Origin of the sequence: Thalassospira sp. ER-Se-21-Dark, from assembly GCF_017922435.1 — a bacterium.
GTDB lineage: Bacteria > Pseudomonadota > Alphaproteobacteria > Rhodospirillales > Thalassospiraceae > Thalassospira.
Genome location: NZ_VDEZ01000005.1, coordinates 1 through 230,686, shown reverse-complemented (window position 1 = coordinate 230,686; position 230,686 = coordinate 1). Strand labels below are relative to the sequence as shown.

Sequence of the window (230,686 nt, the reverse complement as noted above, 5' to 3'; positions counted from 1 at the left end):
TGGCATTGACGGCCAAGCCGCCGAAGGCCGCAGATCGCGCGATTTTTGTCGCAGGGTTAACAAGTTCTGAACCTGATTGTGGGATGGGTAATTCTCACAGCAGGAAACTGCGTTAAGCATATTCATAAGAAGAAGGCAGGACCGCCCAACGTGTTTGTCGATAGTCCATTCATTCTCGCCATTGTGATATCGGGCATTATCTCCGCCGTTCTGATGCTGGCCTTGTGGCTGGGGTTGGAACGTTCCATCGCGCGTCGCCTTGTTCTGGGCGCGATCATTCCGGCGGTTGCCGTGGCCGTGCCAGCAGCCATCGGACTGCCTGAAACCGCACGCGGTGGCGTGGGCGCAGCACTTTTGATGTTGGTGCTTGGCGGTGTCTGTGGCGCGATCATGGATATTTCGCGACTATCGGAACGCATATCGCTGGGCGTTGCCGGGCTGACCCTGCTTTTGGGCGGCTGGTTGGTGCTGGCGGCACCAATCCGGGGGCTGTCATACCATCCCGGCGCGATTCAGATTTTTGCATGGCTGGCATTTTTGATTGTCGGCGGCTGTTTCCTGTGGGTGACGCGCCCGGATTTCACCGAGGACGACAATGACGGGGCAAAGCCCGCCAAAGGCAGGAAAGCCAAAAGCACCAAATCAAAATCCGGCAAGTCGACGACGGATGCCAAAAGCGACGTGGAAACAATCGCGAAACCCGGCCCGATTGCGGTTTTAATGACCCTGGCCCTGGGGCAGGGGATCATTGTTCATCTGTTTGGCCTTGCCGATCATGTTGTGTTTCAGGCCGCACTGACGGTGGCACTGTTTGTCGCGCTGGTTTCTGAAAAGGCGGCCCCGCAATACCGTGTGGCGGTGTGGCTTGGCGTTGTTGGTGCGCTGATGTCGGGGGCTGCAAGTGCGATGATCATGGTGCCCGCATCCTGCCTTGCCTTTGCGGTGTTGCTTTTGGTGGTTTCAGCGCGTCAGGCCTCAGCCAGGCTGACGGCGCATCTGCCCACCGATAACCCGGCACAGGCCGCACTTTTGGGTGTGATGATCCGGGTGGGTGTTCTGGCCCTGCCGTTGATCATGGCCGCCCTTGTGGCCTATGTCGGGGCGGAGATGGCGGCCAGAAGCCTTTGACCTCAAGGGTGTTTGCTGCGCGCGGTATTACTCTCTTCATCTTTGCCTAACGGTTGCGATGTATCGTTTGTAGGTTACGTTATGGAAACTGCACGTACAAAGTAGTACAAGTTTCTAATTAACGTGCTCGCACGGGTTGTTTGAGGGGAATATGGCAAGCAATCTCAGTGTCTTGAGCATAAGAGTTATAAACATAAACATCGTTCAAGGATATTTCCGGTGAAGCGACCCTATATCCTCGTCATTGTCGGCGTTGTACTGATCATTGCAGCGATTGCGCTGAATTACATGCTGACCAAGAGTGCGGATGAAGAAACCGCACCGGCAGTAACACAGGCGCCTGCGGTTACCACCGAGACGACGCCAAATGAACCGGCGTCTGAACCGGCCACTGACGCACCTGCGATCACCAATCCAAGCTTTGATGTCGTGCGCATCGGCCCGGACGGAAATGCCGTCATTGCAGGCCGCGCCGAACCCAACAGCACTGTTCGCATCCGCGAAGGTGAAGAAGTGATTGGCGAAGCCACGGCTGACGAACGCGGTGAATGGGTCGTCCTGCCAAACAAACCGTTGGCCAGTGGCGATCGGGAATTGTCGCTTGAAGCCGAAGACGCCACCGGGAATGTTTCCAAGGCAGATGACAAGGTTGTTGTCCTGATCCCAGAGGAAAAGGCACCGGCAGCCACCAGTGAACAAAGCGGTGAAACCGGCGAGACAACAGGAACCACCGGGGCCACCGACAGCGAACCGGCAAGCGAAAAGCAGCCTGTGATCGCGCTTAAGGTGCCATCTGATGGTGACGGTGCCGTTACCGTAATGCAGGGACCTGCACCCGAAGCCGCAGCGAAACAGCAAGAAGGCTCCGATACGCAAGATGCGACCCTTCCGCGTCTGTCGATTGATGTTGTCGACTACGATACCGAGGGCCGCGTTGCAATGTCGGGCAAGGCCGACCTTAATCACACAATTCGGGTTTACCTTGATAACAACCATGTTGGCACTGCGCCGGCCGATGAAAACGGCAACTGGGCACTGACAATCGGGCAGCCGATCGAGCCGGGTAATTACACGCTGCGCGCTGATCAGCTTGACAGTTCCGGTAAGGTGACCGCACGCGTTGAAATTCCGTTCGAACGTGCACGGCCAGACCAAATTCTTGAGCCGGGTTCACGTTATGTCGTTCAGCCGGGCAACAGCCTGTGGCGGATTGCGCGCAGTACTTATGGCGAAGGCCTGAAATACTGGGTGATCTATCATCAGAATCGCAACCAGATCCGCGATCCTGATCTGATTTATCCGGGGCAGATTTTCGCACTGCCGAACGAAGAAAATCAGCAATAAGCATCACTTTTCTTTGCGAGGGGCAAAGCACATGGTAAGTGTGTTTTGCCCCTTTTAAGTTTGGGGCCAAACAGTTGAACGCGGGTTGCGTTGCCCATTGTCATCACTAGATGGTAGGAAAGCGCCCGCACGGTACCATACGTACCAAATTGTTACGCCCAACCATGGCAACCAGGGAATAAAGACTTTGAAATCCGTTCTTGTGCCGATCAATCCCGAAGGCTGGAAATTCGTTGCGATCTTTGCGGCGATCACTGTGGGCTTGTTCCTGATTGCGGAACCGCTGGGCTGGATCGGGGTGATCCTGACACTTTGGTGCGCGTACTTCTTCCGCGACCCGGATCGCATTACACCGACCGATGAAAATCTGGTGATTTCCCCGGCAGATGGCCGTGTTTGCATGATTTCGCAGGCACCGCTGCCCAAGGAACTCGAACTTGACGACAAAACCCCGCGCACGCGTGTCTCGATCTTCATGAATGTGTTCAACGTTCATGTGAACCGCTGCCCGGTCAATGGCGAGATCGTTGGCGAGGCCTATGTGCCCGGCAAGTTCGTCAATGCCGAACTCGACAAGGCATCGGAAAACAATGAACGCCAGATCCTGCTGGTCCGTGACAAGGAAGGCCGCGAGTTTGGGGTTGTCCAGATCGCCGGTCTTGTTGCACGCCGCATCCTGTGTGATGTCGGCACCGGGTCGCAGCTTAAGGCGGGTGAGCGTTTCGGTCTGATCCGCTTTGGCTCACGCGTTGACGTTTACCTGCCCGAAGGCGTGTCACCGAACGTGATTGTCGGTCAAACCACGATTGCCGGTGAAACTGTTCTTGCCGATGTTTCGGCCAAGGGCAAGGAAGCCGCGGTCGGGGAGATCCGCTAATGGCAGGCGGCATCGATCCCATTCGTCGTCCCCGTCGCTTCAAGGCGCTGTCGCTGACACGGCTGGTGCCCAATGTGGCAACGATAATGGGCATGTGTGCCGGTCTGACTTCGATCCGCTTTGCGATGCAGGATCGCTGGGAGGCCGCCGTTGCCGCCATTCTGATTGCCGGGATCATTGACGGTCTTGATGGCCGTCTTGCCCGGATGCTGAACGCATCCAGTCGCTTTGGCGGTGAACTCGACAGCCTGTCGGACTTTGTCTGCTTTGGCGTCGCACCGGCGATGATGCTGTATTTCTGGTCGCTGCATGAATTTGGCGGTATTGGCTGGGCGTTGTCGCTGCTGTTTGCCGTTTGCATGATGCTGCGCCTGGCGCGCTTCAATACCCAGATGCTGGGCGAACCGGAATTGCCGACATGGGCCTATCGGTTCTTTACCGGGGTTCCGGCCCCGGCCGCCGCCGCCCTTGCGATGTGGCCGATTGTCCTGACCTTCCAGTTTGGCGAAGGCATCTTTGACAGCCCGTATATAGTCGCACCCTATGGCGTGATTATTGCCGGTCTGATGGTGTCGCGTTTGCCGACCTTTAGCTTCAAGAAGGTCAAGGTGCCGCGTGCCTGGGTACTGCCATTGATGTTGGCATTCGGGGCGTCGGTGGCGTTTCTGGTGTCCTCGCCGTGGCTGACACTTTCGGTGATTGCCGGGGTCTATTTCATTACCTTCCCGCTGTCCTATCGTTCCTATCGCCGTATGGGCGTCGAGAACCAGCAAGAACAGGATAAAGCGGACGAGGAAGATGATGATGGCGAACCCGATGATGATCCCGACGAGGGATTGAACCGCGTCCATCAGAACTGATCAAAAGATCAAAACAAAAGCCGGCATCTTTGCCGGCTTTTTTGTTATTGCGCCGATGACGGGCGGTATTCCAGACGGGTTTCGAAATGCTCGGCATGGATATATTGATCGCGTGCGGCATAGAACCATTCCCGGTCACTCGCACCAAGCCAGTCGGCATAATAGTCCGTCCAGGGCATGGTCGGATGTGCATCGACAATGGCATTGATGGCTTCAATGGCCTTTTTGCCAGCCGGTGTTTTTGCACAGCCAATGGTGGCCTCAAGCAAGGTGGTATTTCCGGCAATCGGCAGGGCCTTTATCGCAAGGTCGGGCGTTTGGGACCGACGGTAATATTCCGCCTCGGACGGGAAATAGAGTGTCCAGTCAATCCGTTTGAGATCAAGCATCCGCACGAACTTGGTATCTTCGGCGACCTCCATGATGCGGTCTGTATTGCGATACCGGTTTAACTGTCCGTCAACCTGCGTCCCGTAAGCGCGCCCAATTCGAACCGCGGTTGCAAGTTCCTCGTCTTTGAGGAGGTCCTCGATCCTGATGTGGCCTTCGTCATTGAGATAGGGCGCAAAACGGGCTTCATCCTCGGCGCGGATAACGATCGAGATTGGCAAATGCAGCAGAATGGTTTTGGCAAACGTAATATAGGTGCGACGTTCCGGCGTCGGGATCAGTGTCATTGAGCAGCGCAATTCACCATCGCCACTTTTCATTTCCGCCAGAAGCCGGGCCAAGGGCACATGCATAATGCGGTGCTGATACTGTGAAAGCCTGGCTGCGAACCAGTTCTGGGTATCGGCGGCATAGCCGCTGAGTTCGCCGTAATCTTTGATGAATGCCGGGGCAAAGGACGGGACTGCCCAGATCAGGGATTGGTCGGGCACGGCATTTTCCGCCGCCGCACCATGGGGGGCAAACGCACCTAGCGTGCAGACAAGTCCAAATACTTGTGATCGCGCTTTATGCCAAACAGCCCATACCATACAGATCCTTTGTTTCCGGCGGAAAACAGTTCTCGATAACCATTCTAAAAATACGCCCGGAAACATTAGGAAAGTGTGTATTCCGGCCTTAGCAGAAGTAGAAGGGGTCAAAAAATTAAATGATTAAGATGTTTGAATACAAAAGGTTACATCGCAATTAAACCACACGGCTTTGATCATCTCGATTGAAGAAAAAAGTAACCGGCCCCCTGGGGAGGGGGCCGGTATAACCGCACGGCGGGGTCGGGGGAAAAGTCGCGCGGCTATTGGGTTAAAGGGATCGATTATGCAGTCGGGCCTGATGGCTTTGTCCTGTTGCGTCCGAACCGCGAGGAGACAAGCGATTTCAGTCGATTGCCAATCGTCGTCTTGCGCAGACGGTTGGCAATCTTGTGGCGCATCATCAACGCACAAGGCGTAAAGATCAGGGTCAAAGCCGTTGCAAACGCCAAACCAAACGCGATCGAGGTTGAAAGCTGCACCCACCACTGGGTGGACGGGGCACCAATCGTGACCTCACGAGACGTGAAGTCGATATTGATCTGCATGACCATCGGCACCAGACCAAGAATGGTCGTCACCGTGGTCAGCATCACCGGACGCAGACGCTGCGCACCGGTTTGCAGGATGGCGGCCTCGATGCTGCTGGCGGTGTGTTTGAGCCGGTCAAACGTATCGATCAAAACGATGTTGTTGTTCACAACAATCCCGGCCAGTGCGACAACACCGATACCGTTCATGACGATCGAGAAAGCCTGCCCGGTGATCATCAGACCAAGGAACACACCTGCCGTCGACATGATGATGGCGATCATGATCAGAAGCGAGCTCGATATGCTGTTGAACTGGGTGACAAGAATGATGAACATGATGAAAAGGGCCACCGTAAAGGCGTTCATCAGGAAGTCTGCCGATTTCTGCTGTTCTTCATCCTGACCTTTGAATTCGACCGATATACGCGGATCGATATCAAGGGTTTGCATCCATGCCTTGACCTCGCCAAGCTTGGTGTCAACCAGAACGCCTTCCTGCACGTCGGCCTTGACGGTCAGGGCACGGCGGCTGTCAACACGGGTCAGCGTGCCGGTTTTGGGTTTTGGGGTGCGCGTGATGAAGTTCGACATCGGCACCAGACCCTTGTCGGTCACGATCTGCAGATTTTCGAGCTCGTCGAGAGAGCGATACTTGGCCGGGTAACGCCCGACAATATCGATTTCCTCGGTTGAATCATCGGGACGATAGGTCGTGAAATTGATCCCGTTGGTCACCAGTTTGACAACATTGCCGATCTGATTGATATCAGCACCGAATTTCAAAGCCTGGGCGCGGTCGACTGTGTATTCCCAGTCAATGCCCGGGGGCGACTTGCCGTCTTCGAAATTGTACATGCCGCCCATTTCCTGAAGACCGTTGACCAGAATGGTCGCCGTTTCATCAAGAAGTTCAGGATAATAAGAACGAAGCTGGATCTGGATATCCTTGCCCTGCGGCGGACCGGCTTCTTCGGCGCGGACTTCGACGTGAATACCGGCAAGGTCGGCCGTATCGGCAAGGATACGTTTTTCAATCTCGCTTGCGGGCGGTCGCATTTGCCAATCAGCATATTCAAGCTGAACGGTCCCGATCACGTCTTCGGATGCCTCGTTGCCACCGGCACCATCGCCGGAACGGGCATATACGGTATCAAACCAGTGTTCGCCTTCGTGACGGGCATCAAGCGCCAGAATGCGGTCCTCGACCTCTTTAAGCAGGGCATCCTGTTCGTAATAGGACAGGTTGCCACGTGCGCGGACCTGAACCACGGCGACCTCGGGTTCAACTGCCGGGAAGAATTCAACACCCTTGCCAAGCTTGCCAAACGCCACCCAGACCGAAATCAGAATGATAAACGCCGCCGGGATCACCAGCCAATAGAAGCGAAGCGATCCGCTGAGGATACGGACATAAAGCCCGGTGCCGCCTTTGACCTTGTGGATGTCATCGCCATGATCGGCTGCGATGGCCTCAAGGCTTTCGTTGCTGTCACTGCCCGGTTTGCCAAACCACGCGCCCACGGTCGGCACAAAGATCAGTGCCATGGCAAGTGATGCGGTCAGCGTGAACAGAACCGTAATCGGCAGGAATTTCATGAACTCGCCGACGATATCCGGCCAGAAGGCTAACGGCAGGAAGGCTGCAAGGGTGGTTGCGGTTGACGCAATAATCGGAAGCGCCATGCGCTTTGCCGCCAGCGGATAGGCCTTGCTGCGATGCAGGCCATCTATCATTTTGCGGTCGGCATATTCAGTCACAACAATCGCGCCATCGACCAGCATCCCGACGGCCAGGATCAGACTGAACAGAACAACGATATTGACCGTCATACCCAGCGCCCAAAGGATCAGGATCGCGGTCAGGAACGAGCCCGGAATGGCAAGCCCGACCAGAAGACCCGACCGCCAACCCAGCGCCCAGATGACGACCACCATCACCAGCAGGATCGCAAGGATCACGCTGTTCTGAAGATCGGTCAGCATGGTGCGGATGTCAGATGACTTGTCCTGTGAATAGCTGATTGTCAGGTTGGGCGGGAATGCTTCCTGTGCCTCGGCAGTGACCGCCTTGATCGCATCAATGACTTCGATGATGTTTTCGCCGACACGTTTGGATACTTCAATCGCGATGGCCGGTTCGCCGTTAAGACGCGCAAAGCTTTTGGCATCCTTGAATGTCCGGCGCACGTCGCCGATGTCGCGGAACCGAATGACGGAATCGCCATCAACGATCAGCGGCATATCAAGAATGTCATTTATGCTTTCAAACAGGCCAGGTACCTTGATGTTAAAGCGCCCCGTACCGGTATCGATCGCCCCGGCCGCCACCAGCGCATTGGAATTGCGCACAAGACTGACGATGTCGATGCCGTTCAGGCGATAGGCCTCGATCTTCATCGGGTCGATGATGAATTCGACCAGTTCTTCGCGATCACCGGCAAGCTTGGCTTCAAGCACCGCAGGCAGGCCTTCGATGGCGTCTTTCAGATCGCGCGCCATGCGCAGAAGCGCACGTTCGGGCACGTCACCCGAAAGGGTTACCACCAGAACCGGGAACAGCGACAGGTTGACCTCGTGGACTTCGGGGTCGTCGGTGTCTTCGGGCAATTCGGATTTGGCGATGTCAACGCGTTCGCGCACATCGGCAAGGGCTTCGTCGATATCGACGTCGGAGTAAAATTCAAGCGTCACCGATGCCCCGTCCTGATAGGACTGGGAGCTCATTTCCTTGACACCTTCGATGGATCGCAATTCCTGCTCCATCGGGCGCAAAAGAAGGCGTTCGGCATCTTCCGGTGATACGCCGTCATGATGCATGGTGACATAAAGAACCGGAATCTGCACATCCGGGTCTGCTTCCTTGGGGATGGCGTTATAGCCAACCGAGCCAGCCAGAAGCAGCAGGATCAAAACCAGAATGACGGTGCGCGATCGATTGAGCGCGTGATCAATCAGGGACATTTTTTATCTCCTCATGATACGCGCTATTGCGCGGCGTTTTCCGAAAGGGTCGGGCCGGTATCGTCAGACGCCGTCGAAGGTGCTTCGTCATCCTGCATGATCGGAAGACCATCCTTGTCGGTTTCAAGGTGGACAACCTCAACAGTTGCCCCTTCCTTGACCCAGTCATGGCCGACAACGATCAGTTCAAACGTGTCGGGCAGAGCTCCGATCCAGATCCGGTCACGATTGCCGCCCTGCAATTCGACAGGCAGGAATTCGACCTTGTTGTCATCGACAATGGCGCGGACGCCAAGTTCACCCTCGTCATTGAGCGTCAGGACCGACGGCCTTACCTGATGGGCCCGTTTGATGCCGACCGGAATTTCAAGTTCGGCGGTCATGCCATCAGGAATGCGCAGATCAGGATTATCAATTTCAACCTCGACCCGGAAAGTACGGGTGTCATTGTCAGACGCCCGGGCTGTATAACGGACAATCCCGTCATGGGTGCTGCCGTCAAACAGGGTGACGCTTGCCAGTTGGCCAAGGTCAATCGCGCTGATCGAATGTTCGGGAACATGGGCAACGACCAGCATCGGGTCACCCTGGATCAGGGTTGCGACCCGATCCCCAATCGACAAAAGGTCGCCGACCTCGGCCGGGCGTTCTTCGACGATGCCGTCAAACGGGGCGCGGATTTCGGTATTGCCAAGCTCGGTGCGCGCAATCATCAGATCAGCGCGCGCTTCTTCAAGCAGGGCAAGGGCCTGTGCCACACCGGTTTTGGAGCGATAGTTCTTTTGGGCCAGACTTTCGGCGGCGGAATGTTCAAGTTCACGCTGTGCGACCAGCGCGCGCGCCTTGGCAACACGAGCCTGACGGTCGCCGGTATCAAGGCGTACGATCAGATCGCCTTTCTGAACGGCCTGGCCCTTGATCGCGCCAACTTCAATCACGCGTGCTTCGGTCTCGGCACTGATTTCAACAGAAATGACCGCTTCGGTACGGCCGGTGATGCGCAAATGATCGACGTGATCCACAGCGTGACTGGTGATGGTGCGCACACTCGCCGTAGTTTTGGCGGCCTTGTTTTCAGTGGTCGCATCTGAGGCGCTGGTCTGTTCCGTCGTCTCATCACCACCCGTCAAATAGGCGCTGCCGATCCATACAACGGTCCCAACGACCAAAAGAATGGCGATCAGGCGTGAAGCATTCATTGTTCTGTTCCCTCAAATATTCCGCTAGCGGAATGCGTCAGTGGCTCTGTTGGGCACGTCTTGCGCAAAGCGATCGGTTGCGTCTTAGGACTTGTTGGCCTTGCGCGCCTTTAACTCATCAAGCAGGCCCTGCTTGTTTTCGCGAATAAACTTCAGCGTCGCATTGCACATGGCCTGCCCCAGTCCGGCAACGAAACAGCATCCTGGTCTGAGTTCGCCGTTTTCATCGCGGGCATTTGATTTTTGATGCGCCGGTTTGTCGGTGTTTTCCGGATCAATCTGCTGGCTCATCAATTCATGACGGGCAGCAAATTCATCAATCAGCGCCTCGGTCAGTTCAATCGGCATTTCTTCGGCAAAGGTCAGCATGAACAAAATGTCGGAACGATAACGATCCTCGGCCGGTCTGGTCTGCAACAACGTGCGCAGAAATGTGCGACGTCCTTCGGATGTCAGCTGATAGATCTTCTTGTCCGGTCTGTTTTCCTGTTCATGTTCAACAAATGTCACCAGACCGTCCTGAGTCAGTTTGGTCAGGGCCGGATAGATCGAACCAAGGGACGCGATTTGAAAATGGCTGAATGTGCCATCTTCAAACATCTTGCGGATTTCATATCCTGTTGCCTCGCCGCCCATCAGGGCACCCAGACATAAAGTACGTACGTCCATCTTGTGTTCTGTATCCTTATTTACGCATCCGGGACTGAGTATGCCGCGGCGGGAGAAGGTGCCAAAGCGACTATATCAATCCGATATATATCGAACTATCATATATCAATTCGATATAGTCAATTAAATATGATGGAACCTTTTGTGACAGCCCTTCAATCTGGACGAAGCATGTTTGGTTCGTGTTACAACATGATTGTTGTGATGATCGGCCATGGGGTCGGGGTATCTGTGGCCATCGGGTGATCACTTTCGCAAACTCGATCCCGGGCGGCGTCCGCCTGTGCATAATCGGACGCCGATAGTGTCCGATTGTGTCTATTGAAACGATATAGTCGATCAGGCCGGACATTGTTCGCCGTCTGAAGAGCCATCTGAAAAATCAGGAGTACGCCGGAATGACCGGTTGGACGCAGTATGTTAGTGTTGTAGTCGCAGCGGTTGGCGTAGTGCAGGCGGTGTTCCTGTGCCTGATTCTGCGCTCCGAGGGTGCGCGTGCCTTCGGCGCCAACCGATGGATGATGCTTTTTATTGCTGCCGTCGCGCTCAATCTGATTGAGGATGTTGCTGAACCCTTGATCTCGACCGATATGGGCGCGTTCCTTGATCTCTTCTTTGGTCCGGTCAATTTTGCAATTGCGCCTGCGGTCTACCTTTATTTTCGGGAAATTTCGGGCAACCCGTCCCGCCGTCCTTGGGGCCATTTCATCTTGCTATTTGTGGTGTTTAACCTGACGGCGTGGGTTGTCACCCACAACGGTGGTGGGACCGTTTGGGTGGAACAATATACCATCGCGGAATTTGTTGATGCCTTTTGTTGGGGGGCGATCTTTATCCAGATATCGATATATATCGTGCTGTTGTGGCAGGTGGCTTGCCGCTATTTGCGTAAGACCGAAGAACAGCTTGGTGCCGATCGTAAGGCGATGCAACGCTGGATCGGCGTGGTTCTGGGTGGCCTGACCTTCGTGTTCGTTACGGTCGCGGTAAGCAAGATTGTTGAGCTTTACTTGCCCGATAATGCCGAAATGTTTGGCACCGAGATCGCCTTTGCACTGGTGCTTTTTGCCATGAGTTATGAAATCGCTACCCAACCGGCCGTGTTTGTCATGGCTGATTGGCCATCCGATGATACCTTGGATGAGGCCACTGAAGCCGGCGACGTGCAAAGCCACACGGTCATGTCAAAGGATGAAAATGCGCCTGTGCAAATAGTTCGGGCGGATCATCGCGCGCCTGAAGATGCAACCCAGCGCCCGTTGCTTGATCCAGATGGTATAGACCGGGCGTTGGCGCGCCTTAACGACATTCAGGCGCGGGGGGACATTCTTCTGGACCCGCTGGTGTCCTTGCCGAAACTGGCGCGTGCGGTTGGCATAACACCCAATCAGCTGTCCTATGTGCTTAATCACCATGTCGGCAAAAGCTTTTTTGATTTCGTCAATTCTGCGCGTATCCGTGAAGCACGGTCCGTTCTGGTGCTTGAGCCCGATCGTACCATTCTTGATATCGCGCTAAGTGTCGGGTTCAATTCGAAATCGACCTTTAATCTGGCCTTCAAAAAAATCACGGGTGAAACACCCAGTGCTGTGCGCGAGGCAGCAAGGCGGGAAGTGTTGTCCGCGTCGGTGACGTCCGAACCGCCAATTGCAGGACCGGATCAACAGCATTGGACGCCAAAGATAGGGTGATCGCGGATGCTGTGGCCTCTTTTTCCCAAGGGGGCATACATGCTGCAACCACGCTTTATCATTCAAGCCAATTTCAATTCTGCGACAGACGCGCACGCGGCGAAAGATTTACAGCGCATCCAGCGCTACCGAAAATGGACGCTTCGCGTCGGTGTTGTGCTGCTATTGGGATTGGTTTGTTTTACCCGTGCAGGATTTGATCGCAACAGTGTATGGCACCACGCTATCCAGGTTATCGGGATGATGGCGATCATGGTCTGCATCGTCGGGCGGGGTTGGTGTGCGCTTTATATTGGCGGGCGCAAAAAGACCGAACTGGTGACGTCCGGTCCTTATTCGATGTGTCGAAACCCGCTTTATGTTTTCAGCTTCATCGGTGCATTTGGTGCCGGTACCCAAACCGGCAGTATTACCATCGGGCTGGTCTCGGCTGTTTTGTGCTGGGCGGTATTCCGGCATGTTGTGCTGCGCGAGGAAGCTATGCTGGCGGAACGGTTTGGCCGGGCATTCAAACGTTATGTGAATACGGTTCCGCGTTTTCGCCCGACATGGTTCCGCTGGCGTGACGAAAAAGAGATTTTGTGTCGACCGGCCCTGTTTTTGGCCACCACCCGCGATGCGATGTGGTTCTGGATTGCCATTCCCGTGTTGGAAGGTGTCAAACTTTTGCAAGATCACGGGTGGCTGACACCGGTATTCTGGTTGCCATAAATCCATGATCCTATGCAGGGCAGAGGTGTTGGGACGCGATCAGTTGATAACGTTCTCTGCCCGGGTTGCTTTATGCTGCCCCCTTTCGGCTTGGCATGCCGTCAGGCGGCAGCGTTATCCGTTGGCCTGCCACCAAAGGATTTGATCATTTGATTGCGTTCATTTTCACGCAACGGATCGGAATCAAGGGCAAGGGCGGCTTCAAGCACGTGTGGTTCGACCATCAGGACGTCAATGCCGTCCTTCATATCCTCCTTGGCCCAGAGATGGACATGACATTCCATCTTGATGTAGCTGCGCATCGCAGCATCGGGATCAAGCTTTTCAAGGGTGTCGACTTCATACTCGCCAGGCGAAAGCAGCCCGGCATGACCGGGCAAGTGGAACGGATGAAAGAACGTCACCGTACGATGGGTTGTGCGGGTTATGCTCATGATCATGGCTCCTTCGAGCATCCGGAAGATGACCTTGAAGGTGCAGATCTGGTTTTTGTTGTGAATATGCACCTATCGGCGGTGTGGCGGGCGGTATCGTCCGGCCCGCTTTCTTCCGGCAGGTTGTTCTGGCGCCTTAGACGGGTTTGCTCAATCCCCAAGAAAGTCGTCCGTGGTACGGCCACAAAGCGCCACTTTGCGTCAGTATTGGCCTAGACCGACACTGAACACATAACATTAAGATGGGCATTGTCGGGGCAAAACGCAAGATTTTCGGGGCCTGCGGCAGTTTTGGTCTAAGCTTAAACCCCGCGCAAATTGCCCCAGACATGCACATGCCATTGCGGCAGCACGCGCACATCAAACCATTTGCGCCTTGCCACTTCATCGACCAGCCAGCGATACCGTTCTGTCAGGCCATCGATATCAACACCGTCTGCGCCATCGGGATGCGGTTCCGCGGGCGTTGTGTTGACCGGCTGCAAACAGACCGGAATGCCAATGTGAAGGTTCCTCACATAATCGGCAAACATCAGATCGGCGGCATCGCGCACCGGGAATTTCAAGGTAATGGCCGGACCATTCAGAATGCCATCGGATTGGGCTGCTTCGATACAGGCCTGCAACGCATCCTTATCGAAACTGGTCGAGGAACTTGGTGGCTTTGGGCTGATCGTCAGGAAATTGAGGTCGGCAAACCAGTCCCTGGCGATGCTGCCCTGGGTTTCAATCGCAAAGGTAAAACCTTCGTCCTTGCCCATGGTGATCAGGTCAGCCAACGGCTGGATCGCAGGGTTGCCGCCCGACAGCGTAATCAGGATCGGCTTGCCACCGGAAAGCTTTTTGACCGCATCCAGAACTTCGGTCGCGGACATCGGTTTCCAGTCAGCGCGAAAGGCCGGATCAACGGCATAAAGCGTGTCGCACCACGAACAGCGGAAATCACAGCCGCCGGTGCGGACAAACACCGTCGGCATGCCAATCAGCGCCCCTTCGCCCTGCACGGTCGGGCCGAAGATTTCTGAAATGCGGATTTTACCGCGCGCATCGGAAAGCTCGGCAAGGTTTGGATCGTGCACCGTCATGGACGATATTCCGCCCAGGTTTTCGGCGTTTCGGAGACCCGCACCGCCGATACTTCCGGCCAGCGATCATGTGCCCATTCGTAAAAGAACAGCGCAAGCTGTTCGGCGGTCGGGTGATCGTGACCAAGGACTTCATTCAGATGCCGGTGATCAAACTCGTCATCGATCAGTCGTTTGAGCGGCCCCAGTTCGCGATAATCACGCACAAAACCACGTTGATCAAGGGTGGCACCCTTAAGCTCGACCTCGACAATATAATTATGGCCATGCAGGCGCGCACACGGGTGATCTTCTTCAAGGCCGCTGAGTTGGTGGCTGGCGGAAAATGCGAATTGTTTGGTGATGGTGAACATCGGTTTTCTTTCGGTGTCGTCCATTTCTGTCCCCATGAGCATGCGGATCGAGGTCCCCGCCTTCGCGGTGATGACGGTACCAAAAAGCAGGTTTGCCACTGACCCGTCATGCCAGCTTCGGCGGGCATCCATGGTGCAGGAAATGGAGAGTGTTACTCGGCCGCGCTGGTGGCGCTGGTGGTAGCGGCGGTTTCGCCTTTGGCAAACTTGCGTGCCATATGGTCGGCACGGGCCTGTTTCCAGTAATCGCGATCGACATAGACGGTCGGATCCTTGACGCGTGCCAGTTCAAGCGCCTCGCGCCGCTCGACACAGGTGCCGCACCGTCCGCAATGGGTTTCGCCGCCCTTGTAACATGACCAGGTCAGGTCAATTGGCACACCAAGACGCCCGGCCTCCAGCGCGATATCGGCCTTCGAGACATTGACAAACGGGGTATACAACTTGACGTCCTTGACGCCTTCAAGGGCGTGGTCCTGCATGGTCTGGAACGATTTGATGAAATCGGGACGGCAATCGGGATAGATGAAATGATCCCCGCCATGCACAGCGGCGGCAACCGCATCGGCCCCGGCACTGGCCGCCGCACCAAAGGCCACAGCCAGCATGATCGCATTGCGGTTCGGCACCACAGTAATGCGCATGGTTTCTTCGGCGTAATGGCCATCGGGCACGTCGATATCATCACTGGTCAGCGACGATCCGGTCAAAAGGGCACCGACCGGGGTCAGATCAACGATGTGATGTTTGACGCCAAGATTGCGCGCCGCACGGGCGGCGAAATCGAGTTCCTTTTTATGGCGCTGGCCATAATCAAACGAAATCAGGGAATGGAGCTTGTGCTCAACCGCGACCTTATAGGCCAGCGTGACGGAATCCAGCCCGCCAGAGCAGACGACAATCGTCTTCATAATGATCAGTCTTTCGTGTTTTTAACCTGGTGCTACGACAGGGGAAGGATCATCCTTCCAAGGGGGCGGGGTTTGCCATGCCAGTTGCCAAAACGCAAGCACAAATCCACGCATGCGGCCATGCGTGATGCGCAGGAACGCTCGGGTTTTACAGGAAATCAGCGATCAGACAGGGTGGCCGGGTCAGGCGCGCTTTGCGCTAAGTACATGAAAACAAATCGGGACCTGAAAATGGCCGTCTTCGATATAGGGGGCCAATGTTTCAAACATTGCGGCATTGATCGCGCCGACTTCCATGTCCGATGATTTGCGCAGGACATTGCCAAACAACATATCCATTTGCGGTTTCCAGAACGGGGCGTTTTCGGGAATACGGCCAGCCGGACTGTGGGTTGTTGCTTCAATCCTGGTAAAGCCTGCTTTTTCAAAGCGCATCATGGATTGATCGGCATCGCCAAAGCAGAACGGGTCGAGCCCGGCGGCATCAAAGCCGATGCCAAGGATGTTGCCAAGAACCGCGTCCATTGCGGCAAACAGCGGATTATCCACGAGCGGCGCCCAGACCATAAACACCGCCTTGCCACCGGGGCGCAGAACACGGAATGCCTCGCGAAGCGCCTTGTCCGGATCCTCGCAAAACATCACGCCAAAGCGGCATGACACCACGTCAAAGCTTTGATCCTCGAACGGCAGTTTTTCCATATTGGCCGGAACGGCCTTGATGTTGGAAATTTCTTCCTCGGCGGCGCGTTCCATAAGGGCATCGCACATATCAGAAACGATATCGGATGCAGTTACATGCCCTGCAATTCCGGGGATGTTAGCGCTATCATCCGTGCCGCCGCCCAAGGCACGGGCAAAGGAAAAGGCCGGTTCGCCCACCCCGGATGCCAGATCAAGCACCTCAAGCGGTGCGCCTTCGCGCAAAGCTGCAAGTCCCGGAAGATCGGCCGCCTCGATCATATGGCGGTTGATCTTTTCGGCCGCCGGTGCCAGGCGTTCGGCCCAGGTGATCCAGTCGGTCGAGAGGTTTTGCCAGGTTCGGGATGATGTGTCAGCGGCGGTATCGGATGTGTTGTCGGATGTCGGGGTGGTCATGGTCGATATGTTTCCCTTTGCGTTCCGCAAAGACCATAGACTTAAACCCCATGCGGTTTAAAGGATGTTTTGCAGTGCGCCAAAACTGAGAAGCCCCGCGCGAGGGCGCGGGGCTTCCTACACTCGCTGAGAGGTGGCTCTTCAACCTGCCAGCAAGCGTATCAGGTTCTGGCGCATTTCACTGACGCGGGCCAACATCGCGACACTTGATTTGATCAGGATTTGTTTCGATGCGTAGTTGGTCAATTCCATCGCAACGTCGAGATCAAGCAGGCTTGAACGCGCCTCCTTGACGTTTTCAAGTGTCGAGGCAAGGCTTTCGCTGGCAGCATCCAGACGGTTCTGGTTGGTGCCGATATTGGCTCGTGCGCGTTGCAGATCATCAATCGCGCGCGCCACGGCCTCGATCGCAGTTTGGGCCTTGGCGGATGTGGCAATCGCATTGCGGCCCAGCTCATCAAGGCTTGTCTCCGTGCCGGTTTTGCCCGTGCCAAGGGCGGCACCATCAACCGCGGTCGTCGGGATCGAAAGCTGCGCACCGCTGGTATTGCCGCCGCCAAGCTGGAAATAGATATTGTCAGGCAGTTTGTTGCCCTGATCCTCAAGAACCGAGAAGACCGGGGCAGCGCCAAAAATCTGCGCTGTGGCCGATCCATCGGCACCGGCACCATCGGACCCTTGGGCCAGGGCGTTGGTGATGGTGGTTGCGATGTTGAAGTTCAGGTTCACGTTCACACCGACATCCCCGAAATCGAGTGTCTGTGTTTGACCGGCATTAAGTGCCTTGCTGCCACCGGACGCATAATCGGTGATATCGATGCTTTGGGTCCGGTGCGGGCTGGTGCCATCGATTTCGGATATGGCACTCAGCAGAATGCGATCCCCGGTCTTGAGCACATCGAAGCGGAGCTGATTATCCGCCGATCCGTTTTCGTTGGTATCACGCGCCCAGTAATTGTCATCGGTGATGGTGAAATTTGAAAAGCCATTGGCAACCGAAAGAACCCCGGCCGTGCCGCCAGCCTGCAAATCCGAATAATCAAGGGACACATCACTGCCATCGCCGAGCAACTGGATGCCGTTGAAATTGGTTGCGGCCGCAATGCGATTGATCTCGGTACGCAGGGCGACGAATTCGTCATTGAGAAACCCGCGCTCCGCCTCCGACAGGTTTTCCGATGCGGCCTGAACGGCCAGTGTGTTCATGCGCACCAGCACATCGTCGATGGTGGCCATGGCCCCATCGGCAATCTGCAGCATGGAATTGCCCTGACCGATATTGACAATCCCCGCTGTCAAGGAAGTGGCCGTCGAGTTCAGCCGCGAGCCGATGGCCATTGATGCGGCATCATCGCGGGCAGAGACCACACGTTTTCCCGATGACAGCTTGGCAAGCGATCTGTTCGCGGCCTCCTCGGCGCGCGCCAGATTGCGGTGCGCCAGATTGGCCGCGTGGTCGGATATGATATTTAACGCCATAACGCAGTTCCTACCTGAACAAGCAAAGATAAAGGGTGGCGGCGTGGACGACCTCCTCCTGAGATCGGCTGAAGGCAATGTTAATTAGATAAAACTTAAATTGCAATATCTAATATTAGAATCTTCTTAATATTAACTATCTGAAAAATATAATGAATATGGCATCCTACGCGAAAGAGGGGGTGTCTCATACGAATGGAAAACAGCTGCTTTGCGGCTGTTAACTTAAACCCGCGATAACGCGCGCCCTCACAGGCATTTTCGCTCCGCGTCGACAGGGGACGTAACGCGTGAAGGTGCCCGATGGAGCAAGAAACACAAGAAGGCCTGAACATCTGGCGGTTGGCGGGATCATCCATATTGGCGGCTTTGACCGCAGTGCTTTATTTCGGGTTTGTGATTACGCTTTTCGCCGGATTTACCGCCGATATTCAGCGCGATTCCCTGCTGCGTGAACTCGGCGTGTCATCGCCTGGCATGTTGGAACGACTGGTCCTGCAAGCCTTTCACGAGGCCGCCTTGCGCGAAGAGGCCGGCACGTTGCGCGATGATATGCGCGCGATTGATACCAGATCCCTGGAAGAAACCCGGAATGGCTTGGCCTTGCGCAAGGATGCCATTGCCGCATGGTGGGACGCGTTTGGCAGCTATTCACGGCTTGGTGCAACCGTTGCCAGCAATCGCGATGCATTTGCCCCCGAATTCGCAGGCACGTTCCTAAGCGCGCTCAATGCGGCGCATCAATTCGTGACAAGCCAGCAAACCGCCATGCCAACCGACGGGCTGTTTGATCCGCCAACCGGCATGGTCGGCGGTGGATCAACCCTTGGCCGTGCCGGATCGCCAATGCTTGATGTGCCCTTCGGGGAAAGCGATGCGGACAGAAAACGTCGCGCCGACGGCATCGAAATCATGACCCGGCTTCACGCATTGCTTGATCACCCGAAATTCACCGACAAAGCCCCGGAAACCCTGATGGATCGCGCCCGCCAGCAAGTCGACGCCATCCGAAGTTCAATGATCCGGTTTGACGAGAAAAACGCCCGCGCCCAGATCGAATGGGCCAATATCCGCGCCGAAAACCAGCACGCCGCAAAGCTCAGAACGAGCTTGCAAAATGAGCTGGCCGAGATTGAGGCAGAGATCAGGCGACAGGACGAAAAGTTTGGGCAGGACACGGTGTCGCTGGTTGCCCTGTTTCAACACCCCGTAGGCTATATGCTTTCCTATTTGATCCAGTTGCCAACCATCATGCTGACCTTGTTGGTCACAGTCGCGGCAGGCGGATTGGGCGCGGTGGTGGCCTTTACCAGACAGAATTTCGGCCAGCCGCCCACGCCCAAAACACCGCCTGATGAAAATGCAGCGGATCACAACGCCGCCGATCACAATGCCATGGATCAAACCGTGCCGGATGCAGTGCCTGCGCCACATGACGAGACACCGCCAAGGCTTCAGAGATGGGAACACCTTGGCAAAAGCCTGAAACCGGCCGCAAGGCTGCTTGTCATGACGGGGGAGGGAATCGCCGCCGCCATGGCCATCTTCCTGTGTACAGAGGCGGGCGTGCTGATGGTCAGCCAGGGCGGACCCGACGGATCAGGGCAAATCGATATCAGCCCGTTTCTCGTGACCTTCATGGCCTTCGTTTCGGGCTTCATGGCCGAAGACGCTTTTGCGCGTATTCAAGCTGCGGGGCAAAAGCTGTTTCGGGTTGCTGATGAGCGTGATCCCGGTGGGGGTGTTGGGAGCGGGTAGTATTATAAAGAGAGGAAACTCATCTTTATTCACTGTCACGCTTGGCCAAGTACTTCGGTCGGCTAGGCTCGGACTATCGAGGAAATTCTGGTAAAGTTAGGTGATTGAGTTAAGTCAAGATCAATCTTCTTACGCACGGGTCTTAACTGATTTGGCCTAACTGGTCGCTTTTCGAGAAGAGACAGTGTCTATGTAATGGACTGCAAATAGAGCTTCCTCTTAATTTAGGCGCAGTGGATACTTGTTGCCATTCTCTATCTTCGTTGAGTTAGCTATCTAAGGGAAATCTGGCGTGATTTTAGTCAGAAGTAATGCTTTGCACTCAAGTTTAAAAATGCAATCTTAAGTAAATTAGGAAAAAATATTTTCACTAAAAGGCAGTATGATGAACGACGAAGAGTTGGTTGAAGAGAGCTTAGACGAAGATCTGGCAGAACTTGAGCACTCCACCGGCTGGGCAGCAGGTGCTGCACTATGGTCGACCGATTGGACTGCTGAAACAGTAATCTCTCAATTGGTCCGTGGAAATATTGATCTAAATCCGTCTTTTCAAAGGCGTTCGGCATGGACAGATGCTAGGCAGAGCCTGTTCATTGAGTCGCTTATACTAGGATTGCCCATACCTCAGTTGATACTTGCCGAAGATAGTAAAAAAAGAGGTTCGTTCATTGTTATCGACGGCAAGCAAAGACTACTTGCGATTCGCAGGTTCGCAGCTGAGCAAGATTCGGCCTTTACTCCATTGAAGCTAAGAGGGCTACAAGAGCGCCCCGACCTCTGCGGGAAGACTTACCATAATATTGTTAACGATGTTGAGTTGTCTGCCGACGCTACTGCTTTCGAGAACTCAAGTATAAGAACTATTGTTATTCGAAACTGGAAAAATGAAGCTTATCTTTATGAGGTTTTTTTAAGAATCAACACGGGCAGTGTGCAACTTTCTCCTCAGGAGCTACGTCAAGCACTTAATCCTGGGCCATTTTCTTCATTTATTGACGAAGCATCCTCTCAATCAACAGGCTTGAAGGAGGCTTTAAGTCTGAAGCGACCAGATTTTCGAATGAGAGATGCAGAGCTGCTTCTTCGTTTTCTTGCATACAAAAACTTCTCTGAGGAATATGCCGGGAATCTCAAAGCGTTTCTGGACAAGACTTCCAAACATCTGAATCGAGATTGGGAAGTCAAAGAACCTTTGATTAAAGAACAAGTTAGCGAGATGGAGATTGCCTTCGACTATACGAAGGAAGTTTTTGGCCCTAAACAATATTTGCGTAAATGGACTGGAGATGGATTTGAGCCGAGGAAAAACAGGGCCGTCTTTGACATAATGCTGCACTTTTTCTCTGAACCTGAAATCAGGGCTGCTTTAGATGGTAAGTCCACAGAGATAGTTGCTGCGTTCAAAGATTTGTGTGCTAACGACCCTGAATTCCTGGCGTCGATTGAGAGAACAACAAAGACAGCAGAAGCAAACAGTCTACGATTTAATAAGTGGCGTCAGAAACTTGAAGTCATAGGTGGCATAGAGATTCCTGAAATCGCTTTTATTAAGTGATTTGCCATGCCATCAACAATGTATAAAGAGCTTAAAAAGAACATCTCAAAACTGCGCAAGGAGTTCTTGTCTTTTTCTAAGCGGTTAGATGGTGAGTACTCTGAAAGCGATTTAATGAAGTGTCGCGCATATGTGGCTTTCGCTCATGCGGAAATCGAACATTTTTTGGAGGCTTGGGCTGAGCGGATACTCTCCAAAGCAAGGTCAAATTGGGGGAAGGGAAGAGGGTCTAAAACTCTTCTGGCCTTACTCTTCTACCGCGGCGAAACGCGTGGTGTTCCGTCAACTCCAACCGAAATCGGAAGCAATACATATCGATCAAACATCGGTAAAGCCATCTCACTGCAAGAAGGCGTAATTAAATCGAACCATGGTATCACTCCCGAAAACGTAGCAAAAATGTTCATTCCGCTAGGGTTTACGAGTGAAGATTTTGACGAGCCGCTGCTTATCCAATTGAAGAACTTTGGGGGGCATCGAGGCGACTTGGTGCATAAGAGTTCAAATATTTCGCTCGAGAGAATACGCGACCCATTTGATGACGTCGATAATGACATCAATTATCTCGTAGAGGAACTAGAGAAGCTAGATACACTGCTCTTATCTAAGTGAGAATTTTTTATTGTTTGCTTAGCAAGGAATATTCACTTTGACTTTGGTTTGATGAAGCAGCTCAGTCAGCTTTGTGGCTTTTGTGTGAAGGTTTTACAAGATCATCTTACAATCGAAGATCCAGTTTCAATGGATAATATAAGTCTTTTCTTGGATTTTAAGGTCTGTAACCGGCAAAAGAAAAACCGGCCCCAAGGGAGCCGGTTTTAATTTGTGCGAACGAGATGTTTGGAGGGTTAGCCGTTGGTGCCGTAGCGCGGCGCGTTGCGCTGGGCATTGCTGCCAGCTTCGGCGTAAGCTTGGCTTGCCTGTGCGGTCTGGGTGACCTGCGATTGCAGGACCTGTTCATCGCGTTCCGGCGCTGCGGCCTCGGCGGCTTCTTCTGACGCGCTGCTGTTAAACAGTTCGGTCAGGCGCTGCTCGATGCTTTGCAGGCCTTCATTCAGGCGTTCTTCGGTTTCGCTGATATTGTCGTTGATTTCGTCATTGAGTGCGCCCAATCCATCAAGGATTTCGCGGGCATCTTCAAGACCGGCCTGAATGCCTTCGCTCGCCTGATCGAAAATCTCGCGCGCTTCGGCCTCCGAACTTGCGTTGGATGCAATCAGATCACCGACACGGGCAAGAATACGGTCTGCGACGGCCTCTGGCGTGAAGTCGTTCGGATCAACGCCCTGGATCGACAGGCCGGTTGATTGCAGGCTTTCATTGATCGCGGCAACGATATTGTCGGCCGACAGGCGGACGGCGGATTCAGAAGACAGCGAAACAGACGTCGCAGCTGCAAAGGCAGATGCGCCATTGTTGCCGGTTTTTTCAGAATCACTTTGGCCCGGCAAATAGGATTGTGCCGAGCGTGATGATGCCCCGGATTGTTGGGATGACAGACCACCAATGGTGATATCCATAAACGTCCTCCCTGGACGGACTGCGTTAAGCGCTGTGCTGACAATCAGCACGTTTCCAAGCATTTCGGCGCGGCAGTTTCGCGCGCAATCAACGGCTTGGTTAAATTCAATGATCAATATGGCATGAAAAACGGTAAAAATCCAGTGGTGTTGTGAAATTCGGGGTTGATGTCTTTGGCGGCGGGGGCGGTTATTGCCTTGGCGGTGGGCATGGCCGGTGTTTGGCAAAATCGTCGGGTTTTCGCCGGAAATCTCGTTATCTGATGTTGCACAGCGATCAAAGCGCGCTTATGAACACTGCTTAAGAGTATTTTGAACCCAATTTGGTCGGATGGGCGCGGCTTTGCGCCAGCGCCCCGATCCAATAGGCAGGAGTTGATTGAGCGTGGCGAACTATCAGGAAAGTGCGCGGGAATTTGAAAAGCGCTGGCAGGCTTATTGGCGTGAAAACGATACCTATCGTACGCCAAATCCCGGCGATGCCGATTTCGACGCAAGCAAGAAGAAAAGCGTCATCCTGGACATGTTCCCCTATCCAAGCGGGGTTGGCCTTCATATCGGCCATCCGCTGGGCTATATCGCGACCGATGTAAAGGCGCGGTTCGAGCGCATGCGCGGCAAAAACGTTCTGCATTCCATGGGCTTTGATGCCTTTGGTCTGCCGGCAGAACAGTTCGCCATCCAGACCGGTCAGCATCCGCGCATCACCACCGAAGCCAACATCGAAAACATGCTGCGTCAGCTGCAAGTCATCGGCCTTGGCCATGATCCGCATCGCCGTTTCGCCACGACCGATGTCGATTATTACAAATGGACGCAGTGGATCTTCCTGCAGCTTTTCAACAGCTTCTATGACCCGACCGTCGAATGGAAAGGCCCGCAGGGGCAGGTGATCAATGGCCGCGCGCGCCCGATTGCCGAACTGCGCCCGTTGCTTGAATCTGGCGCGTGGTTGCTGGATGAAGATGGCGTGCCGCAGCCGAAATCCGTGATTGGCGAAGGCACCAAAGCCGAAGGCAAGGAGATTGACCGTGCGATTGATCGCGGGCGTCTGGCTTATGTCGACGAAGTGCCGGTGAATTGGTGCCCGATGCTCGGCACGGTTCTGTCGAACGAGGAAGTCACCAACGAAGGCAAGTCCGAACGTGGTGATTACCCGGTGTATAAACGGCCACTGAAACAGTGGATGTTGCGCATTACCGATTATGCCGATCGTCTGGTTGCCGATCTTGAAGGTCTGGACTGGCCGAATGGCGTGGTCGAGATGCAGAAGGGCTGGATTGGCCGTTCTGTCGGTGCGCGGGTGAATTTCCCGGTCAAACTCTCAAACGGTGCGGATGACAAGATCGCCGTTTACACCACCCGTCCGGACACGATTTTTGGCGCGACCTATATGGTTCTCGCACCCGAGCATCCGCTGGTCGATAAGCTTTGCGCCACCGATAAAAAGGCCGATGTCGCGGCCTATCGCGCACAGGCGTCCGAGCTTAAGGCCGTTTCGGCCAAGGATGATGCCGAGCGTGAAAAGACCGGCGTGTTTATTGGTGCGCATGCGACCAACCCGGTGACGGGTGAAGAAATCCCGGTCTGGATCGCCGACTATGTCCTGATGGGCTATGGCACGGGGGCCATCATGGCGGTTCCGGCCGGTGATCAGCGCGACTTTGAATTTGCCCATAAATTCGGTCTGCCGATCAAGGCAACGACCGAGCCGTCCGATGCGTGGCTTAAGGACAACGCCCCGGCGGATGCGGCGGAATCTGACGCGGCAACGTTGCTTGCGCGCTATGGGGCAGAGCCGGGTGCTTTCAAGGTTGCCCAGACCGAAGTTGGCGAGACGATCAATTCCGCCAATGACGAGGTTTCAATAAACGGTCTTTCGACCCCGGATGCCAAGGCCAAGATCATCGAATGGATGGAAGCCAAGGGGATTGGCCGTGGGCGCGTGCAGTATAAACTGCGTGACTGGCTGTTCTCGCGTCAGCGTTATTGGGGGGAGCCGTTCCCGGTTCTGTTCGATAAGGAAACCGATCAGGTGCACGGCATTGCCGAGGCGGCCTTGCCGGTCGTTCTGCCGGAAATGACGGATTTCAAACCGAAATCAAACGAAGACCCGAATTCGGAGCCGGAACCACCGCTGGCGCGCGCCAAGGACTGGATGGAAGTCACAGGCATCGTCCTTTCTGATGGTTCGGTTCTACCGGTGGACGCCGAAGTCGGTTCGAAATACACCCATGATGGTGTGAAATATGAAGTGCGCGCGTTTAAACGCGATGCCAACTCCATGCCGAACTGGGCTGGGTCGTGCTGGTATTACCTGCGCTATTTCGATGCCAAGAATGATGCCAAGTTTGCATCCGATGATGCAGCAGCCTATTGGGCCAACAGCACGGACAAGGATGGCAACGCCCTTCCGGGGGCGGTTGACCTTTATGTTGGCGGTGCGGAGCACGCGGTGCTTCACCTGTTGTATTCGCGTTTCTGGCACAAGGTCCTGTTTGATCTTGGCTATGTCGCAACGCCGGAACCGTTCCAGAAGCTGTTTAACCAGGGCATGATTACGGCCGATGCCTATACCGATGCGCGCGGGGTTTATGTCGACATCCATGATGTTGAAATGCGCGATGTCGATGGCAAGAAAGTGCCGTTCAACGCCAAGACCGACGAGCAGCTGATCACGGTGCCCGGCAAGATGGGCAAGCGTTATAAGAACGGTATCCCGCCCGAGGAAATCTGCGATCAGTACACCATCGATACGTTCAGAACGTACGAGATGTATATGGGGCCGCTTGACAGCTCCAAACCGTGGCAGTCGGATGCGATTGTCGGCATGATGCGCTTCCTGTCCAACGTCTGGAAAGTCACAACCCAGATGGAGCGGACCGATCACGTGGATGGCAAGATCGAAACGCTTCTGCACAAGACGATTGCCAAGGTGACCAAGGACGTGGCCGACCTTCGCCATAACACCGCGATTGCAGCGCTCATCGAACTGACCAATGCGCTGACCAAACAAAATGCCGTGCATGATGATCATGCCAAGGCATTGGCGCTGATGGTCGCCCCGTTTGCCCCGCATCTGGGTGAAGAGCTCATGAGCCGGATGGCCGCAGACGAGTTTGCGGCCAAGAAATCGGTGATCAAGTTCGACTGGCCGGCCTTCGATGCCGAGAAAGCCAAGGATGATGAATTTGAAGTTCCGGTTCAGGTCAATGGCAAGAAGCGTGGCTCTGTCATGGTCGCGGCTGACGCTGATCAGGCAACGGTCGAAGCTCTTGCCAAGGCCGATGAAAACGTTGCCCGCCATCTTGAGGGCAAGGACATCGTCAAGGTGATCTATGTCGCCAAGCCGACCCCGAAACTGGTCAATATCGTGGTGAAGGGCTGATCCTTCACGGCCAAGATCGATTTATGAAAAGGGCATGTTGCTTTGGCAGCGTGTCCTTTTTTTATTGGGGCGGGTTAGCGGTCCGCGAAGATGGCCTTGGGGTCGCAATCGCTGATGATTGCGGAGGCTGGCAATTCGCGTTCAATGATCTCTTGATCTGGCAGAAGGCTTGCGCGGCCAAACAGTTTTGCCAGGCTCCCGTCGCACAGCATTTCGTAGATCGCCTTGTTAAAGGCCTTGCGGTTTTCGATGCCGGCAAGATCGGCCTTGAACAGGATCAGGACATTTTCGCTGGTGACCGGATCCTCGCTGACAGAGATCGTGTCTTCAAGGCCAAGCAGCTTTCGGACATGATTGCCCGAAAAACGTTCGATGATGGCGGCATCGAGGCGATTACTGGCAATCATGCGCAACAAAAACGCATCGTCGGGCACGCGCTCAAGGTTGAGTTCTTCGCGATCAAGAATGTAGTCAGGGTAATGATAGGCGGCCAGCCCAACGCGCGTGCCATCAAGGTCTTCCAGCTTGGTGACATTACCATGACCAAATTGATCAGTGCTGTAAAAAATCAGATTTTCGCGGCGATAAAACGGGACAGAGGCCAGCGAGACCGGAATTTCAGAAAGCGACGGATATGCGCCTAGCGCATCATATTTACCGCTAATGAAGTCCTGTGCCGCGCGCCGTACCGGCAGAATGTCAATGATCACGTCTGTCTCCGACCGCCTTGCTATTTCCGCATACATGTCGATAAAGACGCCGTGATCCTTGCTTTCCGCCATCAGCGGAATATAGGGAAAAACCACCCGGATCGGTGACGTTGATGGCGCGGCCAATACGTGTCCGGTCAACATCAGAAGGCAGCCGAGGGCGGCGGAAAGAAGAAGCATATAATAATGTACGTGTGTTGTGAGGCTTTAATGGAAACTAGACCACGTTCCGGGAGGCGGCACAAGGGCACTCTCTATTGCCTCCAAGCGCTTATCAATTGACGGGGCATGGTCGGCTGTCTACTAATCGGCAACCACGTTGTTTGTAAGGTTTTACCAATGAGCCACGGGCGCAAGATTTCAGTTATCGGGTTGGGCTATGTCGGACTGCCGGTAGCGGTTGCATTTGGCACATCGTGTGGTCGCACCGTCGCCTTTGATATCAATCAGGCGCGCATTTCCCAGCTTAAAGCGGGACATGACGCAACCGGCGAAGTCGATGACCATGAACTTGCCGCAGCCGATCTTTTGTTGACCGCTGATGCCCAAGACCTTGCCGAGGCTGATTTTCATGTTGTGACGGTGCCGACGCCGATCGATAGCTCGAACCGTCCGGATCTGTCGCCACTGCGCTCTGCTTCGAAAACCGTTGGGGCCATCCTTAAAAAGGGCGACATTGTTGTTTATGAAAGCACGGTTTACCCGGGGGCGACCGAAGAAGTATGCGTTCCAATTTTGGAAGAACTTTCGGGCCTGAAAGCAGGCAGTGATTTCACAGTCGGTTATTCACCCGAACGTATTAACCCGGGTGATCGCGAACATCGCTTTACGACCATTACCAAGGTTGTTTCCGGTCAGGATCAAGCGACCTTGGATATTGTCGCTGATGTCTACGGCGGTGTCGTGACCGCTGGCATTCACAAGGCGCCAACCATCAAGGCGGCCGAGGCGGCCAAGGTGATTGAAAACACCCAGCGCGATTTGAACATTGCGCTGATGAACGAACTTTCGCTGATCTTTGATCGCGCCGGTATTGATACCAGTGATGTTCTTGCCGCGGCGGGTACCAAATGGAACTTCCTGAAATTTACCCCGGGTCTGGTGGGCGGTCATTGCATCGGTGTTGATCCCTATTACCTGACGCACAAATCCGAAGAATTGGGTTACTACCCGCAAGTGGTTCTGGCTGGTCGTCGGGTGAATGACGGTATGGGTGACGTGGTCGCCAACAAGGTCATCCGGGCATTGCTGCGTGAAGGGGCGACCAAGAACCCGACCGTGACGGTGCTAGGCCTGACGTTTAAGGAAGACGTCCCTGATATTCGAAACACACGTGTGATTGATATCGTTCGGTCACTCGAAGAGGCCGGTGTTACTGTGCAGGTCCATGACGTGCATGCCGATGCGGGCGAAGTGGCACACGAGTTTGATGGCTTGAAGCTTTGCTCGGACCGTTGCCTGCAACCTGCAGATGCCGTTGTTCTGGCCGTGTCGCACAAGGAATACGTTGCCAAGGGCTGGCCGCTTGTCAGCAGCTTGCTAAAAGATGGCACGGGTTTTGTTGCCGATGTGCGCGCGGTTTTGCCGCGTGACGCAGTGCCGACCGGCATTGACCTTTGGCGTCTCTAAGCCCGCAAAACTATTCGTCCTGATAAAGATCAAGCTCGCGCTGCAGCTTTTTCGTCAAACCCTTGGCGACAATGCGGTGCGAGCTTTTTAAATGGTCCTTCAGGTCATGATCGCTCAAGCCCGGCGCATCATAGTGCTGGATCCACTTCATGCCGCGTGATGCCAGGTAGGGGGCAGGTCGAAGGCCGGGCATATCTTTCAAGACTTCATAGCCGATTTCGGATGTCTTGAATGTGACACCCAATGTCTCATTTGTGGCCCAGCCGCCAATGGCGAACACCTTGCCTCCGACTTTCCAGACATCCGCGCCACCCCACTGAACAACGTGGGTTGTCTGTGGCAGGGATTTGCAAAAGGCGTTGAATTCGTCCCGATCCATTCTGGCCATCCTGTTCATGCGTTTTCTGTCGGTGTTGATGGGGCGGTGTTGATGGTACGCAATCATCCACCGAACGTCAGTGATTTTCGATAATGCTGTGAACCAGTTGGCGCAGTTTTTCGGCAAACCGGTCTTGGCGAAAGTTCTGCCGGCACATCTGATAGGCGGTATCGCGGATTGCGGTTGTTTCCTCCGGTGAACCGATTGCTGCGATGATCGCATTTGCCAATTGTTCCGGGTTTTGGAGCGGGCACAGTCGCCCGGTTTCGCCGTCCCGGACAAACTCGGGCAGGGTTGCGATGTTACTTGTGATCACCGGCACATTGGCCGCCATCGCTTCGAGCACGACAAGCGGTTGGGCTTCGTTGGGGTAGTGGCTGGGAAAGATGAAGAGGTCGGAGTTGTCAAAGACAGCCTGCCGTTCAGGATCGGAAACTGGCCCCAAATATGTTGCTGCCGCATGCATGTGATATTTTTCAAGTAATGTGGCGAGCTCGGCTTTACTGATGTCGCCTTCGGTCCCGGCAATCGTCAAATGGCAAGCGATACCTTGCGCGGGCAGGATCTCACAGGCAGCAAGCAGGGTTTCGATGCCTTTGGCATGAAACAGGTTGGACAACCATAAAAGCCGGATCGGATCATGGGGTACCCATTGTTTGGTGGCTGGGCCGACGAAAGCACTATCATCCAGGCAGTTGGCGATGATGGCAGACTTGCAATCAAGGCCTTCGATTTCTGTGCGCAAACTCTCGCCGAGCAGGATGACGGTTTGCCCTTTGAAAACCGTCTTCTGAAGCAAGTCAGACCATTTTGATCTTCGCATTTCGGGAAGACCGCGACCATGCAGGTGCAGGATTATTGGGACACGCAGGAGCTTGGCCAGAAGTACATAAATGCAGTCGCGGTAATAGGCGAAGCCATTTGGTGCAAAGCAGATGTAAAGCGCCTTGGCGCTTGGCAATGCCCGGATCAGGCGCAGCAACAACCAAACCGCCAACCCGATCTTGCGCACCGAAAATCGATTTACCTCCGACAATGTCCGGGCAAAGCGCATTTCAATGACATGCAAATCGAAGTCTTTCGCCAAGGCGTTGATGGCGATCCGGTTCATTTGGGCCGCCCCGTGCATGGGCGGTGGCAGCTGAACCATGGTGATGATTTTCGGGCGGTTGGTCATCGAGCGTCCCTTGCCGAAAACAAGTGTAACTCGCGGAGTTTGGCAGCTGCCAGCCAAATCGACCAAGGCAGGTCAGGTCGGTAACGCGCAAGCACGGAAGCACGCGTTTTCTGATAGAGCGCGTCCGGTATCCTTGCGAAATGGCGGGTGCCGGGATCAAGGGTGCGCTCGATCAGGCGCCTGTTAAGTCGACTGATGTGGGCCTTGGTAACGCAGCAGGCGCGCAGATAAAAATCCAGATCAATGCAACAGGGCAAATCTGTCGCATAACCACCTGCACTGGCCCAGACAGAGCGATGCATGGCAAGTGAGGAATGATGCAGTGGGTTGCTAAAATACAGCCGTCCGGGTGAAAAATGCTGTAAGGCTGCCAAATCCGGTCGCCACGGATCGGACACTGCGCGCGCGAAGACAAGTTGATTGTGGCAATTGCAAAGTACGTCAACTTGCCGATCCAGCCGATCAGGCAGAGAAAGATCATCGATATCCTGAATGGCAATCAGATCGGTGCGGCTGTTTTTAATCGCGAGATTAAGTGCAGCGCCGCGTCCAATCCTGCCGGGATGAATGATTTTCAGACGCTGGTCGTTGAGCCAGTCTGATGGTGTTGTAAGGGGCGTGGTTGAGCCATCATCGATAATGAACGCATGATCGCGGGGCCCGAGTATCTGGCGCAGATTGCTGAAATAGCGATCCCGATAGGCGTCGCCATCGCGCACGGTCGTGATGATTGTGATCGGATCACGCATCAGAATCTCCCCACGAGATGGTCAGAGTGGTGTTATGCCCTTGCGCTGTCTTAGCAATGATCCGTGTTGCCGGACCGGCAGCGCTGAATGTCGCGTGTGGGATCATGTGTAGCGGGGCGTTCGAGGTCAGCTTTATTCCGAGTTCGCGACAGAGGATGGTGTCTTCCGCGATCTGAGTCAGGCCGATGTTGCCATCAATCAGAATTCGGAAAAGATCAACTTCTCCCGTATCCTGACTGGAAATCTGATCAGAGATGATCGCGCGGCTGTTTTGAAACTCGATCTGTCGATGTCCAACGATACCGGCAAGCTCGAAGGCTGCATCAATCTTGTCGTCAGATATCTGCCGGGCACCAAGAAAACGGGCAAATTCGGTCTCGCCAATGGCGGGAAGCGGCTGTGAGGCTTCGTCATAAAGGCTGGGTACATCCTGTTCGCCGCCGGTTGGTGGAAGGAAGATGCGGGCAGATTTTCCTTGGCCCGAAACAATGACGGGTGCGCCGGAGACATCAAAACTCTGTCTGCCACAAACCGTCATTTGCGCATGATAGTAAGAGGATGAAAACTGCGTGACTATGTCGTTCGAGGCGGTTCCCGATGCGAGTGAACGGATGTGTTTTGGCGCTGGAAGTTGCGAGGCCTTCAGCAGCCAATAGCCTGCAAAGGCAAGGTAATCATCGTGGCGGTTATAGCTGTACCATCCCGGTGTTTGTGAATTTTCGGGGCCGGGATTTTTCTGCAAGGGGGCAGGTGACAGAAGATTGAGCGGGAGCTTTCCGGCTTTAACAAGAGCGTCTTCCAACCGATGAAGGATGGCTTCTGCTTCGTTGCGGTAACCGTTCTTGAGCAATACATAAAGCCCGCAGGTCGCGCCAAAACTCTGACCCGCACCACGTCCGAGCAGATTGACAAAGCCATGCGTGCCGGCAAGTTGGGCCAAGATTTCTGTAGCCCGGTTGGCAATCCGTTGATGGCGTTTATTGGGACTGTCAGACAGAAGTGCTGTGCAAAAGGCGTGGTATTGTGTGGAGAAGCAGTCTGGTCGATCCATGAAAACTGGTGCACGCCAATAGCGAAGCAAGATGAAGGTTAAATGGACGAGGTTGAGGAGTTTTGCGGTTAGTCCAGCATTTCGTTTCTGGCGATTGATCAGCCCAAGCATCTGCCAGTTTGCGACATCGGGGCATTGCTGTTTCGTATTCCGAAGGATGTCGGCGATGGTACCCGATGACAGGCCCGGCGTATCCAGCAACGCATAGTCGATGAATTCGCGGTGGTAGGTTTTGTCTTGCGGCTCTGATCGCAAGGCATCAAGGGCGCGGGCGATATTGGGGCCAAATTTAACAGGATCAGTCCGCGTCCAGAGATTGACGGCAAAGGCCTTGGCGTAAAAATCCGGTTGTTCAAACTGCCCAGTCGTCAGTTCACGTGTTGCGAGATCGTCTGCAATCCGCTTGGCCAGATTGAGGCAGCGTCTGCGAAGCGCGTTCTCGGTTACTGAAAGTGACATGTCACCTCCATCGACAGGGACTGGCCTGCTTTGAGGCAGTTCAGGGGTACTGCCTGAATTTCAGGGCAGTGACGGCCCATGCGTTCGCGCAAGCGCCAGAGCAGCTTTTTGAAAACCGGCATGCGCCAGAGCAAAGCTGAAAACCAACCCGGTGCCGATAGCGTGAAAAATCGGTTTGCCCAGCGCAGCCAGATCTGATCAACCGGATCACTTGGCAGCAGGCGGGCATGAATGATCCAGTGATCGTCGCGATCGCGCAGATACATGTAGGGATCAAACCGGCCCGCTCCATCCGCGTGATCCAAACTCACGGATATGGTTGCGCCATCCTTCCCGATCAGTGTGACCTTATTGGTTGGATAAAGACGGTATTTGTCGCTGTTGGTGTGGTGAACTGTCTTTCTGGCGATACAACCACGTTGGATGGCGGTTTTGTCAAAAACCAGCCGGATGACGGCGTCTTGCAGCAGGATGTCGTCCAGTGACTGAATGCGTAGCTTAAGTCCGATTGTGTTTGGGGTGGGCTTGCGGGTTTCGTACGCGATACTTATTCGACCCCCGGAAAGGTGCCAGACATCGCTGACCTGTTTGGCGTTTCGCGGTTGGTCGGTGAGTGTCACAAAGGAATGCTGGTCCGAACACTCCAGACCCCATGGGCCAAAGGTGATGTCACCGTATTGGCCACTGATCAGCTTATTATTTGTGATGGTGGTGGTCAGTTGCCTCATGCCATGACCTGCCGTCTTGTTACGACTCTTTGGCAGGCCAGCAGGATCAGAACCAGACAGGCCAAGCGGACTTCGATCAGCATCATGATGCCGGGTGCGAACTCGCGGGGCGGCATGACCAATGCCGAGATGATCATCAGTGCAAGGCATCCCCAGCCCAGCCATTTCACCGCTGATATTTCCTGCAAGATCAGGATTTGTCGGGCGATGAACGCCATCAATACCGGCCAAGCTGCACCAATTTGAAGGATCGTGATTAGAGCATCTGACGGGCTGGCATAAAAAAGATCGGCCAATTTGCCTGGCAGGAACAACAGCAGGCCCGCGATCAATGCCATTGGTGTCAAAAGCCAGATGTCACGCATTTGGCCCACCTCGTTTTTGGCAAACAGGGTTGAGGCAATGGCTGCAATCAGGCCGGCGCAAAACAGGAAAACGCGTTGGGCCAGAAACAGCGGATCGTTGTCTGCGCCCAACAGGACAAAGTCGAGATTTGGCACGAACCCGGCGAGCAGGGTGAAGCCGACAAGGCCGAATACGCTGCCCTTAGGTGCCATTGGGGCTTTGGTGGAGGATTGTTCAAATGCAAATGCTGTTGCGAGGGCAAGGCTTGTCAGAGAAACCGCTGGTGCAATGAGGTAAAGTGCCAAATCTGAATGGCTGAGCGATGCCCAAACCGCCACCATTATCCCGCATGCCTGACCAATAACCGCAATCATGCCAAGCCGTGAGAAGCGGGTTTTGGCCGCAATCATCCAGTCGGGCGAAAGGGCGGCGGCAAACGGGATCAGGATAAGTGGCCAATATTGCGCAAGCGGAACGCTGATTGTCGTGACGATCAGGATCGAGGCGAACCCTGCAATTAGGAACTTTGTTCCGACAACAAGCATGGCCTGTCCGAAGGCCGCATTTTGTGCCAGTCGCACCAGAAGCGACCCACTTCCAGCCTGCGTTGCGGTAACCGCAAGACCGACCATCGCGAGCAATTGGAAATAGGTGCCGAGATCGGCCTCTGAATAGGTATGACCAATCAGAACAAGGATTGCCATACCGCCCAGCCGTGCGATCATATTGGCGCCGATCATCCACATTGGATATAGGCGAAAATCCGCTGATTTTATGAGGGCTGACCATCTAACCATGGCGCGACAGGATGGTTTCATATGCATGATCAACCCGCGTGCCATAGGTGTTGCGAAGGTCGTGGGTGATTTGATCACGGGCCTTTTGGGCGATGGTTCGGCGCATCTCAGGCTGTGTGATCAGTGCCGACGCGGCCGTTACAAGCGCATCCCGATCTCTTGGCGGGATGATAAGACCACTTTGATGATTGATGACCGGACTTCCGGCATCGAACGTGGTGATGACGGCACAACCGGCTGCCATCGCCTCCATGGTGGCAAGGCTGCTGCCTTCTGTCAGGCTGGGAAAGACAAAGATGTCGGAAGACAACATGTGATCAGCAACCTGATCGTGCAGCAGGGGGCCAAACCACGTTACCCCGTCGGGCACATTTGAAAGCAGGCCCTTGGCACAGGGTCGTGCCGCGCCGATCAGGGTAAGCTCGACCCGTAAGCGGAACTGGCGGCGAATTGTTGTCCAAGCCGCCAGAAGATGGGCGGTTCCCTTTGCAAGCGACAGGTTGCCGACATAAAGAAGCCGAATAACCGTATCGTCGCGCGCGAAACGTTTTCGATCCAATAGCGCCTGACAATGCGGCGATGTAAACGGGACTAGGTATATCTTGTCAGGCGCAATACCGGTTCTTTGCAGACCTTCCGCGACCGTATCCGAGGGCGCAAATACCGCATCGGCAAAGCGTGCTTCGGCCGTGCGCCGACCGGCAAGGAAGTTTGATATTTCGCGGTGGGTGCGACCGTGGGATGCATATTCGCCGACAAGCTGAACATGGCGGGTTTCGGCCAGTTGGCCGGTGACATCGGAAATCGTGATCATATTGCGTGCCTTTGCGCGACGCATGGCAGGCAGGCTGTAATTGCCCTGCCCATGCAGGATGTCGGCTTTCGGCATTTGACAGGCGGCCATCAGCGACAGGGGAATGTCGGAATAAAGATTGCGCGCCGGTAACCGAAGCTTTTGGGCCGTTTGTCCAAGCAGATCGGGCAGAAGGTGGCGACCCGGGATATTGCAAAGTGCAGTGCCGACATCGCGTGATGACGGGCGGATAAGACCCGTGCCGTCATGGCGCCAAAAACTGTCCCAACGCACCAGCCGATCCTGATCGGCGAGGTGTTTGGCCAGAATTCTGGCCTGATCTACACGGCTGATCATCCAGACGGATGGTTCGGATTTCAGGCTGCGATTGCGGTTTGGCGTGATCATCGCCACCGCCGCATGTCCGGGTTATGATTAACCGCCTGATGAACTGCCTGCCACATGGTGTCGCTGTGATGGGCGGGGTTATTATTGGCAATTGCCCTTGCTTGATGCAGGCGCGTGTCCTCCAGAAGTTGCGGCGCATCAAGAAGGCGTTTGCAGGTCGCGATCCAACCTCGCGAATTATCGATCGGCAGGATTTCGGAGCCGCGCAAAATATCCGGGGCGCATCCGGTGAATGGACTTGCGAGTGCCACCGCGCCACAGGCAATCGCATCAATCACACCAACGCCATAGGCATCATTTCGGCTCGGAAAAACGGCGATCTTGCTGTTGGTCAGAATGGGCGGCAGTTGATCGGGGGGAAGTTGCCCGAACACATCCACTTGATCACCAAGGCCGGAAGATTGCGTAAGCATTGTGGTGCTTTTAATGCCTGTGCTGCCAACGATAGCGATGCGTTTTGCAATGCCTGCTTGTGACAGTCCCGCTGCGATCCGCATGAAGAGATCAAAGCCCTTTGAAGCCGTTGTGCGACCACACCAGACGATGTCGTATTGTCGTTCCGCCAAGTTCTGATTGGCGGAAATATCGGGCAAAGGGAATGACGCAGGGATGGGTGCGACCGAAATGAGATCAGGCGATGCGCCATGGCCTTCGAACCACGCCGCCCCGCGCGAACTGGCGGCAACAAAGCCATCGGTACGGGCAATCATGATCCGGCGTAACCTGCGCCGAAGCGGATTGTCATAGTCCGCATCTGAGCCTGCCCAGCCATCGAATTGCAGAACGGTCGGAATGCGGTGTTTCAGCGCCCAGTTTTGCGCCTGCCATTGCGCGATGCCAAAACCGTTTATGATCAACGCATCACTTGGTTCACGGCAAACAGCCCGCGTGACGCGAAACGGAACGGACAATGTTCGGTTTTCACCAAGGGGAATTCGCACGCCCGGCAAGGTGATATGGTCAAATGCGGGTGTTGTGATTGACCAGTTTCGCTGTGGTTCACGATGTTGGGTACATAGTACACGCAAACCTCCGCCTGCGGTCATCGCGCGATGATGAAGCGCGTCATAGGCAACGGATCGGTAGGGTGGCACAAGGTTGGTCAGCAAAGTCACCCTCACCGCGGCAATCACCTTGAGATGCTAATATTGCCTGCAACTCAATCATAAGTTACCATTCAATTCAACCAATTAGCCGTGACTTAGATCGTTGACGGCGGCGAAAGACGGACGCCAACAGCAGGAACTTTGTGTTTCTGCCGTTTTCAAGTGTCCGGCCGGGGTGACAGGGGTGGCACATGCGTGACGAACTCAAAGGGCACAAAGCTGCCTTCTTCGGGTTGCCGCTCGATACGAGACGACGTCGTCTCGTCTTTGCTGATATCGCCTTGAGGCTTCGCAAAGGTACGGCGACTGCCAACCAAGACTGTTTTCGTCATCATTGCCTGAATGCGACCAAACTGCCCGCAGCCTTGCGTGATGATCGTTTGCTTACGGCACTTTCGCGCGCAGATTGCCTGTCTGCGGATGGCATGGGGATTGTGTGGGCAGCCCGCCTGTTGGGAATCAGGGTTGCCGAGCGGGTGACTGGCATTGATCTGATGACAGATCTTCTGGCGCAGTTCGCACAGGATGGCACGCGGGTTTTCCTGTTGGGGGCGCGTCAGGGTGTTTTGGATCAGTTGCAGGGGACATTGCCTGCACGTTTTCCCGGTCTGATCATCGCGGGTACCCATCACGGTTATGAGCCCGATGATGAAAAGCTGGCCGATTGTGTTGCACAGGCCAAACCAGATGCCGTTTTTGTCGCCCTGCCATCGCCGCGCAAGGAGCTGTTCGTTGATCAGTATGCGGCCAAGACCGGATGCGGTTTTGCCATGGGTGTTGGCGGGGCGTTTGATGTTCTGGCCGGGAATGTCCGACGCGCCCCGGTTGTCTGGCAGCGGTGCGGGTTGGAGTTCCTTTGGCGTGTCTTGTGTCAGCCACGCTACATGATCCCGCGCTATGGGCGCGGGCTTTGGGCATTTGCCCGCCTTGTCGGGCCAAGGATTGTGAGTTTTCAAATCCGGCGCATTTGGCGTGCATTGCAGAAAGCGGCAACCATTTCGGTCATCTTAATGATGCTGACAACGGCCGCCGATTTGCAGGCGCAGCCGACAACCACAGCGACGTTCGATTTGGAAAACCGGCAGGCGGCGATCAGCTGGATTGAAGCCGAAATCGCAAAGGTCGAGGCCACCGAAGACGTCGCCCACTTGATTGATGCACTTGTCGGAGCTGTGCTGTCAGAGGATGGCACCAACCAACAATCTGACATCGATTGGCAGGTGGCAGAGGAGAGCCTTAAAGTATTGCTTGGCCTGTTTGATGTGGTTCTGGGCGGTGGTAGTAGCCGTTTTTTGCTGGAGACTGTGCTGGGTGGGGTGGTTCTGCGTCTGCTTGATCTTCATCCCGACCCGGGGCGCCTTTCGGAAATCGTCCGGGGTAATTCTTCGGATTTGGCAGAGCGCCTGTTTGAACGCAATGCCAATCAAGCACTAATATTCGCAGGCGAACAGCAATCATTTACCGCAAGCATCCAGCCCGAAGTAGCACCGCGTGTTGTCGGTTCGGCGCGGCCACCTGAAACCGAACGGGTGCTACGTTATTCGCTTCTTTTTGTTGGTGGTCCGAGAAAGCCCACCACTGACAGCTATTGGGGTGTTGAGGATTATCAGGAACCTGTCGGAATTCCAGAGCTTGAGGATGCAAGCCCCAGATGACAGAGCATCCCAACCATCCCGTCGCGGTTACCAGCGTCCCACAAGAACGTTTTGATCCGTCCTTGCGCGATTTGTTGAGCATTCTCTGGCAACGGCGCGGGATTGTTGCACTGACCTTTGTGTTGTTCCTGATCGCGCTTTTGAGCGGCATCGCCAATTGGCAGGGGGATTATCGGTCCGTCACCGAAATCGGGCTTTCTTCAAATGTGGAAATCGCGGAACGCCAGATGCCAGCGGCATTCAACAGTGACCGGCGCATTGTAACCGCCCAGGAAATCGAAACGGCAATTGCGGAAATCAAAGGGCAGGAAACGCTTTCCACCGCACTTTCGGTTTTGCGCGGAGAGGGTGTCTCGCTGACGGATACGCCAATATCCAGTGATCTCGAAACTGACGGGATCTCTCATCTTCGCAATGCTTTGGAAACCGCCCGGGTTGGCAATGCGGCGGTCATTGAGGTGGCCTTTACCGCAAGCCATCCGGAAACAGCGCAAAAGGCGTTGATGGCCGTTGTTGAAAGTTATCTTTGGCAGCGCGAAGACCGGCAAAAAGCCGCCATTCGAAGACAACTTGCCGAGGCGGAGGCACAATTTCAATCTGCGCAAACTGAATTGGATGGTCTGGAAGGGGATCTGGGCAGCTTGCAAAACAGCGCCGGTATTCTGGACCCGGATGAGAATGCGCGGATGCTTGATCGCATCTATGCACTCGATGAGCAGGCTGAGGCACTGGGGCAGGAGGTTGTCAGCCTGAGGCTTGCGCGCCAAAGCCGCAATGCGGCGGCAAACCTTGATGATTTGCTGGCGATTGACGATGTGGCAAGCCATCCGATGGTGCGCCAAATCTCGGCACAATTCGAGACGACGAAACAGGAATTTGTCAGGCTTGATCAGCGTTACGGCCCCAAGCATCCGACCATGCAGGGCAAGCAGCAAGAACTGGATGATCTGCATAGCCAACTGGCTGCTGTCGCAAGCAATATCGCCGATCAAATGGATATCACCCTTGCCGGGGCGGAAGAAAAGCTGCGTTTGATCACGGCCCAACGGGATCGTTGGCAGGAACGTATGGCGCTCCGCAATACAAGCGTTCAGGGGCAGGCCGCCCTGGTGCGATCTGTCGCCATGGCGCGCGCCAATGTTCAGGAGCTGGGTCAGCATGTGCAAGCCTTGCGCCGTGAAATGGCAGCGTTTCAGGGGGATGCCGCGATCCTGCGTGCGCCTACTTTGCCCGCAGCAACCGAATTTCCCGCCAAGCGCGATCTTGCCGTGTTGGCGATCATGATTGCGTTGTTTGCCGCCGTGGTTGCCGCAATGCTGCGTCACTATTTCGATCACAGCATCGATGACGATTTTGATCCGCATGCGGCGTTGGGCATCCCGTTATTTGCCCGGATCCCGGAACGGTCGCGGGCGAACAAGACCACCAGCGTTGCTGCCCATGACGAAGCCGCAGGCCATCTGGCAGTTTTGATGCGGATCATGGTGCAGGGCGGAGATGCAACAAGCAAATCCGATAAGGACGGACAGGTGATTGCAGTTGGCTCAGCACTCTCGGGCGATGGCAAAAGCCACATCGTTCATGCGCTGGCCGAAAAGCTGGCCGGACTGGGGGCATCAGTGATGGTTCTCGATGCAGATCTGCATGATCCGGCACCGCCGAACCGGGCGCGGTATGACGGTGAAATGACTGCCGATCTGACAGATGTCATGTCAGGGATTGTGGATCTGGATGGTGCCCTTAGCGGGACAGAAAACGGCGAGGGGTATCGATATCTTGGTGCGCGTATGCCAGTACCTGGGAATATCGCAACAGGCATGATTGACGGGCAATTGCCTGATTTGATCACGCGCCTGCGCACCCGGTTTGATCATGTGATTGTTGATACGCCGCCGATCCTGTCGGTGGCGGATGGTGTGATTGCGTTGGGACTGGCCGATGTCAGGCTGTTTGCCCTGCACTGCGGCCACAGCAAGCGCCGCGATATCACCCAGGCCCTGTCGCAATTGCGTGCAGCCAATATTGTGCCGGAGGGGGCTGTCTTGAACGGTGCCAAGCCGCGTGCTGCCTATGGCAAGGCAGAGGCGGACATGGCGACCGAGGGGGCGACGTTATGAAGGCAATCCTGATTGTGATTGCCCTGCTGTTGCTTGGCTCTGGCGGCGTGGTTCTGGTTTCGGAAGGCAGGGCGCTATCGCAGCTTGAAAACAAACGTGCCGCCTTTGCCAACGGAGACGGCTTTGGCGCAGAGCGTGATGCGATGGTGGTCGATGGCACAGCGCTTGACGCACTGCTCAACCAGCGGCTGGTCGAAAGGCCGTTTGATCCGGTTTTGCTGGCGGTGAAGGCGGCAATAGCGGCCGACGATGATGTGGCGCTTAGCGCAACGCTTCTCGATCAGGCACAGGCGATTGCCCCGCGTGATCCCCGCGTGCAGGCATTGCGCGATGGGTTGCAACTGTGGCTTCAAAGCTTGCCATTCCCAGCATCACGATCGGCAGAATAAGAGCAGGCATGACCATGACCCAGTCGCCAATGCTGCCAAGCATTGCCATCGCGAAAAGGGCGATCAAAAGCGCGCGCGTGTCGGGTTTCTGGCAGGTGGCAAGCACCGTTTTGATCGCGATGATGAGTGCTGCCAGCAAGATCAGCATAATCGGAACACCAAAGACGATTGCGCCATCAAGCCACAGGTTATGGCTGCTAAACCAGTGGGCATTGGCATTCAGGTCCGGGGTGGCGAAATGAGCAATAATCAGTCCAATACTGTCCGCCCCCCATCCGGTCAATGGTCGTTCTGCGATCGCATGCAGCGCGGTGATCCACAAATCATCTCGCTGGATCAGGTCGTTGCGGGCAAGGTCGGTGAAGCGGTCGAAAAGTTCCGGCGATGCGAGGATTGCAATGGTGCTGGCCGCGATGACGCCAAGCGCGATCATAATCAGCCGCTTAATGCTTTGCACGTTTGCGCGCGGGGTCAGGATGATAAACAGTGCCCCGCCAAGCAGTGCCATGAAAAAGGCCAGCCGCGAGTGGCTTTGGACAACGGCAGTTGCGAACAGCAAGCCAATTGCCAGCCAGCCACCCGCCTGATCAAGGCGCTTGGCCGAGATCAAGGCCCGGCTTTGATCATACAAAAACAGGCAGGCCAGAATACTGAACGCCATCAGAATTCCGAACGCTGTGCGATTGGCGAAGGTGCCGGTCCAGTCGCCAAGATGGGCCTGTTTGGCAAACCAGAATGTGGTTTGCCATCCCATCACATCGGCACCTGCGGCAAGCGCCACTTGAAGCGTGCATGTGATGACAATGGTGCGGGCGATGGTGATGTTCAAATGGTTGTTGAGGCGCGCCAACAGTGCGGTCAGGCTCGCAACACCGCCCAGCCAGATCAGATAGGCCGCAATATTCAGCCAACCATATGGGGCGATTGCAATGTGCGGCGCATTGAACGGATAAGCTTGAATAGTCCAGATCGGCAGGCTTTGCAGGATCGCCCAACCAATCAGCCCTGCGATCCCGATCCAAAGACAAAGCAGGTGCTTGCAGATTTGCACAGTACCGGGACGCAGACAGATCGCAAGCATACCGATACCGGTCAGGATCGCCAGAAGGGCAAGCGCCAATGGCCGCAATCCGCCGAGCAACAGCGGGGCCAGAATGATCTGCGCCATCAGACAGGTTTGCGCCAGCCAGAGCATCAAGGTCAGCCAATCTGCTTTAAAATCAAGAGCCTCAGCCTAGCCGAATTTTCGCACCCTGTCGCGCTGCTTGCGCAGGGGGCACGGCGGTGAAAGCTATTGAGACCGGGGTTGTGCAATACGCCGGGCAGGGGCCGGGAACCGCCAGCCAAGCAGTATCACTGCCGATCTGGTTGGTACTTGCAGGCAATCTTTTGATGGGCACCTCGCTCTGGCTGATTGCAGCGGGCGGGATGGGCGCCAAGCTTATCCTGCTTGGTTTCTGGATTGCGATGCTGTGCGCTTACGCCCGTCCGGTTCGCATTACACCGGGTTTGCTTGCTGGCAGTTTGGCTCTTGCCGGGCTGATCGGTGTCATTGCCACTGGCAATGGCGCCAGCATCGAAAAGCTCCGCCTGATCGGCAACCTTTTGATGCTGCCGGTCGGACTGTTGGTCGGGCTTATGATTGGCCGGGACAGCCTTCGGGTGATGATGCCGGTTCTGGTGGTTTATCTGCTGCTTTCAAGTTCGTTTCAGATGACGCATGAGGGACTGCGCCTTAATCAGCCGTTCTTGTTTCTGGGGCTTTTTGCGCTTTGTTCGGTGGTCCGGTGGCGGGGCTGTCGGCTGCTTGCCGCGGGATCGGCCTTGGCGGTGTTGCTCAGCCAAACACGGATTGCGGTGTTGGCGATGTTGGTCAATCTGATCGGGATGATCCGGTTTTCGCGGGCGATGACGTGGCTTGTTGGTATGGCCGCATTGGCCGTGGCTGGCTGGTTTGCGATGTCCCATCTGCCGCGCCTGTTTCTGACCCATGGCAGTGGGCGTTTGGCGTTCTGGCAGGACTTCTGGGGGATGTGGCAAGGCGGCTCTGTCGGCCAACGATGGCTTGGTTTCGGGACCGGGTCGGTGGAGGAAATTCTGTCCGGCTATCAATCCTTTGCATCCTTCGGGGCGCTTCATAATGATCATTTCCGCATGCTGTTTGAAACCGGAATCACCGGGGCGATACTTTGGTCGGCGGGATGGATTGTCATGCTTTGGACCTTGCGCCATGCGCGCCTTGCCGTCTCTATCCTGCTTTCGGTGATGCTGACCATGGTGACGGATAATACGCTGAATTACGGGCATTATCTGGTCTGTTGCGGGATGGTCGCCGGGATTGCCGCGCGCAAGGGGCCTTATCATGGATAGGGATCATCTGATTGATATCCGGGATCGCGTGATGGCCCGCATGGTTGCGGATGGCTTTGCCGGGGCTGATCCGTTTGACGGGCTTGAAAGTGCTGTCTTTCGCGCAAGCGGGCTTGGGCGGTTTTGCTTGGCGCGGTTGGCCTGGTTGCAGACGATCAAGCGTGGTCCGGAAGGCTTGCGCAAGGTTGTTCGCATTCCCAAGATGGTCAATCCGAAAACGCTGGCCTTGCTGGGTGGGGCCGGGCAGGGCGTGGTGCTTTGTGATGTTCTTGATCGCCTGTTGGAACTGCAAAACCCGGATGGTGGATGGGGATATCCGTTTGAATGGCAGGCGCGGGCGTTTTACGCCAAACGTCATCAAAGCAATGCCATTGTGACAAGCTTTGTCGTTGATGCGTTACTTCAAAGCAGGATGCAAAAGGATCACCCGGCGTTGGTTCATGCGGCAGGGTTTGTTGAGAGAAAGCTCTGGCGCGATGGCTAACTCGCCTATTTCGACCATGTTGCCGTTGAAATCCATAATGTCAGCCTTTGGACGGCCTTCGTGTTGTATCGGATGATCGGACCGAATGACAAAACCGCACAGGCGGTGGCCCGCATTATCGCCGCGCAAAAGGCTGATGGCGGTTGGGCCTATGGCACGCGATCCCATCACCACTTCGTTGACGGGTTTCACACGGGCTATGTTCTTGATCTGCTGGACCGGTTTCGGAAAATGGGGATGCACGGGTTAGATAGCGCGATTGCCGGTGGATGGCAGTTCTATCGGGCAGCGTGCTTTAATGCCGATGGTCTGCCGCGGAGCTTTGCCGGGCGGGATGGCTATCTTGATGCGCATGCGGTGGCACAGGCGATCGCAAGTCTGTGTCGATTTGGGGATCGTGATGGGGCCATCCGGGTGGCAGTATGGGCCGCAGATAGGCTTTTTGATCCAGGCCGCGATCTGTTCTTTGCCGGGATCAAGAAAGACGGCAGACCGGATCGGCGCAATTACATGCGCTGGACGCAGGCATGGATGGTCTGGGCACTGTCAATCGTGATAGAAAACACGGGCCCAAACCCGTCGAGCCCGCAAGATCAAGCCATGTCGAATTTTGACCCGACCAAACCACTCAGTTTTGCCCATCCCGATCCGAACCGGGCGGAGATAGAAGCGGACTTGCGCGCCTTGGCCGAACCGGTGTTTCGCGGGCTTTATGACATCACGCGTGCGGCAGCATCGCGGGCCAAGGCCGAAGGGGCGATGGAAACGCTTTATGGTCTGACGCGCGGGATGAAGACCCTGCAGCGCATCGGGGCGGAGCAGGGCATCATCCTTGGCATCAGGCGCGGGGGCTAAACTCGGCGGTTAGCGTTGGCGCAGCTCGTCGGTGGTCAGTTGGCCATCGCCGTTTTCGTCGAGATAGTTGAACATCCGGTTATGGACGGCCTGGAATTCTTCAAGCGCCAATTGGCCATCGCCGTTGGTGTCCATCATGACGATCATCATTTCCGGGCCATGCATTTTGCCCATCATGCCACCCATCATCATGCCGCCATTCATCATGGGACCATTCATCATAGTGCCATTCATCATACCGGGGCCCATCGCACCGTTATTGCACGGCATCGTGTTGCAGGGACCGTAACCTTGCCCGTTGCCCGGGCCATATCCCTGACCCATCATGCCCGGACCTTGCATCATGCCTTGGCCGTTGGGGTTCATCATTTGCGGGCCTTGTTGGGCCTGGGCGACGCCAAGCGCACCAGCAAGTATCAGTCCGATTGCGGTAATTGCGAGATATCTTTTCATCATAAGTCTCCTGTTCCGAAGGGATGAGACCATTATGTGCAGATGACCCGTCACGTGTTTGCAGGTCGAAGACGGGAAACTGCCCAAAACAATAAAATCATTCTATCATCATCAGGGGTGCGCGCATTGAGGCCGATCAATCGGCATCCCGTGCCAGAATGAATTCTGGCGTGATTTTCATTGCCCCGGCCAACCCCGCAGGGATATTGCTAGGCGATGCCCGCAAACAGACATCTGCTGTGCCAAGCTGAGTATTGAAAAACGTATGAGTTCCCGATTTCCCGCCCTGCCAATCGATGCTGTCCTGCCGGATGTGATTTCCGCGCTGGAAAACGGCACCAATGCGGTTTTGCAGGCGCCACCGGGGGCGGGCAAGACGACCAAGGTGCCGCTGGCGTTGCTTGATTGCGCGTGGCGCGGGGATCAGAAGATCATCATGCTCGAACCCCGTCGTCTGGCCGCGCGTGCCAGTGCGCGGCGTATGGCGCAGTTGCTGGGCGAGGCGGTTGGTGCGCGTGTGGGTTATCGCGTCCGGTTTGACAGCAAGATTTCCAAGGACACGAAGATCGAGGTCGTGACCGAGGGCATCCTGATTCGCATGATTCAGGATGACCCCGAACTTTCCGGTGTTGCCGCTGTCCTGTTTGATGAATTTCACGAACGATCATTGGATGCCGATCTGGGCCTCGCCCTTGCCCTTGAAACGCAGGGCGCACTACGTGATGACCTGCGCCTTGTGGTCATGTCGGCCACCCTTGATGGCGATCCGATTGCGCGACTGATGGGCGATTGCCCGGTGATCACATCCGAAGGCCGCGCCTATCCGGTCGAAACGAGATACGTGGCCCCCAAGCCCGATAAATGGGGCAATGTCCGCATTGATGCGGAAATGACCGGCGCGATCAAAACCGCCCTTCGCGAAGAAAGCGGATCGATCCTGGCCTTCCTGCCGGGGCAGGGCGAAATCACCCGGGTGGAAAGTGCGCTTAAGGGTGCGGTGGGAAGTGATGTCATCATCGCCCCGCTTTATGGCGCGATGGATGCAAAGGCACAGGATATCGCGATCCAGCCCGCCCCGGACGGCAAGCGCAAGGTCGTTCTGGCCACCGCGATTGCCGAAACGTCGCTGACCATTGATGGCATCCGGGTGGTGATTGATAGCGGCCTGCAACGCCTGCCAAGGTTTGATCCGGCATCGGGCATGACGCGGCTGGTCACGGTCAAATCATCACAAGCCAGTGCAGAGCAACGCCGTGGCCGCGCCGGACGACTGGAACCGGGCGTGTGTTATCGCCTGTGGCCGGAAAACGAACATCGTGCCCGTGCGCCCTTTACCGCGCCGGAGATTGCCGAGGCCGATCTGGCACCGCTGACGCTGGAGCTGGCCCGCTGGGGTGTTACCGATCCTGAAACGCTGCCGTGGCTGGATGTACCGGATCGCGCCAAGATTGATCAGGCGCGCGATGTCTTGCGCGGCCTTGAAGCACTTGATGGCGAAAACCGCATTACACCGATGGGCACTGCCATGGCCGGATTGCCGGTCCATCCGCGGTTGGCGCATATGATGTTGCGCGGCGCGCAGCTTGGCCTGGATGATGTCGCCTGTGCGCTGGCGGCGTTGTTGTCTGATCGTGATTTCATGCGCGGGCGCGGGCGCGGGGCGGATTTGCGCATTCGGGTTGAGGCAATCCAGAAGGGCCGGGCGCCCAAAATGATATCGGAGGCCGCCAAGCAACTGGCCCGCCGCTTGCACGATGCCACCAAGCAGGGCGGGTTGGCAAAACCCGATACCGCGCGCGTGGATCGCGCCGATGAGGTTGGCTTGTTGCTCGCCTTTGCCTATCCCGCCCGGATCGGGGAGCGCCGCAAGGGGACGGACGCGCGCTATCGCCTGTCGGGCGGGCGCGGTGGCGTTTTACCCAATGAAGATAGCTTGGCGTCGGAGCCCTATATCGCGGTTGCCGAACTGGACGGGCAGGCGCGCGAGGCCAAGATTTACCTTGCCGCCCCGGTGGCGCGTGCCACCCTTGAAACCCATTTTGCCGATCAGATTTCCGAGGGCACGGAAGTCTTCTGGGACGCACAAAGCGATGCGGTTGCCGCCCGCTGGCAACGCCGGATTGGCGCCCTGGTGTTGGATGAAAAAGCCACCCATGACGAAGCCGATCCCGAGGCGATTGTTGCAGCCCTGATCGAGGGCATCCGCAAACTCGGCCCGCATTGCCTGCCATGGGACAAGGCATCAGAAGGCTTGCGCGCAAGGCTGGCGTTTCTTCATCGGGTGGCGGGCGATGCTTGGCCCGATGTTTCTGATGACGGGCTTCTGGGATCGCTTGAAGACTGGTTGGCACCCTATCTCGGCGGCATTACCAAACGAGGCCAGCTTAAACAGATCAACCTGTCTGAGGCGTTGCTTGCCGGGATTGACTGGAACCAGCGACAGGAAATGGATCGCTTGGCCCCCACCCATTGGCAAGTGCCCACCGGATCAAACATCCGCATTGATTATAGCGGTGAAACACCCGCTTTGCCGGTGCGCATGCAGGAAATGTTTGGTGCCACCGAAACGCCAAAGGTGGCGAATGGCAAGGTCGCGGTGACCTTGCATCTGCTATCCCCCGCGCAACGCCCCATTCAGGTCACCAGCGACCTGATCGGGTTCTGGAACGGGTCCTATGCGCAGGTGAAGGCCGAGATGAAGGGACGTTATCCCAAACATTACTGGCCCGACGACCCGCAAGTCGCCGAACCAACCCGTCGGGTTAAAAGCCGGATGTAGGGCTTAGGCCGGATAGCTGATCTCTAAGATTTCAAGCTCATCCTCGCCCGAGGGGGTGCGAACGGTGACGACATCGCCGACACCCGATTTCATCAGGGCGCGCGCCACCGGGGAGATCCAGCTGATCTTGCCATTGAGGCTGTCGGCCTCGTCCTCGCCAACAATACGGATGGTTTTTTCTTCGTCGCGGGCATTCACATACGTGACCGTTGCGCCAAAGAATATGTGGGCATGATCGGGTTGTTCATCAGAGCGGACGACGACGGCATCCTCAATCCGCTTGCGCAGGTATCGCACGCGCCGGTCGATTTCGCGCAGGCGCTTTTTGCCATAGATGTAATCCCCGTTTTCCGAACGGTCGCCATTGCCCGCTGCCCAATGGACAACAGCCACGACTTCCGGCCGTTCCTTTTTCCAAAGGTGGTCGAGTTCGGATTTAAGGGCCTCTAACCCTTCGGGGGTGATGTAAATCGGTCTGTCCATGGTCTGCGTTTTAACGCAAAGCCGATGGTTGGAAAAGAGGACAAAAAAAGCAGCGCCCGAATGGTACCGGGCGCTGCTTTGAATTGTGAAATGCTTGGCGAACCTACGCCTTGGCCGTGGCGCGCAGTTCCCTGTCATCAATCGGCATATGCACGATGGCGGCAAAGACGCCGAGTGCCACGGATGCCCACCAGACGGCATCGAAATTACCGGTCAGGTCATAGACAATGCCGCCCATCCAGGCGCCAAAGAACGCGCCGATCTGATGGGACAGCATGACAATGCCAAACAGGGTCGCCATGTAACGCGGCCCGAAGACCTGCGCGATCAGGCCACTGGTCAGCGGCACGGTCGAAAGCCAAAGTGCGCCCATCGATGCCGAAAACAGCAAGATGGTTTCAGACGTTTTGGGTGCAAAGATAAAGATCACAATGACCAGCGCACGCATGCCGTAAATAAACGACAGGCCATATTTCTTGCGCCATTTGCCACCGGCCCAGCCGGCCGTAAGCGTTCCGACAATGTTAAACAGACCGATCAGTGCCAGACCTTCGGCCGCGACCGAACGGGGCAAGCCGCATAGTTCGGTAAAGGTAGGAAGGTGGGTGGCGATCACCGCGATGTGGAAACCGCAGACAAAGAAACCGGCATTGAGCAGTGCGAAGCCGCGATGTTTGCGGGCCTCGTGGAACGCGGCGGCCAAGCCCTGCGGACCCAGATCGGGGGTGGCGGTCGGGCTGTTTCCTTCGGCCTTGCCGGTCATGGCAAAGGCAGCCGGGATGATCAGCATCGAAATGGCTGCGAGGATAACAAGGGCCGATACATAACCAAGCGAACTGTTGAGCGCCTGGGTGGTCGGGGCCATTACCAACTGACCAACTGAACCACCAGCGGAGGCCAGACCCAGTGCGAAGCTTCGTTTTTCATTGCTGAAAACGCGGCTGATCGCGGCAAGCACCACCGGAAAACTCGTGATGCCAACACCGGTGCCGATCAGGAAACCTGCAGTGAGGTAAAGCTCGCCGGGGGACGCGGATGTGCCCATCAGATAAAGCCCAAGCGCATAAACGATACCACCGCCAATCAGGGTCCGGGTTGTACCAAAACGGTCCGCAATGGCACCGGCGATCGGGGCGGAAATACCCCACATCAGGTTTTGAATGGCAAAGGCCAGACCAAAGGTGGCAGCGTTCCAGCCCGTGTCATTGAGCATATCGGGGATAAACAGGCCAAGCGACTGACGCACACCAAGGTTCAGTGACAAAACAAGGCAGCCAGAAAGCAGAACCAGCCACGGGAACCATTTTTTCGCCCGCATAATGGTCATGCGTGTGGGGCTTTGCGGCGGCGGACTTTGGGGCGAGCTTTGAGTGGGGCTCATAGGCGTTCCTCCGAGAGGGATTATTGTTTGGTGGCGATATTGAACGCGGTGGCGCTATGCGTCCAATTCATTCGGATTATGATGCTGATAACATTTCTGCATGTGGGTTATCGGATGCTTTGCCGGCATTAATCACCAGTTCGCCAACCTTGTCGATAATATCGTCAAGATCAGAACTTGATGCGCGACGGATCAGGGTGATGGCCATGCCCCAGTTCATGCCGGGAATATCAAGGATCTTGATCCGGTTTGCGGCTGGGCTGTGCTGGCAAAACCGCCGCGCCATGATCCCGTAACCCGCCCCGGCGGCGACCATTTCGATCTGCAATTCAAGCGCGGAGACTTCAAGCACGGATGTGAATTCGACCCCGTTTTTATGCGCCCATGCATTGCCAAGCGCGCGGAAGGTGCAGCCTTCGGGCATCAGGATCATCGGATGTTTGGCAAGTTCGGCGATGGTTGTCGGATGGGAACGGGATGATTTCGGGCCGATGGCAACGATTTCATCATCGAGCAAGGTTTGCGGCGACAGGCTTGCCGGCAGATCGCGGCTTTGTACCCCGCCAACAATGCCGTTTGGCCCGTCAAGCGACAGCATGGCATCAATTTCACCCCGACGCAGAAGCGGAAGAAGTTCCGCTGACCAGCCGCTTTTGATCGAAAGCGACATATCCGGGAAGGCCTGATGCAGGGAACGGAGTTCTTGGGCGGCCAGAAGCGGGGCGGCCCCGTGACTTACGCCCAATCGGAACGGGCCGTGGCGTTTGGTGTTGCCAAGAACCGAGTCGCTGAAACCTTCAAGGCGGCGCAACAGATCGCGTGCCTCGGTAAGCGCCCGGTGCCCGGCGATGGTTGGTTGCAGGGGTTTGGTAGCGCGGTCAAACAGGCTTTTGCCAATGCGTTCTTCAAGGCGCTGAATACGGCGGGTGACGGCCGGTTGCGTCAGGCCAAGGCGATCCGCCGCACCGTGAAAGGATTGCGCGTCTGCAACGGCGATAAGGGTTTCAAGCTCGCGGGTGTCCATGGGGCTATCCTGATCCGTTCGGGATCAGGGAAGTGTCCGGGATAATCCATAGTCATGCAAGAAATCTATTGTAGCGTCACAATCGATGCGTTTCATGCATTGGCGGGGGATGCGCCAAGGACCTGATCGCGTTTTCTTTTTGCCTTGAACGCCGTGGCCGCCGCGGTATAGCCGCCTTCGCCGCCATCAAGAAAATGGAAATGCGCATCGCTTGTGATGGAGGGCACAATGCAGGTCATGATCGCACTGCGTTGGCGATGGGTGCCAAAATGAATGTCGCCTTGCAGTTCTGCCGCATGCAAAAGGGCTTCGACTTCCTCAGCACGGGTCAAACTGCAATTCACCGTCATCCACAGGCCATCGCCAAATTTGCGAAAGTCGGTGTTATAGCCGGTGTAATCGCGATAGCGCCGTGGATCAAAGGCGCCCAACTTCCAGCCGGTTTTCATCAGGATGGCCGCGATCAGCGCGATATAGAGCGCCTTGAGCCATGCTTTGATATAACCGCCTTCCTTGTGTTTGGTGGCCTCTGCCTCAAGATGCATTCCGGGCGGCGGGAAGGCGATACCTGGCCCGTTTTCGGGGATCGGGCTGCTTTTGCGCGGGCTGTCATCAAGAATGGCAAACAGTTCATGAACGGTGGCATCAAACCGGGTGCGGTCGTCACGCCCTGCAACAATGATCGACAGAATGACGTCCGAACCCTCAGCCCGGATCGGGGACCAGCGGCATGAAAGCCCGGTCAGATCCGGTCGACTGCCGGGCGGAGCCGCCGGGATCATGTTGTTGCCCTGTTTCATCTGGTCTTCGGCCCATTGCATGCCGCCGCCGGCAAACATGGCATAGGAAACCGGATTGGAAACGGCGTAGCGCGCAATGCGGACATCGTGCCCAGCAGCCCGGATATCGCCGATCCGCACAAGACCGACACGCAATTCAAGATCCAGGGTTTCAGCCGCCCAGGTGGCCGTCGATGCCATCGCATCGCGCACCGCGTCAATCTGATCCGGGGGGCAGGCAAAACTTGCGCCATCGCCACCAAACAGGAACGGGTAATCTGAATGTCCAAGCACATTGCTGACTGCGCAGATCACTGATGCACCGACCATGTTGACGTCCTTGTATCGACCGGCTTCGACCGCCTTCGTCGACCCAATGACATCGGATGTGCCCACCCACCAGTCATCGGGAAGGGCATGATACACCGTGCCATCAAGCACCTTTCCGAAGTCGTCAAAGGTCGGTATGTCGAGATAAAGGTTGGTCAAATCGATCTTTCATTGGCAGGCGCGATCGCAATAAACCTGCAAACCCTGCGTGCCATCAATAGTGCGGCGGTGGTGCGTCGTCTTCGGGTGCTGTACGCAGGAAATCGATCATGCGTTTAATATCAGACGACATTAATTTGTTCTGACGTTCAAGCAGATCGATGCGATCCCACTGCTTTTTGATCATGTCAGACAGGTCGGTGACGACGGTTTCCATGTGGGCAAGCTGTATTTCAAGCTCGGTTATGCGGGTGTCGGTTTCTTCGTGGCTCATTCCGGTATCTTCTGCAAATGTGTTCAGTTGGCTGTGTGTGTCGTGGCTTGCGGTACGCGCATGCCTGTGGCACCACTGCGCGGCACGGACCCTAACATATCTGGATGGTTGATGACTGATTTATCCGTACTGGCCCTTGTCGGAATTATTTTGGCGCTGATTGCGGGTTATGCAATCCGGCTAAAGGCCGTTCCGATGCCGACATCGGCCAAGGCGGCCGACGAAATCATCGCCTATATCCCGGGTGATACCAAGGCGGTGACGGATTTCGGATCTGGCTGGGGTGATCTGGCGCTGGCGATTGCGCGGGCAAGGCCGGAGATCAAAGTCACCGGTATTGAATTATCACCAATCCCCTATGCCATCAGCCGGATGCGGGCGGTTTTGGCTGCACGGCCCAACCTTGATTTCATCCGGGGTGATTTTAAAACCCTTGATCGCGATCCCGGCGACGTTGTGGTTTGTTTTCTTGACCCAAGGGTGATGGGCGATGTTGGCGATGTGCTGGATCAGCGTATGGCAAATGGCGGCATTTTGATATCGCGCGCCTTTGCCATTCCCGGTTGGCAGGCGTTTGGCGAGGTGCCGATGAAAACCGGATCGGATCACCTTTATCTGTATCGGATCGGCAGTCACAAGCCGGGCGTTGTTGCCTGATCTATGTTGCCTGATCTGTGGCGTCTGATCAATTGGACAGCTTAGTTGCCATGCCCGCAACAGCCACCGTCTTCCCCGCGCCCATGTAACTGGATCGGCGGGCAGGGGACGGTGCCATACGAACAGAAAACGCAGCAATCACCAGCCTTGGGACGCAGCACTGCACCGCATCCCTTGCAGTCATAAAAATACTGGCAGGCATCCGTCGGCATGGTTTCGGTTTCGACATGCCCGCATTCAGGGCAGGTCAGGACCGAAACCAGTTCGACATGATCGGCATCAGTCTTCTTCATAGACTTTGATCAATGCTGAATGATCGAGGTCGCCATGACCCATGTCGATCAATTCGTCATAAAGTTCCATGGCAAGACGGGTAATGGGCAGTTCGACCCCCAGTTCGCCTTCGGAAAATTCAAGCGCCTGGAACAGGTCCTTGCGCTGGGTGACGACCTTGCCGCCCGGTTCGAAATTGCGTTCGATCATGCGTTCTCCGTGCTTTTGCAAGATCGCGGAATCGGCAAAACCACCGGTCAGCGCAGATCGCAGTTTATCAAGATCGACACCGGCTTCATCAGCCATGGAAAAGGCTTCGGCAACCGCACCAATGGTGATGCCGACAATCATCTGATTGGCCGCCTTGGCAATCTGGCCGGAACTGACATCGCCGACATGGGTGACGCGTGACCCAAGGACGTCAAACACCCGATGGGCACGTTCGAAATCTTCGGGCGATGCACCGACCATGATGGAAAGGGTGCCGTTCTCAGCCCCGTGGGTGCCACCGGAAACCGGGGCATCAATCCATGTGCCGCCGGCTTCTTCGACCACATCGGCAAAGCGCCGTGTGGCTTCGACCGAGGTTGTACCCATGTCGATGACGATGGTGCCTTCTTCGAGGCCGTCAATAATGCCTTCTTCACCCAGAAGCACATTTTCAAGTGCGGGCGTGTTGGCAACACAGATGATGACGATGTCGGCCTCGGCCGCGGCATCGGCCGGGGTGCCCGCAGTCGCAATGCCAAGATCTTCGAAGGCATTGAGTGTTTCGGGATTACGGGTATTGACGGTCAGGACTGCACCGGCCTTTTCAAGATTGAGCGCCATCGGACGCCCCATCAATCCAAGTCCGATAAAGGCGATGTTTTCCCCGGAAAGAGCGGTCATGACGGCGATCCCTTTGTGTGACGGTAGCGATATCTGAATTGGCGACGCAAAAACGGTCCGCGCCCATTGGCCCGAAACCGGAAAGTTTTGTTGGCTGGGTCCTGTCCCATTATGGATGACCAAGAGCAGCAATTTCAGGGCGTAACGCCCAAAATGCGCTTTGGGTTCCACAAATTCGATCAGACAGGCCCAACACAAAGTTGGAATGCTGATTTAACCGTTTTTCATTCAACGAGGCTGTGCTGGCAAGGTGCCGCGGCCGTCGTTGCAAACATCAAAAATCACCGGGCCGGACATAGCGCGCCGCCATGGCCCGTTCGATGGCCGATCCGACCAACCGGTCAATATCAAGCCGGTGGCGAAGCAATTCAAGAATGCGGAGTTCTTCCTGGCTGATTTCACTGTCGGACAGGACGATTTCACAGGCGAAGACATACGCGGTTTCGCGCAGTTTGCGCGGCAGGGCATCGCGGATCATATCCAGCGTGCGGTCCATGCCGTCTTCTTCGCCGAGCAGCTTGGCGCAATCGCGCGCAACACTGGTGACACCATCATTGTCAAATCCGGCAAAAATCGGAAGATAACGGACCCGGCGGCCCATCGCGGAAAGTTCGGCGTCGGTGATATCGTTATCGGCGGCCGATACCATAACCATTGTGTAGATCAAGGCGTCCTGATGCGAAATCACGTTGGTTACTCCTTATCGAGGATGGTTCCCTGAAACGCTTTTATCCGGACTTTGACGTTGGGATCCGGACAGTGTGAAAACCACCGAGCCGAGCGATGGTATGCCGATAAACTTCCACGGGCAACAGTTAACCGATGAATTTTCAAGGATTTTAAGGATTACGTAGTGAAATGGCGTTCATTCTGTCGGCACCGGTCGCGCGGGCGTTGAAAGCCGTGAAAAAGGCGGCATGCGCGACCAAAAGAACAAAAAATGAAGCCGCTACAAAAATACAAGCAGAATGATTGGGGTTGGTGGCTCTCGTCGGGGAAAATTTGGCTTTGCACTGCATGGGGTAGCAGTTATGGTCGCGCAGCGACAACAAACATGACGAATAAAGCCGCTATGGGAGACATCAACGCAATCGATTCCGTCGGTATGTTGACGGCGTTGATCAGCCACCTGTGTTTGCCGTCTGGAGCATATGATCCAGACGAAGGACGACTGCTCGTAAATTCAGCATGGCGCGAAGCCTATGACGAGAGTGTACAGGTCGGCGAATGGGTTTCTCCCGACGCAGTTGAAGGCCTTTCAAAACCGCTTGCCGAACTTTCGGGGCGGCTTCTTGATATTGGCGGCTACCATTATATTGAATGCGGGTTCCGGGACTCTGCATGTGTGTTGTTCGGCTGGAAGCTGAGCATCGGTCGGCGCACCTATATCCGCTTTACAACCATTGAGGCCACCGTTTCATCGGGCATCGGATCGCTGATTTCACCGCAACCGGTTTTGCTGGTGGAAACCAACGGTCGCCTGCGCAGCACCAATTGCGCGGCAGAGCAGCTTGCCCTTGAAATGGGCATGGCATCGCCGCTTGATCTGATGCATCCAGGCGACCAGCGCCCGCTGGTCAGTGACGAAGGTCCGCAATTTGACACCGACAGCCCGCGCACCGTCCATTACGGGCAGCGGTTTTTCCAGTGGCAATATATCACGCTGGAAAATTCGGGTTGTCTGGTGCTGTTTGGTCAGGAACGCACGCGCGAGGAAAGCTATCGCCGCGCGCTTGAACATGCAGTGCATGGTATTATCGAGCTGAATGCCGAAGGCACGATCACCAATGTGAACGAAGAAACCGCGTCACTGTTCAATTATGATTCCGTGCGCGAAGTGACCCAGGCCTATTTTCGCCATCCCGAAACCTTTTATGCCAGCGACAGCGACCGCATTCAGCTGCGTCGCGATCTTGCATCCGGCAAGGGCGTTCAGGCCCGCGATATTGAAATGCGCCGGGCCGATGGCAGCCAGATCTGGGTGCGGGTCAATGCCACCGAAATTCGTGGCGAAGGCGGAATGCTGCTGGGTTATAGCGTTACCATCACCGACATTACCAAGAACCGTCAGGCGGAATATGATCTGCGTCGGCGTCAGGAACGCTATCGCGCCTTGGTTCAGACGGCGGGCAGCGTCATCCTGTTCCTCGATGCCGAGGGGCGCATTCTGGAATATAACCGCGAATGCGAATGGACATTTGGCTATTCCTGGATGGAGGCCGCAGGCCAGAACTTCTTTGACTTTTTGCTGGTTGAAGAAGACCGGGCGCGTGTTCGGATGGCAGTGCGCCGGTTGCTGTCGGGTGAAATCATCAAGGATGAGGTCCTTTCATTCAAGCGCCGCGACGGTGAAATTCGCCTGTTGCAATGGAATGCGCGCGCGCATTTCGGCGAAGATGGCGATGTTGCCGGTGTGATCTGTATCGGTCAGGACGTGACAGAAAAACTGTCGGTCGAACGGGCATTGCGCCATGCCGAGGAAAAATTCCGCGGCATTTTCGAAAACTCGGCAGAAGGGCTGTTTCAAAGCATCCCGCTTGGCCCGATCCTGTCGGCCAACCCGGCCTTTGCGTCCATTCTGGGCTATGACGCGGTCGAAAGCCTGATTGCCAAGGAGCATGACTGGGCGTTTCATTATCTGAACCCGGTCAATCGTTTGCGGTTTATCGGCCGGTTGCTGCGCGATGGGATTGTGCAGGGATTTGAAACCGAGATGCGCCGCGAAGACGGCAAAATCATCTGGGTCGAGGAAAATGCCCGTCTTGTTCGCGATGAGAAGGGCCGTCCGACCCTGATTGACGGATCGATCACCGATATTACCGATCGCAAACGCAGCGAAGCGCGCATTCAGTTCCTTGCCCATCATGACGGGCTGACAGGGCTTCCGAACCGGACCCTGTTCCAGGAACGTCTGGCAGCCGCAGTTGCGCGCAGCAAACGCGAACGCTGCCACTTTGTCCTGATGATGTTTGATCTTGATAACTTCAAGGATATCAACGACACGCTTGGCCATCCGATTGGCGATCTGCTTTTGCAGGGGGTTGGCGAACGCATGCGGGTTTGCCTGCGCAACGAGGATGTGGTCGCGCGTCTTGGCGGTGATGAATTCGCAGTTCTGATCCACGAGCCGGGCTCGGTCGAGGAAGTGACCTTTGTCGCCCAGCGCCTGATCGAACGCATTTCCGAACGTTTCATGCTCGATGGCAATGAAGTGCAGGCATCGACCTCGGTCGGGATTTGCATGTATCCGCAGGATGGTCGCGATGAAAAGGACCTGCTGCGCAATGCGGACCTGGCGCTTTATTGTTCCAAGGCCGAGGGGCGCAATCGCTATCACTTCTTTGAACCGAAACTTCAGGTCGAGGTTCAGGAACGCAAGGCGATGGAACGCGATCTGAGCCACGCGATTGAAAATGACGAGCTGGAGCTGTTCTATCAGCCGATCATTGACATCGTCGGTCATCGTATCATCGGCATGGAAGCACTGGTCCGCTGGTTCAGCCCGTCACGCGGGCAGGTCAGCCCGGTTGACTTTATCCCGGTGGCCGAACGCATGGGCATCATTGCCGATATTGGCAAATGGGTGCTGAACCGGGCCTGCCATCAGACCAAGGCATGGCGCGATGCGGGCTATGGCCAATTGACCATATCGGTCAATCTTTCGCCGCTTGAACTGGCCCGCCACGAAGACCTGATTGAGAGTGTCGGTGAAGTGCTTTCGCGCACGGAACTTGATCCCCATCAGTTGCAGTTCGAGGTGACCGAAGGGGCCGTGATGGACAATCCGCGCGAAGCCGCCATCACGCTCGGTATCCTGCGAAATCAGGGCATTCGTATCGCGATTGATGATTTCGGGACGGGGTATTCGTCACTGGCCTATCTCAAACGCTTCCCGGTGGACAAGATCAAGATCGACCGGTCCTTCATCATTGATATCGACAGTTCCGATGGCAATGCTGCGATTGTGCGCGCCGTCGTGTTCCTGGCGCGATCATTTGGCATGGCGGTCAATGTTGAAGGCATTGAAACCGAAACCCAGCTTGAACATATCGCGTCCGAGGGGGTCGATGAAGTTCAGGGCTTCTATTTCAGCAAGCCGATCAGTGCAAGCGATATGGAAAGCCTGCTTAAGGCCAACCTGACCTCGCCCGCCCGTTTCCCGGTTGCCCAGCCTGGTTCATAATCAGCATTAGTGTTGGCCCAAAAAAAGAAACGCACCGGAACGGTATCCCGGTGCGTTTGTTGTTTGATGATCGTGACGGCCAGTTATGCCGCGGATTGCTGTTGCGGGTCGCCTGCGACCTTGCACAGCTTGTCGCGATCAATACGCATGGTCGATGGCATGCGCGGGTTGCGCACAATTGCGCCTTCGCGCCTCAGATTGGCGATCATGCGACTGGCGGTTTCGGTCGTGGTCGCAACGATATTGCCAAGCTTTTCACGGTTGGGCAGCGATACCAGATCATTGTGGGCAGACCACAACAGGAACCGGCAAATCCGGCGCATGGCCGAACCGGTACCAAAGCTGATCTTAAGCTGCTGACCATCCATGACTTCACTTGCCAGAAGCGACGTCACAGCCGATTGCGTGCGGGCATCATTTTGCTGGGCAAGACGGATCCGCTGGATCGGGATGCGTTTGATCACCGACGGTGCGATGGTTTCAATCACCAGCGACGGGTCGGTCACCGCCAGCATTTCAAGGCCGATCGGATCGCCGGGGCGATAAACCCGGCAGACCTGTCTTTCCCCCTGTTCAGTGTATTTGCAGCGCAGCGCCAGCCCAGACTGCACAATGTAAACATACGTGTGGTCCTGGCTGTGATGTCCGATGCTGGCATCGGATGGCAAAGTCAAAACGGCGGGTTCGGCAAGTTTTTCCAATACAAGCAAGGCGTCGTCTTTGTTCATGGGGATCTCCCATTGGCAAACTTACTGATACGCGGCAATGCCGTCGCGTATCGACACCAGTCTGTGAACCGGGATGTCCCGGAAGTTGCCGGTTTTACCGGCTGGCATGGGATGATGATCGGATAGAAACACGTCCGTCAGATACAGTTGTGGCGTCAAGTTGCCATCAAGGCACTGGCAAAGCGGTGCTTGGAATTCCGATCAGATGGCGACCGGCGGTGCGCGCGGAGATGCGGCAATCGGGCAGAAATCGTGCAGACGTGCCGTAATGTGAAGGGCGGTGACCTGATTAGACAGCCGGATCCGATGGATCAGTGGCAATTCAGGTTCTACCGGCATGCCGACCACATGGTTGCCAAGGCCGCAACTGGCGCACTGGAAGCCGTCAAAGGCGTCGGAACTGTGCGGATTAGCAGTGCGATCTGCGGCAAGGTCGGCCGGAACCGAAATGGTCTTGATGCCATTTGCGGTACAGATAATCAGCGGGACATAGGTCTGGGAAACTTCCGTGTTCGACGTCGGCACGGTTTCAAGCGCGACAGGCGCGTGCATGAACCCGAAAAACAGCGCGTTGACCAGCAACAGCCACGCCACACAAAGTGACAGAGTGCGTCGTGCAACCAAGCTGTTGAGCGGTGTGAAATACACGGGTTTCCATCCAGATTGGATAAGGTCTGGAATTTGATAGACCCTTGAAACCCCCATGTCAAAGCATCGAATTGTGAACCAGTTATCAGTTTTTCTTTATAATAGTTCTGATATGCCGGGCCAGGCCCGACACACCCTTGGTTACGCTGTTGCCCTGCGCGCCGATCTTGCCATGGAAATGCGCAACATAACCACACCGGTTATCGCGACCATGCCGCCGATCAGGGTCAGGATGTCGGGTGTAATACCGCTTAGAGTCCATGCCAGCAGCACCGCAATCGGCGGCACCAGATACAAAAAGTTTGCCGCCGATGCCGGGCCGAAATGGCCTATTGCGATGCTCCAGGTGGCATAGCCAAGTGATGCGGAAACAAGACCAAGGAACAACACCGCCGAAATCACCGAAACCGAAGCCAAACTGATTTGTGCCATCCCGTCGGGCAACCACGGGGTTAGCCATAGCGCACCCGTAATCAGTGTCCAGCAGGTGCAGGTGGCGGGTCCATATCGCGCGATCACCCCACGAACCAAAACGAAATAGGTGGCTGACAGCATGGATGCCAGCAAGATCAGCGAACTGCCATTGCCAAAACGCATCGGGCCGGGTTGACCAACGGCGATCAGGACCACACCGGAGAAACTGACAGCGGTGGCAATCCATGCACCAATCCCGAACCGGTCGCGCAAAAAGACAGTGGCCAGCATCGCTGTCCAGATCGGCAATGTGTTGATGATAAAGCTTGCCGCCCCCGGTGATACCGTCTGCTGCCCGGTATTGAGCAACCAGTTATAGATGCTGATGCCAAGTGCGCCGCCCAATCCAAGCCGTGCAAGATCAACCAGCGTGGGCATGTCCGGGCGTTTGATCGCCAACCAGATCACGGCCGGGCAGGCCGCCAGTGTAAAGCGCGCAGCGGCAAGGGGCAGGGGATCAAGCCCCGAAAGCGCAACCCCGATCAACGGAAAGGCCGCCGCCCAGGACAGAACCGTAATCAGGGCACAGGCAAGGCCCAAAGTGGCTTGTGAGAACATCGGCATTCCCCTCGTTCTATGAGAATGAATTTGTCTTCTGTCTTGCTGATAGCGCGATCATGAGTGTTGACATAGAACATAGCTTGGGGATCAGATGTGCATATGGTGCACAGCAATGACCTTTCTCTTCCGCCTCTTGCGCTGTTGCCTGCGGTGATGGCCGCGGCGCGCAACGGGTCCTTTTCGGCTGCGGCCAGTGAAATGGGCGTGACGCATAGCGTGATCAGTCGTCATGTTGCACAGGTCGAACAATGGCTTGGCTATGATTTGTTTGAACGTTATGGCCGCGGGGTGCGCCCGACGCCTGATGGGCAACGGTTTTTACGCGAAACACAGGCGGCGATTGATCTTTTGTCGCAAGGCGCGCAGCCCTGGCGGCGACGCCGTGGACCGGATGTCATCAAAATAAGTTTGCTGCCATCCTATGCCCGGATCTGGTTTCTTAAGCTTGTGCCCGAGATCGAGCGTGATCTGAATGTGCGGCTTGAACTCGAGATTACCGAACGGCTGGCCGATTTCGATGGCGGGCAGACCGACATCGCCATTCGCTGTGGCAAGGGACAATGGCCGGGCACCAAATCAAGCTTGCTGTTTGCTGATGATCTGGTGCCGCTGATTTCACCCAAGCTTTTGGGCGGGCACGATCCGCAAAGCCTTGATGCAAATGCAATTGCCAACCTTCCGCTTTTAAATGACAGCGACGCAACTGGCTGGCGGCATTGGTTGGCCGAACATGGGGTCAAGTATCGGCCCAAGCCATCAGATCGCCGGTTTGAAGATTACAGTGTCGGGCTGTCTGCGGCCGATGCGGGGCTTGGTGTGATTTTGGCCCGCCTGCCGTTTGCGCGCACGGCAATTGGAAATCACGACCTGATCATGCTGCCTTTTGCACCGGTTCGAAGCCCGCTTGCGACGTTTTTGGTGCAGCCGGCCTATGATCAGCGCCCGGCTGTGCGTGCGGTGGCAGAACGCCTGATCACGGCGGCGAAGGCATGCGGCTAAGATCAGCTCCTTGGGAACTTGTCCTATTCGACAGGCGTTAGATGGGCTATAATTTGCAGCAATTTCAGGTTGATATTGCCGCGATCCACAGTAGTCAGGAGCACCCTACCATGACCTTGATCGTTAATGACGGAACGCCGGAAATGCGCGGCCTTTTGGAAAAGGGGCGCAAACGGCTGCGCAACGTCGGCGTGGTGATGCTGATCCTTGGTGTGCTGGCGGTGGCCTTTCCCTTTGTCACGACAATTGCCTTTAAAACCGTGATTGGCTGGCTGTTCCTGTTTGGGGCGCTGGGTCATTTTTACGGGGCCTGGAATGCCGATACCCCCACACGGCGCAGCCTTGATGTCGTGCAGGGGGGTGTCTTTGCCCTGATTGGCGGCTGGCTGGCCTTCATGCCAGAAGGCGGCATTGTGACACTGACCGTGTTGCTGGCGATTGCCTTTTTGCTGCACGGGATTTTTGAAACCCTGATGGCGCTGTGGCTCAAACAGTTTCCCGGTTGGAAATGGATGCTGGTTTCTGGCGGGATTTCGGTGCTGGCCGGTATCCTGATCTTTGCCGAATTGCCAAGCTCTGCGACATGGGCGATTGGTTTGTTGATTGGCGTTAACCTGCTATCGTCAGGGTTCAGTTACCTGATGGTGTCGATGGCAATGGGTAAGGTCGCGCAGGCCTAAACCCAACGCACATATGGGGGATAAGGCATGGCAAACACGGTGGCACCTGCCGGTGTTCTGGAACGGTGTGATGATGCCTTGTCTTCAGCCATCCTTAACCGCGCTATTCTGAGCCTTACCCTGCTTGCCATGGCGGGGCACTTTCTTTTGATGTTCGTCGGCCCGGATAATGTTCTGGGCAACCGCACCGCCGACCTGCCGCTTTTGGTTTTGTTTGTGGTGGGTGGCATCCCCATTTTGGCGCAGCTTGCAATCAAGCTTCTGCGGCGTGAAATGGGGGCTGATTTTCTGGCCGCCATTGCCTTTGTTACCGGCGTGGTGCTGGCGGAATATCTTGCCGCCAGCCTGATCATTTTGATGCTGACCGGGGGGCAGGTTCTTGAAGGCTTTGCCATGCGCAAGGCGTCCTCGGCCCTTAATGCCCTGGCCAAGCGCATGCCAAGTGTCGCGCATCGCAAATCCGATGATGGCGAGATCACGGATATCGCGATTGACGAAATCGACATTGGCGATCTGATCGCGGTCTTTCCGCATGAAACCGCCCCCGCCGATGGCATTGTGGTTGATGGCCATGGCAGCATGGATGAAAGTTACCTGACCGGGGAGCCCTATGTGGTGGCCAAGGCACCGGGCACCAATGTGCTATCGGGTGCGATCAATGGCGAGGCGGTCCTGATCATCCGGGCGGAAAAGCGCGCGCGTGATTCCCGCTACGCCCAGATCATGGATGTCATGGCCGAGGCCGAACAAAAACGCCCGCGCATTCGCCGTCTTGGTGATCAGATCGGCGCGTGGTTTGCCCCGGCGGCCCTGTTATTTGCGATATGCGTTGGGTATCTGAGTGATGATTCATCGCGCTTTCTGGCCGTGCTTGTGGTGGCGACACCCTGTCCGCTTTTGATTGCCATTCCGATCACGGTGATGAGTGCGATTTCAATCGCCGCCCGGCGCGGTATCGTCATCCGGGATCCCACCGTTCTGGAACGCTTGCCAACCTGCCAGACCGCGATTTTCGATAAGACCGGCACGCTGACCTATGGCCGACCGGAACTGGTGGAGGTGATGGCCGGGCCTGACATGGACGGCAACCTTGTCCTGAGGCTTGCCGCCAGTCTGGAACGCTATTCCAAGCACCCATTGGCATCGGCGGTTTTGGTGGCAGCACGCGACCGCAACCTGCCACTTGATGAAGTCAGTCATGCCTCGGAAAAGCCGGGGCAGGGACTGAGCGGGCAGGTCGATGGGCATGAAGTTGCCGTCACCCATCGCAACAAGCTGATGAAATCCGACCCCGATATCGCCGGGCTTCTGCCCGAAAGTGCGGCGGGGCTGGAATGCGTGGTGCTGGTTGATGGCCAATATGGCGCGACCTTCCGCTTCCGCGATACCCCGCGCGCCGAGGGCGAAAGCTTTGTCGGCCATCTTGGCGACATCCATCATTTCAAAAAGGTGATGTTGCTTTCGGGCGACCGCGAAAGCGAGGTCAGCTACCTGTCCGAATTGCTGGGTATTTCCGAAAGCCTGGCATCGCAAAGCCCGGAACAGAAAGTCGCCATCGTCCGCGCAGAAACCGCCAAGGCCCCGACATTGTTCATGGGCGATGGCATCAACGATGCCCCGGCACTGGCCGTTGCCACCGTCGGCATCGCCTTTGGCAAGGAAAGTGCCGTCACGGCGGATGCCGCTGGTGCGGTGATCCCCGAGGCGTCGTTGGTGACCGTGGACGAGCTCCTTCACATCAGCATGGCGATGCGCCGCATCCTTTTGCAAAGTGTGATCGGCGGCATGGTGCTTTCCATCGTCGCCATGGGCTTTGCCGCCGCAGGCTATATCACGCCAGTTGCAGGCGCGCTTTTGCAGGAAGGCATTGATATCATCGCCATCCTCAATGCCCTTCGACTGGCGATCCGGCATAATATTGATGCGGATATTGTTAAGGATGATTTTTGACAGCTTTAAGTGCCGTCTGAATTTTTGACTGCCGCGGCAATTTGGGCAATCGCCGTTTTGATGCCGTTTTCCCCTGTGATCTCCTGCGAAATGCGTTCGGCGTTGTTACGATATGATGGCGTTTTGAAAACGGTCTGTATCTGCTCTGCCAGAAGCGTTGCATCAAGTTTTTCAGGCTTTATCGGCCTTGGGGAAACGCCAAGCTTGTGCAAGCGTTTTGTCCAGAAGGGTTGATCCCCGAAAAACGGAATGATGATGGACGGGCGGCCGACGCGCAGGGCTGCTGCACAGGTGCCAGCCCCGCCATGATGGATGACGATATCGACCTTGGGGAACAGCCAGTCATGGGGAACCTCTTTGACCGCAAGGACATTGTCGGGCCAGTTGATATCGCGCATGCCGCCCCAGCCGGTTGCGACAATGGCTGCCGCGTCCGAGCCACCGGATTGCGATATCGCCTTGGCGATCATCTCTGCCATGGCGGTCGGATCATTGCCGGGCATTGATCCAAACCCGATATAGATCAGGTTTTTGTGACGCTCGACAAAGTTTTGTACTGCCGGATCGGGTGGGTTTGTTTGGGCTGTCCCATCGAGAAACCAGTATCCTGTGACGGTTGCGTGCTTCGGCCAGTCTTTGGGGCGATTGATCACGGCATTGCTAAAGGCATGAATGATCCGAATCGCACCGGACTGGCAGGATTTCACAATGTCGAGATCCCTGGCATTGATGCCGTTGTTGCGTCGTGCGGCCCAGCGGCAAATGTGCCGACGCAGCGTTGCGTTCAAAAGCCGATACATCAGCTTGCCGGTCAGAAGGTTATAGGATCGGCCCAGGCGTCCCTTACCGCCAAGATCGGGAATGCCCATATGCGGATAATCCCCGGTCGGGATAAAAGACGGGATCAGTTGCGCCATTACCACCGGGATACCAAAGTGCCTGCCAATCGGCAGCGCACCAAAGGTTTTCGGATGAAACACAATCACGTCGGGTTTGCCCTGTTCAATGGCGCGGAAAATATCATCAAGCAGCGTGTCCTGAAGACCGCGCGCCTTTTTACCAATCGCCAATAATGACCTTAGCTTTTGAAAGGTCGATGCCTTCGGATCAGACGCGCGGGCAAATTGCGGATCATCCATAAGCGCAATCAGTGCATCGGTCAGGGGTGTGAATTCAAGATCATGATCGGTGATAAAACCGGCAAAGCGCTCCGGGGCGGCGATGGTGACCCGATGTCCCTTTTGGATCAGCCCACGGCCAAGGGCGACAAAGGGCTGCACATCGCCGCGCGTCCCATAGGTCATCAGCATGACATGCATGGTGCGTCCTTTCCGCCGTCACAATTGAGGCCAAAGAAACCGGTTAACCTTCTTCACGACCCCGGTCATTGCCAAGGAAGCTTCGCGTTTGTTCAATCGCCTCGCGCAGGCCGACCCGCTGAACTTCGACATCTTCGGGGAAGGCGCCTAGAAGCCGTGAGGGCATGCGGTTATCAAGCAAAACGAACACCCCGCGATCTTCGGCACGCCGGACAAGGCGGCCAAAGGCCTGCTTCATGCGCAACCTTGTCAGCATGTCGTCATAGCGCGCACCATGGAACGCCGATTTGCGCGCGCGGTGCAGGATGTCGGGCCGGGGCCATGGCACGCGGTCAAAGACGATCAGGCGCAAGGAATCACCCGGTACATCCACCCCGTCACGCACCGCATCGGTGCCGAGCAGGCAGGCATCGCGTTCGACCCGGAAAATGTCGATCAGGGTTGAGACATCCATGCCATCAATATGCTGGGCCAGAAGTTGCAGGCCCGCTTCATCCATCGGACCGGTCAGGCGCTCATAGACCGCCCGCAGACGCGTAATCGCGGTAAACAGGCCAAGCGCGCCGCCACCTGATGCCAGAAACAGCTCGCGATAGGCCGCCGCAACATGGTCCGGGTTATCCCGGCCAAGGTCATTGACGATGAAAACGCGGGTTTGTTCGCGGTAATTATACGGGCTTTTCATTGCCGCCCGGATGGCTGGAAGCGGCATGTGGGCGGCACCCGTGCGATCCTCGGCCACGGCCCAATCAAATTCTTCGTCGCCTGTGCCATCACGCAGGGTCGCGGATGTCACCACCATGCCGTGCGCGGTGGGCGCAAGCGACGTCGTCAGCGGGATGGTCGGGTCAAGGTAATGGCGATGCATACCAACATCGAAATCGCGGCCAAACTGGCGTTCAATCGCAAACCAGTCGACAAAGGTTTTCGGTGTTTCCTCGACCAGTGAGGCCAGCATTTCACGCCATGCGCCGACCTGCATGATTGCGCGGCGTTCAAGCGACCGGATCGCGGCATCAAGGCGCTGGCGTTCGGCACTGTCAAGCTCATCGGCCTTTTCATCAAGCATATGGGCAATGATCTTGATCAGCGACTTGGCCGGTTTTTCCATGGCCTCCAGCGCGCGATCCAGATCGGCGGCACTGGCAAGAACTTCGTTGAGCGCCGGTTTGCAATCAGTCTCGATTGAATAGCCACGATCTCCCTCGGCGGAGCGCGCCATCACCTGTGCCCGGACATGGGCCAAAAAGACCTCCGCCGGGCCCTTGGCATGTTGTGACCCGTCATGAATGCGCGATAGCCAACCCTGTTCGGGCAGGCATTGGGCAGCGACAATCACGGCATTGACGGCATCGCGCAGTTCGTCACGATCCAGGATCAGGGTTTCAAGGCGCTGTTTCAGGCCGCGTGCACGTGATGATCCTTTTTGCTCTGCCCCCAGAAGCCAACGACGGAGTTCCTGCCCCTCCATCCCGGTCAGATGTGATGAAAAGGCCTTGTCGGCGGCATCAAAAAGATGGTGGCCCTCGTCAAAGACATAACGCGTCGGCATCGATGCATCATCAAGCCCGCCCAAGGCTGCCTGCACCATGACAAGTGCATGGTTGGCCACCACGATCTCGGCCGACCGGGCGCGACGTACCGTCTTTTCGACAAAGCATTTCGAATAATGCGGGCAGGCGGCATAGATGCATTCGCCGCGCTGATCGGCCAATGCCCCCGTGAACCGATTGCCCAGCAATTCGGTCAGCCAGGCGGGGAAATCCCCCCCGACCATATCGCCATCACGGGTATGCGATGCCCACCGCGCAATCAGGCCCAGCGGGGTGGCTTGATGCGGTTGTTGATTAAGCGGGCGTTGGGCTTCCTCGAAATTCAGCAGGCAGAAATAGTTTTCCCGCCCCTTGCGCACCACGGCCTTAAGGCGTTTGTCCTTGGGGTCGTCATACAGGCGATCCAATTCCTGATCGATCTGACGTTGCAGGTTGCGGGTATAGGTCGAAATCCAGACCGCACCGTCATTCTTCTGGGCCCAAAGCGACGCCGGGGCGACATAACCCAATGTCTTGCCGGTCCCCGTTCCGGCCTCAGCCAGAACGATGTTGGGCGCACCATCATGCAGGCGCGGGCCAAAGGCGGAGCATACGGATGATGCATAATCGGCCTGTTGCGGGCGTTCTTCGGCTCCTTCGCCGAGAAGTTCCTTCAGGCGTTTGCGCGCATCCTTGGGATCAACCGGGTAGTTGGCCGGCGGCGGTGGCGGGGCATGTTCAGACCACTCGCCAAGCTTTTTCCAGACCTTAAGCCCTTCATATACCGCATAACGATGCGGACCATCGCCATCCGCCCCAAGGGCCGCCAGAACCGAAACGCCCCACGGCCAGTGGCCGCGCGCCATCGGCCATGCAACCGAAAGTGCTGGCCCACGTTTGTTGCGATGAAGGGTGGCGAGTTCCTGCAAAAGCCGTTTCATGGCTTCTGCCAGTGCCTCTGCCTGACCGATCAGGTCATCTGCTGGCTTTTGTCCCGTCGCAAGGGCAATGCCGCGCGGGGTCGGTACGCAAAACTGTGCCGGGCGGACAAATGCAAATAGCTCCAGCAGGTCATGGGCCGGAAACGGATCGGATTTCAGCCGCCTTGCACAGGCCGGGGTATGGACCAGAATGGGGCGTGATGACCGCGCACGCTTGGCCGCGGCCCCGTGCGGGAGTTCCTCGATCTCGCCATCGGGTGACAAGAACACGGCATGACGCAATCCAACGACCATGACAGGTGCGTTGGGCGGCATGAAACGCGGTTGGGACTCTTCGGAACGATCATCGAACATTTGGGGCACTATAAGCAGACAGCGACAGTGGCGCCACCGGGGAAATTGACCTATCTTGGAATTTATAGAGCAATCACCCGAACACAAGAAGACGGACCGCAATGGCAGCCCCCGATACCCGCAATCAGCATTTCTGGCGCAATGACGCGATGCCGTTTGTTGAATTGCGGCGTGTGGCGGACGGGCATGCGGTTTGTTATGAGCGCCACAGCCACGATACCTTTTCGATTGGCACGGTGCGGGGCGGTTACAGCACCTACTGGAACCGGGGTAAAACCCATGAAACGCAGGCCGGTTCGGTGGTGATCCTGAACCCCGAGGACGTTCATGGCTGCAACCCGGTCAAGGGCGCGGACTGGGTTTATGACATGCTGTTTGTTGATCCGGACTGGCTTACCGATTTGCAGATTGAACTGGATGCCGATGCGGCCGGGAAGTTTGCGATGTTTTCCGACGCACTCAGCCATGATCCGCATCTTTATGACGGCTTGATTGATCTGGCCGATACGCTGGCCAACCCGGATGTGGATATTCTCGGCAAGGAAACCGCGCTGGTGTCTTTCTTTGGCGATCTGCATGTGCAGCTTGACCGGCGCGGGGTGCTTGATCGTGTGGTCAGGGTTTCCGGTGCGGTTCATGACCGCAAGATGGCCCGCGTGGCCGAGTATATTCGTGCGCATTATGCCGAGAATATCGGTCTGGATGATCTGGCGGCGTTGGTTGGTTATTCCCGGTCCTATTTGGTGCGGGCATTCAAGAAAACATATGGCATGACGCCGTATGCCTATCTGATCAATTGCCGGGTGCAGCGCGCCCGTCATGCACTGAGGCGGGGCGAAAAGATCGTGGATGTTGCGCTTGAAACAGGCTTTGCTGATCAGGCGCATTTCCAGCGCATTTTCAAACGCCTGATGGCGGCGACGCCACGGCAATATGCCCGCGCGCAGGCGGCGTGATTGAGAAAAAAAAAGAAGGCGGGTGACCAGGTTCAGTCCCAAGACCCGCCCGGAGTTTACGCAACCCGACTATGGGGACGGGGTGCGGGGGATTATCCCAAAATCAGATAGGCTGCACTGGCGACCAGCAATACGGCCATCGCCCGGTTGAATGCGCGAATGCGTGCAGGTTCGCCCAGAAAGCGCGACAAAAATGCCCCGGCATAGGCCCAGCACGCGACCGAGGCGAAACAGACCACAAAATAGATGGCGGTAAATTCCCAGATCAGGGTTGGCGCACCGGACGCGGCATAGGCGCCCATCCCGGCGATGGATGCCAGCCAGGCCTTTGGGTTAAGCCATTGCATGACGGCCCCGGTGATGGCCTTGGGACCAGTTTGGGCATCGCCCTTGCCAAGTTCGCCATTTGACGTTGCCAGCTTCCAGGCCATGAACAGCAAGAACGCCACACCGGCCCACTGAATGACAGTGGTCAGTTGCGGGAAGGCTTCCAGCATTTCATGCAGACCAAGCCCGATCAAAAGCAGCAAAAGGCAAAACCCGGCCGTTGCGCCAAAGACAAGGCGAAGGGACGGGCGAAAGCCATACTGCACGCCAGAACTCAGCACCAGAATATTGACCGGTCCCGGTGTGATGGAGGCGGCCAAGGCAAAGGCGGCCATGGAAAGATAGAGGCTGAGTGTGGCGCTAAAGCCGGACATCTTGGTGTTCCTCGCACGGTGTGTTTTTTTGTTGTTGATCAACATGCGCTGTCTTGCGGCGCGTTTATTGAACAAAATTGACCTGCGCAAGGGTGATTTCGGCTTTGGGCATAAAAAAACGCAACCGGATGTGGAGCCGGTTGCGTTGCGTGCTGTCGATATCCGTGTTCCGGTTGGTGTGTCGGAACCGGTGTCAGATCAGCTTGTCGTCAGATCCATCAGAAGCGATGCACAGCGCTGAGCGATCTCGTTATTGGGTTCGTCACTGCCCGGCATGGTTGCCCAGCCTTTTGCAATCACGAAATCGTCGCGCTTGTAAGAGCTTTCAGCCTTGAGGGCCGTAAGTTCCGCCGTCTGATTGTTGGGCGAAAGCATTTTGAACTGGGCGACACATACCGGTGCCATTGCCGAGATCGTTGCTTCCTTGCCGCTTGCATCGGCCATTTCCTGCGCAGTGCCACCAGACACCACCGAGCCGGTGCTAAAACCGACAATGGTGATCAGTGCGGCGCCGATAATGCCGCCCCAAATTCCGGGCTTTGTCCATGCAGGGATTTCGATAGCCATAAATAAAATTCCTTTTAATCAGGCCGTGAAAAGTATTTTTCGCGGCTCTGTTAGATCAAAGGAAAACATTGATGATGTAATATTACAATTTATTTATTTTTAAATATTTAAATCAAGGGTGGATTTTCTGAAGGGGAGTGGTTTTATTTTTCGATATTTTGAAGAATTATTTCGTGCTTCAACCGGAAAACATGTTCGACAAACCAGTTGCCCCTCCGGCAATCATGGCATAGCGCGCCGCCTTGCCAATGGTCACCAGAATGATGAAGGGCAGAAGGCGCACCCGCATGACCCCGGCAAACAGCGTGAGCGGATCCCCAATAATCGGAAGCCATGAAAGCAGTAATGACCACAGCCCGTATTTGCCAAACCAGTGGGATGCGCGATCCAGTGCCTCGGCGGAGACGGGGAACCAGCGCTTGTGCTTGAAATGCTCGGCATAAAGGCCAAGCCACCAGTTGATGAGCGACCCCAGAACATTGCCCACCGTGGCGACCAGCACCAACAGCCATATGGCATGATCACCGGACGCAATGAGGGCGGCCAACGCCGCCTCGGACGTGCCGGGCAGGATGGTTGCGGATGTCAGTGCGGAAAGGAAAAGGGCGAAAAGCACGTTTGAAAGCCAGTCAGATTAAGTCAGGCGTTATGATTTGAGGCTGAATTTACGGACATCAAGCGGCTGTGCAAGCACTTCATCCTTACTCTCGCCAAAGGCCTTTAGGTAGGGCATCTCGAAATGCCGGGCGAGGTCTTCTTCCGAGCGCCAGGTTTCATAGGCCAACCAGAGTGCGGGATCGTCATTTGACTGGTGCATGTCATAGCTGATGCAGCCTTCCTCGGCGCGCGACGGTTCAACCAATGCCAAAAGCCGTTTGCCAAGTTCTTCTTCCATGCCGGGTTTGGCGCGTGCGGTGGCAACAACGGTAAGCTGCTTGGGCATTTCGGTTTCCTGTCATTTTCATTGTTTGGCTTTTGGCTAGGCTCAGGGTCTATTAATTTGGTTCGAATGGTTCACCGGATTTGTGCGGATACGCGGAGCAAAACCGCGGGAAGATATACATCTTTTAAGGTTTTACGACGAAGTAGCCCGTGCAAATCCGGTTAATCCGAAGGACAGAGGTTATATTTGCAAACTCCTGCGTCAAATCCCTTGGCCGGAATACCAGCCCGACCTGCGGGCTTTTCCTTGGATTTCACAAATATAACCTCTGCCATTCAAATCAAATTAATAGGTCCTGAGCCTAGATCATCACCGACCACAGTGCAGGACAAATGTTTGTTTCACAAGCAGGCAGAGAACAGAAAAAGGCCCGGTGCGGGGGACACCGGGCCTGGAATTGCTGGTCAGCAGTTTGGGGGGAGCTGACCAGCAGGGGGGAGACGAAAATTAGGCGATGGTCGTTGTGACATCGACATTGCCGCGAATTGCGTTGGAATAGGGGCAAATTGTGTGCGCCGTTTCGACAAGCTTCTCAGCATCGGCCTTGTCGAGACCCGGCAGCGATACTGTGAGTTCGACGGCGATACCAAAGCCGCCTGCTTCGCGCGGACCGATACCGACTTCAGCCGAAACCCCGACGTCATTTGGTACCTTGATCTTGGTCTGGCCGCTGGCTGCCTTCATGGCGCCAATAAAGCAGGCCGAGTAGCCCATGGCAAAAAGCTGTTCCGGGTTATGACCGTCACCGCCAGCACCGCCGAGCTCCTTTGGCGTGGACAGCTTGACATCAAGCGATCCATCGTCAGTCGAGGCGCGGCCATCGCGGCCACCGGTTGCAGAAGCGAGTGCGGTGTATTTGACATCAACAGACATGGTTTTCATCCTTTGTTTGAACATTGGTTCGGTTGGTGATTACCCGGCTGTTAGGGACCAAGATCCTTCATATGTCGCCGGGGGCGGGCAGGTGCAACCGCACCTACCCGAAAGAGTGTTAAAGTTTGGGGACAATTCCCCTGTATTCGTCGTGTTATTCGCCGTGCAGGGCGGTGCGGAGATACTGACCGGCCTGGGCAATTGCGCCTTTGGCAGCCGGGGTATCGGCAAGGGCATTGAGCATGACAAAGTCATGGATCGTGCCGTTGTAGCGCGTGACGGTGACATCAACGCCAGCCTGGCTCAGTTTGCGGGCATATGCCTCGCCTTCATCCCGCAGCACGTCGTTTTCCGCAGTAATCACAAGTGCCGGGGCCTGACCGGCAAGCTGATCGGCACTTGCATGGATCGGTGTGATTTTCGGGTCAGTACGATCAACGCCTTCGGGCAGGTACTGGTTCCAGAACCATTCCATCGCAGGCTCGGTCAACCACGGGCCGTTGGCAAATTCGGTATAGGATCCGTTGTCAAAATCGGCATCCGTCACCGGATAGAACAGAACCTGTGCGGTGATTTCCGGACCTTTGCGTTCCTGGGCCAGAAGCGAGACCACAGCGGTCATGTTGCCCCCGACGCTGTCACCGGCAATTGCCAGGCGGGTCGGATCGATATTGAGCTGTTCACCATGTTCAGCCACATATTTGGTGACGGCGTAATCCTGCTCAATCGCGATCGGGTAACGTGCCTCCGGGGAGCGTTCGTAATCCACGAACACCAGGGCCGCATTGGCGCGCACCGAAAGTTCACGGACCAGACGATCATGGGTGCCGGTATCGCCCATCACCCAGCCTGCGCCATGGAAATAAACGATCACAGGAAGGCGATCAGTATTGCCCGTCGGGCGGATGATGCGGACCTTGGTGGCACCCGTCGGGCCAACACCAAAGACCGTGTCAGTGATATCGACGGCCGGTTTGGCAACTTCGCCGGACTGTGCGCCAGCCAGAACGTTGCGGGCCTCAGCCGGGGTCAGGGTGTAGATGGCCGGACCGCCGGACGCGGAGAGAACATCAATGAATTCCTGGGTGGTGTTTTCAAGAACCGGCTCTGCGAAGGCTGCGGAGCTGGTCAGGGAGGTCGACAGTGCCAGCGCGCCAGTGAAGAGTGCGCCAGAGAAAACAGCAGCTGCAACTTTTGAATTGAATGGGCTCATGGGTCTGATCCTTTAAATGGGCCGTCCGTGATGTTTGATGGGCGGCGTTGCGTTTTGGTGAATTATGTATCGCACACAATTAAATCGCACACGATATAAAAATGAGAAACCCAGCCATGCAATAAAATCGCTTGTTATTTAATCGTGTACGATTTAATATACTTGGCTTTGAAAATTCCAGACTCAGGATGTTTTAAGAAGACGGGCATCGCCGGTGGGTATGGAAAAAGCAGAATTCTGCGCAATGCGATGTCTTTTTGCCCCACATTAAAGGACCAGACCAATGGACAACTCATCCAAAGATGACCTGCTTCAGCTCGAAAAGTTTCTGTGCTTTTCGATCTATTCAGCCGGTCATGCCTTTAACCGGGTCTATAAGCCGCTGCTGGATAATCTGGGGCTGACCTATCCGCAATATCTGGTGATGGTGACCCTGTGGCAGGAAGATAACCAGTCTGTGCGGAGCATTGGCTCAAAGCTGTATCTGGAATCCAGTACGCTGACACCGCTGCTCAAGCGCCTTGAAGCCAATGGACTGGTTAGCCGCAAGCGAGATCCGGAGGACGAGCGATCCGTGCGCGTTAGCTTGACGGACACCGGTAAGGAGCTGCGGAACACGGCAGAAGAAATTCCGCCCTGCATTCTTGACGCCACCGGACTTGATATCGAGACCGCCAAACGACTGAACCGCGATTTGCGGACCATGCGCGATCAGATGGAGGCCAGCAGTCAGAAGATTTAACCGCTGTTATGTGGCCTGCTGTTTGAGGTCCTGTTTCCGGTCCCGGTGATAGGTCAGGGCCCAGCCAAGTGCGGTCTTGATCGCCGGTTCAGGCAGGGGACGATCCAGCGGCAGGATAATCGCGCGATTGCCCTCGGTCGCCAGATCGGTCGATAGCAGGCTGCGCGTGCGGTCAATCAGGTCGGTCTTGCAATCAAAAAAGATCATGACCTGATCAGGTGTTTTGGCTTTCCAGTCGGCACGAATGGTGATGCCCGATCCGGATTTGGGTCGCCAGGCCGGTTCGCCCCATTTCAGGCTTTCGCTGATCGGGCCAACCCCGTCAATTTCGCCTGCCAGTTCAAGGATCCAGCCCCGGACCGACATCAGTGCCCGCCGGGCGTGTGCCGGGCAGGCATTGAATTTTGCCGCAACTTCCGGGCTTGCGAAATCGCCAGACCCCATCACATGCCCACAGCGCTCAGGTTGCCAAAGGCCTGGATCAGAAGCCAGACACCGCAGATTGCAAGGGTGATGTGCTGCATGACCATGGCCGGTGCGATGATGCGTTTGGACCGGGTTAGGGTGCCAATGGCATGTAAAATCCGGCTTGCGATCAGAATGGCAGCCACAATCCAGATGATGGTCGATGTTGCCAGGATCGCCTCGATGGCAAGGATCAGCAGAATGCAAAGCGGGGCATTTTCAACAAAATTACCATGCGCGCGAATGCGCCGGCGCAGGGTGTTGTCATCGCCATCCCCGCTCAGCACATTAAGCTGGGCGCGCCGGATCGAAACCATCAGGCTGAGCACGGTCAGCATCAAAACAAAAACGGCGGTGATAAAGATGGTTACGGGCAGCGGCAGCATGTCAATATTCCCGGCTTGTGAAGGGGATTGTGAAAGTATTTTCGAATTCAATCACTGAACGCAGTTTGGATCAAACAAAAGGACGGCACCAATCATGGTGCCGTCCGATGTGTCATGTGCCGAAAGGTACGTATGCGCCCTAGATGTTACGCAGGCGATCCAGGAAGTTTTTGACCTGTGCGTCAAGATTGCGGGCTTCTTCGGCCAGTTGGGTCGCCCCGGCCTGAACGTTCGAGGCCGCTTCGCCGGTTTCCTGGGACGTGTTGCGAACAATCCCGATAGAAGAGGAAACTTCGTTGGTGCCTGCCGCCGCCTGTTGCACGTTACTTGAAATTTCGGCGGTGGCAGCCCCTTGTTCCTCGACGGCAGATGCGATGGCGGTGGCGATTTCATTGATGTTGGCAATGGTTTCGGTCACTCGTCCAATCGCCCCGACCGTATTTTGCGTCTCGGACTGGATGGAGCCAATCTGTTGGGCAATGTCTTCGGTCGCCTTGGCGGTCTGGTTGGCCAGGTTTTTGACTTCCTGTGCGACGACGGCAAAGCCTTTGCCTGCCTCTCCCGCACGGGCCGCCTCGATGGTGGCATTGAGGGCCAGAAGGTTGGTCTGGGCGGCAATGTCATTGATCAGGTTAACCACTTCGCCGATGCGATCGGCCGCTTCGGCCAGGCCGGTGACCATGGCGTTGGCACGTGAAGCTTCTTCAACAGCGGTGTTGGAGATGTCAGATGACTTCGCCACCTGGGAGCTGATTTCCTGAATGGAGGCAGACAGTTCCTCGGTCGCAGACGCCACAGTCTGGACGTTGGCACTTGCCTCGTCCGCGGCGGCGGCAACAACAACGGCCTGTTCGGAACTTTCATCAGCAGCACGCCGCATCTGCCGGGACACTTGTTCCATGTTTCCGGCCTTGTCAGACACATTGACAACGATCGAGCCGACCGATTTTTCGAATTCGTCTGCCATCTGCAAGCGCGTGCGATTGCGTTCATCGCTGGCACGCTGTTCGGCTTGAAGCTTTTCGCGTTCGGCCATCTGCATGCGGGCGGAGGCCTCCTTGAAGGCTTCGAGGGCCTTGGCGATTGCGCCGATTTCGTCATCACGTTTGAGATAGGGCACCGTAATGTCAAACTCACCCTTCTGAAGGTGATCAATCACACTGGTCACCCGCGTCATCGGGCGCGCGACCAGGGTTCTGGTCGACAAAAGAACCACGGCAATGACGACCAAAAGCAGGATGACGCCCCCAATCAGGGTGATATTGCGCAGATTGTCTGCCGGGGCATAGACTGTTGCCAGCGGCACATTGACCACAACACCCCACTTGTTGGGGTATCCGGCAATCTCGACCGGGACAATCATGTGCATGGTCGTGTCATCATCAACCCGCGCCGGTTCGCCCGATTGCATGGTTTCGAGGATGGCTGACTGGATCGGGTTGTTGTTATCAAGTGTGGTGCCGCGAATGTCCGGGTCTTCATGGGCAACCCAGGTGCCTTGGGCGGAGACGAGATTAACCGTGCCGGTCCCAAACGGTGTCAGTTCGGCAAAGCGTTCTGACAGGGCATTGAGTTCAAGATCAACGCCCAGCACACCCAGGAACTCGCCGTTCGGGTTCTGCACCGGATAGACAAAGGAGGTCAGAACAACATCACGGCCCTGAATGTCATAGGTGATGGCGTCGGTGACATAGGGCTGATTTGTGTCACGCGGGGTGGTGTAATATTCATTGACCTCGGGATTATCGAGGCCAGTGAGGTGATAGGGCGTAATGCCGTCGCCAAAATTATAATAATATGTGACGTATTTGCCGCTGCCATCGCCGAATGGCTCGCCCTCGTTTACGTAATCGGCATCCTTGCCATCAAGGGCATCGGGCTCGAACCCGGACCAGGCACCGGCAAGTGTCGGATTGTCGATCAGGGTACGACTGAGAATTTCGTTATATGCCGCGCGATCAACACCGCCTTTTTCGCGGATCGCCCGAAAGGCCCCGGCCAGGTTTTTGGCAACCAGCATCCCGCCATTCAGAACGCTACCAGCCTGCTCTGCGTGATGGTTTGCGACGCCACGTGCCTCGCCGACGGTAAGTTCTTCGGTGGTTTGGCTTGTTTGAACGGTTTGAAGAGATATGCCTGCAATCAGGCAGAGCGCGATGGTTACTGCACTGACAAGGGTCAGCTTCGCGCCAAGGGACAGGGACGAAAACTTCATACAATCACCCTTCCGACCTATTCTTTCGTTTGAAAGATCGCAATTGAATAATACGACAGCCAAGTCAATGGCTTGCGCATGTATAAAGGCACGAAATGTCTGTCGCTTATTCTAAGGTATAATGTGCGAAAAGGGAAGATGTCTGGGTATGTAACTTTTGTTATTAAATTTGTTTGGTTTTTCCGATGGTTGCCGTAAAAACGTCTTCGGCAGGGACAGGTTTGCCAAGCAGGAAGCCCTGAAGTTTGATGCCCGGTACGTCGCGCAGGAAGTCATACTGCGCCCTGGTTTCAACGCCTTCTGCCGTGACTGACAGACCAAGGGCCTCTGCCATCGCCAGCATGGCATTGATCAGGGCAACATCATTGCTGTTGCCCGGCAGTCCGTTGACGAAAGCACGGTCGATCTTGATGCGGCTGATCGGCAGGCTTTTGATCGATCGCAGGCATGAATAGCCGGTGCCAAAATCGTCAATCGCCAGCGAAATCCCGACAGCGCGCAAATCATGCAGGGTCTGGATCATGCTGATTTCGTCCTGGATCATGCTTTCGGTGACTTCGATTTCAAGATCCTCGGCCGGGAGGCCGGAAATCGCCAGTTCATCGGCAATGCTGTCAGCAAAGCCGGGCTGTTGCATCTGGCGGACCGATACATTGACGGCCACGCGAAGTTTCTGGCCATATTCATCCTGCCAGCGACGGGCTTGGTGGCAGGCTTCGCGGATCACCCAATTGCCGATTTCAAGAATAAGGCCGCTTTTCTCGGCAGTCGGGATGATTTCGTGGGGGCCGACAAGCCCGTGGACCGGATGATTCCAGCGCAGCAACGCCTCGACACCGGCCATTTCGCCGGTTTTGCCATCAAACTGCGGCTGGTAATAGAGGACCAGTTCCCCGTTCTCAAGCCCACGGCGCAATTCGAGCGAGCGGGTCATATAATGTGCGGCATTGGCCGTCATTTCCGGCTGATAGAGGGCAAAGGTTCTGCGCCCGCGATCCTTGGCGGCATACATTGCGGTATCGGCAAGGCGGATCAGATCGTGCGACGAACGGCCATGCTGCGGATAGAGCGAAATGCCCACGCTGGCGCCGATATTCATTTCATGACCGCGAATATAAAACGGGCGTTGCAGTTCCTGAATGATCTTTTGCGCCAGATTGGTTGCCGCGGTTTCATTGGGGATGTTTTCCCGAATGATCAGGAATTCGTCTCCGCCCAGTCGGGATATGGTGTCAGTGCGCTCGGTAATACCCTTGATCCGGGTTGCGGCAATCAGAATGACCTGATCGCCGGCGGCATGGCCAAGTGTATCGTTGATCGTCTTGAAATCATCAATATCAAGAAACATGCAGGCGACCATCATGCCGCTGGGTTCGCAACGTTCGATCGCGCGATTCAGGCGGTCTGTCGCAAGAAGCCGGTTGGGCAGGCTGGTCAATCCGTCATATTGGGCAAGGTAATGCAATTCCTGTTCGGCCTGCCGGATTGCAGTCCGGTCAGAGACAATCATCACATAGTGGGTCAGTTCGTGCTCTTCGTTTTCGACGGCAATGTTCTGTAGGGACAGCGATATCGGGCCACGATTGGCGTTGTGGGTGTCAAGGTCGCGATGCCATTGGCGGCGGGCACCCAGCCCGGAAAACAATTCCTGAAAGAATTCGGCGGGATGTTCATTGGCAGAAAGGAAATAGGGCGGCTTTTGCAGCGTGTTTTCCTCGGTCTCGCCCGTGATCCGGTAATAGGCGTTGTTGGCATTGGTAACATTGAGGTCTGGGTCAAGAATAAGAATGCCATCCTGGGTGGTTTCAAACACCGTCATGGCTTCGCGGAGCTTGTCCTGCGTCAGGCGCTGATCGGTGATGTCCTGCATCATGCCAATAATGCGTTGTGACCCTTTGCGATCATCGCCAAAGGACTTGCCGCGGGCCCGCAGCCAGCGATAGTTCTGGTCCTTGTCCAGACTGCGAAAGACAACGTCATAGAAATCGCCATGGGCAACTGCATAGGCAAAGGCCTTGCGCACCATGTCGCGGTCTTCTGTTGCGACCCGTTCAAGAAAGGCATCCCAGCTTTCGGTGACGGTTTCAGCATTCTGATTAAGATCGGCGTTGCCAAGTCCCGTACAATGCATTTGCCGGGTCAGGACATCGATTTCCCAGCAACTCATCTGCGCTGCATTCATCGCAAGCGACAGCCGATGCTGGCTTTCCGACAGGGCAAGTTCGGCTGCGCGGCGTTCCAGTGCCATCTGGATCGTTGCGTGCAGTTCACGGTCCGAAAACGGTTTGATCAGATAGCCATAGGGACGGGTTTTTTGGGCGCGCGCCAGTGTCGCGTCTTCTGAGTGGGCCGAAAGATAGATGACAGGGATCATCAGGTGTGGCGGGATGCCTGCCGCCGTTTCAATGCCGTCAATATCCCCTTCGATGCGGATATCCATCAGGATGATGTCAGGCGGATCGTCATTGATGGCCGCAAGGGCGTCACTGCCGCGCGTATGTGCGCTGGTGCGCTCGTACCCCAGCTTTTCAAGCTGCTTGCGCAAATGAAGGGCGATAACACGTTCGTCCTCGACAATCATGACATGGACTGAATGTGGCATCCCGATCATTTCCCTATTTTGAAGTTAATGACAAAGGTGGTTTCGCCATTGGTCTTGATATCAAGTGTACCACCAATCTGGTCGGCCAGCAGTTCGATCAGTTGCAGGCCAAGCCCGTCACTCTTGCCCGGGGTAAAGCCATCGGGCATGCCGCGCCCGTTATCGGAAACGCGCAAGGTCACTACTTCCTGATCATTCATGTGGGTCGATACCGCAATCTGACCTTTTGCACCGTCCGGGAAGCCGTGTTTAAGCGCATTGGTGATCAGTTCATTGGCAATCAGTCCGCAGGGCACGGCCTGATCAATGGTCAGGTCGACATGGGCCAGATTGCTTTTGACCTGTACCCGACTGATATCGACATTGAATGTCGCCAGAAGCGACGAAATCAGGCTTTCGCAGAAATCGGCGAAATTAACCTTGGCGATGTCTTCGCTTTGATACAGTGACTGGTGAATTTGCGCCATGGACCGGACGCGATTGCAGCTGTCGATCAGGGCTTCGCGCGCCTGTATGTCTATGACCGAGGATGTCTGCATATCGAGCAGGCTGTGAATGATCTGCAGATTGTTTTTCACCCGGTGATGGACTTCGGAAAGCAGCGTTTCCTTCTCACGCAGGGATCGTGCGATCTGTTCTTCGCGATGTTTGCGTTCGGAAATGTCGGAAATGGCCGCAAGAATTTGATGCTTTTCGCCATCAGAGATCGGGTTCAGGCCAATTTCAACGGGGAACTCGCTGCCATCCTTGCGCAAGGCATAAAGATCGCGGCCAGCCCCCATCGGGCGGGGATTGGGCTGCTCCGAATAGGAGCGCCGCAAACGCGGGTGTCCGGTACGGAAACGTTCGGGGACCAGCATTTCAATCGGCTGGCCCAGCAATTCGTCGCGCGCATAGCCGAAAATGATTTCGGTTTGGGCGTTCACCATTTCCATCGTGCCATCCGCACTGATGAGGATCATGGCATTTGGCGCGTATTCAACAACGCGTTCAAATCTCTGATCCGGACTTTTCGTCGGAAAGGCGTTTTCGGTGATTTGCCCACCGGTCTCTCCAAGCGACATCAACACACTCCAATCATCGTGTTTGTTTCGTCGATCGGGTTTGCCTTCGCTTGCGAATGATCAATAGCATTAAATTAAACTAATAGTGTATCGCAACGCAAATATATGGTTTTGCAATGAATGATAATCACAATTTAAGCGTGCTTGCCCACTGTAGGATATTTGTCGGCAGGTGACTGAATTCAACTACACTTAGGTGTAGCTGCGGAGCTGGCTTTACAAGCAATAGCTTGAAGATAAATATCGACGACCGGCCCGGGAATTCCGCGATTATGTGGCTGCCATGCACAACAGGTGCTTGATCTTGACCCAAAGTGAGGTATAGCTTCGCGCAAACATGTGATCAGGGTGATCGCGTGTTAGGGGCTTGGCCCAAGCGTATTTCCCGAGAATTTAACGATCCAACTGACAAACAAGGTTTCAAAAATGACAGCCGATCTTCGAGATGCCGCACTTAACAGCAACGTCTGGGCTTTTCAGGAAGCCAGCAAGCTGGTCAAGCGGTATAAACAGAAGGCGCCTGAAAAGGGCTATGTCCTTTTTGAAACCGGTTATGGTCCGTCGGGTTTGCCGCATATCGGCACCTTCGGTGAAGTTGCGCGCACGACCTATGTTCGTCGCGCGTTTGAAACCATGTGCGATATCCCGACCAAGCTGTTCTGCTTCTCCGATGACATGGACGGGCTTCGCAAGGTGCCTGACAACATCCCGAACAAGGACATGGTCGCCCAGCATCTTGGCAAGGCGCTGACCAGCGTTCCTGACCCGTTTGGCACGCATGAAAGCTTTGCCCATCACAACAATGCCAAGCTGCGTGAATTCCTTGATGGTTTCGGGTTCGAGTATGAATTCAAATCATCGACCGAATGTTATCGTTCGGGCATGTTTGACGAGGCCCTTTTGCGCCTGCTGGAACGCTATGACGCGATCCAGAAAATCATGCTGCCGACCCTTGGTGAAGAACGCCGTGCGACCTATAGCCCGTTCATGCCAGTCGAGCCGGGCACCAACAAGGTCCTGATGGCCAAGGTGACCGAGCTTAAGCCTGAGTCCGGCAGCATCGTTTACGAACATCCGGAAACCGGGGATCTGGTTGAAACGCTGGTCACGGGCGGCAATTGCAAACTGCAATGGAAGCCGGACTGGGCGATGCGCTGGTACGCGCTGGGCGTTGATTATGAAATGGCCGGCAAGGACCTTATTCCATCGGTCGAGCTTGGCAACAAGATCGTCAAGGCACTTGGCGGTACCCCGCCGGAGGGCTTCAACTACGAACTGTTCCTCGATGAGAACGCCCAGAAGATTTCCAAATCCAAGGGCAATGGTCTTTCGATGGAAGACTGGCTGAAATACGCGCCGGAAGACAGCCTGTCGCTGTTCATGTTCCAGAAGCCGAAAACTGCGAAGCGTCTGTATTTCGATGTCATCCCGAAAACCGTGGATGAGTACCTGACCTTTGCCGAAAAGCTTAAAACCGAAACCGATCCGGAAAAGATCCTTCAGAACCCGGCCTGGCATATTCATGCCGGAACCGCACCGGATCGCGAAATTCCGTTGTCGTTCGGCATTCTTCTGAACCTTGTTTCGGTCTGCAATACCGATGATCGCGACCTGCTTTGGAAGTTCATTTCGCGTTACGCCACCGGTGCAACCCCGGAAACCTCGCCGTATCTCGATAAGCTGGTCGGCTATGCGATCAACTATTACAGCGATTTCGTCAAACCGACCAAGTCGTACCGCGCCCCGACCGAGGCGGAAAAAGCAGCCCTTCAGGATCTGCGCGATGCCCTGGCTAAAATCGCACCGGGCACCGATCCGTCCGACATCCAGACCGAAGTTTTCACGGTGGGCAAGAACCACAATTACGAAAACCTGCGTGACTGGTTCAAGACGCTTTACGAAGTGCTTCTGGGGCAGGAACAGGGCCCGCGCATGGGCTCCTTCATCGCCCTTTACGGCCTTGATGAAAGTGTTGCCCTGATCGACCGTGCGCTTTCCGGTGAAGATCTGTCTGTCTAAGACGGCGCGATCAGATAAATGCAAAAGACGGCTCGCCAAACGGCGGGCCGTTTTGCTTTTTGGGTCATATCATTCAATAATTTTCCAGTCAGACCGGCTATGGCGGTGCTCTGCGTCACCAGCAAGGAATTGAATGATATGGGATTTTGGCAGAAATCAATGATCGCGGTTGCGTGTTCCAAGCCGCTTCGTACCCTTGGCGAGGCGATTGGACGCAAGACCGGACTGGCCGCACGGTTTGTCAGTGCGAACGATGGCATTGGGCATGTGTCGCGGGCAAATGCGCTGGCGGCACAAGGTATCCGGATTTCAAGCTTTTATCTTGGTGAATATGTCGAAGACATCACCCAGGTCCGCGAAACGGTCGATCAGCTTGGTTTTGTGATGCCAAGCCTCGATATGTCTGGACTGGATGTGCATGTGTCGATTGATCCGTCGCAGCTGGGCTACATGCAGGGTGAAGCGGTCCTGACCAAACATGTCGACGAGATCGCCAATCAGATCCGCGATATTGCAGCACAGGCAAACTCATCGCAGACCGTCCGGCTTATGATCGATATGGAAGATTTTGACATGGTCGATGATACGCTGGCGCTGCATCATCGGTTGGCGACCGCCGGCGTGCCGGTTGCCCAAACCCTGCAAGCCCGTTTGCACCGGACGGAATCTGATCTGAACAACATGATTGCACGCGGGGCAATGGTGCGTCTGGTCAAGGGGGCAATGGCCCCACCGGCAAGCGTATCCTTTACCGAACGTGATCAGATTGATGCCAATTATCTCGCACTCGCCGGGCTGATGTTGTCAGATGCTGCCAAGCAAAGCGGGTTTTTCCCGATCTTTGGCAGTCATCACCGCGACTTGGTGCTCAAGATCGCGACGCTTGCCGATGACAATGGCTGGGCGCGCGATCAGTTCGAGTTCGAGATGCTGTATGGGGTCAATCAGCCGTTGCAACGTGAACTGGTTGCGGCGGGGTATCGCCTGCGGCTCTATGCGCCGTTTGGCAAGGACTGGTGGGCCTACGCCTGGCGCCGGGTGGGGGAGAACCCGCGCAACCTGTCGCTTTTGATGAAGTCGGGACTTAACCGATAATAAAAACGAATGAGGCCAGCATGAATGTGTGCTGGCCTCAAATTAATAGGTCCTGAGCCTAAATCAGCTTGGCGGCAGGTAACGCCGCAACGGATGATCTTCAAACGGTGCCAGAAGCACATGACGCGCACGTTGCCAACCCACACCAAACGCCATCACCAGCCCGCCAACGATGAAGCAGACCAGAACGATGGTCATGGAGGGATCAATCGCCGCGCCCTCGAACCCGGATTGCAACAGATAACCGACATAGATCAGGCCACTGATGATCGGGGATCGGCGATCCAGGATCAGGGACAGCACCATGGCAATGATGATCACCGGGATCATCGCAAGGGCGGCGGCCTCAAACGTTGCAGCAATCGAATGGATGGTTAGCGGTGCGCCAAAGACATACAGCCAGAACGCACATTCCGCCCAACCATTGATCCGTTTGGGATCGCGGCTGTCGATAAAGATCGCAAGGGCCAGCAACAATATGCCCGTCGCCGTTATCAAATAGGGGATATAGGGCTCTGCCGCCGGGCCGAAGGTCGCCATCAAGGCAGACCAGAAAACGCCAACGAGCCCTGCGGCAATCAGTGCAAAGGATACCGGTAGGCGATAACGCAGGAAGAAGCCCAGCTGGAAGGCAAAGCCGATGATGGCGACAAACACCAGCACATTCATCGACCGCTGCCCGAAATCAATCACCGTATCAAGATCGGACAACTGCCCGGCAGGTCCGGCAAGCGACATGTAAATCGCCACCGCATAGATCATCAGCGTTGCACCAAGGGCCGCCATGATCGCGATCGAGGGCAGGGATGCCTTAAGCTTGCCTGCAATATATTCCGCCAATGCGACATAGGCGATCATGGCAAGCGGTGGCGCGATCCAGAATGCCGGCCCATTGGCCAGCAGGCCCCACAGAACGAACCAGCCGATGGTCAATGCGCATATGCCAAGGGCAATGAAGATGTCATTCATGCCGCGAAACAGCGTGAATTTTTCTGTTTCAGGCGACTCTTGCGATTGTTTAGCAAGGTAGCCTTCAAGCCGTGCAAAGGCCTCTTCGCTGAGCACGCCGGCCGATACCGCATTTCGGATATCGGCAAGGGTGAATTGATTGTTTTTCACGGTGGCTCCGGAGTGTGTTGTTGCTCTTGTGCCGTTTTGGCGTGTGTCCGATGGGTCAGTGATACACGCCCTGTGCAATGCTTTCAAATTTCTCAGTATGCCTAAATGCGGACTAAGGCATCCAAAGGGCACCTAAACCGGGCAGTTAACAGGAACATAAGGTTTAAGATATAAGTTAGTGAACTGACTTATATGTGTTGAGGTATCCATGGCCACCAAGCTGAGTTCCGAGCAAAAGCGTCAAAAGCTTGCCCGTGCGGCGATGAATGTGATCTGGCGCGATGGCTATCACGCCGCCACCATTCAGGCGGTCGCGACCGAGGCCGGATTACCCGCCGGTGGCGTGTTTTACCGCTTTCCCAAGAAGCACGACCTTGCCCTGGCGGCACTGGAAACCATGGAAGGGGAGTTTGTTCCGCTTCTTGAAAGTCTTTCCACGTCGCGTTCGGTGGCGGACCGTTTGGCGAAGTTCTTTGATTATCTTGATGCCATGACCCCTAGGCGTGTCAGTCACGGTTGCCCGTTGGCAAGGCTGATGCTTGATTTGCCCGGCGATGAAGATTTCACCCCGTCGCGCAAAACCGGGCGGGCGGTGTTTGATGCCCTGATCAACTGGGTTGCCAGTCAGCTTGAAGAAGGCGGGGTAGATCGCAAAACAGCCGCAAAGACCGGTCGTCAGATCATCCTGCGGTGGCAGGGTGCTATTATTCTGGCCCATAGCATGGGGGATCGGGCCATCCTTGATGATGAAATCAGTGAATTGCGCGCACTGGCCAAAGATCTGATTGGCTGAGCCCCGATTGTTTTTCTCCTAAAAGTTGATTGCCATTATTTACGCATTTTCTGATGATGCATTAGGGGTTTGGCGCATTTACCCGATGCGTGTCGCACTTGGTCCGACAAACATTTCAAACCAAAGGACACGGGCAATGACGAAGATGAAACTTGTGCTGGTGGCGATGATGGCAACGGTCCTGGCGGCCTGTGCCACAGGTCCGCGCATCTATACCGATGCCGATCCGGCGGCCGATTTCGGACAGTATCAGACATTCGCCTTTGTCGAAGGGGCCGGCAAGAATGCCGAGGCGCAATATCAGACCCTGTCGGGTCAGCGGATCGAGGATGCGATCAACACCGCAATGGTGTCGCGCGGATATCAGCTTGATATCCATAACCCGGACCTTTTGATCAATTTCCATCTCAAGACCGAGAAAAAGACACGCTCCTCACCGCCGGTCTATATGGGCGGCTATTATGGCTATCGCAGCGGCATGTATGTTGGTTGGCCGGGCTATGTCGAACCGGGATATGTCGATAGCTATACCGAAGGCACGCTGAGCATTGATCTGGTTGACCGCCAGACCCGTCAGATGGTCTGGGAAGGCACAGCTGTTTCGCGGGTGACCAGTTCGCTTCGCGAGGCCCCCAATGAAACGGTGCGGGCTGCCGTGGCGTCGATCTTTGCGCAATATCCGTATGTGGCGGGCAATAGCGCGCCCCGAGCCTTGGCGCAGTAAGAACCAGAGCCTTGGCGCAGTAAGAAAGCGTTCTGACAGAACAAAAAAACGGCCCGGATATTCGGGCCGTTTGTCTGTCGATCATGTGCTAACTGCTAACTGCGCTCAGTCTTCGCTGGCCGCAACAAAGGCCGTGTAAAGGTCCTGCGCACGCCGCGTGATCGGGCCGGGCTGCAGGTTGCGGTCATCCAGTTTGACGCACGGGGCGACCTTGTAATAGTTGCCGGTGCCAAAGATCTCGTCAGCGGTTTCGAGTTCTTCGTATTTGCAGGTCTTCTCCACCACATCAACGCCGTCCTCACGCAGAAGCTTGATCACGCGCTGACGGGTCAGACCATTCAGAAACGTGCCATTGATCGCCGGGGTAAAGACCGTGCCGTCCTTGGCAAAGAACAGGTTGGCATAGGAAAACTCGGCCACATTGCCAATCGGATCGAGCATCACGCCGGTGTCAAAGCCCGAACTGGTGGCCTCGGTCACTGCGCGTCCAACATTGGGATACAGGCAGGATGCCTTGGCCTCGGTCGGCGCGCTTTCCGGCGACGGGCGGCGGAAGCTTGATTTGCGGGCACTAAAGCCGGTCTGGATGGCTTCTGGCATTTCACTGACGGAAATGCACAGCACGAACTGCGCACTTTCGGGCGTAGGTGCGATAAAGCCTTCGCCACCAAACACCAGCGGTTTGATGTAAAGGGCGAGTTCCGGGTCGAACTTTTGAACGCCTTCCTTGACCAGTGCGACGATTTCCTCGGTGGTGATCGTCGGTTTCAGGCCCATCAGTTCGGCCGAGCGGATCACACGCGCACAATGCGGATAGAGGTCCGGCATTTTGCCATTCATGCGGCGTGCACCATCAAACACGGTCGAGGCCATCCAGAAACCATGGGTTTGTGGGCCAATGATGTTGGGGTTCCCTTCGTGCCATTGGCCCTGATACCAGGTCCAGTTTGTGACAGTGCTATCGGTGGCGGCGTGACCCATTTTTGTACTCCTGTGGGGCGGTTCATTAGCGCTGCCTAGCATAGGATTTTTGCAATCAAATGGTCAAAGAAAACATCACCGCTTTAGTGCCTTTGAAATGTCATGAAACCTTGCAAGCAGTTATGCGATAGGTTTTTCTATAGATAGTTGATTTTGAGACGCTTTCCGCTTTGAAAGGAAAACAGGATGGGTGATGACGTCAAACTTGATCTCGACGCGCGGTTCGAACATGCCCGTGACGTCATCCGCACTGCCGGAAAACGCGCGATGGAATATTTCGACGGCAGTGCCGGCGATCTCGAGGTCGAGGCCAAGGAAAACCCGCTCGATATGGTCAGTATCGCCGACAAGAATGTCGAAGCGATCATTCGTGATCAGATCGCCGACACCTTTCCCGAGGACGGCTTTCTGGGTGAGGAAATGGGCATCGAGAAGGGCGACAATGATTGCCTGTGGGTGATTGACCCGATTGATGGCACGGCGTGCTTTGTCAATCAGATGCCAAGCTGGTGCATTTCCATCGCCCTTGTCGTCAAGGGGAAGATCGAGATCGCCCTGATCTATCAGCCGTGCGGCAAGGAATTGTTCAGTGCCCGTCGCGGTCAGGGTGCGTTTGCCAATGGCGAGCCGATCAAGGCCAGTGAGGCCAAAACCGTGGGCGATGGCGTGATGGGGCTTGGCATGTCACATCGCACGACAAGTGACGCGATTATGCCGTTTATCAAGGACTTGCTGGATCGCAAGGGCATCTTTATGCGGAACGGATCAGGCGCACTTTCGATGGCCTATGCCGCGGCCGGGCGGATGATCGGCTATTACGAACCGCATATCAATCCGTGGGATTGTCTGGCCGGGATCCTGTTGATGCAGGAAGCGGGCGGTTGGGCCAATGATTATCTGCGCGCCCCCGATGCGCTTGAAAAAGGCGCACCGATCCTGACTGCCGGGCCCAATGTCGCCGAAGAACTTAAATCCATGACCGGTATCAGCCGTTAGGCAGCCCGCGCATCAGGTTGCTGGCGTTTCATTTCGCGCCAGGCGGGCGTCAAATTTGCGGTGAATAAGGCGGGCCAGTTCAGCGTCAATCATCGCGATATCAAGCGGCTTGGTGCAATAGGCATCAAAGCCGGTCTCGTGAAAGTTTTCGAGATTGTCGTTTGATATGTCCGCGGTCAGGGCAAGCACCGGAATGGTCGCCTTGACCGGATCGTCAAAGGCGCGGATACGCCGGGTGGCCTCGATGCCATCAAGAACCGGCATGTGAAGATCCATCAGAACAGCGTCGAAATCGGCACCGGCAAGAATATCAAGTGCGATCTGCCCATCAGCAGCCGTGGTAATCGTATGCCCCTGTGCTTCCAGCAATTTCTGGGCAAGGATGCGGTTGATTTCGATGTCCTCGACCAAAAGCAGGTTCCATGCGCCCGGATCAGCTGCCTCGGCCTTTTCAGACCGGGCGTCGTCCGGGCTTGCGGTTTGTCCTTCCTGCTGCGCAACGTCGGTTTCGCTGCTGCGTGGCAGTGTCAGGTCAAACCAGAAGCGGCTGCCTTTGCCTTCCTCGCTTTCGACCTGCACCCGGCCGCCCATCGCCTGAACCATGCGCTGGCAAATTGTCAGGCCAAGTCCGGTGCCGCCATAACGGCGGGTCGTGGTGGTATCGGCCTGGGTGAAGGCATCAAAGATGGCTTCGAGTTTGTTTTGCGCAATGCCGATCCCCTCATCGCGCACCGAAATGCGGAATGAAACACCATCTTCGGTGATGTCGAGTGCCTGCACCACAACCAGAACCTTGCCCTGTTTGGTAAACTTGATGGCGTTGGAAACAAGGTTGGTCAGCACCTGTTTTAGACGCACTGGATCGCCAATCATATGGCGCGGCAGTTTCGGATCGATATCAAGCTCAAGCGTGCTTTCCTGCGCGCGTGCCGGGACCAGCATCATCGAAACAACTTCTTCGCAGATGTGATGAAGGTCAAACGGGCTTTCTTCCAGCACAAGCTTGCCGGCCTCGATCTTGGAAATATCAAGAATATCACCAATCAGCGACAGAACGTGGCGACCGGCCCCGCGAATGGTCGACAGGTAACTGCGCAGCGTTTCGGTATTGGCATCTTTGTCCAGACTGTCACTGGCAAGCTGGGCATACCCCAGAATGGATGTCATCGGGGAGCGGAACTCGTGGCTCATATGGGCGATGAATTCCGATTTGGCGCGATCAGCCTGCTGGGCCTGGTTCATGGCGTTTTCGGCAGATGCGCGGGCGTCTTCAAGTTCGCGGGTCCGGGTCTCGACCAGATTGACGATGTATTTTTCGGTGCGGTTCAGCGACCGCAGATAGATCAAAAGCAGAATGCTGACCGTGCTGCCAAAGACGAAGATCGCCCATGGTTGCCAATAAAGCAGCGTGCCAAAGCCGCGTTCCGAGGGATGCAGGACAATCGTCCAGTCGCGATAGCCAAACGTGAAGTTCGAAACATTCGGGTTGAACGGCTTTTCCAGTTCTTCTCGAATGTGCTCGATCGCGTAGGTGGATAACCGGTTGGAATAGATTAGTTTTTTGTCCGACTTGGATTTGAGGTCGGCAAGATGGATTTCAAAATTCAGCGGAATGCGCGCCACACGTGCCGCCCGGCTGATCATGTCGGTCAGACGCAACACTCCGATGGCGACACCAAGTGGTGGTCCGGTGCGGTCCCGACGATTTTCAACCGCCAGAAACGCAAGCGACGTCACGACGGCCGAATTCGCCTGAACCAGTTCGAGTGGCTCGGTCAGGGTGACATTGCTGGTCTGAAGGGCGGTTTCAAGCGCACGTCGCCGCGACGGTTCGCTCATCATATCAAAGCCGATGACTTTTTCATTCCCCGACCGCGGGAAGACAAAGAAGACCGGATAATAGGTATCCTGTTCGCTTGACGTTTGCAGTTCGCCATCGACAAGGGTGCGAATGGCGAAATTGGTCACCCCGCGCAGCTCGGCGTTTTCTTCAATCAGGCCGCGCGCCCGGCGTTCAACATGCGGCGCCCATTCAAGGGCGGCAACACCGGGCCGACGATTGACCCATGGGGCAATCATCGCATCAAAGGTATTGGCCGAAACGCTGCCATGCACGTCAAACAGCGTTCTGACCGCAACCAGCGCATCGGTGGCCCCGCCAAGTTCTTCGCGAAGGGACGCTTCAAACGCCAGACGATACTGGTCGGTCGATGACCGGTCGGCGGCAACAAGCTGGGTATAGGTGTACCAGGATGCCAGCCCCGAGACACCAAACCCGATCACGCCAATGATGATCGACAGCGTCCTGCGCAAGCGATGGACATCTTCGGATTGCCGCCCATCAAGGGTTCGTGTCGTGATCGCGGCAATCCGTTCCATGCCCGCAGCCAGAAACAGGGTGCCGACCGAAATGGCAATGACATAGCCATAAAGGTTGCGAAGGCCTGTATTCAGTCCCACACCGACAAAGGTTTTATTGCCAAGGGCGGCAAAGACGATGATGTCGGCAACGATGACGGCGTTGATCAGAACCGCGCCCAGCAGTCCATAGCGCACCGCCCCCCAGATCACCAGCGGTACGGAGACAAAGATAAACAGATATTCGGGCTCTGAGATCAGCGGCGTTGTCTGAACGGCGGAGGCCAGAACGACGGCCGCGATGACGATGAAGGCAAGTTCGCCATAGTGTTGGAGCGAACGCGATACCGGCTGCCGGTTCATCAGGCGCAAGGTCAGTGGTCCGACCACAATCGCACCGACCAGATCGCCCAGGAACCAGCCCTGCCAGATTTCGCCGAACTGATCAAAGTTGCCGATAACAACCATGCTGAGTGTGGTGCTGCCGAAAAGGGCCGCGACGGCCGGGCCACATACCGCGCCCAGCGCAAGGAAAACCAGCATGCTGCGGAATTGCGCCAGCGGATAATTCCCGGCAAGGCGCACGATCAAAAGGGCGGGCAACACGGCGGAAAGGGTATTGCCCGCCGCGATCATAAGGGCTGCTGGCACCGACGGCGACGTCGCCAGATTAACCAGAAGGGCACCGATGAACACTGCCGGGAAATACCGCCAGCCCCAAAACACCATCGCGGCGATTGCGATGCCAGATGGCGGCCAGACAAGGGTGACACTTGTGCCAAAGAACGGAAGTTGCAGTCCGGCATAGCCCGTTGCGAAATAGGCAAGGATAACCACCAGAGAACGCACAATGTGATGGCGTTGCAGCGTCAAACGATTGTTCCCCTTCCCCTCTGGCATCAGCCGGTTCTTTTGCTATGACCAAATGTAATGTGTCGCAGGGCGGATTTGAATAGATCAATCATCGAATGTGCGCGAAAGGCCAAAGGCTTACTCGAATGCTTACTGGCTGCACCACAAAATACGGGCGACCCAGTCGATTTCCTCTGCGGGAATAAAACGGTCTTCGAAATCGGGATTCAGGGATTTTAACTCGACACCCAGCGCACCACGCCGGACCAGTTCCTTGGCCATGACTTCGCCCTCATGGGTTTTGACAACCACGCGGTCCTTGGGGCGGATGTTGGATGCCGGGCTGACAATGATCAGGTCGCCATCGCGAAATACCGGCGCCATGGACTCCCCCGATATCCGCAATCCATAGGCGGTTGGGTCATGCAGGGCCGGAAAGGTGATGTCTTCCCATGATCCACCAACCGGATATCCGGCATCATCAAAAAAGCCGCGATTGCCTGCCTGGGCAAAGCCGATCACGGGGATACGCCCGGCGCCATTGCCATCCACCAGTTCGGAAAATTCCCGGAAACTGACATCGGTGACGGAAAGCACCTTTGAAATGCTTTCGGTCGACGGCCAGCGCGCCTTGCCCTGCGCAGTCGTGCGCTTGGACCGGTTGAATGTCGTCGGGTCAAGTTGCGCCAGCCGTGCCAGTCCCGATGGCGTCAAGCCATGGTCTTCGGCGATTTGATCAAGCGCGGCCCATATTTGTTGATGTCTGATCATGCCGCATTCTAGCAGCAGGCAAGATCAGAGAGAAGGAATTAATTCCTTCTTCTGAGGCGGGAATCGGCATCAGATAACAATCCTGCACGGTTGAGGCGGCGCAAGTCCTGCAAACCGGGGCGTTCTGATCACGGTGACCAAAACAAAAAGTATACCGCATTTCCATCGATCCTGATTGCAACTTTACCCTTCATTCTCAGAGGCTTGATGGTCAAACAGCACGGTCTTTGATCGGATTGAATGCATGATCCTCATCTTTGGAATAGGAAATTAATCCTTTACAATGAGAACAAAAAGAGATTATAGCTTGCATATCAACACCGGAATTGCATCTGGAAATAAGTCGGACCTTTTTAGGTTCGGCTGAAAAGACGGCGAGAACCGTCGATATGCGCGGGCGGAACACCGCCCTTGGGGACATCACAAACCATTCATCAAACCAGCGTGCATCGCAAGATGCGCGAACGGGAAAGTTTTATCTTTTTCAAAGGTTTGGTGCGGTGAACGGTTGGTTGCAGGTCCGGTGGAACGAACAGGTTTTATCCAGCAGGAGGGCGACGTGACCGAACAAAGACTTTTTCCCAAACCACTTTCTGCGCGCGACATCACACCCTTTTCCAGTGCCCGGCAGGCATGGTTCTGGTTCGTGCGTTGCCAAACCGCCAGGATTGAAGGTGCGCGTGTGGTGGCCGACGCGGGCGAGGTGGTGCGCCCCTGTGATCCTGATGATGTCTATAACGCGGTGATGCGTCTTAAGAAGGCGGGCATTCTGGGCGACCGGCATTTGCAGGTTCTGGAATATTTCGGACTGGTTGAACGCGAACCCGATGCCCGTGATCCGCGTGAAAAGGGCAAGGGCGACTTGTGGCAACAGGCCATGGAATCCCTTGAAAATGTGCTGGTCACACGCGGCATCGTCAAACGCGGGCGGGATGAAAGTTTCCATCACGAAGATGTGGCTGTTGAACTGGGTGGGGATCTGTCGCCATGCACGATGTGATGACCACAGATGTTGCCCGATCAGACGTTTCGGAAATGGCCGATAACTGGACCAGTCAGTCCGTTTCCGGGCGCGAGGTCTCGGTGCTGGTGGTGTTTGCCGATGCGCCGGAAAAGCGATTGTTGCGGGTTCTCAAACCGGGCTTTCGCCATTGCTTTGTGCTGGTCTCCGGGGTGCGGGCAGGGGAGTGGATTTGTCTTGATCCGCAAAGCCATCGGGTGCGGTGTGAAAGCTGGTGCTATTCGCCGATCTTTGATCCGGCAGCCTATTATCGCGGCCTTGGTTATCACTGTATCTGGGCGTCTTATCCGGCCGCCGTCACCCGCAAGGTACGATTTGGCCCGATGAGCTGTGTCGAGCTTATCAAGCGCCTTTTGGGCATTTCGGCCTTCTGGCTCATCACCCCCTGGCAGTTGTATCGCCATCTGCAGCAGGCGGCTGAAAACCCCGATCGGATCGGCGATGTGTTTTTTTCTGAAAAATGTTCTTGATTTGTTCTTTTTAATGTGACATAAGAGACAAATCAACGCCACAGATGCGCCCGCAGGGTTCCGACCCTTGCGGGCGTTTTTGCGTTTGGGGGATCGGGAAGGAAAAGCGATGGGCAGTTTGTTTTCGACACCAAAGCCGGCCGCCGTCAGTGCACCGGCTGCACGTCAAAAAGTCACCAATGCCGACGACGACACCAGCGCCGAAGACGCCGCGCGATCGGCGCGGACCGAGGCGCTTGAACGCCGTCGCTATGGGCGTGCCAGCCTGATCGGGACAAGTTATCGCGGGCTTTTAAGTGACCGTATCGCCAAGGCGGGCGGCGGCAAGAACCTGTTGGGGGAATAGGCATGGCGAAATCGCAAAAGCCTGGCGAGATGACTGAAGGTGAGGACAAGGCATACTCGGGGGCCGATATCGCCCAGCTGCGCGGCCGTTTTCAAAAGGCGATGGAACGCAGGCGCAACTGGCTGACCCACTGGCAGGATTGCTATGAATTCGCCCTGCCACAGCGCAATGCGGCGGCCAGCAACCAGACCAATGGCGGCAAGCGCCTTGATCGGGTGTTTGACGCAACCGCGTCCGATGCGGTCGAACAGCTTGCCGCCAGCCTGATGGCAGAAATCACCCCGCCCGGTGGCGGCTGGTTTGAGTTGGAGCCCGGTGGCAATGTCGCCAATGCGGATCGACAGGTTCTGACCGAGCAGCTTGGCCGGGCCGTTCGGATTTTGCAGGGGCATTTTGATCGCTCCAACTTTGCGGTTGAAATGCATCAGGCGTTTCTGGATCTGGTCACCGCCGGAACTGCGTGTTTGCGGCTTGAAAGGGCTGATCTGCACAGCCCGTCTGCGCTGCGCTTTACCGCCGTGCCGTTGCGCGATCTGGCATTTGAAGAACGCTCCGATGGCAAGATGGATGCGGTGTTTCGCAAACTGGCACTCACCCGCGATGAGATCATGCAAACCTGGCCAGGCGCCAAGGGCGTTACCGGTGATCAGGATGACAAGGACGCGCCAAAACGCATCACCGTGATCGAGGCTGTGCTTCCGGCAACGGATCGCAAAACCGGTTACGAGCTGTGTGTCTTTCGCGAAGACAGCGATGCCAGTACCGGTGATTTGATCTATCGCGACCGGTTTGATGTATCGCCCTATATCGCCTTTCGCTGGATGAAGGCGCCGGGCGAGATCTATGGCAGATCACCTGTGATGAAGGCACTGCCTGATATCAAGACCGCCAATAAGGTGGTTGAGCTGGTTCTGAAAAACGCCTCCATCGCCGTTACCGGCATCTGGCAGGCCGATGATGACGGGGTGCTCAACCCGGCCACCATTCGGCTTGTGCCGGGCAGCATCATCCCCAAGGCCGTTGGGTCGGCCGGGCTCAAACCGCTGGAAGCCCCCGGTCGGTTTGATGTGTCTGATCTTGTTCTCTCAGACCTGCGCGACCGTATCCGGCGCTGCCTTCTGGCAGATCGCTTGGGCCAAACTGATCAACCGGGCATGACCGCGACCGAGGTGCTTGAACGCGCATCGGAAAATGCGCGGCTTTTGGGGGCAACCTATGGCCGGTTGCAGGCGGAATTGCTCTATCCGCTGATGAGGCGCGCGCTTTATATCCTGACCCAAACCGGGGAGCTTCCCGACATTCCGCTCGATGGCGATGTCGTCGTGCTCCGTCATGCGGCCCCCTTGGCGCAATTGCCCAAACGGGTGCAGGCGGGACAGGCCCTTGATTGGCTGTCGCGCATTGCGGGTCTTGGCCCCGAAGCACTGGCCGAGGTTGATCTGCCCGTCATGGTCCGCTGGCTTGCCGATCAGTTTGGTGTGCCGGACCATCTTTTGCGGCCAAGCCTGCCAGCCGAAATTGCGGAGGCCGTGTGATGACAGGCAATGGATGGGACTGGTTTGAGGCCGAAAGTGAAAGCCTGTCAGAAAGCGGCACCGATCATTGGCAGACCTGTTTTGACAGTGACGCGGGGGCAAAGGTGTTGGCCGATCTGGAACAGCATTTCCTGCACACCGCCCTTGGCCCGGATGCCAGCACTGCGGCGATCTGGATGCGCGAAGGGAAGCGCGCGCTGGTGCTTCAGATCAAGCGACTGGCGGAGCGTTCTGCCGAGGATTGATCCCCGCCTTCGCGGGAACCTCGCGCCACACATGCCAATCAAAGTTTGACCCCAATTAGCGGAGTGTTCGCATGACAACCGAACCCGACCTTCTCTCACCGGAAACCGAGACGCCGGAAGCACCGGAAGCAGCAGAAACACCCGAACTGCTTGATACCACCGATGAAACGTCAGAAACCGAACTTGATCCCGCCGACCTTGCCGATCTGGTGCCCGAAACACCGGATGCCTACGCAATCACGCTTGCAGATGGCATGGAAGATATTGATACGGATTTAAACCAGCGCCTGCATGCGGCGGGCTTCAGCAACGCCCAGGCTCAGTTGGTTTATGATCTGGCGGGGGAGGTTCTTTCACCGCTTCTGGGTGATCTGGATCAGGCGGCACAGCGGGCGACGGATCGTGCGGCATTGGCGGCCGAGTTTGGCGGGGCGGAAAGCTGGAAAAAGCTCGCCCCGAAAATCGAAAACTGGGGCAAGGCCAATCTGCCCGAAACCGCGTTTGAAACCCTGTGTCAGACGGCCGATGGGGTGCGTGCCATGCACCGCATGATGGCGCAAAGTGATGAGGCCGCCCTTGGCAAGGTCGACGGCGGGGCGGGGGAGACGCGGCTTCGGTCTGAAATCCGGCGCAAGATGAATGATCCGCGCTATTGGCGGGATCGCGAACCGGCGCTGGTGGCGGAGGTGCAGGCGGATTTCGCCCGGCTTTCCGGGGAATAGCCCAAGTCCTGAGCCTAGAACAGCTTGTCGGCGCGATCAAATACCGCACTGACATAATCCGGGATCGGGGTCAGCGGCAAAATAAAATAGCCCGCAACACCCAGCCCGATCAGGCTGAACACAAGCAAAACCGACTTCTTCACGGCAGATACTCTTTTTCTTTGTTTTCTTGTTTGTCTTGGACCGGACCGCGCAGAAAAGCCCGTCGGGTGCAACAGGTCGGGGCAAATCAAGCGCGTGTCCTACGGAACCTCGATGGATGAGGTTCCCTGTAACAGCGTTCTTAAACCACCAAACCTTGGCCGGAAAATGACCGGTTTTGGGGCAATTGTGGCACCGGCCTTTTTGGGCAGCGCAATTGAACCCCGGCGGCTGCCTGCAATCACGACAAAACCATATCTGAAACAAGGGGATAAAAGGCGATGACAACCACGATTGATCAAAGCTTCATCGACCATTTTCAGGCCGATGTGCATCAGGCCTATCAACGCATGGGATCAAAACTGCGCAACACGGTGCGGGTCAAAAACGCCATCAAGGGCGCGACCACGGTTTTCCAGAAAGTCGGCAAGGGCACGGCCACCACCAAGGCCCGCCATGGCAAAGTACCGGTGATGAATGTCGATCACGAGGCGGTGCGTTGTGACCTGCGTGATTATTACGCCGGTGACTGGGTCGATGCGCTGGACGAGCTTAAAATCAACCATGATGAAAAGATGGTGCTGGCCAATGCCGGGGCCTATGCGCTGGGGCGCAAGACCGACGAGCTGATCATCAATGCGCTGGTCGGGGCCGATGATGTCGTGCCCGATAATACCGAGGGGATGACGCTTGATAAGGTGATGATGGCGTTCGAAGGCCTTGGCGATCGCGACGTGCCCGATGACGGGCAGCGCTATGCGATTGTCGGCTGGAAACAGTGGTCGGAGCTGCTTCTGATCGATGAATTTTCACGATCGGATTATATCGGCGATGAAGATTTGCCGTGGAAGGGCACACAGGCCAAACGCTGGCTCGGAACGCTTTGGATGCCGCATTCCGGTCTGCCGGTCGCAAGCGGCATTCGCTCCTGCTTCTGGTATCACCGCACCGCCATTGGCCATGCCATCGGCTCGGATGTTCAGTCCGACATCACCTGGCACGGCGATCACGCCGCCCACTTTGTCAACAACTCCATGAGCCAGGGCGCCACGCTGATTGATGGCGATGGTGTCACCTGCATCAAGGCGCAGGAATAAAACCCTCACACGACTTTTCCCGAACCAAGGAGCCCAAAATGGCAGAAGGTTTCAAAGCCAGAAACCTCAGTGTTCTGGCATACGCCAACGGCTTTACGCTGTGGCACTACATCACGCCGGACGTCGCCGCCGACGTCGACACCGCCGATTACTTTCTTGAGGCCCGCGACATGCTGCGCGTCGGCGATTTCATCATCGCCAACACCAACCGCGACGCCACGATGTCCGGCGGCCTGTTCGTCGTCGCAAGTGCTGGTGCGAACGGCGTCGATGTGCGCGACATGACAGCAATCGGCACCTCAAACACCGACTGATCCGGGCTTTCTCGACCCGGTCCAATCCACCCTTTTCATCCTCCCTCAACCTCGCCCCGGTGACATGTGTTGCCGGGGTTTCTTTTCTCGCCTGAAAAAAGGACATTCTATGTGTAACGGTAATAAGATTACAATCTGCACCGAATTTGACGCCGCCCAGATTGCTGGCCTGCAGGTGCCAATTGCCTCCATCCATGCCTTTGCCACCGAGACCGTGCCAGATGGCTATCTGATCTGTGATGGTTCTGCCGTTTCCCGTACGGAGTTTGCCGACCTGTTTGCTGCACTTGGCACCGTTTGGGGCGAAGGCGACGGCACCACGACCTTCAATATTCCAGATCTGCGTGGTGAGTTCCTCCGCGGCTTTGATGCTGGCCGAGGTGTGGATGAGGGGCGTGTGTTCGCATCTGATCAGGGTGACCAGATGCAACAGATTACCGGCAGTATCGGTGTCGTGAGCCGATTTAACTCGCCCGAGGGTGCATTTAGCTACACGACGCAATCTGGCACCACCGACGCGACATCCGGTATCACCAATCAGAACCGGCTTCATTTCGATAGCGCCGATTCCCCGAACGCTCGTGTCGGCGATGAAACCCGCCCACGCAACGTTGCGGTGACCTACGCGATCAAGGCGGCACAACCTGCCGCAGCCTGACGCCAGTCCCCAAACCAAATCATACCTTTTCTCTCGCCCCGGTGACATTTTCGCCGAGGTTTCTTTTTACCCAACCAAGGAGACTGTCCATGCAGGGTTCAACCCCAGTGGAATGTGAAGTTCTCAACGTTATTCAGGGTGCAGGCATCTGGCCCGATTGCGATGACAAAACCCAGTTGCTGCAGGCAATTCAGAAGCTTGCAGCTGCCTCACTGCCAACCCGTCAGTATTTCACCGAAGACGGAACTTTTGTCGTACCTGAAGGTGTCACGAAGCTGCGTGTAACCGTATCTGGTGCCGGTGGCGGCGGTGGCCTCAACGGCAACAGGGTCAGTGAACAGTCGGAAGACGGTCAGGCGTCCAGTGTTACCTATCAACAGGTCGTTGTCGTTGCCGAGGGCGGCACAGGTGGTTGGTCTGCCAAAACAACCGCCATTTCCGCACCACATGGTGGTGCAACTAACGGTGATGTGAACCTTGTCGGGCAAGGTTCACCAGGGGGCAACGGCACGACTTCCCAAGATGGCCTAACCGGCGGTGCAGGCGGAAATGGCGGATTGGCGATAAAGGAATTCGCCGTGCTGCCGGGCGAGACGTTGCAGATCGTTGTCGGTACGGGCGGTACTAGCACTGCGGACCCGGCACCTGATTACTCAGGTAATTTTGGTGTCGATGGTTACGTGATCGTCGAGTGGGTTTGATTGAACTAACCCCGGCAGGGCTTCCTTGCCGAGGTTCTTTTTTTGACCAAAGTTGGAGAATTTACATGCAGTGTTTAAGTCCGGTTGAAAGTGAAGTTCTCAATGTTGTTCTGGCGGCGGATATCGTTCCCGATCGCATGGATGATACCCAGTTGTTGCAGGCGCTTGAAAGCCTGTTTGGCGGTGGCAGTTCTGGCGGTGGTTCTGTACCGGTTGCGACCATCCTCCCGTTTGCCGGTTCGGTGGCACCGGAAGGCTTTATGATGTGTGATGGTGCGGAACTTCTGGCGGCGGAATATGCTGACCTGTTTACCGCGATTGGTACATCTTACGGTGTCGGGCAGGCTGCGGGCAGTTTCAAACTGCCTGACCTGCGCGGTCGTGCACCGATTGGTGCCGGTCAGGGTGATGGTCTAACGGACCGTGTGATCGGTGCCGTTGATGGTGAAGAAACGCACCAGCTTACGATTGATGAGATGCCAAACCACACGCATCAATACGGTGCACCGCATCTTCAAACCTATGGCATGAGTGCGCAAGCAGAGCGTGGTGTGAATCCAACTTCACAGGAATGGTATTCGGTTTCCGATGCGGGCGGCGATCAGCCGCACAACAACATGCAGCCGTTCCTGGTGGTGAATTACATCATCAAGGTCTGATCGCAGCGAACAAGAACCTTGGCGGAGCCCGGTTTTCCGGGCTCCGTTTTTGTTGGGGGGATGTGATGGCATTAAGTGATGTCGCGCTGTGTGCACGCGCATTGGTGATGATCGGGGCGGCGCCGATTTCGTCGTTTGAGGAAGACGTCGCCGAGGCCGAGATTGCCCGGATGCTGTATCCGAGCGTGCGCGACGGGATGCTGGCGGGGTATCCGTGGCGGTTTGCCGGGCGGGGGTGCTGGTTGTCTCGGTTGGCGGACGGGGATGCGGCGATATCGCCCAAGGATGGAAGCCATCTGTTTGCCTTGCCGCGTGATTTTATCCGTTTGCTGTCGCTTGAAAATGACGGGGGCAAGATTGCCCGGTTCGAGCTGCGTGATCAGGCGGTTCTGGTCGCAAGTGACAGTGCGTATCTTAGCTATGTCGCACGCTTGCCGGAGGGCAGCTTTCCGGCCTGGTTTGATCTTGCCTTGATGGCGCGGCTGGCAGCGGAATTTTGCCTGCCGCTGACCGAGAGCAGCACGCGCGCAGAGTACCTTTTCAAGCGGGCCGAGGATCAGTTGCGCGAAGCCAGACTTGCCGATGCGCAGCAATCGACCCCGCACGCGATTGATGATTTTTCCCTGATTTCTGCAAGGAATTGAGCTCATGGCACGCCGCGTTCTGGAGAAGAACACCTTTTCGACCGGTGAGCTGGCCCCGGAATTGTGGGGGCGGTCGGATCTGAGTGCCTATGCCAATGGCGCGGCGCGGTTGCGCAATGTGTTTATCGAGCCATCGGGTGGGGTGCGTAGGCGTCCCGGTATTCGATTGATCGATGAATTGCCGGGGCCGACGCGTTTGATCCAGTTCGAATTCAATACCGAGCAGACCTATTTGCTGGCTTTTGGCGATAACGAGGCGCTGGTGTTTGAGGACGGGGTCGAGACGATCTGGTTTGAAACAACCTTCGGGGTCGAACAGCACGATCTTCTGAACTGGACGCAAAGTGCCGATACGCTTTTGGTGGTGCATCCCGATACCAAGCCGGTGCGGATCACGCGCACAGGCGATGGCAGTTGGCAAACCAGCCTGTGGGCATGGCGCGAAACCAACTTTCGCACCAGCCAGCCCTATTACAAGTTTGTCGAACCGGCTGCGACCCTGACCCCGTCGGGCACCAGCGGCACGGTCACGGTGACGGCCAATATGGATCTGTTCGTGCCTGAACATCTCGGCACGCTCTGGCGGATTCAGGGGATTGAGGGCGAAATTAAAAGCGTTGCTGATACCCGCACCGCGACAATTGCGCTGAAACAGGCCCTGCCCAATGCCAATACCACCGTCGATTTTGTCGAGCAGGCCTTTTCCGAGGTGCGCGGTTGGCCACGCAGCGTGACCTTTCATCAGGACCGGTTGATCATTGGCGGGTCGCGCGATCTGCCCAACCGGCTGTGGATGTCGAAATCCGGCGATCTGTTTAATTTCGAACTGGGCGAGGGACTGGATGACGAGGCGATTGAATTCGCCCTTCTGGCCGATCAGGTCAATGCCATTACCGGCATTTTCGCCGGGCGTCATTTGCAGGTCTTTACCAGCGGGTCGGAATGGATGGTGACGGGCGATCCGTTAACACCGGCCAATGTGCAGGTCACCCGCCAAACCCGGATTGGCAGCCAAAGTAATCGCACCGTGCCGTTGGTCAATGTCGATGGCGCAACGCTGTTTGCCGGGCGGAGCGGACGCGAAATCCGCGAATTCCTGTTTACCGATGTCGAGCAGGCCTATGGATCGGCCGACCTTGCCTTGCTGTCGCGTCATCTGATCAATCATCCTATTGATCAGGCCTTTGATCCGGACCGGCGTCTTTTGCATGTGGTGATGCGTGATGGATCGCTTGCGACCCTGACACTGTACCGCAGTGAGGCGATCACCGCCTGGTCTTCGCAATCGGTGGCGGGATGTCGTTTTATATCCGTCTCCGTCTCGGGCGGGGAGGTTTATGTCGTGCTGGAACGCGATGGCCGCTATTTCCTCGGCGTGTTTGACCCGGAATGCGGCTTTGATCTGTATCGCCGCCAAAAGGTTGCAGAGGGCGAACTCCCGCGCCGACACTGGGGCAATCTTGATCCGCTGGATGGTTTGGATGTTTCCGTCTGGCACGATGGCATTATCGCCAGCGATATCTCGGTTGCCGGGGGGACGATTACGTTGCCTGAGAGTATTGGGGCCGTACCGGAAATCGAGGTCGGCTTGCCCTTTACCCATGAAATTTATGCCCTGCCGCCGGCCGCATCGGATGGCAGTCGCCCGCATGGCGGCAATGCCGTGCGGCTGGTCTCGGTGACCTTGCGTTTGCAGGAAACCGGGCAGCTTCGCGTCGATACCGGACGGGGATTACGCGATGTCGCGCTGCCGGTATCGCCCGATGATAGAAACGCGCTGTATAGCGGGGATATCACGCTGCGCGCGCTTGGCTGGCGGCGGGGCAGTGGGGGCACGGTTAAAAGTGGATTATGGCGCATCGCCGGGGCATTGCCCCGGCCTTTTTTGTTGCTCGGTGCGGCCAGTGAAATGGGGGTGAATGACTGATGGGTGGATTTACATCAATCGTGCCGATGGCAGCATCGGTGCTGCAAACCGGTCAGCGTGTGGCAGCCAGTCAAAACGATGCGCAGGCCCGCATCAATCAAAGCGAAGCCGCCCGTCAGGCCGATCTGGCCGAGATCGAAGCACGCGAGCGCGAAGATGCCGCTAAACGCGAAGAAGACCTACGCAGGCGTCAGGCCACCATCCGCGCAAGGCAAGGAGCATCGGGCCTGATGGCCGGTGGATCGGGATCGGCCAGTGCGGTTCTGGCGGGGTACGAAAAAGCCGCCCGGCAGGATGCGAACCAGAGCGTGGACGCCGCCGCGAGAAACCGCAGTCGCATCAACCAACAGGCCGCCTGGCGTGAAAAGTCGCTTCTGCGATCTTCACAGGATGACACGGTCGCACGGCTGAATGCCTGGTTTTCCAAGCGTGATGGCTGGGGCTGATCATATTTAGGGGGAAGTACGCTATGGGCGCTGTTTTTGCCAATCAGATCCGTGCCGCCATCGCCTTTGTCGGCGATGGTACGCGCGATACCTTTCCATTTGATTTTGATGTGTTTGATGAGGGCGATGTGCGGATCAGCATCGATGGAACGGAAACCGATACCGGCTTTCACATCGCCCTAACGCCTGCCGATCAGGGCGGGGGTGGTGTCGTGCAGTTTGAAAATCCGCCTGCAAATGCCACCACCATCACCATTGCCCGGCAATTGCATTTGCGCCGTCTGAGTGCCTTTGACGCCATGTCGATCCCGCGCGGTGATGCGCTGGAGCGTGATCTTGATTTCATGACGGCAGCGCTTGGCGATGTCGACCGGGCACTTGCGGGCACGTTGCGGTTTGGCGCGGATCAAGCGGACGCGACATCGGCGGAGCTTCCCGTCATTGAACCCGGTCGGGCGTTGATCTGGGATGAAGCGGGCACGGGGCTTGCCAATGGGCCAAGCGGGGATGACATCGCCTATGCCAGCAGCAAGGCAAGTCAGGCGCAGGATGCTGCCAACCGGGCCGAGGCCGCCGAAAGCCGCGCGGAAAACGCGCGTGCGTCGTTTGAGCGATCCACAGCCTCGGCGATGCTCGATCTTGATTTTCGCAGTGGGGATGTCCTGGCGTGGGAGGATGAGCGCCGCATGCCGGTGATTGACGCGCCGGTTTCGCGCATCATGGATATCCGCGAAACCGGATCCTTGGTCAGGCTTTCAAGCGGGGCACAATTGACCTTGCCGGTGGCGTCCCTTGCGCGCAATGGCGTGCGCTTTCGGGTTTTTAACGGCGATGGCACGATGGTCGATATCACGTCCGCATCCGGGGATGTCATCCGCCCGACCAATGGCGGGGCAGAAGTGACTGTTTATCCGCTGCCAACACGGGGCGACATGGTCGATCTGATCTGCGATGGCACGCGCTGGTTTGCCGCCCCGATCCATGAAACCGGCCCGGTGATCAAGCTTCTTCGAACCAATAGCCAGTCGATCCCGGCGGGCGGCGCGTTTCTGGTGGAATGGGATCAGGTGATCGAAGACAGCCACGGGCTTTATGACAGTGGCGTGCATGGTGTGACCGGCCTGCCGCCGGGGTTCTATCACGTTGATATCGGGGTGCGGTTGCCGATTACCGACCAGTCGGTCTTTACCACATTGTCACTGGAACGCTTTGATGGCACCGATTGGTCGAGCCATATGCAGGCCAATGACATCACCGCCACGGGCAGCGGCGCGGCGCACAGTTTGCGGCTGAATGGTATTGCCCGAATTGGCACCACGCCGGGCACAGGATTGCGCCTGCGCATTCTTCATAGCGATAGCCAAACGCGCGAAATCGGGGCGAGTGATCTTTTGACCTGGTGCCACATTCATCGCATTGGCGGCTAGGGCGTTCCTCGGCCTGTCGCCGCCATCCATCAAAACTCACTGTTCGGAGATGCATCCAATGGGATTGCGTTATCAGCCGCTTGCGGCCTGCATGAAGCTCGCGCGTGCCAGTACCAAGCTGATCCGCGCCGAAAATGGCCTGCTTGAAATCCGCTCAAACGATGAACCGGGTTATGATCATGACGGGCTTGGTCGGCGGTTGGGCCTGTTGATCGAGGGGGCGGCGAGTAATTTGCTGCGCTATTCGACCGCGTTTGACAATGCGCTTTGGGAAAAGAACAGCGGTGTGGTGGTCAGCAGCAGTGCGACCCCCGCACCCGATGGCACGACAACCGCCATGCAGCTTGACCTGCCCGGTACTGCTGGGGGTGCGGACGGGCTTTATCAGAATGTCGGCGGGCTTGTCGCCAGTGACAGCTATTGCTTTGCGATCTGGATGCGCGCTGTTTCGGGCACGGCTGACATTACGCTGGGTGGCATTGATGGGCCTTCCACGTACGGCTTTACGCTGGATGAAAACTGGCAGCGGGTGTGGATTGCTGAACCGGCATCCGGTGCAACCCGCTATCCGAAAATCAGCACCGCGATCAGCGCGCTTCCGGCCTCAATCCTGATCTGGAATGCGCAGCTTGAAGCCGGGCCGGTGCCGACAAGCGATATCATCAGCAACGGCATCCCGGCCGCACGCGCGGCCGATGATGTGCGGCTCGATCCCGGCGACTGGTTCGCGCAAGGGCAGGGCACATTGGTGTTTGATATCCATACTGCCAAGGATTGGGCGGGTATCTGGCGGATCGTGCAGCTTTATGCCAGCAGCCTTAATGATGATCACCTTGATCTTGGCTATGACAGCGATGCCGATCAGTTGCGTATTTCACTGCGCAAGGGGGGTGAACCCATTGTTACCCAGTCGCTTTACGGCACGCTTGCCAAGGATAGCCGCCATCGCATCGCATTGGCGTGGGATGATGACGAAGTTTCGGTCGGGCTGGATGGTGTGGTGCTGTCCTCCCCGGATGGCTTTGCCATGCCGCGCAATTTCACCAACATCGTGCTGGGCAGTTTTGGCGGGACGGACAAGGCGATGAACGGGCATCTGCGCAATCTGGCCTATTGGCCCGAAAAGCTTTCCAATGCGCGGCTTTCAGAGCTTTCGACGGTTTAAGGACAGGCAATGAGTGAGCCGGAAAATACTGATCCAGTCGCGGCCGTGCGCGCCGAACTGTTGCGTGATTTGCCGGGAGATATCAAACGCGTGCGCAATGCCTATCGCCGGGCCGCACAGCAGGCGGCGCTTTTGCGCGACGCCAAGGATTTCAACACTCATCAGGCGGCGTGCAAGGCGGCACTCGGGCATCTTGATGGTTTGATCAAATTGCTGCGCTGGGCGGCGCAGGGGGTTGGGGACGTGGACGACGCAGCATCGGACAAGACCAATGTTGATCAGCTGATTGCCGAGGCAAAGCGCAGTCTTGACGGGGTATGAGATGCCATGAACCGGGCATGCCCCACCATTTGATGATGCTCCAAATGGTGGGGCGCTTTGATCAGTAGGACAATGTCACCAATTGGCATTTGGCGTTCTTGCCACCGGAATAGTCGTAAATCACTCTTAAGGGACGACCAGTGCTGCTTGTGACGGGAAGCGTGATTTGCCAGCGGTTAGGCGTGCCCTCGGCAGAAGGCGTGCCACGGCGGATTTCAGATTCAAGGTCTGAGGGGGTATTGATCCCGGCATCCGGGCCGCGTTCACGGACCCTTGCGTAAAAATGAAACCCGTTATCCTGCCAGTTCATGGGCAACATTTTGCTCCACTGGTTGTTGGTAACCTGTTTCCAGAGATTGTCGACATTGCTGCCGCTGAGTGAAAACGTTGTCGGGGCACAGGCCGATGGCGGCTTGGCGTGTGCAGGCTGGGCCAGCAAAAGACCAAGTGCCAGGAAAAGAAAGGCTGCCATCAGGCCGCCAAGACGCATGCTGCGATAGGTCTGCATGATCGGGTTGCTCCTTGTTGTCATTGTGTTCAGACACAGCTCTGACGTCGCCCGGACGCGAACGTGACAGACCGCAACAACCAAATTGATGGAGTGAGGAAAATGCCAAAGGCAGAGGCCCGCTTCGCCGAATTCGTCTGGATCTGGGATCAGATGTTGGGGCTCAGCCTGCCCGCCCATCATCGCAAGATGGCCGATTGGCTTGAAGACTGCTGGCAATCGGGCAAGCGCGAGATGCTTTTGATGGCGTTTCGCAATTCCGGCAAGTCGACGCTGGTCGGGTTGTTTTGTGCCTGGTTGCTGTATCGGAATGCCGACTTGCGCATTCTCGTGCTTGCGGCCGATCTTGACCTTGCGAAAAAGATGGTGCGCAACGTCAAGCGCGTGGTGGAGCGCCATCCGCTGATGGCATCACTGTTGCCCGAAAAGCTGATTGATTGGGGCAGCGAGCGATTTACCGTGGCGCGCCCGGCTGTGTTGCGTGATCCCTCCATGCAGGCGGTGGGGATCGGCGGCAATATCACGGGGTCACGGGCCGATATCGTGATTTGCGATGATGTCGAGGTGCCCAAAAACAGCGACACCGCCCACAAGCGGTCCGAACTGCGCGAAAAGCTTGGCGAGATTGCCTATGTGCTGGGCCCGACCGGTGCGCAGCTTTATGTCGGCACACCGCACAGTTATTATTCGATCTATGCCCGTGAAGCCCGGTCCGAGGTGGGGGAAGCAGCCCCGTTTCTGGCCGGGTTTTCACGCTTTGAGCTGCCCATCGTCAATAGGGACGGGACATCGAACTGGCCGGAACGGTTTGACAATCAGGCGATTGCGGCGATGCGGGCCCGCACACCCGAACGCAAGTTTCAAAGCCAGATGATGCTTGAAATGGTCGCCCCGGTGGCCGGGATGCTCGACCCCGCGAAATTGCGGTTCTATGACGACGCGGCCGAGATTACCCATGGCAATGGCCGGATGACGCTTCAGCTTGGCGGACGCACCATGGTCGCCAGTGCCTGTCACTTTGATCCGAGCTTCGGGTCGCTTCGCGGCGACGGGGCGGTGGTGGCGTGCGTTTATATCTGTGATCAGGGCGAATACTGGTTGCACGATATGGCGTGGCTGCGGGCATCAAGTTCGAGCGATCCGGCGCCAAGTGACGACAAACCGTGGCAGGATGAGGCCAGCCAGCTTTGTGCGCAAGTCGCCGGGTTCATGGCGCGCCATCACTTGCCGTCTGTGCGGGTCGAGACCAATGGCATTGGCCGGTTCCTGCCCAATATCCTGCGGCGTGAACTGAAATCAATCGGATGGGCGGCCAGCGTCGTAGAGCATTATGAAAGCACCAACAAAGCCACCCGGATCGAGGATGCCTTTGGCGCGGTGATGGGGGCAGGCTTGTTGCATGTCCATCGGGCGGTCGGGCAAACCCCGTTCGTGGCGCAGATGCGTGATTGGCATCCCGATGGCAATGGCCCGGATGACGGGCTTGATGCGGTGGCGGGGTGTATTTTGAACGATCCGGTGCGCTTGCCACGGGTCGATATGCCGGTCAGACGGGCCGACTGGCGGGGGCAAAGCGGGATTTTCGCAGCCGAGAGCCATTTCAATCCGTGAGGGAAGAAAAAAACTTTCCCACAATGCCAAATGGTTAGCGGGGGCCGTGTATCACATTTGTGAGATGTTCATGGAAAATTCAGCTTTGCTCCCTACGTTTATTATATGAAAGCATAGTAAGTAATTTTTCTTCCTATACTAAAGTGAGTTTTCGAAGCCAGAAAAAGACGGGTCCCGGCCCATGAAGCCGGCACAAGGAAGCGGCCAAAGATCATTTGTTGATTGATTTTGCAGTCCAGGAAAACAAGACGTCCATGTGGGCGCACCTGACTGTCAGGAGGCCTGACCATGTTGAAAACACTGAGCTTGATTGCTGTGGTGGCAGGTGCCGTTGCAGTAACAATTCCCCAAGCCTCGGCGTCCCCCGTTTGCGGGGACCGATCCAAGGTGATCGATAGCCTGAGCGCGAAATATTCCGAAGAACCGGTTGCAGTCGGCGTCACGTCCAATGGTGGCGTGATCGAGGTGCTCAAGGCGCCTGATGGCCAGACCTGGACCATCCTGTTTACCTATCCGTCCGGCCCGAGCTGCCTTGTCGCCTCTGGCGAGGCCTGGCAGGACCTGGAAGAAAAGCTTAAGGGACCGGCTGCCTGAGCGCGCCCCTGAATGCCGCTTCCTGACGATTTTTGCTGATCATTCGGGCCGGGGAATATCGCCACTGTTATCCCCGGGCGGAATGCGCCAGCGACCTGACCCGCAAGCCATCGGTTTGCGGGTTTTTCTTTGTCCGAAAATCGAGGCCCCCATGACCCTGCCTGTGACCCAGACGGTCGATGTGATCTGGTGGATCACGGCTGTTGAAATTCCCGTTGTCGCCAGCCTGTTCTGGCTGCATTGGCGGATGCGTGCCGAGCTTCTCAGCCGCACAGAAACCCAACGCACGCGCCATGAAACCGACATTACCGACCTGCGCGATGCGTTGGCCGCCTTCAAGCTCGATGTCGCGCGCAACTATGTCTCCATCCCCTATCTCAAGGATGTCGAAAAACGCCTGACCGGCCATTTGCTCCGGATCGAGGCCAAGCTCGACATGCCTGTACCCCCGAGCAAAAAGGATCTGAGCTTATGACTGAATGCCAAACCCTGACCCGACCAGCGCCACAGCCGGTCGCACAGTCAGTGACCGACACCGATACACTGCCCGAGGTCGACGTGCTTGCCCGCACCCTTTATGGCGAGGCACGCGGCGAAGAGCTTACCGGGATCGAGGCGGTGGCATCGGTGATCCTTAACCGCGTGGCGTTTGCGCAATCTCGCGGGCGCTATTGGTGGGGCAATGACATCAAATCGGTGTGCCTGAAACCGGCACAGTTTTCCTGCTGGAACAAGGCGGACCCCAACCGCAAGAAGTTGCTCGCACTCAGCCCGCGTGACCCGGCCTATCGTCTGTGCAAACGCATCGCCAAACGCGCGGTGGCGGGGGAGCTTTGCGATCAAACCGAGGGTGCCACCCATTATCACACCCATGCGGTGGACCCGTTCTGGGCGCGTGGGCATGTGCCGGTCGCCGAGATTGGCAATCACCTGTTCTACAAGAACATCGGTTAATCCGATGGCCGCTCTTGCCGCCAAGACGGACTGCAAAGAAGCATTGGCTGCGCTTCCGGTGCTCACGTACTGACACGTACGCTGCGCGCCGGTTCTCGCCACTACTTTTCGCCACGTCTTACCGACAATCCCAACCATCGTGAAGGCTTCAAAAATTGCCAGAGGTGCAAAATGATTCCTGCATTGCTCGCCCAGATCGGCCTGCCGCTTTTGATGAAGGCGGTGGGTGCGGGGCTTGATCATATCGACAACCCGATTGCCAAAGCCGCCGCCGACGGCCTCAAACAGGTCGAAACCGCTGTCACCAAGGGCGACGTTACACCGGAACAAATAAACGCCGCCAACCGCCACACCGAACGCATGGCCGAAATCGAACTGGCGCGCGATACCGAAACCCTGAAATCGGTCAACCGCACCATCCGCGCCGAGGTCGCCAGCGAAGACGCCTTTGTACGCCGTTGGCGCCCCAGCTTCGGCTACGCCGTCGCACTTACCTGGATCATGACCATGGGGGCAATTGCGGCTGCCATCATCCTGACCCCGCTTCAGGCTCCGGCGATCATTGCAGCGCTGGTCAATACCAGCCCGATCTGGGGTATTGCGTTGGGGGTTTTGGGCGTGAGTGTGGTTAAGCGGAGTGCGGATAAGAAGATCCCGTGATTTCGTTTATTGCGTTTGTTTCGAATATTGCGTTTAGTGTGTGAGGCGTATAAGGTGCATAGGGTGCATAGGGTGCATAGGGTGCATTATGCGCATCATCTTTGGCATTCAGCATCGATGATGCCGTAAACTGGAGAGTTATAGATGTCCGCAATTCGCAAAGACGACTTTGGCGGTAGATTGCCAACCCAGATTGAAAGTGCGACTGCCGATCAGCTCCGCCAGATTATTGCTTCGCAGACCAAGGATGGTGAGGATACCAAGCTGACCGTCATGCCCGGTGATGGGAAACCGGAAACGATTACGCTCAGCCCGGCTTTGACGGAAAGCCTGATGGCGTTGCTGCGTCTGGTGTCCAGTCGTCAGGGATTTCAGATGATCCCGCTTTCGGCAGATTTGACAACGCAACAAGCGGCAGATTTGTTGAATGTGTCGCGGCCCTATCTGATCAAGCTGCTGGAAGCCGGTGACATCCCGTATGCCACCGTTGGGCGGCACCGCCGGATCAAGGCCGAGGATTTGTTTGCCTATAAGTCAAACCGGGACGCAGAGCGTCGCGAGGCTTTGTCCGAACTGGCAAAAATGGATGCAGAGCTCCTTTTGAAAGGATATTGAGGGCAAATGACCTATCGGGCAGACCATTTTACAGCACTTCTTGATGCCTGTGTTCTGGCCGATGTGTTCAAGCGGAACCTGCTGCTTTATCTTGCCGAGGCGGAGCTTTTTCGCCCGCGCTGGAGCCCGGAGATCCTTGAGGAAACCGAACGTGCGATCCTGAAAATCACCAAGGGTGAGGCGGATGGGACAAAGCAGCGTGCGGCAATGGAGCGGGCGTTCCGGGATGCCTGCGTGACCGGATATGACGCGTTCATCCCGGCTGTTACACTGCCAGACCCGGATGACCGTCACGTTTTGGCTGCCGCAGTTCATACCAACGCACAGGTTCTTGTGACCGACAATCTGAAGGATTTTCCACCGGATGAATTGGTGAAATTCGGGATTGAGCTCAAATCACCTGATGAGTTTATTTCCGATACCATTACGCTTCATGAGCAGACAGCGTTTGGCGCGTTAAGAACCATGCGGGCGGGCTATCAAAACCCGGCTCTTACGACAGGCAAGATCATTCAGTTTGCGGAAAGCCGTGGCTTGATGGCGACGGCGCTCTTGCTCAAGGAATATGAGCAATATTGGTAATGTGGAACTCGCGCCGTAATTTGACAAAATGGGGGGATGCTAAAGTAAATCCCTGCAAGGATTTATTAGCGAATAAAAATCACGAAACCTCAGAGCTTAAACTGGCTGATTTTTTCAAGCTTCACCTTTTCAACTCTATTGGTTTTTGGGTTGTAATAAGCTTGATAAAAATTGAAGCATGATCTGTTCGCCGTATCACACTTCTCTTTAATTATTTCTATGATTTTTGTCTTGTAGTCATCTTTGGTTTGCATGCCGAAGATGATTCCGTCCAAGTTATCAAAATTATATGTGGTGTTCTTTGAGACAATGTCTTGATTGAACCCTGACGTGGAAATTGCTCGGAATTCACTCTCGTATTCCCAGTCGGATAGTTTTTTAGTTACTGTAGATGGGTGGTGTTCCCAATACTTTTGACGCCAAGTGCCTTCATCGTTGGTGAGCTGGTTAAGGCAACTGCTTCGGTTTCCTTCGTCATCGTAAAGCCATGCACTATTCAAGGTAGGTATTGGCAGCTGGCCTAAGGAATTGAAAAAATCGGTCTCTGGGTATTCTTGGTCATATGTCACTTTATGCAAAGTGAGATTGACTAGACCAACATCGTATTTGGTGTTTGTTGCGGTTCCACCGATTCCTACAATCGTATTCACGGGAAAGGTCTTTCCGTCAGTGGTAAATTGTAAGCAAATGCCTGAGTGATTTCTGGAGTAGTGCGACCACATGGATGGGTTATCGAATCGTTCTGACAGGCAAGCTATTAGCGCTTTCGGATACAATAGATCTTCGATGGCATCGAGATACAAAGATGGGAAATCATAGGTAATGTTTGCTCCCACTTGCCCCCATGGTTCGGATTTGATCATAGTCGCAAGTTTGAACTCGTTTTCTTTCACTGATATTTGAGCATTCTTTTCCTCAATTGCAGAGGTTTCACTAATACTAAGAAACCTTGATATTGCGCTTTTGCTGAGCAATGTCTTTTTAGATAAACTTGCGTCAATTGGCGTTAAGCTTGGATCCAAACCTGCAAATGCTACGCGCACAAAGTCGGTTATGTGCATGTTTATAGTGCTTAAATAGAAGCGTAGCTCGTTCTTATGGATTTTTCTTTTTGCTTCCGCAAATGCTTCTATATATCCAAGAACATGTTCGCACGACGCCAAGCTGGTGATTACTGACTTTACTATATCGTCGTTCGAACGGCGATGAGACTGGTGTATCGGGATATCTTGCCTTGTTACCCTGTAGGAAGGGCCGTGAAGCGTGGCTTGGCACATGCAAGCCGTTAAACACATTGCATAGTGTTTGAAAAAATTATTCCAAATTACTTTGTCGCCCTTCCAATATAGGTTCTTATATCCCTCCATTGGGTCGTTCAGATTTTCCATTGGGGATAGGTATAGTTGATTTTTTCTGAGTTCGTCGAAGCCATAAGGCTTTACCGGATCTTTCTGATATCCGAGGTCGTCAGATGATAAAATGTATTCTATGGGCCTGAAACGATAAAGAGTATTGGTCATCTCTAGCAATCAAACTGGTTCTATGGGGCTGTTGCAAATCGTAAGTGATTACTCTTCGCTAATAAAGCGATTGGGAGCAATAGTCTGAGCTTGGGTGCAGTTTGATATTACGTTTCTGTTGACAATGCTTTTTGGTGTCGTTCTGAAAATCTCAGGAAGGCAGTGATTTCTTCCGCCGAATACCCCAACAACTCCCCTATCCGCGCAGAATCTGCGTCGTGATCGGCTACATTTCCAGCGCATAGATTGCGGCACATACCCAAGGCTCCCTCAATCCGCCATTCCTCGCCGGGCAGGGCGAAGAAGAGGTAGCGCATGTCATGGGGTGGGCGGGGGATGATTTCCTCAACCCGGATGATCCGGCCTGCGGCGACGTGCGGGGCGAAATCGGCATCGGGGAAATAGTCGCTGACATGGACGGCGTCCGAGAACATTGCCATCGGCTTTGTCCCGGCCAGCATCAATTCCAGTTCGCGGTCATTATGCGGGCCAATGCCCGGCGGGAGTTCGAATTCATCATCCATGGCGATCTCCCGAGTTTTCTGATCCAAGTTTCACACCGGTTCGAGACATCGTCAACGATCAGGTCAAGGCGGGGCTGTCGGCGTCGGTCCCTCGGAAATCATCGCCGCCCTGGTCAATACCAGCCCCATCCGGGGTATTGCGCTGGGGGTTCTGGGCGTGAGTGTGGTTAAGCGGCGTGCGGATAAGAAATTACCGTGATGCTTTTGGCTGGCATGTTGAGTGGTCCGGAAGCGCTTGATGTCCGCAGGTTGTATTCGATGGGGTGCCTGTTATGATTGCAGACGCACCGAGGGGAGCCCCGACAGGGGGTCGAGAGTCTGTCGGCCCGGTTTTTGAATGATGGGCAGCGCAGTGACCCTTTGAACCTGATCCGGATCATGCCGGCGAAGGGACGGGACTGCTGCGTTCTGTCCTTTGCCGGTCTCAGCGGACGAGGCCAATCTTTATGTCTGCCCAGTCTTTATCTTCCCAGTCTTTATCTTCCCGCTCATCGTCGTCTTCGTTGCCGGTACGGCCCATTGCGGCGGTGATTGCCGTTGTTATCCGTGATCAGCATGTCTTGCTGGTGCGTCGGGCCAATCCGCCGGATCAGGGAATGTGGGGATTTCCCGGCGGAAAGATTGAAGCCGGTGAAACTTTGCCACAGGCCGCGTTGCGCGAATTGCGCGAGGAAACCGGCATATCGGCAGAAGCGCTTCGGGTTTTGACCGCGGTGGATGCCTTTGACCGGGGGGCAGGGGCACAATTGCAGCACCACTTCATCCTGATTGCGATGTTATGCCGGTGGACCAGTGGAGAACCGGTTGCAGGCGATGATGCGCTTGAAGCGGGCTGGTTTCCTGTTGCTGATCTGGACGGGGGCGGGCTTGCGTTGAGCCAGGATGTTGCATGGGTTGCACAGCAGGCGGCAGATATTCTGTCGGCGGTGTAATCGGGCGGAGGTGTAATCGGGCGGAGGCGTAATCGGGGTTTTCAATATTCTGACGGTTGCGGGCACCGATCCGTCGGGCGGGGCCGGAATACAGGCCGATATCAAGACCTTTCCGGCGCTTGGCACCTATGCCGCGTCGGCGATGACGGCTGTGGTCGCGCGAAACACGCCGGGCGCTCGAAATCATCATCCATGCGATCACCCGAGTTTGGTGATCCAGGCTTCACACCGGTTCGAGACATCGTTAACGATATGGTCAAGGCGCGGGCTGTCGGCCTCCGTGTCGCGCAGTTCATTACGCAACGGGGCAATGGTTTCGCGCAGTTTCTTTGCCATGGTGAGCAACGCCTTGCGAAGCGCGGTGGGGGAGCTTCCGATCATGCGGGCCTGGGCTTCCCAGTGGGGCCAATCCAGTTCGGTCGGATCAAAACATCCGCCGATGGACTGAGCGAGGCGGGGGCGCTGGCTTTTGAAGCAATCGCGGAAAGCGGCGCCGTTATTGACGTCATAAAGCGGGCTGATGGCCGTTTGAACAGTCGTTGGTTTACTGTTCGCGGGACGTTGGCGATAGATCAGCGAATAGTTCTTGGCATGCGCATCCGGGTTGCCGATCAGGAAATTGAAAATCACAAAACCCAGCAGTTTGGGGATGTCGCGTGCGGGGATGCTGCTGGCCTGTCTGGTCAGTGCAAACATCGCGGCAACGTCCGGTCCGCCCTGCTTTTCATATTTGACATCGGGATTAACCCCAAGCGCCTGACAGAAGTCTTCCTGATGCAGGCGGGTGACGCGCACACCATCGGATGTTCTGGCATAGGCGCGGTCAAAGCGGGTGACGAACAGGACCGGACGATCATTATAGATGCGAATTCTGGTGTGTGCGGCATCCAGCCCGATTTTGCGCGCCAGCTTCATGCAGAAATGCTCTGTGCGGGTGGAATCGGCCAAGCGTTCGATATCAATTTTAAGGATATGGGTGCTGGGATATCCGCCAATCGGCAGGGAGATTTCCCCCGTATCGGGATCAATATAAACCGCGGCCTTGTCATTCATCCCGGCCAGGGACAGCACGACTTCGTCCTCGTCGACAAACAGCGGCCTTTGCGGCAGATCGGCAATGCGTTTGGCAAGATCATCGCTTGAGATCGGGGCGAGGCGGGGGGCGTGTTCATCGGCGGAAAGTGATGGGTGATCGGGCACCTCGGGCACCAGCATCAAGGCCCCGGCGCAATCGCGCCCGATATGTTCGAGCATGCCAAATTCGTCACTTGGCGCGACGTCAAAAAGTGCTGCGATCTGGCGACGGACATCCTTCTTGTCGGGCAAAAGCCCGTCAAAGAACGGTTCGATGGCTTGGCTGTCAAACGTGCCTTCGCACAGCGGGATGCTTTGCGAAACCGGATAGGCGGCCGGGTTTGAAAGCCAGCCTTGGTCATATTCAAACGACATATAGCCGCGCGCATCGGATTGCAGAACGCCAACCCGATCACGGCCATTGGCAAGGACCATAAGGGTTTTGGTCATGTCTGGCCTCCGCCGGTTTGGGCGGGGGCGGTTTCAGTGGGTATATCCGACCAATCCAGCCTGACCTGACCGCCAAGCGCGCGGGTGATATCAAGGATGTTGGCGAAGCTTGGATTATCCGCCTTGCCGGTTTCAAGCTGGCTGAGGAACTTGATGCTCAGGCCCGTGGCAAGTGCAAGGTCGGTCTGGGACAGGCCAAGGGCCTTGCGGGTTTTGCGAATTTCCGGGCCAAGCTGATCCATGCGGGTGATGTGCACAGCATCCTCCAAATTTACCTGTGAGTAAATTTAATCGAATTGGAGGTGGAAGTAAAGGAAAGTTTACCTATGGGTAAGATAGAGCGGTTTGAGGCTTTGTTCTGTGTGATTTTTACTTATGGGTAAAGTTATGGCGCTCCTGCATGTTCGCAGAAGCGCCAGGAAGGGCGTGTTGTTAGATATTGATCTCAAGGCTCTTCATCACCTTGCCTTTGCCCCCTGCCAGAAGGCCGGTGATGCGTCCGTCTTTAAGCTCCAGCGTGACCCTGATTTCGCTTGGTGACGGTTCGGTCATGAATGCGCCCTGGGCGATCAGGAACGTGTCCTTTTTGATGCCGAGCAGGTCATGGAGCACGCAGGCCAGCGGGCCGGCGGCCATGCCGGTGGCGGCTTCCTCGGTGATGCCATAGCGCGGGGCGAACATACGGGTGGTGGCGTCAATCGCGGTTTCGTCGGTTTCGGTGGTGAAGATGTAATAGCCGATCAGATCCAGCTTCTCGCTGATCGTGTTGATGGCGTCCTGATCGGGTGTGATGTTGGCGAGTGTCGCCTGGTCTTTCACCGCAATGACGATGAAGTTATTGCCGGTATTGACCAGCACCGGGCGGGCGCGGTCATCGAGGTCATTAGACGTGATCGACAGGGGGTTCAGCACATCATCAAGTGTTACACCCTGATCAACCCAACTGTTGGCCGGGGTGTAGGTCGGGGCGAGTTGCTCCATATAGGCCATGCCGTGATCAAGGATGATCTTGCGCGGGCCATCGACGGTTTCCTTTGATGTCTCGCCATCGCCAAAGCGTTGCAGTGCGGCAAGGTAGGAAAAGGTTGCGATGGTGGCATGGCCGCAATGGGCGATGCGTTTGGTGGGCGTAAAGAAATCAAGCTTGATGCCGCAACTCTCGGATTTCGAGACAAAGGCGGTTTCGGAAAGCCCGACTTTCTGCGCGATCAACAGCTTTTGCGCGTCGCTATAGTGATCGGCATCCAGCACGACACCGGCCGGGTTGCCGCCCGTTCCGTTTTTCACAAACGCATTGACGATCTGCACCGGGATGGTTTGGGGTATTTCTTGAGATGTACTCATGTCTATATTCCTGCTAAAATCTGTGTTGAGGCTGTTTTAATCGATCTGGCAGGGATTGCGGACTCATATATAGATGAAGAAACCTCATGAAATGTCACGGGGCGATCTGATGGCGCGGGTGATCCCGCTGGCCCCGGTGCTGGCCGCGATTGCCAGCGAACACAGTTTCAGCAAGGCCGCCGAAAAGCTTGGCGTGCATCAATCGGCGGTCAGTCACCGGATCACCCAGCTTGAAGAGGCGCTTGGCTTTGCCCTGTTTGCGCGCACAACGCGCCAGATCACCCCGACCGAATATGGCAAGGTGCTGTGCGCAGCCGCGCTTGAAACGGTGGATGTCTGGGACGCGGCGTTTGACCGGCTGGAGAAATTCCGGACCGCGGGCACGGTGCGCCTGTCGGTGGCATCCGCGCTGGCGATGAAATGGGTGCTGCCCAATCTGGCCTCGGCGCAGCAGGCGGGGCTTGAGGTGGCGCTTGATGTTAATGACCGGCCAGTGGATTTCACCCGGGGCACCATTGATGCCGCCATCCGTTTTGGTGCGGGGCCCTATCCGGGGCTGCATTCAACACTGATTAAAAAGGCAGAGATCATGCCGGTTGCCCGTCCGGGCTATGTCGCTGTGGGCAGGGGGCTTGAAGATGTTCTTGGCGATCTTGACGTTACCTTACTCAAGGATGCGGTGGGGGAGCGTGATGGCACGGATTTCAGTTGGGATTATTACGCGGCGAAGGCGGGGGTGAGGCTTGATGCGCACAGCAATGCATTGGCCTTTGATCGTGCCGATCTGGTGTTGCAGGCGGCAATCAATGGCATGGGCATCGGGCTTGGCCGAACGCTTCTGATCGAGGGCGATATCGCGCAAGGGTTCTTGAAACCGGTCGGGAAGGCTGTGCCGATGAAATCAGCCTATTGGCTGGTCTGCAGCCCGGAATTTGCCAGGACGGAGCGATATGCGCAGCTTTTGGGCTGGCTTAAGGATCAGATGAAATAGGCTTGCCGTTTTGCCCGTGTCTGCCTAAATTCCCGCCATGACAAATACAACTGATGACATGATCTATCGCGTATTGGGTTCGGATGAATGGGCAGAAGCCCTCAGCGCCGGACAATATGACGGTGCGCCCCATGATATTGCCGATGGCTTTATCCATTTCTCGACCCAGGATACGCTGGCCGCAACGCTTGCGCTGCATTATGCCGGGCGGGACCATTTGAAGCTTCTGCGGGTGCCGGTGGCGCCGATTGCCGCGAAACTGAAATGGGAACCGGCCCGTGGCGGCACGCTGTTCCCGCATTTGTATGATGTTCTGTCGGTGGAGCACGTGACCAAGGTCGATGAAATTCGCCTTGATGAAAACGGTGTTCACATCCTGCCCAAAGATCTGCGCTAAATATTTGTGCTGTGATCAGGTGTCCGTATCGGTTGGGCGCCAGTAATCCTGCCGACCATGACGGATATGCAGGATCGAAACCTGTTGATCGTTTACGCTATAGAAGATCCGCCACGGCGTTCCGCGCCCGTATAAAAGCTGGCGGATTTTAACATCAAATTCCTTGCTTTCCGGGGCGACCGGATTTTTGAACGGCAAGGTTTCAAGAGCTGTTATCGCAGTACGCAGGCCGTCTCGCCAAGTCTTGGCGTAGGCCGGGTTTTCGATCCGAAACCATTCAAATGCTTCGCGGATATCCTGCGCCGCGTTGGGCGCGATGATCACCCGGTAATGCTTCATGCCAGGTTATGCTGCCGGGTCGGAAAGCGTGGCAAAGAAATCCGTGGCGTCTTCCCCTTCGCCCTGATCAATCTGGGTCAACCCTCTGCGGATGCCAGCAACGCTATCGGCGTATTCAAGCCGGTTTTGCATCTCCTGCCACGCGCCCGCATCCATTACGACGAGGCTTGCCTTGCCATTGACGGTCAGAAAGGCGGGTTTACCCGTTTCCTTGAGCCGTTTGGTGAATTGCGCTGTTTCGCGTTTGAACTCGGTTAGTGGACGAATGTCCTTGGTGATATCCATTGCCACACCTTTAAAGCATCTTTTAAAGTGCGATTTTAGCGCATTTTTGCTGTAAATGCGATCTTTATCCGGATTTAAATCCCGCGCGGTTTCCAAAGATATAATCGCCCGCCGCCTTTCTTGGTGCCGGTATCGATCACGCCGGGAAGCTTCCCGGCGCGCACGGCATTCAGGAACGCGTGGCCGAGTTTGACCTTGTCGCCGATATAAAGCGTTCCCCAGTCACGCCCATAGATTTCATGGAAATGAAACGGGCCGGGGCTTCGCGCGGCAAGGGTTGCTTTGAGTTTATCGAGATCAAGCTGTGGCATCGGGGGATCTCAGCATGGTTGCGGCGTGTCTGCATTGTTCTGGCGCAATTCGTCGGAAACAAGCGCGCCCGTCAGGCGTTGTGGTTTCATGCATAACATTCAGATCCATAGCCGAAAGGCCCGGTCATGACGGCGCCAAAGAATGCAAAGGTCGAGGACATTGTTGCACGCATTGGCGAGCGTGCGGAAGGTGACCGGCATGTTTCGGTCGGCGATATTGTGGCCGAGCTTGGACAACGCAGTCAGGGGCCATTTCTGTTGGTGCCGGGCCTGATTGGTGTTTCGCCGATTGGCGGGATTCCCTTTGCGCCGACCTTTCTGGCCGCACTCGTTGCCGTGTTTTCCCTGCAAATCATCATCGGACGCACGCATTTATGGCTACCCGACGTCTTGGCAGATCGTGAGATTTCTGGCGATAAAGTCCTCACAGGGCTTGAAAAGATCGACCCGGTGGCCAAGCGGATGGATCGCTGGTTTGGTGGGCGGTTCGAAAGCCTGATCAGCGGGGTTGCCGTGCGGATCGCAGCACTTATGTGCCTGATCCTGTCGCTGTCGATGCCGATGTTTGAGCTTGTCCCGTTTGCCGCACTCGCCCCCATGAGCGCCATTGCTGCCTTCGGGTTGGCGATTTTGGTCAGTGACGGTCTTTTGATGCTGGCCGCCATTGCCATGACCCTCGGCACCGTAATTTTGATGTTTCAGATCATCTGAGGCATTCAGCCAACGACCCCGCCTGATATGCAAACAGCCCGCCGATGGTTCGGCGGGCTGTTTTTTGTGTTTGTGATCGGTGTTAACTTAGGCGAGTTCTGCCAGGGCAGAGGCGTTGAAGTCTTCTAACTGGTCATAGGCGCCGCTTTTGACCTTGTTGGCCCACTGGGCGTCGCTCAGAAGCGCGCGGCCAACCGCGATCAGGTCAAACTCGCCCTTTTCCATGCGATTGATCAGCTCATCAAGGCTGGCCTTTTCCGAAGCTTCGCCGGAGAACGCACCGATAAAGTCGGATGACAGGCCGACGGAACCGACCGAAATCGTCGGCGCCCCGGTAAGCTTCTTCGCCCAACCGGCAAAGTTCAGGCCTTTTTCGCCATCAATCTCGGGGAATTCCGGTTCCCAGAAACGGCGTTGCGATGCGTGGATAATGTCCACACCGGCCTCGACCAGCGGGCCGAGCCAATCGGTCATTTCATCGGGCGTATAAGCAAGGCGGGCGGTAAAGTCCTGCTGTTTCCACTGGCTGACACGCAGGATGATCGGGAAGTCCGGGCCGACGGCGGCGCGCATGGCGGTCACCACTTCACGGGCAAAGGTCGAACGTTCCTTGATCGTCTTGCCGCCAAAGCGATCGGTGCGCAGGTTGGTGCCGGACCAGAAGAATTGATCGATCAGATAGCCGTGTGCGCCATGAATTTCAAAGGTATCAAAACCGGCATTCTTGGCATCAAGCGCGGCCTTGGCGAACGCCGCAATCGTATCGGCAATATCAGATTCCGTCATGGCATTGCCGCGCGGATCATCCGGGCCGACCAGACCCGACGGGCTTTCGACCGGTGCGTCCGGTTCCCAGCCATCAGGTGTGCGGGTTGATCCGGTATGCCAGATCTGCGGGCCCATTTTGCCACCGGCGGCATGCACGGCATCGGCCACGGCCTTCCACCCGGCCATGGCGGCCTCGCCATGGAAAAGCGGAATGTGCGGAAGATTACGTGATGCCGGTCGACCAACAACCGTGCCCTCTGACAGGATCAGGCCAACGCCGCCTTCGGCGCGCTTGCTGTAATAATCGGCATTGGCCGCACCCGGAATGCCATCGGGGGCCTTGTTGCGCGTCATCGGCGCCATGACGATGCGGTTGGGAAGATCGAGCGTTTTCAGCTTGAAAGGTGTGAAGAGAATGTCGGGTTTTGACATTGGATATCCTTTGATCGGAATTTCTGTTTTGGTCGCTCCTAGATATTCCGGAAATGGCGGCTGTCAATCTGTGGCCAGGCGATAAAAACATCGGTACATGTTTTTATGCAGTACAGCGCCTGAGATCGTTGATCGAGCGGTCATAAGAAAATAACCGGCCGCATGGCGCCACTTGATGCCATTGATCCTTGCCCAAAAGCTGCCAGCCGCGTAAGAAAAGGGCATGTCCTTTCAAGCACGGAGCGTCTCGCGTGGGGTGGTATAAGTCACTGGTTTTGCCGATTGTCCGTTGGATTGATGCCGAGACCGCGCATGGTCTGGCGATCTGGGCACTGAAAAACAATCTGGTGCCGCGCGCCGATGATGCGACCGACGCGACCCCGATGCTGGAAACCGAAGTGTTCGGGCGCAAATTTGCCAATCCGGTCGGGCTTGCCGCGGGCTTTGATAAAAACGCCGAAGTCCCCAACCAGATGCTGTCACATGGCTTTGGTTTTGTTGAAATCGGTTCCGTCACGCCACTGCCGCAACCGGGTAACCCCAAACCGCGCCTTTTCCGGCTTTATTCCGACCGGGCGGTGATCAACCGTATGGGGTTCAATAACGACGGGGCCCAATTGGTGGCCGCACGCCTGCGCAAACGCGCACGGCGTGGCGTTTTGGGGGCCAACCTTGGCAAGAACAAATATTCCGAAGACGCGGCCGATGATTACGCCAAGGGGGTCGAAGCACTTGGCCCCTATGCCGATTATCTTGTGGTCAATGTGTCCTCGCCCAATACGCCGGGCCTACGCGCTTTGCAGGGCCGCGCCCCGCTTGAAAAGCTGCTCAAGGCCGTGATCAAGGCGCGCAACAGCTTTGCCAAGGGGGTTCCGGTGTTGCTTAAGGTCGCACCTGATTTGACCGAGGAAGACAAATCCGACATTGCCGCCGTGGTGACCAAGGTCAAGCTTGATGGCATGATTGTTTCGAACACGACGATTGACCGGCCGGTCGGGCTTAATTCCTATGATCAGGATGAGAAGGGTGGCCTTTCCGGCCCGCCACTGATGGAACCTTCGACCAAGGTTCTTGCAGATTTTTACCGTTTGACCGAGGGCAAGGTGCCGCTGATCGGGGTTGGCGGGATTGCATCGGGCAAGGATGCCTATGAGAAGATCCTTAATGGTGCGTCGCTGGTGCAGCTTTATTCATCGCTGGTGTATCACGGTTTGGAGCTTGTTACCGAGATCAAGGAAGACCTTGCACGACGTCTGCGCAAGGATGGCTTTGCCAATGTGAGTGATGCGGTTGGTGCTGCCTTCCCGGAGATTTCGGGCAAGGGCATTCCGGTTGATGAGGCGCGCGCTGCCAAGGCGGCTGTGGCTTCGAAATCAAACAACAAATAAAACAAGGACCCGGACGGCATGAGCAAGACCGCCTCCTATGAAATGATCAATGGCCTGTCCGAGGTGATTGGCAAATATGATGCCGTGATCCTTGATCTTTGGGGCGTGGTACATGACGGGGTGACACCCTATCCAAGCTCGATTGCGGCGATGACCGCCCTTAAGGAAGCCGGCATTCCGGTGGCCCTTCTGTCCAATGCGCCGCGGCGTTCGTCGGTCGTGGTCAGCCGGATGGAAGATATGGGCATTGCGCGCGATCTGTATGGTCCGGCGGTGGCATCGGGCGAGGTTGCCTATGCCCAGCTCGTGGCGCGTTCTGATCCCTGGTACGCCAAGCTGGGGCGCAAGGTCCTGATGGTCGGTCCGGTGCGCGATATGTCGATGTTTGAACAGCAGGATGTCGAGATTGTCACCGAGGTCGATGATGCCGATTGGGTTCTGATCACGGGTCCCAACGAGGATCATGATCCGGTTTCGAAATACGAAGACTTGCTCCATGCGCTTAAGGCCCGTGACCTGCCGGTGCTGTGCCCGAACCCCGACCGCGAAGTGATCCGCGGTGGCAACCGCATTATCTGTGCCGGTGCGATTGCCGGACGCTATGAAGAACTGGGCGGCAATGTCCGTTGGGAAGGCAAACCACTGGCAAGTGCCTATGACTTCTGCCTGCAGATGTTCGATGCGGGCCCGGATGCGAAGCTTCTGGTCGTCGGCGACAGCATTTCGACCGACATCGCCGGGTCGAACAATGCCGGTCTGGACGTTGCACTTGTCACCGGCGGCATCCACGCCGAGGAACTCGACGCGCCGCGCGGTACGCTTCCGGAACGCGAGAAGCTTGATGCGCTTTTGAACGCCACGGGCCGTCATATCACCTATGCGATGGGGGATTTCTGCTGGTAGGCAGCAGCCCTGATTTTGGCGGAGATTGCCATGCTGACCGATGACATCCGCGACTATGCCAATCGTTCGGTTCTGTGCTGGATGGCGACAAGTTCCGATGCCGGGCCGTCGGTCAGTCCCAAGGAAATTTTTGCGTGCTTTGGGGATGACCGCATCATCATCGCCAATATCGCCTCCCCGCAGTCGGTGCAGAATGTCGCGCGCAATCCGCAGGTTTGCGTCAGTTTCGTTGATGTGTTTTCACAACGCGGCTGGCAGCTTTATGGTGAAGCGACACTGATGCGCAGGGGTGATGCCGGGTTTGAGGATCGCCAGGCCATCTTGCAGAACATGGCAGGCGACGCCTTTCGGGTGGCGACCCTGTTTGATGTGACGGTCACCAAGGCCAATGAAATCCTGGCACCCAGTTACCGGTTCAAAAAGGACGTGAATGAGGCCGACATGCGCGAAAGTGCGCTGCGGACCTATGGCGTGAAACTGCGCGACTAGTTTTCCGCCGCCACCTTGCTTTCGCGGAAGATCACGAACAGGCCACTCGCGGTAATGATTGCTGCCCCGACAAAGGTCAGAACATCGGGCGTTTCGCCCCAGAACATCCAGCCAAGCGCGGTTGCCCAGATGAGTGCCGTGTAGTCAAAGGGTGCCACCGTCGGGGCCTCGGCAAAGCGGAAGGCCTGGGTGATCATGGCCATGCCGAGCGAGCCGCATAGCGCAATCGCCAGAAACAGCCAGATGTCCTCCGCCCGGACCGGGCTCCAGACAAAGATCACCGGGATGCTGGTCAGGATCGCGCTGGTCAGGCTGAGATAGAGCAACAATGTCCACATGCTTTCGCGCGTATCGACAAAGCGCGCGCTGAGCATCAGGATCGCATAGGTAAACGCGGTCGCAATCGGCAGGAGCGAGATCAGCTCAAACGTTGCAGCCCCGGGCCGGACAATCACCAGAACCCCCAGAAAACCAACACTGACCGCCAGCCAGCGCCGCCAGCCGACCCGGGCAATGAAAATCGCCGAAAGGGCGGTGATAAATAGCGGGGCGACGAAGGCCAGTGCGGTGGCTTCGGCAAGGCCAAGGTGATGGATGCTGGTAAAGAACATCACGGTGGCGGCAATCCAGACGACACCGCGCATGAAATGCACGTGAACCCGGCTTGACCGCAAGCTGCGAGAACCGCCCATTTTGAGCGCCACCAAAAAGGCAAAGGGCAGGGCGATGATGTTGCGCAGGAAGATGATCTGGATCGGGGAATAATGATCCATCAGGCTTTTGGCCAGCGCATCATTGATACACAGCGCTGCCACCCCGCCACACATCGTCATGATGCCGGCAAGGTTGTTCTGGCGTGAAGTGTTGCTGGACGTCATCGCCCCTGTCCCCGCGTTTTGATCCGGTTTTTATCATTTTTCAAAATCAGATATCCCTTTCCAGATATCCGGTTCGCAACGCAGGGTCGAGCGATTTCATCACATCGATAAAGGCGCGTAAGGGTGGGGGAACCCGCCGGTGATCCGGGTAATACAGGAAAAGCCCCGGAATTTCGGGTAACCAGTCATCGAGCACAGTGACAAGATCACCATTGGCGATGGCACGCGCGGCATAAATCTCGGAAACATAGGCAATGCCAAGCCCCTGTCGGGCGACATCGACCATCAGATCATGACGATCGAGCGTCAGCGGGCCGGACACATCAATCGAGATTTCCTGTCCCTGCTTTTCAAAATCCCAGTGATAGATCTTGCCGCTGGGAAAGCGATGGCGGATGCAATCATGGCTGTGCAAATCATCGGGCACGATGGGACGTGGACGGGTTTTGAAATAGTCTGGCGATGCAACCGCGACAAAGCGAAATGGCGGGCCAAAGCGCACCGCCACCATATCAAGTGGCACGGCTTCGCCCAGCCGTGCCCCGGCATCAAAACCGCCTGCGACGATATCAACAAGCCGTCCTTCGGTCACCAGATCAATCGCCACATCCGGATATTGTTTGCGCATTTCCGGAACCACATGGCGGGTCAAAAGGCGTGCGGCCCCGTCGGATGTGTTGATGCGCACCGTGCCCGACGTCCCGCCGGTGCGAAAGCTTTCGACCGTGCCCATGGCTTCTTCAAGGTTGAGCAGTGCCGGGCGTAACCGATCAAGCAGCTGTTCGCCCGCCTCGGTCAGGGACACACTGCGCGTGGTGCGATGAAACAGACGGATATCAAGGTTGCTTTCCATGTTGCGCAGTGCGTGGCTGAGGGTGGAGGGCGCAACACCCAGCGCATCGGCGGCCTTGCGGAAACTGCGATGTTCGGCAACGGCGATGAAGAACCGCATGTCATTCAGGGTCGGCTGGCTGATTGCTGGCATATTTTCACTAACCTATCCGAATTAAGCGAGATTATCGCATCAATCATTGGTTTCTATAGTCCCCCCATGTTCAGAGCAAGACAGAAAGGAACTGACATGGACAAGACATGGTTAATTACCGGTGCATCGTCCGGGTTTGGTCGTGGGCTTACGGAAAAGGTACTGGCGCGTGGTGATCGTGTGATCGCCACCGTACGACGCACAGGGTCGCTTGACGATCTGGTCGCACAATATGGCGAACGGCTCAGTGTTGCTTATCTTGATGTAAGCGAGCCCGATGCGGTGCAGGCGACCGTTGACAAGGCCTTTGCCGATTTTGGACGGATTGATTTCATCGTCAGCAATGCCGGCTTTGGCATCATGGGGGCGGCCGAGGAAACCGGCATTGATCAGATGCGCCAGATTATTGATACCAACCTTTTGGGATCAATTGTTGTGATCAGAGCTGCCTTGCCACACCTGCGTGGGCAAGGATCGGGGCGTGTCATTCAGGTATCGTCCGAAGGCGGTCAGATCGCCTATCCGGGCTTTAGCCTGTATCACGCGACCAAATGGGGCATCGAGGGCTTTGTTGAATCGCTGGCCAAGGAAGTCGCGCCATTTGACATTGAATTCATGCTGGTCGAACCCGGTCCGTCACGCACCGCGTTTATCGGCTCCATCATCCAGCCGGAACCGATCAGTGATTATGACGGCACCCCGGCCCATGACCTCAAGGAAGCCGCCTTTGGCGGTGGATGGGTGATCAAGGGCGATCCGGATCGCATGATAAATGCGATGATTGCGGCGGCAGATGCACCGAAAATGCCGTTTCGTTTGTTGCTGGGATCAGATGCCTATGATGGCGTTCATGCCGCATTGACCGAAAGGCTGGCAAAGCTTGAGGCCGGAAAAGACATCACCATTTCCGCCGATTTTACCGAGGAAGAACTTGCCGCAATGTAGGATCTTTTTCCGTAGATACCCAACGCAAAAACGCCGCCCGAAAGTGGGCGGCGTTTCGCAGTTTGATCGACATTGAGGAGACGATCAGATGGATTTTCTGGAGGCCGATCAGAGCGCCATTTTGCGGTTGGCGTCGATATAGATCTCGCGCAGGCGCTTGGCGACCGGGCCCGGAACGCCATCGCCAACCGGTTTGTCATCAATTTCGACAACCGGGCAGACAAAGGCCGAGGCCGAGGTCGAGAAGGCCTCTGCCGCATTCTGGGCTTCTTCAACCGTGAAGTGGCGTTCTTCGACCTTGAGCTGAAGCTCCTCGGCGCATTTCAGGACCGCCGCACGGGTGATGCCGTGCAGGATGTCGGTCGACAGTTCGCGGGTGACGATCGTGCCGTCCTTGGTGACGATATAGGCGTTGTTGCTCGATCCTTCGGTGACATAGCCATCCAGCACCATCCAGGCATCATCCTTGCCCTTGGCAGCTGCATCGGTTTTCAGAAGCGATGCATATAGCAGCTGCACGGTCTTGATGTCAGACCGGCGCCAGCGGATATCGGTGGCGGTCATGATTTTCTGACCGCGTTCGGCAAGGGCCGATTTGATCAGTGATTTGCTTTGGGTGAACATCACGATGGTCGGCGGCGTTTGCGGATCGATTGCGAAATCACGATCACCGGCCGAACCACGCGAAACCTGAAGGTAAATCAGGCCTTCGGTGATGTCGTTAAGCTTCACCAGTTCACGGTGGGCTTCAAGAAGCTGGTCAATATCGGGTTTGAATTCGAACTTGAGTTCGGCAAGCGAGCGTTCGAGGCGCTTCATGTGGCCCATGAAGTCAATCAGCTTGCCATCAAGCACCGAGGTCACTTCATACACGCCGTCGGCGAACAGGAAGGATCGGTCAAAAATCGAAATCTTTGCTTCGGTTTCCGGCAAAAACTCGCCGTTCACATAAACAGTGCGCATGGTTAGTTCCCTGTCTGGCACGCGGATCCGTTGCGATCCGTCATGGATGGATAAGCGACGTTTCCAAAGACCCGTTCGCGCACGGCCAGTGCCATCGCGATCGTTGGCTTGTTCGGTTTTTCCGCTCTTTAGAGTCTCAAATATCACAGGGCGACGCAATCTGTCGCGCAAAAGCTCTATATCGTGCGTGTAAAAGGTGAATTGTTGCTTGAATGGGCCGTCATTGAGGGGTTGATACTGTGAGTAGGGCCGTAATTTCCGATATTATTCGAAGATTATTCGATTTAAAATTTTTCGATTTTTTGCGTTTGACCGTAACATAGGTTGAGGTTTTATCGTCCTGCTTCATGAGAACAAACGATGATGAAAAGACATCGTCAAAGGAATGGAGCCTTGTGATGAATAGCCACCAGCCTGTCACCCATAACGCCCCGGTCGCACCAGACCATGACGCTTTGCAAAGCCGGATCAATGCCAGTTGGGCCGCCCCGATCAAATGCCCGAAACAGGAAGTGGATCTCGATGCCTATTTCGCCCGGATCGGCTATGACGGCCCGCGCGAAGCCACACTGGACGTGTTGCAAACCCTGCATGCGCTGCATCCGGCAACCATCCCGTTCGAAGCGATTGATGTGTTCAATGACACACCAATAAGCATTGATCCGGAGCGCGTCGATCAGAAGCTGATCCATGACGGGCGGGGTGGTTATTGTTTTGAGCAAAACGGCCTGTTTCGCCGCGTCTTGCGCAGCCTTGGCTTTGAGGTCGAAGGTCTGGCCGGGCGGGTTTTATGGGGTTATGGCCCGAATGATATGCCCCGTCCGCGCTGCCACATGGCCAACCGCGTGATGATCGATGGCGAAGCCTGGCTGGCCGATGTCGGCTTGGGTGGGTGTGTGCCAACCGCGCCCTTGATGCTCGATATTGCAACGCCACAAGCAACCCCGCATGACACCTATCGCGTGATCAAGGGCGCGCACAGCTATCGGGTTGAACTGGAACGTGATGGCGTGTGGAAGGCGGTACATGAGATCGATATCGCACCTGTTTCGGATATCGATTACGAGGTCATGAACTGGTACGCATCCGATCACCCCGAAAGCGGGTTTTGCAAGACCCTGATGGTCGCCAGATCTGCCCCGTTTGCGCGCTTTACGTTGCTGAACAACCGCCTGACCATCCGGCTGGTCACCGGTGAGGAAGAGCAACACACGCTCAGCGTTGGCGATATTCCGCAGACGCTCAAAGACATCTTTGGCATCGCGCCGGACCCGGCCTGGCGCGGCGCCTTTGCCAGATTGGTCAATCACAGTCACGGATAACCGATTGTGCGGTGTTTATCCGGCTATGAATGATCAAGGGCGGGGAGTTTTGCTCCCCGCCCGCTGATTCCGGATCTGGTTTGGGTGTCTGTCGACCGTGATGGTCTATATTCCCGGATTACTCCGGGTGGGCGGCCTCAATGATCAGGTCGGCGACTGCCTGCGGATGGGATACCATGACAACGTGCGAGGCATCATTAACCACAACTGTTTTACGTGCATCTGCCCGTTCTGCCATAAAGGTCATGGCTGCTGGCGGGATGTTTTTATCGGCAGTGCCAAAGATGTGATAGGACGGCAGATCCTTCCATGCGGCCTGCTGTGCCGGTTCATTGAGCGCAAAGTCGGTGACAGGGCGCTGGGCGGCTGCCATCAGGCGGGCCTTTTCCGCCGGTACGTCAGCAGCAAATTGCTGTCCGAATTTTGCCTGATCAATATAAAGATCATTGATCCCGTTGCCGATTGCGACCGGTGCTGCCAGTGCTTCACCCAATGTGCTGCCCGGGAACTGACCGGCCAGTTGGGCAATGGTTTCACCCGGTTCGGCGGCAAAGGATGCCACATAGACCAGTGATTTGACATTGGCCGCGCCGGCAGCGGCGGCACTGATGACCATGCCGCCATATGAATGGCCGACCAGAACCGTTTCACCCTCGATGCTATCAATGACGGCGCGGGCATAGGCGGCATCACCGGACACACTGCGCAGCGGGTTGGCAACACTGACGACCGGATAGCCGTCGGCAAGCAGAATGTCGGTCACACCATCCCAACTGTCGGAGGCGGCAAAGGCGCCATGGATCAGAACGATGGTCGGGCGGTTTGTCGGTGCGTTGCTATCTGCAAAGGCGGCGACGGGCGCGGATAACAGACCCAGGCCAAATGCGGTGGCGGTGAGCAGTTTTTTCAGGTTGGTCATTTTCATCTCTCCTTGTACCGGCTTCGGATCGCGAAGCGCTGTAATGCTGATAGAGATGTGGATACCTTGATAAATTAAATAGCGCAATAATAAATCGTGTACGATTAAATATTGCGCGATCACTTAATCGTGAGCGCCGCATCAAATGGCGGCAGTCCAGGGATCGCGGCAATGGAAACAGGTGGCAAATTGCGGGCCGGTCATGTGAACGCGTCTGGGCTTTGGACCCGGACCAAAGGCACCAAGATCCCAGCTTTGTTATTGGCCAGCCTTTGCGTTGGCCTCGTTTGTCAGGCTTTCCATATAGCTCAGCAGATCAGCGATGCTTTGGGAGGTGAAGGAAAATTCGGGCATGGTCATGTTGTCATGCGATACCGTGATGCCCTCGGCCAAGGCTTCTTCAAGGTTTTCCAGCGGCCAGCGTTGCCCGAAACTGGCAAGGGCCGGGGCGGTGGTGACGGTCGGATCGGGCAGGGGATCGCCTTCGAATTTGGTGTGACAGCGCAGGCAGGTCTGCTCGGCAATCGATTGCCCGCGTTCGACATCGCCATATGCCTCGCCGTTGTGCGCCATGTAATCGCTGATCCCCCACATGCCCAAGGCCACGACACCGGTCAACAGGATGACAAGGCTGGTTTTCTGCATGGCGGGCTCCCTAATGGCGATTTTGAATGTCTTCTAATCGCCTGTATAGCAAGCCAAGGTAACGAATTTCCTAAAGCACGCCTTGGGGGTGGTGCTGTGCAGGCAACCCCGTATCGAAGCATCATCTGATGGATAGGGTGCTTTATTGATGTTGATAATCAGTATCATTTGGGTTAAGCGTGTCATCCCATGCGGGCACCGGGCTTGTCCGCATTGTGCAAAGGACATTCTGATTGGCTTCAAACGCGACATCAAATGTGACGTCATTGGCACTGTTCATGCGCCAGCGATCCGCACTTGTGAACTATGCCAGCAGCATCATCGGCAGCCGTGTGCAGGCCGAAGATCTGGTGCAGGAAGCATGGTTGCGGTTTGATGCGGCGACCAAGGGGCGGTTTCTCGATGATACCACCGGCTATCTTTACCGGATCGTGCGCAATCTGGCACTTGATAGCAAACGCCAGATTGCTCGTGAAAGCAGCCTGACCGCCGCATCTGATTATGATGTGGCCGTGCAAACGCGCGCATCCGACAGCCCGGACCCGGAAACGGTTGCGGTGTACAAGGATGAATACGCGATTTTGATGCAAGCCCTTTCCGAATTGCCCGAACGCACGCGCATAGCCTGCGAGATGCATCGGGTTGGCGGGGCGAAACTGCGCGAGATTGCCGATTATCTCGATATTTCCGTGCCGCTTGCCCATAAGCTTGTATCCGAGGGCATTGATCATTGCCGCGAACGGCTGGGTGGCTGGCCATGAGGATCATTCATTGCCCGATTAAACAGTCTGGCCTTGCGGAATTTTGCGCCATAACCCGCACAGATGGTGACGTGTTGCGTGATATCGGCTATATCGCCCTGATCGCACCAATCGGTGCAACGGGGGCGCAATAGGGTGATGGCAGAGATAACCGATCCAGTCCAAAAGCAGGCGAGCAAGGCCGCGACCGAATGGTTGATCCGCCTGCAGGAGGATCCGGAAAACCCGGAACTGCAAGCACAGTTTGCCGACTGGTGTGCCGAGGACCCAGCCCACATTGATGCCTGGAAGGCGACGCAAAAGGCCGCCGATCTGATGGCAAAGGCCAAGCCGTCTGGCACGGCCGATTGGCAGGCGTTCCTTGCGGCGCGCCGCGAGGGTAGCGACAAAGGTGATGTCGACGGTCAGCAGAATGATGCGGTCGCGGCGCTTTTGAATATTGATTACGAAAAGGCCGTTGCCGAAGGCAAGGTTATCTCGGCGCAAACCCGGTTTCAAAAGCGCGGCAATATGTCCTGGCGCGGGATCGGGCTTGGCGGGGTGGCGGTGGCGGCATCCCTTTTGGCCGCCATCATCGGGCCGGATATCGCAACCCATATGCAGGCCGATTATGTCACGGCAACAGGCGAGATGCGCACCATTACGCTTTCTGACAACAGCACGGTAACCCTTGCGCCGGAAAGTGCGATTACCGTGCATTTTGACGGGGCAACACGCTTTGTCGAATTGCTCGATGGCGAGGCGTTTTTTGACGTCACCCCGGATCCGCAAAAGCCGTTTCGCGTTGGGGCGGATCAGGTGATGGTCACGGTGCTTGGCACCGGATTTGATGTTTCCGAAGGCAATGCTGTTTCGACGGTTGGCGTGGAACACGGGCGGGTGCAGGTCGAAAATGTCGCCAATGTACCGGCGGTTTTTGAAATCCTTGAAGCCGGGCAGAATGTCCGGGTCGGGCAGGACGGCACGGTGATCCGTCATCCTTCGCCGACCAGCCAAATTGGCGCCTGGCGCAAGAACCAGCTGATCGCACAGGATCAACCGTTATCCGACGTTGTTGATCAGCTTCGGCGCTATTTCAATGGCGCCATCCTGATCACCGATGAGGTGTTGGCTGCCCAGACGGTCACAGGGGTCTATCGCCTTGATGATCCGGTATCGGCCTTGCGCGGCATGGCGCGGGCGCAAAAGGCAACGGTGCGTGAAATCACGCCGTGGGTTCTGGTTGTCTCAAAGTCCTGATGGCGGTGGGGGCCTGATTTCGGCCCCCATTTAAACTTACTCATCAGAAAAAATAATGCCTTTCAAATCCGCAGAATTTTGCGGGTTTGGAACCATCCTGATGATTTCCCATAAAAATTTTTGAAAAAACAGAACCGGCATCCGTTTTGTCTTTTATGCGAAATTGAGAAGCGTTTGCATTCTCAATTTGTTTCAGGCATAGGACATGAAACGGAGATAGAAGAAAATGAACAATGGGGGTGCAGCTCGACTGCAAAAACGTGGTCGTGTTGTGGTAATAGCCAGTGCCTTGATGATGACAACCGCCTTGGCGCCGGCCGTGTTGTTTGCACCTGACGCAAATGCACAGGTCAGTGCGGGCGGGATCGATGCCGAGCATGCATTTGATATTCCGGCCCAGTCACTGACCAGTGCGCTGGCCCAGTTTGGCGTGCAGGCCGGTGTGCAGGTCACCGTAGACGGAGCACTTGCACGCGGAATTGATGCGCCGACCATCAATGGCACGATGCGCGCAAGCACAGCCCTTGAGGCGCTTCTGCGCGGGTCGGGGCTTGATTATGACGTGACCAGTGATGGCACGGTTGTGATCGAGGCGGTGACAAGCAGTGCAGGCGAGGAAGTTCTTGAAACGCTCCGGGTCGAGGCCAATGCGCCAGAAGTCGCCGATCCGACCAAAGCCATCACCGACAGTTTTGTCGTATCGCGCTCACGAACTGCGTCGAAAACCGATACGCCCATTTTGGATGATTCATCGGCGGTTTCCGTGGTGACGCAGAAAGAAATGGAAACCCGTAACGTTCAAGATCTGCAGCAGGCAGTGGCCTATACTGCCGGTGTGCAGGCGGGCGAATATGGTTCGGATGTCCGCTATGACTATGTTCGTATCCGTGGTTTCGGGCAGCAGAATCTTGGGGCATACCGTGACGGGCTGCCATCGCGGATTTACAATTTTACCAACAGTCGTCCGGAGGCCTATGGCCTGCAGCAGGTTGATGTGCTTAAGGGGTCGACATCCAGCCTTTTTGGCATGAATGGCCCGGGCGGTTTGGTCAATATGACAACCAAGCGCCCGCAGGATGAGGCCAGCGGCGAAGTTCTGACCACCTTTGGTGAAAATCATCTGCGCGGCGCGGGCGATGTGACGGGTCCGGTTGGCGAAAACAGCAACTGGTCCTATCGCCTGACTGCTTTGTGGCAGGATGCCGAGCGCGGGCAGGACTATTCGCAGGATGACCGCATCTATGTCGCACCGGCGTTTAGCTATACCCCAAATCTGGATACCAAACTGACCATCCTGACGAGCTATAGCGACCGGGAAAGCGGCCTTGGTTATGGCTTTCCGGCCGGGATCGAAACGAGCCGTGATGCGTTCTTCGGGGAACCTGATTTCAACAATTTCGATACCGAAGAAACCAATATCGGGTATGAGCTGTCGCACCAGATCAATGATAAGCTCGAGTTTCGTCAGAATGCGCGCTACACCCATGTCGATCTGACATACGAGACGGTTTATCTCAACGATACCACCCCGCTTGGTGACCGTTGGGCCTTTGCGATTTACGGAGAGCTTGACCGTTTTGCCATTGATAACCAGATCCAATATGACACCGCGATCAGTGACATGTTCGACAGCAAGACGCTTGTCGGGTTGGACTATAGCCGCGATCAGAACCGTGAACGACGCTTTGACGGTACGGCAAGTCCGATTGATCCCTATAATCCATCCTATTGCGGGATGTCGTGCATCGATATCGATTTCACCTCAGATACCGAAATTACCCAGGCGGCCTATGGCCTTTATGCCCAGGAACAGTTGACGATTGCTGACGACTGGATCGCGACCGTTGGCGGGCGTTTCGATTATGTTCAAAGCGACACCGACACCATTAGCAGCGGTACGACCGACGAACGGGATGATCACAAATTCACATCGCGTTTTGGTCTGACCTATAAGGCGACCAACGAAGTTTCGGTTTACGGAAACTATTCGGAATCCTACCAACCGGTTTATTCCAGCCTGGCATCGCGTCCGGATGGGGTGAAACCGCAGGAAGGCACGCAGTACGAAATCGGTGTGAAGTACCAGCCCGAAGCAATCGATGCACTGTTTACGGCTGCAGTATTTGATCTGACGCAGGAAAACGTTTCGCAGTACAATTCCGCGACCAGAACCTACCACCAGATCGGTGAAATCAATTCCCGCGGGCTTGAGCTTGAAGGTAAAATGTCGCTGGGTGAGCAGACGAACATGACGCTGGCCTATACCTACCTTGATGCCGAAATCAAGGATGACTTGACGGCGGCAAATATTGGCAACCGCCCGGCAAACGTACCCGAGCATCAGGCTTCAGCCTGGCTTGACTACACTATTCCGGGGCAGGGCGCGCTTGGCGATCTGACCCTTGGCGGTGGAGTGCGTTTTGTCGGTGAACGTCAGCGCAATGACGGCAATACCGAAACTCTGCCGTCAAACAGCGTGTTTGACGCAGCCATCAACTATGCCGTGACTGATGACGTCAGTCTGTCCGTGAACGCCACCAACCTGCTTGATCGGGAATATGTTTCTTCAAATACATTCGGCAGCCGTTACTACGGCGATGGCCGCACGGTTCTGGCGACCCTGAAATACAGCTGGTAACGCGAAGCCTTTAAACAGAAGCGGCCGCCCGTCTTAATGATGGGCGGCCGTTTTGTTGTGTCGGGACGGGGTATAAAGGCCTAGCTGCCGTCAGCAGTGCGAAAGACCGTAAGACCGTTAACGACAACCCGCCCATCGGGGAGCAACTGACCGTCATATTCGGTCGTGCCTTGTGGGCCGGGGCGTCCGGCGGCAAGGCCGTTTACGGCAAAGGGTACAAGCGCGCCAAGAATGGTCGGGTTGTCTGGCGTTCCCAAAAGATCGACGAGTTTTTCCTGCCCCAGAAGTCTGAAATCAAACTCACCTGTAAAGCCATAACGTGCGGCAGCCTGTGCCAGGAATTCGCCGGAACCCAGCGCCTCAAGCCCCCGGGATTCAATATAGAATTCATCAACCTTGACCGGGGCACCGTTCTGGGCGGCCTTTTTCCACAGCGCATCGCCAATCTGGCGACGGGCAAAGCGCGGGGCGGTGCCGGTCAGGATGTCGTGGAAACCCTTTTCGATAATGGGCTGTGCGTCAGACCATGGCAGACCGGTACTGCTGCTTTTGACCCGCACCGTGCGCGGCTGGATCAGGCTTGGCAGCCACAAACCATCATGGGAATAATCAAGATGGGTTGCGCCGTCTTTGTCAGGATAAAGCGTGAAGCTCGCCGATTTGATCGAGCCGCGCTTTTCACGGTTCGGGCCGGTCCACTCGGCCGCCTGCCAGGCGATCTTGGCCATTTCGGGCAACCATTGAATGATCAGGCCATTGATCAGCCAGTGCTTGCGCGAAACCGGCTCGTCCCCGACCAGAAAATCGGCAAAGCCGTCAAAGGTAACCGGCACATTGCGCGCAGTATCCCAGCGCAAATAACCCCCGGCATTGCGCAGCGTCAGGTCGCGTTGATCCGTGGTTGCCTCGGCCAGCATTTTCGCCTGTGTGGGCAGTTTGACATCAAGATCAACCTGATTGGCACTATCAGTATCGCGCACCGTGACCAGAACGTCGTCCATCGCCAGTTGGCGCGGGCTGGAATAGCCGCTGAGATCAAGGGAAACCGCGTCATAAACCAGTTCGACCGCATCGCCGTCGATGGGGCGGGCATCGACCTCGGTCGCGGAAATACCGGATTGCATCAGGATCGCATCAAGCGCCGTGCGGGCATCTTCGACGGAAATAGCGTCGGCACGCGTGGTCAGGCCGACAATCGAAATTGCCAGAACGCCAAAGCCGGTAAGTGCCTTTCGCAACTGCATGACGGGGTCCTTTTGCTTGCCAGAAGGGGAATACGCCCTCTGTTGGTAACGCAGGCCAGAGTTTACCCCAAATTTGGTAATGTTAGGGCAAAGTAATTCAGGTGTGATGCAGGTCACCCTTCGGGAATTTTCGCCACGATAGGTCGCAACTGACAGGATGCTGTCAGGAGGGGCTGGCTATAAAGCCACTCATCGACAACGGAGGGGGAGGTTATGTGTCCGCGCAGTCGAACTGGTCACGTGCTTGTGGTGTTGCGACACCACACAGGAAGGTCTCAACCGCGCGGGAAACACGTTCAGCAATCTGTTGATCGGTCATTGGCGGGCGCGGATTGTGTTTCATGATGCGCGACAGCCAGTCTCCGATGACCATGGATTCAAACATTTCAGCCGAATGTTCCGGATCATCGATGATCATATTGCCAAGCTTTTGTTGCCTTGAAAGGTAATCGGCAAGGTGTTTGCGCGTGCTGTCGGGGCCAACTTCAAAGAATTTCTCGATCAAGGGTAGAAAATGCTGGCCTTCGGAATACAGAATCTGGGTGAAGCGGGCGACTTCCTCGGTTACAATCTTTTGCGCCAGTTTCGTGCCGAAGTCCGTCAGGGCATCACGGGGAGGGAGATCGGTTTCCAGTGAAATATGCAGTTCGGCTGAGAATTCTTTGCATTGCTCGGTCATGACCGCAGCCAGCAAACCATCCTTTCCGCCAAACGCTTCGTACAGGGTTGTGCGCGACCCGCCAGATTTTGAAATCACGTCATTGAGGGTCACGCCAGCAAAGCCACGTTCAAGCAATAACGCCCATGCGGCATCCATCATTGCGCGACGGCGCGCAGTACCGCGAGAATGTTGTTTTTCAAGCTTTTCGGGCGTTTCACTCATGTTTCTTGGCTCTGCTGTTTTTGGCTCTTGATCGTGCAGCGCACAATGTGTACTGTACCGTACAGTATTTATAAAAGCAATGGCAAAGCGCACACCACACGGCTTTGCGCGGACTTAGAAGGAATAAGCATTTTGTCCATGCGATCTTGTTTGAAATTCGCTGGTATGGCAGCGCTTGTCGTGCTTGTAGCCGCCTGCAGCGAGCAGAGCGAAGGCGACCAACAGGCAGCCGCCCAGCAACAGCCACAGGCGATCCCGGTCGGTACCGTGACGCTGAACGCGCAGACTGTTGACCTGGTTGAGGAAATGCCGGGTCGTACCGTTGCCTTCCGTCAAGCAGACATCCGCCCGCAGGTCGATGGCATTATCAAGGAACGCAACTTCACCGAGGGTGCGTTTGTTGAAGCCGGTCAGCAGCTTTATATGATTGATCAGGAAGTTTACCTTGCGCGCGTTGATGCAGCCCAGGCCGAACTGACCCGTCAGCGCGCAACCCTTGACCAGACGACCAAGACGCGGTCGCGCTATGACCCGCTGATCAAGTCGCAGGCCGTCAGCCAGCAAACCTATGACGATGCAGTTGCCGCCGAAGCACAGGCCAAGGCAGCGGTTGCCGCGGCACGTGCCGAGCTTGAACAGGCGCGCATTAATCTCGCCTACACCACGGTCACCGCACCGATTTCCGGTCAGATCGGTTCGTCGGATTATTCCGAAGGTGCGCTTGTGACCGCCAATCAGTCGGCAAAACTGACCACCATCACCCAGCTTGATCCGATCTATGTCGATGTGACCCAGGCCGGTGGCCGGTTGCTGAAGATCAAGGAAGCCATCCGCAATGGTCGCATCAAGGGTATCGAGGAAGGCCAGATCGAGGTTTCCCTGATCATTGATGCCACCGGCGAAGAATATCCGCACAAGGGCACCTTGCAGTTTTCCGATGTGACGGTGAATGAAACCACCGGCACGGTACGGTTGCGCGTTGTGTTCCCGAACCCGGATGGCACGCTTCTGCCCGGTATGTTTGTGCGCGGTCAGGTCCGTCAGGGCCATCTTGAAGACGCATTCCTTGTGCCGCAAAAAGCGGTGATGCGCCGCCCGGATGGCTCGGCTTATGCCTATGTCGTCGAGGATGGCAAAGTTGCCTCCAAGGATCTGACGATTGAGCAGTCGCAGGGACAGGATTGGCTGGTGACGGCCGGTATCGAAGATGGCGCGCAAGTCATTGTTGATGGCATCCAGCGTATCGGACCGGGTGCACCGGTTGCGCCACAGCCCGTTGAAACCGCCAAAGCCGCCGAATAAGGACTTATTCAATGGCAAAATTCTTTATTGATCGCCCCGTCTTCGCCTGGGTTGTCGCCCTGGTGATCATGTTGGCGGGGGGACTTTCGCTTTGGCAGTTGCCAATCGAACAGTATCCGTCGATTGCACCGCCGTCGGTCGAGATCGAGGCAACCTATCCGGGGGCATCGGCCCAAACTGTTGAAAACACGGTCACCCAGGTGATCGAACAACAGATGAACGGGCTTGATTACCTGCGTTATATGTCCTCGACGTCTTCGGGGAACGGTCAGGCAACAGTGACCCTGACCTTCGAACCCGAAGCCAATCCGGACATCGCCCAGGTTCAGGTTCAGAACAAACTGCAGGCTGCCATGTCGTCCCTTCCGACAGAAGTGCAGCAGCAGGGTGTTACGGTTAGCAAGTCCAGTGGCTCGTTCCTGATGGTTGTCGGCTTTGTCTCGGCAGACGGATCGATGGATGCCGAAGACCTTTCGGACTTCGTCGTTTCGTCGGTGGAGGACCCGATTGCCCGTGTGAACGGTGTTGGTTCGGTTCAGGTGTTTGGTGCGCAGCACGCGATGCGCATCTGGCTCGATCCGAACAAGATGCTGTCCTATAACCTGACGGTGATGGATGTTAACAATGCCATCGAGGCACAAAACACCGAAGTTACCGCCGGTCAGATTGGCGGCGCGCCGTCGATTGACGGTCAGCAGATCAACGCAACCATCACCGCGCAAAGCAAACTTCAGACGGTCGATGAATTCTCCAACATCCTGCTAAGGGTCGAAACCGATGGCTCGCAGGTGCGTCTTGGTGATGTAGCGCGCATCGAGATCGGCGGTGAAAGCTATAGCATCGTCGGGCGGTACAATGCGCAGTCGGCAACCGGTATTGGTATCAACCTTGCCACCGGTGCCAACGCGCTTGATACCGCAGATGCGGTCAAGGCCCGTCTGGCAGAACTGAAACCGTTCTTCCCGCAAGGCATCGAGATCGTCTATCCCTATGACACGACGCCGTTTGTCGAAGTGTCGATCGAGGAAGTGGTCCATACCCTGTTCGAGGCGATTGTCCTCGTCTTCCTGGTGATGTTCCTGTTCCTGCAGAACTGGCGGGCAACGCTTATTCCGACGATTGCCGTGCCGGTTGTCTTGCTCGGCACATTCGGGATCCTTGCGGCCTTTGGCTATTCGATCAACACGCTGACCATGTTTGCCATGGTGCTGGCCATCGGGCTTCTGGTCGATGACGCGATTGTTGTGGTTGAAAACGTCGAACGTGTGATGCACGAAGACGGTCTTCCGCCACGTGAAGCAACGCGGAAATCGATGGGCCAGATTACTGGTGCGCTGATTGGTATTGCCCTGGTGCTGTCAGCGGTGTTTGTGCCGATGGCCTTCTTTGCCGGGTCGACCGGGGCGATTTATCGCCAGTTCTCGGTCACGATCGTTTCGGCCATGGCACTTTCGGTGGTTGTGGCGATTGTTCTGACCCCGGCACTTTGCGCAACCATGCTTAAGCCCGGTCATGAAGACCCGAGCAAGAAGAAAGGCCCGTTTGGCTGGTTTAACCGCGGGTTCGACAAGACCAACAACTTCTATCAAGGCAGTGTTGGCCATGTCGTGAACCGCAAATGGCGCTATCTGTTCGTTTACGGCATTCTTGTCGCGGCGCTGATTGCGCTGTTTGGCCGTCTGCCGGGGTCGTTCCTGCCAGAAGAAGATCAGGGCATCATGTTTGCCATGGTCCAGCTTCCGGCTGGCGCGTCTCAGGAACGCACCGTTGAAGTTCTCAAGAAGCTTGAAACACACTTCATGGAGAACGAAGCGGAAAACATCGATGGTCTGTTCACGGTTGCCGGCTTCTCGTTCGCCGGCAGTGGCCAGAACGCCGGTATTGCGTTCGTGAACCTGAAAGACTGGTCGGAACGTACCCGCCCGGATCAATCGGTTGATGCGGTGATTGGACGTGCCTATGGCGCGTTTGCCCAGATCCGCGAAGCCATGGTCTTTGCCTTTGCACCGCCAGCGATTATCGAACTGGGTACTGCAAACGGCTTTGACCTGCAGCTTGTTGACCGCGGTGGCATTGGTCACGATGCCCTGATTGCTGCCCGTAACCAGCTTTTGGGTATGGCATCACAGGACCCGCGTCTTGTTGGTGTGCGCCCCAACGGCCTCAATGATACCCCGCAGCTAAACGTCAATATTGATCAGGAAAAGGCCAGCGCCCTTGGCGTGAGCATTGCTGACATCAACCAGACATTGGCCGCGGCCTGGGGGTCAAGCTACGTCAACGACTTCATCGAAAATGGCCGGGTCAAGCGCGTCTATATGCAGGCAGATGCCAAATACCGCATGATGCCCGAAGACATGGATTACTGGTATGTCCGCAACCAGATGGGCGAGATGGTGCCGATTTCGGCTGTCTCTTCGTCGGAATGGACATATGGTTCGCCGCGTCTGGAACGCTTCAACGGTCTGTCCTCGCTCAACATTCAGGGCTCTGCCGCCCCGGGTGTGGCATCGGGTGACGCGATGAACGCAATGCAGGAACTGGTAAACAAGCTTCCGGGTGGTATCGGCCTTGAATGGCAGGGACTGTCCTATGAAGAACGCGAAGCGGGTGAACAGGGACCAGCATTGTATGCCCTGTCGATGATCGTCGTCTTCCTGTGTCTGGCAGCGCTTTATGAAAGCTGGGCCATTCCGATTTCGGTAATGATGGTCGTGCCGCTGGGTGTCCTTGGTGCGGTGATCGCAGCGATGCTGCGTGGTCTGCCTGATGACGTCTATTTCCAGGTGGCGATCCTGACGACGATCGGTTTGTCGGCCAAGAACGCCATCCTGATTGTCGAGTTCGCCCGCGAACTTTACGACCAGGGCATGGGGCTTCTGGAGGCAACAGTCGAGGCCGCCCGCCAGCGTCTGCGTCCGATCATCATGACGTCGATGGCCTTTACCCTTGGTGTCGTGCCACTGGCAATTTCGACCGGTGCCGGTGCCGGGGCCCGTGTGGCCGTGGGTACCGGTGTGATGGGCGGGATGATTGCGGCAACCGTGCTTGCGATCTTCTTTGTGCCGCTGTTCTTTGTTCTGATTGTTGGCACCTTTGCCAAGAACCGGAAGAAAAAGGGCGAAGTCCAGGCTGCCCACGAACATCCGGCTGAATAAAATTTAAGGCCAGCCTTATCAAAAGGCTGGCCTTAAACGGCATCGCGCCGTGACGGTGCAGAATTTAAACTTCTGCATGATCCCCCGACCCCGCCGTTGCGCGTGCGAAAGAAAGGGCCGATGCGTTTGCATCGGCCCTTTTGTTTTGACCGCAACCCCCAATAAGGTCAAGCGCCTTTTGGATAGGGTGCGCCGTGCCAAACTCGCACGAACGGCGCAGATATCGAACTTTTGGGCAGGCAAAAGTCAGGTTTTGCTCATGCTATCAAGGCTCTGACGGTGGGCGTGCATCTGATGGAAAATGGCGTATCTGCGATCATGATCTGCCTTGGCTGACGGGTCGGGCGCATGGGCGGTTTCCTTGCCTGCCATCTGGCGTGCGGCCCGGGCAAGGCCGCCTTTTGCATCAAGGGCACCTGCGGCCAGCATCGCCGATCCCAGAAGAACCGGCTCCTCGCAGTCAGACATCACGACCGTACAGCCGGTGACATCGGCATAGAGTTTCACCAATACCTTGCTGGCGGTGTGCCCGCCGCTCAGGTGGATGTGGGTGATGTCATAGCCGGTATCATTCATCGCATCGATGATATGACGCGTGCCATAGGCAATCGCGCAAGCAGTCGCCCAATAAAGCTTCAGGAAGCTTTCCTCGCTCTGATCCAGTGTCAGGCCGGAAATCACGCCAAGGGCTTCGGGGTCGGCCAGCGGCGAGCGGTTGCCATGGAAATCTGGCAGAACATGCAGGCGCGGCGCCAGATCGGTCTTTTCTGCCATCATCGGCATCAGTTTTTCACCGGCAAGCTTATGGGCATCACGGCCCATGTCATGGGAAAACGGATGCATGGCAACGATGTGATCGAGCAACGCACCGGTCGCCGATTGTCCGCCTTCATTAAGCCAAAGGTTCGGGGCAATCGCCCCAAAATAGGGGCCCCAGACACCCTTGATAAAGCGGGGTTCTTTCGATAACGCCATGTGGCAGGTCGATGTCCCCGCGATCATCGCAAAATGCTGATCAAGGTTGCCATCAAGATATTCACCAAGTGTACCCAGCGCCCCGGCATGGGCATCAATCAGGCCAGCCCCGACGACACAGTCGGTGGTCAGGCCAAGGTCGGCTGCCCCCTGTTCGGAAAGGGATCCGATCAGTTCCCCAACCGCAAGCGCACTGTCATGCATGTTGATCTTGTCATTCAGGTCTTCCATGTCGATTGCTTTCAGGAAATCGCGATCCCATGGCTGATCCTGATGGGCAAGATAGGTCCATTTGCACGTCACCGTGCAGCAGGACCGGGCGTTGCTGCCGGTGGCGCGGAATGACAGGAAATCGGCCAGATCATAGGCAGCACCCATTTTCTGCCAGGCCGTGTTGTGATGGCGTTTCAGCCACATCAATTTGGGGATTTCCATTTCGGGCGACATGGTGCCGCCAATATATTCCAGCACCTTGGCGCCGGTGGCGGTGCATTCCTCGGCCTCGCGGACGGCCCGGTGATCCATCCAGACAATCACATCCCAGTTGTCCGCGCCATCGGGGGTGACACCCATTGGTTTGTTATCCTGATCGCGGATCACAAGCGAGCAGGTGGCATCAAACCCGATGGCGGCGACCTTTTGCGCGGGGACTTCGGATTTGGCCATGGCATCACGTACCGACTGACAGACCGACTGCCAGATATTTTCAGAATCCTGTTCGACGAAATCGGGCTTTGGCCGGTTCATCGCAATCGCGTGTGCGGCACTGCCAAGCAATTTGCCATTGGCGTCAAAGACGCCGGCGCGCGCACTTCCGGTGCCGACATCGACACCGACAAAACAGGGGTAAGTGGGACTCATGATCGGGTACTCCTCCGCATATCCCCTAGCTTTTCGGGATTTCTCCGATGCCGGGTGATCTTTTGTTTGGGCTGTTGTTGTGTCTGTTTTGAGCTCAATTTTGCCTGAGTTGATCAAAAGTTCATTAATTGGTCAAATGTTCATTTTTGTTGACGCTGAACTTATCTCTTAGCTACGCTGTAGCGATAACATAAATCACACAAGCCAGGTTCAACATGGCCCGAGGAAACAATGTCCAAGGCCCGACCGATGATGTCGGGGCCGGTATCGTAACGTCAGCATCAGAGATCCAAGGTCTGTTTGACGCCTGTCGTGTTGTCCTGTTTGACTGTGACGGCGTTCTGGTCAATAGCGAACCGATCTCGTTGGCAACCCTTGTCGATGTGCTGGAACACTTTAACGCGCCGCTCAGTCTGCGCGACGTATCGGACCGGTTTACCGGACGATCAAGTTCCGCACCGATTGAATATATCAAAACCCAAACCGGCCGCGATGTCAGTGCGGAATTCAAACCGTATTACTATAAAATGCTGTTTGACCGCTATGACCGCGACCTGAGCAAGATTGACGGGATCGAAACCGTTCTGACCGTTCTTCAGGCACGCGATATTGCCTTTTGCATTTCATCAAGCAGTTCTGTCGAACGGCTTGAAAAAACCATGCAGGTCACGGGCCTTGGCCCATGGTTTGACGGGCGTGTTTATAGTGCTGATTTCGTTGAAAACGGCAAACCGGCCCCGGATCTTTTCCTGCATGCGGCCGATGCTATGGGATATGCCCCGGGTGATGCCATCGTGATCGAAGATTCTGTTGCCGGGGTGACGGCGGCACGGGCGGCGGGCATGAAATGCATCGGTTTTGTCGGCGGCGGGCATTATGCCGATGATCCCCAAACCGCCAGCCAGCGACTTTACGAAGCCGGTGCTGACATTGTTATTTCCGACATGTCGATGTTGGCACAGGCGATTGCGGTATAGCGCAGCTTACCGTTGGGTCAGAAGTTTCTGATAGCGGGTCTGGCTTTGGCTGAGGTGATCGCGCATCGCCTTGCGGGCGGTATCTTCGTCACGTGCGGCAATCGCATCATAAATCCGGCGATGTTCACCGGTGATCATCTGCATATAGGCCTTTTGGTCTTCGGCCTCTGGCGGGCGGCGGCGCAATTGCGCGCGCGGGATGGTTTTATCGCCCAGATGTTCGAGGAACTCGGCAAAGCGGCGATTGTTGGTGGCGGACGCAATCGCGCTGTGAAATTCGAAATCGGCCTGTTCGGTCGGCTCGCCCTTTTCAAGGGCGCGTTCCATTCTGGCCATCGCCTCGTAAATCTTGGTTTGCTGCGCGACAGAGCCTCGCGTGCAGGCAAGTCCGGCCGCCTCGATCTCGACCGCCATGCGCAATTCAAGGATTTCCAGAACGTCGGAAACTTGCGCGTAATCAACCGCAAAGATCGATTTATCATTGGCCCGCGTTTGCGGCGACAGAACAAACACCCCGGCACCCTGACGCGGTTCCAGCAACCCGTCGGCCTTAAGGGCGGCAATTGCTTCGCGGATCACGGTGCGGCTGACGCCGAACTGTTCGGTCAGAACCGGTTCGGTCGGCAATTTGCTTCCGGGTTCGCGTTGCCCGCTTTCGATCTCTTGGCGCAGGCTGGCGATCACTTTTTCGGTCAGCGAGACTTTGCGCGGGGCGGCCGACACACGTGGCTTGTTCATTTTGCGTATCCGATAATTCCGGTGTAAAACAACCAGATAAAAAATGGCGGTGTGGCGTTAAGGATTGTTTGGCGCCAGCAGAGTTACAATCTTCAATTAATCGAACGATAGTGGTTCTGTAAAGTCATCATATGATTTTGGTTGGATTTGAGGCACACAGGAATGGCCAAAAAAGGCGAACCTGAATACCGTTGGAACAGTGGCCCTTTTCAGATCGGGATTGTCCCAGACGGTGGGGCGATATCGCGGATTGACTGGATCCGCCCGGATGGCAAGGGCATTATCAATTTGTTGCGTCCGGTCACCCCGGAGGCGATTGCATCGGGCAATCCGTCAAATTTGGGCTGTTTCCCGATGGTGCCGTTTGCCAACCGACTGGCCTTTGCCGAGTTCGAATTTGATGGCCGTATCGTCAAGGTCCCTGCCAACCGCCCACCCAGCCCGCATGCCATTCACGGCTTTGGCCGGTCTTCCGAGTGGCAGATCGAACGCCCGACTGTTGATACGCTGCGCTTCAATCACAAACATGACGACCCGCAAAGTGGCTTTGTCTACGTCGCCTGGCAGGAAATCAAGGTCACCGAGGGGGATGTGACCATCGAAATCGGTGTGCGCCATTTGGGCAGAACACCGATGCCCTATGGCATTGGCCTGCATCCCTGGTTCCCGGGTGGCGAAGATGTTTCGGTCGCCTTTATTGCCTCTGACAGTTTTGCCACGGACGAGGATATGCTGCCGACCGCGCGCACGGTGATTGATCTGGGCCGCGATTTTTCCGATGGTCGCATGATCCGCCATAACCTGGCACTTGATGCTCATTATGCAGGTTGGCACCTTGAAGCCGACATGGTCTGGCAGGATGCCGGTTACAGTGTGAAGATGCTGGCAAGCGACAGCCTTTCAAACGTGCAATTCTATATCCCCGAAGACGGCAAGACATTCTGTGTCGAGCCGGTATCGCACGTGCCAAACGTTCATAACCGTCCGGAATTCAAGGAACTCGGCGATCTTGTCGTGCTTGATAACAACCAGACGCTGACCGGGACCATGACGCTGATCCCGACCTTGCATGAAACACCTGATAGCGGCTTGGTAGACGAGGACGAGGTTTTCGGCAAACCGGGCAACCGCGACTATTCGCTGGTGGATTGATCCGAAACGGCAGGCAGATCGGCAAAGGCTTTACCGACCAGAAGTTTATCGATAAAAACTTACAAGTAAGTTTTACAAGATAACAAGTCCGGGGGACGGATGTCGGAATTGCTTTTAAGGGTTCAGAAGCGCGAAAAGCTTGCCGATCAGCTTTATGGTCAGATCCTTGAACAGATCATCTCGGGCAACCTTGCCGAAGGTGCGAAGCTGCCCTCGGAAAATGAAATTTGTGCGTCCTTTGGCGTGTCGCGTCCGGTTGTGCGCGAAGCGTTGCGCAAACTGCAATCTGATGGATTGGTCTATGCCCGCCAAGGGGTTGGGTCGTTTGTTAAAAAACGCCCGCCACAAGGCTTGATCGAGTTTGGAGGTGTCAGCGATGTCGCGGGGCTTCTGCGTTGCTTTGAAGCACGTTCCGCGATCGAGGGCACAACGGCCCGCATGGCCGCCGAACGCGCCAGCCCGCGCCATCATCGCGAAATTGAAAATGCGCTTAAACTGCTCGAAGACGGGGTGTCGGCCGGTGATATTGCCGACAAGGCCGATCTGGCCTTTCACATGGCGATTGCCCGTGCCAGCGGCAACGAGATTTTCGTGACCATCCTTAATTCCCTGCATGAAGTAATGTCGAAATCCATGCGTGTGGCGCTTAATATCACGCGCGGTGGCTCGGCCGAACGTGCGCAAAAGGTGTTGTCTGAACACCGCCAGATCTATGATGCGATCCTTGGCCATGATGGCAATAGTGCCGAACTGATGATGCGCTATCACCTGCACCAGGCCCGCCAACGCGTCACCGATCACGCCCGCGACAAGTAAATAAATGTGCTGCCTGGCCTGACGGATACGGGTAGGGGCGGGCACAAATGCTGTTGACGAACAGGGCCCCGGACTGGCAAACCAGACACAACAAAAATTAATCATATGAATTTGGGAGTGTGCGATGACCGGTGGTGTAATGTATCAGCCGGAAATTCTCAGTGATGAGACTTTCACTTTGGCGGAATGCCCCAATTGGGATGCGGCCAACAATCGGCTTTACTGGACAGACATCCTTAATTGCAAACTGCACGCGCTTGATGTTGCCACAGGCCTGCGCAAAACATGGACCTTTGACAGCGAGCTTGGCTGTTTCGGGCTGACCGATCAGGGCCGCATTATCGTGGCCCTGCGCAAGGATATCCTTTTCCTTGATCCGAAAACCGACGCGCGCGCCCCGCTGTGTCGCATTGAAGACGGGATCAACAGCCGCACCAATGATGGCAAGATCGGCCCGGATGGCGCGTTCTGGGTCGGCACCATGGATGACAATCCTGAAAAGATGCCTATTGCCTCGCTCTATCGAATTACCGCTGATGGCAAGATCGAGGAAAAGGCAACCGGTTTCAAAATTTCCAACGGTATTGCCTGGTCCGCTGACGGGACGAAAATGTATCACTCGGACTCACGCGGGCCGTGGGTCAATCGCTGGGATTTTGATGTTGCCACGGGCAATATTTCCAACTGCACGCGTTACCTTGATCTCGATGATCGGCTTGGCCGTCCCGATGGCGGGGCTGTGGATGCCGAAGGGTGCTATTGGTCGGCCGGGGTGTCGGCGGGCAACCTTAATCGCTTTGCCCCGGATGGGACGCTTTTGAAATCGATCCCGATGCCAATGCCCAATCCGACCATGCCGTGTTTCGGCGGGCCGGACATGAAGACGCTGTATGTCACCAGCCATCAGGAAGGCTATAGCCCTGAAAAACGCGCTGAATTCCCGCATGCCGGGAAGTTGGTCAAGCTGCGCGTTGAAGTGCCCGGTGTGCCGGTCACAGCTTTCCGCGAAAATAGCGAGCGCCGCGCGTACCCCCGCTAAGAGGACTGCCAAAACCAAAAAGGGCCATGCAGGGAAATCTGCATGGCCCTTTTTCTTTGGGATCGGTTTGATCAGACCTTTTTGATTTCAGCCGTCACAGTACCAAGCCCCTCAAAGATCGCCTCGATCTTGCCATGCGGCGTAATGGTCGGAAGGGCGCAGGCACCGGTGGTGATGACGTCACCTGCCTTAAGGCTTTTGCCGCGTTTGGCAAGGAACCCGACCAGATATTCAAGCCCGCCAAAAATCTCTGGCCAGGCGTCCGGATCATCGTTGGTGGCAAGGACTTCACCGTCACTTTTGGTGGTGACTTTGCCGCCGATAAAACCAAGATCGCGCCAACCGTCAATTTCAGCACCCAGGATGAAGTGACTGGTCGAATTCAGGTCCGCCAAAGTCTGGATCGGGTCCTGTTTTTCGTGATAGCGGCGATCGGCAATCTCGATTGCCAGATGCATGCTTTTGATGTGATCAAGGATATCGCTTGATGTCGCATCCGGGGCAGGGGTGCTGTCCATGACGACGGCAATTTCGGCCTCGATATTGGGGAAATGGATGTCTTTGGTGGTCAGCGTCGCGCCATCACCAAGAATACGCCCATCCAGCAACGGCCCCACCAGGGGGCCATCCGCACCGATCTTCTCCTGTGCCGCACGGGTCGCAACTGCAAGCTTCCAGCCCGCCTGCGCAATGCCGACCGCGGCAAGGGTGGCGTCCTGAATGGCATAGGCCTCCTCAAAGGTTTTGGGCGCAATGTCAGCAGGCAGGGGATCAATCAGGGTGTGGGTGGTAAAGGCATCGGCAAGGATGCGGCTGGCGGCGGTGATATCAGTCATTCCCGGTCTTCTTGTTTGTGGCAATTGATTTGGTCGCCAGAGCCTAGCGGGCTTTGTTGCCAAAGTCATCATACCAATTGCCGCGATTCGGTGAAATCGACCAGATCTTCCTGATTCATTCCAAAGTCGTACAGTGTCGGAATGACCAAGAAATCCATGTTTTCTGCGGTTTATGGCGATTTCAAAAAGTCTGAGTATTATGTTTGACAAAGTAATATGATGAATTTATAGAATCGTCATAGTTATTTGACGTATTCAGACATTAGGGACGCTTGATGCACTATCTAGAGATGAAAAAGGCGATTGGCGCCGGGTTGCTTTCTTTTCCGGTGACGCCTTTTGATGCCGAAGGCGCACTTGATCTTGCGACCTATCGCACGCATGTCGGCTGGCTGTCGCAATATCCGGCAACCGCCCTGTTTGCCGCCGGTGGCACCGGGGAATTCTTTTCCCTGACCCCCGCCGAGGTGGTCGAAACCGTGCGTGCGGCCAAGGAAGTTGCGGGTGATACCCCGATCATTGCCGGGTGCGGATATGGCACGGCAATGGCAGTTGAACTTGCCAAGGCCTGCGAGGACGCCGGTGCGGATGGTCTTTTGCTGCTGCCGCAATATCTGGTTGGTGCCGAACAAGAAGGCCTGTTTGCCCGCGTGAAGGCGGTGTGTGATGCGGTCGATATCGGCGTGATTGTCTATAACCGCGATAATTCGATCATCACGGCGGAAACCTTGGCCAAGCTGTGCGACGTTTGCCCGAACCTGGTCGGGTTCAAGGACGGCCATGGCAATATCGAGATGGTTACCAAGGTTTGTACCGTGATCGGGGATCGTCTGTCCTATATCGGCGGCATGCCGACAGCCGAGGTTTTTGCCAAGGCCTATAAGGCAGCCGGGGTGACAACCTATTCATCGGCGATCTTCAACTTCCTGCCGCAACAGGCGCTTGATTTCTATGATGCGCTTGGCCGCGACGATGACGCCGCGATGAGCCGTGTACTGACCGAATTTTTCTATCCGTACCTTGATATCCGCAATCGTGGAAAGGGCTATGCCGTTTCCATCGTCAAGGCGGGCATGCGCGTGATCGGGCGCGATACTGGCCCGGTGCGCAGTCCGCTGACCGATTTGACCGATGCGGAACATGACATGCTCGCCGACGTGATCCGCAAGGCATACGGCGACGCGGCACTTCGCGCTGCCTGATGGCGGGGCGCCAACGCGACATATGACTTGTTATTTCCCGGCGGGTTCGCCCGCCGGGGAGACAGAATGGGACGCTAAAGCTGCAATCGGTGATCGGGAATTTGATACCGTTTGCAACTTAGTTGTTAACAAATCTTACAGTTATGTTTACAAGTGCTGAATTGTAGGATTAAATGATAAGAACAAGACCCAAAAGGGCAAAAGGCTTTAACGAAATAGACAACAGATTGTCTGGGAGGACCTGAAATGAACAAGTTTATCAAAACCACAACGCTGACGATTGCCGCTGCTGCCGTCTCGGTTGCGCTGGCATCCGGTGCGCAGGCCAAGGAATGGCGCGGCTGGAACATTCATCCGCCGGAATACCCGGTTTCGACCGGCATGGAAGAATTCGCCAAGCTGATCAATGAAAAGTCCGGTGGTGATCTGGAAGCCAAGGTTTACCATGGTGGCGTTCTGGGCGATCAGCCTGATGCGATCCAGCAGGTTCGTCTGGGCGGTCTGGATTGGGCTGTTTTCAACCTCGGCCCGCTGGGTGAAGTTGCCCCCGAAGCCAACGTTGTGTCGCTGCCTTTCATTTTCAAAAGCGTCGATGCGATGCATGACGTTATGGATGGCCCGGCTGGTCAGCAGATCGCCGATGGCCTGATCGAAGCGGGCTTGCAGCCGCTGGGCTGGTATGACTCTGGTGCGCGTTCGTTCTATAACTCCAAGCGTCCGATCAATACCCCGGCGGACCTTGACGGTTTGAAATTCCGCGTCATGAGCAACGATCTTTATGTTCAGATGGTTGATGCGCTGGGCGGTAACGCGACCCCGATGGCTTATAGCTCGGTCTATCAGTCGCTGAAAACCGGCGTGATTGACGGTGCGGAAAACAACTACCCGTCTTATGACAGCTCCGGCCATTTTGAGGCGGCGAAATACTATTCCGTCACCCAGCACCTGATCCTTCCGGAATGCCTGTGCATGAACAAGGCGCTTTATGACAGCCTGTCGGACGAGGAAAAGAAAATCGTCCACGAAGCAGCTGAAGCATCGGTCACTGTACAGCGTGCCGCATGGGCCGATCGTGCAGAGCAGTCCAAGGAAAAAGTCATTGCCGCGGGCATCGAAGTCAACGAGATCGCCGACAAACAGGCTTTCCAGGATGCCATGCAGCCGGTCTATGACAACTTCCTGAAAGCCAACCCGGATCTTGCCGATCTGGTCAAGGCGATCCAGGACGCGCAGAAATAAGGCCTTAAATATCTGAAGGGCGGCGATAATATCGTCGCCCTTCTTTTTGGCTGCGCTTAGTATGTTCGTCGTTTATCTGTTTCTGGTAGCGCGTAGATGTTTTCTCGTTTTGTTAATGTGATTGATCGCTTGGGCGGCGGGATTGCCGGGGTTCTGAACCTGATTGGTGGTTTGGCCCTTGTCGCACTGATCCCGAGTTTTGCCTGGCTGGTGTTCGGGCGTTATGTGCTGAATGAAACGCCGACCTGGGTCGAACAGGTTTCGCTTATTCTGATTGTGCTGATTACCTTTCCGGTCGCAGCTGCTGGCATCCGCGACAACAGCCACCTTTCCGTTTCCTTTTTCCGCGATGCATTGCCGCCGAAAATCGCCGCCATTGTTGCGGCCATCGGGTATGGCGCGTCGGCCTGGTTTGGCTATTGGATGCTGATCGGTGCGATGGATCTGGTTGCGTTTAACTGGGCCAAGACCATGCCGATCATTCATATTTCAGATGGCTTGCGGTCCGTGCCGATGGCGGTATGCGGGGCCGGGATCATGTTTTACAGCGTGGTTCATATCCTCAAGATTGCGGTGCGGTGGAAAACCATTTCCCAGGCCCGCATTTACCATGATGATTTGCTGAACGAGGACGTGAAATAACATGGGCATGACCATTCTTCTGGGCGTGTTTGCCATTGGTATTCTGATCGGCATGCCCGTTGCGATCGCACTTGGCATTGCCGCCCTTGGCGCGTTCTTTGTCGAAGGCCTTCCGACCCTGATTGCGTTTCAGCGCATCGGATCGGGGATCTCGGCCTTTTCGCTGCTGGCCATTCCGTTCTTTATTTTTGCCGGTGAACTGATGCTTCACGGCGGGATTGCGACCAGGCTTGTGCAATTTGCGACCGCCCTTGTCGGCAGTCGGCGCGGCGGTCTTGGCATTGTGAATGTGTTTTCATCGATGCTGTTTGGCGGCATTTCCGGTTCTGCTGTGGCCGATACGTCGGCCCTTGGATCGATCCTGATCCCGGTGATGAAAAAGGAAGGCTACCGCGCGGACTATGCGGTCAATGTCACCGTGACCTCATCAATTGCCGGGATCATGATCCCGCCCAGTCACAACATGATCCTGTATGCGGTGGCGGCCGGTGGCGGCATTTCGATTTCCAAACTATTCATGGCCGGTGTGGTGCCGGGCATTATCATGTGCCTGCTGCTGGGGCTTGCGACCTGGCTGGTTGCGATCAAGCACGGCTATCCGGCGGAACCGTTCCCGGGTTGGGCAGTGGTCTGGCGTACGGCGGTCCGCGCACTTCCGGGCTTCTTTACCGCCGTCATCATTGTCGGCGGGGTCCTGAGCGGTGTGTTCACCGTGACCGAATCAGGGGCGATTGGTGTGGCCTATGCGCTGATCATTACCGGGTTGGTCTATCGTGAGCTGAGTTGGGCCGGTTTTATTGCTGCGGTCAAACAATCGGCCAAGACGACGGCCCTTGTGATGCTGCTGGTTGGCTGTGCGTCGGCCTATGGTTACATGCTGGCGTTTTATCAGGTGCCGGATGCCCTGGCCGATGCGATCACCGGCATTACCGATAATCCGATCATGGTGTTGTTGCTGATCAATGTCATGTTGCTGGTTGCCGGCATGATCATGGATATGGCAGCCCTCATTCTGATTTGCACACCGATCTTCCTGCCGCTTGCCATGCAGTTCGGAATGGATCCGATCCAGTTCGGCATGGTTTTGATGATGAATTTGGGCCTTGGCCTGTGTACACCGCCTGTGGGATCGTGCCTGTTTGTCGGGTGCGCAATCGGCGGGGTGAAAATCGAAAAGGCCGTTCAGACGATCTGGCCGTTTTATCTGGCGATCCTGACAGCCCTTTTGCTGACAACCTATATTCCCGCGATTTCATTGACGCTTCCGAACCTTGTGTTCGGCGGTAACTGATCGCGGGCAAAGAGTGATACCAAAGAGGATAATTATGAAACGTTTGCTGATCACCGGTGCCGGTGGAAACCTTGGCAAGATCTGCCGCGAAGGGCTTAAGGGTTATGCCGATGTCATTCGCCTGTCTGATATTTCCCCAATGGACCCGGCTGGCCCAAACGAGGAAGTCGTGCAATGCGATCTGTCGGATCGTGCAGCCGTGATCGATCTGACCAAGGATGTCGACGGCATCATTCATCTTGGTGGTATTTCAATCGAGGCCGCTTTTGATGACCTGCTTCAGGCCAATCTTGCAGGCACCTATAACCTTTATGAAGGTGCGCGTCAGAACGGCGTCAAGCGCATCATGTTTGCCAGCTCCAACCATGCGATTGGTTTTCACAAGCGCACGACCAAGCTTGATGACACATCCGAACAGCGGCCCGATAGCCTCTATGGCGTGACCAAATGTTACGGCGAGGCGATTGCAAGCTATTATTTCGACAAGTTCGATGTTGAAACCGTCTCGGTGCGCATTGGCTCGTGCTTTGAGAAGCCAAAGGATCGCCGGATGCTGTCCACCTGGATGAGCCCGCGCGATTTTATCTCGTTGATGAAGGCGATCTTTAACGCCCCGATGACCGGCCATCTCGTGATGTATGGCGTTTCGGACAACGCATCGAAATGGTGGAGCAACGATCACGCGGACTTCCTTGGCTGGAAACCGCAAGACAGCTCCGAACAGTTCCGTGCCGAGATCGAGGCTGCTTTCCCGCCCGAAGATCGCCATGACCCGGCAGTGATTTATCAGGGCGGTGGTTTCGCCGCCAAGGGCCATTTTGAAGACTGATCCAAGTTCGGTCTTCGATCTTAGATCCGCCTAAAATCAATGGCCCGAACGAATTTCGTTCGGGCCATTGTTGCAACAGGTAGGCACGTCAAAAAGTTTGTCGGATCTGGTCCGTTAGCCTTGCAGCAACCGCAGCAGGTTTTGCGGCATCTGGTTGGCTTGGGCCAGCATGGCAACACCGGACTGAACCAAAATCTGTTTGGATGTAAAGGCCGTCATTTCGGCGGCAACATCCAGATCAAGCAGGGTGGAACGTGCCGATTCAGTGTTTTCCTGCGTCGATGCAAGGTTCTGGGCGGCAAAGTCCAGACGGTTCTGGGAGGTACCAATTGCGGCACGGGCGCGCTGCAAGTCGTCAATCGCACGCGTTACGACTTCGACTGCGTTTTGGGCGCCAGCAGCAGTGTTAATAGCGTTAGCACCAAGATCTTCGAGCGTTTCCTGACCGAGGCCGGACGATCCCAGTACCGCAGAGTCAACCGCGCTCAAATTAATCGAAAGACGATCATTGGCGGTGTTGCCGCCACCGACCTGGAACTCAATTGTGTCGGAGAGCTGCTGGCCCTTGTCCTCTTCCATGAAGAAGAACTGACCAGCGGATGTATCTATGCCAGATCCCATGAAATCGGTATTGGTCGAGTTAAAACCGAAATCATTGGAACCCGCGGTACCGGCTCTGACGTAATCAACAGAGTCCGAGAAGTTGGTGTTTACCGTAATTGAAAGGCCCAACTCGTCAAAATTGAGCACCGTGTTCTCGCCAGCAGCAATGGATCGTGATCCGCCGGTCGCGGCAAAATCGGTGATATCAATTGACTGGGTCCGCTCGATAGCACCATCAATCGCCGTAAGTACAGTCATGATGACCTGCTCGCCGGAACCTTCGTTAATTCTTATCTCAATCCCGTTATCGTCGACACCATCTTCGGCTGCGTCCTGTGCCCAGTAATTGTTGTCCGTGATCGCGAACCGGTCAAAACCGAAAGCGGGTGTGAGCGCGGCATTGGCAGCACCGGGTGTGAGGTTGATCGAAACGTCACCACCATCGCCAAGCAATTGAATGCCATTGAAGTTGGTTGAAGATGCGATCCGGTCGATTTCGTCACGCAGTTGGACGAACTCGTCGTTGAGGAAGCCGCGTTCGGTATCGGACAGGTTGCCAGAGGATGCCTGGACCGTCAGGGTCTTCATTCGAACGAGAACATCATCAATGGTTGCCATGCCGCCATCGGCGATTTGCAGCATCGAGTTGGCTTGCCCGACATTGACGGAGGCCGTTTTTAGGGCCTGTGTGGTGGCGTTTAAACGCGCACCAATTGCCATTGAGGCCGCATCATCGCGCGCAGAGACAACGCGCGTACCCGAGGACAGCTTTGATAGCGACCGCGTCGCCATCGCGTCAGAAGCAGACAGGTTGCGATGTGCAACATTGGCTGCATAGTTTGATATGATGTTTAGTGCCATTTTTGTTTTCCTACTTGGAAATTGGCGACGTTTACTACGTGTAAAACGCGCAATTCGGAGTTGAATCCTAAATCTATCATTATTATTAAAATGCAACCTTGTCCAGATAATTCTAATTTAGGGGCAAAAGGTGCTTGTCGTGGCCTGCCAAAAGGCCATCTGCTTTTTGAATTGACGCATGGTCAGGATTGCTTATAAGCATTGATGAAAATGATAACTGTTATCATTATCGAATTCTGGATGTGCAGCTATGGCGGTCTGTGACCGTTCCTGGGATAGTCTTTATCAGCAATATCATGACCGTTTGTTGCGACAGGTGCAGAAATATCTGCCCGCGCGCGACGAAAGCCAGGATGTGTTGCAGGATCTTTATGTGCAACTGCGCCATCGCGATATTGACCCGGCTGACATCGCCAATCCCCCGGCCTTTCTGATGCGCATGGCAACCAATCTGGCAATTGATGCCCTGCGTCGTAACAACCGCAATCCGGTTGAATTCACCGACCCGGCCGAAATCAGCGAGATCGATGGCGCAGGCAGCCAGTCCGTTACCCCCGAACAGATCAGTTCTGATCGCCAGCGGCTTGAGATCATCCGACGCGCGATTGATGATCTGCCGCCGCGCTGCCGCGAGGTGTTCTTGCTGTGCAAACGCGATCATCTGAGTACGGTGGAAGTGGCCGAACAACTTGGCATCAGTCGCAATATGGTGGAAAAGCATTTGCGTCAGGCGCTCGGACATTGCAAACAGGTGCTGGCGCGCCATGAAAATTAAACATCCTTTTTCACGCGGCCCGTTCGTCAAACATACAACAGCACCATTAGCCAGAAGCCGGGTAACGACACTGCCATGACCGAATTCCGCTATCCCGACGACTGCCAAAGCAATGACGATATTGCAGATTACTGGGCTGTGCGCCTTGATGATGTGCAGTTAACTGCGGCTGAGGAAGTCGCCTTTGAGCGCTGGCAGGCGGAGGATCCGAAAAACCCTGCACGTCTGATCCGGGCCCGTCAGACATGGCAGGGCATGGAAATCGCCGCAGCAGAATTTTCAGACGATGATGACCTTTCGACTGGGTCGCGCAAACCAGTTCATGACACCGGCTTTGACAGCGAAGCCGTCCGGCGTGATCTGGAACGATTAGGCGCGCTGGAAGGCGGCAACAGTCGCCTGCCGGGCATGCGATCCGCCAAACGCCGCGCCCGCCCGATGCTGGCGATTTTCACCATTCTGTTGCTGGTGGGCCTTTGGGGCTATTCCGCGTTTCAACCCGATGCCGATCTGATTGCGGAAAGCAATCCCGGTGTTGGCGGTAAAGTTCATGAGCTGTCTGACGGATCACGCATCTGGATGGAGCCGGGCACACGCGTTGCCTTGGCCTATGGCGATCAGTACCGTGATCTGAACGTCCTTGAAGGCGGTGTATTCATCGAAGTCGCAAAGGACAGCACAAGACCGCTTCGTATTCATCTGAACAAACTGACCGCAACAGCGGTCGGCACGGCATTCAGTGCCTCGAAATGGGGTGGCCATGTCCGGGTCGAGGTTTCCGAAGGCACGGTCGATCTTGAAAGCCGCACCGCAAAACTTGCCCGCCTGACTGCCGGGCGCGCATCCTGGCAGGATGCGGATGGCGACATGCATTATGGTATGGTGGCATTGGATCGGGTTGGCGCATGGCGCGATGGTCGCTGGGTGGTCAATGACATGCCGATTGATGAGTTGTTTGCCCGTCTTTCGCCTTTGATGGACGGTATCAGCTTCGTGCGCGATCCGCGCTTGGGCGATATCACGGTTTCGGGCAGCTTCGATCTGACCAAACCGGACGGGGCCTATGGTGCCATTCTGGCGGCTTATGGCCTTACGGACCGCACAGTTCCGGGCGGGTTCAGAATAATTTCAAAAAAATAGAAAATTTCACCTCCTCATTTCACGGCGGTGTTCGTCATGAAGATAATAGTGATTTGCATTATTATTCTCATGCGAAGGGGTTCGAACTTGAATATCGTGACTTTTGGGGAAACCAGAAAATTCGGATTGTCCCGTCTTTTGGGCAGCACAGCCCTGTTTGCCACACTGATGATCGCATCGGTCCCGCAAGGCTTGGCACAAACCGCGTCTGACACCGCACAGCCGGTAACGGTCGCCGCGGGGGATCTGCGCACCGCCCTTGATCAGGTTGCCGATCTGTTCGGTTTGCAGCTTGTCGTGCAGGGTGATCTTTCGGGCATCGAAAGTGGTGCGCTGACCGCCGACATGTCCGCCCGCGAGGCGTTGAAAAGCTTGCTGTCGGGCAGTGGTTACGGGTTTGAATTTGTCTCTGACGACAGCGTCATCATCAAGCCGGTCACAACCACCACCGGCGATGCAAGGGGCCAGGTGATCCTGCCCGAAGTCGTCGTGACCGCCACCCGTTCACGCAGATCGATTGCCACCATGTCACCGTCGGTCGTGGTGATCGGCCCTGATCAAATCGAAGCCCAATCTGCCAAAAGCAGCGACATCACCAATGTCATTCGCAACAATGTGCCGGGCTTCATGTTTGATGATCAAAGCCTGATCTCGAGCACCGAAACCTTCCGGGGCCGCGATGTGCAGGTCCTTGTTGACGGGGTGGCCCGCAACACGCCGCTACGTAACAGCAGCCGCATCCTTTCAATGATCGACATCCAGCAGGTCGAAAGCATCGAAGTCATTCCGGGCTCAAACGCGATGAACGGGGATGGTGCAACCGGGGCGACAATCAACATCATCACCAAGACCGGTGAAGTCGGCAAAAACGTCTTTGTCGTTGATGGCCATGTCAAAAGCTACACCGACGATATCGGTGAAAGCTTCTCGCCGTCGCTGACCCTTTCGGGCAGCGGTGGTTTTGGCGCGGTCGATCTGGCGGCCAGCATCACCGGTTCGAAAACCGGAAATGCCTATGACGGGTATGGCAATCAGGTGCCCTCGGACGCCATGCTCGGGCAGGGCGGGTTTGACAATGCCGAGGACCTTAATGTCTTTGGCAAGGCCGGTGTCACGCTTGCCGAAGGCCATCGCCTGTTTCTATCCTCGGAAGTCGTGCGGTTCCGTCAGGATATCGAATACTTCTCCGATCTTTCGACGGATCCGGTATCTGTCAATTATGACGCGCCCTACACCGGTCAGCCATTGGAAGAAGAAAGCCAGTATTTCACCGGCGGTTACGAGTTTGATTTTGGTAAGGTCGGCACTGGTGACATCAAGCTGTTTTACAATGACAGCTACAAGCAGGCCGCGCGCGCCGAATACCACGCCACTTACAACCCTGCTCTGGTTTCGCTTGCCAGCAATGGGGCGATTGAAGACCCGCTTGGCCAATCTGTTATTGATGCTGTCAAATATGGTGTGAAGCTTTCGACAGATACCAGTCTTGATGCAGCCTATGAGGGCCTGACCCTGACATGGGGTGGCGACCTGACATTTGATGATGTCAAATATCGTACGGTGAGTAATCGTGATATCGGTGCGCCGATGGAACAGGATGGCAAGGCGATCTTTGCCCAGCTTTCGGCACCAGTAACCGAATATGTCGATTTGTCCGGTGGCGTGCGCTACGAGAAATACGATCTTACCGTCAAGGATTTCACCCGTCCGAGCTATATGCGCTACAACGGCGGAACTCCGCAGCAAATCCTGCTACCAGCCGCTTTCACCGGCGGGAAGACAACCTATGATGCCGTGACCTACAATGCCTCTGCTGTGGTTCACTGGACAGAACGTTTCGATACATCGCTCAGCTACAGCGAAGGCTTTTCTGTTCCGGATGTCGGCGCATATACGCGCCGCGCAGGACAAACTGGCACGTCTGTTCCACTTAATTTCAGTGACATTGATGTCGAGGCGTCCAAGGTCAAGACCTATGAACTCGCCGCGCGCTATGATGGAACTGATTTCCGCACCACTGGTGCGGTCTATATGAGCACCAATGATCGTGGCGATAACTATGACAGCGCGACCAACAAGCTCAGTCAGGAAAAGGAACGCATCATCGGTGCCGAACTGACCGGCGAGTATGATATTTCGGACGATACCTATGTCGGGGCGTTGGCATCCTATGTCGAAGGCCGTTATGACACCAACGAAGACGGTGATCTTGATAGCTGGCTGCCCAATAACCGCATCCCGTCGCCCTTCCGCTTTACCGGTTATGTCGACAGCTATGTCTGGGGTGATCTGAATATGCGGTTTGACGGGACCTATACGGCGGGCCGTTACAAGATCGAGGATAAAAAGATCAAGCCGAGCCTGGTTTTCAATCTGTCTGGGAACTACCCGCTGCTGGGCGGTACGGCCCGGTTCGGGATCGAGAACATTCTTGATAGCAGCTATGAAAATCCGGCGGCGACGGCCCTTCGCGGCTATTCGGTTGCCGGGCATGGTCGCACAGTTACCATCGGTTATCGCCGCGAATTCTGATGGCAACACCTGCATCGGATGGATCCATCCAACGGCCCGGCGGTCTTTCGCCGGGCTCTTGTGCGTAAAGGAAACCAGTATGTTTCGATCAAGCAACCCGGCCCCGGATATCGTCCTGTTTGAAATGATTGATCGGCAAAGTGATGTGGATGGACGGGCTTATCTCGCGGCTCTTGATGCATTGGCCGACCGCCGGAATCCCGCCATCCTGATTTTCCGCGTGTCGGGATTTGCCGATCAGGATCATGAAATCCGCAAACAGGCCGCCATCTGGTTCAAGCAAAACCGCGATCGGTTGAATGTCTTTGCCAAGGGCCTGATCCGGGTTGATGAAGGGCACCATCACGGCGATGGGGCGGTTCACCGTCACGACGACGAGGGCCGGGAACAAAGCAACTTTGCCCGTATGCTGCCATTCCCCGTCAGACATGTGGCGACGCTGGATGCCGCATTTGCCCTTGCCCGTGATTGGCCGCCGTCGGACCGCTAACGGATCGGGTGGATTTAACACGGATGCGGGGTTGGAATATGATAAATGTTCATGTTATGTTCTTTTTGAAGGGCTCACATAACAGGATTTAAAAATGATCAAGGGAAGCTGCCTGTGCGGCAAGGTTACGTTCGAGATTTCCGGCGAACCATCATCGCTAAGCTATTGTCACTGTTCGCGCTGCCGCAAGGCTGCGGGCGTTTTTTCCGCCGTGGTGATTGGTAAGGCGGATGATCTTCATATGCTGACCGGCGAAGAGGTCATTGGTCGCTATAAGGGGCCGGACGCGAAGTTTGACCGCTGTTTTTGCAAGGAGTGCGGCACGTCGCTTGGTGATTTGTCATCGGGCGACATTTATGTTGTGGCGGCGTCCGCCCTTGATGACGATCCGAAAGTTCGCCCGTCTGTACATATTCATACGGCATCGAAACCCGCTTGGTATGACATCAAGGATGATCTTTTGAAGTTTGACGGTGACTACATCCCGCCAAACGGCTAACGCAACAGATCAAACTGAAACAGGCGTCATGAAGTGCCATGACGCCTGCGATCACCGTTTGCGAACCGCAAGGATCAGGAAATATCCGGTACCGATCAGCGCCGCAATCAGGCCGGTGGGGAGTTGCGCCGGATAGATCATGTTGCGCGCCAGCCATTCGGCAACCATCATCACATTGACCCCGATCAGGACAGCACCCAGCAAATGCCCGCCCGCAAGGCGATAACCGGCCACGCGCGCCAGATGCGGGGCCATCAGCCCAACGAAGCTGAGCGGACCGACCAGAAGGGTCGCACTGGCGGCCAGAATGGCTGCAAGCAGCATCATGGCGAACTGGAAACCTGAAATTCCAAGACCGAGTGATATCGACTGATTCGTCCCCAGCGATGCCAGTTCAAGCGGTCGACGCAGCGCAATCGCCACCACCAGAAGCACGCCGGTGACAGCGGCAACAATCATCACCTCGTCCATATTGGTGAAATAGGTGGTGCCTGCCAGCCACGACATCAGCATGGATGTTTGTGTCCCGCTTCGGGTCAGGACAATACGCACCATCGCGCCCAGAATAGCGGTCATGGCAAGGCCATTGAGCAACATGTAATGCGGCGCGTGGGTGAATTTGCGACAGAGTGCCAGTAACACCAGAAGCGATGCAATCCCGCCCACAGCGCCAATTACCATCAGTTCCGCACGCTGCCCGAAGCCGAAAACGGCCAATGCAAGGATCATGGCAAGCGCAGTTGCCGAACTGACGCCGGTGATTTCGGGACTTGCCAGCGGGTTGCGCCCGACGCGCTGAATAAGCGTGCCCGAAACGGCAAGGGCGGCACCGCAAATCATCGCCGCAAAGGTGCGTTCTGATCGCCCGATCAGGATATCAAGGCTGCTATCCTGCCAGCCCAGAACGACAAAACCATTGCCGTCGAGCGAGATGAACAGTGAGAACAAAACTCCAATCACAAGGCTGACGGCAAGCGCAATCGACAGGGCGGTTTTCGAGACGATCTGTTGATCGCTATGCTGATCATCGTTTTGGTTGCCGGGCATGATACGCGCCTTGCGCAACATGAAAATGATGAACGGTGCGCCAAATAGCGCGGTCGCGGCCCCGGTTGGCAACGGATCGCCGCCAAATTGGTTAAATTGGCGCACCAGAAAATCAATCACCACAAGGGCAAAGCCGCCGGTGAAGACCGAACAGATCATCAAATCGCGGGACCGCGAAAGACCGGCAATCCGCAGGGCGGCCGGGATGGCAAGCCCGACAAATCCGATCATGCCTGCGGCCGAAATGACCGATGCGGTGATGAAAACGGCAAGCCCAAGGATCAGCAGGCGCAGAACAGTGACCTTTGCGCCCAGCGAACCGGCCGTGTCATCGCCAAGGGCCAGCAGATCAAGCGGGCGCGACAGGGCCAGAATGGCAACCATGCCAATCAACACACGCGGCCAGACAAACTGCGTATCGTCCCAGCCATTCTGGGCCAGATCACCGGCCCCCCACATGAAGATCGATTGCAGATATTGCTCGTTAAACAGCAAGATGATCTGCGATCCCGACTGCAACAGCAGATTGACGATCATCCCGGCCAGAATAAGCCACAGCGTCGCATTGCCGCGATTGGCGGCAATCAGATAGACCGCTGCCAGCGCAATCAAACCCCCGGCAAGGGCAAAGGCCTCCTGAAACATGGCAAGCGATGCCGGGGCCAGCAGGACAAACAGGGTCAGGGCAAACTCAACACCGGCTCCGACGCCAAGGGTTGTTGGTGATGCCAACGGATTGCGCAAAACTGTCTGGATCGCCGCCCCGGCCAGGGCAAGTCCCGCACCACATAAAAAAGCCATCGCAAGGCGGGGCAGGGTGCTGAAATGAAACAGGATCTGATCAAAATCGGTTGCATCCGGGCTGAACAGGGTCTGCGAGATGTTCCCGTTGGCAAGATACGGCCAGAAATCAATTATCAGCACGGCAAGGGTCAGGAAGCCCAGAATGCCGGTCAGTATGGCGGGAATAGAGGGGGTGTCTGAGATGCGCGAACGATGCGCTGCCGCATTGCTCATTGTTGCGGGCCGCTTTCAATCGTCTCGGTCAGGAGTTTGGCAAAACGAAGGGCGGATGGCACCCCGCCATAGGCCCAGACCACCGGCAATTCATAAACGCGGTTGTTGCGGGTGAAATCCATCACCTTCCAGATCGGGGAATTCAGAAGCTTATCAAGCACAATTTCGGGCACCGGATTGGTATAGACCAGCGTTTCCCTGGCATAGGGGGCGAGAATTTCGAGCCCGCCGCGGCCAAAGCCCCACTTGTTGACCTCCCCGTCATAGGCGACCGGCACGCCCATTGCCGTCATCACCGAACCGGGCAGCGAGATATCGGCAAAGATCCCGACATTGCTTTCATCAAAGAAGAACACAACGTTGATTGTCTGATCGGGCCCGATGGCGGTTTTGATGCGGTCGCCATACTTGACCAATTCCTGATCAATATCGGCGAGATATGCTTTGGCCTCTTCCTCGCGTCCGGTGGCCTTGGCGATTTTGCCAAACACCTCGCGCGCGGTTTCAAACGCGGGGTGCTTGCCATCAAACAGTCTGAATTCCAGAACCGGCGCAATCGCGGCCAGTTTTTCATACGACATTCCGAGATCGGGAACGGAAATGATCAGGTCGGGCTTCGCCGCGCGAAGCGCTTCCAGATTGGGCGATGAACGCTGGCCAAGGTCAACGAAGCTGTCTGGAAGGTCCGGCTTGGCAACCCAGTCGACGTAATCTTGCGGGTCGGCAATGGCGACCGGATCAAGGCCAAGGGCAATGACGCTTTCGGTAAAGGCCCAGTTGATGGTCGCGACCCGCGTGGCCGGGGTATTGAGGCGCAAAGTGCCGCGTTCATGTTCGATCTCGATCGGATCGGCGATGGCGGTTGACGCATGTGCACTGATCAGGGCAGCACACAGCAAAACCGGACAAACAAGCGCGCGAAGGATGTTCATTCCAGATGTCCCTTATGAACCGCTTGCGGCGGTGTCAGTGCCCGTAACCGCATCGGCCAGCAACTCGGCAAAGCGTGCCGCGGACAATACCCCGCCAAAGGTCCAGCTTGCCGGGATGGCATGGACGTGGTCATTGCGTGCAAACGGCATGGCTTTCCAGATCGCAGAGTTAAACAGGGTTTCGCGCGTGGTCGGTGCAATCGGCTCGACATAGGCGAACTGTACATCGCCCATCTTGGCTAGATCGGACACATCGCCATTATGAAACGCCCAGCCATTGACATCCCCGTCCCAGGCATTGGCAAAACCCATGCGGCCAAGCACAGAGCCAAACAGCGATGTCTTGCCGTGAATGCGGAAATGCGACTCATCAAGAATGCGGACAACAGCGAATTTCGCATCATTGCCGACATGGTCGCGGATGCGCTTGGCGGCGGCCTCAATCCGGGCATTGACCGATGCAATCACATCCTCGGCGGCGTCGGGTTTGCCCGCCAGTTTGGCAACATTGCGCAAAAGCGCCTCGGCCCGGTCAATCGCGGGTTCGTCACTGCCGGTATTATAGATCGAATAAACGAGTGTCGGCGCATAGCCAGACAGTTTTTCATATGCCATGGCGACATCGGTGCTGATCAGGATGGCGTCCGGCTTGGCATCGCGGAGCGCCTCGAAGTTTGGCTCCCGGCGGGTGCCAAGGTCGGTGAAGCTTTCGGGCAGTTTCGGTTCCACCACCCAGGCGCGGTATCCTTCGGCCTCGGGGATTGCTAGCGGATCAATGCCCAGCGCGATCAGGCTTTCGGTCAGGGCCCAGTTGGAAACCGCAAAGCGGGTCGGGTGGGTATCAAGGCTGATCTCACCCAACTCGTGGGTAAAGGTTTCCTCAGCCATCGCGGGTTGGGTTGTAACAAATGCGCCAAGCGTTCCGGCGACAAGTACAAGGCGCGTCGCAATGCTGCCAATCCAAGGTTTTGATATCATGATTTCCCTGATCCCTGTTGATGTGGAGACGTGCGCAAGCAGCTAGGCGACGTAGCTTATGAAGCGGTCCGGGTTGCTGAGTTTGATGACGTCGATATCGGTCTGGAAAATGTCGCGTAGCGTATCGCCATTCATGAAATCGTGCGGCGTGCCCTGCCAACAGGTGCGCCCGCCACGCAGTGCCAGAATGTGATCGGCAAAACGCCCGACCATGTCGATGTCATGCAACACGGCAATCACGGTCAGATTGTTCTGATCCTTAAGGTTGGCGACCAGTTGCAAAATGTCGCGCTGATGACCGACATCAAGGGCCGAGGTCGGCTCATCAAGCAACAAAACCGGCGCATCCTGGGCTAGCAACATGGCAAGCCAGACCCGCTGGCGTTCCCCGCCCGAAAGGCTTGCGACCAGCCGGTCGGAAAATTCCGTCACGTGGGTTAGTTCCATCGCCCGATCGATCTTGGCGTGGTCTTCGTCACGATACCGCCCAAACGCCCCGCGCCATGGATAGCGGCCAAAAGCCACCAGTTCGCGCACACTCAAATGTGGCGGGACAACCGGGTTTTGCGGAAGGTAGGCGACCTTACGCGCGAAATCGCGCGTGCCATGATCGGCAAGGTCTTGCCCGTCAAGTTCGATGGCCCCGGATGCCGGTTTGTTTTTGCGCGCCAGAAGCTTGATCAGCGTGCTTTTGCCCGATCCGTTATGGCCGACAATCGCGCTGAACGCCCCGGTCGGAAAGCCGACCGTGATGTCCTCAAGCAGCGTCTTTGGCTTTTTGCCATCACTTTTGAAAGCGACGTCTTTCAGGTCGAACATGGACGGAAACTCATGCGCCGGGAAATGGAAACTGCGCCATCGCCGGATCGCGGCAAGCAGGCGCGCTGTGAAATCTGAGAATGCTTATCAATTACTTTCTCTAAATGCAACCGAGTTGCGATTGCAGCCTGTGGAAAATTACAGCGACCCGGCCAATCATCATATAAAATTACTTTTCAGCGGGCATCATTCCGGGTAGCAATGAAAGCTTATAATTTTGATCGCATCGGGCGGTTTGCCGCGATAAGAATGGTCATACAATTACAAGGCGCTAAAACAGACGCGCCATGATCAGGGAGAACCCATGTCTAACGTAAAAACCGTTTTGCCAAATCTGCGATGCACACTGGGGGAAGGCCCGCATTGGGATGCCGAAAATGGCGTTCTGTACTGGGTCGATATCGTCGGAAAGACGGCCTATGCGCTCCGCCCGGATGACGGCGGATCGCGCAGCTGGGTATTTGATCAGCCGGTCGCTGCCATCGTGCCACGGCAAAAGGGCGGGCTTCTGGTAGCCCTTGCCGACGGGTTGGCCTTTCTTGATCCCGACAGTGGCAAAACCACCCCGTTTGTCGCCCCCGATGGCGATCATCCGGGCAACCGATCAAATGAAAGCCGGGTCGATCCGATGGGCCGGTTCTGGATCGGGACCATGCAAAACAATATCGGGCCGAACGGTGAAGACCTGCCAGTCACCATTTCGACAGGGACGCTGAACTGTGTCATGGCGGACGGCGAGACATCGCGTTTTGGCGAAAATATCGGGATTTCCAACACGCTGTTATGGTCGGCCGATGGCACAAAGATGTTCTTTGGCGATACCATCACCAATACGCTCAATGTCTATGACTTTGACATGAAAACCGGCGTGCCATCCAATCCAAAGGTCTTCTTTGGCCCACAGGATCGCGGCAATATGGATGGCTCGGCGATGGATGCCGATGGCTATATCTGGAATGCGCGGTGGGGCGGGGGATGTCTGATCCGCTTTGCGCCGGATGGCAGTGTTGATCGTATCATCGAACTGCCGGTAACCCAGCCGACCAGTTGCGTGTTTGGTGGCCCGGACCTCAAGACACTTTATATCACCTCGGCCGCGGTCGGGCTGGAAGACAATGGCAATCCGCTTGAAGGCGCGCTGTTGTCGATCCGCACAGAGGTTGCCGGCCAATTGTGCCATCCGTTTGCCGGCTAGGCATTTTCCGTCAGGATTGCATCGCCTTACGTGCAAATCGCGCCAAACAGCCCCTCGGGTGCCCTAAATCGGGTAATTGGCGCGATTTGCCCATTTTTGGCCTTGGTTTTCAGTATGTTTGGCGTCACCATTATGTGGTGGCAGAACACATCACCAAAAATACGAGCAAGCCGGGGTTAAAATGAAACCTGTTACCGCCGCAACCATGTGGGCAAGGGCGCTTATTGCCTTTGGCGTGGTCGCAATATTGTCGGGCTGTGCCGCCCTGCAATCACCAAGCAACAGCGTTACCGGATCGGTCAGTTACCGTGAACGGATCGCACTTTCGCCGGATAATACCTTCCTTGTCGTGCGGTTGCTTGATGTCTCGCGTGCTGACGCGCCATCGGTGGAAATCGCATCGCTGCGCCAGCCGGTGGCAAATCCGCCGATGGTTTTCATCCTGCCCTATGATCTTGATGATATCGAGCCGCGTCACAGCTATGCGGTCGAAGCCAAAATCGTCAATGCCAATGGCGATCTTCTGTTTCGCAACGATCAAAGCTACCCGGTCCTGACCCGTGGTGCGCCAAGCGACGTTGATATCGTCGTTCGTCAGGTGCCGCGCGTTCAGGGCGATGGTGCGCGTAACGGCGATGGATCGGATGTGCCTGACGACATCGCAGCGATCGAGGCCAAACTGGCCGACATGCGTGTCATTCCCGGCCAGTATTCCGCATCGGACCATACCGTGACCTATAAGGCCTATGTCACGACGGACGGTGAACCGCTTCTGGTTGATGAACATCGTGACCTTGGTGATTACGGATCAAGCGACGTCAAACTTTATTACCGCAACGGTCAATTGCTGCGCTTTGCCGAAGACGCCAAACGGGTCAATTACGGCGGGGAGCAAAGCGACGCACCGCTGCAATACACCCTGACACTTGATTTCGCCCAGGGGCGCTTTTCCAGTGGCACCAAAACCGTCAATGGCACATCCAGCCAGCCCGATGAACATGAAATCAGCGGTGCATTATCGCAAAGCAAGGTGGCGCTCAGCCGGATCGAGGCGATGTTAAGCCAGCTTAACAGCACCCCGGATCCGATGACCGGCCCGGAATTGTTTATCTGCGATGACCAAAGCCGGTTTGCCGTGACATTTGATCATGACGCGGAACGCGCCATTGTCGAAATGCGCGGACGCGAACCGATCAGTCTGGCACAGATGCCGACCGGTTCCGGATATGGTTATGGCAATGAAATGTACGAATTGCGGGGCAAGGGGGCTGATGCAATCTGGACAACGCCGTCGGGCGATTTCCATTGTGCGGTTTCATCCATGCCGGTCGAGGCCGCAAGCCTGGCCCTTGCACCGGGTGATTTCCCGGTGGTCTCGGTTGCCGAGCTTAAAAGACAGGGCGATGGCATCTGGACACGCTATTTCGATGACATGATGCCCGCCATCACGGCCTGCCTTGCCAAAAACCCGGGTGATCTGGTGTCGGTGCTGAAAGCCTGGCCGATGGATCATGGCATGGTCGGTGTCCGCACCATCAATGGCAATGGCGGGCGTTATGATTGTCTTGTGACGTCTGATGGCATGGGCACCGCCCATACCGAACAGGTCGAAACCACGACCAACATTCTGCCCGGAGAGGACGTTGTGCGCTACACCCCGGCCAATAGCGCCTATCCCGGCGGCGAATGCTTTGCCCATGAACGCCTCGAACAGAACGGCGTGTTTATTGGTTGGCTGTCGGAAAAGACTTGCTGATCTGATCGGCAAAGACTTGAAAACAAAAATCCCGGCCGGGGAAATCCGGGCCGGGATTTTTTTGTCGTATTGCTTTGATGTCTTAGTGGACCATGGCCCCGGTTGCACTCAGCATACCGGTTGAACCACTCAAGCCATCGCCGTTGCCAAGATGGACCGCCTGGAACCGGTGACGATCAAAATGGCCGGGCATCAAAAGCCCGCTTGCGGGGGCCGCATGGAAGCCAAAGCGTGCGTAGTAGTCCGGATCCCCCACCAGAAGAACCGAACGGTGACCGCTAGCCTGTGCCGCATTGAGGGCGGCATAAACCAGACCGGCACCCACGCCGGACCCGCTATAGATCTTGTCGACGGCAAGCGGGCCGAGCAGCAATGCATCCCCTGCATCGCCAGCATTGACATTCCACAACCGGACGGTGCCGATCATTTGTTTGCCGTCGTGGGCGACAAACGCAAGACCGTCCGCCGGAAGCCGATTACGGCGCAGGATTTCAGACGATTTCTGAAACCGCGCCTGACCCATTACGCGATCAAGCAGCTTTTCGCGTTCAATGTGCGAATATGCGCCTTCGCGATCAATTGTGATCATTGGCCTATCTTTCCCGAATGGGGTCAGATGATATAGGCGGCAAGCGGCGAGAAGCCGTTGAACGCCACAGATGCATAAGTGGTGGTATAGGCACCGGTTGCCTCGATCAGAACCTCGTCACCGATGGTCAAAGAGACCGGCAGATCATACGGGGTCTTTTCATACAGCACGTCAGCCGAATCACAGGTCGGACCAGCCAGAACGCACGGGGCAACTTCGCCGCCATCATGGATCGTGGTGATCGGATAGCGGATCGCTTCGTCCATGGTTTCGGCAAGGCCACCGAATTTACCGATATCAAGGTAAACCCAGCGCACCGGATCGTCGGCATGTTTGCGCGAAATCAGAACAACCTCGGCTTTGATCACGCCGGCATCACCCACCATGCCACGGCCCGGTTCGATAATGGTTTCGGGCATGTGGTTGCCAAAGTGGTTGTGAAGCGCATCAACAATCGCCGCACCGTATGCTTCGGTTGCCGGAATGTCGCGCAGGTAACGGGTAGGGAAACCCCCGCCCATATTGACCATGCGAAGGTGAATTCCTTTTTCCGCCAAGGTACGGAAGATCGAGGATGCTTCTGAAAGCGCAGTGTCCCAGGCGTCAAGGTTGCACTGCTGCGACCCGACGTGGAAGGATACACCATAGGCATCCAGACCCATGTGATGGGCATGCTGAAGAACTTCGAGCGCCATGCTTGGCGCGCAACCGAATTTGCGCGACAGCGGCCATTCTGCGCCAACGCCGTCGGTCAGAATGCGGCAGAAAACCTGCGCACCCGGTGCGACACGGGCAATTTTTTCGACTTCTTCGACGCAATCAACCGCATAAAGGCGCACACCGAGTTCAAAAGCGCGCGCAATGTCGCGTTCTTTTTTGATGGTGTTGCCAAACGAAATGCGGTCCGGGGTGGCACCAGCGGCCATCGCCATTTCGATTTCCGGGACGGATGCGGTGTCAAAGTTGCTGCCAAGGTCGGCAAGCAGGCTCAGAACTTCCGGTGCCGGGTTTGCTTTGACGGCATAGAAAATGCGCGAGCTCGGCAAAGCACGGGTAAAGGTCTCGTAGTTGCGCTGAACAACGTCGAGGTCAACAACAAGGCAAGGGCCTTCCGGGCGGTTCTGTGCGAGAAAATCAATAATACGCTGAGTTGCCATTGGGGCGTTCTCCCATTCCACGATATGGCAGCGTGCATATAGCTGATGCGTGTGCGCGGTGGAGGCGCAATGACGCGGACTACTTGCGTGCTGTTTAGCCCCGGGGCCAACCGGAACTGCGAAGTTAAGTCTGCCTCGCTATGGAATGGGGAGTTCCCGTTCCGCACGTGGGCAATGATGGTGTGCCTCTTTAGTGTCGGTGGATTTGGACGCCACCTGAGACCAAAAAAGCCCTACACCGTCGTTGCTTTAAGTAAGTCCTACGGGTTCCAGTAAGCAGGACCACCACAGGCACGTGCGACTTTGGGCAAGTCCGCATTTACGCCCGTTGCTTTTGGCGCGCAAGTGAAATTTTCACCCGTTTTGTCTTGAAACAATCGCAGGATCGTCGAAGAACGCGTGATGCGGCGCACAAAATGGCTCAAATGGCCGCATTCAGGCTTTGCAAGAATTTCAGTTGACGCATTTTGGTATGGGGCATTGCAATTTGCGCATAACCGGAACGTGAATATCAAGCCGATTGACCGTTTCCCGGCGGCGCTGTAGCCATTATTCGAAACCCGGCAGTCGCCGTGGTCATGGGGGCATTTTATGAATTGGCTGATCGCCGTTGTTTTTGTTCTGGTCTATATCGGCATGGCGCTGGGCCGTTGGCCGTGGCTTGCGATCAATCGCACCGGCATTGCGGTGTTTGGCGCGGTGATCTTGCTGATCAGTGGGGCGGTTGACCGCGATGGCGCGTTGGCGTCGATTGATTTTGCCACCCTTGCGGTGTTGCTGACATTGATGGTGCTGTCGTCACAATATGCGGCAAGTGGATTTTTTGACTGGATCGGGCATCGCATCACCGCGCTCAAATGCGGACCGGGCGGGTTAATGGCCGGGGTGATCGTCATGTGCGGGGTGCTATCGGCATTTCTGACCAATGATGTTGTGGTCTGGGCGGTGACGCCGGTATTGATTGCCGGGGTGATTGCGCGTGGGCTTGATCCCAAACCCTATGTGATTGCGGTGGCGTGTGCGGCCAATGCCGGATCGGCAGCCACCCTGATCGGTAATCCGCAGAACCTGATGATTGCCGAGTTTGGCAATCTTGATTTTATCGGCTTTGTTCTGGCCTGTGCTGTGCCCGCAATTCTTGCGCTTGGCGTCGTCTATGTCGTGATTTTGCGAAGCCCGATGATGCGCGGGGAAACACATGCCGCCGCGGCGGGTGGAAATGCAATTTCAAATGCAAATGCGCGATCAGTTGATCAGCCGGTTCGCCCGCTTGATAAAACCATCCTGACCAAGGCGGTTTTGGCGACCATCGCCGTGATCGCGATTTTTGTCTTTGTCGAAGACCGTGCGCTTTGGTCGCTTCTGGTGGTGGGGGCCTTGCTGCTCAGCCGTCGTCTTTCGACCGACCAGGTTCTGGGGCGGGTTGACTGGCATTTGCTCGCCCTGTTTTGCGGGTTGTTTATCGTCACCGGCGCGATGGCGCAAAATGACGTGATTGCCAGCCTGTTTCGCGATGTCCTGATCACGTTGCAAATCCATCATCCGGGTGTTCTGGCCGGGGTGTCGCTGGCCGGGTCCAATACGATTGGCAATGTGCCGCTGGTGATGATGTTGCTCTCACTCGGTCCGGAATGGAGCACGGAAATGTTGCATGCGCTGGCGATTTTTTCGACATTGTCGGGCAACTTCCTGATTGTTGGTTCGGTTGCCAATATCATTGCCGTTGAACAGGCCGCAAAGGCCGGAACGGTGATTTCATTTATCGATTATGCGCGCCTTGGCGTGCCCGTTACATTGATCAGTCTGGCACTGTCGCTGGGTTGGGTCATCCTGATTTCATAGGAAACATCATGTCCAATATCAAAATTACCGCCGGTCCCTTCACCTTTGATGCGGTTCTCGAAATCGAAAAGGCGCCGCATACTTGCAAGGCGTTCCTTGATCGCATGCCGTTTGAAAGCAAGGCGGTGCATGTCCGCTGGAGCGGCGAGGGTGTCTGGATGCCACTCGGCGATTATCAGTTCGGTGTTGATTATGAAAACCACACCAGCTTCCCGGCCCCGGGCCAGATCATCCTGTATCCCGGCGGGATCAGCGAAACCGAAATCCTGCTGGCCTATGGCGGGGTGCATTTTGCATCCAAGGTCGGCCAGCTTGCCGGCAACCATTTCATCACGGTCACCAGCAATCTCGAAGACCTTGAAAAGCTTGGCAAGATGACGCTTTGGGAAGGTGCGCAGTCGATCCGGTTTGAACTGGCGTAATCACCGCAACTGTGATCGGGCACACTTTCATGTGTGTCCGGTTTGGCCTAGAAGGCGAACCACCATCCAATAAGTGCAGGCGGACGTGCCGTGTTTGAGACGATTAATCTGTGGATTCAGGATCATCAGGATCTGGTCTATATCCTGATCTTCACCTATTGCGTCAGCAAATCCAGCATCCTGCCGGTGTTTGCCGGAATGCTGGTGGCGGCCGAAAGCCTGATGATCGTGCCGGCGGTTACATCGATGATCGCGGGCGGTCTTGTTGGCGACGTGCTGCGCTTTGGGTTGGCGCGCAAATACGGCGATGCGATTGTCCGCAAACTGCCGCAGTCGCTTTCGGACTGGATGGGCAAGACCCTGCGATTGTTTGAGCATTACGGTGTCGCCTATATCCTGCTCTGTCGCTATCCTCATGGGGTGCGATCGTTTGGGGTGTTCCCTGTCGGCATGAGTTCGATGTCGTTCATCCGCTTCCTGCCACTTAGCATCGCGTCAGTCCTGATCTGGGTCGGGCTTTATTACGGGCTGGGTCACAGCCTGGGGGCGGGGATGTCAGAACTGGTCGAACAAAACTTGGCCATGCTCAGCCCCATATTGCTGATTGTGTTTCTGGTACTGGGCTGGTTTGCCATGCGCCGGATTGACCGGCTGGAGCAACAGGCCGAACGCGCCATCAAGTAGATAAAAGAAAACGGCAGCATCGAAATCGAATGCTGCCGTTTTTGTATCTGTAATGGGCGGGTTGCTTATTCAGCAGCAATCGTCTTGCCGTCTTTTTCCAGCATTTCGCCCTGTTTGCGTTTGGCAAGAATTTCGCGCGCCTTGGCGTAGCTTTCATCGTGCCAGAAGATCAGGCAGCCGTTGCAACCCCGGCCACAGCAGCCCTTGGTGCCAACGCGCGGGGTGCGGAAGGAGCGTTCCTTCTGGCGATCATCAAGGGCGGTCTGAAGTGCTTCGCGTTTGGCATCATAGCGTTCTTCGTTGCCTTTGCCCAACTCGATCTTGTGGCCTTCCTGATCAAGTTTCAGGCGCTGCCATTCGTCTTCCGACAGGGCCTTTTCCTTGCGCACGATGGTCATCGGCAGGGTTTCACGTTTCAGGAATTCCGGGTCTTCCTGTTCAAACAGGCTGAATGGCAGACGGATGCGCGGATGGGTATTGGCATGCACCGCTTCACCGACCTTGCCGGTTTTGGCATCAATGAATTCATACATGCGGATGAAGATGGTCTGGCGCGTACGCGGCGGGACAATCTCGATCACATCACCGGGCAGCATGCGGTTTTTGACCGACATGATAAAGGCGTCGTCTTCGACTTCCTCGATCATTCCGGCAAATTCCCAATCTGACACATTGGTGTTGCTGTCATAGCCGTGCGCATAATTGGTCAGGCGCCCGTCATGGAAGGCCAGCGTGTAACCCCGGTTCGGGATGGTCGCCAGTTCCTTCATATATTCTTCGGCTGACCAGTTTTCCGGATCCTTGTACCAGTCATCAATCGCCATACGGTACGCACGGGCAACGAGGCCGGCGTAATACGGGCTTTTGCCACGCCCCTCGACCTTGAGGCTGTCGACACCGATCTTCAGATAATCTTCAAGCTTCGGCATGATGCACAGATCGCGCGAGTTCAGGATATAGGAGCCGCGCTCGTCTTCCTGAATTTCCATCAGCTCGCCCGGACGCATGTCTTCTTCAAGGAAGAAATCAAACATTTCGAGGTTTTCCTCGGTCAGTTTGAGTTCCTTGACCGTGCCATCCTTGAGCTTCATGTGGACTTTGTATTTCCAGCGGCACGAGTTTGCGCACGCGCCCTGGTTTGCGCCGCGTTCAGCCATGAAGTTCGACAGCAGGCAACGACCGGAATAGGTCATGCACATGGAGCCATGCACAAAGGCCTCGATCTTGATGTCTTGGCATTTTTCGCGGATTTCGGTGAGTTCCTCGTAGGAAACTTCACGGCCGAGCACCACAAGCTTTGCCCCGATGCTCTGCCAGAATTTTACAGATTGCCAGGAACAAACGTTTGCCTGTGTCGACACATGCAAATCAAGCTCCGGTGCATGTTCACGGACAAACATGAAAACACCCGGATCAGCCACGATCAGGCCATCCGGGCGAACCTTGCGCACGGTATCGACATATTCCGGAAGCTTGTCGATGTCCTTGTTATGCGAAAAAAGGTTCAGTGTGAGGTAAACACGCACACCGTGGCTGTGGGCAAAGTCGATGCCCTCGACCACGTCATCGAGTGACATCTGGCTTTTAACACGCAGCGACAGGTCCGGCGTGCCCATGTAAACGGCGTCCGCGCCATAGAGCACAGCAACTTTCAGCTTTTCGAGCGAGCCTGCGGGCATCAGCAATTCGGAACGGCGCGATTGATTACTCATCACTTGCGGGTCTTTTCTATTTGGTCGTCTGCGGGAAATCTCTCTGGCGCGGCTTCTATCACAGCCTGCTGCCTGTGCCGATTAAAATCGCATATTTCGCAGGCCTTGCATAGCTATGGCCGTGATGAGCTGCCATGCCGGACTTGCAGGGCGCCAACCAAAACACCCCCGCCAGAGGGCAGGGGTGTTTGGAATCGTTTCAAAATTTTGGCTTACTTGACCTTTTTGATCTCGCCGCTTTCGATTTTGGCCCAATATTGCTTGATCTCCCCGCGCACCACCGGCATCAGGAAATAAAGGCCGATAATGTTGGGGATTGCCATGGCAAAGATCATGGAGTCCGAGAAATCAATCACGGGACCGAGGCTCATGGATGCCCCGACGATCACGCACAGGCAGAAGAACAGCTTGAAAATGATCTCCTTGCCTTTGCCTTCACCCACCAGATAGGTCCAGCTTTTAAGACCGTAATAGGACCATGACAGCATGGTCGAAAAGGCAAACAGCACAACAGCCAGTGCAAGGATCAGCGGGAACCACGTAAAGGCCGATGCAAAGGCCGCCGAGGTCAGCTCAACCCCGGTCAGACCAGAATTCAACTCGCCACTGATGGTGATCACAAGAGCGGTCATGGTGCAGATCACCACCGTATCAATGAACGGTTCAAGAAGGGCAACATAGCCCTCTGTGACCGGTTCCTTGGTGCGGACGGCTGCGTGGGCGATGGCGGCTGAGCCAATACCGGCCTCGTTCGAGAAGGCGGCACGTTTGAAGCCCTGTATCAGTGCACCAATCACACCGCCGGCAACACCGGCACCGGTAAAGGCGCCGACAAAGATCTGGGCAAAGGCATCACCAACCATGGTGATGTTTGAGAGGATAATGATCATGCCGGCGGTCACGTAAATCACCGCCATCAGCGGCACGATCTTTTCGGTGACCTTGGCGATCGATTTGATGCCGCCAATGATCACGACGCCAACAATGATTGCCATGATCAGGCCAAACAACCAGCCCGATCCGGCCAAAAAGCTGTTTTCCCCGCCGGTGACATTGACCACCTGCTGGAAGGCCTGATTAGCCTGAAACATATTGCCGCCGCCAACAGCACCGCCAATACAGCAGATCGAAAACAGGATGGCCAGAACCTTGCCAAGGCCCGGTTTGCCTTTTTCAGCCAGGCCCTTCGACAGGTAATACATCGGGCCACCCGAAACGCGCCCGTCGTCATATTCGTTACGGTATTTAACGCCCAGCGTACATTCGGTGAATTTCGATGCCATGCCCAAAAGTCCGGCCAGGATCATCCAGAATGTTGCCCCCGGTCCGCCAATCGAAACAGCGACTGCGACACCGGCAATATTGCCAAGCCCGACCGTGCCCGAAAGGGCGGTGGCAAGGGCCTGAAAGTGGGATACCTCGCCGGCATCCTCGGGATGGGAATAGTCGCCCTTGACCAGCGAAATCGCGTGGCCGAAGCGACGGAACTGAACAAAGCCGAAATAAAGCGTGAAAATAGTGGCGGCAACAACAAGCCAGCCGACAATAAGGGGAAATTCCGTGCCGGCAATCGGCACGGAATAGAACATGGTGCCGGCAATCACATTTGAAATCGGTGCGATCGCCTGATTGATTCTTTCATCAAGGCCGACTTCCTGCGCAAGTGCGATTTGCGGCAGGGTGGCCGACATCATTGCAACGGCGCTGGCCGCTGCTGTCTTTTTCCAGAACATGATGGTTCTCCGGTTTAACTTCGTGATTGCCTTACGGAACGACAGTGACCGGAACAGGCGATGCCTGAACCAGGGTAAGCGGCAAACTGCCCAGCAGCCGTGCCCCCAAAGTCGATCCACCCTTCCTGCCGACAATGATCTGACAGGCGCCTTTGTCTTCGGCGATTTTGCAGATCAATTCGCCGGAATGGCCGTAACGGACTTCCGAAGTTACCGGTATTTTAAGTTTGTTCAGCGCGTCCAACGCGGGCTTGAGGGTTTCCTCCGCCCGCGACAGTTCTTCTGTTCGCCGTTGATGGCGTTCTTCAAGTTCCTGTGTCGACAGGAAGCTGTAGGGGGACCATTCAAGAACGTAAACCAGATGAATTGCACAGCCTTCGGCTGTTGCGCGTTTGCCCGCAAATTCCACGGCGCGCTGTGCGGCATCTGTTCCGTCATAGCCCACAAGAATTGGCTGATCGGTCATGTGCTTCTCCTGATCAGAGACTGAAATGTCGGATAAGACTCTCCCACTTCTTCTCGCAATACAGGTGTCGGCCTGTACCATGCCGTCTTTGTCCCTGACACCAGCACACGACGGTTCCCCCGAATTTCATTTCCAGCGCCAAGTGAAACGACATCGGGGAATGATACATAAAACTGAAACGAATTAGCCAAAAAGTTGATGTATAAAAATAAGATGTTCTGTTTTGGCGTGTCATTTGCCGCCCAAACAAAATAAAACGCGCCGAATTTTTCGGCGCGCGTGGGAATGTTTTGCAAGAACGCTTAAAAAAAAGTGGGTCCGACCGGATCGATCAGGCCTCGGACAAGGCGTCTTCCGGGTCGGGATCAAGCGGGCGGGGGCGACCGCCATCATCGAGCGCGACAAAGGTAAAGATACCTTCGGTCACCTTGTCGGATGTTTCTTCAAACCGCGTCTGGCGCCAGGCCTGGACATGGATGCGAAGGGATGTGCGCCCGACATGGATGATTTCGGTGAAGAACGACACTTCATCGCCGACATGGACCGGGCGCAGGAACGACATGCTGTCGACAAAGACGGTTGCAGTTCGGCCTTTGGCCCGCCTTGCGGCCGCAGTTCCGGCGGCAAGGTCCATTTGCGACATTAACCAGCCGCCAAAGATATCCCCGGTCGGGTTGGTATCAGACGGCATGGCAACGGCACGCACCGACGGTTGACGGTCGGGGAGGGTGTCGGTGGCATCGCTTACAAGGGTCATCGAAGGCTTTCCGAAGTGGGTTTGTCCGATGACGTTACTTTAGTTTGTCTAAATAAAGCCAGCACAAAATGTTGCCAAATCAGGGACATACCGGATGCCCAGTAGCCTGAAATCCGATGTGGGTCTGGTGGTGTCGGGCCCCGGTTTTTCGGCGCGGATGCAGGTGTTTTGCGACCCAATCAAGAATTCGGATTTTTAATCTTGACCAAATGATCAGGATTGGACATGCTGTATCCGTCAGAGAGAGGCATCTGCACGTGTATCAACCGGGGATAACCCCGAAACTATAACCACACGGCAGATCAAATACTGGGAAACAGTTCAGCATTGTCTGAACGGATACGCCAAGAATGTCAGTATGAGAGACCCTGTGTTGGTCGGGCCCGCCCGTCCACGTAACGCCATAATTGCATTCTGATCGCGCGATAGCTGCGATCATTTTTGGCCCGCGGTCGATTGTAATGTCATTCTTGTTTTGTCTCTCGATGACGTCAGGAGAGGACGCCTTTTTGGCAGGGAGACAAACAAATGACCACCTTGCAGGCCAAGCAAGCTTCAAAATCCGGTGCCGTTCATGGCGGTGCTGGTCACAATGACGCAGATGACGGCTTTTCCGATCTGCATCCGGCCTATTCCACGCTTCAGGCCATGGCGGAAAGCAACCGCTGCCTGTATTGCTATGACGCGCCATGCGTGACCGCATGTCCGACATCAATCGATATTCCATCCTTCATTCGCAAAATCAGCACCGGCAACCCGGATGGTGCGGCAAAGACCATTTTGTCGGCCAACATCATGGGCGGCACCTGTGCGCGCGCCTGCCCGACCGAAGTGCTGTGTGAAGAGGCCTGCGTTCGTAACGTCGCCGAAGATACCGCCGTTGAGATCGGCAGCCTGCAACGATACGCGGTTGATCATCTGATGGCGCGCGATCTGCCCCATCCATTCAAACGTGCGCCAAAAACCGGCAAGACCATTGCCGTTGTCGGTGCCGGTCCGGCGGGCCTTTCATGTGCGCACCGTGCGGCGATGCTGGGCCATGACGTTGTCGTGTTCGAAGCCAAGCCGAAACCGGGCGGGCTTAATGAATATGGTCTTGCTGCCTATAAGATGACCAACGATTTCGCCCAGCGCGAAGTTGAATTCCTTCTGGGCATTGGCGGGATTGAAATCGAATATAACAAGGCGCTTGGCAAGGACATCAACCTTGCCGACCTCAAAGCCAAATACGATGCCGTGTTTGTCGGTGTCGGCCTTGGCTCGACCAATGATCTTGGCCTTAAGGGTGAAGATTTCCCGGGCGTTGATGACGCAATCAATTTCATCGAAAAACTGCGCCAGACCGAACCGAAATCCGATATGCCGGTTGGCAACAACGTGATCGTCATTGGCGGTGGCAACACCGCAATCGATGCCGCGGTTCAGGCCAAGCGTCTTGGTGCCGAGGAAGTCACCCTGGTGTATCGTCGCGGTCCTGAAAACATGTCCGCGACCGAGTTCGAACAGGATTTGGCCAAAACCAATGGCGTTGTTGTGCGTTACTGGGCAAAACCGGTTGCGATCAAGGCCAATGGCAAGCTGATGGGCATGGAGTTCGAAAAAACCGAACTTGATGCCAGTGGCAAACTTGTTGGTACTGGCGAAACCTTTGAAGTGCGTGCAGACCAGATTTTGAAGGCCATCGGACAAAAAATCAAAACCGATGACCTTGCCGGCATGGAGATCACCGGTGGCAAGATCGTGGTCGATAAAAACTATCAGACAACCGCCCCGGGCGTGTTCGCCGGTGGGGATTGCATCAAGAGTGGCGAAGACCTGACTGTTCAGTCGGTCGAGGATGGCAAACAGGCCGCCATCGCCATTGATGCATTCCTGAAAACCGCCTGAACCGCTAGCCAAAGGGAGAGAGAAAATGGCTGATCTAAGCTGCAAAATCGCCGGTATTGATTCGCTAAACCCGTTCTGGCTGGCCTCCGCGCCGCCGACGGACAAGAAATACAACGTCGTTCGTGCCTTTGAAGCAGGTTGGGGCGGGGTTGTCTGGAAGACGCTGGGCATTGATCCGCCCGTGGTCAACGTGTCCTCGCGCTATGGCGCGCACCATGACCAGAACCGCCGCCTTCTTGGGATCAACAATATCGAGCTGATTTCCGACCGTCCGCTTGCCACCAACCTTCAGGAAATCCGCGAATGCCGGAAAGAGTATCCTGATCACGTCATCATCGGTTCGATGATGGCCCCGATCGAGGAACGCGCCTGGAAGGACCTGGCCCAGCAGATCGCCGAAAGCGGTGTGCATGGTCTGGAACTTAACCTTGGTTGCCCGCATGGCATGTGCGAACGCGGCATGGGATCGGCCATCGGTCAGGTGCCGGAAATGGTCGAACAGGTCACCCGTTGGGTCAAGGACGCGGTTGATATTCCGGTCTTTACCAAACTGACCCCGAACATCACCAACATCCTGTGGTCGGCCGAAGCCGCACTCAAGGGCGGTGCGGATGCCGTATCGCTGATTAACACCGTTAACTCGATCATTTCGGTTGATATCGACAATATGGTTCCGGAACCTGTTGTGGATGGCAAGGGCACCCATGGCGGCTATTGCGGATCAGCGGTCAAGCCGATTGCACTGAACATGGTGGCTGAAATCGCCCGCACGCCGGAAACCCGCGATCTTGAGATTTCCGGTATTGGTGGCATCACCACCTGGAAAGACGCGGTTGAATTCATGGCGCTGGGATCGAACGCCGTTCAGGTTTGCACGGCTGCGATGATTTATGGCTTCCGCGTGGTTGATGACCTGATTGACGGCATGAGCCAGTGGATGGATGACAAGGGCTACACCAGCGTCGAACAGTTCACCCGTGCTGCCGTTCCGCAAGTTTCCGACTGGAACGAGCTTAACATGAACTTCGACACCAAGGCGGTGATCAACCCGGATAACTGCATCGAGTGCGGTCGTTGCCATATCGCGTGTGAAGATACCTCCCACCAGGCAATCACCATGACCGACAAGCCCGAAGGCGGCCGTCTGTTTGAAGTGGTCGATGAGGAATGTGTTGGCTGTAACCTTTGCTATCACATCTGCCCGGTGCCCGATTGCATCACCATGGAGCCGGTCAAGACCGACAAGCCGCCAATGACCTGGCCGGAACATCCGCTTAATCCCATGCGCGTGGCTGCTGAATAAGCCATCCGCGCAAACGCCACCAAAACCAAAAGGACTGACGAATGACTGTTCAACCCAGTGTACGTAACCTGTCAATTGATGGTGACCGCCTTTGGGATAGCCTGATGGAAATGGCCAAGATCGGCAAAACCGCAAAGGACGGCGTTTGCCGTCTGGCGCTGACCGATCTTGACCGTGAAAGCCGTGATCTGTTCATCGACTGGTGCAAGGCAGAGGGCTGCTCGATCCGGATCGACAAGATGGGCAATATCTTTGCCCGCCGCGAAGGCCGTAACCCGGATCTGCCCCCGGTCGTGATGGGAAGCCACCTTGATAGCCAACCTACGGGCGGCAAGTATGATGGTGTTTATGGTGTTCTTTCGGGGCTGGAAGTGATCCGCACGCTCAATGAAGCCAAATACGAAACCGAAGCGCCGCTTGAAGTCGTTTGCTGGACGAACGAGGAAGGCTCGCGCTTTGCCCCGGCCATGGTGGCATCTGGCGTCTTTGCCAAGGTGTTTGACCTTGAATACGGCCATTCCCGTGCGGATGTTGATGGCAAAACCATGGGCGAGGAGTTGGAGCGTATCGGCTATATGGGGCCGGACGAAGCCACCATTGATGCCCATCCGATGGGGGCCTATTTCGAAGCCCACATCGAACAGGGCCCGATCCTTGAAGATGAAGGCAAGGATATCGGTATTGTCACCGATGCCCAGGGCCAGCGGTGGTATGAAATCAAGTTCACCGGTGTCGAAGCCCATGCGGGTCCGACCCCGATGAAAACCCGTAAGGATGCATTGCTTGGTGCGGCACGCGTGGTTGATCTGGTCAACAAGATCGGCCTGGATCGCTCCCCGCTTGCCTGTGCGACGGTCGGCATGATGCAAATCCATCCGAACTCGCGCAACGTCATCCCGGGCGAGGTGTTCTTTACCGTTGATTTCCGCCATCCCGATGATGCAGTTCTGGCCGATATGGACAAGGCATTGCGTGAAGGTGTGGAAAAGATTGCCAAAGATATCGGCCTTCAGACCGAGCTTGAGCAGATATTTTATTACGCACCGGTGCCGTTCGACAAATCCTGTGTCGATGCGGTGCGCATGGGGGCCGAACTTGGCGGGTTCTCTGCGCGTGAAATCGTTTCGGGTGCGGGGCATGATGCCTGCTATCTGGCACAAGTGTGCCCGACGGCGATGATTTTCATCCCGTGTGTTGATGGCATTTCACATAACGAGATCGAAGAAGTGCATAAACACTGGTCGGATGCCGGTGGTCAGGTTCTGCTGCATGCGGTTCTGGCCAAGGCCGATGAAACCGTGATGCAAAAATAGGGTCCCGCCATTTCACGGTGACCAAACACAAAGCAGGGCGCATATAATGCCCTGCTTTTTTGTTGTGGTGGTAACACGCCGCCGTTAACTCGCCCCTTCGGACACATCAAGAAGATGGTTCTCTGTCCACTGATCAAGCGTTCCGTCTTCGGCAAGCTGTTCGATCAGGATATTCAGGTTTCGGACATGGCCCATGCATGGGCTTTTGCGTGAAAACATGAAATGGACCTTGTTGCTGTCAATCGGTGGTTCGACCAAGATGATCTCGTCGATCAGGTTATCGCGATAGATATTGGTCAGCCCGTCAAAGCGCCCCAGTATCACATAATCGACCCGCCCATTCATCAAGACGTCAAAGATGCGATTGCCGGTGGGGGAGAAGATCATGTTCAGCCGTTGTTCGGCAAAGCGGTCGATATAATCGCCGTAACTGCCACCTTGCGGACGCGCACCGTCATACCCGATCAGATCACTCAGCTCGACAACCGGAAAACGATTGTCGTTGCGTTGAAAGACCATGATGTCGTCATTGGCAAATGGCGCACTGTAAAAGTGGACCTGATCGCGCTCTTGGGTGAAATAGGCCCCGGCAATCACATCCAGTTCGCCATTGGTCAGCATCTGAATGGCGCGTGTCCAGGGAATGTCGAGATTGAGATCAAGCTTCAAATCGTGACGGTTGGCGTAATCTTGCAAAATGTCGATCGCAAGTCCGGTCTGTTGGCCATCATCACGGATATAGGTGATCGGCTCCCAACCGTCTGCGCCGCCAACAGACAACTTCCTGCAATTGCTGGCAGGCGGGGTATTTTGTGTCTGGGCTAAAATTGCGTTTTCGGCAACTGCCGGGAATGTCATCAGGGACGCAGATCCGCCGATCAGGACAGCGGAAATACAGCCACAAACAGCGCGAAGTGATGGTCCGGTGCACACCATTATTGTCTGCAAACATCGTGATTATCAGGAATAACTAAAATTGGTCCCCGGATAATCCGATACAACTATCCAGAAGTGGTGCCATATGGGGGTGAGTGGTCCAGAGGGGTATGGGATACCCTAGCTTCCGTTATCCAAATCAAACACGGTTTGACCAAGATGGTATTCGATGCGTTCTTGCAAAATACCGCGATCGCCAAGCTCTGCAATTAACGCATTGATCTGTTGAATATGACGGCGACAGGGGCTGTTGCGTGAAAACATCAGATGCACGGGGTTACGTGCCACCGGAGGATCAACAGCGATGATCTCGTCCTGAATGCCAAGTTTACGAAGCGTCGCCAGCCCATCATAGCGACCCAGCAGAACATAATCGACATGACCTGCAACAAGCAGGTCAAAGATGCGATCAATTGTTGGAGAGTAAATAACGTCGAGATTCTGGCTTGAATAGCTATCGATCTCGTTTCCAAGGCTGCCACCATGCGGGCGCGCTCCGCGATACCCCCGAAGGTCGCTGATCTGGCGATAGCCAAAGCGCCGATCCACATGCTGGAAAACCATGATATCGTCTTCGTAGAAGGGGTCGCTATAGTGGTAAAGCCGTTGTCGTTCGGTCTTGAAATATGCACCTGCTGTGACGTCGATTTCACCCTGAAACAGCAAATCAAGGGTTCTGGCCCAAGGCATCTCAATATCAACCCTGACATCAAGGTTTTCGCGTTTGGCATATTCCCTGATGATATCGATACCAAGACCAGTTTGGCGCCCGTCCTTTGCAATATAAGAAATCGGCTGCCAACTTGTTGGGCCGCCGATTGTGATGGTTCTGCAATTTGATCTGGATGTGTCAGCGGCAGGTTTGTTGCCATCGGACTGCTGAGCCATGACAGGCGTTGATAGGCCGGTCAACGCGGCAGTTATCGCACATATTGCGCATGTTCTAATGAGCTTGGCGTATAGCAGCTGTGACCGCATTTTTTCCGCCCTTGTCGTTTCCTGATCACTCCCGATTATTTAGATGTGGACGCGGCGCGGTTTATTCAACTTGTCTTAATCAATAACCTTGTCAAAAAGGGGGGGCTATAAGCGCTGGGCAGGGGACCGCCAGCTCAGGTCAGTCCGACACCTTTCAATATGATGCGCACGACATTTTCCTTGGCCTCGGCAAACTGTGCGTCGGTCAGTGGCTTGTCATTGTTGAAAATCTCGATCTGGCGGCCAAAGTCGGCATAGTGCTGGGTGGTGGCAAAGATCATGTACATCAGGGTATAGGGTTCGACATCATCCATCTTGCCCTCGTCAATCCAGCCCCGAATGACTTCCACGCGGCTATCGAGCCAGTTTTTCACCGTGGTCGAGATATATTCCGACGAGAATTTGGCGCCACGGATGATTTCATGTGCCCAAAGCCGCGACCCGTATGGACGCACGCGCGACAAATCCATCTTGGCCTCGATATAGCCACGCAGAATGAAGGCGGGGTCGGCACTGTTATCGAATGTCATTGCCGCTTCGAGCCAGTGGTCGCAGACATCTTCCATGATGCGACGATAAAGCGCCTCTTTGGTGCTGAAATAGTAATGCACATTGGCCTTTGGAACATTGGCGATTTCGGCAATCCGCGCGGTGGTCGCCCCCTTGAACCCGAAATCGGCAAAGACCCGTTCGGCAGCGGCCAGAATCTGTTCTTCGTTTTCCTGTCGGATCGCGGCCTTGTGTGCGCCGTTTACTGCGGGTTTTGTGCTCATTTTTGTGTCCCGTTTCGCGCCGATTTTGAGGGATCTCAATCGTGCTGTCTAAATCGCGTCATTTATCTTGACCGTTTGGTCAGGTTAAAATAACCTCTACTGCAAATATCAAAAAGAAACTTTTTATGCGCGTCGTTCCAAGCCATGGTCAAGAGTCGGTTTTGTCCGAAATATCGAACAGTACCGATGAAAGATAAACACAAAATAGACGCCGTAAATAAAAATCAGGGTCGCCGAAATGGTGTTTGACAGTCGAATATTCGAAACAGTTCTGCGGTGGTATTAAAGCGCTAGTGCGTGGGCATGTCTCATGCTAACGACGTTTGTGTGCCCGCAACAGTTCGGGCCGTCCCGGAAAACGAATGTGCGACATTTTGGTCATTTGGCCAGATACCTTTTCGCGAAAACGGGATGAAGAATATCAGATGCCGGTGCACGGTGGCCCGCCACCGAACCGGTCGAGGGAAGAACTTGAAAAGGTACGGGAGACCTTTTGATGACAGCCACCACGAAAATTAGCCGTCCGAACGATCTTTCGGCGTTCTGGATGCCCTTTACTGCCAACCGTCAGTTCAAGCAGACCCCGCGTATGCTGGTGTCGGCCGATGGCATGTATTACAAAACCGACGATAACCGCGACATCCTTGATGGCACCGCAGGCCTTTGGTGCTGCAACGCCGGTCACAAGCGTCCGAAAATCGTCGAAGCGGTCAAGGCACAGATGGACGAGCTGGATTATGCCCCGGCATTCCAGATGGGCCATCCCAAGGCGTTCGAACTTGCCAGCCGTCTGGCACAGTTGATGCCGGGCAATCTCAACCACGTTTTCTATACCAACTCCGGTTCTGAGTCGGTTGAAACCGCGCTTAAAATCGCACTGGCCTATCATCGTGCACGCGGCGATGGCCAGCGTACCCGCCTGATCGGTCGTGAACGCGGCTATCACGGTGTGAACTTCGGCGGCATTTCCGTCGGTGGTATTTCGGGTAACCGCAAAACATTCGGCCAGATGCTGGGCGGTGTCGACCATATGCGTCACACTTACCTGCCGGACGAAAACGGTGTTACCCGCGGTATGCCCGAACATGGCGCCTACCTTGCCGAAGATTTGGAACGCATTTGCGCGCTGCATGATCCGTCGACCATCGCGGCCGTCATTGTCGAACCGGTTGCAGGTTCCACCGGTGTTCTGATCCCGCCGAAGGGATACCTCGAACGCCTGCGCGAAATTTGCACCAAGCATGGCATCTTGTTGATCTTTGATGAAGTCATCACCGGTTTTGGTCGCCTGGGTGCGCCGTTTGCAGTTGATTACTTTGGTGTTCAGCCGGATCTGGTCACGACCGCCAAGGGCCTTACCAACGGTACCATCCCGATGGGTGCGGTGTTTGCCACCGACGAAATCCATGATGCCTTCATGACCGGCCCGGAAAACATGATCGAGCTGTTCCATGGCTACACCTATTCGGGCAACCCGGTTGCCTGTGCGGCCGCCATGGCAACGCTTGAGACCTATGAAGAAGAAGGTCTGTATTCCAAGGGCAAGGAACTTGGTCAGTATTGGGAAGATGCGGTGCACAGCCTGATCGACCTGCCGCTGGTCAAGGATGTCCGTAACCTTGGCCTGATCGGTGCGATCGAGCTGGAGCCGATTGAAGGCTTCCCGACCAAGCGTGCGTTCAATGCCTTCCTCAAGGCATTTGAGAAGGGCATTCTGATCCGCACCACAGGTGATATCATTGCGCTGTCGCCGCCGCTGATCCTTGAAAAGTCACACATTGATCAGCTGTTCGGCACATTGCGCGAAGTGCTTAAAGAGATCGACTAGGATTACGATTTTCGTTCCCTGCCTGCGCAATCGGGCAGGGGACACCCGGCTTGCAGAACCACCAAAAACAAACGGGTCTGCAACGCCACGGAGGAAACATCTGTTTCGCGATTTTTCTGATCGCGTCCCGTCTGGGAATGGACCCGCATAAAACAAAACAGGGTTCTTGGGGCGCGTTCGGGCATAAGTCCGTCAGACCACAAAAGTGGCAAGGACATAAAAATATCAGATCAAGGAGGTATCTCGGATGTCAAAGCTGAGAGGTGGCCTGATTCAAATGAGCCTTAAGGGTTCAACCGATCAGTCCCCCGAAGAAATCCGCAAGGCCATGATCGACGCACACCTGCCCTATATCGAAGAGGCGGGCAAAAAAGGTGTGCAGGTTCTGTGCTTTCAGGAAGTATTCACCCAGCCCTATTTCTGTCCGAGCCAGGACAAGAAATGGTACGCGGCCGCAGAAAAAATCCCTGATGGCCCGACCACACAGCTGATGTGTGAACTGGCAGCCAAATACAAAATGGTGATCGTTGTTCCGATCTATGAGGAAGACATCACCGGTGTCTATTACAACACCGCTGCCGTGATTGACGCCGACGGTACCTATCTTGGCAAATACCGCAAAACCCACATCCCGCATGTCGCCGGTTTCTGGGAAAAATTCTTCTTCAAGCCCGGCGTTTCGAACTGGCCGGTCTTTGATACCCAGTATTGCAAACTTGGCGTTTATATCTGCTATGACCGGCACTTCCCGGAAGGCTGGCGTGCCTTGGCGCTTAATGGCGCGGAATATATCGTTAACCCGTCGGCGACCGTTGCCGGGGTATCGGAATATATCTGGAAACTCGAACAGCCGGCATCGGCTGTGGCCAATGGCTGTTTCATTGGTGCGATCAACCGGGTTGGCCGTGAACAGCCATGGGATATTGGCGAGTTTTACGGTCAAAGCTATTTCGTCAATCCGCGCGGCGAGATTGAATCCCAAGCGTCACGCGACCAGGACGAATTGCTGGTCCATGACATGGATATGTCGATGGTGCGCGAAATTCGCGACAACTGGCAGTTCTTCCGCGACCGTCGCCCGTCGACCTATACCCGTCTGACCGACGGGAACTGATTTCATGATACCGGCGAGCGGTCAAAGCGCTGCTCGCCGTTTTGCCTTGATCGACAGGTGGGGTATCATTCCCCGTTCCCGGCAACGACCGGGCAAAGGCTTTATGCGTTTGATCAATGTCGACAAGGTTCAGGGCAACGTCCCTGAGGGAGGCTTCCATCGACTGTGCCAAAAGAGACGCTTTTGGTTCTGAGAGAGACATACGATCAGGGGAAACCCCATGACGCTAAAACAAGTCGTCAATAATGTTGCTGAGATGCCCGCATCGAAAAAAGCAGTTGTTGATATCAAGAAACTGTCGCTGACCTTCCAGACGGCAGACGGTCCCGTTTGCGCCCTTTCCGATGTCGATCTGACCATCGAGGAAGGCGATTTTGTTTCCTTTATCGGCCCGTCGGGCTGCGGCAAAACGACACTTTTGCGTGTGATTGCCGACCTTGAACAAGCCACCGGCGGCGAAATTTCGATTAATGGTGTCACGCCGCACGAAGCACGTGAAAAGCGTGCTTATGGCTATGTGTTTCAGGCACCGGCTCTGTTGCCGTGGCGTTCGATCGAACGCAACGTGACCTTGCCGCTCGAAATCATGGAAATCTCCAAGGAAGAGCGCGTCAAGCGCGCCCAGGAGGCCCTGAAACTGGTCGAGCTCAATGGTTTTGAAAAGAAATTCCCATGGCAGCTGTCAGGCGGCATGCAGCAACGTGCGTCAATCGCGCGTGCCCTGTCGTTCGACGCCGACCTGCTGTTGATGGACGAACCCTTTGGTGCGCTTGATGAAATCGTGCGCGATCACTTGAATGAACAGCTGTTGAAACTGTGGGCGCGCACCAACAAGACGGTGGCGTTCGTCACCCACTCCATCCCCGAGGCGGTGTATCTGTCGTCGAAGATTGTCGTGATGTCACCCCGTCCGGGGCGGATTATTGACGTGATCGAAACCGACTTCCCGAAAGACCGCACGCTTGATATCCGCGAAACGCCGGAATTCCTCGAGATTGCGCATCGGGTGCGGGAAGGGCTGCGTGCGGGGCACAGCAATGACGAGTAACACTGCTGCCATGACCGGGTCCGTTCGCGGACCATCGACCTGGACGCGCATGATGTCTGGCCAGACCGGGCCGGTCTGCGTTGTTCTGATCGCCCTTCTTGTTCTTTGGTATGTCGGGGCGGTTTTCATGAACGCGCCGACCCAGATTGACCGTTACAACCGCGCTGACCAGACCTGGACCGCAGGCCAGCTGATTGAGGATACGCTGGCGCAAGATCGCCCGATCCTGCCAGCCCCGCATCAGGTCGCGGTCGAGATGTATCACACGATCTTTGCGATCAAGATCACGTCGAAACGCTCGCTGGTCTATCACAGCTGGGTAACGCTTTCCTCGACCCTTCTGGGTTTCGGAATTGGCACGTTGCTGGGTGTGTTGCTGGCCGTGGGGATTGTCCATGTCATGACGCTTGAAAAAAGCCTGATGCCATGGGTGATTTCATCGCAAACCATTCCGATCCTTGCCATCGCGCCGATGATCATCGTTGTTCTGGGCGCCATCGGGATCAAGGGACTGGTGCCAAAGGCGGTCATTTCGACCTATTTGTGCTTCTTCCCGGTCACGATCAGCATGGTTAAAGGCCTGCGTTCCCCGCAGGTGATCCAGCTTGATCTGATGCGGACCTATAATGCCTCGAAATGGCAGACCTTCTGGCAGCTTCGGTTGCCCTCGGCCATGCCATACCTGTTTGCCAGCCTGAAAGTCGCGATTGCGATCAGTCTGGTCGGTGCCATCGTCGGTGAATTGCCGACCGGTGCGCAGGCGGGGCTTGGCGCGCGTTTGCTGGCGGGCTCCTATTACGGACAGACCATCCAAATCTGGTCGGCCCTTCTGACCGCGGCGTTTGTGGCGGCGATCCTTGTGGTGATTGTCGGCTGGTGTGAACGCAGGGTCCTTGTGCGGATGGGGGTGAAGTCATGACCTGGACGAAATTGGACAAGTTCTGTCTCGTCGCGGCGGTTGCGGCCTTGCTGGCGTTGATCTTCCCGCTTGCGGGGGTGGATAGCGATACCGGCAAACAGGTTGCCTTTGTCGGGGACATTCCCGGTCTTGCCGTTGCCATGGCGCTGTGTGTGATTGCCGGGTCGGCCTTTACCTGGCTTGGTGTCGGATCCGTCACCGCCGGTATGGTCATTCTGGCGATTGCGGTATTTGGCTGCTGGCAGGCGATCAGTGTTCTGTATGATTACGGGGTTGCCGGTTATGCCGGGCCGGGTTTCTGGTTGTTCATCCTGTCGCTTTGGGTGTTTGTCTGGCGCGGGATTGATGTGATTGCCAACTTCCACAGCCTTGATCGCACCAAACAGCATCTGGCGAACTTCGTCGTGCCGGTGGCCTTTGGTGTGTGGCTTCTGTTTGTCTGGGAAGTCGTCGTTTCGGGCTTTGGCGTGCCACAGGTTCTGTTGCCGCCGCCCAGCATGATTGGCGAACGTTTCGTCAATTCCACCGACATTCTGGCCGCCGACTTCCACCAGACCTTTGTGAAGGCGGTTCTAAGCGGCTATGTCATGGGCTGTGGTTCGGCCTTTATCGTGGCGATCGCGGTCGACCGTGTGCCGTTCCTGAAACGTGGTCTTTTGCCACTGGGTAATATGGTATCGGCCCTGCCGATCATTGGTGTCGCACCGATCATGGTGATGTGGTTTGGCTTTGACTGGCAGTCCAAGGCGGCCGTGATCGTGATCATGACCTTCTTCCCGATGCTGGTGAATACCGTGACCGGGTTGAATGCCGCCGGAAAGCTTGAAAAGGACCTGATGGCGACATACGCGTCGGGCTATTGGTCAACGCTGTTTCGTCTGCGTTTGCCGGCCGCCATGCCATTTGTTTTCAACGCACTTAAAATCAATTCCACGCTTGCGCTGATTGGTGCAATCGTCGCCGAATTTTTCGGTACCCCGATTGTTGGTATGGGCTTCCGCATCTCGACCGAGGTGGGGCGGATGAATATCGACATGGTCTGGGCGGAAATCGCATTGGCGGCCCTTGCGGGGACCGCCTTCTACGGGGCTGTGGCTTATATCGAGAGAAAAGCAACGTCATGGCATCCGTCATTCCGGGTACGTCGCCATTAAAGGCATAAAACAAGACGACCCGTCGGGAGGACTTGACTACAACCTGAGGAGACATCGACGAATGAATAAGTTTATTTCGACTGCTATGGGGTTGAGTTTCGGGTTGGCATCGTTTTCGGCGATGGCAGCAGACGAGGTAACCCTGCAGCTTAAATGGGTCACGCAGGCCCAGTTTGCAGGCTACTATGTGGCACTCGACAAAGGTTTCTATGAAGAAGCCGATCTTGATGTGACCATCAATCCGGGAGGTCCGGACGTTGCCCCGCCGCAGGTGATTGCCGGTGGTGGTGCCGATGTGATCATTGACTGGATGCCGTCGGCCCTTGCATCACGCGAAAAGGGTGTGCCGCTGGTGAACATCGCACAGCCGTTCGCCAAATCGGGCATGATGCTGACCTGCCTCAAGGAAACCGGGATTGAAAGCCCGGATGACTTCCCGGGTCGTACCCTTGGTGTCTGGTTCTTCGGTAACGAATATCCGTTCCTGAGCTGGATGTCGAAACTCGGCATTCCGACCGATGGCGGCGAAAATGGCGTGACCGTGCTTAAGCAGGGCTTCAACGTTGATCCGCTGATCCAGAAGCAGGCCGATTGCGTGTCGACCATGACCTATAACGAATACTGGCAGGTGATTGATGCCGGTATTCCGGCCGAAGACCTCAAGGTCTTCAAATACGAAGATCAGGGCGTGGCCACCCTTGAAGACGGTCTTTATGTTCTTGAAGACAACCTTTCGGATCCGGCATTCGTCGACAAAATGTCGCGCTTTGTTGCAGCCAGCATGAAGGGCTGGATGTGGGCCAAGGAAAACCCGGAAGATGCCGCCATGATCGTTCTTGATAACGACATGACCGGTGCCCAGACCGAAAAACACCAGGTCCGCATGATGACCGAAATCGCCAAACTGCTTGGTGATTCTGCGGTTCTCGACGAGGCAGCCTATCAGCGTACTGTTGACAGCCTGCTTTCGGGTGGTTCCGATCCGGTGATCACCAAGGAACCGGAAGGTGCCTGGACCCACGCCGTGACCGACAAGATGTAATCTTCCATCTTGTGACTTTTATCCGTCCGGCGGGGTTTTGGCTTCGCCGGACGGGATGACTTCCATGACTGTGATGATCGATTGAATACAGATTGAATACCCTCGGGGGTGTTTGGAGATAACGGGCGAAATGCCGGGATGGCCCGCAACTTTTCGCCGCAGAGACAGACAAGGAGCCACCCATGTCCATGGTTATTCGTGGCGGAACCATCGTTACCGCCGACCTGACCTACAAATCCGATATCCTGATCGAAGACGGCAAGATTGCTGCCATCGGGGACAACCTGACCGGGGACAAGGTGATCGAGGCCGACGGCTGCTATGTGATGCCCGGCGGGATTGATCCGCATACCCATATGGAAATGCCCTTTATGGGCACCTATTCCGAAGACGATTTCGAAAGCGGCACCAAGGCCGCCGTTGCCGGTGGTACGACGATGGTTGTCGATTTCTGCCTGCCTGCGCCGAACCAATCCCTGCTCGAAGCATTGCAAGCCTGGGATAACAAATCCTCCAAGGCGGTGTGCGACTATTCCTTCCACATGGCCGTCACCTGGTGGAGCGAGCAGGTCTTTGATGAAATGAAGACCATCGTTCAGGAAAAGGGCATCAATACCTTCAAGCACTTTATGGCCTACAAGGGTGCCTTGATGGTCGATGATGACGAAATGTTCGCATCCTTCTCGCGCTGTTCGGAACTGGGCGCGATGCCACTGGTGCATGCCGAAAACGGTGACGTGGTCGCAACCCTGCAGCAGAAATTGCTGGCCGAAGGCAATAACGGGCCCGAGGCCCACGCCTATTCCCGTCCCGTCGATGTAGAAGGCGAAGCATGCAACCGTGCGATCATGATTGCCGATATGGCCAATGTGCCACTTTATATCGTGCATGTGTCCTGCGAACCGGCCCATGAAGCCATTCGGCGCGCGCGCGCCAATGGCAAACGCGTGTTTGGCGAACCGCTGATCCAGCACCTTATTCTTGATGACAGCGAATATAAAAACGCCGATTGGGATCACGCCGCCCGTCGCGTCATGTCTCCGCCGTTCCGCAGTAAGGAACATCAGGATGGCCTGTGGAATGGTCTGGCATCGGGCAGCCTGCAGGTTGTCGCGACTGACCACTGTGCGTTTACCACCGAACAGAAACGCATGGGTGTTGGCGATTTCACCAAGATCCCGAACGGCACAGGCGGTCTTGAAGACCGCATGCCGCTTCTCTGGACCTATGGTGTTGGCACCGGTCGTCTGACCCCGAACGAATTCGTGGCCGTGACCTCGACCAACATTGCCAAGATACTCAACATCTATCCGCGCAAGGGTGCGGTTCTGGTTGGGGCGGATGCAGACCTTGTGGTTTGGGATCCGAAGGCATCGAAAACCATCACCGCGGATCATCAGCAGTCGGCGATTGACTACAACGTGTTCGAAGGCATCGAGGTTACCGGCCTTCCGCGCTACACCATCAGCCGTGGTCGGATTGCTGCCGAAGAAGGTGTGGTGCTTGCCAAATGCGGCGACGGTGAATTCATCGCCCGCGAACCGTATCCGGCGGTCAACAAGGCCCTTTCCAAATGGAAAGAAATCACATCGCCGCGCAAAGTTGAACGCAGTGGCATTCCCGCAGGCGTCTAAGCCGACCGGGAACGAAACATCAATAAACGGGGCAGCCATCGGCTGCCCCGTTTCTGTTTCGGGCCATCATCTGTCACGGGGTGGGGGAAAAATGAAAGACGCGGCCCGCGAACAGAAGGATCAATCCTTGGCGCGGTATTCATCTGGCAGAATGAAGACCTCGTCTGCGCGGGCGTACCCACCATCAAGGACTTCTTCGATCAGAACCATCGTGTGAGGACGGGCAGCTTCCGAGAAGTATTCAACCAGCATGTCGGTGGTTTTATGGACAATCTCTTCTTTCTGGGCGGTGCTCAGCGCACCTTGCGGGGTTTTGATATTTACGAATGGCATTTGATATCTCCGTTTAGGGCTTTGTAATGACTGGCTGTGTGGTTAATGAACGGGCGTTTTTTTGGGCCGCTCAGACAACACCGCCGTTGGCGCGAATGGTTTGGCCGCTGATCCAGCCGCCTTGCTCTGAGGCAAGGAAGCTGACGACATTTGTGATGTCATCTGGCTGGCCCAGACGTTTGAAGGGGTTCATGGCAATGATGTTTTCAATCAGTTCATCACTTTTACCCTTCAGGAAAAAGTCGGTGGCAACGGGGCCGGGGGCGACGGCATTGACCGTAATCCCCCGCGGTCCGAGTTCCTTTGCCAGAATGTGGGTCAGGGCTTCGACCGCTGCCTTGGTTGCGGCATAAACCCCGTATGTCGGTTGATAAAGCCCGACAACGCTTGATGAAAAGCTGATGATGCGACCACCGTCACGCAGCTGATTGGCCGCAGAACGCATACCGCGAAAAACACCACCAAGATTAATGGCAACCTGCTTTTCGAAGGCATCATCATCTGTGTCGGCAATCGATGAACACGACATGGTCCCTGCATTGTTTACCAGGACATCAACACCGCCGAATTCCGCTTTCGCGGCATCAAACAGATGCGGAATCCCGTCAGGCGCACCGATATCGGCGGCAATCGCGATGGCGGTGCCGCCAGATGCCTTGATTTCGGAAACAAGCGTTTCGGCGGCGTCAGCGCTGCTGTTGTAATTGACGACAACAGCAAAACCGTCCGCGGCCAGTTTGCGCGCAAGGTTGGCGCCAATACCGCGTGATGCGCCGGTAATGATTGCTGTTTTTTGTGTCTTGTCAGACATGACAAACTCCTTTTGCCGTTTTTTGGTGCCGGCGCTGGGCTGTGATTGATGTTGGCAAAGGTAGTTGGAAGGTATATTCAGAACAATAACCTGAATTTTGACATCACTATTCGTATGGAGCGAACAAAGTGGATCGTCTTGATCGCATGTCCCTGTTTGTCAGGATCGTTGAACGCGGCAGTTTTTCCGATGCGGCGGCGGATCTTGGAATGGCGCGCTCCACAGCAACAGAGGCCATCAAGGTCCTGGAACGTGACCTTGACGTGCGCTTGCTTGAACGGACAACCCGCCATGTCACGTCGACGCTCGATGGGCAGGAATATTATCAGCGCTGTTTGTCTATTCTGGGTGATGTCGAAGACGCCGAGGGACTGTTTCGCAATTCGTCACCGGCGGGCTTACTGCGCATTGATGCGCACGGTTATCTGACGCGAACGTTTATCTTGCCGCACCTGCCGGAATTCCTTGAACGGTATCCTGACTTGAACATTCATTTCGGCCAGACGGACCGGTTTGTGGATCTGGTACGCGAAGGCGTTGATTGCGTTATCCGCGCGGGCGAGCTTAATGACAGCAGCATGATCGCGCGCCATTTGGGCGATCTTGACGAAGTCACCATTGCCAGTGCCGGTTACGTCGAAAAATTTGGCGCGCCCGTTACCCCCGATGATCTTGACGGTCATCAAATGGTTGGTTTTGTATCTTCACGTACGGGGGAGGCCATGCCGCTGGAATTCCAAATCGACGGCAAAGTTAAATACGTTAACTTGCCCTCTCGGGTGACGGCGAATAATTCGAACACGGTGGCGGCACTGGCCCGATTGGGCTTCGGGATCATGCAGGCCCCCAGATACCATTTCGCTGACGAACTCGCGCGCGGCAACATGGTAGAACTTCTGGCCGACTATCCGCCGCTGCCAATCCCGCTTGCCGTGGTCTATTCGCAAAATCGCCAGGTTACCCGGCGTTTGCGCGTTTTCCTTGATTGGGTAGCCGAGATATTTGCATCTGCTGACCTGCAGGGGCGCTGACAAACGAACGCACTCAGAGATGTCAAACGTTTAGCTAGGGCTAAACAGCTTCAGCATCACGATCCCTGACAGGATCAGCGCGATGGCGACAAGTCGCCCGGGATTGGCCGGTTCGCCGACCATGATGATGCCAAAGATCACCGCTCCCGCTGCACCGATGCCCGTCCAGATCGCATATGCCGTGCCGATCGGGATAGAGCGCATGGCAATCGACAGCAGCCAGAAGCTGGCGGCGATTGCGGCAATGGTCAGTGCGCTTGGAATGGGCTTGGTGAAGCCTTCGGTATATTTCAGGCCAATCGCCCAGCAAATTTCGAGAAATCCGGCAATAACCAACGCTGTCCAGGCCATGGGGGCCTCCTGTCTTGCGGGGCCGTCCCCATTGATCGGATCAGGAATACCGGTCGTCCGGTATCAAGGCGGATGTCGCAAAGTCTTTAATCATTCTAAATCAATGCCTGAAGGGCGACAATGTAAAAATGACGCAGTGCAGCATCAGGGCGCGGCCTCAGAAAATGCTTGGGTGCCAAGACGACAGATGCAACGGTTGGCGCACTGGATTATGATGAGGGCGTCTGATTGTTAGCCCCCTTCAAAAGGTTTGGTCTTATCGTGAACACGCCCCAATCCCAACATGTCCCAACCCTTGGCCTTGTTCTGGCCGGGGGCGAAGCACGACGTATGGGCGGGAACAAGGCGTTTCGCGAGGTCGGGGGTAAAAGCCTGATCGGAAGGGTGATCGACGTTGCCCAAGCCCAATGCGATCAGGTGATGATTTCATCGAATGCCGGGGCAGAGGCGTTTGCGGATTATGGCCTGCCTGTGGTTGGTGATGCGCCCAAACCGGGGCAGGGGCCGCTGGGTGGTATTCTGGGGGGCTTGAAAGCGCTGCCCGATGGCATTGACTGGCTGGCGACCTTTCCAGTCGATTGTCCGATTGTGCCGCTTGATATGGTGGGGCGCTTGCGGGCCGCTGCCGAGGATGCCGGGACGAAGGCGGCCTTTGCCAGCCATGCCGACCGTGACCACTATCTATCCAGCATCTGGCACCGCGATGCCGCCCCGGTAATTGCCGATCTGCTGGCGTCCGAGGGTCGACGGGTACGTGGCCCGTTGCAGGCGCTGGATGCGCCACGGGTGGTGTTTGAAAATCAGGTTTCCGGGCTGGAACCGTTTACCAACGTCAATACGCCAGACGACCTGAAGCTGATCAACAGTGCCCTTGCCACCGCTGTATCTACACAGGATTAGTCAACCGCGCAGGCCCGCCACGGCTGCCACGGCTCGTAATTCTTGAAGAACTCGGACAGGAAATGATCGACGCGTTCGCGGTTGATCGCGCGGTCTTTGGGCGACAGGTCCTTGTCAAACTGGCCGCAGTTTTTTTCGACCGCATCCCCGATGGTTTTCCAGTCGACATCTTCGTTATGGCCGGGCATGCCGGTCGCAATCGCGCACCAGCCAACCGCCTCGGCCTTGTCATCAACGGTGCGGGCTTCTTCGGCGAGGTAAGCAGCCGCGCGCATTTCACCGTGTTGGGCGGCGCGGCGCAAATAAGTCAGTCGATCAACATCACTTTTGGCAAAGCGGTTGGCAAGAAGTGTCGCCGCACGTGGATCGCCGAGCTCCCACGCCTGTTTAAGATGGGCTTCGGCCTGTGCCGCATCGCCGCGATCAAGCGCATCAAGGGCCAGCCAAAGCATTGCCTGGGTGTTGTTCTTTTGGGCGGCAGCAATATAAAGGCCGCGAATTTCGTCTTTGTCTCCACCCATCGCTTCAAGACGCCTAGCCATGACAACACTGGCATTCGGATTGTTGTTCTCGGACGCCTGTTCCATCAGGGTCCAGCCGGCATCTTCGTTGGCAGTGACGCCAACGCCATTGATGGTCTGGCAGGACAGAAGATATTGCGCGGTGGCATCGCCGTTGTCTGCCAGCGATGAAAAAATGCCGGCCGACTTTTCAAATTCCCCGTGGCGATAGGCCTTGATGCCGTCATCAAGTGCCGACGATGCCAACGCCGGGACTGCACCCAGAGCAATCATCGAGGCAATCACCGTGGCAAGTGCCAAAGCACCAACGCGTGTGGCTTTCAAACAGGATGGTTTTGCTGAACGGGCGATGATGTTTTTCATGGTGTCTTGTCTAACATTTCTGTGCCAGGCGGGCGAAAAAAATGTGCCAGAACAGACCTGATGGCCTGTCCTGGCAGTTTGCTTTCATCGCAGGGAGGCAACTTCTTCTGGTTGATTGCGGGATGTCGTTTGGGGCTGTTCCGAACGGATGGTGCGCAGGAAGTCACGAACCCGATTGCCCAGATCATCGGACTGGTTGCGAAGGCGACCTGTCGCATCAAGCAGGCCGTCAACCGCAGCAAGGTTGTCATCTGCTGCGGCGCTGACCTGCGCAATCGTGCCATTCATCTCGCTGGCAGCTGTCGCGGATTGTTCGACGTTGCTGGCGATTTCAGCAACGAATTCCTGCTGCTCGGATACAGCGTCCGACATTTCACCCACGGTTTCATGGATGCCGGTGATGCTGTCTCGAATTTCGGCGATGGCCTTGACGGCAACCCCGGTGGTCGACTGGATTTCGTTGATGCGCTGGGCAATGCGGTCGGTGGCCGTTCCGGTCTGGTTGGCAAGGTTTTTGACTTCCTGTGCGACAACCGCAAACCCTTTGCCTGCTTCACCTGCGCGGGCGGCCTCAATCGTTGCATTCAGTGCCAACAGATTGGTCTGGGCTGCAATGTCCTGAATAAGGTTCAGGATCTCGCCGATTTCCTGCGCACCGGTTTCAAGTTCATGCATGGTGGCATTTGTCCGTTGGGCAGCTTCAACCGCACTGGTGGCGGCACCAACCGACTTTTGCGCCCGATGCCCGGTATCGCGCACCCGATCCGAAAGCGACTGTGTGGCATCCGATACCGATGCCATATTGATCGATATTTCCTCGGACGCGCCAGCAACACCGGTGGCATTGGTCGAGGCCACCTGTGCCCGATCACGGACCTTATCTGATGTGGTCTGGATGTTTTCTGCCTCGTGCGCGACGTCCTGGGCGACTTGCAGGATTGACGTTTCAAACGCATCAGCCAGATCAAGCATTGCGCGCCGCCGTTCGTGTTCAGCCTGTTCGCGTTCGCGGGCAACTTTTTCTTCGGCCTGTTGTGCGGCAAGGCTGGTTTCACGGAACTGTCCGAGGATTTCGGCCATTCGGCCAATTTCATCCCGGCCGGTATCCTTGACTTCGGTCGAAAGATCGCCGTTGGCAACCTTGCGCATCCCGTCAATCACGCGCAGAAGACGCTTGATCAGGTTGCCGCGCACATAAAACAGCATGATCAGAAGCGATATCAGCAGAACAGAAATCCCGATGATCGCAATGACCTGTTGATCCCATTCGACCTTTGAAAGGGCTTCGCTGGCGTTGGCGTCAACCTCGGTGCGCTTGGTGTCGACCATCAACGCGATGGCGTGTGACAGTGCCTCGGCAGTTGCCAGTGTGGCATCAAGGGTCTGTTCAGTTTCATACTGGTTGTCCCATTCTGCCTCGCGCAGATCAAAGACGCTGTTGCTGCCTTTGCCAAAGGCGAGAAGGGCATTGGCTAGTTCACGGATACGCTCTCCGTCATCATTGTCTGGCAGTTCTTCAAGCGCATCGGTAATGCGCAGCTCCGCCCAGCTCCATTGACTACGAACTTCATCCATGGCCTCGCCCTCTGGCACGGCGATGGCGGCGGTCAGCATGCCAAAGGCAAGGTTCACATTGGCACGGATTTCGGCGATCAGCTGTGAAAAGCCAATTGTTTCTCCAAGCTTTTCTGCTGCGTCGGTGTTGCCATTGGCGACGCGCGATATACCGCGATCCACGTCAATATCAACGACCTCGACCAACGGGCTCAGGAACTCTGACAGGTCGCTATAGGCAAAGACCATATCAAGGGTCAGATCACCGCGCTGCTTTTCAATCTCAAGGCGTCGGGTGGTCAGTTCATGAAGGTGTTCACGCCCGGTGACGATGTTATCAAGATGCTCTCTTAGAATGGAAATGGCATCGACAAGTTCCCGCTCTGGCGCAGTGGTTTGCGCATTTGCTTCTGAGCCACCAGTGTTCTCCGTGCCATCGGCAACCGCGGGTGCGTTTGACCCTTCACCTTCGCCGGCGTTCCGGGCGGCAAGGTCAATAATGATGGAATCCGGATTGGCTTCGGTGATTTCCTGAAGTCTGGCGCGTGCATTGGCAACAAGTTGATCAAGACGGGCCTCGGTTGCTGCCAGTTCTTCGGCATCCCGTGACGCTGCAAGCACGGGGGCTTGTGCGGCGAGGCCAACACCGTTCGTCGCCAGTTCCATCTGACGGATGATCGAGGGCAGGCTGTTGGTCGTGATATCAGCGACAAGATCGCGATTGCTGCCAAAAGATACCCACGACACGGCCGATGAAATCCCGGCCAGAACCAGAATCAAGGCAAAAGAAGCCATTAGCCGACCTTGAATGCCAAGGCCCGCGCGACGTTTTTTGATGGCGGTATTCACTGTTTCCTCCCTGTCTGGCCCTTTGTTTTTTCTTTGGGCAGACAATTCCCTTTTTGGGAAATGTGCATCCTTTTTACGGACTTCTTGGGTTTTTATGACTTAACGGAATACGCGTCGGAAATATGAATTCTATTGGAAAATCGGGTGGGACGGTCGGGGGTGAAAAAATCACCCCCGACACCCCCAGTAGTGTAGCCCGAATTACTGGGCTGCACGCCATTCCGCGATCAGATCGTCATATTTGACGGTCTCACCCTGCGGTTTTTCGTTGGCAAGCGGCGGTTTCGGTGCGCCCGGCTGGTCGAACCAGTACTGGGCATCACGCTCTTCGTTCAGCTTCGGTGCACATTCGCCACCGATGCCAGCACGCTCCAGACGCTGCAGAACACGGTCCATGGATGTCGCAAGGTTGTCCATGGCTTCCTGCGGGGTCCGTTCGCCGGTCACAGCTTCGGCAACGTTCTGCCACCAGAGCTGCGCCAGTTTCGGATAATCCGGAACGTTGGTACCGGTCGGTGACCACTGAACACGGGCCGGCGAGCGATAGAACTCGACCAGACCACCCCAGTTCGGCGCGATATCGGTCATTTCCTGGGTATCCAGGTCAGACTGACGGATCGGTGTCAGGCCGGTGAGGGTCTTTTTCAGCGATACGGTTTTGGACGTGGTGAACTGTGCATAAAGCCATGCAGCTTTGCGGCGCTCAAGCGGGGTGGACTTCATCAGAGTCCAGGAACCCACGTCCTGATAACCAAGCTTCATGCCTTCTTCCCAGTACGGGCCATGCGGCGACGGGGCCATACGCCATTTCGGCGTGCCGTCTTCGTTCACAACCGGGGTACCTTTTTTCGCCATGTCGGCGGTGAAGGCAGTGTACCAGAAGATCTGCTGTGCGATCTGGCCCTGTGCCGGAACCGGACCAGCTTCACCAAAGGTCATGCCGGCTGCTTCTGGCGGGGCATAAGCCTTGAGCCAGTCGATGTATTTGGTCAGGGCATAAACCGCTGCCGGGCCGTTTGCGGCACCACCACGGGTCACACTTGAACCAGCAGGCGAGCAACCTTCAACACGGATACCCCATTCGTCGACCGGAAGGCCGTTCGGGATGCCCTTGTCGCCAGCGCCAGCCATGGAAAGCCACGCATCGGTGAAGCGCCAACCCAGTGACGGGTCTTTTTTGCCGTAATCCATGTGGCCATAGACTTTCTGGCCATCGATTTCACCAACGTCGTTGGTGAAGAATTCGGCGATGTCCTGATAAGCCGACCAGTTGACCGGAACGCCCAGGTCATAGCCGTACTTGTCCTTGAACTGCTTTTGCAGATCTTCACGCTGGAACCAGTCATAACGGAACCAGTAAAGGTTCGCGAACTGCTGGTCAGGAAGCTGATAAAGCTTGCCATCGGGACCGGTGGTGAAGGACAGACCGATGAAGTCGTCCAGATCCAGGGTCGGAGAGGTAACGTCCGCACCTTCGCCCGCCATCCAGTCGGTCAGCGGCACAACGGCGTCATAACGCGCGTGGGTGCCGATGAGGTCGGAGTCATTGATGAAGGCGTCATAGATGTTGCGGTTTGACTGCATCTGGGTCTGCAGTTTTTCGATGACATCGCCTTCGCCGATCAGGTCATGGGTCAGGTTGATCCCGGTGATTTCCGAGAAGGCCTTTGCCAGAACCTTGGACTCATATTCGTGCGTGGTGATGGTTTCAGACACCACGTTGATGTCCATGCCGCGGAACGGTTCAGCTGCTTTGATGAACCATTCCAGTTCGGCCATCTGGGCGTCTTTGCTGATGCTCGACGGCTGGAACTCGCTGTCGATCCATTTTTTCGCCGCGTCGGTATATTGATCTGCCATGGCCGGGTTCGCCAGCACAGCAAGACCAAGGGCGACTGCAACGGCGCTGCCTTTAACAACGCTTTTGGCACCTTTGGCTTTAACGATCATGTCGTTTTCTCCCTGGTCGTCTTCCTTATTGCTCATCCGGTAAACCCGGTCATCGACGCTGGGGGAAGACGGACAGCCCACCGTGATGAATTCGATCGAAAACGGCACCGCTGTAGGACGCGGTACCGTTTTGGTTGTTAACCCCAGCGCATCACAATGACGAGCCAGACAAGTGCGATGATGGAACCGATCCAAAGGGCGGCATCGGTAAATGCCAGCCAGCCAAGATGGATATAGGCGGCTCCAAGCAAGCTGATAAACAGGCGATCACCGCGTGTGGTGGTCAGTGGCAAAAAGCCACGCCGCGGAACGGTCGGTGAAACCGCCTGCCAAATTCCCATCCCGATCAGCATCAAGAAGATGCAGCCAAAGAACGCGGCGGTAATCGGGGTCCAGGCCATCCATGCCATTTTGATATTCCTCCTGTTTTCCGATTACACGCGACCCATCGCGAAACCTTTGGCGATGTAGTTGCGAACGAACCAGATCACCAAGGCACCCGGAACGATGGTTAAAACACCCGCAGCCGCCAGAACGCCCCAATCAAGGCCCGATGCCGAAACGGTACGGGTCATGGTGGCGGCAATCGGCTTGGCCTCGACCGAGGTCAGCGTGCGCGCCAGCAGAAGTTCCACCCAGCTGAACATGAAGCAGAAGAACGCGGTCACACCGATGCCGGACCGGATCAGCGGCAAGAAGATCGTGGCAAAGAAGCGCGGGAACGAATAACCGTCGATATAGGCGGTTTCATCGATTTCCTTTGGAATGCCCGACATAAACCCTTCAAGGATCCAGACAGCCAGCGGCACGTTAAACAGGCAGTGTGCGAGTGCCACAGCAATATGGGTGTCAAACAGGCCGACACTTGAATACAGCTGGAAGAACGGCAACAGGAACACGGCCGGCGGTGCCATGCGGTTGGTCAGAAGCCAGAAGAACAGATGCTTGTCACCGGTAAAGTTGAACCGCGAAAACGCATAAGCCGCGGGCAGGGCGACAACCAGTGAAATCACCACGTTGATGCCGACATAGATCATTGAGTTGATGTAACCCGTATACCATGCCGGATCGGTCAGGATGGTTGCATAGTTGGCCAATGTCGGATTGTCCGGGAACAGGGTCATTGCGCCCAGGATTTCCGTATTGGTCTTGATTGACATGTTGAACAGCCAATAGATCGGAACCAACAGGAACAGGATATAAAGAAGTAGTCCGATATGTCGTTTCTGGAACTGCATTTTATTGTTCCCCCTGCTTTCCGGCGTTCATCACGACGGTATAGAAAACCCAGCAAACCAACAGAATGATCAGGAAGTAGACCAGCGAGAAGGCCGCAGCAGGACCAAGGTCAAACTGACCGACTGCCATCCGGGTCAGGAACTGGCTGAGGAAGGTGGTTGCGTTACCCGGACCGCCACCTGTCAGGACGAACGGTTCGGTATAGATCATGAAGCTGTCCATAAAGCGCAGCAGAACACCGATCACGAGAACCGACTGCATTTTCGGCAGCTGAATAAAGCGGAACACCGCCCAGCGCGATGCGCCGTCAATCTTGGCCGCCTGATAATAGGCATCCGGGATAGACCGCAAACCGGCATAGCACAGCAGCACAATCAGGCTGGTCCAGTGCCAGACATCCATGACAAGCACCGTGATCCAGGCATCCATCGGGTTCTGGGCATAGTTGTAATCAATGCCCATCAGATTGATGACATAGCCACCCAGACCGATGTCGGCACGGCCAAAAATCTGCCAGATGGTGCCCACAACGTTCCATGGAATAAGCAGGGGCAGGGCCAGCAAGACCATCGATGCCGAAACGCCCCAGCCCTTGCGCGGAAGGGTCAGTGCAACCGCAATGCCGAGCGGAATTTCGATGAACAGAACCGAAAGGGTGTAGATGATCTGACGCAGCAGCGCATCATGCAGGCGGCTGTCGCCCAGAACCTGTTCAAACCATTCGGTACCGACAAAGAACCGCGTCTGCGGATCGAAAATGTCCTGAACTGAATAGTTCACAACCGTCATCAGCGGAATGATCGCGCTGATGGCGACGATAAAGAACACTGGCAGGACGAGGAACCAGGCCTTGTTGTTGGTAATCTTGTTCATTTCCCCATCCCCCCTTACGCGACCAACTGACTGTCGGCGTAAAGCTTGGTCCATTCCGGCGCAAAGCGCAGAATGCCGGACTGGCCGACAACCTGTTCGTCTTCGCCGAGCTTGACCTTGATTTCAGATGCGCCAAAACGGGTGGTCGCGATCTTGAACTGGCCAAGGTCTTCGACCTTGGTGATGTTGACTTCGATCCCGTCTGATCCCTTGTCGGCATTGCCGGTTTCAAGGGTCAGGAATTCGGGACGAATGCCAAGCTCGAGCTTGCCGGTTTGTTTTGAAACGGCTTCAAGGTGACGATCTGAAAGACCGATACGCTGTCCGTCAACCCAGGCCGCGCCATCATCGATTTTGCAATCCATGATGTTCATGCCGGGGCTTCCGATGAAGTAACCGACAAAGGTATGGGCCGGATTTTCAAACAGTTCCTGCGGCGTACCCAGCTGCACGACCTTGCCGCCATACATGACGACAACCTTGTCAGCAAAGGTAAGGGCCTCGACCTGATCATGGGTGACATACACCATGGTCGGGCGCAGCTTGTTGTGAATTTCCTTAAGCTTGCGGCGCAGAACCCATTTGAGATGCGGGTCAATCACGGTCAGCGGTTCGTCAAACAGAATGGCCGACACATCATCACGCACCAGACCACGCCCCAGCGAGATCGTCTGTTTTTCATCTGCACCAAGACCGCGCGCCTTCTGCTTGAGCTTGCCGGTCAGATCCAGCATCCCGGCAATTTCACGCACACGGGCATCAACGCGTTTTTCATCGATACCGCGATTGCGCAGCGGGAAGGCCAGGTTGTCATAGACCGTCATGGTGTCATAGATCACCGGGAACTGGAAAACCTGTGCGATGTTGCGCTCTTCCGGTGCCAGATTGGTAACATCCTTGCCATCAAACAGGACCTGCCCGTGCGACGGGGTCAGAAGGCCGGAAATGATGTTCAGCAAAGTTGTCTTGCCGCAACCCGACGGGCCCAACAGGGCATAAGCGCCGCCATCTTCCCAGACATGCTCCATGCGACGCAGGGCATAGTCCTCGTCCGTTTTCGGATCGGGGAAGTAGGAATGCGCAAGGCTTTTAAGATCAATACGTGCCATTTTCTTACTCTTCCCTCACGCCGCTTTGCCGTTTGAAATTTCGACCGGCGGGGCGGCCACGAGCGCACCGTTCGCATCAAAGGCAAACAGGCGTGTCGGATCGACATAGAACTGGGTTGCTTCGCCAAGGCGCGGGTTGTGAACGCCTTCTTCCTGGATCACCCAGGACACATCATTGAAATGCACATGCACAAAGGTTTCCGAACCGGTGATTTCGGCCAGTTCGACCTGTCCCTGCATCGCGATCGTATCATCCCCGGTCGGATCAACCGACAGGTGGTTGGCGCGAATGCCAAGGGTGTAATCGCCATTGGACAGGTTCGCCAGATGACCTTTAAGCGGCACCTGATGGCCGCTTTTCATAAAGATCGCGCCATCGCGCACTTCGGCTTCAACCAGGTTGATCGGCGGATCGGAAAAGATCAGGCCGGTCTTGACTGAGGCCGGGTTGTGATAAACTTCTGTCGTCGGGCCAAACTGGGTCATCCGGCCTTCATGCATCACCGCGCACTTGCCACCGAGAAGCAACGCTTCCATCGGCTCGGTCGTGGCATAGACAACAATGGTGTCGCGTTCCGCCAAAAGGTTGGGGATTTCTTCGCGGAGTTCTTCGCGGAGCTTGTAGTCCAGGTTGACCAGCGGCTCGTCGAGCAGCAGCAACTTGCAATCCTTGACCATGGCGCGCGCCATGGCGGTACGTTGCTGCTGACCACCGGAAAGTTCCTGTGGCAGGCGATCAAGCAGATGTTCGATATGCATCAGTTCGGCTGTCGAACGCACACGCTTTTCGATTTCTGCCTTATCAACGCCCTGCAATTTCAGGGGGGATGCGATGTTGTCAAACACGTTCATCGACGGGTAGTTGATGAATTGCTGATAGACCATGGCGACATTGCGTTTCTGCACCGCCATACCGGTTACATCGGCATTATCAACAAGGATGCGGCCCTTGGTCGGCGGCTCAAGCCCTGCCATAATCCGCATCAGCGTCGTTTTCCCGGCCAGGGTCCGCCCCAAAAGGACGTTGAACGAGCCCGGTTCGAGCGTCATCGACACATCGTCGATATGGGGCTCCCCACCCACGGTCTTGGTTATGTTTTCAAGCGTAAGGGTCATTTTCCACTGTTTCCTTCGCCCGCTTTCACGGTGTTTTTTGATGTCGGTTCGGTTTTGAACCATTGGACAATGGCATTACGCGTCTCATCCGAAAGGTGCAGCCCCAGTTTGGAGCGGCGCCACAAGATATCATCGGCCGTTCTGGCCCATTCGTGATCCACCAGATAGCGCAATTCGCACTCGTATACGTCGTCACCGAAGTGCTTTCCAAGCCCTTTCAGATCGCTGGCATCGCCAATGATCATATTGGTGAGTGTGCCGTAGTTTTGCACGTAACGGTATAGCTGTGCTTGCGCAATCCAGGGAAACTTCTTGTGCATCGCAGTAAGATAGCGTTCGAAATCCGCATCGGGGATATCACCACCCGGAAGCGGTTTGTCCGCAGTCCATCTTGTGTCGTTGCTGCCAAGTAGCGGGCAAAGCTTGCTCATCGCTGATTCTGCAAGCTTGCGATAGGTGGTGATCTTGCCGCCATAGATGTTTAGAAGCGGCGCACCATTATCGGCATTTTCACCCCGATCAATTTCCAGAACGTAATCGCGGGTTACCTGGGATGCGTCTTCGCTGCCATCGCCATACAGCGGGCGGACACCGGAATAAGCCCAGACAACATCATCGGTGGTGATTTTCTTTTCGAAATAGGTATTGGCGAGTTCGCAGAGATATTTGGTTTCATCCGCGCTGATCGCGACCTTGGCCGGATCGCCCTTGTAATCCCGATCGGTCGTGCCGATCAGGGTAAAGTCCTGCTCATAGGGGATGGCAAAGACGATGCGGCCGTCCGGATTCTGGAAGATATAGCAAAACTCATGGTCAAACAGTTTAGGCACTACGATGTGGCTGCCCTGAACCATGCGAATGCCCTGTTTCTTCTTGGCCTCGACCCGTTTTTCAAGAAGCTCTGCACACCAAGGACCCGCGGCATTAACCAGTGACTTGGCCTGGATGGTCTTTTCCGACCCGTCATCAATATTGCGCAGTGTCACGGTCCAAAGGCCATTTTCGCGTTTGGCCGATACACATTCGGTGCGGGTTTCGATATCGGCACCGCGATCACGGGCATCCATGGCATTCAGCACCACAAGGCGCGCGTCCTGAACCCAGCAATCGGAATAAACGAATGCCTTGTCCATGCCCTTGACCAATGGTGCACCGGCCGGGTGGGTGGCAAGCTTGATGCCCTCGGATCCCGGCAGTTTTTCGCGACCGCCAAGATGATCATACAAAAACAGACCAAGCCGGATCATCCATGCCGGGCGCAGGCCCTTGACGTGCGGCAGGACAAAGCGAAGCGGCCAGATAATGTGCGGGGCGGCACGCAAAAGAACTTCGCGCTCAATCAGCGCTTCACGCACAAGGCGGAATTCATAATGTTCAAGATACCGCAGGCCACCATGGATCAGCTTCGTGCTGGCCGACGAAGTCGCGCTGGCAAGGTCATCTTTTTCACACAGATAGACGCTTAGCCCACGACCCGACGCGTCACGCGCAATGCCCGTGCCATTGATCCCACCACCAATAATGGCGATGTCATATGTTTTTGGAGTGAGCAACCGATTCCTCCCCAATTGCTCTTATTTGTGACAGCTGTTCTCAACTGCCATTCTGTTCTTTCACAAACGTTACGAACGCCCCAAAATAATTGCAAGCGAAAATTATGGCTGTTTGGAATTTTCATTAACGAAACTGAATTTCTGAAATGTAACAGATTGTAATCATTGGAAGATTGAACAATTCCCTTGTTGGATAGCAGGCAAATCTTTGTTTCTTTCGTTTGCAATCAGGGCGGAAAATCCATTGGAATCGGTTGAAACTGAAAAAATAAGTGATGAAAGCCGCCAAATATGCGGGTCTGAATATCAAAACTCTTTTTGCGATTGAAAATGATTATCATTGTGGTTAGCTTGCGCTCCCGGGTTGCTGTGTGATCGGAAATCGCATGGCGGCCCAGCACGACAAAGCGTTCCAAAGCGTGACCAAGCGACAGCAGATGACCCGAATATGAAGCCCTGGCAGAACACGCTCTCAAAACTGTTTGAGGACCACCGTCGGCAACTGGTCTCGATGGCCAATCGTCGTATCGGTGACCGTGAGACGGCGGATGAAATTGTTCAGGACGTCTATGCCAGACTGTTGCTTTCGGGGGATCACGGCACGGACGAAGAAAACGTCAAGGTTCTTTATGCATCGGTGCGCAACGCCGTGATTGATCATCATCGCAGCACAGCGGGGCGCACGGGGCTCATGCGCCGGATCTTGCCGATCCAGTTATGGCAAAGAGAAACATCTTCCCCGCACGATCATGCCCAGTCGCGCCAAGCGCTTTCGGCGCTTGATCGGGCCTTGCTGGAACTTTCCCCCAAGGCGCGTGAGATGTTTGTTTTGCATCGGGTGGACGGGGTTTCAAACGCAAAACTGGCGCAGAAATACGGAATATCTGTCAGCGCAGTGGAAAAGCAACTTGCACGCACCATGCGCCATTGCCAGCAACGCCTTGAAGCCTATCGGGATACAGATTGAAAAGTTTGAGCCAGACGGCATGAGGATATTTTGTTCTCAGCCGTTTATTCGTTATAGAAATCGCATAACAGCCAGTACCGTGTGGACCGATAACAGATCAATGCAAGGCGACAGTAAACTGACCGAGGCGCAAAAGGACGAAGCAGCCCTTTGGCACGTAAAGCGTGCAGGTGGTTCGCTGACGGCCTCGCAGGAGCAAGAATTTGATGCCTGGCTCAATGCCGACACAGGCAACCGCCTTGCCTATGATCAGATGCGCGTTCTTTGGGCGCAGGTCGAAGAGCCAGCCCGCCGCATTGCAGTCAGCGACGCCGGGCAGGTGCCAGTTTGGCAAAGGGTGCTTGACTGGTTCTCTCCGCTACGGACTGTGACGTCATGTGCTGCGGTGGCGGCGGTACTGGCGATGGTTGCCTTTCTTAATCCCGACGGCCTGGACAATCTTCAGGCTGATATTGTTACCGATGCCGCCACGGTAACCGAGATCCGGCTGCCGGATGGATCAGTGGTTTTTCTTGCCGCCAACAGTGCGATTGCCACCGACTTTGAAGACGGGAACCGGGATGTCGAACTTTTGCGCGGTGAGGCATTTTTTGACGTCATGCATCGCGATGGCGACAGCTTCCGGGTTCGGGCCGGTATGGCAACAGTCGAAGTGGTTGGGACGCGCTTCAATGTTGATTACCTGACGCAAGACACACGGGTCGGCGTTGAAGAGGGCGCTGTCCGGGTGTCGACCGGGGCCGATACAGGCAGCGTTATGCTTGGTCCGGGGGATGCGGTGGCCGTCGGGGCTGGCGGGTTGCAGGCCAAGGAGGCCGTCGATATTGCATCCGTGCAAAGTTGGATGCATGGGCGTCTGAGTGTTCAGAACGTGCGTCTGGATGATCTGGTTGCGCGTCTTGATAACTTCGCACCGGGCCGTCTGATGGTTTTGGGAAATATTGGAAACAAAACCGTTTCGGGCAGTTTTCCGACCAATGATGTTGCCAGATCCTTTGAAACGCTTGCCGTTGCGGTGGGTGGATCGGTGATCAAAACATCACCTTGGTTGACCATTATTTATTAAGATTGCGAAAAATTCGCAAAAAAGTGCTTCCTCATGTGAGGAGTTTATTTTCCCGCTCGTTTGTTTTTCTAGGTGCAGGGGGACCTGCCTGAAAAACCAATCTCAGAATGGAGCGGGAATTTGTATTCCAAGCAGGCAAAATCAAAAAAGAATATCCTGATCTCGGCATTGTTGATGACGTCCTCAATCGGTCTGCCGACCGCTTTGATGGCGGCGGAAACCAACACTCAAACCGTGCCGGGCAAACAGGTCGAAGTCGCGCAAGCACTTTACAGCTTTGATCTTAGCGTCAGGTCAATCGCCGAGGGTATCAGCCAGATTGGCGATGCTTCAGGGTGGAGCATCGCCTACACTATCGAACTGCCCGAAATTTCCGGAACGCGCGAAATTCGTGGCGATTTTTCTGTCCCGGCGGCAATCGAAATGCTTATTCGCGGTACGGACTTGTCCTATCGCGCAATCGGCAGCCGTTCGCTGATCATTACCGACACAAGCACGCAGGATAGCGCCAGCGGCGAAATGGTCACCGATCCGGTGATTGTCGAGGCCACCGGCACGCAATCCGATCTTGCCCCGGCCTATGCTGGCGGGCAGGTGGCAACCGGCGGACGACTGGGTATGCTCGGCAATACCGACATCATGGATGCCCCGGTCAGTATTACGAGCTACACCAGCGACTATATCGCCGATCAGCAGGCGGAAACCATCGCGGATGTTCTGCAAAATGACCCGTCTGTTCGTGCGCCGAATGCCGAAACCGCCAACCTAGACACCTATCAGATCCGTGGTTTTGGCGTGAACCTGTTTAATACCGGCGAAGTTTCGTTCAACGGTGCCTATGGGGTGGCGCCCACCTATCGCGTAATGTCCGGTTTGGCAGAGCGGATCGAAGTCGTCAAAGGTCCCAATGCATTGCTAAACGGCATGTCGCCAACCGGCGCTGTTGGTGGGGCGATCAATATCGTGCCCAAACGGGCCGGTGAAAAGGACCTGACACGAACAAGCGTTGATTACGGTCGCGGTGAACAAGCCGGCGGTGATATTGATTTCAGCCGCCGTTTCGGGGCGGATGACGAATTTGGCGTTCGCTTTAACGGTGGTTATCACAATGGCGATACGTATCTGGATCGTCAGACGCGTGAAGCATCCCTTGGTGCGCTGGCCCTTGATTATGAAGGGGATCGTTTCCGGGCATCGGTTGACCTGATTGATCAGCGTGAAAACCTCGATGCGCCTGCACGTGAACTGCGTTTCAATTCCGGCTTTGCCATTCCCGACGCACCTGATGGTTCCACCAACCTCATTCAGGATTGGGAATGGTCGGATGCAGTGGATCGCTCCGGCATGGTTCAGGCGGAATATGACCTGTTTGATGACGTTACGGTCTTTGGCAGCTTTGGCGGCGGGCGCACCGAGCTTGATCGTCTGTTCGGAACACCGACAGTTCAGAATGCGGCTGGCGATTACATCGACAGTGGCCTGTCCTATCGCCGTTTCCAGACGGATCGCTGGTCTGCCAGCACAGGTGTTCGGGGCGAGTTTGAAACCGGTGAGGTCAAGCACAAGCTTTCACTTCAAGCGACGCGTTACGAAGACGAGCTACGTCAGGGCATCAGCAATGCCGGATCCAACCCGTCGGCCAACATTTACACCACGGCTGCGGTTGCGCCGATTGCCGTCAGTGCTCCGGCCAGCAAGCCCAAAACATCTGCATCGGAACTAACCGGCTTTGCATTGGCCGATACGCTGTCCTTCCTTGATGAAACGGTTCTCGTCACCCTTGGTGCGCGTCATCAAAGCATTGCTGTTGATAACTACAGCAGCGGTGTTGTTAGCAGCTCTTATGATGACAGCGAAATCAGTCCGATGGCAGGCATCGTTGTTAAGCCGACTGAAACTGTGTCGGTTTACGCCAACTATATCGAGGGCCTCAATCAGGGCGATATTGCACCCAGCAGTGCCGCCAACGCGGGCGAAGCGATGGCACCTTATGTCGCCAAACAGATTGAAACAGGCATCAAACTTGATTTCGGAAATATTGGCGGTTCCATCTCCGCCTTCCAGATCACGCAGCCGGACGGTGATACCGATGACGGCACCAATATCTTCACTGCCGATAACGAACAGCGAAACCGCGGTATTGAGCTCAATGTTTTTGGTCAGGTGACGGATGATATTCGGTTGCTTGGTGGTGTAATGTTCCTTGAATCGGAAATCACCGAAGCCGTAAACGCAGATGACTTGGGCAAGCGGCCGGTTGGAACGCCTGAAATGCAGATCAATCTTGTTGGCGAATGGGACACCCCGTTTGTCAATGGTCTGACACTAAGCAGTACGGTCACACACACATCGTCGCAATTTGTCGATAGCGCCAATACTCAAGACATTCCGGAATGGACCACGCTTGATATCGGTGCGCGTTACAAGACTGAACTTTACAACACCCCCGTAACCATCCGGGCGACGGTTCAGAACGTCACCGATGAAAGTTACTATTCGGGTGTGAACCAGTGGCGCTTCGTCTCGTTGGGCGCTCCGCGTACAGCACTGTTGTCGCTAACCGCGGACTTCTGATGTGACCGGATACGTGATTGGAACAAACAGGAAAATCCATCTCCTGTTTGTTCTGCAACTGGTTTCGATGGGTGCCATGGAAATGAGCGGGCCTTTTTGGCCCGTTCATCTGCGTTCACTTGCCAGTTCGGATGATCTGTTTACCGTCGCCAGTGTCGGTGTTTATGTCGGGCCGATGCTGGGCATCATGTTGACCAGCACCTTTTGGGGACGGGTCGGGGATCGGTTCGGCCACAAGGCGATGATGATTAGGGCCCTTTTTGGCTTGGCCGCGACCCAGCTGGCACTGGCTTATGCCGGTGATGTCTTCTCGATCCTGATCTTGCGGTTCTTGCAAGGGGCGTGTGCCGGTTATATCGCACCAGCGCAGGCGTACGGCGTCAGCATCGAAAGCCCGGCACGGCGGGCAAAGCTGTTTGCCTATTTGCAGGTATCGACCAATCTCGGCTCGCTGTGCGGGGCGTTGGTTGGTGGGGTGATCCTTGATCTTGCCAGCTTCTTTTGGATCAACTTTTCGGCGGCCATCCTGTGTGCACTCTGCATGGTTTCAGTTTGGGCATTGCTTCCGGCTGTCGCCGCTCCGGTGCTGCCTAAGACAAGTGACAGACCGGATACCAAGCCGAGCATGCTGCGATCGCCACAGGTCATTTCCTTGCTGACGATCATCGGCGTTCTGTTGCTTGGCCGAATGGTGACGCAGTCGCCGTTTCCGATTTATGTCCTGCACACTTTTGATGTCGGAAACTGGGTTGTTGGCCTGTGCTATGGCCTGTTGGCACTGGGCTTTGTCGCAACGGCATCCCTTTGGGCGCGCTATTTTGAAGGACATGCCGCGCACGACGTTCTGGGACGAATGTGTCTGGTCATTGCCGGATGTATTGTCGTCACCCTGATGGCCGGGCTGACCGGATCGGTCATTGTTTTTGCCACGATGTATTTCCTGTGGGGAACGCTTTTGGGCGCAACCACACCGGTTCTGACCGCACTGGTGTCACGCCGCGCGTCTGATCATCAGCAGGGATATTTGCTGGGACTGGCGCAAAGCACAGCCCAGTTTTCATCGATTGCCGGGATCGCAGTTGGCGGCTGGTTCGCGCAGGTTTCCGGGCTTTCAAACATCTATTTTCTCGTCGGTTTTGTTTATTTCATCGGTTTGGTGCTGACCGCTGTGACGCGGGTTGGTGTCGGTCGTTCAACAAACCCGACTGAGCTATCAGGGGAGTAAAACGAGGATGCGTAAACTTTCACAGATGCTTGTGTTTATGGTTTTGGTCCTGATCGGGCCGATGCCAGCACAGTCAGAAACCATCACGGTAACCGATATCGCCGGGCGCGAAGTTGCGGTCAATGTCCCGATCAAACGTGCCATCCTTGGCGAAGGGCGCCAGCTTTACATCATTGCCGCCCTTGATCGCGAAAATCCGGCGGCGCGCATTGTCGGTTGGCGAAAGGATCTGATTGAAGCCGATCCGGCAACCTATCAGGCCTATCTTGCGAAGTTCCAGGAATTTGCCGATATCCCGGCCTTCGAGGGGCTGGAACAAAGCCTGATTGATATCGAAACCACGATTGCGCAAAAGCCTGACATCGTTTTCCTCAATCTTGAAACCAAGCGCGCGGTGGAAGAAGCCGCCTATATCGAAAAGCTTGGAGCCCTTGATATTCCTGTGGTCTATGTCGATTTTCGTAACAGCCCGGAAGTGAATACCGAACCCTCCATACGTTTGTTCGGAAAACTGTTTGGCAAGGAAGACCGTGCCGAGGAGTTTATCGCGTTCCGTGCTGAGGAAATCGCAAAAATCACTGATCGTCTGGCCAGTGTGAAACCGGAACGTCCAGAGGTATTCATCGACCGCGCAGCCGGGTTTTACGAGGATTGTTGCCATTCATTTGGCGATGGCAATTTCGGTGCGATGGTTGAAATGGCCGGTGGCGACAATATTGCCAAGGACCTGATCCCGGGCACCTTCGGGCAGATCAATGCCGAACAGGTCATTGTTTCCGATCCGGACCACATCATTGTCACCAGCGCGATGTGGGATGTTTATGTGCCGGGGGGCAAATGGGTCCCGGTTGGTCCCGGTGCCGACCCCGACGAGGTTGTTGAAAAACTGAAATTCTATCCAACCCGGCCGGCATATCTCGGCATCAAGGCGCAAAAGACCAACGCATTCCATGCGGTCTGGCATCAGTTTTACAATAGCCCCTATCAATTCGTTGCCATTCAGCAGATGGCTAAATGGTTTCACCCCGATCTGTTTGCAGATATCGATCCTGATGAAACCTTCAAGCAGCTTCATGACCGCTTTCTGCCGATTGATTATCAGCCGGGCTATTTCGGGACGCTGTCGAACTAGGTATGTTTTTGCGCATATCACCATTCCGCGACGATTGATCATGGCGGGAGCAACAATGTTGTTCCCGCTTTTTTGTGCAAATATCGCAGGTTCTGCTAATCGGCGCTGATTGGCTGTCCTTTGATGAAATCTTCTAGCAAAGCAGGCCTCGGCCCCGGTTTGCGATTGCTATTGGGTAAATATCTCGCAAAAATGTGGCATCCACCACGGAGCAGACTAGATAAAGACCAGAATGCGATCATGTCGCTCCCAATAATGCTTTCCGGAGGCACTCAAATGATTTCGCTTAAGGACCCCAGTCTTTTCACCCAGCAGGCCTATGTCGGCGGGGAATGGGTCGATGCCCCAGACGGGAAAACAGCCGAGGTAACCAACCCCGCAACCGGTGAAGTGCTTGGCACCGTTCCGGTTCTTGGCCGTGATGAAGTTGCGCATGCCATTGATGTCGCCGAAAAGGCGCAGAAGCTTTGGAAAAAGCGCACCGCCAAGGAGCGCGCGGGCATCCTGATGAAATGGTACGACCTGATGATGGAAAATCAGGACGACCTGGCTGCCCTGATGACGGCAGAGCAAGGGAAACCATTGACCGAAGCCAAGGGCGAGATTGCCTATGGCTCATCATTCCTGCAGTGGTTTGCCGAAGAAGCCAAACGCGTCTATGGCGATGTGATCCCGACCTTTGCCGAAGGTCGCCGTGTGATGGTTCTGAAAGAACCGATTGGTGTTTGTGCCGCCATCACGCCATGGAACTTCCCGACCGCGATGATCACCCGTAAAGCCGCCCCGGCATTGGCCGTTGGTTGTGCGATGGTGGTCAAACCGGCGATGGAAACACCGTATTCCGCCCTTGCCATGGCAATTCTGGCCGAACGTGCCGGTCTGCCCAAGGGGCTGTTGTCCATCGTGACCGGTGATGCGCCAGTAATCGGTGCGGAAATGACCGAAAATGCCAAGGTCCGCAAACTGACCTTTACCGGTTCGACCGCGATTGGGCGTTTGTTGATGCGCCAGTGTTCCGATACCGTCAAAAAGGTCAGTCTGGAGCTTGGCGGCAATGCGCCGTTTATCGTCTGTGAAGATGCCGATATCGATGCGGCGGTCGAAGGCGCGATTGCGTCGAAATACCGTAATGCCGGCCAGACCTGTGTCTGTGCCAACCGTCTGTTCGTTCATGATGCAATCTATGACGAGTTCGCCGAGAAATACGCCGCCAAGGTTGCCAAAATGACTGTCGGTAATGGTGCGGACGAAGGCGTTGTGATCGGCCCGCTGATCACGGAAAAGGCTGTTGAGAAGGTCGAAAGCCAGATTGCCGATGCGGTTGCCAAGGGTGGCCGTATCCTGACGGGCGGCAAGCGTCATGAAAAAGGCGGCTCGTTCTTCCAGCCGACCGTGATTGCCGATGCCACCCGCGAAATGACCGTCTTCCGCGAGGAAACCTTTGGCCCGATGGCACCGCTGATCCGGTTCAAAACCGATGACGAAGTGCTCGAGATGGCCAATGATTCCGAGTTTGGTCTGGCATCCTACTTCTATTCGCGTGACATCAACCGGATCTGGAAACTGGCCGAAGGCCTCGAAAGCGGGATTGTCGGGGTTAATACCGGCATCATCTCGACCGAGGTGGCACCGTTTGGTGGCGTCAAACAATCCGGTGTCGGCCGTGAAGGATCGAAATACGGTGTCGAGGACTACCTCGAAGTCAAATATGTCTGCATGGGCGGCGTTGACGAATAACGCTTATCCCCCAGAAGTCAGAAAAGACAAAGGGCGCTGCAACTCGCAGCGCCCTTTTGTATTGAAGGCCACAAGGCCGCACTCAGACATCAAAGATATTTTTCTTGCGCGCGCCAGAGGCTTCATCCTGTTCGTCCTGCTTGCCGGTAATCGACTGCGACGAGCCGCTTGGCAGTTCGGACTGCAATTCGGTAAACACATCGAACATGTTCGGGTTAAACGCGATCCGTGCCTGCAACCGGTCGCGGCGCTCATCGGCGGTTTCATCCCCGTCGGCTGATTTGCCAAGTTCGGCCTCGGCCATACTGTTGCCGTTCAGGCGCTGCTCGATGGCATCGGCAATGACCTTTTCGATGGCCTGGCGATCATCGGCATCCATCTCGGCCAGTTTCTCTTCATCAAGGCCCATGCTTTGCAGGATCTTTGCACGCAATTCTTCGATCTTGCGTTCCTCAATTTCCTTCACATAGGTCGTGAAACCATGTTCGCGGATATAGGCCAGCTCGGCATTTTCTTCCTTCTTCTTTTCCGGAAGCGGGACGGTGTTTGATGAAATGGTCTGGCGGAAACTGGCCGCACTTTTGGCGCTTTGTGCGGTGTTGGTGACAGCAGCCAACGTTTCATACAATCCCATCAGAAACCTCCATGGGGAAAAAGATGCCGGTTGAAATTCATTCTCCTGTTTTCGGTGCAAACCCTGTGCCGTGCTAAGCGGGCACGTTTTTACCGCTTGTTTGATCACCAAGACCGGTTTGAAAATTCCCTTGTAAATCAGGGGTGTGAACGCATTGCGCAGAAAAATTTTCGAAAACGAATTGTTTTTTGCCGCGATTTTTTTCTAAATAGAGCGATAAAACCAATGGCACCGTCATTATGGCGGGCCACAACGCATCAATGCATGCAGGGTCGGATGGCAGGAAACCTGCCGGCTCGGGAGGAAAACAAACATGTCAGAAACGCGCTATATCCTTGCCATTGATCAGGGAACGACAAGTTCACGCGCCATTGTCTTTGATGAAAACGGCCGCTCCGTTTCCGTCGCACAGCAGGAATTTCCGCAACATTTCCCCAATAGTGGCTGGGTCGAACATGACCCGGAAGACTTGTGGAGCACCGTGGTCGCTGTCTGCAAGGAGGCATTGGCACGGGTTGATATCGCCAAGGTCGCTGCAATCGGCATCACCAACCAGCGTGAAACCACCGTTGTCTGGGACCGCAAGACCGGCAAGGCGATCTATAACGCGATTGTCTGGCAGGATCGCCGCACGGCGCCGCTCTGTCATGAGCTTAAAAAGCGCGATCCCAAGCTTGAAGAGGCGGTCAATGCCAAGTCCGGCCTGTTGATTGATCCGTATTTCTCGGCCACCAAGGTCGCGTGGATCCTTGATCATGTTTCGGGTGCACGCGCACGCGCTGATCAGGGCGATCTGGCGTTTGGGACGGTCGACAGTTTCCTTCTGTGGCGTCTGACCGGTGGCACGTCGCATGCGACCGATGCGACCAATGCGGCGCGCACCAACCTGTTTAACATCCGCGAAAACGCCTGGGATGACGAGCTTTGCAAAATCTTCCGCGTGCCGCGCAACATGCTGCCCGATGTCAAGGACTGTGCCGCTGATTTCGGGGTGACCGATGCCGATCTGTTTGGCGCGGAAATCCCGGTGATGGGCATGGCGGGTGATCAACAGGCGGCGGCATTCGGTCAGTGCTGCTTTGAGCCGGGCGATATCAAAAGCACCTATGGCACAGGCTGCTTTGTTATCCTGAATACCGGGGATGAGGCAGTGACCTCCCAGCACCGGCTTCTGACCACGGTTGGCTATCGCATCAATGGCAAAACAAGCTATGCCATCGAAGGCGCCATTTTTGTTGCCGGGGCGGCGGTTCAATGGCTGCGCGACGGGCTTGGCATTATCAAGTCGGCGGCCGAAACCGAGGGATTGGCCAAATCACTTGATGACAATCATGGTGTTTATCTTGTCCCGGCCTTTACCGGACTTGGCGCACCGTATTGGGACCCGGATGCCCGCGGGGCGATTTTTGGCCTGACCCGGGATACCGGCCCGCGCGAGTTCGTGCGTGCAGCCCTTGAAAGCGTTTGCTATCAGACCTTTGATCTGTTTGAGGCCATGGCTGCCGATGGCGTGTCGCCCAAGGCGGTTCGGGTTGATGGCGGCATGGTTGCCAATGACTGGATGTGTCAGATGCTTTCTGACGTTTTGGGCATTTCGGTCGAGCGCCCCGAAGTCACCGAAACCACAGCACTGGGGGCGGCCTACCTTGCCGGATTACAGGCCGGTATTTACCGCGATCTCGATCATATTTCCGAGAAATGGCACCTCGATGCCAGCTTCGAACCCGATATCGAACCGGGCCGCCGGCAGGGGTTACTCAATGGCTGGAAAGATGCGGTCAAGCGCGTGCAAACAGCGCCAAGTGACTGATACGCATGGCTGCCTTGCCAAAGGAATTGCCGGGCAGGGCTGGTAACACTGCAAAATGATTTGTACTATCAAAGGACAGCGTCAATGATGCTGTCCTTTCTTTGTGCGTGATCGACGTGGTTTACCCGATCTGTTGCGCTGCTCTGGGCTTTGGTGCTCATTCTCGCCTTTGGGGGAAGCATGCTTGATCTGATCGTCGGAAAAGTTGGACCGGTCTTTTTAACGATCCTGTGCGGTTTTCTTCTTACGCACATCAAGATCATCAAGCGTGAAGGCATTCCGTTTCTGGCCAAGCTTGCCATGAATGCCTTTATCCCGGCGATGCTGTTTCAGACCCTGTCGCAATCCGACATCAGCGCGCATTTCGATCTGCGGCTTTGGGGCAGTTATTATTCCGGCGTGCTGTTGAACTTCGCGCTGGTGTTTATAATCGCCAAGCTCTGGCTGAGTGCCAAAACCGATGAAGCGGCCGTCACCGCGATGGGCGGCGTCTTTTCCAACATCGTTCTTCTCGGTATTCCTCTGGTGCAGGCGGTTTACGGCGAAGAGGGCCTGGTGCCGCTTTTAATCGTGCTGTCGATCCATCCGGTGACCCTGATGGGTATGACAATTCTGATTGTTGAGGGCAGCCGCGGTGGCGATGGTCATTGGTTGTCCAACGTATTTCGCAGCATCGTGCGTGTGGCCAGAAATCCGATCATTGCGGCGATTGTGCTTGGCGTTCTGGCGTCGCTTTTTGAAATCCGCATGCCGGAAATGGTCGATGGCACGCTGGAACGGTTCCGCACGGCGGGTCCGACGATTGCACTTTTGCTGGTCGGGGCTGGGCTTTACGGGCAGTCGGTGCGCGGTAACCTCAGTGCCAGCTTGCTCTGCACCACGGCCAAAATGTTTGTCCAGCCGCTTCTGGTGTTTTCGGTCGGGCATTTCATTTTCGATCTGCCGCCGCTTTGGCTGATGATTGTCACACTGGTGGCCGCACTGCCAAGCGGGGCGAATGTCGCGATTGTCGCGGGCAGCTATAATGTCTGTATCGACCGGTCATCCACGACGATCTTGCTGACTACCATCATCAGTATGCTAACCCTGCCGCTTCTGATCCTCTATGCTGGATTACTCTAATTTGGCGTTTGGGCGGTGGTCGTGTTGGCGGCCGTCAGGATACGCACCATCAGATTGATCTCGTGCTCAATGCTTGGCATCAGGGCAGGGCGCTCGCCACTTGCAACGGCATCCGCGAAGGCCTCAATTGCAGCCGCCTGTCCCTTGTCCTGCCCAAACCAGTTGCGTGTTACGATCCGGCCATTCACCCGAAGTTTTTTCCAGTTAAACAGGCTGGCCGAGAAATTCGGCGCCGTTACCTCAAGCACTTCCTTGGGCTCTCCCCGATTGCCGTGCAGGTAACTGACCTCGCCCATTGACCCATCGGCAAAGCGCAGCTGCCAGATGCTGTCACCCGCCGTGCGATCAATCCAGTGACAATTAAGCTCATTCAACTCGCTATCGATCAGGCTCATAATCAGATCAATAAAATGACTGATCTCGCCAAGCGTGCGTCCGCCCTGATCCGGATGGTGAAGCCAGTGATCGGTCGGAAGCGGCGTGATGCGAACCCGGTAGTGAAATTGTTTTACACCAGTTGGCAACACTTCGCGCAGTTTCACAGCCATCGGCGCATAACGCCGATTATGCCCAACCATGAAGATGTGTCGCGGTGCGCGATCGGCGACTTCTCGCAGCAAATCCAGCCCAGCGCGATCAATCGCAATGGGTTTTTCCAGCCAGACATGCTTCCCGGCCGCGATTGACTTTGCTGCCAATTCAGCGTGACTGTCATGGCGTGTGGCGATGATAACGCTGTTGACACTTTGATCCTCAAGCAGCTCGTCCGCCCCGCCATACAGGCGCAGCCCGTCAATCTTCTTTGAGAGCGCAACCGCCGCCAACCCGCTTTGAGAACAGCAGGCTGCAATCTCAATCTTCGGATGCTTTTGCAACAAGGGCAATAAACTGCCCCCCAGATAGTTGCCAGCCCCGATCAGTCCGGCCCGGACATGGTCACGGGCCGGCACGGATGTCTGTACCGACGGAGCAGGTGGCTCTACTGGTGCGTTCTCTGCGTATCTGTATCGCACCAGTGTCGCCAATTGTGCTGGGTCTGGCCCCTTGGCGAAGTGATCTGCGATATCGGCAAAATCAATCTCGGATGTGATCAATGGTGTCGGATCAAGGCGGCCATCTGCCATCAAATCAAGGGCTGCCTGCATGTTGCGCTTAATGGTCCAGCGCACGTGACCAAGCGGATAATCTTCGCCACGCTCCTCATAGTTGGGATCATAACGCCCCGGTCCATAGGACCGGACTTGCCGAATGGTGATTTCCTTTTCATACAACACCTTTCGCTGGCCATTCGGGGCGATATCGCCAACGCATATGATTGTGCCCCGATCGCGACAAAGGCGGGCAGCGTCGTCGATCAATCGATGATTTCCCTTGCCCGGCGCGCAGATAAAGACGCTGTCAAACCCGCTTTGCGACGCGTCGCGTGCCTTGGCGAAACCGACGGCACGGCTCTCACTGGTTGCAATCTTGCGGCGCGAAAGGTCCGGCTCAATCACGGTCACCAACGCACCGGCAACCCTTGCCGTCTCAGCGACAAGCTGCCCAATCAAACCCGCCCCGATAACAGCAACCTGATCACCAATCGATGTCTCTCCCTGCCGAAGCGCATGCAAGGCCAAGGCATACAATGTTGCAAACACGGCCTTGCGGTCGGGCACCGCATCCGGAACCGGGCAGGCAAGGTTAACCGAAACCTGATTCCACTCGGCATGATTGGCCTGCCCCATCCCCGCAATCGCAACACGCTGACCAGCCTTCAGGTCCGTAACATTCTCGCCCGTGACTTCGATCCGCCCGACAGCGCAATAGCCCATTGGCATCGGGCGCCCCAGACGGTTTTCAACACGCGCACGTGTTCTCCCAAAGCCTTCCGATTTCAGATGCTTCAATGTCAGCGCGACCAAATCCGGTCGCTGCCAAGCCTTTTGCAACAAGGATGCGCGCGCCTGATCGGCTTGGGTGAATTCCGTTCCAGGACTGATGACAGAGTAGGCCGTTTTGAGAAGGACAGCATTTTTGCCCGGCTGCGGAATGGGGCAATTGGCCAGCGCAAGTTTGCGTTCACCGGAAAAACGCAGCAAGGCCTTCATCTCCGTCATCATCGCCCTCAAGTTTAATAGGTTGAAGAATGCAGAAATGATTAAACCATATATCGTGCCAGCTGGTCGACGCGTTCTTGTTGATGGAGATTGAGGTGCAATCCGTGTCTTCCTGACGGGCGTATGTCCGATGGAGTACTTTCGCCAAACGGGACCATCCCTCCTATTCTGTGGGTTTTGCCGACAAAACAATTTCAACAAAAATCCCGTTGCATCGTGATTTTTAGTTTTGTATACAATATACATGAATTGAATGCGGTCGCCGTTGATCGGGGCTGTGATGCTTAAAGGCGCCGGTATGTTGCCGTGCTGCCATATCAGGAGGTTTCTTTCCATGCAGGTAAACTGGACTGGCGTTTTCCCCGCCGTTGCCACCCAGATGAACGAAGACGGTTCGATCGATTTCGATATGACCGCCAAACAGATCGAAGACCTGATCACGGCCGGTGTCGATGGCCTCGTCATGCTGGGCTCGGTTGGTGAAAACACCGCCCTTGAGCCAGACGAAAAAATCGCCGTTCTGAAGCTGGCCGTCGAAGTCACCAAGGGCCGCATCCCGGTCCTGTCCGGTGTCGCCGAAAACTCGACCCGTGCTGCCATCCGCTACGTACAGGAATGCGAAAAGCTCGGTGCTGATGGCCTGATGCTTCTGCCCGGCATGGTTTATACCGCCGATCCGCGCGAAAATATCGAGCATTTCCGCACGGTCGCGGGTGCGACCAAGCTGCCGATCATGATCTATAACAATCCGGGTGCCTATCGCATCGACATCAAGCCCGAAGAGTTCAACCAGCTTGCCGATGTCAAAAACCTTGTCGCGATCAAGGAAAGCTCGGGCGATCCGCGTCGTATTACCGACATCTATAATGCCTGCGGCGATCGTTTCGTTCTGTTCTGCGGCATGGATGATCTTGTCATGGAAACGCAGGTTCTCGGTGCCGTTGGCTGGATTTCCGGTTTCACCGATGCCTTCCCGAAGGAATCGGTTGCGCTCTGGAAGCTGCTGTCGGAAGGCAAATACACCGAAGCGCTTGAAATCTATCGCTGGTTCACCCCGGTTCTGCACATGGATGTCCATGCCAAGCTGGTTCAGTACATCAAGCTTGCCCAGGAAATGACTGGCGTTGGCAAACCGCACGTTCGCGCACCGCGTCTGCCGCTGGTCGGTGAAGAGCTTGAAACCATCAAGGCCACCATCCAAAAAGCCATCGATACCCGCCCGTCGCTCTGATCGGCAGTCCTTTGCAATCAGGATGCGTACCCGCAAAACCGTGATTGCATTGAGACGGTATTTGATGAAACAGTGAGCTCCTCCGCTTATCTCGCGGGGGAGCTTCCTGCTATCTGTTTGCTGTGCCGAAGCACCAAAATACGCATCGTCGAAATTCGAGAGGCCCCGAAATGACATCAGCCAAAACCGCCACGCCATCCGATACCGCTGCCGGCCAAAAGGTCGTTGTGATTGGTGCGGGTATTGTTGGGGCCAATGTCGGGTTGGCGCTGCTCGATAAGGGCTATGACGTCACAATTCTTGATCGTGGCGAACCGGGCATGGGCGCATCCTTTGGCAATGCTGGCGGAATTGCGGTTTCCGAATGTGCACCAGTTGCGATGCCGGGCGTGCTTAAAAACGTGCCCGGTTGGTTGATGGACCCATTGGGCCCGCTTTCGGTGCGCTGGGGCTATTTGCCGAAAATGATGCCCTGGTTGTTAATGTTTTTGGCATCCAGCAGAAAGCAACGGGTCGAACAGATCGCAACCAACATGGCGACCTTGCTCAATCGCGCATGGGATGATTACGACCCGGTGCTTAAGGAAGCTGGCCTTACGGACGCGGTTTTCAAAAAACACGGTGCGATGGCGGTGTATCGCAGCAATGCGTCTCGTCAGGCGGCCGAATATGCCATTGATCTGCGTCGGCGTAACGGCATCAAGTTACGCGACCTGACCCGTGATGAAGTGCGCGATATCGAACCGGATCTGGCGCCGATCTTTGCCTGTGGCGTGATGGAAGAAGACTGGGGCCATGTCCTTGATCCGTTCAAAATCACCGCCGGTATTTTCAAGCATTTCCTCGATCGTGGCGGCAAGTTCGAGACCGCCGATGTGACCAATTTTGTCTTCCGCGATGGCAAACCGCGTGCCGCCACCACCGATGCCGGCGACATGATCACGTTTGATCATGTGGTTGTCGCCTGCGGTGCCTGGTCAAAGACGCTGGCCAAACGGCTGGGCTCGCCGGTGCCGCTTGATACCGAACGCGGCTACAACACCACCGTGCCCTATCACGATGCCAAACTGTCGCGCATGATTGTCTGTGCGGATGACAGCTTTGTTTTAAGTCCGCTTGAAATGGGCATTCGCGTCGGTGGGGCGGTCGAACTTGGGGGCCTTCTGGCCGCACCAAATTACGAACGTGCCAAGGCCCTGTTTGCCAAGGGCAAGGAAGTTCTGCCAAAACTCAATGCCGAGGGCGGCACGGAATGGATGGGCTTCCGTCCTTCCATGCCCGATTCAACCCCGGTCATTTCCAAAAGCCCGCATCATGCCAATGCTTATTTTGCCTTTGGGCACGGGCATCTTGGCTTGACGCTGGGGGCGACGACCGGGCGTCTGGTTGCCGATCTGATGTCAACGGGCAAAACGCCCGTCGACATGACCCCATATCGCATTAATCGTTTCTCTCGTTTCTATAGCATCTAGGGCCCCATCCATGGCGAAAAGCAGTTTCTTTTGTGTCGACGGTCATACCTGTGGCAACCCGGTGCGTCTGGTTGCCGGCGGCGGCCCCAAGCTTGACGGTGCGACCATGCTTGAAAAGCGTGCGCATTTTCTTCGTGAGTATGACTGGATCCGTACCGGGCTGATGTTTGAACCGCGCGGTCATGATGTCATGTCGGGCTCGATCCTCTATGACCCGACCTCGGATGACTATGACGTCGCGGTCCTGTTTATCGAAACGTCTGGCTGCCTGCCGATGTGCGGCCATGGCACGATTGGTACTGTGACCATGGCGATCGAGGAAGGCCTGGTAAAACCCAAAATCCCCGGTCGTCTGCGCCTTGAAACACCGGCGGGCCTCGTCATTGCCGAATATAATCAGGTTGGCGATTACGTTGAATCGGTCAAGCTGACCAACGTTCCGTCGTTCCTCTATAAAACCGATATCGAAGTCGATTGCCCAGATATTGGTCCGATCAAGGTCGATGTTGCCTATGGTGGTAATTTCTATGCGATTGTCGAACCGCAGGAAAACTACCGCGACATGGCCGATTTTTCGGCCGGTGACCTGCAACGCATCAGCCCGGAACTCCGCCGTCGCCTGAACGAGCAGAACGAATTCGTGCATCCGCTCTATCCCGATATCAAGGGCCTGTCGCACATCCAGTGGACCGGCAAGCCGACCCAACCCGACAGCACACATCGCAATGCGGTGTTTTATGGCGACAAGGGTATTGATCGCTCGCCATGTGGGACGGGTTCCTCGGCCCGTCTCGCCCAGCTGGTTGCCAAGGGGCACTGGGATCCCGAGCATGAATTGGTCCATGAAAGCATCATCGGATCACAGTTCCGGGTATCGGTGGTCGAGAAAACCAGGGTCGGCGAATTTGATGCCGTCGTGCCGGGGATTGAAGGCTGGGCGCGCAAGCATGGCTACAACACCATCTTCATTGATGACCGCGATCCCTATGCCCATGGCTTCATTGTCAAATAGGCAAAGTGCTGTCGATCACACCAAGGGGGCTTCATGCCCCCTTTGTCGTATATCGGCGAAGTTTGGCTGCTAATACAGTAGGCAATTGTATTGCGACTTGTCTGACCCAACGCTATGAATAGCAAAACTGACAGATTCTGTCGGATGGAATTTTGCCCGATTGATCAGCATGCCATGTCGCGTCGGGGTAACACCATAAAAGAGCTGAAATGACCGCATCACCGCGATTTACCCGCCGTACCATCACCGATCAGGTGACCGAAGATCTTCGTGCACGTATTCTGACCGGCGATTTTCCTGCCGGCTATCAATTGCGACAGGATGCCATCGCGGGTGAATATAACGTCTCACGCATTCCGGTCCGCGAAGCCCTGCAGCGCCTTGATGCCGAAGGCCTCGTTTCGTTCCAGCCGCACAAGGGCGCGATTGTCTCGCAGCTCTCGCTTGACGAGATCGAGGAGCTGTTTGAAGTCCGCAAGCTGCTTGAATGTGATCTTCTGCGTCACGCGGTTCCGCGCCTGACCCCGGCGGACCTGAAATCGGTTGAAGATATCCTGATGGTCTATGACGAGGCGTTCCGATCCGGCGATGTTTCCAAGTGGGGGGAGCTTAACCGCGAATTCCACGATCGGCTTTACCGCGCATCGAACCGTCCCAAGACGCTCGAGATTGTCCGCATGATCGGCAACAACACTGTGCGTTTTACCCAGGCACAGCTGGCCCTTTCCGGCGCAACCGACCGGGCCGAGCGCGAACACCACCAGATATTTGACGCCTGCAAGGCCGGGAATGTCGAAGAGGCTGTCGAGCTTCTCGCCAATCACATCCAAAGTTCTGCCGACAGCCTGATGGACTGCCTGCGCAAGGCGCGTGAATAGGCGAACCAAGTCCGACCAAGTCCGAAACGTAAAAAGGGATGCTGATGGCATCCCTTTTCTGTTTCTGTCTTGTTGACCTCAGCCAACAATAAAGCCGCGCCCGATCTCATCATCCTCTTCAAGCCAGAAACTTGCCTTGCCACTATAATGCGCCTTGCCCGTGACCGAGGCGATGATGGCTTCATGCGGACCACAGCGGGTTGTGGCTTCAACCGATCCTGCAAAGCGCGACCCGATCACGCTTTCAAACACGCGGATATCTCCCGGTGTAATCAGTCCCTTGGCGTGCTGAATGGCAAGCCGGGCACTGACGCCGGACCCGGTCGGGCTACGGTCGACCTGACTTTTGGCAAATACACATATATTACGTGTCGCGGACGTCTCAAACGCATCGCGCCCGTCGGTCAGGATTGCACCATATAAAAAGGCCAGATCGTCATGATCGGGATGGGACAGCGTCACGCTGTCATTCACCGCTTGGCAAATCGCCTCCGCCAGACGCGTCAGGTGGCGGGCATTTTCCGGCGTGATGGCGATATCAAATTGCCCGGCATCCAGAATGGCATAAAACGCCCCACCATATCCGATATCGGCTTTAAAGACCGTACCATCAGGAAGACGCAAGGAAACATCACTGGCAAACATGAAGGACGGCACCGACGAGAACCGAACCTTGCCGGTTTTGCCCTCATGCACCTCGACCTCGGCGCGCACCAGGCCGCATGGGCATTCAATATTGACTGTGGTAATCGGCTCGACCGCTTTGACCAGACCATAATCAATCGCATAGCGACCAAGGGCCAGAATCGCATGGCCGCACATGGTCGAATAGCCTTCATTATGAATGAACAGCACCGCAAGGTCGGCATCGGGCAGGCTGGGCGGAACCAGGATCGCGCCATACATGTCGTAATGACCGCGCGGTTCGAACATTAAAAAGCGCCGCAGATGATCAAGGTGATCTCTGGCATGGCGGCGCTTGGCCAGAATGTCTTCGCCGGGAATATCGGGGTAACCGGACGTAATGATTCGCAGCGGCTCACCCCCGGTATGCATGTCGATCACCTCAATCGGGGTTGGTTGATCGGGATAAGAACGCATGATTTCCGAATCACTTTGCGATCTCGGGGATGTTTTGTCGTCTTGCATGGGCGTTGATCCGGATTATTTGCCGCTTTTGGCGCAGGTGATTCTGTGTCGGGTAAAAACTTGCGCGAACATCTTATCGGCATTATCGCGCAGAGCAATCGAAGCGACCCCCGATTTTCGGGTTTTGGGCCCCTTGCAGGTCATAAAAGTGAAACCTATATATGGTTTCGCGCAAAAATTTTGCGTAACGACATTTCTGTCATTTTTTTGCAAAAAGGTGTTTGACAGTTTTGGGAGTGGGGCCTATAACCCGCCTCCACCGACGGGGTGCGGCGCCAACGAGACGGCGACGCGGACTGAGCGGTTCGGGGCTTCGGTCCTAGAGTTCTTTGACATTGTAGATCAGAAGGAAGGGATGCGCGGGCAGC

212 protein-coding genes, 1 pseudogene and 1 riboswitch are annotated in these 230,686 nt (G+C 55.7%); of the genes and pseudogenes, 113 read left to right on the top strand and 100 right to left on the bottom strand.

Annotation, left to right across the window (positions count from 1 at the left end):
- The first annotated feature begins 150 nt into the window (after positions 1-150).
- The 4 genes from FHI25_RS17930 (at position 151) to pssA (ending at position 4,209) form a co-directional block, all read left to right on the top strand.
- Positions 151-1,128, top strand: a complete 978-nt coding sequence (locus FHI25_RS17930) for a hypothetical protein (RefSeq protein WP_210520125.1) — start codon at positions 151-153, stop codon at positions 1,126-1,128.
- Between the two features lie 219 nt (positions 1,129-1,347).
- Positions 1,348-2,472, top strand: a complete 1,125-nt coding sequence (locus FHI25_RS17925; RefSeq protein WP_210520123.1) for an Ig-like domain-containing protein — start codon at positions 1,348-1,350, stop codon at positions 2,470-2,472.
- A 148-nt stretch (positions 2,473-2,620) separates the two neighbouring features.
- Positions 2,621-3,349, top strand: coding sequence for a phosphatidylserine decarboxylase (locus FHI25_RS17920; protein ID WP_349238034.1), 729 nt, complete (start codon positions 2,621-2,623; stop codon positions 3,347-3,349).
- Positions 3,349-4,209 carry a CDP-diacylglycerol--serine O-phosphatidyltransferase gene (gene pssA / locus FHI25_RS17915; protein ID WP_063087647.1) on the top strand — a complete coding sequence of 287 codons (861 nt, stop codon included), beginning with the start codon at positions 3,349-3,351 and terminating at the stop codon, positions 4,207-4,209. The genes FHI25_RS17920 and pssA overlap by 1 nt, the downstream gene beginning before the upstream one ends.
- A gap of 44 nt (positions 4,210-4,253) precedes the next feature.
- Here pssA and FHI25_RS17910 read toward each other — a convergent pair whose 3' ends face one another.
- From FHI25_RS17910 to FHI25_RS17895, 4 genes are all read right to left on the bottom strand, one after another.
- Positions 4,254-5,090, bottom strand: a complete 837-nt coding sequence (locus FHI25_RS17910; RefSeq protein WP_349238033.1) for a TIGR02285 family protein — start codon at positions 5,088-5,090, stop codon at positions 4,254-4,256.
- 383 nt (positions 5,091-5,473) lie between these two features.
- Positions 5,474-8,683 carry an efflux RND transporter permease subunit gene (locus tag FHI25_RS17905; protein WP_246879196.1) on the bottom strand — a complete coding sequence of 1,070 codons (3,210 nt, stop codon included), beginning with the start codon at positions 8,681-8,683 and terminating at the stop codon, positions 5,474-5,476.
- A 23-nt stretch (positions 8,684-8,706) separates the two neighbouring features.
- Positions 8,707-9,882: an efflux RND transporter periplasmic adaptor subunit gene (locus FHI25_RS17900; protein WP_210520119.1), complete on the bottom strand. Its 1,176-nt coding sequence runs from the start codon at positions 9,880-9,882 to the stop codon at positions 8,707-8,709.
- A gap of 84 nt (positions 9,883-9,966) precedes the next feature.
- Positions 9,967-10,551: a PadR family transcriptional regulator gene (locus tag FHI25_RS17895; protein ID WP_063087656.1), complete on the bottom strand. Its 585-nt coding sequence runs from the start codon at positions 10,549-10,551 to the stop codon at positions 9,967-9,969.
- 398 nt (positions 10,552-10,949) lie between these two features.
- On the opposite strand from FHI25_RS17895, the gene FHI25_RS17890 reads away from it, so the two are divergent.
- The gene (locus FHI25_RS17890) at positions 10,950-12,242 is read left to right on the top strand and encodes a helix-turn-helix domain-containing protein (protein WP_210520117.1); all 1,293 of its coding nucleotides are present in this window, start codon (positions 10,950-10,952) and stop codon (positions 12,240-12,242) included.
- A 39-nt stretch (positions 12,243-12,281) separates the two neighbouring features.
- A complete protein-coding gene (locus tag FHI25_RS17885) occupies positions 12,282-12,953 on the top strand; it encodes an isoprenylcysteine carboxylmethyltransferase family protein (RefSeq protein ID WP_210520115.1) in 672 nt (223 codons plus the stop codon).
- Positions 12,954-13,054: 101 nt separating this feature from the next.
- On the opposite strand, the gene FHI25_RS17880 is transcribed toward FHI25_RS17885, so the two are convergent.
- The 6 genes from FHI25_RS17880 to FHI25_RS17855 form a co-directional block, all read right to left on the bottom strand.
- Positions 13,055-13,387: a hypothetical protein gene (locus FHI25_RS17880; protein ID WP_210520113.1), complete on the bottom strand. Its 333-nt coding sequence runs from the start codon at positions 13,385-13,387 to the stop codon at positions 13,055-13,057.
- Positions 13,388-13,689: 302 nt separating this feature from the next.
- Positions 13,690-14,472, bottom strand: a complete 783-nt coding sequence (gene queE, locus FHI25_RS17875) for a 7-carboxy-7-deazaguanine synthase QueE (RefSeq protein ID WP_210520111.1) — start codon at positions 14,470-14,472, stop codon at positions 13,690-13,692.
- Positions 14,469-14,924, bottom strand: a complete 456-nt coding sequence (gene queD, locus FHI25_RS17870; RefSeq protein ID WP_349238032.1) for a 6-carboxytetrahydropterin synthase QueD — start codon at positions 14,922-14,924, stop codon at positions 14,469-14,471. Before queD ends, queE begins: the two co-directional genes overlap by 4 nt.
- A 53-nt stretch (positions 14,925-14,977) precedes the next feature.
- Positions 14,978-15,736 (bottom strand): 7-cyano-7-deazaguanine synthase QueC, encoded by a 759-nt coding sequence (gene queC / locus FHI25_RS17865; RefSeq protein ID WP_210520109.1) that lies wholly within the window; start codon positions 15,734-15,736, stop codon positions 14,978-14,980.
- A gap of 183 nt (positions 15,737-15,919) precedes the next feature.
- Positions 15,920-16,834, bottom strand: coding sequence for a class I SAM-dependent methyltransferase (locus FHI25_RS17860; protein WP_210520107.1), 915 nt, complete (start codon positions 16,832-16,834; stop codon positions 15,920-15,922).
- A gap of 141 nt (positions 16,835-16,975) precedes the next feature.
- The gene (locus FHI25_RS17855) at positions 16,976-18,313 is read right to left on the bottom strand and encodes a flagellin (protein ID WP_210520105.1); all 1,338 of its coding nucleotides are present in this window, start codon (positions 18,311-18,313) and stop codon (positions 16,976-16,978) included.
- A gap of 303 nt (positions 18,314-18,616) precedes the next feature.
- Between FHI25_RS17855 and FHI25_RS17850 the strand changes: the two genes are divergently transcribed.
- From FHI25_RS17850 to FHI25_RS17840, 3 genes are all read left to right on the top strand, one after another.
- On the top strand, positions 18,617-20,071 hold the full coding sequence (locus FHI25_RS17850) for a hypothetical protein (RefSeq protein WP_210520103.1): 1,455 nt from the start codon (positions 18,617-18,619) through the stop codon (positions 20,069-20,071).
- A gap of 382 nt (positions 20,072-20,453) precedes the next feature.
- Positions 20,454-21,626, top strand: a complete 1,173-nt coding sequence (locus FHI25_RS17845; RefSeq protein WP_210520101.1) for a DUF262 domain-containing protein — start codon at positions 20,454-20,456, stop codon at positions 21,624-21,626.
- A gap of 6 nt (positions 21,627-21,632) precedes the next feature.
- Positions 21,633-22,238, top strand: a complete 606-nt coding sequence (locus FHI25_RS17840) for a HEPN domain-containing protein (RefSeq protein ID WP_210520099.1) — start codon at positions 21,633-21,635, stop codon at positions 22,236-22,238.
- A 236-nt stretch (positions 22,239-22,474) separates the two neighbouring features.
- Here FHI25_RS17840 and FHI25_RS17835 read toward each other — a convergent pair whose 3' ends face one another.
- A complete protein-coding gene (locus tag FHI25_RS17835; protein WP_210520098.1) occupies positions 22,475-23,146 on the bottom strand; it encodes a DUF5610 domain-containing protein in 672 nt (223 codons plus the stop codon).
- Positions 23,147-23,531: 385 nt separating this feature from the next.
- On the opposite strand from FHI25_RS17835, the gene FHI25_RS17830 reads away from it, so the two are divergent.
- Complete coding sequence (locus FHI25_RS17830; protein ID WP_210520096.1) at positions 23,532-26,534, top strand: class I tRNA ligase family protein; 3,003 nt, start codon at positions 23,532-23,534, stop codon at positions 26,532-26,534.
- 74 nt (positions 26,535-26,608) lie between these two features.
- On the opposite strand, the gene FHI25_RS17825 is transcribed toward FHI25_RS17830, so the two are convergent.
- Complete coding sequence (locus FHI25_RS17825) at positions 26,609-27,424, bottom strand: transporter substrate-binding domain-containing protein (protein ID WP_210520094.1); 816 nt, start codon at positions 27,422-27,424, stop codon at positions 26,609-26,611.
- Positions 27,425-27,583: 159 nt separating this feature from the next.
- On the opposite strand from FHI25_RS17825, the gene FHI25_RS17820 reads away from it, so the two are divergent.
- A complete protein-coding gene (locus tag FHI25_RS17820) occupies positions 27,584-28,873 on the top strand; it encodes a nucleotide sugar dehydrogenase (protein ID WP_210520091.1) in 1,290 nt (429 codons plus the stop codon).
- 10 nt (positions 28,874-28,883) lie between these two features.
- On the opposite strand, the gene FHI25_RS17815 is transcribed toward FHI25_RS17820, so the two are convergent.
- The 8 genes from FHI25_RS17815 to FHI25_RS20810 form a co-directional block, all read right to left on the bottom strand.
- Positions 28,884-29,252, bottom strand: coding sequence for an MmcQ/YjbR family DNA-binding protein (locus FHI25_RS17815; RefSeq protein ID WP_210520089.1), 369 nt, complete (start codon positions 29,250-29,252; stop codon positions 28,884-28,886).
- A 76-nt stretch (positions 29,253-29,328) separates the two neighbouring features.
- Positions 29,329-30,429: a glycosyltransferase family 4 protein gene (locus tag FHI25_RS17810; RefSeq protein WP_210520086.1), complete on the bottom strand. Its 1,101-nt coding sequence runs from the start codon at positions 30,427-30,429 to the stop codon at positions 29,329-29,331.
- A complete protein-coding gene (locus FHI25_RS17805; protein ID WP_210520085.1) occupies positions 30,426-31,148 on the bottom strand; it encodes a glycosyltransferase in 723 nt (240 codons plus the stop codon). The genes FHI25_RS17810 and FHI25_RS17805 overlap by 4 nt, the downstream gene beginning before the upstream one ends.
- Positions 31,149-31,170: 22 nt before the next feature.
- Entirely contained in the window at positions 31,171-32,688 is a 1,518-nt protein-coding gene (locus FHI25_RS17800) for a hypothetical protein (RefSeq protein WP_210520083.1), read from the bottom strand.
- Positions 32,673-33,416, bottom strand: a complete 744-nt coding sequence (locus tag FHI25_RS17795; RefSeq protein WP_210520080.1) for a hypothetical protein — start codon at positions 33,414-33,416, stop codon at positions 32,673-32,675. The genes FHI25_RS17800 and FHI25_RS17795 overlap by 16 nt, the downstream gene beginning before the upstream one ends.
- Positions 33,413-34,507 (bottom strand): hypothetical protein, encoded by a 1,095-nt coding sequence (locus FHI25_RS17790; protein WP_210520078.1) that lies wholly within the window; start codon positions 34,505-34,507, stop codon positions 33,413-33,415. Before FHI25_RS17790 ends, FHI25_RS17795 begins: the two co-directional genes overlap by 4 nt.
- Before the next feature lie 43 nt (positions 34,508-34,550).
- Positions 34,551-35,759, bottom strand: coding sequence for a glycosyltransferase family 4 protein (locus FHI25_RS17785; protein ID WP_210520076.1), 1,209 nt, complete (start codon positions 35,757-35,759; stop codon positions 34,551-34,553).
- Entirely contained in the window at positions 35,756-36,880 is a 1,125-nt protein-coding gene (locus FHI25_RS20810; RefSeq protein WP_210520073.1) for a glycosyltransferase family 4 protein, read from the bottom strand. The genes FHI25_RS17785 and FHI25_RS20810 overlap by 4 nt, the downstream gene beginning before the upstream one ends.
- 176 nt (positions 36,881-37,056) lie before the next feature.
- Here FHI25_RS20810 and FHI25_RS17775 point away from each other — a divergent pair, with 176 nt between their 5' ends.
- Both FHI25_RS17775 and FHI25_RS17770 read left to right on the top strand, forming a co-directional pair.
- A complete protein-coding gene (locus tag FHI25_RS17775) occupies positions 37,057-38,520 on the top strand; it encodes a WecB/TagA/CpsF family glycosyltransferase (RefSeq protein WP_210520071.1) in 1,464 nt (487 codons plus the stop codon).
- Positions 38,517-40,637 carry a hypothetical protein gene (locus tag FHI25_RS17770; protein ID WP_210520069.1) on the top strand — a complete coding sequence of 707 codons (2,121 nt, stop codon included), beginning with the start codon at positions 38,517-38,519 and terminating at the stop codon, positions 40,635-40,637. The genes FHI25_RS17775 and FHI25_RS17770 overlap by 4 nt, the downstream gene beginning before the upstream one ends.
- 261 nt (positions 40,638-40,898) lie before the next feature.
- Here FHI25_RS17770 and FHI25_RS17765 read toward each other — a convergent pair whose 3' ends face one another.
- A complete protein-coding gene (locus FHI25_RS17765; RefSeq protein ID WP_210520066.1) occupies positions 40,899-42,194 on the bottom strand; it encodes an O-antigen ligase family protein in 1,296 nt (431 codons plus the stop codon).
- Between the two features lie 116 nt (positions 42,195-42,310).
- Here FHI25_RS17765 and FHI25_RS17760 point away from each other — a divergent pair, with 116 nt between their 5' ends.
- From FHI25_RS17760 to FHI25_RS20670, 3 genes are read left to right on the top strand one after another with little or no spacing between them, the layout of a single operon-like run.
- Positions 42,311-43,396 carry an O-antigen ligase domain-containing protein gene (locus tag FHI25_RS17760; protein WP_210520064.1) on the top strand — a complete coding sequence of 362 codons (1,086 nt, stop codon included), beginning with the start codon at positions 42,311-42,313 and terminating at the stop codon, positions 43,394-43,396.
- Complete coding sequence (locus FHI25_RS20675; protein WP_246879193.1) at positions 43,389-43,880, top strand: hypothetical protein; 492 nt, start codon at positions 43,389-43,391, stop codon at positions 43,878-43,880. The genes FHI25_RS17760 and FHI25_RS20675 overlap by 8 nt, the downstream gene beginning before the upstream one ends.
- Before the next feature lie 60 nt (positions 43,881-43,940).
- On the top strand, positions 43,941-44,735 hold the full coding sequence (locus FHI25_RS20670; protein ID WP_246879192.1) for a hypothetical protein: 795 nt from the start codon (positions 43,941-43,943) through the stop codon (positions 44,733-44,735).
- A gap of 9 nt (positions 44,736-44,744) precedes the next feature.
- Here the strand turns inward: FHI25_RS20670 and FHI25_RS20765 are convergent, their stop codons facing one another.
- Positions 44,745-45,188, bottom strand: coding sequence for a hypothetical protein (locus FHI25_RS20765; protein WP_210520062.1), 444 nt, complete (start codon positions 45,186-45,188; stop codon positions 44,745-44,747).
- Positions 45,189-45,453: 265 nt separating this feature from the next.
- Between FHI25_RS20765 and hrpB the strand changes: the two genes are divergently transcribed.
- Positions 45,454-47,967, top strand: coding sequence for an ATP-dependent helicase HrpB (gene hrpB, locus FHI25_RS17745; protein ID WP_210520060.1), 2,514 nt, complete (start codon positions 45,454-45,456; stop codon positions 47,965-47,967).
- Positions 47,968-47,970: 3 nt separating this feature from the next.
- Here the strand turns inward: hrpB and greB are convergent, their stop codons facing one another.
- The 5 genes from greB to FHI25_RS17720 form a co-directional block, all read right to left on the bottom strand.
- Entirely contained in the window at positions 47,971-48,450 is a 480-nt protein-coding gene (gene greB / locus FHI25_RS17740) for a transcription elongation factor GreB (protein ID WP_210520058.1), read from the bottom strand.
- 103 nt (positions 48,451-48,553) lie between these two features.
- Positions 48,554-49,831, bottom strand: coding sequence for an MFS transporter (locus FHI25_RS17735; protein ID WP_246879191.1), 1,278 nt, complete (start codon positions 49,829-49,831; stop codon positions 48,554-48,556).
- 76 nt (positions 49,832-49,907) lie between these two features.
- Positions 49,908-50,855: a LysR family transcriptional regulator gene (locus tag FHI25_RS17730; protein WP_210520056.1), complete on the bottom strand. Its 948-nt coding sequence runs from the start codon at positions 50,853-50,855 to the stop codon at positions 49,908-49,910.
- A 92-nt stretch (positions 50,856-50,947) separates the two neighbouring features.
- Positions 50,948-52,123 carry a DUF3095 domain-containing protein gene (locus tag FHI25_RS17725; RefSeq protein WP_210520054.1) on the bottom strand — a complete coding sequence of 392 codons (1,176 nt, stop codon included), beginning with the start codon at positions 52,121-52,123 and terminating at the stop codon, positions 50,948-50,950.
- A 55-nt stretch (positions 52,124-52,178) separates the two neighbouring features.
- Positions 52,179-52,397 carry a SlyX family protein gene (locus tag FHI25_RS17720; protein WP_064788488.1) on the bottom strand — a complete coding sequence of 73 codons (219 nt, stop codon included), beginning with the start codon at positions 52,395-52,397 and terminating at the stop codon, positions 52,179-52,181.
- 111 nt (positions 52,398-52,508) lie between these two features.
- Between FHI25_RS17720 and FHI25_RS17715 the strand changes: the two genes are divergently transcribed.
- Positions 52,509-53,054, top strand: coding sequence for a class I SAM-dependent methyltransferase (locus FHI25_RS17715; protein ID WP_210520052.1), 546 nt, complete (start codon positions 52,509-52,511; stop codon positions 53,052-53,054).
- 41 nt (positions 53,055-53,095) lie between these two features.
- Here FHI25_RS17715 and FHI25_RS17710 read toward each other — a convergent pair whose 3' ends face one another.
- From FHI25_RS17710 to FHI25_RS17700, 3 genes are all read right to left on the bottom strand, one after another.
- Entirely contained in the window at positions 53,096-53,347 is a 252-nt protein-coding gene (locus FHI25_RS17710; protein WP_063087724.1) for a GDCCVxC domain-containing (seleno)protein, read from the bottom strand.
- Positions 53,334-54,218 carry an NAD(P)-dependent oxidoreductase gene (locus FHI25_RS17705; protein ID WP_063087726.1) on the bottom strand — a complete coding sequence of 295 codons (885 nt, stop codon included), beginning with the start codon at positions 54,216-54,218 and terminating at the stop codon, positions 53,334-53,336. Before FHI25_RS17705 ends, FHI25_RS17710 begins: the two co-directional genes overlap by 14 nt.
- Positions 54,219-54,492: 274 nt before the next feature.
- Complete coding sequence (locus tag FHI25_RS17700; protein WP_008890260.1) at positions 54,493-54,906, bottom strand: tellurite resistance TerB family protein; 414 nt, start codon at positions 54,904-54,906, stop codon at positions 54,493-54,495.
- 366 nt (positions 54,907-55,272) lie between these two features.
- Between FHI25_RS17700 and FHI25_RS17695 the strand changes: the two genes are divergently transcribed.
- A complete protein-coding gene (locus tag FHI25_RS17695; RefSeq protein ID WP_246879190.1) occupies positions 55,273-58,401 on the top strand; it encodes an EAL domain-containing protein in 3,129 nt (1,042 codons plus the stop codon).
- An 83-nt stretch (positions 58,402-58,484) separates the two neighbouring features.
- Here the strand turns inward: FHI25_RS17695 and FHI25_RS17690 are convergent, their stop codons facing one another.
- The 3 genes from FHI25_RS17690 to FHI25_RS17680 all read right to left on the bottom strand — a co-directional run bounded on the left by FHI25_RS17690 (position 58,485) and on the right by FHI25_RS17680 (position 60,809).
- Positions 58,485-59,129, bottom strand: a complete 645-nt coding sequence (locus FHI25_RS17690; RefSeq protein WP_120226452.1) for a Crp/Fnr family transcriptional regulator — start codon at positions 59,127-59,129, stop codon at positions 58,485-58,487.
- Positions 59,130-59,330: 201 nt separating this feature from the next.
- Positions 59,331-59,777: a DUF2946 family protein gene (locus FHI25_RS17685; RefSeq protein WP_008890257.1), complete on the bottom strand. Its 447-nt coding sequence runs from the start codon at positions 59,775-59,777 to the stop codon at positions 59,331-59,333.
- Between the two features lie 141 nt (positions 59,778-59,918).
- Positions 59,919-60,809, bottom strand: a complete 891-nt coding sequence (locus tag FHI25_RS17680) for a DMT family transporter (RefSeq protein WP_210520048.1) — start codon at positions 60,807-60,809, stop codon at positions 59,919-59,921.
- 102 nt (positions 60,810-60,911) lie between these two features.
- Between FHI25_RS17680 and FHI25_RS17675 the strand changes: the two genes are divergently transcribed.
- The 3 genes from FHI25_RS17675 to FHI25_RS17665 all read left to right on the top strand — a co-directional run bounded on the left by FHI25_RS17675 (position 60,912) and on the right by FHI25_RS17665 (position 64,441).
- A complete protein-coding gene (locus FHI25_RS17675; protein ID WP_210520046.1) occupies positions 60,912-61,811 on the top strand; it encodes a LysR substrate-binding domain-containing protein in 900 nt (299 codons plus the stop codon).
- Between the two features lie 110 nt (positions 61,812-61,921).
- Positions 61,922-62,491: an HdeD family acid-resistance protein gene (locus FHI25_RS17670; RefSeq protein WP_246879189.1), complete on the top strand. Its 570-nt coding sequence runs from the start codon at positions 61,922-61,924 to the stop codon at positions 62,489-62,491.
- A 27-nt stretch (positions 62,492-62,518) separates the two neighbouring features.
- Entirely contained in the window at positions 62,519-64,441 is a 1,923-nt protein-coding gene (locus FHI25_RS17665) for a heavy metal translocating P-type ATPase (protein ID WP_210520043.1), read from the top strand.
- Between the two features lie 5 nt (positions 64,442-64,446).
- Here the strand turns inward: FHI25_RS17665 and FHI25_RS17660 are convergent, their stop codons facing one another.
- Positions 64,447-65,760: a glycosyltransferase gene (locus FHI25_RS17660; RefSeq protein ID WP_210520041.1), complete on the bottom strand. Its 1,314-nt coding sequence runs from the start codon at positions 65,758-65,760 to the stop codon at positions 64,447-64,449.
- A 43-nt stretch (positions 65,761-65,803) separates the two neighbouring features.
- Entirely contained in the window at positions 65,804-68,587 is a 2,784-nt protein-coding gene (locus FHI25_RS17655; RefSeq protein ID WP_210520039.1) for an ATP-dependent DNA helicase, read from the bottom strand.
- A gap of 101 nt (positions 68,588-68,688) precedes the next feature.
- Between FHI25_RS17655 and FHI25_RS17650 the strand changes: the two genes are divergently transcribed.
- Positions 68,689-69,543, top strand: coding sequence for an AraC family transcriptional regulator (locus tag FHI25_RS17650; RefSeq protein WP_210520037.1), 855 nt, complete (start codon positions 68,689-68,691; stop codon positions 69,541-69,543).
- A gap of 92 nt (positions 69,544-69,635) precedes the next feature.
- On the opposite strand, the gene FHI25_RS17645 is transcribed toward FHI25_RS17650, so the two are convergent.
- The 6 genes from FHI25_RS17645 to FHI25_RS17620 all read right to left on the bottom strand — a co-directional run bounded on the left by FHI25_RS17645 (position 69,636) and on the right by FHI25_RS17620 (position 73,840).
- The gene (locus tag FHI25_RS17645; protein ID WP_210520035.1) at positions 69,636-70,244 is read right to left on the bottom strand and encodes a LysE family translocator; all 609 of its coding nucleotides are present in this window, start codon (positions 70,242-70,244) and stop codon (positions 69,636-69,638) included.
- A 198-nt stretch (positions 70,245-70,442) separates the two neighbouring features.
- Positions 70,443-70,811, bottom strand: a complete 369-nt coding sequence (locus FHI25_RS17640) for a hypothetical protein (protein WP_120226462.1) — start codon at positions 70,809-70,811, stop codon at positions 70,443-70,445.
- 178 nt (positions 70,812-70,989) lie between these two features.
- Positions 70,990-71,427 carry a YqaA family protein gene (locus FHI25_RS17635; RefSeq protein ID WP_210520033.1) on the bottom strand — a complete coding sequence of 146 codons (438 nt, stop codon included), beginning with the start codon at positions 71,425-71,427 and terminating at the stop codon, positions 70,990-70,992.
- A gap of 30 nt (positions 71,428-71,457) precedes the next feature.
- Positions 71,458-71,754 (bottom strand): putative quinol monooxygenase, encoded by a 297-nt coding sequence (locus FHI25_RS17630; RefSeq protein ID WP_210520031.1) that lies wholly within the window; start codon positions 71,752-71,754, stop codon positions 71,458-71,460.
- 447 nt (positions 71,755-72,201) lie between these two features.
- Positions 72,202-72,627 (bottom strand): organic hydroperoxide resistance protein, encoded by a 426-nt coding sequence (locus FHI25_RS17625; RefSeq protein ID WP_008890243.1) that lies wholly within the window; start codon positions 72,625-72,627, stop codon positions 72,202-72,204.
- Positions 72,628-72,781: 154 nt separating this feature from the next.
- Positions 72,782-73,840, bottom strand: coding sequence for an alpha/beta hydrolase (locus FHI25_RS17620; protein ID WP_210520029.1), 1,059 nt, complete (start codon positions 73,838-73,840; stop codon positions 72,782-72,784).
- Between the two features lie 283 nt (positions 73,841-74,123).
- Between FHI25_RS17620 and FHI25_RS17615 the strand changes: the two genes are divergently transcribed.
- On the top strand, positions 74,124-74,582 hold the full coding sequence (locus FHI25_RS17615) for a MarR family transcriptional regulator (RefSeq protein WP_210520027.1): 459 nt from the start codon (positions 74,124-74,126) through the stop codon (positions 74,580-74,582).
- Between the two features lie 6 nt (positions 74,583-74,588).
- Here the strand turns inward: FHI25_RS17615 and FHI25_RS17610 are convergent, their stop codons facing one another.
- The 5 genes from FHI25_RS17610 to FHI25_RS17590 form a co-directional block, all read right to left on the bottom strand.
- A complete protein-coding gene (locus tag FHI25_RS17610; RefSeq protein ID WP_210520025.1) occupies positions 74,589-75,026 on the bottom strand; it encodes a DUF1801 domain-containing protein in 438 nt (145 codons plus the stop codon).
- Entirely contained in the window at positions 75,026-75,433 is a 408-nt protein-coding gene (locus FHI25_RS17605; protein WP_210520023.1) for an MAPEG family protein, read from the bottom strand. Before FHI25_RS17605 ends, FHI25_RS17610 begins: the two co-directional genes overlap by 1 nt.
- A gap of 139 nt (positions 75,434-75,572) precedes the next feature.
- The gene (locus tag FHI25_RS17600) at positions 75,573-77,648 is read right to left on the bottom strand and encodes a methyl-accepting chemotaxis protein (RefSeq protein ID WP_210520022.1); all 2,076 of its coding nucleotides are present in this window, start codon (positions 77,646-77,648) and stop codon (positions 75,573-75,575) included.
- A 163-nt stretch (positions 77,649-77,811) separates the two neighbouring features.
- Complete coding sequence (locus FHI25_RS17595) at positions 77,812-80,250, bottom strand: EAL domain-containing protein (RefSeq protein WP_210520020.1); 2,439 nt, start codon at positions 80,248-80,250, stop codon at positions 77,812-77,814.
- Between the two features lie 5 nt (positions 80,251-80,255).
- Entirely contained in the window at positions 80,256-81,314 is a 1,059-nt protein-coding gene (locus FHI25_RS17590) for a histidine kinase dimerization/phosphoacceptor domain -containing protein (RefSeq protein WP_210520018.1), read from the bottom strand.
- 426 nt (positions 81,315-81,740) lie between these two features.
- Between FHI25_RS17590 and FHI25_RS17585 the strand changes: the two genes are divergently transcribed.
- Both FHI25_RS17585 and FHI25_RS17580 read left to right on the top strand, forming a co-directional pair.
- Entirely contained in the window at positions 81,741-83,333 is a 1,593-nt protein-coding gene (locus tag FHI25_RS17585) for a lysine--tRNA ligase (RefSeq protein ID WP_210520016.1), read from the top strand.
- Positions 83,334-83,471: 138 nt separating this feature from the next.
- Positions 83,472-84,428: a proline dehydrogenase family protein gene (locus FHI25_RS17580; protein WP_210520014.1), complete on the top strand. Its 957-nt coding sequence runs from the start codon at positions 83,472-83,474 to the stop codon at positions 84,426-84,428.
- Between the two features lie 63 nt (positions 84,429-84,491).
- Here the strand turns inward: FHI25_RS17580 and FHI25_RS17575 are convergent, their stop codons facing one another.
- Positions 84,492-85,547 (bottom strand): hypothetical protein, encoded by a 1,056-nt coding sequence (locus tag FHI25_RS17575; RefSeq protein ID WP_210520013.1) that lies wholly within the window; start codon positions 85,545-85,547, stop codon positions 84,492-84,494.
- A gap of 208 nt (positions 85,548-85,755) precedes the next feature.
- Here FHI25_RS17575 and FHI25_RS17570 point away from each other — a divergent pair, with 208 nt between their 5' ends.
- Together FHI25_RS17570 and FHI25_RS17565 are read left to right on the top strand one after the other, a co-directional pair.
- Entirely contained in the window at positions 85,756-86,340 is a 585-nt protein-coding gene (locus FHI25_RS17570; protein ID WP_210520011.1) for a TetR/AcrR family transcriptional regulator, read from the top strand.
- A 136-nt stretch (positions 86,341-86,476) separates the two neighbouring features.
- Positions 86,477-87,064 carry a DUF4136 domain-containing protein gene (locus FHI25_RS17565; RefSeq protein WP_210520009.1) on the top strand — a complete coding sequence of 196 codons (588 nt, stop codon included), beginning with the start codon at positions 86,477-86,479 and terminating at the stop codon, positions 87,062-87,064.
- Between the two features lie 105 nt (positions 87,065-87,169).
- Here the strand turns inward: FHI25_RS17565 and FHI25_RS17560 are convergent, their stop codons facing one another.
- On the bottom strand, positions 87,170-88,045 hold the full coding sequence (locus FHI25_RS17560) for a branched-chain amino acid aminotransferase (protein WP_210520007.1): 876 nt from the start codon (positions 88,043-88,045) through the stop codon (positions 87,170-87,172).
- A gap of 186 nt (positions 88,046-88,231) precedes the next feature.
- Between FHI25_RS17560 and FHI25_RS17555 the strand changes: the two genes are divergently transcribed.
- Positions 88,232-89,041 carry an inositol monophosphatase gene (locus tag FHI25_RS17555; RefSeq protein WP_210520005.1) on the top strand — a complete coding sequence of 270 codons (810 nt, stop codon included), beginning with the start codon at positions 88,232-88,234 and terminating at the stop codon, positions 89,039-89,041.
- 12 nt (positions 89,042-89,053) lie between these two features.
- Here FHI25_RS17555 and FHI25_RS17550 read toward each other — a convergent pair whose 3' ends face one another.
- Together FHI25_RS17550 and FHI25_RS17545 are read right to left on the bottom strand one after the other, a co-directional pair.
- Entirely contained in the window at positions 89,054-92,299 is a 3,246-nt protein-coding gene (locus FHI25_RS17550; protein WP_210520003.1) for a CHASE domain-containing protein, read from the bottom strand.
- A 102-nt stretch (positions 92,300-92,401) separates the two neighbouring features.
- Positions 92,402-93,022 carry a helix-turn-helix transcriptional regulator gene (locus FHI25_RS17545; protein WP_008890227.1) on the bottom strand — a complete coding sequence of 207 codons (621 nt, stop codon included), beginning with the start codon at positions 93,020-93,022 and terminating at the stop codon, positions 92,402-92,404.
- Positions 93,023-93,581: 559 nt separating this feature from the next.
- On the opposite strand from FHI25_RS17545, the gene FHI25_RS17540 reads away from it, so the two are divergent.
- The 6 genes from FHI25_RS17540 (at position 93,582) to FHI25_RS17515 (ending at position 97,361) form a co-directional block, all read left to right on the top strand.
- Entirely contained in the window at positions 93,582-94,022 is a 441-nt protein-coding gene (locus tag FHI25_RS17540) for a hypothetical protein (protein ID WP_210520001.1), read from the top strand.
- Positions 94,010-94,513, top strand: a complete 504-nt coding sequence (locus FHI25_RS17535) for a hypothetical protein (protein WP_210519999.1) — start codon at positions 94,010-94,012, stop codon at positions 94,511-94,513. Before FHI25_RS17540 ends, FHI25_RS17535 begins: the two co-directional genes overlap by 13 nt.
- A 109-nt stretch (positions 94,514-94,622) precedes the next feature.
- Positions 94,623-94,859 (top strand): hypothetical protein, encoded by a 237-nt coding sequence (locus FHI25_RS17530; RefSeq protein ID WP_210519998.1) that lies wholly within the window; start codon positions 94,623-94,625, stop codon positions 94,857-94,859.
- A 2-nt stretch (positions 94,860-94,861) separates the two neighbouring features.
- Entirely contained in the window at positions 94,862-96,394 is a 1,533-nt protein-coding gene (locus FHI25_RS17525; RefSeq protein WP_210519996.1) for a portal protein, read from the top strand.
- Positions 96,394-96,639: a hypothetical protein gene (locus FHI25_RS17520; protein ID WP_210519994.1), complete on the top strand. Its 246-nt coding sequence runs from the start codon at positions 96,394-96,396 to the stop codon at positions 96,637-96,639. The genes FHI25_RS17525 and FHI25_RS17520 overlap by 1 nt, the downstream gene beginning before the upstream one ends.
- Positions 96,640-96,710: 71 nt before the next feature.
- Positions 96,711-97,361 (top strand): hypothetical protein, encoded by a 651-nt coding sequence (locus FHI25_RS17515; protein WP_210519992.1) that lies wholly within the window; start codon positions 96,711-96,713, stop codon positions 97,359-97,361.
- Between the two features lie 14 nt (positions 97,362-97,375).
- Here the strand turns inward: FHI25_RS17515 and FHI25_RS20760 are convergent, their stop codons facing one another.
- The gene (locus tag FHI25_RS20760) at positions 97,376-97,504 is read right to left on the bottom strand and encodes a hypothetical protein (protein ID WP_282597600.1); all 129 of its coding nucleotides are present in this window, start codon (positions 97,502-97,504) and stop codon (positions 97,376-97,378) included.
- Between the two features lie 279 nt (positions 97,505-97,783).
- On the opposite strand from FHI25_RS20760, the gene FHI25_RS17510 reads away from it, so the two are divergent.
- The 11 genes from FHI25_RS17510 to FHI25_RS17460 all read left to right on the top strand — a co-directional run bounded on the left by FHI25_RS17510 (position 97,784) and on the right by FHI25_RS17460 (position 106,861).
- Complete coding sequence (locus FHI25_RS17510) at positions 97,784-98,599, top strand: phage capsid protein (RefSeq protein WP_063087797.1); 816 nt, start codon at positions 97,784-97,786, stop codon at positions 98,597-98,599.
- A gap of 38 nt (positions 98,600-98,637) precedes the next feature.
- Complete coding sequence (locus FHI25_RS17505; protein WP_008890219.1) at positions 98,638-98,913, top strand: hypothetical protein; 276 nt, start codon at positions 98,638-98,640, stop codon at positions 98,911-98,913.
- A 109-nt stretch (positions 98,914-99,022) separates the two neighbouring features.
- Entirely contained in the window at positions 99,023-99,571 is a 549-nt protein-coding gene (locus tag FHI25_RS17500; protein WP_210519989.1) for a tail fiber protein, read from the top strand.
- An 89-nt stretch (positions 99,572-99,660) separates the two neighbouring features.
- Positions 99,661-100,272, top strand: a complete 612-nt coding sequence (locus tag FHI25_RS17495) for a hypothetical protein (protein WP_210519987.1) — start codon at positions 99,661-99,663, stop codon at positions 100,270-100,272.
- A gap of 65 nt (positions 100,273-100,337) precedes the next feature.
- Positions 100,338-100,931 carry a tail fiber protein gene (locus tag FHI25_RS17490; RefSeq protein ID WP_210519984.1) on the top strand — a complete coding sequence of 198 codons (594 nt, stop codon included), beginning with the start codon at positions 100,338-100,340 and terminating at the stop codon, positions 100,929-100,931.
- Between the two features lie 65 nt (positions 100,932-100,996).
- On the top strand, positions 100,997-101,575 hold the full coding sequence (locus FHI25_RS17485; RefSeq protein ID WP_210519982.1) for a hypothetical protein: 579 nt from the start codon (positions 100,997-100,999) through the stop codon (positions 101,573-101,575).
- 4 nt (positions 101,576-101,579) lie between these two features.
- Positions 101,580-103,502: a hypothetical protein gene (locus FHI25_RS17480; RefSeq protein WP_210519979.1), complete on the top strand. Its 1,923-nt coding sequence runs from the start codon at positions 101,580-101,582 to the stop codon at positions 103,500-103,502.
- Positions 103,502-103,948, top strand: coding sequence for a hypothetical protein (locus FHI25_RS17475; RefSeq protein ID WP_210519977.1), 447 nt, complete (start codon positions 103,502-103,504; stop codon positions 103,946-103,948). The genes FHI25_RS17480 and FHI25_RS17475 overlap by 1 nt, the downstream gene beginning before the upstream one ends.
- A 23-nt stretch (positions 103,949-103,971) precedes the next feature.
- Positions 103,972-105,375, top strand: a complete 1,404-nt coding sequence (locus FHI25_RS17470; protein ID WP_210519975.1) for a hypothetical protein — start codon at positions 103,972-103,974, stop codon at positions 105,373-105,375.
- Positions 105,376-105,433: 58 nt separating this feature from the next.
- Positions 105,434-106,540: a hypothetical protein gene (locus FHI25_RS17465; RefSeq protein ID WP_210519973.1), complete on the top strand. Its 1,107-nt coding sequence runs from the start codon at positions 105,434-105,436 to the stop codon at positions 106,538-106,540.
- Between the two features lie 9 nt (positions 106,541-106,549).
- Positions 106,550-106,861: a hypothetical protein gene (locus tag FHI25_RS17460; protein ID WP_210519971.1), complete on the top strand. Its 312-nt coding sequence runs from the start codon at positions 106,550-106,552 to the stop codon at positions 106,859-106,861.
- Between the two features lie 61 nt (positions 106,862-106,922).
- Here the strand turns inward: FHI25_RS17460 and FHI25_RS17455 are convergent, their stop codons facing one another.
- Positions 106,923-107,369, bottom strand: a complete 447-nt coding sequence (locus FHI25_RS17455) for a hypothetical protein (RefSeq protein ID WP_210519968.1) — start codon at positions 107,367-107,369, stop codon at positions 106,923-106,925.
- A gap of 102 nt (positions 107,370-107,471) precedes the next feature.
- Between FHI25_RS17455 and terL the strand changes: the two genes are divergently transcribed.
- From terL to FHI25_RS17420, 7 genes are all read left to right on the top strand, one after another.
- Complete coding sequence (gene terL, locus FHI25_RS17450) at positions 107,472-108,980, top strand: phage terminase large subunit (RefSeq protein ID WP_210519966.1); 1,509 nt, start codon at positions 107,472-107,474, stop codon at positions 108,978-108,980.
- A gap of 288 nt (positions 108,981-109,268) precedes the next feature.
- Positions 109,269-109,574 carry a hypothetical protein gene (locus FHI25_RS17445; RefSeq protein ID WP_044829400.1) on the top strand — a complete coding sequence of 102 codons (306 nt, stop codon included), beginning with the start codon at positions 109,269-109,271 and terminating at the stop codon, positions 109,572-109,574.
- 151 nt (positions 109,575-109,725) lie between these two features.
- Positions 109,726-110,049, top strand: coding sequence for a hypothetical protein (locus FHI25_RS17440; protein WP_246879188.1), 324 nt, complete (start codon positions 109,726-109,728; stop codon positions 110,047-110,049).
- Entirely contained in the window at positions 110,046-110,528 is a 483-nt protein-coding gene (locus tag FHI25_RS17435; RefSeq protein WP_210519963.1) for a cell wall hydrolase, read from the top strand. The genes FHI25_RS17440 and FHI25_RS17435 overlap by 4 nt, the downstream gene beginning before the upstream one ends.
- A 171-nt stretch (positions 110,529-110,699) precedes the next feature.
- The gene (locus FHI25_RS17430; protein WP_210519961.1) at positions 110,700-111,188 is read left to right on the top strand and encodes a 3TM-type holin; all 489 of its coding nucleotides are present in this window, start codon (positions 110,700-110,702) and stop codon (positions 111,186-111,188) included.
- Positions 111,189-111,332: 144 nt separating this feature from the next.
- Positions 111,333-111,803, top strand: coding sequence for a helix-turn-helix domain-containing protein (locus FHI25_RS17425; RefSeq protein ID WP_246879187.1), 471 nt, complete (start codon positions 111,333-111,335; stop codon positions 111,801-111,803).
- Between the two features lie 6 nt (positions 111,804-111,809).
- Entirely contained in the window at positions 111,810-112,385 is a 576-nt protein-coding gene (locus FHI25_RS17420; protein ID WP_210519959.1) for a PIN domain-containing protein, read from the top strand.
- 89 nt (positions 112,386-112,474) lie between these two features.
- On the opposite strand, the gene FHI25_RS17415 is transcribed toward FHI25_RS17420, so the two are convergent.
- Positions 112,475-113,905 (bottom strand): DUF2971 domain-containing protein, encoded by a 1,431-nt coding sequence (locus FHI25_RS17415; RefSeq protein WP_210519957.1) that lies wholly within the window; start codon positions 113,903-113,905, stop codon positions 112,475-112,477.
- A 107-nt stretch (positions 113,906-114,012) separates the two neighbouring features.
- Positions 114,013-114,429 (bottom strand): hypothetical protein, encoded by a 417-nt coding sequence (locus tag FHI25_RS17410; protein WP_210519956.1) that lies wholly within the window; start codon positions 114,427-114,429, stop codon positions 114,013-114,015.
- Between the two features lie 280 nt (positions 114,430-114,709).
- Positions 114,710-114,839, top strand: a riboswitch (TPP riboswitch).
- 93 nt (positions 114,840-114,932) lie between these two features.
- Here FHI25_RS17410 and FHI25_RS17405 point away from each other — a divergent pair.
- Both FHI25_RS17405 and FHI25_RS17400 read left to right on the top strand, forming a co-directional pair.
- Complete coding sequence (locus FHI25_RS17405) at positions 114,933-115,361, top strand: NUDIX hydrolase (RefSeq protein ID WP_246879186.1); 429 nt, start codon at positions 114,933-114,935, stop codon at positions 115,359-115,361.
- A gap of 31 nt (positions 115,362-115,392) precedes the next feature.
- Positions 115,393-115,524: pseudogene (locus FHI25_RS17400) on the top strand (bifunctional hydroxymethylpyrimidine kinase/phosphomethylpyrimidine kinase); the annotation flags it as partial.
- A gap of 35 nt (positions 115,525-115,559) precedes the next feature.
- Here FHI25_RS17400 and FHI25_RS17395 read toward each other — a convergent pair.
- From FHI25_RS17395 to FHI25_RS17385, 3 genes are all read right to left on the bottom strand, one after another.
- Positions 115,560-116,885: a type II toxin-antitoxin system HipA family toxin gene (locus FHI25_RS17395; protein ID WP_210519952.1), complete on the bottom strand. Its 1,326-nt coding sequence runs from the start codon at positions 116,883-116,885 to the stop codon at positions 115,560-115,562.
- The gene (locus tag FHI25_RS17390) at positions 116,882-117,142 is read right to left on the bottom strand and encodes a helix-turn-helix transcriptional regulator (protein WP_210519950.1); all 261 of its coding nucleotides are present in this window, start codon (positions 117,140-117,142) and stop codon (positions 116,882-116,884) included. Before FHI25_RS17390 ends, FHI25_RS17395 begins: the two co-directional genes overlap by 4 nt.
- 175 nt (positions 117,143-117,317) lie before the next feature.
- The gene (locus tag FHI25_RS17385) at positions 117,318-118,229 is read right to left on the bottom strand and encodes a PhzF family phenazine biosynthesis protein (protein WP_210519948.1); all 912 of its coding nucleotides are present in this window, start codon (positions 118,227-118,229) and stop codon (positions 117,318-117,320) included.
- Positions 118,230-118,302: 73 nt separating this feature from the next.
- Between FHI25_RS17385 and FHI25_RS17380 the strand changes: the two genes are divergently transcribed.
- Together FHI25_RS17380 and FHI25_RS17375 are read left to right on the top strand one after the other, a co-directional pair.
- The gene (locus tag FHI25_RS17380) at positions 118,303-119,220 is read left to right on the top strand and encodes a LysR family transcriptional regulator (RefSeq protein WP_210519946.1); all 918 of its coding nucleotides are present in this window, start codon (positions 118,303-118,305) and stop codon (positions 119,218-119,220) included.
- Positions 119,221-119,257: 37 nt separating this feature from the next.
- Positions 119,258-119,617 carry a DUF952 domain-containing protein gene (locus FHI25_RS17375; protein WP_210519944.1) on the top strand — a complete coding sequence of 120 codons (360 nt, stop codon included), beginning with the start codon at positions 119,258-119,260 and terminating at the stop codon, positions 119,615-119,617.
- 15 nt (positions 119,618-119,632) lie between these two features.
- Here the strand turns inward: FHI25_RS17375 and FHI25_RS17370 are convergent, their stop codons facing one another.
- The 3 genes from FHI25_RS17370 to FHI25_RS17360 form a co-directional block, all read right to left on the bottom strand.
- Entirely contained in the window at positions 119,633-119,956 is a 324-nt protein-coding gene (locus FHI25_RS17370; RefSeq protein ID WP_246879185.1) for a type II toxin-antitoxin system RelE/ParE family toxin, read from the bottom strand.
- A gap of 6 nt (positions 119,957-119,962) precedes the next feature.
- Complete coding sequence (locus tag FHI25_RS17365; RefSeq protein ID WP_210519942.1) at positions 119,963-120,241, bottom strand: type II toxin-antitoxin system Phd/YefM family antitoxin; 279 nt, start codon at positions 120,239-120,241, stop codon at positions 119,963-119,965.
- Between the two features lie 74 nt (positions 120,242-120,315).
- Entirely contained in the window at positions 120,316-120,552 is a 237-nt protein-coding gene (locus FHI25_RS17360) for a DUF1413 domain-containing protein (RefSeq protein ID WP_210519940.1), read from the bottom strand.
- A gap of 126 nt (positions 120,553-120,678) precedes the next feature.
- On the opposite strand from FHI25_RS17360, the gene FHI25_RS17355 reads away from it, so the two are divergent.
- Entirely contained in the window at positions 120,679-121,263 is a 585-nt protein-coding gene (locus FHI25_RS17355) for an exopolysaccharide biosynthesis protein (protein ID WP_210519938.1), read from the top strand.
- 87 nt (positions 121,264-121,350) lie between these two features.
- Here the strand turns inward: FHI25_RS17355 and FHI25_RS17350 are convergent, their stop codons facing one another.
- Entirely contained in the window at positions 121,351-122,463 is a 1,113-nt protein-coding gene (locus FHI25_RS17350; RefSeq protein WP_210519936.1) for an NADH:flavin oxidoreductase, read from the bottom strand.
- A gap of 251 nt (positions 122,464-122,714) precedes the next feature.
- On the opposite strand from FHI25_RS17350, the gene FHI25_RS17345 reads away from it, so the two are divergent.
- Genes FHI25_RS17345 through FHI25_RS17335 form a run of 3 tightly spaced genes read left to right on the top strand, consistent with a single transcriptional unit; the run spans position 122,715 to position 125,243 of the window.
- Positions 122,715-123,851, top strand: coding sequence for a quinone-dependent dihydroorotate dehydrogenase (locus FHI25_RS17345; RefSeq protein WP_210519934.1), 1,137 nt, complete (start codon positions 122,715-122,717; stop codon positions 123,849-123,851).
- Positions 123,852-123,869: 18 nt separating this feature from the next.
- Entirely contained in the window at positions 123,870-124,754 is an 885-nt protein-coding gene (locus FHI25_RS17340) for a TIGR01459 family HAD-type hydrolase (RefSeq protein WP_210519932.1), read from the top strand.
- A 30-nt stretch (positions 124,755-124,784) separates the two neighbouring features.
- Complete coding sequence (locus FHI25_RS17335; protein ID WP_210519931.1) at positions 124,785-125,243, top strand: pyridoxamine 5'-phosphate oxidase family protein; 459 nt, start codon at positions 124,785-124,787, stop codon at positions 125,241-125,243.
- Here FHI25_RS17335 and FHI25_RS17330 read toward each other — a convergent pair.
- Positions 125,240-126,121, bottom strand: coding sequence for a DMT family transporter (locus FHI25_RS17330; RefSeq protein WP_210519929.1), 882 nt, complete (start codon positions 126,119-126,121; stop codon positions 125,240-125,242). The two genes, FHI25_RS17335 and FHI25_RS17330, sit on opposite strands and share 4 nt — an antisense overlap.
- 46 nt (positions 126,122-126,167) lie before the next feature.
- Positions 126,168-127,106 (bottom strand): LysR family transcriptional regulator, encoded by a 939-nt coding sequence (locus FHI25_RS17325; protein ID WP_210519927.1) that lies wholly within the window; start codon positions 127,104-127,106, stop codon positions 126,168-126,170.
- Between the two features lie 96 nt (positions 127,107-127,202).
- Here FHI25_RS17325 and FHI25_RS17320 point away from each other — a divergent pair, with 96 nt between their 5' ends.
- Positions 127,203-128,051, top strand: coding sequence for an SDR family oxidoreductase (locus FHI25_RS17320; RefSeq protein ID WP_210519925.1), 849 nt, complete (start codon positions 127,203-127,205; stop codon positions 128,049-128,051).
- A 108-nt stretch (positions 128,052-128,159) separates the two neighbouring features.
- On the opposite strand, the gene FHI25_RS17315 is transcribed toward FHI25_RS17320, so the two are convergent.
- Entirely contained in the window at positions 128,160-129,014 is an 855-nt protein-coding gene (locus FHI25_RS17315) for a D-amino-acid transaminase (protein ID WP_210519923.1), read from the bottom strand.
- 398 nt (positions 129,015-129,412) lie between these two features.
- Here FHI25_RS17315 and FHI25_RS17310 point away from each other — a divergent pair, with 398 nt between their 5' ends.
- Positions 129,413-130,336, top strand: a complete 924-nt coding sequence (locus tag FHI25_RS17310) for an arylamine N-acetyltransferase (protein WP_210519921.1) — start codon at positions 129,413-129,415, stop codon at positions 130,334-130,336.
- Between the two features lie 118 nt (positions 130,337-130,454).
- Here FHI25_RS17310 and FHI25_RS17305 read toward each other — a convergent pair whose 3' ends face one another.
- Together FHI25_RS17305 and FHI25_RS17300 are read right to left on the bottom strand one after the other, a co-directional pair.
- Positions 130,455-131,255 carry an alpha/beta hydrolase gene (locus tag FHI25_RS17305; protein WP_246879184.1) on the bottom strand — a complete coding sequence of 267 codons (801 nt, stop codon included), beginning with the start codon at positions 131,253-131,255 and terminating at the stop codon, positions 130,455-130,457.
- A gap of 258 nt (positions 131,256-131,513) precedes the next feature.
- Positions 131,514-131,900, bottom strand: a complete 387-nt coding sequence (locus tag FHI25_RS17300) for a c-type cytochrome (protein ID WP_210519916.1) — start codon at positions 131,898-131,900, stop codon at positions 131,514-131,516.
- Between the two features lie 233 nt (positions 131,901-132,133).
- On the opposite strand from FHI25_RS17300, the gene FHI25_RS17295 reads away from it, so the two are divergent.
- The 4 genes from FHI25_RS17295 (at position 132,134) to FHI25_RS17280 (ending at position 136,538) form a co-directional block, all read left to right on the top strand.
- The gene (locus tag FHI25_RS17295) at positions 132,134-132,661 is read left to right on the top strand and encodes a sigma-70 family RNA polymerase sigma factor (protein ID WP_231959681.1); all 528 of its coding nucleotides are present in this window, start codon (positions 132,134-132,136) and stop codon (positions 132,659-132,661) included.
- Positions 132,658-132,795 (top strand): hypothetical protein, encoded by a 138-nt coding sequence (locus FHI25_RS17290; RefSeq protein WP_210519914.1) that lies wholly within the window; start codon positions 132,658-132,660, stop codon positions 132,793-132,795. Before FHI25_RS17295 ends, FHI25_RS17290 begins: the two co-directional genes overlap by 4 nt.
- A 4-nt stretch (positions 132,796-132,799) precedes the next feature.
- Positions 132,800-133,900, top strand: a complete 1,101-nt coding sequence (locus FHI25_RS17285) for a FecR family protein (RefSeq protein WP_210519911.1) — start codon at positions 132,800-132,802, stop codon at positions 133,898-133,900.
- 226 nt (positions 133,901-134,126) lie between these two features.
- Complete coding sequence (locus FHI25_RS17280) at positions 134,127-136,538, top strand: TonB-dependent siderophore receptor (RefSeq protein ID WP_210519908.1); 2,412 nt, start codon at positions 134,127-134,129, stop codon at positions 136,536-136,538.
- A gap of 80 nt (positions 136,539-136,618) precedes the next feature.
- Here the strand turns inward: FHI25_RS17280 and FHI25_RS17275 are convergent, their stop codons facing one another.
- Both FHI25_RS17275 and FHI25_RS17270 read right to left on the bottom strand, forming a co-directional pair.
- On the bottom strand, positions 136,619-137,782 hold the full coding sequence (locus tag FHI25_RS17275) for a hypothetical protein (protein WP_210519906.1): 1,164 nt from the start codon (positions 137,780-137,782) through the stop codon (positions 136,619-136,621).
- 211 nt (positions 137,783-137,993) lie between these two features.
- Positions 137,994-138,665, bottom strand: coding sequence for a TetR/AcrR family transcriptional regulator (locus FHI25_RS17270; protein WP_210519904.1), 672 nt, complete (start codon positions 138,663-138,665; stop codon positions 137,994-137,996).
- Positions 138,666-138,830: 165 nt separating this feature from the next.
- Here FHI25_RS17270 and FHI25_RS17265 point away from each other — a divergent pair, with 165 nt between their 5' ends.
- Positions 138,831-139,967, top strand: coding sequence for an efflux RND transporter periplasmic adaptor subunit (locus FHI25_RS17265; RefSeq protein WP_246879183.1), 1,137 nt, complete (start codon positions 138,831-138,833; stop codon positions 139,965-139,967).
- Positions 139,968-139,978: 11 nt separating this feature from the next.
- Entirely contained in the window at positions 139,979-143,125 is a 3,147-nt protein-coding gene (locus FHI25_RS17260; RefSeq protein ID WP_210519900.1) for an efflux RND transporter permease subunit, read from the top strand.
- Between the two features lie 246 nt (positions 143,126-143,371).
- Here FHI25_RS17260 and FHI25_RS17255 read toward each other — a convergent pair whose 3' ends face one another.
- Entirely contained in the window at positions 143,372-144,961 is a 1,590-nt protein-coding gene (locus FHI25_RS17255; RefSeq protein ID WP_210519898.1) for an FGGY-family carbohydrate kinase, read from the bottom strand.
- A 215-nt stretch (positions 144,962-145,176) separates the two neighbouring features.
- Between FHI25_RS17255 and FHI25_RS17250 the strand changes: the two genes are divergently transcribed.
- Positions 145,177-145,938 (top strand): HAD family phosphatase, encoded by a 762-nt coding sequence (locus tag FHI25_RS17250; RefSeq protein ID WP_210519896.1) that lies wholly within the window; start codon positions 145,177-145,179, stop codon positions 145,936-145,938.
- Between the two features lie 6 nt (positions 145,939-145,944).
- On the opposite strand, the gene FHI25_RS17245 is transcribed toward FHI25_RS17250, so the two are convergent.
- Positions 145,945-146,676: a FadR/GntR family transcriptional regulator gene (locus tag FHI25_RS17245; RefSeq protein WP_120226528.1), complete on the bottom strand. Its 732-nt coding sequence runs from the start codon at positions 146,674-146,676 to the stop codon at positions 145,945-145,947.
- A gap of 162 nt (positions 146,677-146,838) precedes the next feature.
- Here FHI25_RS17245 and FHI25_RS17240 point away from each other — a divergent pair, with 162 nt between their 5' ends.
- The 3 genes from FHI25_RS17240 (at position 146,839) to FHI25_RS17230 (ending at position 149,683) form a co-directional block, all read left to right on the top strand.
- Positions 146,839-147,828, top strand: a complete 990-nt coding sequence (locus tag FHI25_RS17240) for an aldose 1-epimerase (RefSeq protein WP_063087898.1) — start codon at positions 146,839-146,841, stop codon at positions 147,826-147,828.
- A gap of 99 nt (positions 147,829-147,927) precedes the next feature.
- Positions 147,928-148,644, top strand: a complete 717-nt coding sequence (locus FHI25_RS17235; protein ID WP_008890164.1) for a FadR/GntR family transcriptional regulator — start codon at positions 147,928-147,930, stop codon at positions 148,642-148,644.
- Between the two features lie 124 nt (positions 148,645-148,768).
- The gene (locus tag FHI25_RS17230; protein ID WP_210519894.1) at positions 148,769-149,683 is read left to right on the top strand and encodes an SMP-30/gluconolactonase/LRE family protein; all 915 of its coding nucleotides are present in this window, start codon (positions 148,769-148,771) and stop codon (positions 149,681-149,683) included.
- A 71-nt stretch (positions 149,684-149,754) separates the two neighbouring features.
- Here FHI25_RS17230 and FHI25_RS17225 read toward each other — a convergent pair whose 3' ends face one another.
- Positions 149,755-150,519 (bottom strand): fumarylacetoacetate hydrolase family protein, encoded by a 765-nt coding sequence (locus tag FHI25_RS17225; protein WP_210519891.1) that lies wholly within the window; start codon positions 150,517-150,519, stop codon positions 149,755-149,757.
- Positions 150,520-150,794: 275 nt separating this feature from the next.
- Between FHI25_RS17225 and kdgD the strand changes: the two genes are divergently transcribed.
- The 5 genes from kdgD to FHI25_RS17200 all read left to right on the top strand — a co-directional run bounded on the left by kdgD (position 150,795) and on the right by FHI25_RS17200 (position 155,722).
- Entirely contained in the window at positions 150,795-151,721 is a 927-nt protein-coding gene (gene kdgD, locus FHI25_RS17220; RefSeq protein WP_210519883.1) for a 5-dehydro-4-deoxyglucarate dehydratase, read from the top strand.
- A gap of 246 nt (positions 151,722-151,967) precedes the next feature.
- Complete coding sequence (locus tag FHI25_RS17215; RefSeq protein WP_063087906.1) at positions 151,968-152,960, top strand: TRAP transporter substrate-binding protein; 993 nt, start codon at positions 151,968-151,970, stop codon at positions 152,958-152,960.
- A gap of 96 nt (positions 152,961-153,056) precedes the next feature.
- A complete protein-coding gene (locus FHI25_RS17210) occupies positions 153,057-153,602 on the top strand; it encodes a TRAP transporter small permease (RefSeq protein WP_210519881.1) in 546 nt (181 codons plus the stop codon).
- Between the two features lies 1 nt (position 153,603).
- Positions 153,604-154,893, top strand: a complete 1,290-nt coding sequence (locus FHI25_RS17205; protein WP_210519879.1) for a TRAP transporter large permease — start codon at positions 153,604-153,606, stop codon at positions 154,891-154,893.
- Between the two features lie 34 nt (positions 154,894-154,927).
- Positions 154,928-155,722, top strand: coding sequence for an NAD(P)-dependent oxidoreductase (locus FHI25_RS17200; protein ID WP_210519877.1), 795 nt, complete (start codon positions 154,928-154,930; stop codon positions 155,720-155,722).
- Positions 155,723-155,836: 114 nt separating this feature from the next.
- Here FHI25_RS17200 and FHI25_RS17195 read toward each other — a convergent pair whose 3' ends face one another.
- Positions 155,837-157,186 (bottom strand): flagellin, encoded by a 1,350-nt coding sequence (locus FHI25_RS17195; RefSeq protein WP_210519875.1) that lies wholly within the window; start codon positions 157,184-157,186, stop codon positions 155,837-155,839.
- Positions 157,187-157,436: 250 nt separating this feature from the next.
- On the opposite strand from FHI25_RS17195, the gene FHI25_RS17190 reads away from it, so the two are divergent.
- The 5 genes from FHI25_RS17190 to FHI25_RS17170 all read left to right on the top strand — a co-directional run bounded on the left by FHI25_RS17190 (position 157,437) and on the right by FHI25_RS17170 (position 162,622).
- Positions 157,437-157,961, top strand: a complete 525-nt coding sequence (locus FHI25_RS17190) for a sigma-70 family RNA polymerase sigma factor (protein ID WP_210519873.1) — start codon at positions 157,437-157,439, stop codon at positions 157,959-157,961.
- Positions 157,962-158,036: 75 nt separating this feature from the next.
- Positions 158,037-159,101 carry a FecR domain-containing protein gene (locus FHI25_RS17185; RefSeq protein ID WP_210519865.1) on the top strand — a complete coding sequence of 355 codons (1,065 nt, stop codon included), beginning with the start codon at positions 158,037-158,039 and terminating at the stop codon, positions 159,099-159,101.
- Between the two features lie 126 nt (positions 159,102-159,227).
- Positions 159,228-161,633 carry a TonB-dependent receptor gene (locus tag FHI25_RS17180; RefSeq protein ID WP_210519863.1) on the top strand — a complete coding sequence of 802 codons (2,406 nt, stop codon included), beginning with the start codon at positions 159,228-159,230 and terminating at the stop codon, positions 161,631-161,633.
- 79 nt (positions 161,634-161,712) lie between these two features.
- The gene (locus tag FHI25_RS17175; protein WP_210519861.1) at positions 161,713-162,123 is read left to right on the top strand and encodes a hypothetical protein; all 411 of its coding nucleotides are present in this window, start codon (positions 161,713-161,715) and stop codon (positions 162,121-162,123) included.
- A gap of 94 nt (positions 162,124-162,217) precedes the next feature.
- Entirely contained in the window at positions 162,218-162,622 is a 405-nt protein-coding gene (locus FHI25_RS17170; RefSeq protein WP_210519859.1) for a GFA family protein, read from the top strand.
- Positions 162,623-162,673: 51 nt separating this feature from the next.
- Here the strand turns inward: FHI25_RS17170 and fhuB are convergent, their stop codons facing one another.
- The 4 genes from fhuB to FHI25_RS17150 are packed head-to-tail and all read right to left on the bottom strand — an operon-like array spanning position 162,674 to position 167,415.
- On the bottom strand, positions 162,674-164,686 hold the full coding sequence (gene fhuB / locus FHI25_RS17165; RefSeq protein WP_210519857.1) for a Fe(3+)-hydroxamate ABC transporter permease FhuB: 2,013 nt from the start codon (positions 164,684-164,686) through the stop codon (positions 162,674-162,676).
- A complete protein-coding gene (locus FHI25_RS17160) occupies positions 164,683-165,618 on the bottom strand; it encodes an iron-siderophore ABC transporter substrate-binding protein (protein ID WP_210519855.1) in 936 nt (311 codons plus the stop codon). Before FHI25_RS17160 ends, fhuB begins: the two co-directional genes overlap by 4 nt.
- 12 nt (positions 165,619-165,630) lie before the next feature.
- On the bottom strand, positions 165,631-166,596 hold the full coding sequence (locus tag FHI25_RS17155; RefSeq protein ID WP_210519853.1) for an iron-siderophore ABC transporter substrate-binding protein: 966 nt from the start codon (positions 166,594-166,596) through the stop codon (positions 165,631-165,633).
- A gap of 42 nt (positions 166,597-166,638) precedes the next feature.
- Entirely contained in the window at positions 166,639-167,415 is a 777-nt protein-coding gene (locus tag FHI25_RS17150; RefSeq protein ID WP_210519851.1) for an ABC transporter ATP-binding protein, read from the bottom strand.
- Between the two features lie 304 nt (positions 167,416-167,719).
- On the opposite strand from FHI25_RS17150, the gene FHI25_RS17145 reads away from it, so the two are divergent.
- A complete protein-coding gene (locus FHI25_RS17145; protein ID WP_210519848.1) occupies positions 167,720-168,610 on the top strand; it encodes an SMP-30/gluconolactonase/LRE family protein in 891 nt (296 codons plus the stop codon).
- 181 nt (positions 168,611-168,791) lie between these two features.
- The gene (locus FHI25_RS17140) at positions 168,792-170,366 is read left to right on the top strand and encodes a YbaY family lipoprotein (RefSeq protein ID WP_210519846.1); all 1,575 of its coding nucleotides are present in this window, start codon (positions 168,792-168,794) and stop codon (positions 170,364-170,366) included.
- Between the two features lie 82 nt (positions 170,367-170,448).
- Here FHI25_RS17140 and FHI25_RS17135 read toward each other — a convergent pair whose 3' ends face one another.
- Complete coding sequence (locus FHI25_RS17135; protein ID WP_008890145.1) at positions 170,449-170,955, bottom strand: N-acetyltransferase; 507 nt, start codon at positions 170,953-170,955, stop codon at positions 170,449-170,451.
- 23 nt (positions 170,956-170,978) lie between these two features.
- Positions 170,979-172,112: a type III PLP-dependent enzyme gene (locus tag FHI25_RS17130; RefSeq protein WP_210519844.1), complete on the bottom strand. Its 1,134-nt coding sequence runs from the start codon at positions 172,110-172,112 to the stop codon at positions 170,979-170,981.
- A gap of 591 nt (positions 172,113-172,703) precedes the next feature.
- On the opposite strand from FHI25_RS17130, the gene FHI25_RS17125 reads away from it, so the two are divergent.
- The 3 genes from FHI25_RS17125 (at position 172,704) to FHI25_RS17115 (ending at position 175,060) form a co-directional block, all read left to right on the top strand.
- The gene (locus tag FHI25_RS17125) at positions 172,704-173,954 is read left to right on the top strand and encodes an SLC13 family permease (RefSeq protein WP_210519841.1); all 1,251 of its coding nucleotides are present in this window, start codon (positions 172,704-172,706) and stop codon (positions 173,952-173,954) included.
- 8 nt (positions 173,955-173,962) lie between these two features.
- Positions 173,963-174,376: a DUF3830 family protein gene (locus tag FHI25_RS17120; protein WP_008890142.1), complete on the top strand. Its 414-nt coding sequence runs from the start codon at positions 173,963-173,965 to the stop codon at positions 174,374-174,376.
- Between the two features lie 90 nt (positions 174,377-174,466).
- Entirely contained in the window at positions 174,467-175,060 is a 594-nt protein-coding gene (locus FHI25_RS17115) for a DedA family protein (RefSeq protein WP_210519839.1), read from the top strand.
- 65 nt (positions 175,061-175,125) lie between these two features.
- On the opposite strand, the gene FHI25_RS17110 is transcribed toward FHI25_RS17115, so the two are convergent.
- The 4 genes from FHI25_RS17110 to FHI25_RS17095 form a co-directional block, all read right to left on the bottom strand.
- On the bottom strand, positions 175,126-176,772 hold the full coding sequence (locus tag FHI25_RS17110) for a U32 family peptidase C-terminal domain-containing protein (RefSeq protein WP_210519836.1): 1,647 nt from the start codon (positions 176,770-176,772) through the stop codon (positions 175,126-175,128).
- Between the two features lie 212 nt (positions 176,773-176,984).
- A complete protein-coding gene (locus tag FHI25_RS17105; protein WP_210519834.1) occupies positions 176,985-178,505 on the bottom strand; it encodes an alanine/glycine:cation symporter family protein in 1,521 nt (506 codons plus the stop codon).
- A 31-nt stretch (positions 178,506-178,536) separates the two neighbouring features.
- Complete coding sequence (locus FHI25_RS17100; protein ID WP_064788383.1) at positions 178,537-178,971, bottom strand: universal stress protein; 435 nt, start codon at positions 178,969-178,971, stop codon at positions 178,537-178,539.
- 331 nt (positions 178,972-179,302) lie between these two features.
- Positions 179,303-179,728, bottom strand: a complete 426-nt coding sequence (locus tag FHI25_RS17095) for an acyl-CoA thioesterase (RefSeq protein WP_210519832.1) — start codon at positions 179,726-179,728, stop codon at positions 179,303-179,305.
- Positions 179,729-180,256: 528 nt separating this feature from the next.
- Here FHI25_RS17095 and FHI25_RS17090 point away from each other — a divergent pair.
- Genes FHI25_RS17090 through FHI25_RS17080 form a run of 3 tightly spaced genes read left to right on the top strand, consistent with a single transcriptional unit; the run spans position 180,257 to position 184,231 of the window.
- Entirely contained in the window at positions 180,257-181,615 is a 1,359-nt protein-coding gene (locus FHI25_RS17090) for an NAD(P)-dependent oxidoreductase (RefSeq protein WP_210519829.1), read from the top strand.
- Between the two features lie 25 nt (positions 181,616-181,640).
- Positions 181,641-182,918, top strand: a complete 1,278-nt coding sequence (gene preA, locus FHI25_RS17085; RefSeq protein ID WP_210519827.1) for an NAD-dependent dihydropyrimidine dehydrogenase subunit PreA — start codon at positions 181,641-181,643, stop codon at positions 182,916-182,918.
- Positions 182,919-182,959: 41 nt separating this feature from the next.
- Entirely contained in the window at positions 182,960-184,231 is a 1,272-nt protein-coding gene (locus FHI25_RS17080) for a Zn-dependent hydrolase (protein ID WP_210519825.1), read from the top strand.
- A gap of 84 nt (positions 184,232-184,315) precedes the next feature.
- Here FHI25_RS17080 and FHI25_RS17075 read toward each other — a convergent pair whose 3' ends face one another.
- From FHI25_RS17075 to FHI25_RS17065, 3 genes are all read right to left on the bottom strand, one after another.
- Positions 184,316-185,011 carry a transporter substrate-binding domain-containing protein gene (locus FHI25_RS17075; protein WP_246879182.1) on the bottom strand — a complete coding sequence of 232 codons (696 nt, stop codon included), beginning with the start codon at positions 185,009-185,011 and terminating at the stop codon, positions 184,316-184,318.
- A gap of 276 nt (positions 185,012-185,287) precedes the next feature.
- Positions 185,288-186,055 carry a transporter substrate-binding domain-containing protein gene (locus FHI25_RS17070; RefSeq protein ID WP_210519820.1) on the bottom strand — a complete coding sequence of 256 codons (768 nt, stop codon included), beginning with the start codon at positions 186,053-186,055 and terminating at the stop codon, positions 185,288-185,290.
- 224 nt (positions 186,056-186,279) lie between these two features.
- Positions 186,280-186,918 carry a TetR/AcrR family transcriptional regulator gene (locus tag FHI25_RS17065; protein ID WP_210519818.1) on the bottom strand — a complete coding sequence of 213 codons (639 nt, stop codon included), beginning with the start codon at positions 186,916-186,918 and terminating at the stop codon, positions 186,280-186,282.
- Between the two features lie 496 nt (positions 186,919-187,414).
- Between FHI25_RS17065 and FHI25_RS17060 the strand changes: the two genes are divergently transcribed.
- The 7 genes from FHI25_RS17060 to hydA all read left to right on the top strand — a co-directional run bounded on the left by FHI25_RS17060 (position 187,415) and on the right by hydA (position 195,657).
- Complete coding sequence (locus FHI25_RS17060) at positions 187,415-188,746, top strand: aspartate aminotransferase family protein (protein WP_008890128.1); 1,332 nt, start codon at positions 187,415-187,417, stop codon at positions 188,744-188,746.
- A gap of 247 nt (positions 188,747-188,993) precedes the next feature.
- The gene (locus FHI25_RS17055; protein ID WP_210519816.1) at positions 188,994-189,860 is read left to right on the top strand and encodes a nitrilase-related carbon-nitrogen hydrolase; all 867 of its coding nucleotides are present in this window, start codon (positions 188,994-188,996) and stop codon (positions 189,858-189,860) included.
- Positions 189,861-190,116: 256 nt separating this feature from the next.
- The gene (locus FHI25_RS17050; protein ID WP_210520272.1) at positions 190,117-190,908 is read left to right on the top strand and encodes an ABC transporter ATP-binding protein; all 792 of its coding nucleotides are present in this window, start codon (positions 190,117-190,119) and stop codon (positions 190,906-190,908) included.
- The gene (locus FHI25_RS17045; protein WP_246879181.1) at positions 190,898-191,827 is read left to right on the top strand and encodes an ABC transporter permease; all 930 of its coding nucleotides are present in this window, start codon (positions 190,898-190,900) and stop codon (positions 191,825-191,827) included. Before FHI25_RS17050 ends, FHI25_RS17045 begins: the two co-directional genes overlap by 11 nt.
- On the top strand, positions 191,824-192,981 hold the full coding sequence (locus FHI25_RS17040; protein ID WP_210519815.1) for an ABC transporter permease: 1,158 nt from the start codon (positions 191,824-191,826) through the stop codon (positions 192,979-192,981). Before FHI25_RS17045 ends, FHI25_RS17040 begins: the two co-directional genes overlap by 4 nt.
- Positions 192,982-193,042: 61 nt before the next feature.
- A complete protein-coding gene (locus tag FHI25_RS17035) occupies positions 193,043-194,023 on the top strand; it encodes an ABC transporter substrate-binding protein (protein ID WP_210519813.1) in 981 nt (326 codons plus the stop codon).
- A gap of 182 nt (positions 194,024-194,205) precedes the next feature.
- Positions 194,206-195,657, top strand: coding sequence for a dihydropyrimidinase (gene hydA, locus FHI25_RS17030; RefSeq protein ID WP_210519811.1), 1,452 nt, complete (start codon positions 194,206-194,208; stop codon positions 195,655-195,657).
- A gap of 120 nt (positions 195,658-195,777) precedes the next feature.
- On the opposite strand, the gene FHI25_RS17025 is transcribed toward hydA, so the two are convergent.
- Positions 195,778-195,990, bottom strand: coding sequence for a tautomerase family protein (locus tag FHI25_RS17025; protein ID WP_210519809.1), 213 nt, complete (start codon positions 195,988-195,990; stop codon positions 195,778-195,780).
- A gap of 70 nt (positions 195,991-196,060) precedes the next feature.
- Positions 196,061-196,801, bottom strand: a complete 741-nt coding sequence (locus FHI25_RS17020; RefSeq protein ID WP_210519807.1) for an SDR family oxidoreductase — start codon at positions 196,799-196,801, stop codon at positions 196,061-196,063.
- A gap of 128 nt (positions 196,802-196,929) precedes the next feature.
- Here FHI25_RS17020 and FHI25_RS17015 point away from each other — a divergent pair, with 128 nt between their 5' ends.
- On the top strand, positions 196,930-197,832 hold the full coding sequence (locus tag FHI25_RS17015) for a LysR family transcriptional regulator (RefSeq protein ID WP_210519805.1): 903 nt from the start codon (positions 196,930-196,932) through the stop codon (positions 197,830-197,832).
- A 30-nt stretch (positions 197,833-197,862) separates the two neighbouring features.
- On the opposite strand, the gene sugE is transcribed toward FHI25_RS17015, so the two are convergent.
- Positions 197,863-198,183 carry a quaternary ammonium compound efflux SMR transporter SugE gene (gene sugE, locus FHI25_RS17010; protein ID WP_062955423.1) on the bottom strand — a complete coding sequence of 107 codons (321 nt, stop codon included), beginning with the start codon at positions 198,181-198,183 and terminating at the stop codon, positions 197,863-197,865.
- 261 nt (positions 198,184-198,444) lie between these two features.
- On the opposite strand from sugE, the gene mobA reads away from it, so the two are divergent.
- A complete protein-coding gene (gene mobA / locus FHI25_RS17005; RefSeq protein ID WP_210519803.1) occupies positions 198,445-199,083 on the top strand; it encodes a molybdenum cofactor guanylyltransferase MobA in 639 nt (212 codons plus the stop codon).
- Here mobA and FHI25_RS17000 read toward each other — a convergent pair.
- The 9 genes from FHI25_RS17000 to glpD all read right to left on the bottom strand — a co-directional run bounded on the left by FHI25_RS17000 (position 199,080) and on the right by glpD (position 210,210).
- The gene (locus tag FHI25_RS17000; protein WP_246879180.1) at positions 199,080-199,967 is read right to left on the bottom strand and encodes a sel1 repeat family protein; all 888 of its coding nucleotides are present in this window, start codon (positions 199,965-199,967) and stop codon (positions 199,080-199,082) included. The two genes, mobA and FHI25_RS17000, sit on opposite strands and share 4 nt — an antisense overlap.
- 84 nt (positions 199,968-200,051) lie before the next feature.
- Positions 200,052-202,316, bottom strand: a complete 2,265-nt coding sequence (locus FHI25_RS16995) for a methyl-accepting chemotaxis protein (RefSeq protein ID WP_210519801.1) — start codon at positions 202,314-202,316, stop codon at positions 200,052-200,054.
- Between the two features lie 255 nt (positions 202,317-202,571).
- Positions 202,572-204,356 carry an ABC transporter substrate-binding protein gene (locus FHI25_RS16990; protein WP_246879179.1) on the bottom strand — a complete coding sequence of 595 codons (1,785 nt, stop codon included), beginning with the start codon at positions 204,354-204,356 and terminating at the stop codon, positions 202,572-202,574.
- 101 nt (positions 204,357-204,457) lie between these two features.
- The gene (locus FHI25_RS16985; protein WP_063087963.1) at positions 204,458-204,730 is read right to left on the bottom strand and encodes a DUF2160 domain-containing protein; all 273 of its coding nucleotides are present in this window, start codon (positions 204,728-204,730) and stop codon (positions 204,458-204,460) included.
- Between the two features lie 24 nt (positions 204,731-204,754).
- Complete coding sequence (locus FHI25_RS16980) at positions 204,755-205,558, bottom strand: carbohydrate ABC transporter permease (RefSeq protein WP_008890110.1); 804 nt, start codon at positions 205,556-205,558, stop codon at positions 204,755-204,757.
- A 1-nt stretch (position 205,559) separates the two neighbouring features.
- Positions 205,560-206,432, bottom strand: a complete 873-nt coding sequence (locus FHI25_RS16975) for a sugar ABC transporter permease (protein ID WP_197147091.1) — start codon at positions 206,430-206,432, stop codon at positions 205,560-205,562.
- Positions 206,433-206,446: 14 nt separating this feature from the next.
- The gene (locus FHI25_RS16970; protein ID WP_063087966.1) at positions 206,447-207,541 is read right to left on the bottom strand and encodes an ABC transporter ATP-binding protein; all 1,095 of its coding nucleotides are present in this window, start codon (positions 207,539-207,541) and stop codon (positions 206,447-206,449) included.
- A gap of 15 nt (positions 207,542-207,556) precedes the next feature.
- Positions 207,557-208,657, bottom strand: coding sequence for an ABC transporter ATP-binding protein (locus FHI25_RS16965; RefSeq protein ID WP_210519799.1), 1,101 nt, complete (start codon positions 208,655-208,657; stop codon positions 207,557-207,559).
- Positions 208,654-210,210 carry a glycerol-3-phosphate dehydrogenase gene (gene glpD / locus FHI25_RS16960; protein ID WP_210519797.1) on the bottom strand — a complete coding sequence of 519 codons (1,557 nt, stop codon included), beginning with the start codon at positions 210,208-210,210 and terminating at the stop codon, positions 208,654-208,656. The genes FHI25_RS16965 and glpD overlap by 4 nt, the downstream gene beginning before the upstream one ends.
- A gap of 448 nt (positions 210,211-210,658) precedes the next feature.
- On the opposite strand from glpD, the gene FHI25_RS16955 reads away from it, so the two are divergent.
- The 6 genes from FHI25_RS16955 to FHI25_RS16930 all read left to right on the top strand — a co-directional run bounded on the left by FHI25_RS16955 (position 210,659) and on the right by FHI25_RS16930 (position 218,911).
- On the top strand, positions 210,659-211,177 hold the full coding sequence (locus FHI25_RS16955; protein WP_120226557.1) for an RNA polymerase sigma factor: 519 nt from the start codon (positions 210,659-210,661) through the stop codon (positions 211,175-211,177).
- Positions 211,178-211,277: 100 nt separating this feature from the next.
- On the top strand, positions 211,278-212,243 hold the full coding sequence (locus FHI25_RS16950; RefSeq protein ID WP_210519795.1) for a FecR domain-containing protein: 966 nt from the start codon (positions 211,278-211,280) through the stop codon (positions 212,241-212,243).
- Positions 212,244-212,417: 174 nt separating this feature from the next.
- The gene (locus FHI25_RS16945; protein ID WP_246879178.1) at positions 212,418-214,817 is read left to right on the top strand and encodes a TonB-dependent siderophore receptor; all 2,400 of its coding nucleotides are present in this window, start codon (positions 212,418-212,420) and stop codon (positions 214,815-214,817) included.
- Between the two features lies 1 nt (position 214,818).
- Positions 214,819-216,042, top strand: a complete 1,224-nt coding sequence (locus tag FHI25_RS16940; RefSeq protein WP_210519791.1) for an MFS transporter — start codon at positions 214,819-214,821, stop codon at positions 216,040-216,042.
- 7 nt (positions 216,043-216,049) lie between these two features.
- Positions 216,050-217,174, top strand: a complete 1,125-nt coding sequence (locus FHI25_RS16935) for an ABC transporter substrate-binding protein (RefSeq protein WP_210519789.1) — start codon at positions 216,050-216,052, stop codon at positions 217,172-217,174.
- A gap of 276 nt (positions 217,175-217,450) precedes the next feature.
- Complete coding sequence (locus FHI25_RS16930; RefSeq protein WP_008890100.1) at positions 217,451-218,911, top strand: NAD-dependent succinate-semialdehyde dehydrogenase; 1,461 nt, start codon at positions 217,451-217,453, stop codon at positions 218,909-218,911.
- Between the two features lie 82 nt (positions 218,912-218,993).
- Here the strand turns inward: FHI25_RS16930 and FHI25_RS16925 are convergent, their stop codons facing one another.
- Positions 218,994-219,545 (bottom strand): hypothetical protein, encoded by a 552-nt coding sequence (locus tag FHI25_RS16925; RefSeq protein WP_008890099.1) that lies wholly within the window; start codon positions 219,543-219,545, stop codon positions 218,994-218,996.
- Between the two features lie 313 nt (positions 219,546-219,858).
- Between FHI25_RS16925 and glpK the strand changes: the two genes are divergently transcribed.
- Positions 219,859-221,355: a glycerol kinase GlpK gene (gene glpK, locus FHI25_RS16920; RefSeq protein ID WP_210519787.1), complete on the top strand. Its 1,497-nt coding sequence runs from the start codon at positions 219,859-219,861 to the stop codon at positions 221,353-221,355.
- A 180-nt stretch (positions 221,356-221,535) separates the two neighbouring features.
- Positions 221,536-222,477, top strand: a complete 942-nt coding sequence (locus FHI25_RS16915; RefSeq protein WP_063087976.1) for an AEC family transporter — start codon at positions 221,536-221,538, stop codon at positions 222,475-222,477.
- On the opposite strand, the gene FHI25_RS16910 is transcribed toward FHI25_RS16915, so the two are convergent.
- A complete protein-coding gene (locus FHI25_RS16910) occupies positions 222,474-224,576 on the bottom strand; it encodes a bi-domain-containing oxidoreductase (protein ID WP_210519785.1) in 2,103 nt (700 codons plus the stop codon). The genes FHI25_RS16915 and FHI25_RS16910 overlap by 4 nt on opposite strands.
- 334 nt (positions 224,577-224,910) lie before the next feature.
- Here FHI25_RS16910 and FHI25_RS16905 point away from each other — a divergent pair, with 334 nt between their 5' ends.
- The 4 genes from FHI25_RS16905 (at position 224,911) to FHI25_RS16890 (ending at position 229,169) form a co-directional block, all read left to right on the top strand.
- Positions 224,911-225,807, top strand: a complete 897-nt coding sequence (locus FHI25_RS16905) for a dihydrodipicolinate synthase family protein (protein ID WP_008890095.1) — start codon at positions 224,911-224,913, stop codon at positions 225,805-225,807.
- Positions 225,808-225,977: 170 nt separating this feature from the next.
- Positions 225,978-227,279, top strand: a complete 1,302-nt coding sequence (locus tag FHI25_RS16900; protein ID WP_210519783.1) for an FAD-binding oxidoreductase — start codon at positions 225,978-225,980, stop codon at positions 227,277-227,279.
- Positions 227,280-227,289: 10 nt separating this feature from the next.
- Positions 227,290-228,291 carry a 4-hydroxyproline epimerase gene (locus FHI25_RS16895; protein WP_210519781.1) on the top strand — a complete coding sequence of 334 codons (1,002 nt, stop codon included), beginning with the start codon at positions 227,290-227,292 and terminating at the stop codon, positions 228,289-228,291.
- A gap of 209 nt (positions 228,292-228,500) precedes the next feature.
- Complete coding sequence (locus FHI25_RS16890; RefSeq protein ID WP_008890092.1) at positions 228,501-229,169, top strand: GntR family transcriptional regulator; 669 nt, start codon at positions 228,501-228,503, stop codon at positions 229,167-229,169.
- A gap of 78 nt (positions 229,170-229,247) precedes the next feature.
- On the opposite strand, the gene FHI25_RS16885 is transcribed toward FHI25_RS16890, so the two are convergent.
- On the bottom strand, positions 229,248-230,270 hold the full coding sequence (locus FHI25_RS16885) for a proline racemase family protein (protein WP_246879176.1): 1,023 nt from the start codon (positions 230,268-230,270) through the stop codon (positions 229,248-229,250).
- Here FHI25_RS16885 and FHI25_RS16880 point away from each other — a divergent pair.
- The coding region (locus tag FHI25_RS16880) for a hypothetical protein (RefSeq protein WP_210520285.1) at positions 230,269-230,686 on the top strand (418 nt) is incomplete at its 3' end. The genes FHI25_RS16885 and FHI25_RS16880 overlap by 2 nt on opposite strands.

Excerpts from the sequence above, each read along its gene's own strand:
- FHI25_RS17720 (WP_064788488.1), bottom strand. The coding sequence starts at position 52,397 with ATGAGCCACGAAGAAACCGACACCCGCATAACCGAGCTTGAAATACAG.
- FHI25_RS17360 (WP_210519940.1), bottom strand. The coding sequence starts at position 120,552 with ATGCCACAGCTTGATCTCGATAAACTCAAAGCAACCCTTGCCGCGCGA.
- glpK (WP_210519787.1), top strand. The coding sequence starts at position 219,859 with ATGTCAGAAACGCGCTATATCCTTGCCATTGATCAGGGAACGACAAGT.
- FHI25_RS16980 (WP_008890110.1), bottom strand. The coding sequence starts at position 205,558 with ATGCAGTTCCAGAAACGACATATCGGACTACTTCTTTATATCCTGTTC.
- FHI25_RS17370 (WP_246879185.1), bottom strand. The coding sequence starts at position 119,956 with ATGAAGCATTACCGGGTGATCATCGCGCCCAACGCGGCGCAGGATATC.
- FHI25_RS17035 (WP_210519813.1), top strand. The coding sequence starts at position 193,043 with ATGAATAAGTTTATTTCGACTGCTATGGGGTTGAGTTTCGGGTTGGCA.
- FHI25_RS17260 (WP_210519900.1), top strand. The coding sequence starts at position 139,979 with ATGGCAAAATTCTTTATTGATCGCCCCGTCTTCGCCTGGGTTGTCGCC.
- FHI25_RS17330 (WP_210519929.1), bottom strand. The coding sequence starts at position 126,121 with ATGACGTCCAGCAACACTTCACGCCAGAACAACCTTGCCGGCATCATG.
- hrpB (WP_210520060.1), top strand. The coding sequence starts at position 45,454 with ATGAGTTCCCGATTTCCCGCCCTGCCAATCGATGCTGTCCTGCCGGAT.
- FHI25_RS17820 (WP_210520091.1), top strand. The coding sequence starts at position 27,584 with ATGAGCCACGGGCGCAAGATTTCAGTTATCGGGTTGGGCTATGTCGGA.
- FHI25_RS16945 (WP_246879178.1), top strand. The coding sequence starts at position 212,418 with ATGACGTCCTCAATCGGTCTGCCGACCGCTTTGATGGCGGCGGAAACC.
- FHI25_RS17880 (WP_210520113.1), bottom strand. The coding sequence starts at position 13,387 with ATGAGCATAACCCGCACAACCCATCGTACGGTGACGTTCTTTCATCCG.
- FHI25_RS17155 (WP_210519853.1), bottom strand. The coding sequence starts at position 166,596 with ATGATATCAAAACCTTGGATTGGCAGCATTGCGACGCGCCTTGTACTT.
- FHI25_RS17335 (WP_210519931.1), top strand. The coding sequence starts at position 124,785 with ATGCTGACCGATGACATCCGCGACTATGCCAATCGTTCGGTTCTGTGC.
- FHI25_RS17790 (WP_210520078.1), bottom strand. The coding sequence starts at position 34,507 with ATGTGGATGATCGGCGCCAATATGATCGCACGGCTGGGCGGTATGGCA.
- FHI25_RS17895 (WP_063087656.1), bottom strand. The coding sequence starts at position 10,551 with ATGGACGTACGTACTTTATGTCTGGGTGCCCTGATGGGCGGCGAGGCA.
- FHI25_RS17515 (WP_210519992.1), top strand. The coding sequence starts at position 96,711 with ATGACAACCGAACCCGACCTTCTCTCACCGGAAACCGAGACGCCGGAA.
- FHI25_RS17630 (WP_210520031.1), bottom strand. The coding sequence starts at position 71,754 with ATGCCCAAGCAGCTTACCGTTGTTGCCACCGCACGCGCCAAACCCGGC.
- FHI25_RS17670 (WP_246879189.1), top strand. The coding sequence starts at position 61,922 with ATGACCTTGATCGTTAATGACGGAACGCCGGAAATGCGCGGCCTTTTG.
- preA (WP_210519827.1), top strand. The coding sequence starts at position 181,641 with ATGGCTGATCTAAGCTGCAAAATCGCCGGTATTGATTCGCTAAACCCG.
- queC (WP_210520109.1), bottom strand. The coding sequence starts at position 15,736 with ATGAAGACGATTGTCGTCTGCTCTGGCGGGCTGGATTCCGTCACGCTG.
- FHI25_RS17090 (WP_210519829.1), top strand. The coding sequence starts at position 180,257 with ATGACCACCTTGCAGGCCAAGCAAGCTTCAAAATCCGGTGCCGTTCAT.
- FHI25_RS17465 (WP_210519973.1), top strand. The coding sequence starts at position 105,434 with ATGGGATTGCGTTATCAGCCGCTTGCGGCCTGCATGAAGCTCGCGCGT.
- terL (WP_210519966.1), top strand. The coding sequence starts at position 107,472 with ATGCCAAAGGCAGAGGCCCGCTTCGCCGAATTCGTCTGGATCTGGGAT.
- FHI25_RS17850 (WP_210520103.1), top strand. The coding sequence starts at position 18,617 with ATGGAGCAAGAAACACAAGAAGGCCTGAACATCTGGCGGTTGGCGGGA.
- FHI25_RS16885 (WP_246879176.1), bottom strand. The coding sequence starts at position 230,270 with ATGCGTTCTTATCCCGATCAACCAACCCCGATTGAGGTGATCGACATG.
- FHI25_RS17475 (WP_210519977.1), top strand. The coding sequence starts at position 103,502 with ATGGGTGGATTTACATCAATCGTGCCGATGGCAGCATCGGTGCTGCAA.
- FHI25_RS17125 (WP_210519841.1), top strand. The coding sequence starts at position 172,704 with ATGAATTGGCTGATCGCCGTTGTTTTTGTTCTGGTCTATATCGGCATG.
- FHI25_RS17200 (WP_210519877.1), top strand. The coding sequence starts at position 154,928 with ATGAAACGTTTGCTGATCACCGGTGCCGGTGGAAACCTTGGCAAGATC.
- FHI25_RS17890 (WP_210520117.1), top strand. The coding sequence starts at position 10,950 with ATGACCGGTTGGACGCAGTATGTTAGTGTTGTAGTCGCAGCGGTTGGC.
- FHI25_RS17105 (WP_210519834.1), bottom strand. The coding sequence starts at position 178,505 with ATGTTCTGGAAAAAGACAGCAGCGGCCAGCGCCGTTGCAATGATGTCG.
- FHI25_RS17545 (WP_008890227.1), bottom strand. The coding sequence starts at position 93,022 with ATGATCAGACATCAACAAATATGGGCCGCGCTTGATCAAATCGCCGAA.
- FHI25_RS17620 (WP_210520029.1), bottom strand. The coding sequence starts at position 73,840 with ATGAGCCCATTCAATTCAAAAGTTGCAGCTGCTGTTTTCTCTGGCGCA.
- FHI25_RS17905 (WP_246879196.1), bottom strand. The coding sequence starts at position 8,683 with ATGTCCCTGATTGATCACGCGCTCAATCGATCGCGCACCGTCATTCTG.
- FHI25_RS17380 (WP_210519946.1), top strand. The coding sequence starts at position 118,303 with ATGAAGAAACCTCATGAAATGTCACGGGGCGATCTGATGGCGCGGGTG.
- FHI25_RS17490 (WP_210519984.1), top strand. The coding sequence starts at position 100,338 with ATGCAGTGTTTAAGTCCGGTTGAAAGTGAAGTTCTCAATGTTGTTCTG.
- FHI25_RS17900 (WP_210520119.1), bottom strand. The coding sequence starts at position 9,882 with ATGAATGCTTCACGCCTGATCGCCATTCTTTTGGTCGTTGGGACCGTT.
- FHI25_RS17420 (WP_210519959.1), top strand. The coding sequence starts at position 111,810 with ATGACCTATCGGGCAGACCATTTTACAGCACTTCTTGATGCCTGTGTT.
- FHI25_RS17795 (WP_210520080.1), bottom strand. The coding sequence starts at position 33,416 with ATGAGGCAACTGACCACCACCATCACAAATAATAAGCTGATCAGTGGC.
- FHI25_RS17385 (WP_210519948.1), bottom strand. The coding sequence starts at position 118,229 with ATGAGTACATCTCAAGAAATACCCCAAACCATCCCGGTGCAGATCGTC.
- FHI25_RS17235 (WP_008890164.1), top strand. The coding sequence starts at position 147,928 with ATGTCGGAATTGCTTTTAAGGGTTCAGAAGCGCGAAAAGCTTGCCGAT.
- FHI25_RS17705 (WP_063087726.1), bottom strand. The coding sequence starts at position 54,218 with ATGACCGCTCTTTCCGGGGAAAACATCGCCTTTATCGGACTTGGATTG.
- FHI25_RS17535 (WP_210519999.1), top strand. The coding sequence starts at position 94,010 with ATGCACGATGTGATGACCACAGATGTTGCCCGATCAGACGTTTCGGAA.
- fhuB (WP_210519857.1), bottom strand. The coding sequence starts at position 164,686 with ATGAGCAATGCGGCAGCGCATCGTTCGCGCATCTCAGACACCCCCTCT.
- FHI25_RS16915 (WP_063087976.1), top strand. The coding sequence starts at position 221,536 with ATGCTTGATCTGATCGTCGGAAAAGTTGGACCGGTCTTTTTAACGATC.
- FHI25_RS17195 (WP_210519875.1), bottom strand. The coding sequence starts at position 157,186 with ATGGCACTAAACATCATATCAAACTATGCAGCCAATGTTGCACATCGC.
- FHI25_RS17665 (WP_210520043.1), top strand. The coding sequence starts at position 62,519 with ATGGCAAACACGGTGGCACCTGCCGGTGTTCTGGAACGGTGTGATGAT.
- FHI25_RS17645 (WP_210520035.1), bottom strand. The coding sequence starts at position 70,244 with ATGTCCGGCTTTAGCGCCACACTCAGCCTCTATCTTTCCATGGCCGCC.
- FHI25_RS17505 (WP_008890219.1), top strand. The coding sequence starts at position 98,638 with ATGGCAGAAGGTTTCAAAGCCAGAAACCTCAGTGTTCTGGCATACGCC.
- FHI25_RS17485 (WP_210519982.1), top strand. The coding sequence starts at position 100,997 with ATGGCATTAAGTGATGTCGCGCTGTGTGCACGCGCATTGGTGATGATC.
- FHI25_RS17140 (WP_210519846.1), top strand. The coding sequence starts at position 168,792 with ATGAAACCTGTTACCGCCGCAACCATGTGGGCAAGGGCGCTTATTGCC.
- queE (WP_210520111.1), bottom strand. The coding sequence starts at position 14,472 with ATGACGGTGCACGATCCAAACCTTGCCGAGCTTTCCGATGCGCGCGGT.
- FHI25_RS17695 (WP_246879190.1), top strand. The coding sequence starts at position 55,273 with ATGACGAATAAAGCCGCTATGGGAGACATCAACGCAATCGATTCCGTC.
- FHI25_RS17150 (WP_210519851.1), bottom strand. The coding sequence starts at position 167,415 with ATGTTCGACCTGAAAGACGTCGCTTTCAAAAGTGATGGCAAAAAGCCA.
- FHI25_RS17710 (WP_063087724.1), bottom strand. The coding sequence starts at position 53,347 with ATGAAGAAGACTGATGCCGATCATGTCGAACTGGTTTCGGTCCTGACC.
- FHI25_RS17835 (WP_210520098.1), bottom strand. The coding sequence starts at position 23,146 with ATGGATATCACCATTGGTGGTCTGTCATCCCAACAATCCGGGGCATCA.
- FHI25_RS17775 (WP_210520071.1), top strand. The coding sequence starts at position 37,057 with ATGCGTGACGAACTCAAAGGGCACAAAGCTGCCTTCTTCGGGTTGCCG.
- FHI25_RS17495 (WP_210519987.1), top strand. The coding sequence starts at position 99,661 with ATGCAGGGTTCAACCCCAGTGGAATGTGAAGTTCTCAACGTTATTCAG.
- FHI25_RS17300 (WP_210519916.1), bottom strand. The coding sequence starts at position 131,900 with ATGCAGAAAACCAGCCTTGTCATCCTGTTGACCGGTGTCGTGGCCTTG.
- FHI25_RS17210 (WP_210519881.1), top strand. The coding sequence starts at position 153,057 with ATGTTTTCTCGTTTTGTTAATGTGATTGATCGCTTGGGCGGCGGGATT.
- FHI25_RS17595 (WP_210520020.1), bottom strand. The coding sequence starts at position 80,250 with ATGCCACATTCAGTCCATGTCATGATTGTCGAGGACGAACGTGTTATC.
- FHI25_RS17270 (WP_210519904.1), bottom strand. The coding sequence starts at position 138,665 with ATGAGTGAAACGCCCGAAAAGCTTGAAAAACAACATTCTCGCGGTACT.
- FHI25_RS17860 (WP_210520107.1), bottom strand. The coding sequence starts at position 16,834 with ATGACCACCCCGACATCCGACAACACATCCGATACCGCCGCTGACACA.
- FHI25_RS17440 (WP_246879188.1), top strand. The coding sequence starts at position 109,726 with ATGACCCTGCCTGTGACCCAGACGGTCGATGTGATCTGGTGGATCACG.
- FHI25_RS16905 (WP_008890095.1), top strand. The coding sequence starts at position 224,911 with ATGCAGGTAAACTGGACTGGCGTTTTCCCCGCCGTTGCCACCCAGATG.
- FHI25_RS17245 (WP_120226528.1), bottom strand. The coding sequence starts at position 146,676 with ATGAACAAGCCACGTGTGTCGGCCGCCCCGCGCAAAGTCTCGCTGACC.
- FHI25_RS17785 (WP_210520076.1), bottom strand. The coding sequence starts at position 35,759 with ATGATCACGCCAAACCGCAATCGCAGCCTGAAATCCGAACCATCCGTC.
- pssA (WP_063087647.1), top strand. The coding sequence starts at position 3,349 with ATGGCAGGCGGCATCGATCCCATTCGTCGTCCCCGTCGCTTCAAGGCG.
- FHI25_RS17715 (WP_210520052.1), top strand. The coding sequence starts at position 52,509 with ATGACTGATTTATCCGTACTGGCCCTTGTCGGAATTATTTTGGCGCTG.
- FHI25_RS17445 (WP_044829400.1), top strand. The coding sequence starts at position 109,269 with ATGTTGAAAACACTGAGCTTGATTGCTGTGGTGGCAGGTGCCGTTGCA.
- FHI25_RS17265 (WP_246879183.1), top strand. The coding sequence starts at position 138,831 with ATGGCAGCGCTTGTCGTGCTTGTAGCCGCCTGCAGCGAGCAGAGCGAA.
- FHI25_RS16955 (WP_120226557.1), top strand. The coding sequence starts at position 210,659 with ATGAAGCCCTGGCAGAACACGCTCTCAAAACTGTTTGAGGACCACCGT.
- FHI25_RS17500 (WP_210519989.1), top strand. The coding sequence starts at position 99,023 with ATGTGTAACGGTAATAAGATTACAATCTGCACCGAATTTGACGCCGCC.
- FHI25_RS17590 (WP_210520018.1), bottom strand. The coding sequence starts at position 81,314 with ATGTCGCTTGGAGAGACCGGTGGGCAAATCACCGAAAACGCCTTTCCG.
- FHI25_RS17605 (WP_210520023.1), bottom strand. The coding sequence starts at position 75,433 with ATGCTGCCGCTGCCCGTAACCATCTTTATCACCGCCGTTTTTGTTTTG.
- FHI25_RS16985 (WP_063087963.1), bottom strand. The coding sequence starts at position 204,730 with ATGGCATGGATGGCCTGGACCCCGATTACCGCCGCGTTCTTTGGCTGC.
- FHI25_RS17550 (WP_210520003.1), bottom strand. The coding sequence starts at position 92,299 with ATGCCAGAGGGGAAGGGGAACAATCGTTTGACGCTGCAACGCCATCAC.
- FHI25_RS17560 (WP_210520007.1), bottom strand. The coding sequence starts at position 88,045 with ATGGGTCACGCCGCCACCGATAGCACTGTCACAAACTGGACCTGGTAT.
- FHI25_RS17430 (WP_210519961.1), top strand. The coding sequence starts at position 110,700 with ATGATTCCTGCATTGCTCGCCCAGATCGGCCTGCCGCTTTTGATGAAG.
- FHI25_RS17160 (WP_210519855.1), bottom strand. The coding sequence starts at position 165,618 with ATGAACATCCTTCGCGCGCTTGTTTGTCCGGTTTTGCTGTGTGCTGCC.
- FHI25_RS17675 (WP_210520046.1), top strand. The coding sequence starts at position 60,912 with ATGGTGCACAGCAATGACCTTTCTCTTCCGCCTCTTGCGCTGTTGCCT.
- FHI25_RS17825 (WP_210520094.1), bottom strand. The coding sequence starts at position 27,424 with ATGCTTCTTCTTTCCGCCGCCCTCGGCTGCCTTCTGATGTTGACCGGA.
- FHI25_RS17315 (WP_210519923.1), bottom strand. The coding sequence starts at position 129,014 with ATGCGCACTGTTTATGTGAACGGCGAGTTTTTGCCGGAAACCGAAGCA.
- FHI25_RS16950 (WP_210519795.1), top strand. The coding sequence starts at position 211,278 with ATGCAAGGCGACAGTAAACTGACCGAGGCGCAAAAGGACGAAGCAGCC.
- FHI25_RS17025 (WP_210519809.1), bottom strand. The coding sequence starts at position 195,990 with ATGCCATTCGTAAATATCAAAACCCCGCAAGGTGCGCTGAGCACCGCC.
- FHI25_RS17020 (WP_210519807.1), bottom strand. The coding sequence starts at position 196,801 with ATGTCTGACAAGACACAAAAAACAGCAATCATTACCGGCGCATCACGC.
- FHI25_RS17060 (WP_008890128.1), top strand. The coding sequence starts at position 187,415 with ATGACAGCCACCACGAAAATTAGCCGTCCGAACGATCTTTCGGCGTTC.
- FHI25_RS17280 (WP_210519908.1), top strand. The coding sequence starts at position 134,127 with ATGAACAATGGGGGTGCAGCTCGACTGCAAAAACGTGGTCGTGTTGTG.
- FHI25_RS20765 (WP_210520062.1), bottom strand. The coding sequence starts at position 45,188 with ATGAAAAGATATCTCGCAATTACCGCAATCGGACTGATACTTGCTGGT.
- FHI25_RS17460 (WP_210519971.1), top strand. The coding sequence starts at position 106,550 with ATGAGTGAGCCGGAAAATACTGATCCAGTCGCGGCCGTGCGCGCCGAA.
- FHI25_RS17350 (WP_210519936.1), bottom strand. The coding sequence starts at position 122,463 with ATGTCAAAACCCGACATTCTCTTCACACCTTTCAAGCTGAAAACGCTC.
- FHI25_RS17365 (WP_210519942.1), bottom strand. The coding sequence starts at position 120,241 with ATGGATATCACCAAGGACATTCGTCCACTAACCGAGTTCAAACGCGAA.
- hydA (WP_210519811.1), top strand. The coding sequence starts at position 194,206 with ATGTCCATGGTTATTCGTGGCGGAACCATCGTTACCGCCGACCTGACC.
- FHI25_RS17660 (WP_210520041.1), bottom strand. The coding sequence starts at position 65,760 with ATGCATGTCATGCTGATGACCTATGGGACGCGCGGCGATGTGCAGCCC.
- FHI25_RS17395 (WP_210519952.1), bottom strand. The coding sequence starts at position 116,885 with ATGACCAAAACCCTTATGGTCCTTGCCAATGGCCGTGATCGGGTTGGC.
- FHI25_RS17770 (WP_210520069.1), top strand. The coding sequence starts at position 38,517 with ATGACAGAGCATCCCAACCATCCCGTCGCGGTTACCAGCGTCCCACAA.
- FHI25_RS17555 (WP_210520005.1), top strand. The coding sequence starts at position 88,232 with ATGGGTGATGACGTCAAACTTGATCTCGACGCGCGGTTCGAACATGCC.
- FHI25_RS17410 (WP_210519956.1), bottom strand. The coding sequence starts at position 114,429 with ATGGATGATGAATTCGAACTCCCGCCGGGCATTGGCCCGCATAATGAC.
- FHI25_RS17800 (WP_210520083.1), bottom strand. The coding sequence starts at position 32,688 with ATGTCACTTTCAGTAACCGAGAACGCGCTTCGCAGACGCTGCCTCAAT.
- FHI25_RS17615 (WP_210520027.1), top strand. The coding sequence starts at position 74,124 with ATGGACAACTCATCCAAAGATGACCTGCTTCAGCTCGAAAAGTTTCTG.
- FHI25_RS17625 (WP_008890243.1), bottom strand. The coding sequence starts at position 72,627 with ATGTCTGTTGATGTCAAATACACCGCACTCGCTTCTGCAACCGGTGGC.
- FHI25_RS17255 (WP_210519898.1), bottom strand. The coding sequence starts at position 144,961 with ATGAGTCCCACTTACCCCTGTTTTGTCGGTGTCGATGTCGGCACCGGA.
- FHI25_RS17145 (WP_210519848.1), top strand. The coding sequence starts at position 167,720 with ATGTCTAACGTAAAAACCGTTTTGCCAAATCTGCGATGCACACTGGGG.
- FHI25_RS17065 (WP_210519818.1), bottom strand. The coding sequence starts at position 186,918 with ATGAGCACAAAACCCGCAGTAAACGGCGCACACAAGGCCGCGATCCGA.
- FHI25_RS17815 (WP_210520089.1), bottom strand. The coding sequence starts at position 29,252 with ATGGATCGGGACGAATTCAACGCCTTTTGCAAATCCCTGCCACAGACA.
- FHI25_RS16910 (WP_210519785.1), bottom strand. The coding sequence starts at position 224,576 with ATGACGGAGATGAAGGCCTTGCTGCGTTTTTCCGGTGAACGCAAACTT.
- FHI25_RS17565 (WP_210520009.1), top strand. The coding sequence starts at position 86,477 with ATGACGAAGATGAAACTTGTGCTGGTGGCGATGATGGCAACGGTCCTG.
- FHI25_RS17080 (WP_210519825.1), top strand. The coding sequence starts at position 182,960 with ATGACTGTTCAACCCAGTGTACGTAACCTGTCAATTGATGGTGACCGC.
- FHI25_RS16925 (WP_008890099.1), bottom strand. The coding sequence starts at position 219,545 with ATGGGATTGTATGAAACGTTGGCTGCTGTCACCAACACCGCACAAAGC.
- FHI25_RS16900 (WP_210519783.1), top strand. The coding sequence starts at position 225,978 with ATGACATCAGCCAAAACCGCCACGCCATCCGATACCGCTGCCGGCCAA.
- FHI25_RS17845 (WP_210520101.1), top strand. The coding sequence starts at position 20,454 with ATGATGAACGACGAAGAGTTGGTTGAAGAGAGCTTAGACGAAGATCTG.
- FHI25_RS17435 (WP_210519963.1), top strand. The coding sequence starts at position 110,046 with ATGACTGAATGCCAAACCCTGACCCGACCAGCGCCACAGCCGGTCGCA.
- FHI25_RS17100 (WP_064788383.1), bottom strand. The coding sequence starts at position 178,971 with ATGACCGATCAGCCAATTCTTGTGGGCTATGACGGAACAGATGCCGCA.
- FHI25_RS17190 (WP_210519873.1), top strand. The coding sequence starts at position 157,437 with ATGGCGGTCTGTGACCGTTCCTGGGATAGTCTTTATCAGCAATATCAT.
- FHI25_RS17290 (WP_210519914.1), top strand. The coding sequence starts at position 132,658 with ATGAGGATCATTCATTGCCCGATTAAACAGTCTGGCCTTGCGGAATTT.
- FHI25_RS17525 (WP_210519996.1), top strand. The coding sequence starts at position 94,862 with ATGGCGAAATCGCAAAAGCCTGGCGAGATGACTGAAGGTGAGGACAAG.
- FHI25_RS16895 (WP_210519781.1), top strand. The coding sequence starts at position 227,290 with ATGGCGAAAAGCAGTTTCTTTTGTGTCGACGGTCATACCTGTGGCAAC.
- FHI25_RS16890 (WP_008890092.1), top strand. The coding sequence starts at position 228,501 with ATGACCGCATCACCGCGATTTACCCGCCGTACCATCACCGATCAGGTG.
- FHI25_RS17650 (WP_210520037.1), top strand. The coding sequence starts at position 68,689 with ATGGCAGCCCCCGATACCCGCAATCAGCATTTCTGGCGCAATGACGCG.
- FHI25_RS17205 (WP_210519879.1), top strand. The coding sequence starts at position 153,604 with ATGGGCATGACCATTCTTCTGGGCGTGTTTGCCATTGGTATTCTGATC.
- FHI25_RS17470 (WP_210519975.1), top strand. The coding sequence starts at position 103,972 with ATGGGCGCTGTTTTTGCCAATCAGATCCGTGCCGCCATCGCCTTTGTC.
- FHI25_RS17000 (WP_246879180.1), bottom strand. The coding sequence starts at position 199,967 with ATGAAAAACATCATCGCCCGTTCAGCAAAACCATCCTGTTTGAAAGCC.
- FHI25_RS17050 (WP_210520272.1), top strand. The coding sequence starts at position 190,117 with ATGCCCGCATCGAAAAAAGCAGTTGTTGATATCAAGAAACTGTCGCTG.
- FHI25_RS17425 (WP_246879187.1), top strand. The coding sequence starts at position 111,333 with ATGTCCGCAATTCGCAAAGACGACTTTGGCGGTAGATTGCCAACCCAG.
- FHI25_RS17215 (WP_063087906.1), top strand. The coding sequence starts at position 151,968 with ATGAACAAGTTTATCAAAACCACAACGCTGACGATTGCCGCTGCTGCC.
- FHI25_RS17840 (WP_210520099.1), top strand. The coding sequence starts at position 21,633 with ATGCCATCAACAATGTATAAAGAGCTTAAAAAGAACATCTCAAAACTG.
- FHI25_RS17640 (WP_120226462.1), bottom strand. The coding sequence starts at position 70,811 with ATGGCTATCGAAATCCCTGCATGGACAAAGCCCGGAATTTGGGGCGGC.
- FHI25_RS17135 (WP_008890145.1), bottom strand. The coding sequence starts at position 170,955 with ATGATCACAATTGATCGCGAAGGCGCATATTCGCACATTGAACGCGAA.
- FHI25_RS17655 (WP_210520039.1), bottom strand. The coding sequence starts at position 68,587 with ATGTTCGATGATCGTTCCGAAGAGTCCCAACCGCGTTTCATGCCGCCC.
- FHI25_RS16935 (WP_210519789.1), top strand. The coding sequence starts at position 216,050 with ATGCGTAAACTTTCACAGATGCTTGTGTTTATGGTTTTGGTCCTGATC.
- FHI25_RS17765 (WP_210520066.1), bottom strand. The coding sequence starts at position 42,194 with ATGGCGCAGATCATTCTGGCCCCGCTGTTGCTCGGCGGATTGCGGCCA.
- FHI25_RS20675 (WP_246879193.1), top strand. The coding sequence starts at position 43,389 with ATGGATAGGGATCATCTGATTGATATCCGGGATCGCGTGATGGCCCGC.
- FHI25_RS17375 (WP_210519944.1), top strand. The coding sequence starts at position 119,258 with ATGACAAATACAACTGATGACATGATCTATCGCGTATTGGGTTCGGAT.
- FHI25_RS16965 (WP_210519799.1), bottom strand. The coding sequence starts at position 208,657 with ATGACCCTTACGCTTGAAAACATAACCAAGACCGTGGGTGGGGAGCCC.
- FHI25_RS17130 (WP_210519844.1), bottom strand. The coding sequence starts at position 172,112 with ATGGCAACTCAGCGTATTATTGATTTTCTCGCACAGAACCGCCCGGAA.
- FHI25_RS17510 (WP_063087797.1), top strand. The coding sequence starts at position 97,784 with ATGACAACCACGATTGATCAAAGCTTCATCGACCATTTTCAGGCCGAT.
- FHI25_RS17095 (WP_210519832.1), bottom strand. The coding sequence starts at position 179,728 with ATGACCCTTGTAAGCGATGCCACCGACACCCTCCCCGACCGTCAACCG.
- FHI25_RS17110 (WP_210519836.1), bottom strand. The coding sequence starts at position 176,772 with ATGAGTAATCAATCGCGCCGTTCCGAATTGCTGATGCCCGCAGGCTCG.
- FHI25_RS17185 (WP_210519865.1), top strand. The coding sequence starts at position 158,037 with ATGACCGAATTCCGCTATCCCGACGACTGCCAAAGCAATGACGATATT.
- FHI25_RS17240 (WP_063087898.1), top strand. The coding sequence starts at position 146,839 with ATGGCCAAAAAAGGCGAACCTGAATACCGTTGGAACAGTGGCCCTTTT.
- FHI25_RS17045 (WP_246879181.1), top strand. The coding sequence starts at position 190,898 with ATGACGAGTAACACTGCTGCCATGACCGGGTCCGTTCGCGGACCATCG.
- FHI25_RS17455 (WP_210519968.1), bottom strand. The coding sequence starts at position 107,369 with ATGCAGACCTATCGCAGCATGCGTCTTGGCGGCCTGATGGCAGCCTTT.
- FHI25_RS17735 (WP_246879191.1), bottom strand. The coding sequence starts at position 49,831 with ATGAGCCCCACTCAAAGCTCGCCCCAAAGTCCGCCGCCGCAAAGCCCC.
- greB (WP_210520058.1), bottom strand. The coding sequence starts at position 48,450 with ATGGACAGACCGATTTACATCACCCCCGAAGGGTTAGAGGCCCTTAAA.
- FHI25_RS17415 (WP_210519957.1), bottom strand. The coding sequence starts at position 113,905 with ATGACCAATACTCTTTATCGTTTCAGGCCCATAGAATACATTTTATCA.
- FHI25_RS16930 (WP_008890100.1), top strand. The coding sequence starts at position 217,451 with ATGATTTCGCTTAAGGACCCCAGTCTTTTCACCCAGCAGGCCTATGTC.
- FHI25_RS17855 (WP_210520105.1), bottom strand. The coding sequence starts at position 18,313 with ATGGCGTTAAATATCATATCCGACCACGCGGCCAATCTGGCGCACCGC.
- FHI25_RS16990 (WP_246879179.1), bottom strand. The coding sequence starts at position 204,356 with ATGAGCAATAAGGAAGACGACCAGGGAGAAAACGACATGATCGTTAAA.
- FHI25_RS17520 (WP_210519994.1), top strand. The coding sequence starts at position 96,394 with ATGACAGGCAATGGATGGGACTGGTTTGAGGCCGAAAGTGAAAGCCTG.
- FHI25_RS17040 (WP_210519815.1), top strand. The coding sequence starts at position 191,824 with ATGACCTGGACGAAATTGGACAAGTTCTGTCTCGTCGCGGCGGTTGCG.
- FHI25_RS17225 (WP_210519891.1), bottom strand. The coding sequence starts at position 150,519 with ATGACTGATATCACCGCCGCCAGCCGCATCCTTGCCGATGCCTTTACC.
- FHI25_RS17810 (WP_210520086.1), bottom strand. The coding sequence starts at position 30,429 with ATGACCAACCGCCCGAAAATCATCACCATGGTTCAGCTGCCACCGCCC.
- FHI25_RS17170 (WP_210519859.1), top strand. The coding sequence starts at position 162,218 with ATGATCAAGGGAAGCTGCCTGTGCGGCAAGGTTACGTTCGAGATTTCC.
- FHI25_RS17275 (WP_210519906.1), bottom strand. The coding sequence starts at position 137,782 with ATGCAGTTGCGAAAGGCACTTACCGGCTTTGGCGTTCTGGCAATTTCG.
- FHI25_RS17570 (WP_210520011.1), top strand. The coding sequence starts at position 85,756 with ATGGCCACCAAGCTGAGTTCCGAGCAAAAGCGTCAAAAGCTTGCCCGT.
- FHI25_RS17580 (WP_210520014.1), top strand. The coding sequence starts at position 83,472 with ATGGGATTTTGGCAGAAATCAATGATCGCGGTTGCGTGTTCCAAGCCG.
- FHI25_RS17680 (WP_210520048.1), bottom strand. The coding sequence starts at position 60,809 with ATGTTCTCACAAGCCACTTTGGGCCTTGCCTGTGCCCTGATTACGGTT.
- FHI25_RS17285 (WP_210519911.1), top strand. The coding sequence starts at position 132,800 with ATGGCAGAGATAACCGATCCAGTCCAAAAGCAGGCGAGCAAGGCCGCG.
- FHI25_RS17885 (WP_210520115.1), top strand. The coding sequence starts at position 12,282 with ATGCTGCAACCACGCTTTATCATTCAAGCCAATTTCAATTCTGCGACA.
- FHI25_RS17730 (WP_210520056.1), bottom strand. The coding sequence starts at position 50,855 with ATGGACACCCGCGAGCTTGAAACCCTTATCGCCGTTGCAGACGCGCAA.
- FHI25_RS17355 (WP_210519938.1), top strand. The coding sequence starts at position 120,679 with ATGACGGCGCCAAAGAATGCAAAGGTCGAGGACATTGTTGCACGCATT.
- FHI25_RS17320 (WP_210519925.1), top strand. The coding sequence starts at position 127,203 with ATGGACAAGACATGGTTAATTACCGGTGCATCGTCCGGGTTTGGTCGT.
- FHI25_RS17530 (WP_210519998.1), top strand. The coding sequence starts at position 94,623 with ATGGGCAGTTTGTTTTCGACACCAAAGCCGGCCGCCGTCAGTGCACCG.
- FHI25_RS17690 (WP_120226452.1), bottom strand. The coding sequence starts at position 59,129 with ATGAACAAAGACGACGCCTTGCTTGTATTGGAAAAACTTGCCGAACCC.
- FHI25_RS17325 (WP_210519927.1), bottom strand. The coding sequence starts at position 127,106 with ATGCCAGCAATCAGCCAGCCGACCCTGAATGACATGCGGTTCTTCATC.
- FHI25_RS17480 (WP_210519979.1), top strand. The coding sequence starts at position 101,580 with ATGGCACGCCGCGTTCTGGAGAAGAACACCTTTTCGACCGGTGAGCTG.
- FHI25_RS17585 (WP_210520016.1), top strand. The coding sequence starts at position 81,741 with ATGACAGCCGATCTTCGAGATGCCGCACTTAACAGCAACGTCTGGGCT.
- FHI25_RS17120 (WP_008890142.1), top strand. The coding sequence starts at position 173,963 with ATGTCCAATATCAAAATTACCGCCGGTCCCTTCACCTTTGATGCGGTT.
- FHI25_RS17070 (WP_210519820.1), bottom strand. The coding sequence starts at position 186,055 with ATGGCTCAGCAGTCCGATGGCAACAAACCTGCCGCTGACACATCCAGA.
- FHI25_RS17305 (WP_246879184.1), bottom strand. The coding sequence starts at position 131,255 with ATGACCAACCTGAAAAAACTGCTCACCGCCACCGCATTTGGCCTGGGT.
- FHI25_RS17230 (WP_210519894.1), top strand. The coding sequence starts at position 148,769 with ATGACCGGTGGTGTAATGTATCAGCCGGAAATTCTCAGTGATGAGACT.
- FHI25_RS17055 (WP_210519816.1), top strand. The coding sequence starts at position 188,994 with ATGTCAAAGCTGAGAGGTGGCCTGATTCAAATGAGCCTTAAGGGTTCA.
- FHI25_RS17175 (WP_210519861.1), top strand. The coding sequence starts at position 161,713 with ATGTTTCGATCAAGCAACCCGGCCCCGGATATCGTCCTGTTTGAAATG.
- FHI25_RS16975 (WP_197147091.1), bottom strand. The coding sequence starts at position 206,432 with ATGAACAAGATTACCAACAACAAGGCCTGGTTCCTCGTCCTGCCAGTG.
- FHI25_RS16995 (WP_210519801.1), bottom strand. The coding sequence starts at position 202,316 with ATGGCTTCTTTTGCCTTGATTCTGGTTCTGGCCGGGATTTCATCGGCC.
- FHI25_RS17600 (WP_210520022.1), bottom strand. The coding sequence starts at position 77,648 with ATGAAGTTTTCGTCCCTGTCCCTTGGCGCGAAGCTGACCCTTGTCAGT.
- FHI25_RS16970 (WP_063087966.1), bottom strand. The coding sequence starts at position 207,541 with ATGGCACGTATTGATCTTAAAAGCCTTGCGCATTCCTACTTCCCCGAT.
- FHI25_RS17250 (WP_210519896.1), top strand. The coding sequence starts at position 145,177 with ATGGCCCGAGGAAACAATGTCCAAGGCCCGACCGATGATGTCGGGGCC.
- FHI25_RS17610 (WP_210520025.1), bottom strand. The coding sequence starts at position 75,026 with ATGGGGTCTGGCGATTTCGCAAGCCCGGAAGTTGCGGCAAAATTCAAT.
- sugE (WP_062955423.1), bottom strand. The coding sequence starts at position 198,183 with ATGGCCTGGACAGCGTTGGTTATTGCCGGATTTCTCGAAATTTGCTGG.
- FHI25_RS17310 (WP_210519921.1), top strand. The coding sequence starts at position 129,413 with ATGAATAGCCACCAGCCTGTCACCCATAACGCCCCGGTCGCACCAGAC.
- kdgD (WP_210519883.1), top strand. The coding sequence starts at position 150,795 with ATGCACTATCTAGAGATGAAAAAGGCGATTGGCGCCGGGTTGCTTTCT.
- FHI25_RS17340 (WP_210519932.1), top strand. The coding sequence starts at position 123,870 with ATGAGCAAGACCGCCTCCTATGAAATGATCAATGGCCTGTCCGAGGTG.